Below are 230,686 nucleotides of genomic sequence, written 5' to 3'. Positions count from 1 at the left end.
TGTTTGGAATTCAGCCTAAAAATGCAGGTTGGACATCATTTTCACCATTGAAAATTGTACCTGAATATACAGTTAACTTGGAAAAAGGTCAAGTTACGGGAGAAGTAAAATATAATGAAAAGTTATACTTGACTGTTATTGTAGATGTTCAAAATGAGAGAACAGTGGTAAAAGGAGGGCTTAGAAGAATTCTTAAACATACAAAACCATTTAAGAAGCATAATTACATAGAAATTATTAAAAATGAGGCTGAATATTTTATTAAAAACAAAATAGCTAATCCAAAGAAACACTATGATAAGCTATTCTAATAAGGCATGTGTTAATTGAACAACTCTTAAATTTAATTAAAAGAGATAAAAGCATCATATTTAAAATAGTATAGAAATGCCTCAAATAAATCTAATTCGGAACATTCTGCTCTTTGCTGCTTTACATTGTCTACAATATCCTGAATATCCGCCATATTTAAAACATAACAATAATTATTTTGAACAGCAAATTTAGGTATATCTTCATTGTCATCCAATTCATCTAGATCAATTAAATAACAAGAAGAATTCAAACCCCAATTCTCTCCATTTGGTAAAAATAGAGAGACGTTCCATTGGTAGTCACTTGCATTAATCAATAAATCTCTTAATACCACTAAATTTTTCATGTTTTTTTACCTCGTCAGTTGACCCTTTAATAAAATTATATCATTTCTTAATCCAACTGCTAATTAGTTCAATAATTCGGCGAATAAATATAATCGGTATCGGTATCAATAACAAAATCGATTTCAATTTCATCATTGAAAGGGAACTGTTCAAAACGGAATAAACGACAAAACACATCTGGTAGTTCTCTAATGTCATTTATTATACTTAAAGCCTGTAAATATTTTTGCTTCAATTCTTTTTTAGAACACTTCCTACCTGTAAGTAATGCTTGTGTAAAGTATCCATCAATTTCTACAATCATAATAGTCACGACTGATTGCTAATCAATCAATATAGCTTAAATTTTTAATAGTATTTCCTTCATTTTGTCATATTCTCTTATGCTACTAACCTGCCATTTACTTGAATAGTAAAAAGCTACCGAAGCAGCTTAAAGGTTATTCAACTATTGTATGGGTTAGTTGCATAAGAACAACTAATTAAATATTAATTATCGATAAAAGTTCTTCTTGTGCAATTAGATAATCTTCACCTGATTCTTCATCTAAAACATAGAAACGAATACTTCCATCATCATCTATAAGAGCAAGTGAAAGATCAATTACTAAACATTTGCAATATGGATTTTCAGAATCATTAAGTTCATAACCTGACTTGAATTCAAAAATATACCTTTGATCTTCTTCAATAATATATTCTTTATTTTCAATTGTTAGTTTCAATGTCATCTTTCTCATTATTATGTTCTCCTCTGCTTTTAAGAAGAAATTGGATATTCATTGCTATACTATTGAATTATAAAACGTGTAAATTTGTGATTGAAAATGATAAAACGTTATCTGATTGGTCGATTATTGCTTCACATGACAATGTTAAGTCACTTTCCTCATTATCTATCCAAAGATCCAATTCCATTGCATAACCTTCGCCATAATTGTACTCAATATAGTTAATATTCTTGTAAGCTAAATCAGGTGGAATTGTAAGTGTCCCCCAATAATTTAGTTCTTCTTTAATGTCCTCGATTGCAAGTTCTTTGATTAGTTTGGAACTAATTTTTACAAAATCTTTATTTACTAAATCAAAAACAGTTTCTTTAAGTAATAAACTCAATTTTTCTTTTAAATTCATAATTCCACCACCTATTATGAATTTAATTATACAGTATCTTATTGCACAAAACTGCCATTTACTTTAATAAAAAAGAACAGTCTTTGGCTGCTCTTGATCTTCAACTAATGCACTGCGTTAGTTGAAGTTCTGTTCCTTTTAAGTGGATTGGCTTGAGTTACTCTGTTCTATTTTGAATATAGGTAAAGTCCAAAATCTTGCATAACGGAGGTGTGCCCCATTTGCCGCAACATGGTAGCTATATTGCCACGGTGATATGATCCGTGAGTGACAACGTGAAGTACCGATTCAGATGTAGATGTTTCAAGCAACCCAGCATATGGGTTATCCACCACGATCAACTTTTCATTATCTTCTTGACTGTTCAAAAGTGCTTTGTTTCGTTCTGATAAGTCTAGAAATATTATTTGCATTTCCTCAATACCTTTCGTTTCCACCTGTTCTCTTAATTGATTCGTGAACGCCATTGCTTCATTCATACTTTTACCTGAGAGAATGTCAAACCATGCATAATCTGTGAGATAAATGTGAGACAACACCTTTGATACCGAAGAAAAACCACTCTGAATTTCCTTATGATAAATTTCCTTTGGAAGTTCTTTTAAACGATCAATTATAACTCCATTTGCCCATACGTGGTAGTTGTACATTTTTAATGCTGGGTTCATCATATTAAATCCCCTCCATTTTCACTTGTCTTTTTCCATAATATGTTAATTTTGATACATAAATGATAATTCCTTCACTAGCCACTACCGAAGATATTAAATTAATCCTTATAGAACTATCCTGTCATTTTGCTGAATAAGAAAAAGCGATCTTCTATTGAAGAATCGCAATGCGATAGTTACATAATTAAACAAATGTATTTTTCTGTATTTTTATCAAATATTAACTATACATGTTAATTATAGGAGGGAATTATATTGAAAAACGCTTTTTTAATGATTTTCGCTACAATAACTCTAACAATTTTTAGTTCTAATTCCGCATGTGCTTTATCGTTAAATCAACTTCCCACAGCAAGAAACTCTGACCACTGGAAGGTTACCTTTGATAAGCCAGATATTAATGACGTAAAGCAAAAAAAAGACGTATTCAACGTTTATAGTTTAGAAATAAAAAACATTGGAGAGAAAGTTTATGACCCACAAATTGAAGTTTACAGGGATGAACCAAATACAAGCACTATGTATTGGTTATTTACTAGTGGAGTATCTCCCCTAAAACAAGATTTACATCATCAAAACATGCCAGTATCTTCCAATGCTAAAAATATCGAGGTAGTTATTACATGGAGAGAACAACCTTATGAAAAAATGACAACGGGGGAAAAGTACCCAGCAAGAAAATATAAGCAAACATTTGTATTTAAACAAAAATAATTAAAATCATTATTTCTTAACAAAAGGACCAAGTGAAAGGTCCTTTTATTTCGTAAAATACATAAGAAAAAGAACTACTAAATAACACATGATATTGAACTAACGCATCAGTTAGTTACCTAAGATTACATCTTGCTAAGTTCGAACCATTTTTCATATTAGTGATGTTTTTTTGCAAAAAATGATTTTTTCACAGAAATTGTGTAGAACAAAATGAAAAAGGTAAAAATCATATTTCCAATGTAAGGTTGTTGATTATGTTGTATGGATAAATTCAAACTTATACTTCCGAAAAGTAAAGAATACGAAATCATAAACCAAAATCCCCATTTTTTTAGCCTAATATAACCAAATATCATCATCAAAGTTATAAAAGCTACTATCACTCTAAATAATGGTTCAGATACATTTGAAACTCCAAACCTTTCAGCTATGCCAATCGAGTCAGTAGATGTATTATAAAAAACGGAACTAATTATTAGAACTATGGCACCAAAAATATAAAAATAGCTAATCACTGAAATACCTAAAGGTTTTTTCAATAATTCCGCCTCCTAATATTATTTATAACTATTATAATCCATATAATGGTAAATTTGTGAAAAGCCTTATTGAACGATACTTCGAAATATAAAAAAGTACTGATCACTCAGCACTTTTTTGTTAAACTAATCTATTGCGCAAGTTGCATAATAAGTTGGTACTTTTACGTAAATACCTATTTCTTAGTAGAGGTATTCTTTCTAAATATACCATAAAGAAAAAGTGCGACTCCTCCTCCAAAAGCGCCAGCAAAATGAGAACTTCTTAAAGTATCATTCAAAATAAACGCTGTCACTAAAAAAGCAAGTACAAACGAAATACTCAATAAAAAATTTGTTAAATAATATTTACTTGAAAGCATGATTTACTCCAATCTTTTTATTCTCTCTAAATAAGTTCCATATTTTTACAGCAAGTCCTTCTTCAACTAAAGCAATGCGTTAGTTGAAATAGGAAACAGTATAATAATCCTTCATATAATTACCGATTTAATAAATAATCTCCTATTCGAACTAAATATAATTTAAAATCTTGTGGTATAACATAACAAAAATGATTTACCAAACTTATTAAGAGTTATTTACTAATGAAGGAGATATTGATGGTAGTTCCTATCACCATGCAAACTTTCCTATATCGGTAAAAGCTAAAGTATTTAAAGTGGACATTACTTGGGAAAAAACAATAAAAGGAAATCAAACTAGACATTTTAAAGAAACATTTGTTTTTCATCAAAAATAATTTATACAAAAAGAGGAAAATCATAGGATCTTCCTCTTTTTGTAGTTTAACTTATGCAATGCGATTGTTGAATAAGAAATCAAGTATGTTCTTAATACAAATTCGTTTTATTGCGTGTTAAATTTGTTTAAACATTTTTATGTTGTTAAAAGATTGAGCATTCCAATCTTTTGCCCACCAACCAATTTGATAAGTATCTCCAGCTTTGAAATTTTTGATTCCAAATGATTTAATTTGCTCATCTGTAAGACGTAACATAGAATTTTTGAGGTTAATTGCTCTGAAATATACCCAACCATCTTTGGTTGAACTTACTTCAAATTTTTCATAGACGATGTTATGACCATCTCCAATTTCTTTCATTTTTATAGGAGCCCCATTTTCACTAGGTTTTAGTTGTGTAGGGCTAACATCGTTCTGTTTATTTGAAACTTGTGGTTTCTTAACAACTACATCTTTCTTTTCTTCATTTGAACAACCACCAGCTAAAATTGCAGTGATTGATAATACTAATACTAATTTCTTCATATGTATTCCCCTTTATATCTAGTAATATAAATATTTTACCATAAAATCCCATATTCTAATTCTACTATCCTGCCATTTTGTTGATAAGAAAAGTAAGATTTAAAAGAAAATTGCTAGAAACAAGCCCGGATAAGTTACTGATAGATCTCAATTACGAGCGAGCTAAACCTTGAGTCAAATGAAGAAATCAAATACGTAAAACTAAACACAGGTGTCAAATCCAAATGGGAATTTATGGTATAATTAATAAAAAAGGTGTGCCTATATGACAACAGTAATTGTATTTATTTATATAACTGCAATACTTGTATCAATCTTTTTTGTTGGTCCTTTTGCACCATTAGTGGGCCTTGCGATTGGAATTCCTATACATATACTTATTTTACTTGTTAAAATCCATAAAAAACTAAATGAGATAGAGAGTAAACTAGAATAAGAATGAACTGATACATGCTTAAGTTGTACAAGACCTGACAGCTTTGTATACAGAGTGTAAGCTTACAGTATTCTTTAACTAATTCAACTAAAAAAAATATAAGAAATGAAATGAATAATAATAATTTAAAGATAGTTGGCTTTATAAGAAATTAAAGGTTCAAGATATAGATAAATAATTTAATAGAAAGAAGGAATAAAATATTATGATGAGTTCTCTGATTGGATTTGTAATTTTTATTGGTATTTTTTTAGTATTTGATGCTGTTAGAAAATTGAATAACAATGTCATTGCACAGACCGAAGAAATAAAAAAATTACATGAACGTTTAAAATAAGAGATCCTATTGTGTTAATTGAACTTTATGCTTAACCAACCCAAACATACGTTAATTCAAGATTACTAATATATTATTTTTAATCAAAATGAGAGGTGGAGGAGTTTGTTTGTATAACGATTTGACACTACGAATTAGACCTATTAATGAAGAAGATTTATTTTCACTTTGGACTATAACGTATAAAGAAAGTTCACCAGAGTGGAAGAAATGGGATACTCCATATTTTGAACACAAAGCTGTTACTTTTGAAGACTATTTAAAAAATAAGAATACTATTGTAAACCAAGAGGATAAATGGATTATTGAGGTAGATGGAAATGTCATTGGAACGGTGAGCTACTATTGGGAACATAAACCATCTAATTGGCTTGAGATGGGAATTGGTATTTATGATCCAAAATATTGGAGTGGAGGTTTTGGTACTAGAGCTCTAAAACTTTGGATTAGCCATCTATTTAATACATTGCCACTTGTGCGTGTAGGTTACACTACATGGTCTGGAAATCATCGTATGATTACGGTTGGAGAAAAATTAGGAATGACGATGGAAGCACGATTAAGAAAATGTCGTTTCTATGATGGAACATATTATGACTCGATTCGTATGGGGTTATTACGGGAAGAGTGGAATGATTTCATAGAAAAAGATAGATTAATTGAAGTTCAGGAAAAATGATGTTTACATGAAAATGAAATTTCTTTTTCAACTAAAACATGCACTTGTTAAAGAATAGGATTTAAAATTTTTTATTTCCTTTTAAAATATTAAGAATGAAGTCAGATTCCTAACAATTTGGAATCTGACTTTTTTATTTAATTCTTTACTATATTTCCGAACGAAAAGTTTTACCTAACTTATTTCCGAGACAGAAATAATGACGGAAATTATATATTAGTGGACTCCATTTATCTGGATCAATATGATTTTCTTCAATGATGATTTCATTATGGGCATGTACATGTAAAACTTGTGTTTCAACAATTGCAAATTCAGGTGAATGTTCAGGGATACGAATGTGTTTTACAATTGCCTCGATTTGAATTGGGCATTCCGTTATTCGTGTAGGTTTTACGGTTTGTGACTCTGTAGCAGTTAATTTACTGATATTGTATTTTTCTTTTTCATATGTAAATCCAATATCTTTCTTAGCATCAGGAACGGGATTTTTTCCCGTATAAGGGGCTAAAAATTCAACATTCTCCCATAATATAGGGTTAGGTACATTGATTACACATTCAGGATGTCGCTGTAAATTTTCAATAGCTTTTCCTCCAAGTCCAATTCCTAATATTATGCAATCTCCTAAAGCCCATGAAGAAGACATAGGGCTAATATTGACTGTTCCATCCTCATTCAATGTATTTAGTAAAATCACAGGTGTTCCATAGTATAGAATTTTGGGTCTAATCAACTTTGTATTTGTAAAATGATTCATTTTTTTCCTCCTAATAATTATGTAATTCAAAATTTATTGTAGAATATAAATAGTTCAATTATCATCGAAATATGGATTACATAACGGGAGGAGAATAAAAATGAATGCAAATCCTAATGTAGCAGTGGTTGCTACACTTGTAAGTGAAACTTCACGTGCAGCAATATTAACTGTCCTTTTAGATGGTAGATTTCATCCTGCTAGCGAACTGGCATATATGGCTGGAATAAAGCCACAAACGGCTAGTTTTCATTTAGCAAAATTAGTCGATGCGAAATTAGTTAGCGTAGAAAAACAAGGGAGACATCGTTACTACGGTATTCGAAATCAGGAAGTTGCTCATATATTGGAGACATTATTATCAATAGCCCCTCCAATTGAAATTAGGTCTTTAAAACAAGCTTCAGAAAATACAGCAATTCGTTTTGCAAGAACTTGTTACGATCATCCTGCTGGTAAGTTTGGGGTGCTATTAACTGATTCTTTAATTAACTTGGGCGTTATAAATGAAGAAAGCCAAGGATTTATTGTTACGGAAAAAGGTGAGAGATTCTTTACTGATTTTCAAATTGATCTTGAAAAAATTAAGAAGAAGCGTCGATCATTTTCACATAAATGTTTAGATTGGAGTGAAAGACGTTACCACATTGGTGGAGCATTGGGAAATGCGCTTCTTGAAAGATTTTTAGAATTAAATTGGATTCAACGTATGCCAAAAACAAGAGCCATAAAAATAACTTTTGAAGGAAAGAAGGGTTTTAACGAAATCTTTTCTTTTGATATTTAAATTAACTATTTTTGAAAATCAACCTGAAAAAGCTAGATACACTGATAATATAAACGGATGTCGCAATACAATTACAGAATATTAATACCTGAAGAGAATAAACTTTTCACTGAAGAATAAATATTAACAAATGAAAATATAGGTTCAGTGGAAATGGGGTTTGAGGTATGAAAGAAAGGGCAGAAAAAAGACATAATGTTCCAGTTGGTTCAAAAAGTGTTATTACTTTCGGTTCTGCTTTAGCCATTACAATATCTTGGAGTATTCATAAATCAGTTCTCTGGGCAATAATTCACGGTTTTTTTAGTTGGTTTTATGTTATTTATTATCTTTTTACTAAGTAAAGTTTTAACTCGATAGTTTACTAGATCAGAGACGCTTGTTATTAGAATAAATCTCATTTTAGTTTAATAGTTTCAAAAAATTAAAAAATCCTAATGTAAACCCTTTCAAAATTTTTATTTTTCAAAAGGGATTGACAACTTATATCAAATTCATTAAGATGAATAAAAATAAAACGAAAAAGGAGACATGAACATGTTTTTCGCACGCACGAATAATGGGCTACAACATCATCATCCACCCAGGGTTTGAATCTATGGACAAAAATTGACCGTAGATGCAAGCCCTCTTCGTGTTACGAAAAAGGTGCTTGTGTCGTGCCAGAAGGCCATACAGGCATTTAACCTGTATGGCCTTTTTGTTTTTTCTAGAAGGGGGAATGTTCAATTGGATGGGAAATTAAAGCAGTCATTAGTCAATTATCGATATAAAAGAAAAATGGAAGATTATGCACTAGAGCGAGGATATATCCCGTTTCATCCTCAGCTATTTGAAGAGTATGATTCATTTTCGAGTCGAAACCCAAGATTAGCTAGAGAAGACTTAGTTGTTGTTTTAACACGTTTACAGCAAATTTTATTGTTAAGACCTGATTTAACAAGTGCATTGATGAAAGAAATTTATCCAATCGCGCTGAAGGAAGAGAAATGTAAAGTATTTTATCAATCAACAATCTATCGAAATAATGGGATAGAACTTGAAGAAATTAATCAATTTGGGATTGAAAGTTTAGGTCGAATTTCTGAAGCATCTGAAATAGAAGTAGTTATAATGGCAATTGATTTATTAAGCAATGTTCCTTTTATATTAGAAATCGGCCATACAGGGTTTATCGAAGGATTATTTAAAGAATGTAATTTAACCGAGTCGCAAAAAAACAAATTGAAAAAGCTAATTTATTTAAAAAACATAGATGAATTAGAACGATTTATTCAGTCAATTAGCTTACCGTTTCAAGCTAGAAATGTTTTTGAACAGTTATTTAGTTTACAGGGTAAAGGAGAAAAACTTCATTCATTACTTAGAAGCTTAGTATTAAATAATGAAATGGCAAATGCTGTTGAAAAGGTAATTAAATTTCAAGAAATTAGTCCAAATATTCTTCTTGATTTATCAATCGTAAATGAATTTGATTATTATGACGGAATTGTTTTTAAAGGGTATTATGATCAGTTAAATAAAGAGGTTTTAAGTGGAGGGCGCTATCTTCTGGTGTCTGAAGATTCGGAAAACAGTATAGATGCAATCGGATTTTCGATTGATACAAATGCTTGGATAACATGTCAAATGAGGGATGTAAAGTGAGTTGGCTAACAGTTGCAGTTGCAAAAGGAAGGCTTGAAGAAGAGGTTATTAAAATATTAAGTCAGTCAGGTTACCGAAAAGTAATTGATTCTAAAACAAGAAAACTAATTTTTGAAGATGAAGTACATAAAATTAAATATTTAGTAGTGAAACCCGTGGATGTCGCTACATATGTTGAACGAGGAGTTTGTGACCTTGGTTTTGTAGGAAAAGACATTCTGCTAGAACAAGAGAAAGATGTATATGAGTTGATGGATTTAGAACTTGGAAAATGCATTTTTGCAGCAGCGGGTTTTCCAGGAACGTTAATTGATCGAGGTGATGAAACGTTAAGAGTTGCGACAAAATATCCAAATATTACTTCGAAGTATTTCCAGTTTAGGCAAAATATTGAACTGATTTATTTAAATGGTTCTGTTGAATTAGCACCTATTGTAGGAATGTCAGACATTATTGTTGATTTAGTAGAAACAGGAAGTACTTTAAAAGCCAATGGATTAGTCATCTTAGAAGAAATGATTCCAATCAGTGCTAGAGTGATTTCAAATCGGGTTAGTTATCGATTTAACTATTTTCGTATTACTGAATTTATTGAAAAAATAAAGAAGGGTAGGAACATATATGCTGGAAATTTTATCGATTAACCAAAAAAGCGAAAAACTTGAAAGTATTATAAACCGAACGAATTTACCTACTGTTGAGATCACAAAAAGCGTAGAAAAAATTTTATTAAATGTGAAAGAAAATGGAGATGAAGCAATTCGCAGGTATTCTTTAATTTATGATGAGGTCAAACTAAAAAGCTTTGAAGTAAGTGAAGATGAGTTTAATGAAGCTCTAGAACAGACTGATAAAAGTTTAGTAAATGCATTGATTGAAGCTAAGAAAAATATAGAGGCATATCATGAAAAGCAACTGCAAGATGGTTATAAAATAAATGATAAAAATTCATATGTTCAACAATTAATTAATCCGATTGAAAGAGTTGGTGTGTATATCCCAGGTGGAAAAGCAGCATACCCATCAACAGTTTTAATGAATGTGATTCCTGCAAAAATAGCAGGCGTGAATGAAATTGTCATTGTAACACCACCAAATAAAGAAGGGAAAATTAAGCCCTCAATTTTAGTAGCTGCGAAATTAGCTGGTGTTACAAAAGTATTAAAAATTGGTGGAGCGCAAGCAATTGGGGCATTGGCTTATGGAACTGAATCAATTGAAAAAGTAGATAAAATAGTTGGCCCTGGCAATATTTACGTGGCGCTTGCTAAGAAAAGTGTTTCAGGAATAGTTGGAATTGATATGGTTGCAGGCCCAACTGAGGTTGTCATATTAGCAGATGAAACAGCCAATCCAAGATTTATTGCTGCTGACTTGATGGCACAGGCAGAGCATGATGAAATGGCATCAAGTATTGTTATTACAAATTCAGAAGAGTTTGCACAAAAAATACAGCAAGAAATACCAAACTTATTAGAAGAACAACCAAGAAAAGAAATTATTAAAAGCTCTTTCGAAAATTATGGAGCCATTATCGTCGTTAAAACGATCGAGGAAGGAATAGAGCTTGTTAATAAGCTAGCACCTGAACATCTTGAGTTAATGATAAAAAATCCAGAGTCGATCGTTCATAAAGTTAAAAATGCTGGTGCTATTTTTTTAGGAGACTATACGCCAGAGCCTGTGGGTGATTACTTTGCCGGAACAAATCATACATTACCGACTAGTGGAACTGCAAGATTTACCTCACCCTTAAATGTAAATGATTTTCAAAAGAAAACATCTGTTGTTTATTACAATAAGGCTGCCTTAAGTGAAGCTAGAAAACATATTGAAGTAATCGCAGAAGAAGAAGGACTATTTGGTCACGGTAAAGCAATTAGTATTCGATTTGAGGAGGATTCCAAGTGAGAACTGCAATGATAACAAGACAAACAAATGAAACAAATATTCGTTTGAAATTAAATTTAGATGGCGATGGAGAAAGTACGATTCAAACTGGCATTGGTTTTTTAGATCATATGTTAACGTTATTTTCATTCCATAGCGGAATAAACTTAGAAGTATTTTGTGAAGGTGATCTTGAAGTAGATGATCATCACACTACAGAAGATGTTGGTATCGCGTTAGGAAAAGCGCTATTAATAGCGTTAGACGAAAAAATTGGCATTAATCGTTACGGTTCTTTCTATATTCCAATGGATGAAACGTTAGCAAGAGTTGTCGTCGATTTTAGTGGGAGGCCATATCTTGTTTATAATGATCGAACGGTAAGAGAACGAATAGGGAATATTGATACACAAAATTTCAAAGAATTTTTTAAATCATTAAGCTCTGAAGCTAGAATGAATTGTCATATGGAAGTTTTATATGGGGAAAATGATCATCACAAAATTGAAGCTTTATTTAAAGCATTTGGCAGAGCAGTAAAACAAGCAGTTGAAGTAACTTCGACTAAGTTACCTTCCACGAAAGGAATGTTATAAGTGAATATTATTATTGATTATGGTGTAGGTAATTTAGATTCATTAAAAAGAGCATGTGAAGAAATTGATTTTCCTGTAGTCATTACGAATGAAATTGAGGTGATTGAGCAAGCTTCTTCTATTATTCTACCTGGAGTTGGGGCATATGAAGCAGCGATGAACGTATTAAATCGACTTAATTTAGTAGATTGTATAAAGTCTAAGGCAAAAAGCGGTACACCGATTTTAGGAATTTGCCTAGGAATGCAATTACTATATGAATTTAGTGAAGAGAACTTCGGGGCAAAGGGGCTTGGGTTAATTAAAGGTAAGGTAAAACGTATACCTGACATTGTAAAAGTGCCACATATGGGCTGGAACAAATTGAATTTTACTAAACAGGAATCATTATTAAAATATATAAATGAAGGTGAGTATGTCTATTTTGTACACTCATTTTATATTAGTTCAACAAATGATGAACTTTTAGCTTATTCCGAATATGGAGTTAAGATCCCAGCAATAATTAAATCCGATAATATTTACGGAATGCAATTTCATCCTGAAAAAAGTGCAGAAACAGGTCTAAATTTATTAAAAGCATTTAAGGAGATGTGTTTATATGATTCTATATCCAGCAATTGATTTAAAGGACGGTAATTGTGTTCGCCTTGAGCAAGGAGATTTTGATAAGAAAGTAATTTATAAGAGTTCACCACTTGAAGTTGCGTTAGATTTTGAAAAAGCAGGTGCAAAAGTATTACATATTGTTGATTTGGATGGAGCAAGAACTGGAGAACGGAAAAATGCTTCTATTATAAAAGAAATCGTTCAAAAAACGAATTTAAACATTCAGTTAGGTGGAGGAATAAGAACACTTGATTCGATTTCATTCTGGTTAGAATTAGGTGTTGAAAAAGTTATTATAGGTACTGCGGCAATTAATAATAGACAACTTTTAGAACAAGCTGTTTTAAAATACGGTGATCGAGTCATTGTAGGAGTAGATGCAAAAAACAGTCTTGTAGCCATAAATGGATGGGAAGAGTCGACAAATCAAGATAGCTTTGAATTTTGTAAACAGCTAGAGCAACTCGGAGTGAAAACAGTTGTATACACTGATATTTCTAAGGACGGCATGTTAAGTGGACCTAATCTAGAAGCATATAAAAGATTATCCGACGAAACAAATTTAAATATTATCGCTTCAGGTGGAGTGAGCTCGATCAATGACCTGATGTCACTTCGAAAGTTAAAGATTTATGGTGCGATTTCTGGTAAAGCATTATATGAAGGAAAATTTACAGTTGAGGAGGCACTTAAATGCTTGCAAGAAGAATTATACCGTGCTTAGATGTTCGTAATGGACGAGTCGTGAAAGGAAAACAGTTTTCAAGTATTCAAGATGTTGACTCACCTATAAAACTAGGAAAATATTATAGTGAGAATGGTGCTGACGAGCTAGTATTTTATGATATTACGGCTTCAAATGAAGAAAGAGATATATCATTGAAATTTGTTTCAGAAGTAGCGAAGGAATTGCGTATTCCTTTCAGTGTTGGTGGTGGAGTGCGTTCGATTGATGATTTTACAAAACTATTAAGAAATGGTGCCGATAAAGTATCGATCAATTCTGCCGCAATTTTAAATCCGAATTTAATTAAAGAAGCATCTGAACGTTTTGGATCGCAATGTGTTGTGCTTTCAATTGATGCAAAGTTAAATAAAGAAGGCAATTATAAAGTGTTTATAAATGGTGGTCGGAAAGAGACTGAATGGGATGCGATTGAATGGGCTAAAAAAGGTGTGGAACTTGGAGCGGGTGAAATTGTCTTAAATAGTATTGATGAAGATGGCATGAAAAGGGGATTTGATATCAGGTTGCTGCAAAAAATTACAAATGCAGTTAATGTACCTGTTATCGCATCTGGTGGGGCTGGCAAAGTAGAACATTTTTATGATGCGATTGAATATGCAAACGTCGATGGGGTTTTAGCTGCATCAGTATTCCATTTTGGAGAGATCAAAATTAGTGAATTAAAAGACTATTTAAATGAAAAAAATATTCCAGTTCGACTATAGGAGGAGAAAACATGTTTTTTGATATTGAAAAAATTCGCTTTAATGAACAAGGTTTAGTACCAGCAATTGTGCAAGATATTGATTCGAAAGAAGTATTAATGTTGGCATATATGAATAATGAATCAATTAAACTCACAATCGATACTGGATTTGCAACATTTTTTAGTAGAAGTCGCCAATCAATCTGGAAAAAAGGGGAAACATCAGGGAATCTTCAATATGTCAAATCAATTTCTTATGATTGTGACCAAGATTCAGTTTTACTTCAGGTTGAACAAGTAGGTGTAGCTTGCCACACAGGAAGCTACAGTTGTTTTTCCGAAAAATTAACTTTAAAACAAGAAAAGAATATTGTTCAGAATAAATCATTTAGTTATTTACCGAATCTCTATGAAACGATACAAGATCGAAAAAAGAATCCAATTGAAGGATCTTATACTACATATTTATTTAATCAGGGGATAGATAAGATATTGAAAAAAGTAGGGGAAGAGACAAGCGAAGTAATTATTGGAGCTAAAAATGAAGGAACTGAAGAATTAATTTATGAAATTAGTGATCTTGTCTATCACACAATTGTCTTAATGGTGGAAAAAGGAATAAAACTTGAAGAAATAAACAATTGCTTAATAAATAGGAAGGAGAAAGTAAAATCTTGAAAATTGATGGGCACACTCATACACAATATTGTCCGCATGGAAGTGGTGATGACGTACAATTAATGATCGAAAAAGCGATTGAACTTGGGTTTGATGAATACCATATCACTGAGCACACACCAGTACCATCATCATTTCAAAACTGCTTAAAGCCAAATGAAGCAGTTGCATCACTTGCGATGTCTGAAAATGAGGTAGACGAATATATTAAAGAAATGTATAAAGTAAGAGATCAGTACAAGGATCGAATTCGTATAAAAATTGGATTTGAATACGATTATTTACCGAGTGAATCAGTATGGTTTAAAGACTTCTTAAAAGAATACGGTAAATATTGTGACACAGGACTTTTGTCAGTTCATTACTTGGAAGGAATAAATGGATGGCATTGTATAGATTATAAAGCTGAAGATACTCTTTCTGGTTTAGTAAATTACTATGGTAGTGCAAAAGCGTTTCAACTTGCTTATTACGATGTAGTAAAACAATCAATCATTGATGATTTTGGTCAATTTAAACCAAAACGAATAGGACATATGACTTTATGCAATAAATTTAAGCAATTTTTGAAATGTGAGGATACGGAAAAGATACTAAATAAACAAATTGAACTATTAAAGCTAGTAAAAGAAAAAAATTATATTTTAGACTATAATACTGCAGGATTATTTAAAGAGTATTGTGGCGAAACCTATCCACCAAACCATGTCGTTGAAATTGCGAAGTCCTTAAATATAGAGTTAATGTATGGATCAGATTCTCATAGTGTAAAAGATGTTGGAAGAGGATATGATGTTTATTTTTCAAATAGTAAAAAATTTAGCTGACGATTAATTGGTATTACAGATTTAAAAAGGGGAAACTGATTTGTCAGGCCTTATATGAGTAAGTAATTTACCATCTGTTTACTATATAACTAACTCATGAGCTCTTTATGAGTAATCAAATTTCATGTTTTCCCGTTTTTACTTACTCATTTAATCCTCAATATAGTGAAATTCCCCCAAATTACAAATATCAACCGTTGATATATAATTAAGAAAAATATGGAATCTTTTTTGAATATAGTTTATATAAAAGGAGAATTCGAATGTCGAATATTATTTGGTTGGTATTAGGGGCTTTATTAATGAGTACTATTGATTATTTGATGTTTCATTTTGGACTTGTTGATAACAAGAAACAAAGATGGGACTGGTTTGAAAAAAGAACAAAGTTTCAAAAAGTTAGTGTACTTTCTGGTGTGTTTTTAGTTTTATTTGTCATTCAATTTGTAACTTCATATTAAATACTACTAAGAGAGTCATACTTGTGGCTCTTTTTGGTTTTTAAATAGATATTTTCAGCTAACTTCTACAAGTTTAATTCCAAAGTTCCAAATGTTATAAGAAAATAAAAAAAGAAAAGGTAAAAATGGACATTTGTTGAATAAATAAACAGTGGTGACCTCAATATGAAACGAACGTTATAATTTAATTCAAATTTAGTCCTGCTTTTTTAATAACAATTTAATAGTTGTGAGGAAACTTAACAGGGTAATTTCTAAAATTATTAGTGTTAAAAAAGGTGGGGATTTTTTGAATCGAAAAGAAATGTTTTTGAACGTATTAGACAAAACATATGATCAGGAAAGTTGGTTTGCGCCACTAAAAGATGCTATTGAAGGAATTACAGTTGAACAAGCTGGTTGGAGACCAATGGGAGAAGCAACTAAATCAATTTGGGAAAATGTTAATCATCTTCTATATTACAAAGAGAGGCTTGTAGCAAATCTAGAAGGTAGAGAGTGGACACAAAATCTAGACGGCGACCAAACCTTCTTTCTTACTGAACAATCGAATGAAGAAAACGAATGGAAGAAAGTAGTTGAACGCTTGGAAAAGTCCTCTGTTAGTTTAAGACAGCTAGTGAGTAATATGACAGATGAGGAACTGATGAGAGATTCTTTTGAAGTTAAACTAATGGATCTATTACTACATGACGCTTACCATACCGGACAAATTATTCAAAATAGAAAAATGCAAGGATCGTGGCCATCACATCGTTGATATAATCTACCTGAGGCAGCTCAAAGCTGTCTTTTTTTGTTTAAAAACACACGGAGGTACTTAATCGATTATCTTGTTAATTCAATAGAGGATTTACCGAATGAAAAGGTTAATTCATATATTGACCGAGATTTATTTCATGAAAAAGAAGTCGGCAATTAAGTTGAATAAAACTATATTTAATAGGAGAAATGATCATGTTTAGTTATAAAATTGAAGAAAACTTGCAATTAAAGCTATTAACTCTACAAGATGCAGAAGAGTTATACAAATTAACAATCAATTCAATGGAACATTTAAAAGAGTGGTTACCATTAATAGCATATAATAAAAAACTTGAGGATACAGAAAATTTTATAAAATCGACAATGAAACAATTTGCTGAAAACAATGGATTTCAAGCTGGTATTTGGTCAAATGAAAAACTTGTTGGCGTAATCGGATTTCATAAAATTGATTGGTCAAATAGGTCGACAAGTATCGGTTATTGGTTAGGAAAAGGGTTTGAAGGATCAGGCATAATGACAAAAGCATGTCATGCATTTGTTAATCATGCATTAACAGCTCCTATTGCTAAATCGGGTCGAGATTCGTGCAGCTGTTGAAAATACAAAAAGCCGTGCTATACCTGAGAAATTAGGATTCGTTCAAGAAGGTCGGATCAGGAATGTTGAATGGTTGAATGATCATTATGTAGATCACATCGTTTATGGTATGTTAGCCGAAGATTGGGTTTCTTTAAAGAAATAATGTTAATTTCAGTTCAATGAACTTTTTTTCTTGCATGAAAAGTATTAATACTTCAAATACTTCATTTGAAAGGATTTACTAATTATTTGGTAAAAATATTAATAACTAATCTGTTAAATGAAGAGATAGTAGAGTTAGTGGGCGGTCATTAAGATAATGACTTGTCTAGCGTGATGCTATAAACTGCATGTAAGAAAAGGAGAATATCAATGCATTGGTATGAAAAACTAAATCAGTATTTTCCAGTTGAAGAAATGAAATCAAGGGAACATATGGAAACATTATTGAAAGAGCGGCCAGATATTTACCATAAAGATGAAGGTCCACATCATGTTTTAATGTATGCGGAACTTGATGATTTTGTATTTATCGATTACTTGTTCGTTTCAAAAGATGCCCGTGGGCAGGGGCTAGGGTATAAACTACTTGATAAACTAAAGAAAAAAGGCAAACCGATTATTTTAGAGGTTGAACCAGTTAATTATGAAGATACAGATACTGAAAAACGGCTTCGATTTTATAAAAGAGAAGGTTTTGAGCATGCTCAGTCGATTGGATATAGCAGACGCTCACTAGCAACTCAAGAAATAAACCCTATGGAGATTTTGTACTGGTCTCCAAATAATGAGGGTGAAGAAATGATTTTTAAAGCGATGAAAAAAACATATAATATGATCCATACATATAAGGATACACATTTTTACGGTGAATCTTATCAGCCAGTAGAGGAAGTTTTAACCTTTGGTGAAAATAATAGCAATCAAAATCTTTTAGAAGACATATAAAAATGCGAAATCAAAAACGACTGATTACCTCAGTCGTTTTTTCTAATTACACACCCATACGTTTACGTTGATTGTTCGGCTTTTTAGAAATTTGATTCTTTTTCGTCATATCTTTAACAGCATTTACTCCATTATTTTGATTAGAATTTTGCTGTTTTTTGCTAGCCAACTTTTGTTTCATAAGTTCCTGAAGACTAACTTTTTTTGGTTCATTGTTATTTTCGCTCATAAATTTAATTTCCTCCAATTTTATCATACTTTTATAATGACTTGTTGAAGGAAAATTAGCAAGTACATTTAAAAGAAATAAAAGTTCTATTAGCTGTCTTTTTCTGTATTTTTCTTATGAAACTCTTCCATTTTTTTACTCTTCGAATATGCAGATTCCTCTGAATGTCCAAATTGATCTACAGAACTTTTCTGTGGACCTTTGTTTGTATGTCCTTTTGCCATGTTTAACCCTCCTTTTTTATTATTATGTGCTTAAATTCCTTGAATAATCTCTTATTTAAAATGGGAATCTATTCATGATTAATGTTATGAGGAGGAAGAAGTATGACTAGTAAAAATGGCAGTAAAGGAAGCAAAAACCAAAATGCACCAGAACTTCATGGACAAGCACCTTCTAGTGGTGACAACACAAAAGGGAACGTCTATCGCTCTAAAAAAGGCAGTAAATCACAAACGGAATTACACTAATATAACCAAATAAAAAAGAGCTTGGATTTCCCCAAGCTCTAATTTATTCTAATTATTCTCAGTCTTGAACATCAAAACCTTCTTCATCTAAATATTCACAAGCTTCACCGTAGCTATTGAATGTACCATCAAGATTTTCTCCTGCGTAAACATTCCACATGTCCATTTCTGAAACAAGTTTAAGAATTTGTCCGTTAGCATTAACCCAGATTTCTTCTACTTCTTCATCTTCTTCTTCAAAAATCGGCTCGATTGATAGGCTTTCGATTGACTTAGTTAAGATTGTGCGAAGTTCGTCTTCAGTAAATTCTCTTATATTTACCATACCTTTTTCGTTTGTTTTGTATCCCTTAATACCTTCAGCGTATACAAAGCCGTTCCCATTAGGATGTAAATGATAAACAACATTCATTTTTTCTTTTAAACTTTCTTCATATTGAAAATTTGTACGCCCAAGTGAGACTGGCTTTTTAGTTAATTCTGGAAATGATTCAATGATTGTTAGTTTTTCTTCGTAAGTTAGCATAATGCCTCCAAATAAATATTCTTTTACCTATGTTTTGTATGTAACGTAACAAATATAACAAAAATCTTTTGAAAATGACATAGAATTGTCACAATTTAGGTTACTCTAATTTGGTAAAATAATAATGCTGTATAAATTTAACATATTCCTTTTGGCATATTTTTGGACTTAATTTGATTTTATTATACATAGTAGGTGATTACATGACAGTTAAAGAGAAAGTGAAACAAGAATTTATAAAAAAACAATTTTATAAATCGTATTTAAATGAAAATGAAAACAATATCCATCCGATTGCAGTTTTAGCTGACCTTTACAACGAACAAAATGATGATATGGATCTTTCATCTATCCGATTTGCACAAGGTGAAGTTTATTTTGAAAATAAAGATTTTGAATCTGCAGTTTTCAAATGGGAAAAAGTCGGAAATCAGTTAAGTGATTGGGCAAAGAAAAACATTGCTGATTCTCATTATGAAATTGGTGCATTTGAAACAGCAGAAAAGCTATATAAAGAAGTTAAAACAGATAGTAGTACTTTAACATCTGAAATATTCTTAAATTTATTCTCACTTTATATCGATGTTTCGAAATACGAGGAAGCAGACCGTATTATTAAAGAAGCAGTTAAATATAATCCTGATTATCCAAATGTAACAAGAATTGCACGTAATTTTTATGAAAAACATCACGATTGGAATAGTGCTGTAGCTCTAGCTTCAGATGAATCAATTCGTACAGAAGATTTAAAATGGTTTGTTATATTAAGAGAATACATTATAAATGGTGTAACAAAAGAAATGGCACCAAGTTATTTTGTGCAACCGTTACTATCATTGGCTAATGTTGATCTTGAGCACTTTGAATTAATGGTAGAAGCACTTTGGAATAGTTACAGAGAACAATCAGTTTATGTAAATTGGTTGCAAACATTCAATGATATGTTATTCCAAATTAACGTTGAGACAGGTGTAAAGTGGAATCGTTTGCCATCGATCTATTCAATGACTTACGAAGAATTAGTTGAAGGTGACTATTTTGTAGCTCAGCTTGAAGAAATGATGCCAAGCTTCTTAACAAATTGGTTACGTATTACAGATATTAGGGGTGCAGTTTTAGCAACAACTGCAACACTTGCATGGGATCGTTTATTCCCAGGCCGTATCGATTATCAAATTGTTGCTGATGCAGAAAGAGCATTTGAACAGTTAATGAAAACGCCTGATTGCTTTGAAATTGGCAAAGAATTATTTGAAAACATCTTACAATGGTCTGTTTTAAATGAAATAGAAGTTGGTGACCGTTTTGAATGGTGGACAAGTAAAATAACTCAATTTGAAAATACAACAATGCTTGTTGCAGGTACATCTGGTAACGGTAAATCTTCATTTGTTAACTCACTTTTAGGTGAGAAAATGATGGGTTCTTCTACTTCAATGCCAGTATTATTTGAACAAGATAATGAATCAAATATTATCGTATTTTCGAAGGAAGGAAATACACAGCTTCCTGAATTTGCAGATTTTTATGATTTAACAACAGTTGAAAATAATCTGCTAAAAGGTGATGAATTAGTATACTATAAATTACCAAATTCATTTTTAGAAAAGCACCGCTTATCAATCATTGATACTCCTGGAATTGATGGAAACCAGGTTAATACAAAAGCATTATTACAATCTGTAAAACTTGCAGATCGTCTTGTTTATGTTTTAAATGCTACTGCACCATATACAGAAAACGAACGCTCTTTACTAGTTAAAATTCAAAAGGAATTACCAACTCTTCCGATTCACTTTATTTTAAATAAGATGGATTCAATTTATAGTAAAGAAGAAATTGATCGAGTTCGTGCTGAAATCCAAGCGAAAGTTCGTGTAGATTTCCCTAGCGCTAAAGTATTACCTTATTCTTCAATTTATAGTAATCAAGATCAATTTAAAGATTTAGAATTATTTATAGAGAATAATGTTCTATCAACTGATGCTAATTCTAAACAAACAGAGAAATTATTATTAGCTATTCGCAAATTAATTAATTTCCTATTAGAAAAACGAGTTGAGAAAGAAAACGAACTACGTGCTAATGTTGAATGGAATGAAGTTCTTGATGACAAATTAAATGGTCTATTACATTCTTTAAAAGATAAAGAAATGGAGCATTTAAATACAATTAAAAGCTCGTATCGTGAATTAAAAGACGAATTAAAATATGACCTGAAGCTAAGTATTCCTGGTCTACTAAAAGAATGTAAAGAGTTAATCAAAGAAGATAGTGATTTTGGTACAATTCTTGAAACGATAAACGAAGAGATGAATCTTCGAATTGGTGAGTATGTAAGAGAGAATACTTTACCAAAACTAAATGAAGCTCTTCAAAACTGGATTAAAGAATCAGGTATTTTATTAGAAGGTACTCAAAGCTATTTAACTGAAATGAGTGATTCTTTAAATGATTACATTGGAAATGAATATTTAAATCTCGAGTGTGATTTTAAAGTATTAGATGACTGGCGCCGTGATGCTGATCGCATGACTAGTATGACTCAGTTAGATGACATGAATATTTTATTAAATTCTTCACCATCTCAATTCATCTTAAAGAGCTCAGGAATCTTATTAGGTTTACTGCCACAAAATAAATCAAAGCTTGTTGCTCAATATCAAAAGTATGTTGATAATGTTAACTATGATGATGTAACATCAGAATTATCAACGAAGTTTTTCCTACAATTTGAAATGTTTGAAAAAACTTTACCAAGAGATTTATCAATGTTCTTACATGCTCCATTTGAGCAAATCCATGAACTAGTTGATGAAACAAGAGTAGCAATTGCTAACTATAATCAAACAATAGAAGATATGAAATCAAATCCAAGTATTTACTTTGATCCGATCACATTCTTCACAGTAAGATTAAGACAATTAGAATTTTTAACATTACGTAAATAATAGGAAAAGAGTGTGCTAAATGGCACACTCTTTTTTCTTATTGATTTATGCAATTATTTATAAAGCTTACATTCAACTATTCCTCTGTTTCTTCTTCAAACGGAATATGTACAACGATTGTTTGGTAACCTTCTTTAATTTTTACATAACCACCCCATGGGATTTGGAGTATTAAAAAGGCTCCTTTCGTATCAATTGAAAAATGTGCAATTTTTTCATGTTCTTCATCGAGTAAAAGCACTTCCCGCTCATTCCCAACTGTTCTAATACCAGGATGGCAATGAATTTGTATTTTCCAGTTGCCAAGTCTACTTAATAAGAAATGACTCATAAAATAGATCACCTTCTATCGTTTAGTTTCTTCAAAACGAACTAATGAAACATATTGGGAGAACAGTACGAAAAAACAGATGAGGCTATCTTTAAATTAATTCTATTCTAAAGAATGGTAACTTAAAACTATTTAGGATTATTCGAAATATATTTCTTACTCATAAAGAAATTCATGTGTGAGAAATAAAAGTGAAAAAATTCGGTATAGAAGAATTCATGAGTAAGTAAAAATGCAAAAGTTTGAGAAACATCAATACGCTTTTTGAAGAAATTATTTCCGAGAATTTAGGATAGAGGCTGAGGAGATAAAAAACAGATTGATAAGAAAAGTTTAAAAGAGTTGCTAAAATAACTCTTTTTTTTTTTTTTGTTCTTCAACGATCTGGGAGTTTAGTTACTTTAAGATTCTTTAAGATTCTTTAGAATTCAATTAAAAAAAATGTATATTGCAGGAGATTCTAATTTTTACGTCAAACTCAAATCATAAGCATTTACATAGCAAAATATATGCTATATGGAAAGTTGTAGTATTGAAAGAAGGTGATACATAACCCAAAGCCGATCGCCAAAAGAAATGACTGGAAAATTTAAAATCTTGGTAGTCGGGTAGCCTCAGGAGCGTCTTTTGATTTCTAGATTGTTGGTAAAATCTTATTTAGGAACTAAGGAGAGGTGTAAGGATGAAAAAAAGAAACCGAAAATTAATAGTACCGACTGTTGCTTCATTGTTAACATTATCGTTGTATTTCCCAGGAGGCTCAACTTTTGCCGCAGCTTCCAAACATGTACAACTTATTCAGGCAACTCCAACCGCTGCAAATCACGGCACTTCCATTGGTCATAAAAACCGCAACTCCAAAGCTTCGATAACTATTGCCCTTCAGCTAAGAAACAGCGATCAACTGGATAATTATATTGCCAGCCTTAAAAACCCTAACTCAAACAACTACAAGAAATACTTAACTCCCGACGAATTTAAAAATCAATATGGCCCAACTGATACAACTGTTGCTAATGTTAAAAGCTATTTGACAAGTCAAGGCTTTAAAGTCGAAAATGTTTCTTCCAATAACGCCTTTATTACCGTCAGTGGCACCATTGGTCAAATGGAGGATACTTTTGGTGTAACTATAAATAATTATAAAGATTCAAATGGCCAAACCTATTACGCCAATGATCAAGCTCCTTCCATTCCCGCTGAATTTTCTGGGGTGATTACGAATGTTGAAGGTTTGAATAATGAAGCACATTATACACATTCGAAAATTAGTAGTTCATCTATGCAAGTCTCAGGGCAGAACATAGCAGTGACACCGAAAGTGGGGAGTGGTCCAGCTGGCGGTTATACACCGGCTGAATTAAAAGGTGCTTACGATATCAACCCTCTGGCTTCTACTGGATATACTGGATCTGGCCAAACTGTAGCAGTCATGGAGTTGGACGGATATAAAGCAACGAACATTAGTACCTATAACAACTACTATGGCCTAGGAAGCCCTGCACCAACAAATGTATATATTGATGGTTATAGTGGTGCTGCCGGTCAAGGTGCAATCGAAGTTGAACTTGATATTGAGGTAATCAATGCAATTGCGCCAAAAGCACAGGTGGTTGTATACGAAGGGCCAAATAGCGCCCAAGGCTTAATTGATACTTATCAAAAAATTGCCTCTGATAATAAGGCAAAATCAATTTCTGTTAGCTGGGGGATCGGTGAGCAGCATGAAGCAAGTGCAACCATGAATAGTTTACATACCATATTCCAACAATTTGCAGCTCAAGGACAAAGTATTTTTGCTGCCTCTGGAGACAATGGTGCCTACGATTCAGGAGGTAGAACTTTAGAAGTCGATAGTCCCGCAAATGACCCGTATGTGACTGGTGTTGGTGGAACACACCTGAATTTAAGCGGTACTTCTTACAGTTCAGAATCCGTTTGGAGTAACAAAACAAACAAATCAGGTGACGGTGGAGGATTATCTAAAGTTTATGCTATGCCGTCATTCCAGTCAGGTCCTGGAGTCCAAAACAGTTATTCGAATGGTAAAAGGGAAGTTCCTGATGTATCGGCAGCTGCCGACCCTAACACCGGATATTCAATCTATACTGGAGGAGCATGGCATGTAGTCGGTGGAACATCAGCTGCTGCACCATTATGGGCTGGAATCGCTGCACTCAATAATCAATTTGCATCAGCAAATGGTAAGGGAAACCTTGGTCAAGCAAATCCAACTCTTTACCAAGTCTTTAATACAACTCAAAAATATGCAGCATATCATGATATTACGTCTGGAACAAACTTATACTATCCGGCTACATCTGGCTATGATATGGCTTCAGGTATTGGGACACCAGATGCGTATAATTTAATTCGCGATATAAATGGGTTTTAAAGTAGTAAAAAGTCAGTCTCCAAATATTGGAGGCTGTCTTTTTTGTTAATGAGAGAAATTAAGAGTGATTTTAAATTCAACCTTTTTCTGTAAAAAAAAAACGAACTAGTGAATACTAAATGAAAATCAATCTATGAAAATATAAGCTACTAACTTCAAATAAATCATAGATATATTTGGTTGCATAAGAAAAATTAGATTTGCTAATGTCTGAAGAATGTTTTATGTATGTCGTTGTTACTATGTTTTGCAATTGGACGATTAAATTTGATTTTGGTAATACTTTACAATTACATACAAAAAATGTATTATACATACATATAAATGTATGTAAGGAGAATATCATTTTGCCTAGAAATAAATATCCAGAAATAACAGAAAAAAAAATTTTGGATACAGCAACTAAGTTATTTTTAGAAAAGGGATGGGAACAAACTACTATTCAGGATATTGTAGATGAAATTGGTGATTTAACTCGAGGGGCATTTTACCATCATTTTAAATCAAAAGAGGATATCATCGAAGCTGTTCTCAATCGTCTTGCAACTGAAAACGACCCATTTATAGAAGCTAAAAATATTAATGGATTAAACGGACTGGAAAAGTTGAGAATGGCATTTTTATTGTCATTTGAAAATATTGGTCAATTAGAAGCCATTAAAACGATACCAAAGATCCTAAACAATCCTAAAATGATTGCCAAGCAATTAATTGAGTGTGTCAATTCAGGGGCTCCTGATATTCTTGCCTTTATCGAAGAAGGGGTAATAGATGGGTCTATTTCTGTCCAATATCCTAAGCAGACAGCTGAAACTTTTATGTTGTTGACCAATATATGGTTAAGTCCTATTATCTTTTCAGTAGACACTGAAGAATATCTATTAAAAGCAAAACACTTACAAGCTTTATTTAATAGTATTGGACTTCCAGTAATTGATGACCAAATAATTGATACCCTTGTAATGGTTCATAAAACGTTAATAAATATCTAAGGTGACTGCCATTTGGCAGTTTACTTTTATATAAATACATACATATATATGTATGTAAAAAGGGGAGATATAGATATGGATTATGAATACGCTGTAAAAATTTCGAGGCTAGTAAAGACCTTTAATAAAAAAGAGGTTATTAGAAATTGTAATATGGCCGTTCCAAAAGGAAGAGTTTACGGACTATTGGGTGTAAATGGAGCTGGAAAAACTACAATTTTAAAAATGCTTATAGGGTTACTTCACCCAACTGCCGGACACATTAAAATTTTTGGTAAGGATATTCACGAGAATAAAAAATACATATTAAGGAACGTAGGAAGCATTATAGAGACTCCAATTTTCTATGAACATTTATCCGCCACAGAAAATTTAGAAATTCATCTTTCCTATATGGGGATTCAAGATATTGATATAAAAAAAACATTAGAAATAGTTGGGTTAAATGAAATAGGTAATCAACCTGTTTCTCAATTTTCTTTAGGTATGCGTCAGCGATTAGGGATAGCAAGAGCTATTATCCATCGCCCAAAACTTTTAATTTTAGATGAACCAATCAATGGGCTAGATCCGGTTGGGATACGTGAAATTAGGGAGCTTTTTCTATATCTTGTAAAGGAATATGGTATGACGATCATTGTTTCTAGCCATATATTAAGTGAAATTGAACAGATCTCAGATGTGGTAGGAATTATCGCAGATGGAAGTGTTATTAAAGAAATAGAGTTGTCTACTAACAAAAATGAAATAGCAGATGGATTAGAAGAATATTTTGTTAATATTGTCAAAGGAGGGATGAAACAAAATGTTTAATTTAATGAAACTTGAATTAAAAAAAGTAAATATTCGTTCCTATATTTATTCAGCATTTATCATTGGAATCTGTATGTTAGGAATAATCTATCTATTCGCTTTTGCGCCCAAGATTGAACCAACAGACCCGGACATGAAAATGTTTGCAGGATATGAAAGAATCATTCCATTATTTAGTACAGTATGTATGTTTGCCTTTAGCTTGTTATCATCTGCAATGTTTTCAAAAATTGTAATTGAAGAATATTCAGGTAAACGGACAATACTACTCTTCTCATACCCAAATAGTAGAAGCAAAGTTTTTTTTGCGAAGATCACATTCGTTTCACTTTTTGTAGCAACTGCAATGATCGTAACGAGTATATGTATATACATAATTTTCGGTATTAGTGAATCTATTCATCAATTGGTTGAAGGAAACATAACTTTTGAACTAATAAAAAGGGGACTTAAACTCACATTTTATATGTCAATTTCTGCCGTAAGTGTTGGTATCATTTCCATGGCAATCGGCTTTATAAAGAAGTCTATAACAACTACGATTATATCCTCAGTCTTGCTTTGCTCATTGCTTAGTAACATAGTGGCAGGCTTTATATCTTCAGATCGTCCAATCATAATTTTTACAATAATACTTGTATTGCTATGTGTTTTCGTCATGAACATAATCTCAAATAGAATCAACACAATGGAGGTGTAAGAATTTAGCGACCGACTGCTTTTACAGTTTTTTATAAACTTATTACTAGTAAATGAATCAAATGTTCCTACTGGTACGAAAAATAATAAAAATATTATAAAAAGAACATGAGGTTTCTATTTTCATGTTCTTTTTTATTTTTACCTTTAAAAGGACTAGATACGCTTTTTGGTTATAAATATTTTGATGTTATAGGAATCCTATCTTGTGATTAGTCCCAAAAAATTACTAGAAATTCTTTATTAGGGGAGCGACGTATTAAACAAACTTGTTGTAATAAATTGTTCATGTTATTGAAAATCTATTACAAAGTAGAGTGATTTGAAGTAAAAGCGCTTGCATTTTTTTAATTATGTTTTTATAATACTTGTATACAAGTATACTCGTATGGAAATGAAGGTGAACTAATGTCAGAATTAAAGCAATATCTTTATCCGGAAAAATGGCTTTCAAAAGCTTCAGCTGGTGATCGTGTAACATATGAATTAAGGATGCAGATAATTTCTGGACTAATTGAAAGCGGTACCAAGTTATCAGAAAATAAATTGGCTGCCGATTTTAATGTAAGTCGTTCTCCTATTAGAGAGGCATTAAAAACACTAGCATCTGAAAATCTAATTCGTTTAGAAAGAATGGGTGCTGTTGTTATTGGATTAACTGATAAAGAAATAGAAGAAATATATGATGTGCGATTACTGATCGAAACATTTGTATTTGAACGGTTGGTAAAATTGGACACGAAAGAATTGGTTCTGGAACTGAGTAAAATTCTTGAAATGATGAAAATTGCAATTAAATATCAAGATGCCGATGAATTTTCATTTCAAGATGTATTATTCCATGAAACGATTATTCGAGCGATTGATCATTCATACATTTTGATGATCTGGAATAATGCTAAACCAGTAATGGAAGCGTTTATACTTTTATCAATGAGAGTACGGTTTAAGGAAAATTACGAAGACTTTGAACGAATAGTCGAAAATCACCAATTATATATTGATGCAATTAGTACAAAGAATAGAGATCTTATGATTCAATCTTTACATCAAAACTTTGATGATGTTCAAGGAAAAGTAGAAGATCTTTGGAGATCTCAACAAATGTTTTCAAAAGGAGTAGAACAAGAATAATGACAAACTATATGTTAGGGTTAGACATCGGTACCACAAGCACAAAAGCCGTTTTATTTACTGAAACAGGTGAAGTCATCCAACAAGAGAATATCGGATACCCACTCTATACACCTGATATTTCTACAGCTGAACAAGACCCAGAAGAGATCTTTACAGCTTTAGTACAAGCAATATCTAAAATAATGAAACAACATCCTCAAAAAGAGATATTATTTATTTCTTTTAGTAGTGCAATGCATAGTTTAATTGTCATGGATGAAAATGATCAACCATTAACGCCTTGTATTACATGGGCAGATAATCGAAGTGAGGCTTGGACTCATAAAATTAAAGATGAATTAAATGGTCACGAAATATATAAACGAACAGGAACTCCTATTCATCCAATGTCTCCTTTAAGTAAGATTACATGGATTGTAAATGAACGACCAGAAATCGCTCAAAAAGCGAATAAATATATTGGGATTAAAGAATATATATTTAAAAAATTCTTTGACCAATATGTTGTCGATCATTCACTTGCTTCAGCCATGGGTATGATGAATCTTAAAGCATTAGATTGGGATGAGGAAGCTTTACAAATTGCAGGGATTACAACTGATCAACTATCTAGACTAGTACCTACTACGGAGATTTTTACAAACTGTAATCTTGATTTAGCTAGACAAATGGGAATTGATCCAAAAACTCCTTTTGTAATTGGTGCAAGTGATGGCGTACTTTCCAATCTTGGTGTGAATGCAATTCGAAAAGGAGAAATTGCAGTAACAATCGGGACAAGTGGTGCAATTAGAACCATTATTGACAAACCACAAACTGATGAAAAAGGACGAATATTTTGTTACGCATTAACGGAAAAACATTGGGTCATCGGTGGACCAGTGAACAATGGCGGTATGATTTTTCGCTGGATTCGTGATGAATTTGCGGCTTCGGAGGTTGAAACTGCAAAAAGATTAGGTATTGATCCATATGAGGTTTTAACAAAGATTGCCGAAGGAGTAAAACCTGGGGCAGATGGCTTGTTATTCCATCCTTATTTAGCAGGTGAACGTGCACCATTATGGAACCCTGATGTTCGAGGATCCTTCTTCGGCTTAACGATGGCACATAAGAAGGAGCATATGATTCGCTCTGCACTTGAAGGCGTTATATACAACTTATACACAGTATTTTTAGCTTTAATTGAATGTATGGATGGACCAGTATCCAAAATCCAAGCAACTGGTGGGTTCGCAAGATCAAATGTATGGCGTCAGATGATGTCCGATATTTTTGATTTAGATGTAGTTGTACCAGAAAGCTATGAAAGTTCTTGTCTTGGTGCTTGTATTTTAGGTCTTTATGCAACAGGAAAAATAGAATCCTTTGAAGTAGTATCTGAAATGGTCGGTAATACGCACAAACATACTCCTAATGAAGATGCAGTAAAAGAATATCGAGAATTATTGCCAATCTTTATTAGCTTATCGAGAGTGTTAGAAAAAGATTATAAACGGATTGCTAATTATCAAAGAGGATTAATTAACAAAAATAAATAGAATTTCGGGGGGGATTTCCATGCCACTAGTTATAGTAGCAATCGGAATAGTAGCATTACTTGTTTTAATCATGAAGTTTAAATTAAATACTTTCCTTTCATTAATTATTGTTTCATTTGGAGTTGCTTTAGCACTTGGAATGAAACCAGATAATATTGGCACAACCATTGAAGCTGGATTAGGCGGAACACTTGGTCATTTAGCATTAATCTTCGGACTTGGTGCAATGCTTGGTAAATTGATCGCAGATTCTGGTGGCGCTCAACGTATTGCGATGACTCTTGTAAACAAATTCGGTGAAAAGAACATTCAATGGGCAGTAGTTGCTGCTTCATTCATTATCGGTGTCGCTTTATTCTTCGAAGTAGGATTAGTATTATTGATCCCGATTGTATTTGCCATATCAAAACAATTAAAAGTTTCTATTTTATATTTAGGTATTCCAATGGCGGCTGCTTTATCAGTTACACATGGTTTCTTACCACCGCATCCAGGTCCGACTGTAATCGCTGGTGAATACCATGCAAATATTGGTGAAGTATTACTTTACGGATTTATTATTGCTTTACCAACTGTTTTTATCGCAGGTCCTTTATTTACAAAGCTTGCTAAAAAACTAGTACCTGAATCCTTCACAAAAACGGGTAATATTGCATCTTTAGGTGAACAAAAAACATTTAACCTTGAAGAAACTCCTGGTTTTGGAATCAGTGTATTTACAGCTTTACTTCCTGTTATTTTAATGTCATTTGCAACAATTGTTAATTTACTACAAAAAACAATTGGATTTGCTGATAATAGCCTACTTGTAGCGATCCGCTTTATTGGTAATGCTGGTACTGCGATGGTGATTTCATTATTAGTTGCGATTTATACAATGGGATTAGCTAGAAAAATACCAATTAAAGAAGTTATGAATTCTTGTACAACTGCAATTACACATATTGGAATGATGCTCTTAATCATCGGAGGAGGCGGTGCCTTCAAACAAGTGTTAATTGATGGCGGTGTTGGTGATTATGTAGCTGAGTTATTCAAAGGAACTTCAATGTCACCGATTTTACTTGCTTGGATTATTGCAGCGATCCTACGAATTTCCCTAGGTTCTGCTACTGTTGCAGCTTTAACCACTTCTGGTTTAGTTATTCCAATGTTAGGTCATTCTGACGCTAACTTAGCTTTAGTCGTTCTAGCAACTGGAGCTGGTAGTTTAATCGCATCACACGTTAATGATGCAGGTTTCTGGATGTTTAAAGAATATTTTGGGTTAAGTATGAAAGAAACTTTCTTAACTTGGACATTATTAGAATCAATTATTTCCGTTTGCGGATTGGTCTTCATTCTTTTACTAAGTTTATTCGTATAATGGAAAAAACCAGCGGGGGTGTCTTACTTTTCACCCACTGTTGGTTAATTAATCATAAAGGGCAGTATCCTCACTATAATACTTAGAATCCTCATGTATTATAGAAGTGGATTACTGCTCTTTATTTAATTATCGTTTTGCCAGTTTTCGAGAACCAACCGACCTCTTGGAAGAACATGACAATTTCAACTAGGTAATCTATTGGGTAATAATAACCTATTACTAATAGAAAGTTATAGTTCTACAAGATTATATGTTTAAGTCTTAGTTCATATTGATGTTTTGGTTAAATAGCCTTAATTTAGAGCTTGCAAATTGTATTAGTTCTTTCTATTATTAATAAATTTGGACTAGCTAAAACATCTGACAAATGACATGATCAAATCTTTTAATGGGGTTAAAAAAGATTGTAAAGTTTACAATCTAATTGTTAGAATTCTATCTTTTTAATTGACATAGAACGCCCACGGAGTTATATTAGTTTCAGACAGTTAGAATTCTAATTATTCGGAGGTGAACGATTTGATTGATACACCTTATACGAGACTTCTTAGTACCATTATGCATAAGGTACGGGATCAATTGTCGTATCGTACGAAAGAACTTGAAGTAAATCCACAACAAGGTAGGATGATCAGTTATATCGCTGAGCATCAGGATCGAGGTATAATTCAAAAGGATTTAGCAGATGCATTTAATAGAAGAGGTGCAAGTATAACAAGCATGCTTCAAGGGCTTGAAAAGAATGGGTATATTGGAAGAAAAATCCAAGCTGATAACGAACGCCAGAAACAAATTTTCGTATTAGAAAAAGGTAGAGAAATCGTTAATCAGATTGATGATATGTTTTTGGCAATGGAATCACGTTTAACAGAGTCATTAACTGAAGAAGAAAAAAATGAATTTTTACGCCTATTGAAAAAAATTGAATCAAACCTTTGAGTGACTACGGCCATTAAGGTCGTATCGGTAAATAGTTAGAAACCTAAAAGTTAGAATTCTAATTATATATAAACAAAAATTATGATCAAAAACCAAAATAAAAAAGATAAGATTCGGGAGGATGGAATATAATGGAAGGATTTGAAGTAGATCAATCTAATATTTATTATTTAAAAGAAGCACCGATACGAAAAGCGTTAGCTCGTTTATGTATTCCAATGATGATTGGGATTTCTGCTGGTACAATCTATAACTTAATAAATGTATTTTTTATCGGTTTAGTACATGATACTGCGATGTTAAGCGCCATTACATTAGGTTTACCAATCTTTACAGTGCTAATGGCGATTGGGAATGTATTTGGGGTTGGTGCAGGAACTTTTGTTACTCGTCTCTTAGGTGAAGGGAATCTTTTTAAAGGGAAATCAGTAGCAGGCTATGCTTTTTATATGAGTATTATATGTGGATTGATTATTGCAGTAATTGCCTTATTATTTGTTAATCCAATTGTTCATTTGTTAGGAGCAGATGCTTCAACATTGCTTTATACTAAGCAATATACGATCACCCTTTTTATTGGTGGCTTTGCATTTATTTTGAACTTTGCATTAGAACAAATTGTGCGTTCTGAGGGTGCTGCAAAAGAATCGATGTATGGAATGTTTATTAGTGTAATTTTTAGCATCATATTTGATGTGTTATTCATTTTAGTTTTAAACCTTCATGTAATGGGGGCTGCCCTTTCAATGGTTTTAGCAAATATCGCCGCAAGCATATATTACATTTGGTTTTTAGAGAGAAAAAGTGAAACTTTAAAAGGTTTCTTAAAGCATTGGAAAGTATCGATGACCGATCAATTAGAAATCTATAAAGTCGGTGTTCCAGAGTTATTTAAAATGTCATTTATGATTGTTACAACTCTACTATTAAATAATTATGCAATTGAATACGGCGAGCATGTTGTAGCAAGCTTCGGGATCGCTGTAAGGATTGCACAACTTCCAGAGTTTATTACGATGGGCTTATTTATAGGAGCCATTTCTTTAATTGCTTATAATTTTGGTGGGAAAAATAAACCGCGTCTAACTGAAACATTAAAAGAGTTAACTCTATGGATTGGCGGAATCTCAATTGTATTTGGTGGAATTGTATATATATTTAAAATTCAAGTACTCGGTTTATTTACAAGCGATTCAGCCGTGCTTAGTATAGGAGCACTAATCTTAACAGCTCAACTTATTTCATCTGTTTTTAACGGATTCACAGGTTTATTCACTAGTATCTTCCAAGCGTCTGGTGAAGGGCTTGCTACAGGGATCATGTCAATTACACAAGGTGTGCTTTTCATTCCAGTTGTCATCATCTTACATCATTTTTATGGATTAAATGGCATAATTTGGTCTTTAACACTTACTGAGGGGATTACATTCGTTATGGGGGCTATTTTAATGATTCCTTACTTAAGAAAACTTAAGAAAATGCCAGATAACAGCCTAGCTCATTAAAATCACTAAAATTGTGAATACCATCCCATAGACTGGAAATAATGCATAAGTACATTAAAATACTTATGCTTTCAGACTGTTGTCAAACGCTCGCTTTCTTCGTTGCTTCGCCTGTTGAGCGTGCTCATTACCGTCTAGGGTAACTCCGCTCCTCACCAGACTTCGCGCCTCGAAAGACAAGCGCTTGCAATCAGTCTGAAACACAAGTTTTTTGTACTCCGTATTGGCGTATTATCATTCCATGAAAAAAGCTTTTCGCTCAGTTGTAATCCATTTCTCTAAATTGTCTTGGCTACGTCGAACAAGTCTATTCACTAGTACATCGTGCCATATATAATCTTCTAATAAGTAAATATGAACTGGATCATTTGTATAAAAAGCAACACTACGCTCCTCAATTGATGGTCCATAAATCATCTCTTTAGAATCAATCGACAAAATAAACCAATGATCTGTAGACTTGGTCTCTGTAAATGGCGTAATGCGATGACTTTCTAGATTTCCAATAGGATTTTCGACGTGTAGCGTAATTCCTTGAATAGTTGCATTTTCAGTCGCATGGACCAGTTCTTTTTTCAAAACCTCATACATTTCGTCCCACATGGAAATTACAATCCGTTTTTCTGCTTTTTTTATTAGCGTCTCACAATAGTTAATAATCGTTTTATAATCTTTTAAAGTAATTACCCGGTTGTCCACTTTTTCACCAAATGATTCTAAATCTTTTAAAGAGTCACTTACTACAGAATAAGTTGATTGCCACTCCGATTGGGCCTTCTGTAAAAAGATATCAACGGGCAGAGGTGAATACCGAGCCACGTCATTTATTTCCTCTTTCAAGACAATTCCCTTTTCAACAAGATTACCTAGCACATCATAAATACGTGCTCTTGGTATACCTGAGTCCTTGCTAACTTGGTAGGCTGTAACAGGACCTTGTTTAACGAGTGATACATAAGATTTAGCTTCATATTCGTTAAAACCTAATTTTTTGAACTGTTGCACTAGATCTTCCATTTTTTTGCACTCCTATTTTTGTTTATGTAATAAATTTACAATAACTATTTACAGATAGCAATTTGTTAGTTACTATTTCAGTAGTGACTACATAGGAAGGTTGATAGAAATGCATCTAGACTCATCTTTATTAATTATTTTAATTTGTTTTGGATTTTTAGCTTCATTTATTGATTCTGTTGTTGGGGGTGGTGGGTTGATTACACTACCTGCATTATTATTCACGGGGCTTAATCCTGCCGCGGCAGTAGCTACCAATAAATTAGCAGCGACAATTGGCTCTCTAACAAGTACATTAATGTTTTATCGTTCAGGTAAAATCGAATTAAAATCAGTTCTTAAATTTTTTCCACTCTCATTTATTGGCTCATTATTGGGTGCATACACTGTACATTTGCTAAACCCTGAAATGCTTAAGCCATTGATGTTAATTATGCTCGGAGCAGTAGCAATTTTTACTATTTTCAAGAAAGAATGGGGAAGTAATTCAACACAAAAAAAATTATCCATTTATCAATTCATTATTTTTTTAGTTACGATCTTTGCAATTGGCTTCTATGATGGGTTCATTGGACCTGGAACTGGATCATTTTTAATTTTTGCTTTTTTGATGATTGGGTTTGATTTTTTAAAGTCTGCAGGAAATGCAAAATTTTTAAACTTTAGTAGTAATATTGCTGGATTGTTAATGTTTATGTTTTTAGGACAAGTAAACTACACTTATGGAATAATAATGGGAATTGCACAAATTGCAGGTGCGATTTGTGGATCGAAATTTGCAATAAAAAAAGGAAGTGGTTATGTACGTGCGCTATTTATAGCAGTGACCTGTTTATTATTAGTGAAGAATATTTATGATTATATTCAATAACTAGTAAAATACAGTTCTTCCTACAAGGACACAATGAAAGTGGAACTTGAAATAAACATTGATAACTTAAAAATGTAGGAAATAGAAAAAAAACACTCCAGCTTTTCGACTGGGGTGCTTTTTTGTGACGAAATCCAAACTTAACTGTCCTATAAGCAACAAATCTATAGAGAATCCATTGAATTAGGTTTATAGATTTGAAAAAATTGTGACAAAATATAATCATACGCAGAAAGAATAACTTATTATAATATAATTTTATTGAATTTGATGAAAATGTGAGGTAAGATTGTTTGGTCTGAAAATTAGTCCAATTGGGAACTTTATACAAATTAATAATCGGAGTTGTTGTTTATGTCACCAAGAGTACCTAATACTTTTATAATCATTTTAGGTTTTATGTTATTTGCACTGTTTTTTGGAGCAGGAAATCTAATTTTTCCACCCATACTTGGACAGTTAGCCGGAAAAAACTTATGGATAGCCAATGCAGGTTTTTTAGTTACTGGAGTTGGATTACCATTGTTAGGCGTTACAGCTTTTGTTTTTTCAGGTGAAAAAAATTTGCAATCTTTAGCTAGACGGGTACATCCGTTGTTTGGTATTGTATTTACTACGGTTCTCTATCTAGCAATTGGTCCTTTTTTTGCTATCCCTAGATCAGGGAATGTATCGTTTGAAATTGGCGTTAAACCTTTTTTATCAAATGATGCAAATCCTGGTGCATTAATCATATTTACAATCTTATTTTTCACAGTTACATGCTTGTTATCACTTAATCCTACAAAGATTATTGATGTAGTAGGAAAATTTCTAACTCCTATTAAATTAACGTTTATCGGATTGCTTGTTGTTATCGCTATTGTTCATCCAATTGGAAAATTTCAAGAGCCTTTTAAAGGATATACAACAAATGTGTTTTTTAAAGGTTTCCAAGAAGGCTATTTAACAATGGATGCTCTTGTAGCTTTTGTTTTTGGAATTATTATTGTAAACGCAATTAAAGGAAAAGGAGTTACGACTAAAAAACAGCTTATGATCGTTTGTGGAAAGTCAACAGCAATAGCTGCTTCACTTTTAGCAATAATCTATACTGCTCTTACTTATATGGGCGCTTCAAGTGTTGAGAAACTTGGTCGATTAGATAATGGTGCTGAAGTTTTAGCGAAAGTTTCAGACTATTATTTTGGTTCCTATGGAGCAATATTATTAGGTTTAATGATTACAGTGGCATGTTTGACTACTAGTGTTGGACTGATCACTGCTTGTTCTACTTTTTTTCATGAAATGTTTCCAGCCATTTCTTACAAAAAAATTGCGATCATTCTGACTGTGTTTAGTACTCTTATAGCAAATATAGGTTTAACACAGCTAATTAAAGTTTCAATTCCTGTATTAATGACACTATATCCTATCGCTATATCCTTAATTTTCTTAACATTCTTACACTATACATTCCAAGGTAGGTCAGAAGTGTATCAAGGCAGTTTGATCTTAACTTTTATTGTGAGTCTATTTGATGGGTTAAACTCAGCTGGAATACAAATTGAAGTAATTCATCATTTTTTCACTAAGTACCTCCCTTTGTATAGTTTAGGTTTAGGTTGGATTGTGCCAGCTATTGTTGGTGGTTTTATTGGTTATTTTATTAGTATTTTACGCAAGAAAAATAAGAAAAATATTCCAAGTTCAATTCGAAAGATCAGTTAATTATAGGAAAATAAAGAAGCTTTTTAACTGTAAAAATTCTTAATAAGTTAGTAATGGTTTTAGGGGAGAAGTTTTTAAGATTGATTCAAAAAGTGACACTTGTTTCATCAGGAAGGGGAGGAAATAGAATGGCACAAAAGGAATTGAAAAAAGGATTGAAAGCGCGCCATATTCAGATGATTGCATTAGGCGGTACAATCGGTGTAGGATTATTTATGGGTTCAACGAGTACAATTCATTGGACAGGCCCATCAGTAATGCTTGCTTATGCAATTTCGGGGATTTTTATCTTCTTCATTATGCGTGCAATGGGGGAAATGCTTTACCTAGAGCCAAGTACAGGTTCATTTGCGACATTTGGCCATAAATATATCCACCCTTTAGCTGGGTATATGACTGCATGGAGTAACTGGTTCCAGTGGGTTATTGTTGGAATGTCAGAAATTATTGCAGTTGGGGCATATATGAAGTATTGGTTTCCAGACCTACCTGCTTGGATACCAGGAATTATTGCAATTGTGATACTTGGTGCAGCAAATCTAATTTCCGTTAAATCATTTGGTGAATTTGAATTTTGGTTTGCAATGATTAAAGTCGTTACAATTTTATTGATGATTGTTGCAGGGTTTGGTCTAATTTTCTTCGGTTTAGGAAACGGAGGAAATGCGATTGGAATATCTAACCTTTGGAAAAATGGCGGCTTCTTTACAGGTGGTTGGTCAGGTTTCTTCTTTGCACTTTCACTAGTTGTTGGAGCTTATCAAGGCGTTGAATTAATTGGTATTACAGCTGGAGAAGCAGAAAATCCGAAAAAGACATTAAAAGAAGCGATTCAAAGTCTTATTTGGCGTATTTTAATCTTCTATATTGGTGCTATTTTTGTAATAGTAACAGTTTTCCCTTGGGACCAACTAAATTCGATTGGTAGCCCGTTTGTTGTAACTTTTGCAAAAGTTGGTATTACAGCAGCTGCTGGAATTATTAACTTTGTAGTAATCACTGCTGCAATGTCTGGTTGTAACAGTGGTATTTATAGCGCAGGACGCATGCTATATACATTAGGTGTAAATGGACAAGCTCCAAAATATTTTACAAAAGTCTCAAATAACGGAGTGCCTTTATTCGGTACGATTGGTGTACTAATTGGTTTAGTAATCGGCGTTATTTTAAATTTTATTGCACCAAAAAACTTATTCGTGTATGTATACAGTGCAAGCGTACTTCCTGGGATGATCCCGTGGTTTGTCATTCTAATTAGTCATATTCGTTTCAGAAAAGTAAAGGGAGATGAAATTAAGAATCATCCTTTTAAAATGCCTTTTGCACCATTTACTAACTACTTAACATTAGCTTATTTAGTTTTGGTCCTAATCGGTATGTGGTTTAATGATGACACGCGTATATCACTTATTGTGGGAATTATTTTCTTGGCAATCCTTGTCATTTGTTTTTATGCTTTCGGTATCGGAAAACGTGTACCATTAGATGCTCAAACAGATGAAAAGGTAGCTAACTGATCAATCACTTAGTTTGATAATAAGAGGTACTATAGTTATACAATAAAAAAATAAATTTTTTTAACAATCAATGCGTTCGTATTATAAAATCAACCAGTAATTAAGCTGGATGAGATTATCATGCGAGTGCATTTTTTTATTGTCTGTATAATGAATCAGCAGTATCTATTTAACCTAAAATAAAAATTTTTTTAAAATTTATACGGAAAATAAAAAATAAATATTTTGACTATTTTTGCATTTTATGACAAAATGATGAAAACTAAATAGTAGGGAATAGGTGTAAATGAAGATCATAGTTTGAAATCATTTACTTAAAAGGGAAGTTTGGTTTAATTCCAACACGGTCCCGCCACTGTAATAGAGGAGTAAATAAGAAGATGCCACTTATTAATTTAGGGAAGGCTTTTATTTACAAAGATTCTTAAGTCAGGAGACCTGCCTATTCTAACGACGCTGTTTGACCTACGAGAGATAGGGAGGTGCCTTATGGAAAGAAAGCTTAAGTTAACGTATTCTAATTATTTATGTTTTCCAACTTAAAGGCATTTTTGTCTCTTATGAGATAAAAATGCTTTTTTATTTTAGATAAAAGGAGAGGAAAAAAATGGTAAAAATAAGTAATTTAGGATATCCGAGAATTGGTGAAAATCGTGAATGGAAAAAAACGTTAGAGAGCTTTTGGCAAAAGAAAATTAATGAAGAAGAATTTGAAAAAGAAATGAAATCATTGAGAATAAGCTCAATAAAGAAACAGCACGATTTAGGTGTGGAGCTAGTCCCTGTAAATGATTTTACGTTTTATGATCATGTGTTAGATATTGCTACTATGTTTGGTTGGATTCCTAGTCGATTTGGTGAAATAAATGAAAAACCTAGTCTAGAGACATATTTTGCATTAGCAAGGGGTAGTAAAAACATTGTAGCTTGTGAAATGACGAAGTGGTTTAATACAAATTATCACTATATCGTACCTGAATATCAAAAGGGCAAGCAATCTAGATTACTATACAATAAGCCGTTAGAAGCATACAAAGAGGCATTACTTGAGCTTGGTATAAAAACGAAACCTGTCATTCTAGGAATCTATACATTTGTACAGTTAGCAAAAGGTTACCAAGAAGAAGAAAAACGAAACATAATTAATAATCTAGTAAGCCTATATATTCAAATGCTTAAAGAGCTTGAGAATGAAGGTGTTGAGTGGGTACAAATTGATGAACCATGTTTTGTGTTAGAAGAATCAAGCGAAGATATTCGTTTTATGAAAGAAGTTTATGCTCAAATCGCAAAAGCTGTCCCTTCATTATCAATAATGCTACAAACTTACTTTGAAGCAGTTGAACAATATGAAGAACTAATTTCATTCCCTGTAGATGGCATTGGACTTGATTTTGTACACGGTAAAGATGGAAATTTACAGTCAATACTCGAGCACGGATTTCCAAATGACAAAGTACTAGGTGTAGGAATAGTTAATGGGCGTAATATTTGGAGAAATGATTTAAATGATTGCATTAAGTTTTTGAATTCTCTCAAAGAAGAAATAAGTCCCAAAGATTGGTGGATTCATCCATCTTGTAGTTTGCTTCACGTACCAGTTACAAAAACTGAAGAGAATTTATTAAATGAAACATTATTTGATGCATTAGCGTTTGCCGATGAAAAATTGGAAGAGTTAGTTATATTAAAAAGTTTATTAATTAACAAAGCGAGCATGTTTGATAATGAAGTTAAATATGCAAGTAATTGTTTAGAAAATTTAAAACAACTTAGTGAAAAAAATCAATCAACTCGTAATGAATTAGAATCCATTAATGAAGAAGATTTTAGAAGACCAGTACCATTTCATTTAAGATATCCTTTACAAAATAAAGTAATGAATTTACCGATTTTACCAACGACTACTATTGGAAGTTTTCCTCAAACGAAGGAAATTAAACAAGTAAGACAGCAATGGCGAAAAGGAAATATCGATGAATCGGAATATATGAATCAAATTAAATTGAAAATTAATGAGTGGATTGAAATTCAAGAAAATATTGATATGGATGTATTAGTACATGGCGAGTATGAGCGTACGGATATGGTTGAATATTTTGGTGAGAAACTAGAGGGATTTGCCTTCACGAAAAAAGCATGGGTTCAATCTTATGGATCGCGCTGTGTAAAACCGCCAATTATTTTTAGTAAAGTCGAATTTACAAAGCCAATTACTGTAAATGAAACTGAGTATGCACAAAGTATAACAACTAAACCAGTCAAAGGGATGTTAACAGGTCCTGTTACAATATTAAATTGGTCGTTTGTTCGTGAGGATCGTACAAGAGAGGAAATAGCAAATGAAATTGCGTTAGCTTTACGTAAAGAAGTAAAAGCACTAGAAGCTGCTGGTATTTCAATTATTCAAGTTGATGAACCTGCAATTCGAGAAGGTTTACCTTTGAAGCAAAAAGATTGGAATCAATATTTAAATTGGGTAACGAGAGCATTTCGTTTAGCTACTTCAAGCGTCCGAAATGAAACGCAAATACATACACATATGTGTTATAGCAATTTTAGCGATATTATGAACACAATTATTGAATTAGATGCAGATGTTATTTCAATTGAACATGCAAGAAGTCATCAAGAATTTTCTACTTATTTATCTGAATCTCCTTATCCATTTGGAATTGGTTTAGGCGTGTATGATATTCATAGTCCAAGGGTTCCATCGGTTGAGGAAATGGAAGAGAATATTTTAAGTTCTTTAAAAGTGTGTGAAGCAAATAGATTTTGGGTTAATCCAGACTGTGGTTTAAAGACACGAAATGAAGCTGAGGTAATAGATGCCTTATCAAATATGGTAAAATCTGCGAAAAAAGTTCGAGAAAAATATTATTCAATTATTTAATGATAGGGTGAAATCGATGAGTGGTAGATACGTAAAAGAATCTAGAGTATTTGATAGTAGTAGAATATTTCCAACTGACTTAAATAACCATGGTACATTATTCGGAGGAAAAATGCTTGCCGCAATGGACTTAATTGCCTCCATTTCAGCTACAAAGCATTCGAGAATGGAATGTGTAACCGCATCGATGGATTCAGTAGAGTTCCTATGTCCAGTTCGAGAAAGTGACTGCATATATTATGAATCGTTCGTGATCTTAACAGGCTCAAGCTCAATGGAAGTATTTGTTCGAGCTACTGCCGAAGATCTACTTTCAGGTGAAAAAAGAGTTGCTGCAACATGTTTTGTTACATTTGTTGCACTTAAAGATGGTAAACCACATAAAGTAGTAGAGGCAATACCAGAAACTGATGAAGAAATTAAATTACAGCAATTAGCATTTAAACGTTTAGAAAGTCGCCAATTAAGAAAGAAATTAAGTAAGGAATTGGCATTAATTTGGAAAGAATAAAAAGAAAGCATTGAAAACATACTAAAAGTAAGCTAAGATTAAATTAATATTTTTAAGGAGGCATCAAATTTAGACACTATGTACAATATCCGATAACTTTTTAAGCTAACGAATTTTATAGCAAAAAAGTACTCTGCCTGAAATCAGAGAAATTGGATAACTATGTCTATTTATGAGCCTATACTAATATTAAATTAATCCATTGTTTTTAATACATGGTTTATTTATTATTATATTTCATTTGAAATATAATCTAACGTATATATTTATATATATACACGGCTTATTAAATCACATCCAATTTACACACAGGCAGATACTGCTTGTGTGTTTTTTATTTTCTCTCGTTAAAGATTGTATTTTTGCGCAGAGTGATATTTTAAAATCGGATGGAGTGAAGTATATGTTTATTATAAAAACATCGAATATAGAAATAGAGTTAAATGGAAAAACAATTTTTAAAAATGGAAACTTAGACATAAAAGATGGTGAAAGGGTAGCATTAATTGGTGAAAATGGAGTTGGAAAATCAACATTTATTAATGCCATTTTAGGTAATATTCCATTGAAAAAAGGAATGCTACAAAACCACTATTCAAAAGATGAAATTGGATGGCTTTTAACCGATGAAGAGAATCTAGAAAACTTTTCAGCAAGGGAAGTGATCGAGTCATTTGATCAAGAGCGATATTTCATCAAAAAGAATTTAGAAAAGTATATACTTGATCTGTCTAACGAAGAAAATCTTTCTAAATATAACGAGAGTTTAAGTAAATATTTGGAATTAGATGGTTATGATTGGGAAACGAAAATAGATCAAGTTTTGAAGAAATTTCAATTACCGCAAGAGTTATGGAATATCCCATTCAGTCATTTAAGTGGTGGACAAAAAACAAAAGTTAAATTAGCAAAGATAATGATGAAGCAACCAAAGCTATTAATTTTAGATGAACCAACAAATCATTTAGACACTGAGTCAATCCAATGGTTAACGGAATGGTTACAAAATTTTAAAGGTAGTGTACTTTTTATTTCTCATGAACGACAATTCATTGATGATGTTGCGACAGTTACTGTTGAATTAACGGAAAATGCTACTTTTAAGTATAATGGTGGTTATTCAACATATAAAATACAAAAAGAACATGAGCAAAAAACGCAGCAAGCACAATATAATAAACAAGAAGCGGAAAAGAAAAAGCTCATTGAAACAATTAATCAATATAAACAATGGTTTACAAGCTCGCATAATGCAGCTAGTGAACGTGATCCTTTTGCAAAGAAAAAAGCGGCTAAAAACGCATTAAGATTTAAATCAAAAGAAAAGGATTTAGAACGATTAGAGAAAAGAAAAGTAGATAAACCAAAAGAAGTTAAAACAATTTCAGCCAGCTTTGAAAATGATTCATTTTCAGCAAAACAAATGATTACATTTGAAAAAGTTGATTTTTCATATGATGAAAAAGCGTTATTTAATCAAGTTGATTTTAGTTTAAATCGAGAAGATCGATTAGCTGTAATTGGAAAAAATGGATCTGGAAAATCAACATTTTTAAAATTATTAACAGGATTAATGATTCCTAATAGTGGATCTGTAAAACAGAATCCTCAATTAAAAATAGGGTATTTTATGCAAGAGCTTGAAGCGTTAAATGAGGATTCAACAATTTTAAATGAAATTTTATCACTTCCAAATATGACTGAAACTGAAGCAAGAACAATTTTAGCATGTTTCCTTTTTAGAAGAGAGGATGTTTACAAAAATATTGCCCAACTAAGCATGGGAGAGAAATGTAGAGTCGCTTTCGTAAAATTATACTTTTCTGATTCAAACCTACTAGTGCTTGATGAGCCAACAAACTATTTAGATATTCACACGCGAGAAAGAATTGAAGAAGCATTAGCTGCATATCCTGGAGCAGTCGTTGTAGTGTCACATGATCCTTATTTACTAAAAAAGGTCTCAAATCGCGTAATTCATATTGAAAATGGAAATCTTTATGAATTCAAAGGATCTTTTGCAGAATGGAACGGAAGACAGAACATCTCAAACGATCAGCAAACTTTATTAAATGAACGAATTAAATTACAACTAGAAATAGCTGCAATGAATGCAGAGGAAAAAGATACGGATGAAGAAAAGAAAGCTCAAATTTCAAAAATCGTCAAGCTACAAAAAGAACTTGATGGAATAAATGAAAGGTTATTGACTGAGAGAAGGGAAAAGAAAGGCTGAGCGCTTAAAAATAAAAAACAAATCACTTAAGTTGGATTACTTATGGTGATTTGTTTTTTATTATAGATCCGAGTTGTACTAAACTATTTACCCTGCTTTTAGTACATCATTTACATCATGTATAACGACGAATGCTTTTGGATCAATTGTGTGAATTATTTTTTTAAGTTCAAATAGTTCTTTATTATTAAGAATAATGTATAAGGACTCTTTTCGTAGGCCAGAGAAGTGGCCTTTTGCAGGATAAATCGTTACTCCTCGATTCATTTCATTTGATACGATTTGTGCAATTTCATTCGCCTGATCGGAAATAATCGTAATCGCTTTTTTAGGATTTAATCCTTCCATAATAAAATCCAAAACTTTAATACCGATATAAATAGAAATTACAGTATATAATGTTTTCTCAAAGCCGATTACAAAATAACCACCTAAAACAACAATTAGATCAAATAATAGTAAAGATTTACTAATACTCCACCCGAAGGATTGATGAACCATTTGAGCTAGAACCGTGGAACCGCCTGTTGTACCACCCGCACGAAAGACAATTCCTAACCCTAGTCCGATTAAAACACCAGCAAAAATAGTACCTAGTAAAGTTTCGCTTGTTGGTACGCCATAACCGTCTGTCATACGTAAGAAAAAAGAAATGGCTACAATGGAAATAACTGTATATATTATTAGTTGTTTCTTTAAATATTTATATCCAATTATTAACAAGGAAGCATTTAAAACAAAATATACGACATCAGGAGACCAGTTAAATAGATAATAAGTAATCATCGTAATGCCGGTAAAGCCACCCTCAGCTAATTTATTCGGTATTGCAAAGAAGTTAACACCGACTGCAAATATGGCTGATCCAACAAGGAGATATAAAATATCTACGAAGTTTTTACGCACAGTTACCCCTCATTTTCTAACAGATTTTTTTCACTTCTATCATTCTACCTAATAATGAGTTTTGAATCAAAATATTTCTATTAAACAAAATATCTATTATTTGTCATAGTTATAAACGCGCTTTCATAGGTTTATAAAGAGACAAGCTATTAAGGGGGAATCATTATGGTATTTGCAACACCTGGAAAATCTGGTTCATTAATTACGTTTAAAAATCGTTATGACAATTTTATTGGTGGCGAATGGGTAAGACCAGTAAGGGAACAGTATTTTGGAAATGTATCGCCAGTAACTGGACAAGTCTTTTGTGAGGTGGCAAGATCGACTTCAGAAGACATCGAAAAAGCACTTGATGCAGCACACGGTGCAAAAGGTAAATGGGGAAGAATGTCAGTAACTGAGAGGGCAAATATTTTACATAAGATTGCTGATCGTATGGAAGCAAATAAAGAATATCTCGCTGTCGCTGAAACTTGGGAGAATGGTAAACCTGTACGTGAAACTTTAGCTGCAGATATTCCTTTAGCTATTGACCATTTTCGTTATTTTGCCGGCTGTATCAGATCGCAAGAAGGATCACTCGGTGAACTTGATGGTGATACAGTTGCCTATCATTATAAAGAGCCATTAGGGGTTGTCGGACAAATTATTCCATGGAACTTCCCAATATTAATGGCTGTTTGGAAGCTTGCTCCAGCCCTTGCTGCAGGGAATTGTGTTGTTCTAAAACCGGCTGAGCAAACGCCAACTTCTGTATTAGTTTTAATGGAACTAATTCAAGATTTATTGCCACCTGGGGTTGTTAACGTTGTAAACGGATTTGGACTTGAAGCAGGTAAACCATTAGCTTCAAGTGATCGAATTGCGAAAATTGCATTTACTGGTGAAACTTCAACTGGGCGACTAATTATGGAATATGCTTCAAAGAATTTAATTCCTGTTACATTAGAATTAGGTGGTAAATCTCCTAATATATTCTTTGAAGATGTAGTAGACAATGAAGAGTTTTTCGATAAAGCACTTGAAGGCTTTACGATGTTTGCTTTAAATCAGGGAGAAGTTTGTACATGTCCTTCAAGAGCACTTATTCATGAATCAATCTATGAGGAATTTATGGATCGAGCGGTAAAACGTGTTAAAGCGATTAAACAAGGAAACCCATTGGATCCTCAAACAATGATCGGTTCTCAAGCTTCGCACGAGCAATTGAATAAGATTTTATCTTATTTTGAAATTGGAAAGAATGAAGGTGCCGAAGTTTTAGTTGGTGGTAGTCGTAATGTTCTTGATGGAGAATTGAAAGATGGTTTTTATGTAAATCCTACAATTTTCAAAGGGAACAATAAAATGAGAGTATTCCAGGAAGAAATTTTTGGTCCTGTTGTTTCGGTTACTACATTTAAAACAAAAGAAGAGGCATTGGAAATCGCTAATGATACATTATATGGATTAGGAGCGGGTGTTTGGACTCGTGATATGGATACTGCTTATCGATTCGGACGCAACATCGAAGCAGGTCGAGTTTGGGTAAACTGCTATCACGCATATCCTGCACATGCAGCTTTTGGTGGGTATAAAAATTCAGGAGTAGGTCGTGAAACACATAAAATGATGTTGGACCACTATCAAAATACAAAGAATCTGCTAGTTAGTTATTCTCCGAGCAAACTAGGATTCTTTTAAAACTTTTACACTCCAGTATAGATTTACTGGAGTGTTTTGATTTTCAAAGAAAGAATACATTAAAATAATAATTTTCTTAAATCCATACATAAAAACTAGTAGCAATTTAATATGTTTAATAAAAAGTATAAATTGGAGGGACTAAATATGTTATATCTAGTAATCTATGTCATTATCCTGATCATACTGTATAGTTTCATTCAATTATATTTAAACCGAAAGTGGAAGTTAATCTATACTACGCATGGCTATCAAAACTATTTTATGATTATTGGTAAATTGAAGAAGAATGGAATTGAGTATAAGACGAAATTACCGATGAATTTTAGTGGTAGGAGATTTAATGAGAATACTCAATATGATATATATGTAAAAAAAGATTTAGAACATTTGGCATTACAGTCTTTATACCATAATTAATAGAGTGATATTGATTTATGCCAAACGTGTCAACTGTAGGATGTTCGGAATCGGAGACTTTGGCCCTTGTGGAGTTAGTTAAAGAGACATGGGGTCTAAAGTCTTACCGCATCTCCAATAGGAGCCGGGTATCCTTCATTCCAATTAATTATTTAAAGAATTAGTTGCTTGGAGAGAAGAATGCTGATTTCCGAATTCATTTTCTTAATTTAGGAAGGTTATAATATTACTCCTGATAAGCTCCCACTTAATACTTGTTTTTTATTCTGATTTGTACATATAAAGGAAGACATGATTGATATTCTATTCTCTTTTTTTTCATATTTCTCGATAGTAACTTCACAGGTTATTGTATTTCCTGAGTAAACTGGTCTTAAAAATTGGAAATTTACTGTTCGTGCTAGTACGTTGTGATCTCCACCTATTTTAGTAGGTAAAGTTGCTGTCAATAATCCCTGAATGACTAGTCTTCCTTGTTCATCAGGCGTGATATGGTGTGCGCTTTGCATCACCAGAAACCTTCGTAAACAATTCAACGTCTTCAACCGTAAAAGTTCGTTCAAATGTAATAATATCGCCCATTTGTAACAACTAATTTTTACCTCCTTAATAAAATAAGCATTAATTCTCCTAGTTAAAGAATTCAATTTCTTATAGTACTATCCTTAAAAAAGTTAAATAAAAAATCGGCTAAATAGCCGATTTGCTGTTTCATATCATTACGAAAGGGTATTAATTACGAGGCGCCCATAAAATAACAGACACTCCAATTAAACAGATTGCTGCACCAATCCAATCATATAAATCAGGTGATTTTTTATCAACACCCCAGCCCCATAAAATTGAAAGAACGATAAATACACCCCCATAGGCAGCATAAACTCTACCAAATGATGGGAAAATTTGGAACGTTGCAATGACACCATAAATTGCCAAAATAATGCCTCCGATTAATCCTAAATACGCAGAGTGTCCTTCTCTTAGCCATAACCAAATAAGGTATCCTCCTCCAATTTCAGCTAAACCGGCTAATAAAAAAATAAATATTGCAGTGATCAAGTAACTTCTTCCTTTCTATTAAAAAGACATATTGGTAAGAAATATGTACAGGTATATGCCCTTTATTTTAACAATAAAGACTAAAAGAAACTATCATTCTATTTGAATCATTAAAAGTCTTTCAACGTACTATTAGAAAAGAATTTCGGTACTAATAGAGCTATTCCCATCATAATTTTATAGAAGAAAATAATATGAAGGAGGTGTATTGATCGTTGTTAAAAGTCAATTTACGTCCCGTTGTTAGTAAGATTAATTTACCAACTGTTATGAAAACAACTATTCTTCCCGGTGATTCAGTTGAAAGACTATTTATTGCAACACAAGTAGGAGAGATCTTTTACATAGGAAATGGAGAGGTCAGGACATTTTTAGATATACGCCCTCGTGTATTAAAATTAGGTGAGTCTGGTGGCTATGATGAACGCGGATTGCTTGGGCTAGCATTTCATCCTAATTTTTATCATAATGGATTGTTTTATCTTTATTATTCAGTTGCTGGTTCCGGGGGTCCAGGTGCGCTTTCTAAACCATTTAATCCAAACCCGTGTGATCCAAAAACATTAAACTTAAAATGGATTAATAGGGAAACTCAATACGAACATATTAATACAGTTGAAGAATGGGTTCTCCAATCAAATGGTCAGCCACAAAAACGACGGACTTTACTTAATATTAAAAGACCATTCATGAATCATAATGGTCTTAATACTTTAAACTTTTCACCTGAAACAGGAAAACTTATTTTAACTACTGGAGATGGTGGATCAGGCTATGATCCATTTAACTTAAGCCAAGACAATTTGGAAATCGCGGGTAAAATAATTGAAATTGATGTAGGAAAAGATACATTCATCAACGATTCCCCTATTGTCACACGTTTTAATGAACTTCCAACATCGATTCAGGAAACGCTCACGGTAATGGCTAAAGGGGTTCGCAATATTGCGGGTATTTCATATCAAAGATTTTATAGTCAATATATTAAATATATTGGAAATGTCGGGCAAGACTTGGTCGAATCGCTTTTTGCATTTGGTTATTATAAACCATTACCAGTTTCCCAGTTAGTCCAAAGTTCGATCAATAATTCTGAACTTGACATGGAAGGATTTATTAACTTCGGCTGGCGAGGTTGGGAAGGTGCATTTCCTACTTCGACAATAAGACCCTGCACTGAAAATTCCGACATAGAAGAGAAAACAATAGCTTATTACAATGAATCAGTAACACTTTCAGCGAGCCGTTTACAACCTTTAACTAGCTATTTTCATAAAGATCCACGACCCGATAAATTTTCAGGGACTGCACTTACAGGTGTCCAGGCATATTTGGGGAATTATATACCTAGTTTAACTGGGAGCGTTTTGTTTACAGATATGCTAAGAAAGGGATCACAAGGACAGCCTAAAGGAGTTTTAGCTTATACGAAAGTAAGACCGGATGGTAAACAAAGTGATTTCAGTGAGATTCAAACAGAATATGACTTTGGATCTCAATCTGCCTATTATGTAGGTTTGGGTACGAATTTAAATCAAACAAAAATGTATTTAGGAGTTTATGGATCTATGAAAGTGACTGATTTAAACATGGGAACAATTTTTGAAATTGTACCGTGACGTTTAATCGGTTTGCTTTTATGAGGTTATTAACAACCACGGAGGAAAGTATACACTCCAGTGGTTGTTTTTTTAGGTGATAATTATTGTTTTATTTCAAAGGAATAAAGTCCTTGCTTAAACAAAAAAGATTGTTTGCCAAAGTTAGTATTCTTAGCATATAGCTATTTTCTTCTAAGTAATTGTCAGATAAGTGGAATAAAATAGAATTGTTTGATACAGTTGAATAAAACATAATCATCGTATATTGGGGAGAAAATCAATGGGCTATATTATGGACTTAAGAAAAATTGTAGGAAGCCGACCTATTTTAATGGCTGGCGCAAATGTTATCCTACTAGATTCACAAAAGAGGGTATTATTACAATTAAGAAAAGATAATAAGACCTGGGGATTACCTGGTGGAGCATTAGAGTTGGGAGAGAACCTAGAAGAAGTGGCTAAAAGAGAATTGAAAGAAGAAACTGGTTTAACAGCATTAAACCTTGAGTTTTTTAACATTTTTTCTGGAAAAGAATTTTATTATAAATATCCTCATGGAGATGAGGTATATAATGTAATTACGACTTATATATGTACTGAATATACAGGTCAATTAGAGAAAGAAGAAAGCGAAGTTCTAGAGCTATGCTTTTTTAGTTTTGATGACCTTCCATCAGAACTTAATCCACCCGAACTTCCTATTTTAAATGCATTTAAGAATTCTAATTATTGACCATCAGAATTTAGTATGTGGAAGTTTGACCAAATAAAGATAAAAAGGATCTTCTTGTAAGATCCTTTTTATCATTTTATATTAACTGATATTTTGTTAAACCTTTAAAAGTTAAGTATTTTTTAGGTATGGTCTTGATAATAAAATTGGCGTGTTGTATTTGCTATATGTTATTTTGCAGTTGAAGTTGCTGCTTCGTTTTTGCAGTTTTCGCAAGTTGAATAGATTTTCACAACTTTTTTATACTCCGCGTACTCAATAGTTTCTTCGCATTCTTTACAGATTAAAATTTGCATTAGAAACACCTCCTAAACCCACTATACTACGTTCGTTCCATCATTTCACCAGGGACTTTACCTACCCTGTGGACGTGAAGTGTCCCAGTTGAAAAAACGTTGAAATAGCAAGGTTTTCAAGTAGGAATTGTCTTAAAAAATTTTTTTCTTGTTTTTAGAAAAGCGAAAAATAGAAGTCTTTTGAATATGTTTCTGGTATCAATTTCATCTATGAGAAACTACAAAGAATTTTTATATTATTTAAGCAGACGATTATAATATATCTTCATTAAAAGAAATTTTAATTGAAAATGAGATCAACTGAAAATGACCTCTCAACAAGCGATGAGAGGTCTTCTTCAAATTAGTTATCAGGCATACCCCAAGATTCTTGCAATTTTTTAAGGCCGGATGGATTTGTTACCTTTAGAGTGATTTGCTTGTTGGTGACTTTTTTCTCCATCAAACTATAAAAATCTCCGTCCCGCAAACCTGGCCAATAAACACTTCCTGTTCCAATCGTATTAATTTTTTTGCTCATTGCACGTACGTAGTTAATTTCATTCTTGCTCTTTTTTAGCGAATAATCCAAGCCGCTTTTCATTGGTGCTCCCCATTCAGTAATGATGGCACGATCGGAGTATTTTCCAATTTCGATTGTTAAAATATTGGACCATCCAGTTTCTGTGAGGGAATTAATATGTACATATCCCGCATAAAACGCATAGCAGTGTACGGCAAGCATTGTACCGTCAAGTCGTTTGTCATCTCCTAATGGATTAATATAAAGTGCGGCCAAACCAATTCCATCAAGAATTACATTCTTCTTCGGAACATTGAAACTTGTTAGCCAATCATTATAGAGATTACGTAAATCTTTAGTATTATAGCCGTAGGGCTCATTAATCGGTTCAAAATAAATGTTTGGGTTATTTCCGTATTTTTTGATAACAGTACTCCACATGCTATAAAATTTTTTGAGATCTTCAGGTTTTCCATTTTTCGGTGGCCAATAGCAAAAAATCACTTTACCTCTCTCTAACGCCGCATCAATGGCCCCGGTATAAGTACCCCAATAATTTGCGACAGTAGCTTCATTAATAGGAAGTCTGACTGTGTTAGCACCAGTTTTATTGAACATCTGCCCAATAATTTGCCGGCCTACTACTTTGGCAGAATCGTATGTATCATTTTTGGTCAGTCCACTTACATAAATGACTCCATCAACAAAATTGTCGCGCTCATCCGCCCAATTCACACCCCTTATTCCAGCTGACAGCGGTGAAGTCGGTTTATTAACGTTGATTTTAACAAGATTTAAAAATGCAAAAGAAGAGGCAAAAAGTAAAATAATGGATCCTAAAATGCAAACTACTATTAAAGTTGTTCTTTTTACTATTTTCAAAATTTCCCCCCTCATCTAATTAATCTTTTGTAAAATTATTTTTAGAACTTTAATATTATTTATTCTATGATTTATTGAAAAAGAATTAATATAGTCATAGATTTTTAAAGGTTCACCAGATAGAAAGAAAGCTTGCTTCCGGTTAATCGAAACATGATTAAAGGATTCTTTTTATGCAATAAAAGGCAGGAGAGTTGAATAAAGGATGTTATAATTTAATGAAATAGAAATGGCGAAAATTTCTAATTTTAATCATTAGGGGGAAACATGAAAAAAACCTTAATTGTAATAGCGATTTTAATAACTGGGATTGTAGGGATAAAAGGTTATTTTCTTTTTCATAGTGGATTTGATATTAAAATAAAAAATCAAACAAATAGAAATATAACAGGAATATATTTGACCTATAATAATCTAAAATCTGATATAAAGATACCTAAAATTGCTTCAAATAAGGACTATAAACTAAACATAAATCCATCTAAGAATGTTGGAGAGAGCTCAATGAATCTTCATTATAAAGACAATAAAGGTAAATTACATACAAAATCAGTTATTGGGTATTTTGAAGGTGGCTATTCAGGTAATCTTTTAATTACTATAAAATCTGTTGATGAAGAGGGAATACTTAAATTTAAAATAAAAGAAGATATTTCTTTTTATTAAAATTAAGCAGTTTTTTTCATTTGGATACTATTTAGCAGAGCAACTAATACAAAATTTCTTTTTTGAGTTATACAACTACTAATGGAACAAATTCTAACTAGTATTAAAACTGCCAATAATATTTTTATTGATAAAGAATGGGACCCAAACAAAAGATTAAGCAGTTTTTTAGATTACATATGCTTTTTTTCGGAGGAATATTAATGCAATTATCATCTAGATTTTCGATTCCAAATTATCTTACAAAGAGGTTTTTTGTTCTATATAGCATCCCTTTTTTATTAAGCGTTCTCTTGATATTTCTTACAGATCCTTTAAAGGTTGTTGATTTGTTCTATCAAACTTTATTTTTATCAATTTTCTACGTAGGAATACCTATAGGAATTGTATTTTTACCTTATTATGGGTATTTTTATTTGCTTCAGAAATATTTTAAAGTAACTTATGTAGTATCAGTAACTGCCTTAATTACAACAATAATCGCACTAATTTTAGTGTTCATAGTCATTCAAAATACATATAAATCATATGAAACTCGAAGCTACTTTACAAAAGAAATGACAAGTCAGTTGTCAAAAAAGTCTATTGAATTATTTGAAAAAGAAACAGGTGTTAAAGGAAAAGTAAAAAAAATTAAGAAGATTAGTAGATATAACGACGCCGATAATGGGAACTTTACACTAATTCGAAAAAGATATTATGACATTGAAGTTGTAACGAAAAATTCATCAGATTTACAAAAAATTCCAAGGCACTATAAATATGTTAGTGTTGATGGGAAATGGATTTTAAAAAAGAAAAATGAAGAATATTTTTCTAATTAAACAAACGTATTAAAAATTAGTAAACGAACTGAACTTGATTTAGATGACTCAAGAGTATTTCAATTCCCAGCAGAAATAGGAAATTATGTATTAGAAGCAGAATTTGATTAATTAAATAAGGGCAGTTTTGATATTAATTAAAAGAAACAACGCTCAGAATATAATCTGAGCGTTGTTTCTTTTATTGAACTTATTAATTCATGATTTATATTAATAAAATAGTTTAATAATCTTTCAGTTCTATTTCGTTGGCAGCTTTTGCAATCATTCTCGTAATCATTTTAAACATTCCATTCATTAAGATGGGAATACGTAACATGGCATTGCGTAATAAAATTTTGAAGTTTGATTTTTCGATCATACCTCCAGCAGATAAAAGCCCTATTTTTTGATTTTTTTCAACAAAATTTCTCATCTCTTTTTCATAGGAAATGAAGGCTTTTTTGTAATCACCATTATTAGCTTTTAGTTCTCCTGCAAGTACATATGCGCCGACAAGAGCCAGGCTAGTACCTTGACCTGAAAGAGGGGATGGACAATAAGCAGCATCACCTACTAAAGTAATCCGACCATTTGACCATGTCGGCATGTGAATCTGACAAATTTCATCAAAATAAAAGTCTGTAGATGTAATCAATTTTTGAAGCAAGTTTGGTGTTTCCCAACCCTCTAGTTCCTCGAAAGCATTTTTAATTAGATTTTTTTGTTCTTCCGTATTGTAACGGTCGTAATTCAGTGGCTCGGATTGGAACAATAACATGCCCTTTGCTTCCTTGTTGTCATTTGCGCTATACATTCCAACGGTTTTCCCTGGAACCGTATAAAGAATTTGAGAGTGGTTGAGATTAAGATAATTCTCAAATTCAAAAATTGAGATATAACAACCGAGAGTACGTTTAAATTGATCTTCGTCACCAAATTTTAACGTACGCACGTTGGAATGGATACCATCAGCCCCTATTACTAGATCGAATGTATCTGGTTTCCCGTAAGTATATTGAACTTCTACCCCTGATATAGATTCATGAATAGATGAAATTGAATCGCCCCAAATATATGTAACTTTATCCTTGGTCAGATCGAACAAAATATTACTAAGATTCTCACGCATAGTTTCGATATCCATCCCGTGCTGATTACCCATACTTGCTTCACTAATTTTACCTTTAATTTTACCTTTGTCATTCACGAAGTAAACTCCAGTCAAATGAGTATCTAGTGCACGAACTTGATCAAGAATACCCATTCGATCAAGAACAGAAATTGCTGCGCCACGGATATCGACAGCAAATCCCCCTTTGCGTAACGTTGGAGCTCTTTCGACTACAGTCACCTCGAAACCAAAGCGATGAAGCCAGTAAGCAAGTGCTGGCCCTGCAATGCTTGCACCCGAAATAAGGACACGCATATTTTGCTTCATAATTACTTAATCACTCCTAATCAAAATAAATTTAAACGACATAACAACAATATATTCAAAGGTTTTTTAGTTATGAACTGTCGTAACATTGCTCTTAATTTATAAATGAAAGAAAAAATGGGAACAGCACTACCTAACTAAAAGGTGCTGTTTCCATTTTTTTACTACAACAAACAGTCAGTTAAGTTGCATAGTAATGTTAAAATTTGATTGAAAAAAAGGCAAATTACCCCAAGTTACAGAATATGTATAGACAGATATAATTATTTTAATAGTAAAAACAGATTTCATAGTAAACTTGTTACGTTTTAGGGGGAGTCAATGTTGGAATTTAAATATGCAGGATTTTGGATTAGATTATGCGCATATATAATTGATTATTGTATCATTATTTTATTAGGTTTCATTTTAAGTCCGTTGCTTCTTAATTTCTTTACTAACACAAATATTACATACAACCTACTCATTGATCTCATCGGTATTATTTACTTGATGCTTTTGCCAGCTACAAAATTGCAAGGTACGATCGGAAAGGTCACAGTTGGCATTAAAGTAATCAATAAAGATGGTAGTAAGTTATCCGTATTTGATGCAATTAGTCGTTGGTTAGCTCAAGTTGTATCCGCTTTCATTTTATTAATTGGCTATATAATGATTGCTTTTTCAAATAGGAAAACAGCATTACATGATAAATTAGCTAATACTTATGTAGTGTATAAATAACAACATATTTAAAATATGTACAATTGAATAAACTGATCAACCTATGATAATCTGAATGGAGCTTTTTAAAGCTCCAATTTTTTATTTTAGAGTGTTTTTTAGAAGGAAAGGGCATTCATATATAGAACTAACAAGTATAATTATTTGGGTAATACAACTAATTTGTCTAATCTAAAATAGAGAGGGGATTCTACATGACAAATAAAGTAAAGATAAAAGATATCATTGAAGAAATGGAAATGCATTTTGAAGGTTATCGTTCATTTGTTAAGATAAGAACAGGTGAAGTTTTTTCGGTTTCTGAAGACGATCTTATAGATGCCGAAGATGAAAAAACTATGGATGATTTACAAGATTGGCAGATAGAAAATTTAGAAATCGCAAATGAAATTGTGGAAAATTATGAGGACTATAAGGAATTGCCTTCAAAATATGAAATTGATGAATATAAAATGGTTAAAGACTTTTGTTTAACTGTTAAAGATGTGAAAGTACAAAAAATATTACTTATAGCAATCGAAGGTAAAGGCGCATTTAGAAAATTTAAAGATACAGTTATAGAATTTAATATTGAAATGGATTGGTATAGCTATCGCGACAGACGCTATAAAGACTTAGCGATCGCATGGTGTCAAAATAATGATATCGAGTACATAGATTAGAAAGATAAAAAATAAGGGTAGAGCGATTTGTGGTGTTTGACCTACAGGCAGCAGCTTAAGCCGAATCAAAAATAAAATGAATCCCTTCAATTTTAGCTGAAGGGATTTTTAACGTTTTCTTATGTAATTAGTTTGAACCAAATGCCAGTTTAGTTTAACAACTTGCCAATTTGTCTAATTAGATAGTTGTTAATTCAACGGAGCCAATCTTTTAAAAATAATTAAAGTAATTTCAACCCATAACCAGCAATAAAGAAATGAAAATAAAAAAATAATTAGAACGGTATAGATTGAAAAAGAATCAGAAAATCCCGGACCTAAGACCGGAAAGTGGAAAAGAAATAATAGACTCATAATACCTAACATTAAAAGTGTCGCTCCAGTTGCAATGATTGATAATCTCTTTTTAAAAAAGTGAAAAGCCAAGCCTATACCAAATCCCAATAATCCTGTTGTAAAAGGAAAGACAATAAGTTCAGTTGGCTGTAAGATGAATAACAACATGATAGTTAGAAAATAGGCCTTAATTCCATCTGTAATGGAAAACATGGAACATAATAGAATAGGTGCAGTGGCGATTGGACTTAAAAATAATCCAATACCTGGTAATAGGCCACCTGCAGCTTGAAAAAGTGCAGCAATACAAGCAAAAATAGAGGCTAATATAAATTTCTTGGTTTTATTTTGTTTAGTGAATTTTAGTTGAAACAATCGGACCTCTTCAGTAATCGGTTTGAAAAAATACACATTTTCACCTCATTTAAAATACGATATACATCATCTATATGAGAATAATCAAAGTGCAATACGCCAAACATGTTAAAGCAGGATTATGTATTATTGATAACAAACACAAATAACTGTATGATAAATACGTTGAGAATTGCATGAAAATTTCAAAATTGAAGGGGAAAATCTATGAATATTAAAATTGACAAAGAATATGTGCTACAAACCGCTAAACAATTACTAGAGTTTAATAGCCCAAGTGGTTTTTGCTTTGAAATTATGGAATTAATTCAGTCTTGGACAAATAGTTTAGGGTATGAATTTGAAACAACTAATAAAGGTTGTGGCGTGATCACAATTCCTGGTAAAAGCAATGAGCAAGTCATCGGATTATCAGCACATGTTGATACATTAGGGGCAATGGTCCGATCAATTACTAGCAAAGGTACTTTAAAATTTACAATTATTGGTGGACCAATCGTACCAACACTTGATAGTGAATATTGCCAAATTAGAACGCGTGAAGGAAAAATTTATACAGGAACATTTTTATCTACAAGTCCATCAATTCATGTTTTCGAAGACAGTAAAACAAAAAAACGCGACCCAGAAAACATGGAAGTTCGAATTGATGAATGCGTTAAGTCAAAAGAAGATGTATTAAATCTTGGAATTAGCCCAGGAGACTTTATATTCTTCGACCCGAAAACGACAATTACTGAAAGCGGATTTATAAAATCAAGATTTATTGATGATAAAGCAAGTGTGGCATGTTTAATTGGTTTACTTGAATTATTTAAAAGGGAAAAAATTGTACCTACATATACAACAAAATTATTTATTTCAACGTATGAAGAAGTTGGACATGGCTCTTCTTATATCCCATCTGATATTACTGAATTAATTTCAGTAGACATGGGTTGTATTGGAGATGATTTAAGCTGTACTGAATATGATGTCTCAATATGTGCAAAAGACTCTGGTGGACCATATGATTACAATATGACAACTGATTTAGTCAACTTAGCAAAAGAAAATGAGCTTAGCTATGCAGTAGATATCTATCCGATGTACGGTTCTGATACAGTTGCTGCTTTACGCGGGGGACAAGATATTCGTGGAGCGCTAATTGGACCAGGGGTACATGCATCTCATGGTATGGAAAGAACGCATTATAATGCAATGGAAAATACGATGAAATTATTGTACTTATATTTAACTAAGTAAAAAGTAAAAGGGGCTGTCTCATGGGACACCCCTTTTTGTACGTTGTATTTCAAAGGTGATTTTATTTTTAAGTTGATAAAATGGCTCTTTATCATATAAAAATAGTAAATTTTTATTCTAAGAGCGAGCATATTTGCTAGTTTTCCATTAGAAAGGATCTGCTATTGTACAAGTATTAGGTCATAATACCTTAACTGGTATAGGTGATTTTTATATTTATTTGCGATATTTCATCCTTATTTGGATAAATGAACTCCTTATTTGTAGCTAAGATTTATTTCATATCATATTTCCATTATAAAAAAACAAGGGTTCCATTAAAAAGTTAGACTTCTGGACACCCTCTAATCGTTTAATAATTTAATTTTTGAACCCCATTTAATTGACTATCAAATCGGTCTTCACCATTCGTTTTTACATTTTTCTTTAATGTAAATGTATAAAAATAAGCCGAGACTGACTCACGTTTATTTTCTTGGAGTTTGTCTAATAATAATTTTTTTGTACCAGCACCAACAACTCCATCACTAGTTAATCCATTATCTTGTTGAAATGCTCTTACTGCCTGATCTGTGCCTTCAGCAAAGTAGCCATCGACCCCATTTGTAGAGTAGCCTAATTTTGTTAATGTATCCTGCAGCCATTCAACCTCTGATCCTACACTTCCAAGTTGTAAACTAGTAGGAATATCCGTTGGTTTTGTTACAACAACCGTTCCTGAATCATCATCAAATAAATGATTTGAAACTGCGATGTCTTGAAATGACATGTTTGATGAAGTGATTAAAACAGTCGTATTTTTCTGTACACGATCAAATAACCATTCTACTTCTTCATCATACATTCGTACACAACCATGACTAGCATAAGTTCCAATAGAACTTGGATTATTATTACCGTGGATTGCATAGGTTGTACCCCATGTCCCTCTAGCATTTAAACCGAGCCACCTATTACCAAGTGGATTCCTCGGATCACCACCAGGAATATTCTCTTTATAATAAGGTCGATTAACAATTTTAACGACGATTTTAAACTTGCCTTCAGGAGTTAAATCCTGGCTCTTACCGGTTGCAACTTTAAAAATTTTTACCAATTTACCATTCTCATAAAAAGCTAATCTATTAATCGACTTATTAATAATGATAAATTGTGAAACAGGTTTTGTTTCTGCGGCGATAGACTGAATAAAAGAAGTGCTCAAAAATAATAGAAGTACTATGGAAAAAATAAAACAGCGCTTTAACAACTTTCTCCCCCCAACAATATTTAGAAAATACATAGCCTTATATATTATGAAGAGATTGCTTGTCCTATCTAATAAAAATAGGAAAAAAATAGTTTTATTTTAATTAAGTCAAAGTCTGATATTGAATTAAAGCTAGATTAACTTTTAAACATTATTAATATAGAAAAATGTAAATGTTTGCATTAATGAACAATCTTGTTAAAATAGAAAATGTAAGCGGTTAAACAGGGTATATGAAGAAAAAACAAGGACACTTTTACTGCTAAAACATGCACACGATTGCACGATTTTAACAAAAGGCTTTGGATGGTTTGAAATTTCACATACCATATTATTTTATTTAGAAGAAATCACAATTAAATTTTTTAGTTTTTAAGGTTTATACATAATCTAGGAGGCAATTCAAATGGAGAAAAAATGGTGGCATAATAGTGTAGTTTATCAAATATATCCTAGAAGTTTTATGGATAGTAACGCTGATGGAATCGGTGATTTAAAAGGCATAATCGAAAAGCTTGATTATTTAAAGCTTTTAGGAATAGATGTTATTTGGTTAAGTCCTGTATATAAATCTCCTAATGATGATAATGGTTACGATATTAGTGATTATTGTGACATCATGGAAGAGTTTGGTACGATGAATGATATGGATAAATTAATTTCTGAAGCGAATAATCGAGGGATTAAAATTGTAATGGATTTAGTTGTGAACCATACATCTGATGAGCATCCGTGGTTTATAGAATCTCGAAAGAGCAAAGATAACCCATTTAGAGACTATTATGTTTGGAGAAATCCTGTAAATGGAAGTGAACCAAATGACATTCCTTCTGTATTCAGTGGCAGTGCTTGGGAATATGATAAACAAACTGGACAATACTTCTTGCATTTATTTAGTAAAAGGCAGCCAGATTTAAACTGGGAGAATCCAAAAGTCCACGAAGAAGTATATAATATGATGAACTTTTGGCTTGATAAAGGAATTGGTGGGTTCCGAATGGATGTAATTGATTTAATTGGAAAGATTCCTGATCAAGAGATTACAGCAAATGGTCCAAAGCTACATGAATACTTACAAGAGATGAATAAAATGACTTTTGGTAATCATGATGTACTAACTGTTGGTGAAACTTGGGGGGCAACTCCAGAAATTGCAAAGCTTTATTCAGATCCTGCTCGAAATGAATTAAGTATGATCTTTCAATTTGAGCATATCGGTCTTGATCAACAAGAAGGTAAAGAAAAATGGGATTTAAAGCCATTAAATTTGTTGGATCTAAAAGAAGTTTTTAATAAGTGGCAAACTCAGCTCGATGGAAAGGCTTGGAATAGCTTGTTCTGGAACAATCATGATTTACCACGAATTGTTTCTAGATGGGGTAATGATCAGGAATACCGTATTGAAAGTGCGAAAATGCTTGCTACAATCCTTCATTTAATGCAAGGTACACCTTATATTTATCAAGGTGAAGAAATTGGGATGACAAATATTCGATTTGAAAGCATTGATGAATATGACGATATTGAAACGAAAAATATGTATAATGACCGTATTTCAAAAGGATATAAGCATGAAGACATAATGGAGTCGATTTATACAAAAGGTAGAGACAATGCACGTACTCCAATGCAATGGAATGCAGAAAAGTATGGAGGTTTTACAAAAGGAAACCCTTGGTTAACAGTAAATCCAAATTTTACTAAAATAAATGTTGAACAATCGATAAACGATCCAGATTCAATTTTTCATCATTATCGCCAGTTAATCCAATTGCGAAAAGAAAATCCTGCTATTGTTTATGGTTATTTTGAAATGCTTGCTGAAAAGGATGAAAAAGTATTTGCTTATATAAGACAGTATAATGATGAGAAATTATTAATTGTAGCTAACTTTACAAATGAGGAATCAAAATTTAGTCATAGTGAGCACTATGATGAAGTAAGTATACTTTTAAGTAATTATAAAGATTCAAGTTTAACAGGTGTGAATAGCAACTTAAGACCGTATGAAGCAATTGTTTATAAAGTTAAATAATTTAATTTATTAAAAATAGTTTGACATTTTATTGTACACTCGTATATGATAAGAATATCAAATAAGAAGGAGGTAGGTTAACATGATGATTGAAAGAAAATTAAACTCAAAAGCATTACAAAATTTCATAATGATTATGAACCCTATCTCTACGCAGGACGGACCACGTTGAAACTTAGATTTCAATTGACGATCTAGCCATGGGTTTATATTACCCATGGCTTTTTTGTGCCAAAAATAAACGATTCTTTTATGTTTGTTTTTGGGCGAAACGTTTCTTTATGGCCATGGGGTATGGAAAATATTCCCATGGTCTTTTTGTTGTCAAAAAAAGTGGAGGGTTGCGTAGAGTTAGGTTAATTGATACAAGGGAGGTATAATTTTGTCTCGAATTTTAAAATATGTCTTTAGACATAAGCTTTCATTTATTATTGGTTCAATTTCAATGGTTTTAGTAATAGGTGTGGATCATTTAATTCCTTATTTACAAATGATTCTAATCGATGACGGTATTACGAAAGGAAAAGCATCAGTCGTAGTTCCAGTTATTTGCGGTATTATAGGTGTCACAATCATTAAATCAATTTTTGGATATGTAAAAGAATATTTATATGACTTAGTAAGTTCAAAGGTACATGAGGATATTAAAAATGATATGTTCAAGCATATTCAAAGTTTTGAGTTTAAGTATTTTGACTCGATGAACACGGGTGAATTACTTTCGAGAATTAACGAAGATGTGGAAAACATCTGGCAAACAATTGCGTTTGGACTAAGATTATTTGTTGAAAATATTATTTATTTTACTCTTAGTACAGTTATCTTATTTGTAATTAATTGGAAGTTGGCATTAATCTGTTTAGCAATTATGATCCCAATTGGATATATGGGGACGCGTTTAAATCGCTTACTTAATAAAGGTTACGGAAAAATAAGTGACCATACAGCTGAAATAAATACAACAGCTCAACAAAATATTGCGGGTGTAAGATTAGTTAAAGCATTTGCTAGGGAAAAGCATGAGACGTTGAAATTTTTGAAAATGAATCGTGGATATTATGATTTAAATATGGCTCAAGCTAAAACAATGCGTAAATATTTTCCTAATATTGAATTTTTAACAAATATTGCGCTTGTAGCAATGATTATTATCGGTGGATATTTCGTTTTAAAAAATAATATGACACTCGGTGAACTAGTTGCATTTAGTGGATATATTTGGAACTTAATTTGGCCGATGAGAATGTTAGGCTGGTTAACAGATGTACTTTCTAAAAACCAAGCTTCTGCGAAGAAGATTTTTGAAATTTTAGATCGTAAAACTCAAATTGAAAACAAAGAAGGAGCATATACACCTAATCTTGTTGACGGTTCAGTGGAATATAAAAATGTAAGCTTTAAATACAATGATGAAATTGTCTTAAAAGATATTAATCTATATATTCCAAGCGGTAGTAAAGTAGCCATTATGGGAACGACGGGTGCCGGAAAATCCTCAATTCTTCATTTAATTGGTCGCTCATACGATGTGGCTGAGGGAGAAGTACTAGTAGATGGCGTTAATGTTAAAGATTTTAATTTAACATCTTTACGTAAAAATATGTCTCTAGTTTCTCAGGATACATTCCTTTTCTCAGATACGATTGAAAATAATGTAAAACTAGGAAACCCAGATGCTACTATGGATGAAATCCGTGAGGCTTGCCGTATTGCATGTTGTCTAGACTTTATTGAAGAGCTAGAAGAAGGATTCAACACGGAAATTGGTGAACGAGGAATTGGTTTATCTGGTGGCCAAAAACAACGTATATCAATTGCCCGCGCATTATTAAGAAATGCTCCAATCTTAATTTTAGATGATGCAACTTCTGCATTAGATATGGAAACGGAGTATGAATTATTACACAATTTAAATAAACGTTTCTCACATAGTACAACATTTATAATTGCACACCGTATTTCAGCAGTAAAAAATGCCGATGTCATTCTATTTGTTGAAAATGGAGAAATAGTTGAAAAAGGAAATCATAAACAATTACTAGATAAAAAGGGTAGATACTTTGAAGTCTACGAAGAACAATTCAAAGATTTTGAAACAGTAGAAAGCGGGGTGGTCTAATGGCACAAAATACGATTAATCGTGATGAAGACCAACTAAATAGGAGTAAAACCGAGCTTATTCTTAGGCTCGGGACTTATTTAAAACCTTATAAATTAAAAACATTTACCGTTATTTGTTTAATGTTATTTGTAATGGTAATTGGGATATTAAACCCATATTTATTAAAGGTAGCGATTGATACAAATATTAAGAATCACGATGTAAAAGGGCTCATCATAATTGGAGCTGTATTATTAGCACTAAATTTCTTAGCAATGATTGCTTCAAAAACACGTTGGACGATGATTAGCTCCGTTACGAATAATATTTTAGTAAATATTCGTCATGAGCTTTACACACATATTCAAAAACTATCATTTACGTTTTTTGATAATCGTCCAGTAGGAAAAATTTTAGCTCGTGTAATGGGGGATATTAGTGCTCTCCAAAATTTATTCAACCAAAGTATTCAAACATTAATTCCGGAATTACTAAGCTTAGTTTGCGTTACAGTTGTAATGTTTATCTTAAATGTTAAACTTGCAATCGCATCAGTATCAATTCTTCCATTTTTAGCAGCTGCAATGTTTTATATTGAAACACGTGCACGTAAAAGATGGGATGATTACCGAAAGAAACGTTCAAATTTAATCGCGTTTATACATGAAGATTTTTCAGGAATAAAAGTAGTTCAATCCTTTGCGAAAGAAAAAGATAAAGAAAAAGATTTCAAAGAAAAGGTATCTGAATTAATGGGATCATTCATGAAAGCAGTAAAAATGAATGACTTCTTTTGGCCATTAGTTGAGCTTTCTTGGGGTGTTGGTACTGTAATTGTATTTTATGTTGGATATAAGCTTGTAACTAGTCAAGAAATTGAAGTTGGAACATTAATCGCATTTTCAATGTATATTGGGATGTTCTGGCGTCCAATTATGAACTTATCAAACTTCTATAATACATTAATATCAAACTTCTCGGCAGCTGATCGTATTTTTGACATTATGGATATTGATCCAGAAATTATTAGTGAAGAAAATGCACCACCAATTGGACGAATCAATGGTGAAGTTCAATTTAGAAATGTAACTTTTGGTTATGATGAAAACTCTACAGTATTAAAAAATATAAATTTCACAATAAATCCAGGTGAAAAAATTGCATTAGTAGGTGCAACAGGTGCAGGGAAAACGACGATTGTTTCACTTTTAAGCAGATTCTATGATCCTTTAAAAGGTGAAGTTTTAGTTGATGGAAATGATATTAAAAAAGTAGATTTAGAATCTTTTAGAAGTCAAATGGGAATTATGCTACAAGATACTTTCCTATTCTCAACATCGATTATGGAAAATATTCGATACGGTAAATTAAATGCTACAGATGAAGAAGTAATTGCCGCAGCTAAAGCAGTTCATGCTCATGACTTTATCATTAAAATGGAGGATGGGTATAAGACAGATGTAAACGAGAGGGGCTCAAGACTTTCATTAGGTCAAAGACAATTAATCTCGTTTGCTCGAGCTCTACTAGCTGATCCTAGAATTTTGATTTTAGATGAAGCTACTTCGAATATCGATACTCATACTGAGAAGCTTGTCCAAAATGGTATTGAAAAGCTATTAGAAGGTCGTACTTCATTTGTTATTGCCCACCGATTATCGACAATTCGTGACTGCGACAAAATTATGGTAATTGGAAACGGAAATGTCGAGGAAAGCGGTACACATGAAGAATTATTAGCTTTAAAAGGACATTATTATAAGCTATACATGGCGCAATATAGCTTCATTAATGATGGAGCATAATTGATCTGTGTTGTTTAGATTGGGGCTGCCTCAAAAGTCAGGTTAACTGACGAATGAGCGGTCCTTTTTTTATTGAAAAATGTACTTGTGCTAAGGATGGGGGTATTTAAACGGCTTTTTTTCGTTTGCAATTGATCTAATTGAACTTTATTAGATATTTCTGCAGGCTCTTATCAAGTTTTTATTAGATACAAGCCATATTGCAAGTTTTTCATTTGAAATGATCTGCTTTTGTATGTTTTTTTAGGTGATAATACCTTAACTGGTATGGGTACTTTTTAAATTAAATTGCGATTCTTAGGGTTTTAATTGCCATTTCGCCAATTTTAATTGCGATACTCAGATTTTATTTGCAGTCCACTGTTTAATTGCAAGATTTCTCCATTTAATTGCGACTCTCTATGACTTATTTGCAGCCGAGCTTATTTGTCACAATTTTTGTGATTTACAGTTAGGACAACCATTTTTATGCAGAAAATTTTAAATTAGAACTTTAGAAATGAATTATTACGAATTCTTAATATAAGAATTAATTCTATGAATCTTGAAAAGTCAACTTAATATAAGTAGATAAAATATCTTCATTTTCTAATTTTTTCTAATGTTAAAATAATAGTGAATTAATATTTTTGTGAAAATGGAGGTTAAGTATGAAACTTAGTTATGAAATTAATTTGGATGATTATATTGAATTTAATTTACATCATTTAAAACACTCAAAAACTGTTCAAAAGTCGTTAATAAATCAACGAATTGCTGTGAGTTTAATCTATTTAGTAATACCATTTTTAATTTCCTTTCTTTTCAAACAACCACTATTTGGTTATTTACTTGCCTTTTCGTTAGCAGCCATTGTTTGGTTCATTTATTTTCCAAAGTATTTCTACCGGTCATCAAAAAACAAAATGATTAAGCATTTAACTGAAAAGAACGATGAATCCTTATTCGGTGAACATTCTCTAAAGGTAGATGAGAATGGGATCAAAGAAATTACACAATCAAGTGTTCATGAAATAAAGTGGGATGATATAGTTGAAATAAAAAGCACGAAGAATTACTTTTACATTTACTTAACAAGTATGCAAGCCATTGTAGTGCCACTAGAAGCAATAAAGGATGACGTGGAGAGATTATTACAATTTTACAGAAAATATAATATTCAAGTTTTATATTGCTAGTTAAATAGTGCATCCTGATCTCTAAAAGTTCAAGTTAGTTTAACTTGAACTTTTTTATTGTTACCGTTCATTCTTAATCAAGAAAGAAGAATTATGATAAAATGTAAAAAAAGGAGGGTACTCACTTGGAGAATTGTATAAAGGTATCAGTTCGAACGCTAGTTGAGTATGCTCATACAGCGGGAAGTATCAATGTAACATATAAAAGTTCGGTTTCATTAATTGAAGGAACAAAGGCACACCAAAAAATCCAAAGAGAATATGGTGAACAGGATGTAAAAGAACGATCTATATCCGGCAACATTACATTGGATCAGTTGGTGTTTCAGATAGAAGGCCGTTGTGATGGATTATTATTTAATGATGGTCAATATATAATAGAAGAAATTAAATCAACAATGAAGGATTTAAATGAAATAAATGAAAATTCATATCCTGTTCATTGGGCTCAAGCAAAAGTTTATGGATATTTTATTTGTGAAGAATTACAACTTGAAAAAATTACACTTAGACTTACATATATTAATATTTTAACCGAGCAAAAAATAAGCTTCGACCTCTTATTTACAAAAGATGAATTAACAAATTACTTATACAAAATGCTGGAAATTTATTATCCTTTTGCAAAATGGAAATACGATCATATTGAAACAAGGAATCAGACAATAAAAGAATTAAATTTTCCCTTTCCTTCTTTTAGAAAAGGTCAAAGAAAGTTAGCAGGTGCGGTATATCAAACAATTCAAGAAGGTAATAATTTATTTGCGGTAGCCCCAACCGGAATTGGCAAAACGGTTTCGACTATTTTTCCGACAGTTAAAAGTATTGGTGAGAATAGTATAAATCGAATGTTTTACTTAACTTCTAAGACGATTACTAGGACTGTTGCTGAAGAAGCATTTAAGCTAATGACAGATCAAGGACTTTGTATAAAGTGTACGACGATTACAGCAAAAGATAAAATCTGTTTTAAAGAAGAGACGATGTGTCAAAAGGATTATTGTGAATTTGCTAATGGTTATTATGACCGAATAAATGATGCTGTTCTTGATATTCTTTCATCGGAAAAATCGTTAACTAGGGAGAAAATAGAAGAATATGCCCGCAAACATACAGTATGTCCATTTGAATACTCTTTAGATTTATTAAATTCTTCCGATGCGATTATTTGCGATGTAAATTATATTTTTGATCCTAGAGTTTCGTTAAAACGATTATTTGATGAACATAAACGAAGTTCGGTTTTATTAATTGATGAAGCTCATAATCTTGTTGATCGTGCAAGAGAAATGTATTCTGCGAGTCTATTCAAATCTAAATTTTTAGAGTTGAAAAATAGATATAAAAATTTAAAAGATGAACTTTATGACATAATAAATGAAATAAATAAGCGATTTATTGAATTAAGAAAAAAATGGAAGGACGTTGTAACCCCAGTTTCAAAGGAAATAGATGGTGATTTACTAGAACTTCTACATACATTCAATGAAATCGTAGAAATAAAATTACAGGAAATGGAAGAGGACGAAAATAAACAACTTCAACTTGATACATATTTTGAGTCACTCAACTTCGTCAAAATTGCGGAGTTTTTTGATGAAAATTATGTATGCTACTATGAACTATATAAAAGTGAAGTACATTTAAAGTTATTTTGCCTTGATCCTTCTAAAGTAGTGAATGACGTCATAAAAAGATTTCGCTCTACAATTTATTTTTCGGCTACTTTAACGCCAATACAATATTTTCAAGATATGCTTGGTGATCAAAGTCGAGATTATACAATTTCAATCGATTCTCCTTTTCATAGAGAACAACTGGAAGTAACAATTGATCCTCTTTCAACTCGATACCAAGATCGTGAAAGAAATTTAGAAAGATTAATTGATTCTGTCTATAAAGAAATTACGAAAAGAAAAGGTAATTATTTAGTTTTTTATCCGTCATATCAATATTTAATTCAAAGTGTTGATTTATTTAAAGAGAAAAACCCTAACATAAAGACAATCGTTCAAGAAAATGGTATGTCTGAAATTGAACGAGAGGAGTTCCTTTTACAGTTTGATAGTCTAAATGAGGAAACTTTGGTTGGGTTTGCTGTATTAGGTGGAATATTCTCTGAAGGGATCGATTTAAAGGGGGATCGCTTAAACGGTGTAGTAGTAGTGGGTGTAGGATTGCCACAGATTTGTTTAGAAAGAAATATTTTAAAGGAGCATTTTAATTCGGTTGGAAAAAATGGGTATTATTATGCATATGTCTTTCCAGGTATGAATAAAGTAATGCAAGCGGGTGGAAGAGTTATCCGTTCTGAATCAGATGAAGGGACTTTATTACTAATTGATGATCGATATAAGAGTTCACTTTATCAAAGTTTATTACCTGAAGAATGGAAGTAAGAGTTAATTATTAAATAATTCAAAAAAAACGATTGATAATTATCAGAGTTTTTAATATACTAACAATATAATTTAATAATCTTATCAAGAGCGGTGGAGGGACTGGCCCGACGAAACCCGGCAACTCTAGTAAATACTAGAAAGTGCTAAATCCTGCAGGTGAAAAACCTGGAAGATAAGAGCGATATGTTTATTTTACAGACATAACCACTTCTTATTTTTTAGGAAGTGGTTTTTTTATTTGACTAAAATGGGGGATTTATAATGACTAACACAAAAGAGGCTTTAAACACGAATAAAAAATCGATTGAAACGGTAGCTGTTCATGGTAGCAAAGGGTATGATCCATTAACTGGTGCAATTAGTTATCCAATTTATCAATCAGCTACATTTAAGCATGCAGGTCTACATCAGTCAACTGGATATGATTATGCAAGATTACAAAATCCAACACGAGAAGAAGTCGAAAATACTGTTGCAAAATTAGAAAGTGCAAATTATGGCGTTGCATTCGCAACAGGAAATGCAGCAGTTACTGCAGTATTAAGCTTATTTAAAAAGGGTGATCACCTAATTGTTTCAGATGATTTATACGGTGGTACATATCGCTTATTCGAAGAAATTTATTCGCCATATGGACTTGAGCATAATTTTGTTGATACGACTGAAATTGAACATATTCTTGATGCACTTAAACCGAACACAAAAGGAATTTTTATTGAGACACCTTCAAATCCAATGATGAAAGTAACTGATTTAAAAAGAGTAGTAGAGATTGCAAAAAAACGAGATATTATTGTAATTGTCGATAATACATTTTTAACTCCTTATTTCTTTAGACCAATTGAATTAGGGGCAGATGTAGTTGTTCATAGTGGAACAAAGTATTTAGGTGGCCATAATGATACACTAGCTGGCTTCGTCGTAACGAATTCAGAATATACAAATGAACGAATTCGCTATTATCAAAAATCAACAGGTGCAACATTAGCTCCATTTGACTCTTGGTTAATCTTAAGAGGAATTAAAACATTGCATTTACGCATGGAATACAGTCAAAAAAATGCGATTGTACTTGCGAAGTTTTTAGAAAATCATCCAAATGTTACTGAAGTATATTATGTAGGATTACCAACGCATAAAGGGTATTCAATTATTAAAGAACAGGCAACTGGATTTGGTGCAATGATTTCATTTAAAGTGAAGGAGTTAAGTTTAGTAGAACAGGTTTTAGGAAGCGTAAAAGTCATTACATTCGCAGAAAGTTTAGGTGGAGTCGAATCGTTAATTACGTATCCACATACACAAACTCATTCAGAGATGCCAGAAGAATTTAAAAGAAAGCTTGGTCTAGATGACCATACATTACGTTTATCAGTGGGAATTGAACATATTGATGATTTATTAAATGACTTAGAAAATGCATTGGGGTGATGAGCATGCAATTTGGAACGAAACTAATTCATAACGGAAATGAAATTGATCAGGCAACAGGTGCATTAAGTATACCAATTTATCAGACATCAACGTTTCATCAATTTGATATTGAGAATTTTGGGAAGTACGACTATGCGAGAAGTGGAAATCCAACAAGAGAAGCGTTAGAAAATACAATTGCAAAATTAGAAAATGGTGTACGTGGCTTTGCGTTTTCATCAGGAATGGCCGCAATCTCATCTGTATTATCTTTGTTTTCAGCAGGAGATCATATTGTCATTTGTGAAGATGTTTATGGGGGAACATTTAGAATAGCAACAAAAGTTTTAAATCGTTTCGGAATCGATTTTACTTTCGTCGACGCATCTAATTTAGAAGAGATTAAAGCCGGAATAAAGCCAAATACAAAAGGACTTTATTTAGAAACACCGTCTAATCCTCTTTTGAAAATTACTGATTTAAGTAGTGCTATTAAAATAGCAAAAGAAAATGACATCCTTGTCATTGTAGATAATAGTTTTTTATCACCATATTTACAAAGACCATTAGACTTAGGAGCTGATATTGTCGTTCATAGTGCAACAAAGTTTATTGCAGGTCATAGCGATGTAATTGGAGGATTAGCGGTCGTAAATTCAGAAGAACTTGCAAGTGATTTATACACAATCCAAAATTCATTCGGAGCTATTTTAGGTCCACAAGACTGTTGGCTAACATTAAGAGGATTAAAGACCCTAAAAGTTCGTATGGATGCATATGAACAAACTGCATCAAAATTAGCAAACTGGCTTTTAGAACAAGAAGAAGTTGAGGATGTTTATTACCCAGGACTAAAAGATCATCCTGGTCACGATGTTCATTTTGAGCAGGCTACTGGAGGAGGAGCAGTCCTTTCATTTACACTAAAAACGATTGAACAAACGACAAGTTTCCTTCAATCAGTCGAAAACGTTGCAGTTGCAGTTTCACTTGGTGGAGTTGAGACGATTGTTTCATATCCTGTAAAGATGTCCCATGCTGCAATACCGCTCGATGTTCGTGAGCGATTAGGGGTTAAAGATACATTAATAAGGGTATCCGTTGGTTTAGAAGATATAGAAGACTTGATTGCAAGCTTCCAAAAAGCATTAAAAGCAGGTGCAAGAGTATAGTGAAAGGAATAGGGAAATTGAATAAATAAAATTGGGTTTGGCCGAATAGAATTGAAAAACGAACAATAATTAGATGCAAACGGTAGAATGTCCGTTCAATTCGAGAAAAGCATAAATCCCACAATGGAAGCATATTTCCTTGTGGGATTAATTTATTTTATATTTTTTGATTTTGCTTACTTTTTTATTTAGTGTAGAAGACTAAGAAAGGAATATTTCCCCATCACCAATTTCCTCTTGAATTACCTCAGCTGCACCAATAAGTGCCAATGCGTTCCCAACTATTTGAACTGAATCAGAAAGAACAATTCTTCTTTGTAACTCAAGTAAATCTATTTTTTCTGAAGTGAACAATTGCTTAGAAACGAAAAAAGCTACGGATAATTGACCGGCAGTACCAATCCACATTCCCGATATGATATCTCTTTTCCCTTGAAAGATTGGATCTTTGTCGATGGAATATAATTTTGATAATGTAATCGTTTCGTATAATTGTGCAACTGCTTTAACCCACGATGCGGCAACAATTTGTCTTTCAAGACTTGCTGATAAACTGTCATGTTCTATATTAATTTTCTTATTTTGATCTTGACCTTCCTTTTCCTTCAAATTTTCTTCTAGCATCTTTTCCAACTCCAATATAGAAAAACTGTTATTTATATAACTATTCAAGTTGGTGTGATTGTGTTTCTATCTAAAAGGGGATTTTGGTGTTTCAATAATTAACTTTTCGTTAAATTAGGATGAATGTCAATTTAATTAATATCTAAGTTTGAATTGTCTGATATTGAATAAAAAAGCTAATTGACAGATGTTTATTTCTAATGTAAAGGTTTCACTTTGGTTATAAACGAATATTTTTTTAAAAAAGCACAAAAAATGTTCGTGTTTTTACTTGAAACGCAATCATATTGATGGTATTCTAGTTTAGGTTGATCAAATGAAATAATTTAAACCTTATTTGGAGGTATATATAGATGTATGATGTTATCGTTGTTGGAGCAGGACCTGCTGGAATCTTTACTTGTTATGAATTAACTTTAAAAATGCCTAATGCTAAAGTACTACTTGTTGATAAAGGACATGATATATTCGCAAGACATTGCCCAATTTTACAAAAGAAAATTGAAAAATGTCCGCCTGCTGCAGGTAAAAAAGATTTTTCAGGTTGCTTACCAGCTTGCTCAATTACAAATGGTTTTGGTGGTGCTGGAGCATATTCAGATGGAAAATTTAATATTACAAGCGAATTTGGTGGATGGATGACAGATTACTTATCAGATTCACAAGTAGTTGAATTAATCAAATACGTTGATGAAATTAATTTAGAACATGGTGCAACTGAATCAATTACTGATCCTTTAACAGAAGAAGTTAGAGATATTGAACGTCGTGGATACGCAGCTGGACTTAAATTATTACGTGCACAAGTTCGTCATTTAGGAACGGAACAAAATTTAGAAATACTAAAAAGTATTTATGAGTATTTAAAAACGAAAATAGATATGAAGTATAAAACTGAAGTAGAGGACTTAATAACTGAAAAGGTTGAAGGTACTCATATTATAAAAGGAATTAAATTAAAAAAAGGTGAAGAATTACATGCTGAGAAAGTTGTAATTGTACCTGGTCGTGATGGCTCAAAATGGTTAACTGATGTTATGAAAAAACGTCGTTTAAAAATGTCAACGAATCAAGTTGATATTGGTGTTCGTGTTGAGACTTCAAACGTAGTAATGGAAGAAATTAATAAGCACTTATACGAAGGGAAATTCGTATTTAATACTAGCGTGGGTACAAAAGTCAGAACATTCTGTAGTAATCCATCTGGGCACGTAGTAGTTGAAAATCATTCAGGAATTATGACTGCTAATGGACATGCTTATAAAGATCCTAAATTAGGAAGTCCAAATACAAACTTTGCCTTATTAGTATCGCATCAATTCGCAGAACCTTTTGACAAACCAAATGAATATGCACATGAGGTTTCACGCCTTGCAAACATGCTTTCACACGGTGGAGTAATCGTGCAAAAATACGGAGATATTTTAAGAGGTCGTCGTTCAACTGAAAAACGTATTAAAGAAGGCTTTTTAGAACCAACTTTAAAAGAAGCAGTACCAGGTGACTTAGGATTGGTTTTACCATACAATACAATGAAAAGTTTAATTGAAATGGTAGAAGCTTTAAACGATGTGACTCCAGGTATCGCTGCGGAGCATACACTTTTCTATGGCGTTGAAGCAAAATTCTATTCAGCTCGACCAAAGCTAAATGAACACTTTGAAAGCGAAATCTCTGGATTATATCTAGGTGGAGATGGAGCAGGAGTTACTCGCGGTTTAGCTCAAGCAAGCGCATGTGGCGTATGGATCGCGCGTGATATCGTTACGAAAATCGGAAGCAAAGAAAAAGAATTAATTACTGTTTAATACTTAATTTAACAAACCTCTAGTGCATTGTAATAGCATTAGAGGTTTGTTTTGTTAGAATAGATAATTTTTTGTCTTTTAGCAGAATAAAGAATTAACGATACTTTTTTGAGGATGTATAATTTAATTAAAAGATTACTGTTGGAAACTTATTGGAGGTAAAATGTCAGATCAAATTTGTCTAGACTTTAAAAAAATTAAAGAGATTTCGGAAGCTAAAATTAAAAAATTCGGAGGTGAAATTTACAAAGATTTACCGCTCCTTGAATATTTCGGAATAAGAAATAGTAGTGAAATGATATACAGAGCAACAATCATGTCAGGGATGATTTATATTGCATTCGAGGCTCCAACGAAAGATATTGGAGATTGGATTAAAGAACAAGGTCTCTATGAATACGTATCAGATTGGGAAAAAAGTATTTTAAACAAAAATGAAGAATACTTGACTAAAGTTGAGAAACTTCATTTAAATTGGTATGTTGAAAGTCTTTGGATGCTTGTATGGGTTTTAGGGATCAACAATGAATTTAAGTTCTTAGAATCTGTTGGTGATAACTTAATAAATATGGTTCCAGATATCAAAAAGAATCAAAATTTTACTTATTTAGAGAAATCGTTAAAGCTAAAACCTGAAACAGAAATTTATAATATGGCAGATTTATATTATAGAACACATTGGTTCGTAGTTGATTCACGACTAAAAGGAAAAATATTAAATTCATTTAATGAGGGTTTAGTCATAGAGAGAAGGAAAGTTTTAGAATGGGTTATTAATCCCTCTGTAGATTGGGATGATATTGACTTAAGTACATAAATTGTTCGTGATTTATTTTGATTGGATATAAAAATAGATTATTTAAGGATGGCTGATATCTTGAAATTAAAAGCAAAATAAGATTTTACCAAAAGAGTATGGTTAAGAAAGAAGGTTTAGCAAAATTTAGATCGAAGTGATTTATAATATAAACTACATATAAGTTAGGAGTCTTAAAATGGAAGCAAAAGAGAAAACTTATTATCAACGTGGCACAGAAGAATTAAAAATGAAAAATATACGTGCCCATAAACTTGTTCAAGAGTTTAATAATATAAATGTGGAATCGTTCGAAAGAAAAGAAGAAATATTGAAAGAGCTGTTTGGGTCAGTAGGTGTAAATCCAAGTATTGAGCATAATTTTCATTGTGATTTAGGTTATAACATACATGTAGGGGATCATTTCTATGCAGGATATAATTGTACAATCTTAGATATGGCAGAAGTGAAAATAGGAAATAACTGTATGATTGGTCCGAATGTAGGGATCTATACAGCTGGTCATTCGATTGAACCAAAGGATCGAAATAAGAGCGGATATGCGATTCCAATCCATATTGGAGACGATGTGTGGATTGGTGGTAGTTGTACTATTTTACCTGGCATTACGATTGGAGATAACTCAATTGTAGCTGCGGGTTCTATCGTTACGAAAGATGTTCCAACTAATACAGTAGTGGCAGGTAATCCTGCGAAAGTTATTAAAAGTATTTAAAATGAAATTTATAGCGAATTAGATGAAATTATAAATATAATACAAATCTATATGAGGTGAAAACAATGGATAATGGAGCAGATGTTTTGATTGTTATCGATTTGCAAAATGGTGTATGTTACAGCGGTGAGCACTTATTTGAATTACAAAATTTAATCAGTAAAGTAAATAAAAGAATCTCATTATATAGAGAATTAAGTAAACCAATTATTTTTGTTCAACATTGTGATGAAGAATTAGTACCTGGAGAAGAAATTTGGGCTATTAACGCTGATTTAGATGTTCAAAAACAAGATTATTTTATTAACAAAATACATGCAAATTCATTTTTTAAAACGAACTTAAAAAATCTTTTAGATCAATTAGCAGTAAATAGATTAGAATTTTGCGGTGCTCAAACTGAATACTGTATGGATGCTACAATTAAATTTGCACATGGATTAGGTTACGAAAACTTCATGGTAAACGGTGCTACCTCTACATTAAATAATTCATTTATGTCAGCAAAAGAGACAATTGATTTCTATGAAAAAATGTGGAATCGTAGATTTTTAAATTTTATAGAAACTTAAGTCTCAGGATAATTAAAACTTCAAAAAAACGGATAAATACAAGGGATTCTTATCAAAAAATTAAACAACTTCAGCTTAAAGAGACAAAACGAGAAATACTCTCTAGGACTATTTAAAAATCTAGTGAATATAATTTAGTAGATTTGAATAGAAGTGGGGGATATAAATGAAAAGAATTGCATTTTGCATTGTCTGTTTCTTTTTGTTGTTTTTATCTAACGTATCAACCTCAAATGCATCATCGCGCTATTTAGATCAAATAGATAAAAATAATCGTAAGGAAGTTCATTATTATGTTAAGAAATCAACGAAGATTGTCGATCAAAAAGAATTTAGTTTAACGAATAAGGAAAAAAATGCAAACGAAAATGTAGTCGCAATTGCTGTAAAATACGATACAGTTAGAGATCGTTTCTTTAAAACAGCGAATTATGATACGTATTTATTGGATGAACAAACAGGAGAATTACTGGATCCAGGAAAATTTGTTTCATCGAAAATATATGATCAATTCTTAAATCAACATAAAAATGATGGGGAAAATGATTTTAGATGGAAAAATTCATTAATTGTTTTGGCATTAATATTTATTACAATCATTATCATTCCAATTTTTGCTTCAAAATTAAATGAGTAATACGAAGACTGTTTAGGCAGTCTTTTTATTATGCTAAAAATAGCAGATTGATTGAAAAAGGAATATGATTAGATTGAAATATAGCTCAATTAATAGTACTTATAATAGAAAACATGTTAGGAGATAAGAAGATGATCCAGTCAATCGTTCATATAGCTTTAGTCGTAAAGGATTATGATGAAGCTATAGAGTTTTATACGAAGAAACTTCACTTTAATTTAATTGAAGATACATATCAGCCTGAACAGGATAAGAGATGGGTAGTTATAAGTCCTCCTAGTTCATCTGGAACGACTATTCTACTTGCAAAGGCATCGAAACAAGAACAAGAGCCATTTATTGGTAATCAAGCTGGTGGGAGAGTTTTTCTATTTTTAGGAACGGATGATTTCTGGAGAGATTACGATGAAATGATTTCAAAAGGAATTGAGTTTGTAAGAGAACCGAAAGAACAAGATTATGGAACAGTTGCAGTATTTAAGGACTTATACGGAAATTTATGGGACTTAATACAATTCAGTGACAATCATCCACTTGCAAAAAGAATAAAATAAAAGCTTACTTGATTAAAGAGAATTTGTCAGTTTGGTAAAGAGTTCGAATAAACAGATAATTATCCGTTACAAAAATTATCTCAGTTGATCTAAATATTTTACTTAAGATTATAGGGCTGTGTGCATTTATTATCATTTGTGGTTGGATCATTAAAAAGCTGGATAAATAAAATTTTAGCTACAGTTTTTGAGTATTATAAACAGATTAATATATAAAGAGTAATTGGAGTTTAATTAAACTCCAATTTTTTGGGGTATAGGATTACTTTAATATGTAATTAGGGGAACCTCCTTTTCGTGAGGTTCCCTAATCTACATAACTAATTTCTCAAACATTATAAATGGAATAAGTGCATAAATAAAAATACAACAGGAGGAATGAATAATGATGGTAGAAGATTTAAAGTATTACATTTCTTAATCCCCAATATACTTAAGCCTGACGCTATAATTAATATACCTCCTACAATCGTCACTTCATTTAGAAGATCATTGCTTAAGGAATTTTTCATTAGTATTGCAATTAAATAGATGGAACCTTGCCATGTAAATAAAGCAACTCCAGCAAATATAATTCCAATCCCAAATGTGGATGCTAAAACAATCGAAGTAATGCCATCCAACGTACCATTTGCAAGGAGGTATGTATAATCCCCCTTTAATGCTGCTTCTACTGGTCCTAAAATCGATAATGTTCCAATACAAAATAATAAAATAGCGGTTGATAATCCTTCAGCCAAATTACCTTTAGAATATTTATTAACTAAACTATTAAATCTTGTTTCCAACTTAAGTTTTTGCCCAATTAATCCACCTATGGCTAAACTTACAATAAAAAGCACTGGATATTTGCTGGAAGGTAAATGTTGTACTAGTGAGTTGATCCCTAAGCCCAAAGCTACTAATCCCATCGCCTGCATAAGGATTTCATGATATTCTTCTTTTATTCCTTTTTTAAAGATACTTCCAATCACACTCCCGACTATAATCATCAATGTGTTAAAAATCGTGCCAAACATAATTCCATTTCTCCTTTTACTAATAGTATATTAATAAAAAATAAACCCTCTAGTAACTAGAGGGTCAAGTGAGTTTTTATGATTATGTTTACTTGTAAGGTAATAAAATTTCTGTGACATACTTTTCTTTATCGTTGGTGAGGCCATAATCAATAAGTGTAATTTCAAAGGAGTCGTCTAACAGTTCATAATTGTGCATTTTCATATAGGTCAACAATAGTTTATAATAATCAACTGCATCAATATGTGTACCTTTAAATCGAACTTTCAGATAGTCTCTTGATGGAATAACAATGGAAGTTGGAGGTATCTGATCACCATCTTCTAGTATCATGAAAATACTAGAATATTTATCAAAAACATTATTATTCAAATTTGAAACTGAGATCGAGATGCCAATTTTCCCTAAAAAAATTTCCTCCTTTATTCCAAAACTGTTCCTTAATTCAGTAATAGGTAATTCAATATCATCTCCTATAACGTAGTCATGGCGTAAATATGCTACATGCATTTCGGGAAGTGTTATTTCCGAAATCTGATCTAAAGGTGCACTAACAGCATCTTCAATTTGCAATAGGCGGCGTGATATTTTTGTTTCAATAATCTCCAATTCTTTCTTTTTTTTGGCAACTTCATCTTTTTGTTTTTTTAACATGTCAACAAGAGCATCGATTTCCCGATAATTAAAAAAATCTATAATTTCGTTTATTGGTAAATCTAGAGCCCTCAAATATTTTATTGAATTTAATCTTTCAAACTGCTGTGTTGAATAATATCTATAGTTGGTCTTTTCATCGATAAATTCTGGACGTAAGAGCCCAATCTGATCATAATACCTTAGAGTCGCAATTTTGACTTGGAATAATTTTGAAACTTCACCAATTGTAAAATACTCTTTCATTTCTTAAAAACTCCTCTATTTACCATGAAAATGATATTTCCCATAATAATTATCCTCTGGAAGATTGTTGTCATTAAAATAATACATTCAATTCAGATTGTCATCAATAATATACATTTAGGTTTAAAAGAAATGGACGGAAAACAGAATATTCAATTATCAAAAATTGGATGGTTAATGATAATATAAGAAAATAGAGAGAAAATTTGTTAATTTAATAGATTAATAGAAAATAGGAGCAAAAAAATGGAAAAAGAGATTTATATCATTCGACACTGTGAAGCTGTAGGACAGCCATATGAGGCGAATCTAACTAAGCGTGGATTACATCAGGCTAATCATCTGGCTGATTTTTACTCAAAGATTAAAATTGACCAAATTATTTCAAGCCCTTTTTTACGTGCAATTCAATCAATTGAACCGACAAGTAATGAAAAGAAAATTGACATTGTTCTTGATGATCGACTATCTGAACGTATGTTAAGCTCGATTGATTTACCGGACTGGCTTGATAAATTAGAAGCTACATTTGAAGATATGGAATTGAAATTCGATGGTGGCGAATCAAGCCAAGAAGCTACTAATCGTGCAATAAGCGTAATAGATGAAATCATCAAAAGTGAAAATAAATCTACAATCGTTGTAACCCATGGAAATTTGATGTCATTAATTTTAAAACAGTTTAACGAAGGATTTGGTTTTGAGAATTGGAAAAAATTAAGCAATCCTGATATTTATCTTTTGAAGTTTAAGAATAACGAGTTTGATTGTGAACGTTTGTGGCAAGATTGTTGAGCTTCTTATTCAAATAAATAGCAGATTAGTTGATAAGAAAACTTCCCTTTTTGAATTGGTAAAAAAATAGAACTATTAAATCATTACTAGATAATTTAAAATCAAGTAAAAACAACTTTAGGGGATACAAAATGGGGTTAAAAGTACTTTTTGGAATTTTTGTAATTATCGGGATTTTGGTAATGTGGTTTTCTGTTTTTGGTAAGAAAAACAATATTGACGATTTTTCTTTTGGTGGTTCTTCTAACCTTGTTGAACTAATATTTGATATTAGTTTTGAATTTTCACCTACTTTAATTAAAAGAATACTGTTATTTCTTTTAGGTTTAGCTCTTGCACTTATCTGTACGATGGGTGTATTTTATGCCTAAAGTTAAATATGTATTTTATTTCGTTATTTTCGGTATTATCTATAAATTGTGCTTAAAAGGATTGGACTGGGGTGTAAAAACTTTATTTCCAAACTTGGATTGGTTAGGAAAATTTATTCCTGTGATAATTCTATTTATATTAGTTGTAAATAGTAGGAGATTAAAAACTTTGTTCAAGTTCATCTAAAAACTATTTAAAAGAAAGACTCAGTTATAAAAGGTTGTTGATTTTCTTATTCAACTAATGCATTCTTTTGTTGTATAGACCCATTGTAAGATTTAAGGATAAGAGGGAACAAATGATGAAAAGCATTAAAACTATGAAAATTTTAGGTGTGTTCTTTATTGTATGTGGGATAATCCTAACATGCTTTTTTCATATTACTTTAGACATCAATCTTCTAGCATTGGATTGATAACAACTTTTTTAGGTGTATATTTTTTAAAGAGATATAAACTAGCCAAAGAAATAGCTAAAAAAGAAATATTCTTAGTTATTTTAGTGTACATATTAGTAATATTAATCGAAGTATTCTTACTTTATTTTTGAGATGTTTTTATAGAAAGTTGGAATTTAAACATTCATTACTTATTCAACTACGCATGCTTTAGTTGAACAAAAGTACATGATAATCGACTAATATCTAAGTAGTCCAGTTTTGAAGTAGAAAAAGTAAAAAAACATTTTAATTATCAAGCGTTTTAGATTTGTTTTTGATAGGAATATAGCAATATAATTGGAATTCAAAAAGGTATTGAATTTTAGTCCAATACCTCTATTGTGTCTATTATAAGAAGAAATAAGGAGATGACAATATGTCAGAAGAGGAATTATTTTTAAATAAGGCATCTAATGTTTATGAAATATATTCAAAGATCCTCGATTTATTGAAAGAAATAGGTTCATTTGATATTGAGTTTAAAAAGACTTCTATTCATCTTTCGAATAAATCTTCCTTTGGGGGAGTTCATCCAAAAAAGAAATGGTTAGATTTTAATTTAGTAACAAACCATCAAATTGAACACGAAAAGATTACTAAAATTGAACAAGTTTCCAAAAATCGATTTCACAATAATTTTAGATTCCATAATGTAGAAGAGCTAAATCAAGAGTTTTTAGTTCTTTTAAAAGAATCATATCAATTGATGTGTTAGTTAGAGAAAGGATATTTATTACCAATGAATAGCAGTTTCTTAGGATTTATATCTGGTCTAATATTTGGTCTATATCTGTAATAGTAATGCTCCCGACGAAATTTGAAGATAAGTTCATTACTATGATCGGTTTTCATTTATTGATCGTTTCACTGTTCTTCCAACGTATGGTTGGACAAAAGGAATTTTGTAAAGGGGGTAATCTAATTTAACTAACGCAGTGCTTTATTTGAACAGCACGATCGGCTGAATAGTCGATTTTTAAAATGTGATATGAGTGTAATAATACCAATTGAAGAGCGTTCTTTCTTTTTACCAGAAAAAACTTATCCTTAAGTAAACATTTGGGACTGTGGAGAAAAAAAGCTTATTAAGAAACATGCACTAGAAAAAATATAAATAATATATTGGAGATATCCCGTTTGAATGCTTGAGGAGGATATTATGAAACCTATGTTACCTAGTGAAAAATATTTCGGTAATTTAGAACTAGTTTATGCATTTTATGGTGCTATGCCTACAGGTGTTACTGTTTCAGAAACCGGTCGTATTTTCATTTGCTTTCCAAAATGGGGAGACGATGTTAAATTTACGGTGGGGGAAATTGTTGAGGGTAGATTGCAGCCTTATCCTAATTTACAAGCCAATTTGGTTAACCCCGAGAATATCACAATGACTTTCATCAGTGTCCAAAGTGTAGTTGCTGATGGAAGGGGAACGCTTTGGATATTAGATACAGCGGCACCCAATTTTTCTGAACCTATTAAAGGGGGGGCAAAATTAGTCGCTGTTGATTTAGAAACTAATACAATAAGAAAAGTATATACCTTTACAGAAGATGTTGTCCTGCCTACAACTTATCTGAATGATGTTCGTTTTGATTTTCGTGTCGGAAAAGCAGGTTATGCCTATATAACGGATTCATCTTCAAGAGGACCAGGAGCAATTATCGTCGTAGATTTATCAAATGGAGACGCGTTTAGACGATTAAATGGGGCAAATTCAACATCGCCCGATCCTTATTTTTTACCGAAAGTAGAAGGTCAAATTTTAATGAATCGAAACAAAGACGGTTCAACTTCTCCATTTAGACTGGCGTCTGATAGTCTTGCCATTTCTCCAGATGGGAAATTATTATTTTTTGCTCCACTAACCAGTCGTCACTTGTTCTCGATTTCAACAGAAGCCCTGAGAGACAGAACGATACCGGACATGGATGTATCTTATCATGTGAAGTATTGGGGGGAAAAAGGTGCATCTGATGGAATGATCACAGATGCAAAGGGAACTGTTTATGCAGGAGATTATGAAAACAACTGTATCCGTAAGATATTTCCAAATGGAATAATGGAAACTATCGCACATGATCCGAGAATTTTGTGGCCTGACACTTTTTCAATAGGTCCGGATCAATATTTGTATTTCATTGTAAACCAGTTACATCGACAGCCTAGATTTCATTATGGAGAAGACTTACGACAGAAACCTTATAGTTTACTTCGTATCAAAATTGATGAATTCCCTGCTCCGACATTTTCATAATAAAAATAGTGAATTAATTTTGTAAAACAAGCACGAGTAAACATGAGGTATTAACTGTATTTACTTCTGCCAAATAAACACAAAATGAAAAATAGGAATAGTTTATTTGGTAAGTGTTAAACTATTCCTGGAAACTTTTTATAATGTCGGTAAGTTCAATGCTGTATTGATATTATTTAAATCCAAGCTGATCTGTTCGTTTGTATCCCATGCATGGTACCATCCTTTTTCTGCCATATATGTGGATATTTGTTCATGCATATTAAGAGCTTCTTCTAAATGGCGAGTGAGAATTTCTTTAATTTCCGGTGTTCCTGCCTCTGTAGCTGCCATGGCATAATTTCTAACACCACTTTTAGCTGAAATGAGTAGATCCATTGCAACCACTTGATCCGTTATTGCGTCCATGCCAGTTAAAGTTTCAATAATTGGATTCATGTTTATTCATCTCCTAATTTACTGCTTAGCGTTGGAAAGGATTGAAGCATATTCTTGTAATTGTCTAGTAGTTAGATCAATGTCTTGCTGCATAATATCTTTTAATAGCTGATCTGTGACTAACGCTTTCATCGTTTTGGATTTAGTTAAACAAGTGGTCTTAAATGCAGCTATCTCATGGACCTCAAGAACTTCATGTAAGGCGTAGTTCATTTTTTATACCTCCTTCCTCAAGGTTTCAACAGGACTTTTATACAATTATCCATTTTTGTGTCAAAAATCTCATAGCCACGCTTTGCTTCACTTAGTGGCAGTACATGACTTACGACATCACCTGGGTCAATTTTCCCGGTCGACACTAATTCAAACATATATGGCATATAATGAATCACAGGTGCTTGTCCGGATCGAATATTGACGTTTCGGTTGATAATATCTCCAAATGGGAATCCATTATATTTCCCACCGTAAACACCAGTAACTTGAATTGTCCCGCCTTTACGAACTGCTTGTGTAGCCGTGATAAACGCACCGAATGATCCACCATGAAGTTTCAATCCGCTTGCCAGGAACTCTAAATCAGTCATTTTACCGTCCATTCCAACTGCATCAATGACAACATCAGCGCCGCCCTTTGTTATTTCTTTCAAATGCATTCCCACATTTTCAAAGTGTTCGAAATTGACAATTTCAACTTTGTTAGTACGTTTTGCGTGTTGCAAACGATAGTCTATATAATCTACGGCAATGACACGCTTTGCTCCTTTTAGCCAACAAAATTTTTGAGCAAAAAGACCAACTGGACCACAGCCAAGAACAATAACTGTATCTCCACCCTTTACGCCTGCATTGTCAACACTCCAAAAACCAGTAGTCATCGCATCGGCAATAACTGCTAACTTTTCATCTGGTTCTTCACAAGTCTCTGGAATTTTGAAATGGGTAAAGTTGGCAAATGGAACTCTTAAATATTCGGCTTGCCCACCTGGATAGCCACCCGTCGTACCAGAATATCCGAAATAGGCACCCATATCACCATTATCATTAGAATTATCACATTGGCTTTCCAAATTTGTTTTACAGTAATGGCATTCACCGCATGCTATGTTAAAGGGGATAATTACTCGATCTCCCTTTTTTAGGTTAGTCACACCTGGCCCTACTTCTTCTACGATTCCCATCGGTTCATGGCCTATAATATAGTTTTCCTGCAGGTTAGGAATCATGCCATGAATTAGGTGAAGATCAGACCCACAAATAGCTGTACTTGTTACTTTTATAATCATGTCATCTGGTTTTTCAATCTTCGGATCTGGAACTTCTTTCACTTCTACATTTTTAATACCTTGATAAGTTACTGCCTTCATTGGTTACAGTCCTCCAGTGTTAATGTTCATCAGGTGTTCGGTCAAACAAGCCTTTTCTATTGTTATCAGCAGGAAATAGATGCATTTTGCCAATCATTAATGTATTGTTGGCAGAGAGTTGGTCTAATTGATATTGTTCACTTAGTTCGTATGGATGGAACCATTTTTTACTAATCATTAGATCTGTAATTTCTTGATGCATAGCAATCCCTTGCATTAAATGGCTTCGTAAGAGCGTTCTAACATCAGGTGATGCTGACTCTGTTAATGCGACCGCAATATTGCGAACACCTTCTTTAGCACGAAGAAGAAAATCCATCGCAAATGTGGTATCTGCTAGCTCAGGTACATGTAGCGAGTTTATTGGGTCTAAATAGTCATTATTCAATGAATTTGCCTCCTTTTAATTTATTATTGGTGTTGGGCGGTTTTGAGGAACAGGAGCTTCAAAAGGCGCACGTTGATAAATTGCCTGTAATTCTCCTAACGCTTGTATGGATTGTTCAACATCTTTTTGCATTAATGCTCTCAAATCATCATCAAATACCAATCCTTGCATTAGTTTTGATTTCGCTAAGCAAAGGGTTTTGAAATTAATAACTTCATGTAAATCCAATGATTCATGATCGGCTAATTTTTTATTATCCATTTGGTTCCCTCCTTTTTGACTAACTATACAAATACAAATGTATTATTCCAAATATACAAAGAGTCATTCTTTTAAAATTTTTTTAGGAGGTAGGACAAAAGGCTGAAATAATGAAAAGTCCAGTATAGGTTCAATGGAGATTATAATACTAGGGGTTATTTTCTTTTTAGTTATCGTATTTGGCTATAAAAGGTTTAATAGAACCAAGTTCAAATACAACAGAAATTGAAACGATTTTCATACATGAACAAAACTTGCCCAAAAAAACTAGGGTAAGTGATCCTCTACGGCTTGAATTAATTAACTGTGAACAAAATTTGACTACTATTCAAAGAAGAAAAAATAACGAAACTATTCAGGAGTGGTTTAAACGTATAAATTGTTCGAATGAGATTGTAACAATTTATGAATCGATAAGATATGGTGGTAGGAAGTCCGAAGTGATGGACATGGAAATAGTTCAAGACTGGATTAAAAAGAATCCACGATAATTAATATTTAACTTTTTGGTATTTAATACAATAACCTAATACAACAAACGCAATTCGTGAGTTCAATAACATTTTGGAGCTGTGATCGGCTCTATTTTTATTCAACAAAATGGCAGATTCGTTCAATAAGCAGGAAGTTGTTCTTTTTTGTCGAATGAATGAGAGATTCATTAAATGATAGTAGTATGAAAGGAATGAATTTCATGTTTTTTCTTCAAATGGCAGGTTTCCCAGGTTCAGGTAAGCCAACATTATCTAGAATGATAGCAAAAAACACAGGTGCGATTGTTATAGATCATGATATTGCAAAATCCCCATTATAGAATCATTGGGACCTACTGTAGATCTAAAGGAAGTCGGTCAAATATCATATGACATCGAATGGTCATTAATCGATTTTCATCTTTCTTTAGGACAAAATGTTATTTTTGATAGCCCTTGTTTCTATATATAAATGGTAGAAAAGGGGACCTTACTTACAAAAAAACATAATGCAAAATACAAATTTGTTGAGTGTTATACAAGTTGAATATTATTAGGATAAAAATCCAAAGGAAGTTTTGTTAGATACACAAGTCAGGCTAGCGATAGTTAAGTATTAAGATATTCAAATATAAAATATTAGATAGAGGTTTTAAAGCGCAAAGGGATTCTTGTTACTGAATTAAAAAACAAAGTGAAGAGTTTCCGAAAAACTCTAATGGATATTGGATTCACATAGTTAAGACTCTAGAAGTTAAATGTATTGAAATCTAAATGGATATAAAAAAGAAAAGAGATAAATGAGTATGCTTACTCATTTATCTCTTTTTTTAAAATTAATGATACATGCACTTATTTTGATTCAATTGAATTAGATGGTAATTTATCAAGCTCAAGATGATTTCTCAAACTACTTGTTATATTATTTACGCTAGTTTGATCAGGCATATAATAGTAAATCTTGTTTATATAATCATCTTTTCCGTCCAATTTTAATGTTGTGATGTTTTTAGTAGGATTAGCACCCTTCATATCATTAAATAAATATAATCCTTGAGATAAGCTCATATTTGTTTTGACATTTTTACTAAATACACTTGCATAATTATCTATTTTAAATAATGTTTCGGGAGACTTTAATTTATCGATAATTGCTAGCATAGCTTGTTGTTGACGTTCTTCACGTCCAAAGTCACCACGTGGATCGCGCTTTCTCATTCGAGCATAGGCTAAAGCTTCTGTACCATTTAGATGTTGTTTTCCTTTTTTAAAGTAAACCTTATAACGTGGTTTAGTATCAGTATATTGCCAAAAATCAAATGGAACATCAACATCAATTCCACCAATCTCATCAACAATATTTTTAAAACCACCAAAGTCTACAGTAACATAATAGTCAATTGGGACATGTAAAAAGTTTTCTACTGTATTTACAGTTGATTGAAGACCACTGTTATATGCACCATTAATTTTAGATTTTCTATTTTGATCTGGAATTTCCACGTACGTATCACGAGGAATGCTCATTTTTTGTATTGTTTTATCTTTGGGATTAACAGTTGCTAAAATGATGGTATCAGTTCTACCACCTGCACCCTTTGTTGCGTAGTTTTCAATTCCAAGAAATAAAATGGAAAACGGTTGGGTATTCTTTATTTCTTGTTTACGCATACTTGAGTGAATAGCTTCACCCTGAGTAGCATTCTGTAATTTATAGTATGTTTTTATTCCCTTATATCCAATAAATGCTATAAGAATTAGAACGATCACAAGCAATATTTTAAGAGGCTTTCTTTTTGTTTTTCTGATTTTTTTACGGGTTTCTTCCATTTGCTTAGTAAGAGCTCCTTTTGAGATTTTTGTATGGACTTTAATTTGATTCAGAATATTTAAGATAAAAATGACTAGTATAATTTAAACATTTATGTCGTTATTCTACAATACAGAATTTGTTAAATTTTTTTAATGAATAAACCAAAAAGAAATATTTAAGTGCAATTTAAGCAACTTTGTTAGAAAATCTTTTAGGAAAGGTGTATTAAAACGGCTTTATTTCTAATTACACTAATAAGTCACATAGCTATCTATTGATATTCTTAGTAAATATTTGAACTATTATTATTGCCTATATCTGGAGAAATGACTATGAGTTATTCAAGATATTTAGTATTTCAAGGCAAAATGGATTATTTTTTATCCAAATTGTTAGCGGCATTAGGGGCAATTATAGGGATTAGCTTGTCATATTAGAGTTCCTAATGTTATTTAATTAGACAACATTTTTTAGTTCAAAATTCAACATTTAAATTTAACAGAGTCAAATAAAAAAGAACACTACTTAGTTATTCAAAAACTGTAGTGTTCTTTTATTTAAAAATTTTCAAGGCATATTTTATTTTTTGAAGTTAATGTTTATTCTTTGATAACAAGGGTTTCCCGACCAGCATATTTACTGACTTTTATCTCTTCACACGAATTTCTAATTCCTCGAGCTTAAGTGATAATTTATCTTCATCAATATTAATTTTTAAATCTTCAAATGTATATTCAGCAAAATGGGGTATATCAATTGTTATTGCAGAAAGCTCTTTACTAATAAAAGTAGAGTCCTTCCCAGCTTCTAATTTCTTTTTGTAGCGATTAAATTTAGAATCAAGATTTTCCATATTTTCGTACAATTCTTCAACTGAGTTATAAAGTTGAATTAATGGAATAGCCGATTTTTCTCCTACTCCAGGGCAACCAGGTATATTATCACTAGAATCACCTAATAAAGCTTTTACATCAACCCATTGTTTCGGATGGATCCCATAATCATTACTGAAGTGCTCTAGGGAGTATACAATTTCACCAGTTTTTTGAGCAATGATTTGAGATGTATGCTCGTTTATTAATTGTAATAAGTCTCGATCATTACTATAAATATAGCATTTATTTTTAACTGAATTAGACCAATTATTTGATAAAGTTCCCATTAAATCATCTGCTTCATACGGTGCCATTTCTAGTTGAGCAATGCCGATTTCTTCTAATGCTGTTTTTAAAGTGAAAAATTGTTCGATAAGTGGCGTTGGTAGTTCTCCACGAGTAGCTTTATAAAAATCATATTTATTTCGACGATCAGTTTCTTCACGTTTAACATCCCAAGTAATTGCGAGGTGGGTAATGTCATGCTCTTTAATTAAGTTAAAAAGCTTTGGAATAAATACTCTTAATGCATTTATATATACGCCATCTTTCGTCTTTGAAAGTTGTTCATCACTTCTACCATAAGAAGTTGCAAAATAACCTCTACTTAATAAGTTAAAGCCATCGATTAATAATAAAGATTGATTTTCCATTTTATAAATCACCTAATATCTATTTATTTAATATGAAAATGATAGCATATCCTACTGAAAATGATAACTAGTGTATTACTGCCAATTAGATTGGAAGTTACAATTTTAGGCATATTTTATTTCAATCAAGTAAAATGACATAAAACTTTCATTAGAAAATTGAATTTTCTGTTTATTAATTAGTTAACTTTTACTATAATGGAATTTATATAAAAAAATGCAAAGGGTAGGTAGTTATATGGAGAAAGTAAAAAGTACTGTTAAGATTGAGGATATTTTAGTTGCCTATAATACGTTAAAAGAAGTTACGAATAAAACACCTTTGCAGATTAGTACAATGCTTAGTGAAAAATATGATTGTAACGTATTTTTAAAGCGAGAGGATTTACAAATAATCCGCTCATTTAAGCTTAGAGGAGCATATTACAAAATTAGCAACTTGTCTTATGAAGATAGACAAAAAGGGGTTGTTTGTGCAAGTGCAGGCAATCATGCTCAAGGCGTAGCGTATACATGTAATCAATTGCAGGTGTATGCGAAAATATTTATGCCATCAACAACACCGAATCAAAAAGTATCTCAGGTGAAATTTTTTGGTGGACCATTTGTTGAAGTTATCTTAATTGGTGACACCTTTGATATTGCTCATCAAAATGCGCAAGCTTATTGCAATGAAAATCAAATGACATTTATTCATCCATTTGATGATCCTGATGTAATTGCAGGGCAAGGCACAGTAGCAGTTGAAATATTAAATGAAATTGACCGTCCAGTAGATTATCTATTCGTAGCAATCGGCGGGGGTGGATTAAGCTCTGGAGTTGGAACATACATAAAAGGAATTAGTCCTACAACTAAGGTGATCGGAGTAGAGCCGATGGGTGCTGCCTCAATGGCCGAATCGATTGCAAATGGTAGAGTTGTAACCTTACCTTTTATTGAGAAATTTGTTGATGGAGCAGCGGTTGGCCAAGTAGGTTATTTAACATATGAAATCTGTAGAGATGTGCTTGACCAAGTTGTCGCTATTCCAGAAGGCGAGATTTGTACAACTATTTTAGAGCTTTATAATAAAAATGCAATAATTGCAGAGCCCGCAGGAGCTATGTCTGTATCAGCTTTAGAATTATATAAAGATGAAATAAAAGGTAAGAATGTCGTTTGTATCGTATCTGGTGGAAATAATGATATAGACCGACTTCAAGAAATAAAAGAAAGATCTTTAATTCATGAAGGTCTAAAACATTATTTCATCATCAACTTCCCACAACGATCTGGCGCATTACGTGAATTTCTTGATAAAGTATTAGGACCAAATGATGACATAACGAGATTTGAATACACAAAGAAAAACAATAAGGACAATGGGCCAGCACTAGTGGGGATTGAATTGGCCAATAAATCCGATTATAATGCATTGATTGAACGAATGAATTGTCATGAAATTCAATTTATGGAAATAAACAATAACCCAACTTTATTTAATCTACTCATTTAGACTAACGGGTTGATCTCATCAAGTATTTTAGTGCAAAAACTTACAAGGTAATTAATTCCTTGTGGGTTTTTGTTTTTTTTGCAAAAATATTAACAATTCATTGCTCTGCAATTAGCCAAATTTTTTTCTTGAATTTATGAATCATGTCTCTTGACAACATAAATTAGTTAAAATACAATATTTCTAGAAATACTGAAATAAGCGCTGGTCTTTGAGAGGAGGTTAAAGTGGTGAACGATGATATTGCAGTAAAGATTTATAAGGCATTAGGTGAATCCACCCGTTTACAAATTGTTAAAGTACTTGCTAAGCAATCTGAATTAGCTTGTTTAGAAATGAAAAATCAAATAAAGGTATCGGCCAATTCTACATTGACACATCATTTAAAACCATTACTTGATTGCGGCTTGCTAACAGTTCGCAAAGAAGGAACCTTCAGATACTATAGTTTACAACGAGAAGTCTTGGAAAAATATGCACCCGCTTTACTTTAAAAATAAAGCGGTAAATTTTTACTTTATATTTCAGTATTTATAGAAATACCGAATAATAAAAGGGGGAATTGAATATGAGTTTAGTAAGCAACGAAGAAACTAGTTGGGGAAAATTAGAAAAGGGTTTAGAAAGTAAACTTTTTGAGCCAGTAAAAATAGGTGCTTGGAATTTACGTAGTCGTACTGCAATGGCTCCATTAACAAGAAGTTTTGCAGATGATCAAACAGGTGTAGTTGGAGAAGATATAGTGGAATATTATCGTAAACGAGCTGCAGATGGCGTAGGTTTGATTATTTCTGAAGGAACAGTCATTAGTGCACGTGGAAAAGGTTACCCAGGTATTCCAGGTATTTATTCTGAGGATCAAATTAAAGCTTGGAAAAAAGTAACTGATGCCGTACATAAAGAGGGGGGCACAATGATTTCTCAAATATGGCATGTAGGACGATTATCTCATCACGAGCTTGCTGGGAATATGCCACCTCAAGCACCTTCAGCGATTCCTGCAGAAGGATTAGTTTCTCGTTTTCGTAAGCCGTATGATATGCCTGAAGAAATGACTATTCAGGATATTAGAGAAGCAACCAATCAATATGCTCAAGCAGCTAAAAATGCGATTGAAGCTGGTTTTGATGGAGTTGAAATTCATGCTGCACATGGTTATTTAATTGATCAATTTAATTCAGATGTTACAAATCATCGTACAGATCAATACGGTGGTGATCTTCCACAACGATTAACTTTCATGAAGGAAGTAATAAAAGCAGTAATCGAAGCAATTGGTACTGAAAGAACGATGATTCGATTTTCTGCTCATAAAGCTGATATTCCGGGCTATATGTGGGAGGATCCAGATTACGCAATTCGTACATTTATTGAAGCATTCAAAGAAGTTGGCGCAACTTTATTGCACCCTTCAATTATGCAATTTGATCGTATACTTGCAGATGGTAAAACGATGCATCAGCTTGTAAGAAAGTACTGGGATGGCATTATTGTTGGGGTAGGAACGTTAAATCCTGAAATGGCAGAAAAAGCGATCGTTGAAGGAACAATTGATGTTGCTGCGTTCGGGCGTCCTCTAATTTCGAATCCAGATCTTATACATCGTTTGAAAAATGGTGAAGCAATTGAAGAATATGACGTTAAAAAACATTTAAACGTTCTAATCTAAGACTTGATTTTGAACAAATAGTGAAAGGAAGCTAATCAAGTAGCTTCCTTTTCTAAAGATTAATATTTCGGTATTTGTAGAAATATAAAATTATGTGAGAGGAATTAATTTATGACGAATAAAGGGAAAATTTATATTTTAGCAATGATTAGTTTTTTAGTTGGTACTTCACAATATGTTATTTCTGGAATCTTAGACAAAATGGCCGATGAATTAGGGATTTCGATTGAAGCTGCAGGGCAACTAATTACGGTGTATTCATTGATCTATGCGATCGGTACACCGATTTTAATGGCCGTATTAGCTAAAATGGAACGCCGAAAGTTACTTCTATTTTCTTTAAGCGTATTTATTTTAGGTAATTTATTAGCAGTAATTGCACCTGGTTACGGTTTGTTTATGGTTGCACGAATTATAATGGCGTTAAGTGCAGGCGTTACTGTTGTTACGGTACTTAGCTTGGCTGCAAAGATTGCTCCAGCAGATAAAAAGGCAAGTTCAATTGCCACTGTTGTCATGGGATTTACTGCTTCATTGATTATAGGGGTCCCGATTGGAAGATTTATAGCAGCTGCCTATGATTGGAGATTCGTTTTTCTTGGAGTTGCCATATTGGTGTTAATCGCTTTAGCAATTATCGTTAAAACAATTCCACAAACCCATGGTGATCAACCGATTCCATTATTGCAGCAAATCGCATTAATTAAACAACCAAAAATTGCATTAGCTTTATCTATTACTTTTTTCTTAATGAGCGGGTATGGAATCATATTTACTTATTTATCACCGTATCTTATTCAAACTACAAAGATGAGCGATCACGTTTTAAGTTTTGCTTTATTAATACTTGGAATAGCGAGTCTAATTGGATCTAAATTCGGAGGATTCAGTGCAGACAAGTGGGGAATTTCGCTTACTTTAAAACGTGGATTAGTACTTAATATTTTATCGATCTTATTATTATCTCTCATCTCTAGTTCAATTAATACAGTGATTATTATCCTTACATTATGGTCATTTTCTGGTTGGTCATCTGGTGCGACACAACAATTTAACTTAGCAACAATTTCTCCAAAATCTTCCGATGTTTTATTAGGATTAAATCAGTCAATGATGCAATTAGGCTTTGCATTTGGTGCAGCAATTGGAGGGCTTGCAGTCAGTCAATTGTCCATCCGTTCTATTACATGGATGGGTTCAATTCCTGTTATAGTTTCTTTAATCGTAACATTTGGATTATCACGTTATTTAATGATTGAAAAGAAAGTCAGACAAGGCGTTGGCACACAAATAAGAGCCTAAATGGATTTGTGAAAAAATAATTTATACTTTATGGGGGGTGCATATATGTCGTTTTAATTGACATATATGTGCCCTCTTTTAGTTTATAAATCGCTCTTTTTTAGAGAAAAAAAGTAATTTCTAATTGGATTAAGTAACAATGAGAGCATATTTGCTTATTTTCCATTTGAAAGGTATTTAACTACTCATATTTTAAGTCAAAATACCATTACCAGTATGGGTAATTTATTATTTTATTTGCGATTCTATAAGATTTAATTGCAGTTCACTGTTTATTGCAGCATTTCATCATTTATTTGCACCTCAAACTTAAATCCACATACTACTCCTCTTACCCATTTTTAACCACCAGATGTTTTACTAAAAAAACAAATTGAATAATATTAGAATTATATGAATTTTTATAATAAATTAAATTCAACCTTTTTCGAATAAATTTTGAATAAAAGTATTCCTAATGCAATGTAACCGATTTATAATTGAATTCGGAAAGCCTCAAAATAAGTATATTGTAATCAATACATAAAAAATTTTCTCTTACAAAAATGGAAAATAATAAAACGATAATTTTTTATATTTATTTAATAATAAATAATAGATATAAAATGGGGGCTTACTCCTTTTAGATAAATAAACTTAATTAAGGAGCTGGTATTTATGTCAAGCAAGACATTAGAAGCATTTTTAACTCCACAATTAGCTGAGTTAAAAGAGAAAGGGCTCTATAATGAGATTAACTCTTTAGAAGGTTCTAACGAAGCTACTATTCAAATTAGTGGTAAACAATTTATAAATTTATCTTCAAACAACTATCTTGGTTTAGCGACTCATCCTCGTTTAAAACAAGCTGCTTTTGAAGCGACTGAAAAATATGGTGTTGGTGCAGGAGCGGTACGTACGATTAATGGTACGATGGATATCCACGATCAACTTGAAAAAGCGATTGCTGAATTTAAACATACAGAGGCTGCTATTGCATTCCAATCTGGTTTTAACTGTAATATGGGTGCTATTTCAGCAGTAATGACAAAGAAAGATGCAATTCTATCTGATGAATTAAACCATGCTTCAATTATCGATGGTTGCAGACTTTCTGGGGCAAAAATTATTCGAGTAAAACACCAAGATATGGATGATTTACGTGAAAAAGCAAAAGAAGCTACAACTTGTGGTTTATATGAGAAAGTTATGTACATTGCAGATGGTGTTTTCTCAATGGATGGAGATGTAGCAAATATTCCTGATATCGTAAAAATTGCTGAAGAATTCGGCTTAATTACATATATCGATGATGCTCATGGTTCTGGCGTTATGGGTAAAGGGGCTGGAACAGTTAAGCATTTCGGATTATCAGATAAAATTGATTTCCAAATTGGGACACTTTCTAAAGCTGTTGGAGTTGTAGGCGGATATGTAGCTGGTTCACAACAATTAATCGATTGGTTAAAAGTCCGTGCACGTCCTTTCTTATTCTCAACTTCTTTAACACCAGCAAGTGCTGCTGCATGTATTGAAGCAATTCGTATTATGTCTGAAGAACCGGAAAAAATCGAAAAGCTTTGGGAAAATGGAGATTATTTAAAAGCTGGTTTATCAAAACTTGGATTTAATATTGGTGAGTCTGAAACACCAATTACACCATGTATTATCGGTGACGAAAATCTTACACAAGAATTTTCAAAACGTTTATACGAAGAGGGAGTTTATGCGAAATCAATCGTATTCCCAACAGTACCACTTGGAACTGGTCGTATTCGTAATATGCCAACAGCTGCGCATACTAAAGAAATGCTAGATGAAGTTTTAGCTATTTATGAAAAAGTTGGTCGCGAATTAAACGTTATTAAATAATTTTAAAAATTAATTTCGATATTTTATTACTATAAGGTGGACTAAGGAATGAAGAAAATATTAATTACTGGTTGTTTTGGACAAATCGGTTCAGAATTAACTATGCGTCTTAGAAATGAATACGGTATTGAAAATGTTGTTGCGACAGATATTCGCCGTCTTGAAGGAAGTCCAATTTTAGAAACTGGTCATTTTGAAATTCTAGATGTAATGGATAAAGAAAAAATGTTAGAGATCGCTAAAAAGTATGACATTGATACTTTCATTCACTTAGCTGCTCTATTATCAGCAGTTGCTGAAGCAAAACCTACATTAGCTTGGGACTTAAATATGGGTGGATTAGTGAATGCTCTTGAAGTAGCGAGAGAATTAAGCTTAAAATTCTTTACTCCAAGTTCAATTGGTGCATTTGGACCAGCAACACCAAAAGACAATACACCACAAGATACAATCCAACGTCCAACTACAATGTATGGTGTTACAAAAGTTGCTGGTGAATTATTATGTGATTATTATTTTGAAAAATTTGGCGTAGATACTCGTGGTGTACGTTTCCCTGGCTTAATCTCTTATGATACAGTACCAGGTGGAGGTACTACTGATTATGCTGTTGATATTTATTACGAAGCATTAAAAAATAAGAAATATACTTCATTTATTGGTGAAGGAACATATATGGATATGATGTATATGCCTGATGCGATTGATGCAATTATTAAGTTAATGGAAGCAGATCCATCAAAACTTAAACATCGTAATGCATTTAATATCTCAGCGATGTCATTTGAACCTACTCAAATAGCGGCATCAATTCGTAAATTCATCCCTGAATTTACATTAGATTTCGACATTGACCCTATTCGTCAAGGAATTGCAAATTCATGGCCAAATTCAATTGACAGCTCTGCTGCAAAAGAAGAGTGGGGCTTCGATCCAAAATTTGATTTAGATCGTATGTCTGAAGATATGTTAAATAAATTAGCTGCAAAGTTAAACGTAACTCAAGCTTAATTAAAAAAGAAGGAGACAGATGTCTCCTTCTTTTTATTTTACCTTCTGTTTCCTAATCCCTGTTTTTGGTATTTTGTTTAGTACTTTGACACAAACTTATCATGTATCAAGAATGTAAATAAAAATGCTGATAAAAAAGGAAGTTAGAAGATGAATAATTTAGACCATAAGGGATTACCCTTAACGATTAAAGATATTAAAATTGCATATGAACTTTTAGAGGGGAAAGTTCGAAAAACACCATTAGTAAAATCATTTTATTTAACTTCAAAGTCGGACGGAGAAGTTTATTTAAAGCTTGAAAATATGCAATTAACAGGCTCATTTAAATTTCGTGGTGCATTTAATAAAATTTCTCATCTTACTGAGGAAGAAAGAAGTAAAGGAATTATCGCATGTTCAGCTGGTAATCATGCACAAGGTGTCGCATTATCGTCAAAGCTATTGCATATTAAGAGTAAAATCATCATGCCATCAACTGCACCAAAAGCAAAGGTTGAAGCAACAGAAGGGTACGGGTCAAATATCATTTTGTACGGTGATACATTTGATGATGCGAAAGATTATTGTGCTAAAGTACGAGAGGAAACTGGTGAAACATTTATCCATCCTTACGATGATATCTACATTATGGCTGGTCAAGGGACTATTGGTATTGAAATTTTAGATGATCTTTGGGATGTGGATACAATAATTGTTCCAATTGGCGGTGGTGGACTCATTTCAGGAATTGCAGTTGCTTTGAAATCATTTAATCCTACAATAGACATTCTTGGCGTTCAAGCAGAGAATGTACATGGTATGAAAGCATCAGTAGACGCTGGAGAAATAGTGAGTAACTATACTGCTCCTACAATAGCTGATGGTTGTTCTGTTAAGGTTCCAGGGAAATTAACATATGAAATTGTCAAAGAATTAGTAACCGAAATAATTCTTGTAAGTGAGGAAGAAATAGAAGTAGCAATGAAGGATTTACTACAGCGTGGTAAAGCAGTTGTGGAAGGGTCAGGAGCCTTAGCGACTGCTGTAATTTTATCAGGTAAAGCTTCAAAATATATTAAAGATAAAAAAGTAGTCGCAATCATATCGGGTGGAAATGTTGACCTAGAAAGAATCTCCAGTGTTTGTGAACATTTCTTTGGAAATGAAGTAAAGTGATGAAGAATGGGTGATCCTATTGTCGGAAAATAAACTAAGAAGAGAAATGGGATTTATTGCAGCATTAACTACTGTAATTGGTACTGTAATTGGTGGTGGAGTTTTCTTTAAAGCCACTGCTGTATATGGCGCGACTGGATCTGCAAGTTTAGGCTTATTAGCATGGATTATTGGTGGCATCATTACAATTTGTGCTGGTTTATCGGGTGCTGAGCTTGCCGCAGCAATACCAAAAACAGGAGGAATGGTTGCTTATTTAAAACACACATATGGTGATCTGACTGCCTATTTGCTTGGGTGGGCACAAACAATCATCTATTTTCCAGCCAATATTGCAGCACTATCAATCATATTTGGTACACAAGCAGTTTCCATTTTTGGAGTCCCTGCCAATTCTAATCAATTCATTGTCACGATGATTGCTGTAGTTACTGCAATTTTTATCACATTAATGAATTTCTTAGGAGCAAAAACTGCTGGTAGTATTCAATCATTTTTTACCTTTTGTAAACTTATACCTCTGGCGATTTTAATCATATTTGGATTATTACATGAAGGCAATGTGACTTTTCAGCTTTTTCCAGTTGAGGTCGGAAGTGATCGAAGTTTTTTGCCAGCACTTGGTTCAGCTTTGCTTGCTACGATGTTTGCATATGATGGTTGGATACTCGTAGGAAATATAGCCGGAGAAATGAAAAATCCTAAAAATGATTTGCCAAAAGCAATTGTATTTGGTTTAGCTGCTGTAATGGCAGTGTATCTTTTGATTAACATTTCCTTTTTATTTGTATTAACCGCAGAGCAATTAGCTAGTACAGCTACACCTGCTACTGAAGTTTCGAAAGTTTTATTCGGTAATTTTGGAGGGAAACTTGTCTCGATAGGAATTTTAATTTCTGTATTTGGTACAATTAATGGCTATACAATGACAGGTATGAGGGTTCCATATGTAATGGCTAGAGAACAAAAACTTCCTTTTAGTAGTTGGTTTGGTAAATTATCTAAAACTGGAATTCCATATAATGCTGGTCTATTTATCTTAATTGTTGCCATATTTATGATGTTTATAGGTGGATTTGACTTATTGACGGACATGTTAGTATTTGTCATTTGGATTTTCTATACACTAACATTTTTTGCGGTTTATATTTTACGAAAACGGGAACCGGATCTAAAAAGGCCATATAGAGTACCTTTTTTACCATTAGTTCTCTCAATCGCTATAATTGGGGGAATCTTTATCGTCGTTAATACACTAATGACACAAACTATTTTAGCTTTTTGGGGAATTGGTTTAACATTAATTGGACTTCCTGTTTATTATATGTTTCAGAAAAAACACGTTGTAGTAGATGATGAATGAAAAAGGTAGGAAATTTTCCTACCTTTTTGATTGCCTTCTAAAGCACCCTCATCTTGATTCCAAAAGGATCGAAATTGCACTAAACATCAATAAAATAGCCATAACAATATTAAACTGATTATTATATTTTGATAAGAACTTTCGGAAAATTGAACCAAATACAGCCCAAGAGTAAGTACCTAAAAAACCTACAAAAGCTAGAAAGAATGAATAGAATATTAGGCTAATATTGGAAGTGTGACTTGGAAGGACAAAGGTTGATATTGTTGTTATGCCATATAAAATACCTTTCGGATTTATGAATTGTAAAAGCATACCTGTTAAAAAACTGTTATTCTTGTCTCCATCATTGTGATTACCAACATTCTTACTCGTAATAATTTTTACGGCCAAATACAACATATAGATTACACCTAGAATAGTCATGATAAATTCAATTTTTGGAATGAAGCTTTTAAGCAAAAGACTAAAATAAGCACACAATAAAATTAGTACAAAGAAACCTGAACCAACCCCTAACGAACCGCGAAGGAGCAAACATTTTCAATTCAATTTTGAATTTAACAGGTGTTAAAAACAAACAAATCAAACGGTTATGGATCAATTCATTAGAAGTTGATGAAGTAAGAAAAAGAAAAGGGTTTGCGCATTTACATGATAATCAAAAGGATCTACTACAATGATCTTTATCGGCAATAAAAAAGTATCTTCGATTAGAGTACCTGTTTTACTTAAGCAGCAAAACGGATAAATTTAAAACGCAAAGTGAGCAATTTGAAAAGGTGTTTTACAAGTAAATGTAGAAATTTAGTAAGATATGTCATTTTATCTCCAACTTTCAAATAGCGTCGGATTTATTAATAGTCATATAGAATGTAAAGTATAGGGAGTTTTTATAATGGATAGTCGCATATCAAAATTAGCAGATGTCTTAGTTAACCATTCTACAAAAGTTCAACCTGGAGATCATGTGTTGATCCAAAGTGTCACTGAGGTTGATCGTTTAGTCGTACAAGCAATCATCAAAGCTGTTGGAGAAGCTGGTGGTCATGCACATGTTTCAATGCGTGATATGGCAGTAACACGCCAATTGATTCTATCAGGTTCAGAAGAACAGTTTAAAATGTTCGCTGATTGGGAGTGCTATCGTCTAGGCAAGATGCAAGTATATATTAATTTAAGAAGCCCAAGAAATGCGTATGAATTAGCAGACGTACCTTCTGAGAAAATGAAATTATACCAAACCATCTTCGGTAAAGCGCAAAGTGAAGCAGTTTATAAAACAAGATGGGTTACAACTAGAATTCCGAATCCATCAGCTGCACAAGAAGCCAAAATGAGCGCAGAAACTTATGAAGATTTTTACTATAATGTTTGTACATTAGATTATAAAAAAATGTCTAAAGCAATGGATCCACTAAAAGCATTAATGGAAAAAACGGATATGGTAAAAATCATTGGAAATGGAACGGAACTTAGCTTTTCAATCAAAGGTGTTGGCGTATTAAAAGGTGACGGTATCGATAACATTCCTGATGGTGAAATCTATACTGCTCCAGTAAAAGAATCAGTAAACGGGATAGTTACGTTTAATACAGCATCTGTGAACCAAGGATTTTCGTTCGATCATATCTCATTAAAAATCAAGAATGGTAAAATCATTGAAGCACATGCAAACGATTCGGAGCGTATCAATCAAATACTTGATACAGATGAAGGATCAAGATATATAGGAGAATTTGCGTTAGCGTTTAATCCATATATCTTACACCCGATGAATAATACATTATTTGATGAAAAAATAAATGGTAGTTTCCATTTAGCAATTGGTGATTCATTAGATGGTGCTGATAACGGAAACAAATCAGCGATTCACTGGGATCTTATCAGTATTCAACGACCTGAATTTGGCGGCGGAGAAATTTGGTTTGATGATGTGTTAATTAGAAAAGATGGTCGATTTATTTTACCTGAATTAGAGAATTTAAATGAAGCAAATTTAAAAATGTAGTTAAGGACTAGCCAATCATGGCTAGTCTGTTTTTGTAGTTCTTTCTATGAATAACATATACATATCTAGTATACATAAGTACGCTTATCGGCAATAAAAAAAGGAACTTTCTCAAGGGAAGTTCCTTTTTTGCTGAATGCTCAACTAACACAATAAATAAAATTAGGATCTCTAAACAAGAACCAAATTACTATTAAACATTTAATAATAGTGAGGTATTTGTTTCATCGCTTTCTTTAATTTCCTTTATAAATTATAAATAAACCCCTGTGTTTACTTACAAAGTATCGAATTTATTACCTAATTTCATCTTTGTGTAATGGTATATAATTCCTTTTTTTCTTTTTCTTATACTCTCAATATTTCTTTTTAAAATTATAAGTATCAATAGTTCTAGTAATTCATAACCTATCACTACTATTGTTGCGATTATGGCTATTTCTAAATAACTCAATCAAATTACCATCCTTTCATACTACAAAAAGTCTTGAAAATTTTAGGAGCTGACGAGCTGTCTTTCCATTTTTTACAAGCTGCATAAGCACCTAAATTTAATATTTGTGTTACTAACCAAGCATACCCTAAAGCAAGGAGCGCTGCTATGAGGGCTGGAATAGCAATAACAACAACCATAGGAGTAGGAGAAGGATCTATTGGTGGATACTCATTTTTTTCTATTTCCTTAAGAACTACGACTTCTTGTGGAGTCATAGATTCATATCCGATTTTCATATTTTCTGCTTGCTCAGAAGTAGCACCTAATTCTATAGCTTTTGCAGAATCAAAGGAGAATTGGCCATCACTTTCTAAAGTAAGACTTTGCCCAGCAATAGAGTGGAATGCTTCTACTTCTTCCCAAGTTAATTCTTGTTCTTCCATGAAAGTATTAATATGTTCCATCGTTTCTTTATCTAAGACCTGGTTTATTTTTTGGGGGAGTAGCTCTTCCATTTTCTTTTCTTGAGCAACAGCATTCAAACCTGGTGTTACATGCATAAAAGCTAAAGCAGCAGTTGATATAATTATTATCTTTTTCAACATAAATTTATACATTCCTCCAATTCAGCACATGAATTTTTTTGTAAGATAAATATTTCAATAGTAAAATATTTCCTTTTAATACATATGCACATCATAAGCTTACGTAAAACAAAAAATTAAAATTTTATAAGTTTTAGATTATAAAATTTTAATTTTTAATGATTAGAGTTTTTTGTACCATGTCTTGGCCACCTAGTATTCTCTTTTTTTTGTATAAAATCCTGCATGGAAATCTGCTCATTTTCGTACGGTTAAACACGTATTTATCTGATTCATTTCAAAAATTGCCGACCTTTCTTTTTCAGTTATTGGTTCTGTAAGTTGCTGAGTACCATTTCAATTTGTGTTTGCTTCATTTCGTGTATGAATCTAATATTTTCCATTAATGATGCAACCACACTAGAGCGAACAGTCTTTCCAATTTTTAGTTAACATAAAAAATCTTATCGGTAATAAAAGAGACCCTCTAAAGAAGGTCTCTTAAACAAATTATTGTTTATAAACGTCTTGTAATAGAATACTGAAGAGATTTTATAGCTGGTTTAGTTAAATTAAAAATAGAATAATTAATTAGGACTTAGATAAAATTTAATTTCTTTAACTTTCTTTGAAAATGATGGTTTATAAACCAGTTCATACTTACCGGATTTAGAAGTTTCGAAGTAAAGTGCCCCTTCGACACCGCGTACATCATTATCAGGACTTTTTTCTCCAGAGAGATTACCATTAATTTCTTGTCTAATATAACCAGTGTAATGTTGTTTTTTTTCACCTTTTGAATCATATAGATCAAAATCAGTTGGTTCAATATGAACATTTTTAGAATACGGTTTACTCCATACCTGTAATTCTACTGTAAGAACATCACCTTTATAATTGTTTTTTTTAATAGAGGGTTTAGTAAAATAAGCTTTTTCAATCGTGACTTGTATCTTATCAAATTCTACAGTTTCTCCCATTTTATAAATCTTATCTTTAATGGGCTTTGAAGTTTTTTGTGTGAACACATCATAGCCAGGTTCCGTATTTACTTTTTGTGTATTGCAACCACTTAATATACTACCAGCTATTATTAAAACTCCTAAAAACCAATAAAATATTTTCAACATCTTATCTTCTCCTTATCATTATTGTATTTAAATTTAAGGATTAAATAATAATATAATAATCTTAAACATTTGTATTTTATTTATCTGATTATTGGATATTAAACTCTTTAAGCAAAAAGTGAGGCATTATTGCCCCACTCCTCAAAGTTATTTTAATAATCGTAGTCAACATTTATTTTATGACTAACTTCATCTGAAACAATAGATCTACCACCTACAACAGTTTTAAATTTTGCCCAATGTCTAATATCCATGGTTGCAAATGTACCTGCTGATTTCCACTCAGTTTTTGGATTGAAAATGTCGCCACTCATGTTAGAATCTGTAACTACCCATCTAGCATAATCTAAATCACTATTTGATATATCATCAACTTTAGGGCTTGTGGGCATTGTAAAGCCTAAACTTGCACCCCATGGGTAACCCAAATTAATTGAGTAGCTAGGACCGTCACTATCATGAGGTCCCCAGTCTTCAATACTATCTGGACTTAATGGAATATCATGGTCGGTTTTTAAGTATACAGCATAACCTTGATTATAAGTTAATAATTGGGTATAGTCACTTACATAAAAATGATCATAATTTTTTTCAGTTTCATCAGTATCTTTATAAAGCTTCCACCAAGAAACAACCTTTCCTCTTAACACACCAGATATGTATGAACTTAGTTTATATTTTATAGGCGAACTTGCAACATTTGCTGCCATTGGTCCAATTTCATCCTCTAAGATTTTATTTTGAGTAACATTATCAACCACTTCTTGATAAAAATTTTCAATTTGAAGTGAAGATGGAACTTCTCCAAAATACTCATCTGTGTATCCATTTGTCATGGTGTTTGTTATTAGTTGTAAAGGGTTTGGATTTTTTGTATAGCCAATGACATTATATTTGTCTTCGTTAGGTGCTGTCTCTAGTTCAGGGTTATCTTTAACTTCTTCTTTTTCAGTAGAAGGATCTTTTGCTAAATCGACCTCACCCTGTTCTTCCGTAAATACATTCAAATTATCTAAATGTAATAAATCTTTATATTCACTTAATGTTATACCATCACTCCCATAAAGATATACTCTTTTACCAGCATTTAAAACCTGATTTAAACTATTTTGTAATGACTCATTATTTATAACCATATTGATAGGAAACGCTATTTCTCTTGCCGCAGATAAGTCTGTTGGAGTCAAGGGTGTACCTGGCTGATATGATTTATTTTGTATCTGAACACTTCCGTTATTTAGAGCAGTCTGTATAGCTGTTAAAGAATCATCTGAAGTAGTAGTGGAGTAGGTATATAAAGTACTATTTAAATAGGATGGATCATCAGAATAAAAGAATAAAGTCATTGGGTTACTTGCTGTTGTTGCTGTCTGAGTCGAAGACAATGTATCGGTTTTAATATCTTTTGTAACTGCAGCTAAAGCTGTAGTACTACCTCCTGAAACTAATCCTAAACATAATGCAGTTGTAACTATAGATTTCCATTTCCTATTCTTCATTTTATATTTTCCTTTCTAAATTAATATTTTATTAAATTATAATTAAAATTGACGTAATATTCAGTTTTACAAATTCAATCAACCTTTAATAAAAATTTCGACATTTTCGTCGAAAAAAATTTGAATGATCTTTTGTAATTTTTCGATATTTTCTAATTTCATCAGTAAAAGATTTGTATATAATATACAAATCTAGTTTACATAAAGATTCTTAACGGAAGTTACAAAAAGGCCCACCCCTTGATTCACAAGTGTGGACCTTTTTGTTTTTTCTCAACATATGCATATTTTTATACATCGTTGATGTACAAGGAATTTTGGAGAAGTCTTGTTCACCTAGTATTCTCTGTTTTTGTATAAAATCCTGCATAAAGTTACTATTGATTATCGGGTCATTTAGTTTTTATTGGCTTCTACAGGCTAATTCTACTTATCGATTTAAGTTACGAATTCAGGTAAGAACTTTACATTTAACTATGATGAATTAGGTAACTTGCGATCAACTAATTCTTCAAATAACACGAGTACATCAATACAATATACGAATAGGAATTTAATCGATTCAGAGAGAATTCAATTAGACAATGGATTGATTCTTTTAGATGAATCGTATGTGTACGATGCTAATGGTAATCGTAAGAAGATTAATTTACCAAACAGCCAATCGATTGTTTACAACTATGATTCTTTAAATGAGTTAACATCAGAAGAATATCCAGATGGAACGAAAAAGGAATATAGTTACGATGGATTTGGAAATCGTACGGATGTAACAGTTACAAAAGATGGAGAAACTACAGAAACAAATGCCAACTTTAATACAGAAAATCAATTAACGAAGTTTGGAAAAGATGATATTGAATATGACGCTGACGGAAACAGAATTTCAGATGGAAACTATTCATATAGATGGAATCCTACAGGTCAATTAATATCCGTCACGAAAAAAGGCGAAAGTGATCCATTTACGACTTACAAATACGATGAAAAAGGTCGTCGAATCGAAAAAAGTGTCGATGGCTTAACAACCAAGTATTACTATGATGGAGATAGCATTAACGTTTTATATGAAACAGATGGTAGCGGTATAGTTTTACGTTCATATATCTATTCTGCAAATGGTCAACGTCTTGCGATGAAAGAGCAAGGACAAACATTTTATTATCATTACAACGCGCATGGTGATGTCATTGCTATAACAGATGATACAAAGCAAGTTGTGGCGACTTATTCATATGATGCGTGGGGAAATGTGAGCGAATCTTCTGCACAAGGTTTAGCAGCTGACAATACATTTGGATATGCAGGTTATATGTATGATAAAGAAATTAAAATGTATTATCTGATTGCAAGATATTATCAGCCTGAAATTGGAGTATTTTTGTCATTAGATCCTCAAATGGGTGATAAAGTTGATGTAATGACGCAGAATGGTTATAATTATGCAAATAATAACCCAGTTATGTTTTTTGATTTCGATGGAAATTCTGCACAACACGAAGGTTATGATGACTGGGCAAATGCTTGGGTGGACAGGGAATAGCTCTAGAAAGTCTTAGTGAAGAATTATTTGGTTTTAGTGAAGAGAGTAGTGTTGTAAAAACCCATGGACATCATACCTTTCCAAAGTACCTAAGCGGTCATCCTAAGCAACTTTTATCTAAAATGGTCGATAGTGCACATCGAGTATTGCATACAGATATGCGAAAATTTGAAGATGGATGGTTAGGAGCTAAAAGAGGATACACGGGACAAATGATAATAAAAAAATATGGTAGAGATAAAATAATTAAAGGATTGAGAAGGTTTTACTCACAGCGTAAATACAGGGCTTTGTTAGATGACTTCGAAGAAGCAGTTAGATTTACTGAAGGGAAATTAAAACATAAATAAAAATTGGTAAATCCCTATTTAAACTAAAAAATAGGGATTTCTTAAAAGGAAGTAAAGGTATGATAGAAACTCAATGGATTCATATAGAAAAAAGGTTTGATATAACTGATATTACATTTAAAAAATATTATGTCTATACTACATTTGATGATATTGTTGGAGAAGCCATTGCTTATAAAATTAAAACAAATTCAAATGAATATTCCAAATTTATTAATTTTCTTGTGAGTAATGGGATTAGATTTAACATTTTTCGAAGGGAGTATAAGTTTTCAAAGAAAGAAGGGGAAGATTCTGAAATATTACACTTGAATATTTGCTCTGATGCTAAGGAATCATATTCACCAGATCACGAAGGATACGTTTGTGAACAATGTAAAGAACAAGTACAATTTTTACAAATCAATAATTTACAAGTAAAGTATCTAAATATAAAAAAGTACGATCTAAGTATCACATATATGGGTGATACTGAAATAATAATATCTGAAAAGCTTAAAGATATATTTATTCGAGAAGGTGTAACTGGTATACAATTTTCGAATATATTTGACTTAGATTCTAATGATATTATAGAGGGTTTTTATCATTTAAGATTACAAGAAGGTATTGGAGATGTGGTAGAGCCATCAATTGTTGAAAAGGATGTTAAATGTAATAGTTGCGGATTTTATCATACATTTTTATGTCAAACACCGTTATATTTTTTAAAAGATTCATGGAAGGGATTAGATATTTGTTTTACATCAAACTGGTTTGGTCAACCACCGTCTTATCAAGGTAAAAATATAATAATTTCTAAAAGATTATATCAAATCTTAATAAAAAATAACATTAAACGTATTGAAGTCCAGCCTTCTTTTTTAATTTAGAATTAATCTATCATTTAAAAGTAATATACACTTTTCTGCCGGTCTATTTATCGATCAATTGCGAAGTAACTTGAAAGATTTGATATTAATTATACAGAATACATTTTCAATAAGGGAAAATTATAAAAAATCCTTCGATATGAAGGATTTTTTTATTTTTTTAATAATTGCTTTCTTTGCGTTTTCTAAAAAAACGATGGAAAGACAAATAAGGCTTAAGATGAAGAAGGATACGATAACAATTCCAGAAAATAACTGAGCGAAACTCTCAAAATCATTTTCGTTTATTGGGATAAAGTATTTGTTTATTATTTTATTAAAAAAATGACTTAAAGAATAATAATTTATTAGAATGAAAGAAATCATAAAGAAGAGTATTGAAATTAAAGATGTACCAAAAAATAAGTAACTCATTGGAGTAGTATCGCCATTAGTTGCTAAATAGAACCAAGAACAAATAGATGATATTAATATTATTGCTAATGTCGTATTATCAGAAACATTTAGTAAGAAGGTTGAAAACATACCTATTATTATTGGAGAAGTGAAAAGCCAGATTAGTCCTAAACGAACAGTCTAATGGAAAATCTTGCAAGTTAGCAAAGTTTGAACAAACCTCTTCAACATCCTGTGAATCTGCAGCCATTTCCACTTCCATTTACTCTATTCCGCAATCGGACCATTTAATGGAATAACTATTAGAAAATATTAGTATGCTATAAAAGGAATCGCGCGTTACAATTGGTCTAAATTTACACTTTGTAGTTAGATTTAGAATATATAAAAGAGTGGGTTGAAATATGAGGAAAATAGGGATGGGGGTCTTCATAGTTCTTTTATATTGTTTTCTTTCGTTAACAACCTCGTATATATTGTTAGTATGTAACGATTCGTAAATTTCAAGGGGTACCTACAATATCAAAAACGCCATCCTTTCCTGTAATTCTACAGAAAGAATAGCGTTTTTTCGTTATATAGATACAAGATTAACTTAAGTTTCTGTCATAACTTATCTATCATACAGAAAAATGTTTTTCTTTTTTGCCAGGTAACATTCCTGCTGTAATAAATGCAAATAGTGCCAATACCACTAACATACAAAATATTGTATGCAAACTTACAGCTAATGCAACTCCTTTTAATTGTTCACTTAACCATAAACCAGATACAGCAATTCCAATTGCTTGCCCTAAGTTTCGCATTAAATTATATGATCCCATGGCTGTTCCTCGCATGTTCCAATCTACTGAAGATTGGATAGCGACTGTAAATACAGTGAGTGATAACCCAAAACCCAATCCCAAAATACCTGTTACGACCATTATCCATGGCACCACTGTATTTGCATGAAATAAAACTAAACCGATACATCCAATTATAATAATAGAAAGACCTGTAATTGCTATCCGAACAATGGATGTTTTGCCTAACCATTTTCCAGATAAAATAGCTCCAACTGGCCATGTGATTGACATTGGTAACATTGCAATACCAGAATAGGTAGCATTTAAGTTTTTAACTCCTTGTACCCATAAAGGGATATAAAAAGTTACTGTTACCAATATAAAACCAAGTAAAAATCCTGCGATGTTTGAAATAGTTATAGATCGAATAGTAAATAAAGAAAGCGGCAGCATTGGTTCTTTTCCTTTTGCTTCAATCCAAATAAATAAACAAATTCCCACGAATGCTACAACAATTAAAGATACTATACTACTTGAGATTTGTTTTTGTTCTTTCCATAAAGTTAATGCGTATAAAAAAGCTGTCATACTTACCGTAAATGTAAAAATACCTGGGTAATCGATTATGTGTTTTTTCTTTTCTACATGTTCATGCAAAGATATCCATAAAAGAATGAGAGGAATGATTCCAAAAGGAAGATTCATGTAAAAAATCCAATGCCAAGATATCTTGTCCACTATAAAGCCACCAGCAAGCGGACCAACAATACCAGAAATTCCCCAAACACTGCTAAGCCATCCTTGTAATTTTGCACGTTGTTCAAATGCAAAAATATCTCCAATAATTGTATAGGGGATTGTCGTTAACGCCCCTGCTCCTATTCCTTGAATCATACGAAATATTACAAGTTGTCCCATTGTTTGTGAAAATCCAGAGAGCATCGAACCACTTAGGAAAATAACCACTCCAATTGTAAACATAATTTTTCTTCCATATAAGTCTGCTAACTTTCCAAAAACAGGTGTACTTATAACTGTCGCTAGTAGATAGACAGATATTACCCACGTATATAATTGGTTACCCCCTAAATCTTCTACAATTTTTGGCATTGCTGTACTTACAATGGTCCCTTCAATTGCTGTTAAGAATGTTGCAATTAATAATGCAATAATAACAGGCTTCTGTTTTGTTTTATGATTCATTTTTCTACCTCCTGATCCGTTCACGTTTGTTACCGATAACGATTGTAGCACCTTTTTCTACAGCATCGTCAACTAATCTTTGAACGAAGTCCGCAGATTTATCGTCGATTAATGGAACGATTGTGCTGTCTTGTTCTGGAGATTTAACTGATAATTCAGCTACTTGCGCTTTTAATAAGCAACAAGCTCGCCCCCAGCTTTATGAAGTGCTTCCACCATTTTAATACCGCTAATTGCGCCTTGAGTTGCTGGTTTGAAGATAACATCATTACCCATAATAAGCGCTGGTGCAATTTTTGCAGCAGATAAGTTTACTGGATAGTTAAATGGTGAGATTGCTAATACAACACCAAGTGGTGCGCGTTGGATAATCGCAAGTTTAGATTTCGTTCCGCCAGGAAAGCTATCGCCCATCATGCTTTCTCCGTGCATATGAAGAGCTTTTTCAATCGTGTAACGAATGAAGTCAGCTGTACGAACAACTTCTTTTTTCACAACTTTATATCCTTTACCGACTTCTTTCATAATAATATCGGCAATTTCATCTTGCATATATACAAGCTCATCAAGCATGGCACGTTCCTTTCAACATTTATTTTAAGAATGGCTAAATCATATCATTCGAACTTATATAAGTAAAACAAATATTTATTATGTATCCATTAGAAATCCTAATACAAAAGATAATAGTAGTATGAATTAGTATTACAATATTATTTAAGTTATAGCATCAGGTCGTTTTACCAAAGTAGCCGAAGTGACTTTGAGTTTCAAGTAATTAAAACGTAGTTTGAAAATAAAAAGATCTATAGTAAATTAACTTTTTTTATCATTCTTTTAATAAATTTTATTGAAATGTGAGATTGTATAGTGGCTTTTATAAAGAATGGTACTTAAGGTAACACATATAGATTAGGGAAAGATGGCTGCTGTTTTGCTCTTAGTTTAAACCTTTCGCATAGTAAAAAGACATTCTTTATGAATGCCTCTTCACTTATTTTTTAACTCGGACCCTATTTCCTTAAAATTCTTAATGAGATAGTCAATGAAATATCTACTTGCTATAGGTAATACCCTTTTGTCTTTATAAGCCATACTTATTGTGCGCTTAACAGATGGAGAGATTGATTTTGTTACAATATTATACGGACACCTATCTAAAACAAGTTCCGGTAAAATTGATATACCAAGACCTTGTTCAATCATAGACATAATTGCATAATCGTCATGAACTCGGTATTGTATGTTAGGTTCAAGAGAATTTTGTTCAAAAATGGTTAATGCTTCATTTATTTCTCCCTCATTTAAAAGTATGTAAGGCTCTTCTATTACTTCTTCCAATGAAATTTTGGTTTTAGGTGCTAAACAATGATTTGCTGGCAATACGACAAGCATTTCATCTTCTAGCAATGGAATGCTTGTTAATTTAGACACAGCATCTGGATTAACAAAGCCAAAATCTACAAATCCTTCTTTTATCCAATTACAAATAACTGTATATTCCCCTTGGTATATATCAAAATGAACAGCTGGGTACTGTTCCTTAAAACTTCTTATCAAACTTGGTAGCCAGTGACATGCAACACTAGAAAATGTTCCAATTCGAATAAGCCCACTTTGTAATCCTTTCATCTCTTTTTGTTTCTCTTGCAATTCTCTATGTGAATTGCTGATATTTCTAATATACGGCAAAAACTCTTCGCCATCCGGTGTAAGGGTAATTCCAGTTCGTGATCGCAAGATAAGAGTTGTTGATAGTTCTTTCTCTAATGAATTTACCATTTGACTAATTGCAGATTGGGTGTAACCCAGTTCTTCTGCGGCTTTGGTAAAATTACCTGTTTCGATTACTTTAATAAAAGCATGATATACATTCATTAAATTGCTCCTTGTATTAGAATTACTAATAGTTTCATTATAAACATTCGTTTAACTAATGCAAATTTGAATGATAACATATAGCTCTACCACTAAAACAGGAAAGGATAAAAAACAAATGACACAAAAACAAGCTAATTTACTAATGGCTACAGTCTCTATAGGTTGGGGGACATCTTATATTTTTATGAAACTTCTTGCAGATACAGTTTCTCCCTTCACAGTAGTAGCCTTACGATTCGGGATTGCATTTCTGATTATGATTATCATATTTAATAAAAAATTAATAAGTGTAAATACTAAACTATTAGGCTACAGCGCAATAGTTGGATTATTATTATGCGGGATTTTCATTTCACTTATGTATGGAATGAAATCGACATCTGCTTCTTCAGCAGGTTTTTTAACAAGCACAACTGTAATTTTAGTGCCTGTTTTACAAACACTAATTACAAGAAAATTACCACGGAAAGAGGTAATTTATGGTGTAATAACTGTTTCTATCGGTTTAGCACTACTTACTATTAAAGATGATTTTACATTTTCATTGGGTTCTATTTTATGTTTGTTAGCTGCTTTACTTTATGGGATACACATAATAGTTACAAACTATTTTGTTCAAAAAGTGGATGCATTTCAATTAGGAATTTTTCAGCTTGGCTTTGCATTTCTTTTTTCCCTCATAGGAAATTTCATATTAGAAACGCCTGTACTTGTATTACCCAACGGAGTAATACAGTGGTCCGCAATACTTGGTTTAGCCATTATTTGCTCTGCTTATGGTTTTGTGATGCAGCCAATTGCTCAAAAGTATACTACACCTGAAAGTACAGGATTTTTATTTTCTCTTGAACCAGTTTTTTCAGCAATATTTGCATTTATCTTTCTAAATGAAAACATGGGGGGACAAGGATACTTAGGTGCCTTGCTGATTCTGGCTGGTGTATTAATGGCAAATACGTCATTTAAAAAACAAACTGTATTGAAGGAGATAAAGCAATGAATATTTTAATTATCTACGCACACCCAGAACCGAAGTCTTTTAATGGAGCATTAAAGGATCTGGCGTTTTCAGAATTAACTTCTTTAGGTCATCAAGTCAAAGTATCAGATTTATATGCTATGAACTTCAAAGCTGTTGCTGATGCTGAAGACTTTATCCAGAGAGAAAATAAAGAGTTTTTAAAATATGCAGTAGAACAAAAACATGCAACTAAGACAAACAATTTTTCGGCTGATATTCAAGAAGAACAAGAAAAACTTCTTTGGGCAGACTTTGTTATTTTCCAATTCCCACTATGGTGGTATTCTGTTCCTGCCATTTTGAAAGGGTGGTTTGATAGAGTATTAGCTTCTGGATTTATTTATTCAAGAGATGAAAGATATGATACGGGTAGACTTAAAGGTAGAAAAGCGATGTTGTCTACTACAACTGGTTCTCCTAAACATGCTTATACGCCATACGGAATGGACGGGGATATGCATGAGAAGATACTTTATCATATTAATCATGGCATGCTTTATTTTTCCGGTTTAGAACCTGTTGAACCATTCATTGCATGGACGCCTTCACATAATGAAGAAGAAAGAAAACGTTACTTAGAGGAATATAAAAAACGTTTGCATAATATTTCTGAGATTCCTTCTATTCCATACCATCCTGCTTCTCATTATGACGAAAATCATCAACTAAAAGTAGAATATAGAAAGTGAAAATGTTGTTGAACTACTGTGAAAGAACGTGAATACTTTCATTCTCTATGTGAATTTTTGATTCATGGCTGGCTAACGGGTAGTTTTAATTAAAGGGGAACTAAGCGATTTTAGACAGATGCTATATCTTCCATTACTCCATTAAAAATCACTTTAAAGGAGTAAGGAGGATTTTAAAAAAAATGAATTAAAAGTAAGTTTTAGATTAACAACATTCCTGGAATTTTTTCAAAAACCTCCGGAATGCAAGTAAAACAAAAAAAGAACGTATTTCTTAATTCGAAATAGAAAATGTTATAAAACAATTTTCGGACAACCTCTTTTTAATTAAAATCTAATCATTCAAAAGCTTTTACTCTAAAAAAGCTTTTGAATAATGAACGACACCTTGCACTTTTTCAAGAGAATTATGTGTTAATTCTAGAGCCATAAATACCTCATCAGGCACTTCAAATGGGGCTTGAATATTCCATAAGCTAGCTGGTTTAAAACCAAACTTAGGATAATAATCTTTATGTCCTAAAACAATTACTGAACTATAACCAAGGTCTTTTGCGTTTTTTAAGGCAACGTGAATTAACTGTCTTCCGATTCCTTTTTTCTGATACTCAGGAGTTACAGAAACTGGAGCAAGTGCCAAAGAATCGACTGCGTTATCACCATCTACAATTTTTATTTTAGATAGAAGAATATGACCTATAACCTTATTACCTTGACTTAATGCGACTAATGAAAGTTCAGGAATGAATGCATCTGATTTTCTAATCCTATTTACAAGTAAATGTTCTCTCTTATCGCTATATTCTTCATTCAAAAAGGCATTTTTAATAATTTCTTCAGTTGTATTATATTCTGTATTGAGTTCTGGTCGAATTATGATATCCATTTATAGTCCCCTGTTCTTTTTATATACTTTATTTTTTATCCTATAAATGGCACTTTCTTTATGCACGAAGTCATTAAGAAAGCGTTACACACCCAGCTCTAAACATAAGTTTAACAAACAAAAACCTTCAATTTAGTATGTTTTTATTTTATAGTGTTTATGTCATAGTGGTCAAACTCCAGTATATTACTCCGTTGTTGTGCTAACGGGTTGCATTAGTTTGAGATGACAGTATTTAGAAATCGAAAAGTTTTAAAATAAGAAGGCAAAATAAAACCGGATTCTTTTACTTTGCATAGATAAATCAGAGTTTTATTTCCAAAAAAGTGTCTTAACGTTGTAAATCCGCATTTCTCTGACGCTACCCCATATTGAGTTGTATTTAATATATGCAGATCAATTATAAGTGACCTTTAGTTTGATAGACAAAGAGGGTAATTCCACTTGACTACAAGCTTTTTTATTGATTAGAAATAATGATAATAATGAGAGAATAACTCGGATCTTTTAATATTAAAAAAATGAATAATTAGTAATATTGCGTTGTTTAAAGACTAATAAATTTATAGTTGATTAGTTGGATATAGTATTAAAAATTTATAATATTCAGTAAAAACATTGTAATAAAAATGTAACGAATTTATAATTTTATTTGTTTTCAAAATATTACGAAAGGAATATGGAATTCAGAAAAAATTGTTCAATATCTATCTAGAACATATCAAAATTGAATAAGAGGATGGCTATACACATGAAGAAACATACACTAAGGCTTTTCTTTGTTAGGATTGTGTTAACAGTTTTAGTTATTAGTTCAATTCAATTAAAAGCATTTGCTGAAGAATTAACTAGTACGAAAAAAGTTGATGAGACAATAGTTCAAACAAACTCAGTTGAAGATACTGAACCAAAAGTCGGAGAATTAATTGATGAGCGTACGGCTAATACCAAGACATTCTATAATGGCGACGGTAAATACACTGAAAAAGTCTACTTTGAACCTGTAAATATGAAAGAACCAGGAGAAACAAACTTCGAAGAAATTTCTCCGGATTTAGTAAAAGATAATACAACTACAAATATTATAACAACAGAAAATACTGCGATTGATACTGAATTCCTTAAAACAATGTCAAATGGCAAATACGCTAATTTTTCATATAAAGGGCATTCTTTGTCATTGTCTATATTACAGGCTGCGGGAGAAGATAAAACAACATTAAACGCAAGTGATGTTGATGCCAAGTTTGTTGAGAATACGAACAAAATTGTTCATGAAAGTGTTTTTCCTCAAATTGATTTACAAAACTACACCTTTAATCAAAATACAAAAGAAGATTTAGTTTTACACCAATACGATGGTTATCATATTTTTACTTTTAATATTCAAACTGACTTAAAAGCGACGATTGATGAAGATGGCAATATTCAAATGAAAGATGACGATGATAAGAAGATTTTTGAATTGCCGAAACCATTTATGTCGGATTCGAATATTAATGAAGGTTCCGGAGAAGCAGTTACATCTGATAAAGTGAGCTACGATATCGAAGAAATAGATGGTGGATATAAATTAACGTTAAATGCTGATCCAGATTGGTTAGCAAGTCCTAATCGAGTGTTCCCAGTATTTATTGATCCTACAACTTCTGTAACGGATTCATCAGATACTTTTGTAATGAGTGCTTATCCAACAACAAACTATTCGGGTACATCATCAAAATGGGACGCTGGGTTAGGTGCATATATCTTAAAAATTGGTAATTATGATGCTACCACAGGTACATGTTATGCCTTTTTAAACCAAGGTTTACCAGCAAATTTAACTGGTTTAACGATTACTAATGCTTCCTTTAATGCATACGTAAAACATAGTGCCTCTTCCAGTGCAAACGGTATTTGGTTAGATCGTATTACAGGAACATGGTCTAACTCATCTGTAACTTGGGATACGAAACCAAGTTCTACAAATATAGCAACTACTACTGTAGGAGAGGGTCAGTGGGCCAACTTCGATATTACAAATACAGTAAAAAGTTGGCTAAGTGGTTCTTTAACTAATTATGGTCTTAAATTACATGAAAACGGAAATGGATCATCTTATTGGAAAAAAATAATTTCAACTTCAAATTCTGATAACAATCCATACATATCCGTTAACTATACTATTCCTACACCTGATTCACCAACTGGATATGCCTATTCATATGGTGATAGTACCAATTCAGGATACGTTGATTTAAATTGGGATGCAGTTCCAGGTGCGACTGGTTATAAAGTGTTAATTTTCAATGGGAATGATTATGATGAGTTTTCTGTTGGAAATGTAACAAGTTGGAGCACGAAAGGGAAGAAAATTTGGCCATCGCCATCAGAAATCGCAAGTGGAGTTTTTACATTACATGATGGGACAAGTGGTGGAGTGGAACTACCAAATGATCCATCAGCCTTATATAAAAAGAATGGAAATAAATACCCTACAAATACAAATTATTGGTTTCGAATAAAAGCTATCTATCCATTAGGTGAAAGTACGCAATCTGACCTACCTTTTAAACCGACGATACCAAATCTGAAATTTGCAGAAATGACCTCTGTTAATAGTTTTACTAGAGGAACAAACGGATATATTGATTTAAGTTGGAAGCCTGTGACAGGTGCAACTGGTTACAAGTTCTTAATGTATAACGGAAAAGCATTCGAATCATTAGATATAGGCAATGTGACATCATGGACAACGAAAGATAAAAAGTATTGGCCAAAACCGACAGAAAGTTATGATTTACATTTAGATAACACAAAATCGGGTGATGAACTAGCAATAGATCCGTCTATAGTCTATCAAAAGGCGAATCCAAATTATAAACCAAGATATTATGTATTAAAAATTGTTCCATATAATGCTAACGGTGAGACGGTGCAACCTGCAGCATCTTATTCATACATTCCGCTAATCCCTGTACCTAGTCCTCCAACAGGACGAGCTTATACAAATTTAAGTCAAAGTAACTCAGGATACGTAAACTTGAGTTGGGATAAGATTTCGGGAGCAACAGGTTATAAAGTATGGGTTTACAATGGAAAAGACTATGAATCCTATGATGTAGGGGATGTAGATAATTGGACCACACAAAATAAAGGAATTTGGCCGAGTCAATCGGAAATTGATAATGATGGTAGGAAAAATCTACATCATCCGACTAATCCAGATGATTCCAATTATGGTGGAGAAGAATTACCTCTCGAACCATCAAAACTATATGCGAAAAATGGGACAACCTATGCAACTAGTCCATACTATTACTTTAGGATAAGTGCGTATAATAGCCAAGGTGAAACTGTTTATTCCTCAACTTACTTTAGAACAGTCATTGGTGAAGCAGTACCATTCCTCGGTATGCAAGACTACTGGTCATATGTCGATGTACCTGGTGGTAGTGTTAATACTGCAACTGGTAACTATATCAGAAGTGAAAATGATTTTTCATTAGGTGGAAAAGGACCAGGCATCACAATTGAACGAACTTATAATAGTCAGTCAACAATCAATGGATTATTTGGAGTAGGCTGGCATAGTAACTTAGATGAATCGATTACATTAATAAATAATGATGCTCATTATGTAGATGAAGATGGCACACTTTTAACATTTGAAAAAGATTCAAAAGGAGTATATCAACCACCAACAGGCGTTGATTTAACATTAACAGATAATGGCTCAGAACTTACACTTAAAGATAATAGTCAAATAACAAAGACTTTCGATAAGACGACTGGTCATATTAAAAGTATAGAAGATGGAAATCATCTTAAAACAACATTAAATTACACTAATAATCAATTGACATCAATATCTGATGCGTCAAATCGAAAAGTGGTAGATATTCAATATAATGTTGAAGGACATATCAATCAGTTAAGTTTATTTTCGAGCCGTACAATCAATTATGAGTATAGTGGTATGTTGCTGTCAAAAGTAACCGATCCAAATAATGAAATAACTCAATACGAATATGATTCTGAAAATAAAATGACTAAAGTATCATTACCAGTAATTTCTACGACTACGCCAACAATTAATATCGTATATCAAGATGATCAAGTAACTTCCATAACTGATCCAATGGATAAAATCTATCAACTAACTTATGATTCTGATTCAGATGGAAATTTTGTAAAAGTTCAATTCCCAAATGATAAAATCAATCAGTATTGGTACAATGCAGATGCCAATCCGACTAAAATAAAAGAAGATGTTGGTGGGAAAAATACAACGATAGTTTATAATTACGAAGGTAATAGATTAAAAGAATCATATGATCCAAACGACGTTGATCGAAACGACGTTGGAAAATCGCCAACTGAATCCTATTCATATGATTCCAACGGTAATACGGCTACAGCTACATCTCACTATGGTACTGAAGATTTTGATTATGACAATTTAAATAATCAAACTTCTTATACAGATACAGAGTCAAAAGAATCAACGACAGTTTATGATGGAGTAAATGCTGTATCGGATAATGATATTACAAATGCAATTGCATCCTATACTAAATATGATAACTATGGGAATGCAATCGAGACTAGTAATAGTTTAAGTGCAGCAACAAATTTATTAACAAATGGTAGTTTTCAAAATGGTTTGATAGGTTGGACTAAAATTGTCACCCCTGTAAATGATACTGGTACAATTAGTATTGATTCGATCGGGAAGAACGGCATTAGTGGAAATAAATCAATCAAATTTTCTCCACAATCAACATCAAATTCATTCGGATATCTATACCTGTACCAAACGATTTCAAACATCAAAGAAAATACGAATTATACTTTAAGTTCAGATATTAAGTCAGATTTATCAAAAGTGAACGCCATCTATCGATTCCAGTTTTTTAATGCTAGTGGTACAAGCATTGGAACTACAATCGGAACAATTAATGTTTCTGGAAAACAAGATTGGATTAATAGACCTTTTTCTTTTAAAACGCCAGCTGGCACAACGAAAGTTCAAGTTAAACTAGAGGTAGATCATAACTCTATTGATGGTAAAGGTGACGTGTGGTTTGATTCTGTTCAATTAGAAAAGGCAGAGTTTCAATCTAACTTTAATCCAATTGAAAATGGAGGGTTTGAAAACTCACTTACATCTTGGACAGGTAGTGGTGGTACCGTTGATTCAACTGAACAGTTTGATTCATCAAATTCATTAAAAATCGTTCGTTCAAGTTCAACAGCTCCTACAAATGAGTATAAACAAACGGTTTTAATTGGACAAAAACCAGATGATCAACCAATTGATCTAACTTTAACGGGATTGTCTAAAGCAACAAATGTTGTTATTCCAATTGATGGCACGAAAGATTCTACTAAATATGCATTAAAAGCAGTCATTAATTACACAGATGGAACAAACGCAACAATTACTGCAAACTTTTTAGACGGAACGAAAGAGTGGAATCGAGCATATGCAGATACCTCAGCAACCACAACCAAACCAATCAATACAATTGATGTGTCTGTTGTTTTTGGAGGGAACTTTACAGGTACCGCATGGTTTGATGGCATTCGAATTATAAAAGGAAAAAATAAATTAATATCGATCTATGATACTGAGGGTAATTACTTAAATCAAACGACTGACCAAGCAAATTATTCAACTAAATTTGAATATGATTCGTTTGGAAATCAAACAAAGGTAACAGATGCGAGTCAAAATGTGAAACAATTCCATTATGATAATGCGAATCAACTGGATAAAGTCACATCTGCGAATAATACAACTATCGAATACAAATATAAAGCAGGTTTACAAACAAGTAAAACTATTAATAGTACTGCAGATAATCGAAATCAAATATTTCAATATGAATATGATAACAGTGGTAATTTAATAAAAACAACTGGACCTCTTAATGATATTACAACAAATAAATACGATGATAATAGTCGTTTAATTGAATCAACATTGCCAAGTGGTACAACGATTTCAAATACTTATGATGGTTCAGATTGTTTAACTTCAATTGCTTACAATCATATAAACTATTATGATTTTTCGTACGATGGAAATGGAAACCAAACAAAAGTTGTCAATAATCAATTAAATCGAACAACTACAAACGATGTAATTGATACTCAGAACCGTATTACTAAAAAAACCATAACGCAAGGAACGACAAGCTCAGTCCAAACGTGGTTGTATCCATCTGATTCAGATAAACTAATAAGCACAACTTTTGACCAAGGACCAATGTCTGAAACAACAAGTTATTCGTATAATAATATGAATCAAAATTCAATTGTTTCAAACAGTGGCAAGAACTTTTTATTTAGTTATGATGAACTTGGAAACTTGCGCTCCTATAATGCAGGCAATAATTCGAGTACATCTTATCAATATAATGATCGAAATTTAATCGATACAGAGCGAATTCAATCAGCTAATGGTTCAATCCTTTTAGATGAATCATATGAGTACGATAAGAATGGTAATCGTACCAAAGTAAATTTACCAAACAATCAAGCAGTTGTTTACACATATGATTCTTTAAATCAATTAACTTCAGAAGAACTTCCAGATGGAACTAAAAAGATTTATAGTTATGACGGCTTTGGTAACCGTACAAATGTAAAAGTAGCCAAAGATGGTGTAACAATTGAAACAAACTCCCAATTTAATAAGGAAAATCAATTAGTTGAATTTGGTAATGACCCAATTCAGTATGATGATGATGGTAATCGTACAGATGATGGAGATTATCGTTACGAGTGGAATCCATTAGGTCAACTAATTTCAATTACGAAAAACGGAGAAAGTACACCGTATACATTATATAAATATGATGAGCAAGGGCGTCGTATTGAAAAAACTGTTGATAGTGTAATAACAAAGTATTTTTATGATGGAGATAGTATTAACATCTTATATGAAACAGATGGTACAGGTTTAGTTTTACGATCTTATGTTTATTCAGCAACCGGTCAACGTCTTGCAATGAAAACTCAAGGACAACTATTTTATTACCATTATAATGCTCATGGAGATGTTATTGCATTAACAGATGATAATAATCAAGTGGTTGCAACTTATGCATATGATGCATGGGGCAATGTGATACAAAATTCATCACAAGGGTTAGCTGCTGACAATCCATTCCGATATGCAGGATATATGTACGATAATGAAATAAAAATGTACTACTTAAAGGCGAGGTATTATCAACCTAAAACAGGTGAATTTTTATCAATTGATCATTTAGCAGGTGATGAAAAGGAACTACTTTCACAAAATGGATATATATACGTAAGTAATAACCCTATTCAATTAATTGATAAAAATGGTGAAAAAGAAGAACAGGTTATGGGACAAGGCGTTGGCGCAGGCGCGGGCGGAGTAGCTGTTTCACAAATTGGTAAAAATTTATTAAAAAAAGTAAAATTACAAAAGTTAAAAAATATTATTACCAATATATATCGTCCCGGTAAAGTAGGCGATGGTAGTCTTATGGATGCAGTAAGTTTAGAAGTTAGAAAGGGGATTATTACAGGAGGGAAATCTCATATAAAAAAAGCTAAAGATACTTTAACTGGTCTTTCAAAAACATTAAAGAAAAAGGATATTACCAAAAAAGAAATTGAAATAGCTCATGATTTATATGTTAAATTAAAAAAGGCATTAAATGGAAAATATTGAGGTGGTAGTATGTTAAATATAAATCAGATTACTCAGCTTTTCTTAAAGAATTTTCCCGAATATTTACCTGCATTTGAAGTTCATGTAGAATTTAACGAGTGTTTCTTACCTCATATTTTTTATAGTGATGTAATCAGTAAACATTTATTATTTTTATTATGGAATAATATGGAGCAGGAAAGAGTAAAAGAAATAATAACATTCATAGAATATATGTTGGAAAATGGTGACGAAGAATTAAATAATGTAATGGCAGTTAGTGTCTTTCCACCAATTATATATAATGAGATTGTTCTAGAAAGAGCTTGGAAGTTTATGGGTCAAAACACCAAAAATATTATTAAAATTATAATTGAAAGTGGGGAATAATGTGAGTGCTAATACATTAATTAATGATTTCTTGAATCAGTTCCCAACTTATTCTCCAGCTTATTACGAGATAATTCATCGGAATGGACATTTTGATCAAAATAAATTCTTTATAAGTGTAGTCGGTGAAAATTTAATTTTTTTGCTGGAAAACAGAATGGAAGTTCCATTTGTAAAAACTTTATTCAACTATTTTGAATTAAAAGTAGGAGATAATGATTTAATAAGCAAAGAAATCATTAGTAAAATATTGATACTACTTGTAGAGGATAAGAGCCTTATTAAGGAAGCACGGAAACATATGTGTTCAAATATAAAACAGTTATCATATATAATTGAAGAAAGTATGGAATATTACGAATTAGGAATGGAGTGTATTGAAGAAGGTAGGTTTCAAATAGCTTTAGAATATTTTGAAGAGTCACTTTCATTATATATAAATGATGAAACACGTAACAAAATTAATGAATGTAAAACTGAGTTATAAGATTGAAAAATAATTTATAAAAAGCTGAACCTTAAGCTCACTTAATATAAAAGTGAGCTTTTGTTTATTTAGCACTTGAAACAACTAGAAGACTACGAGAAGAAAGTAGAAGAAATTTAAAGGTTATTGATGTTTTGTTTTCATTAGTAAGTCAAAAATCAAATTAGTATTGTGTAGAGTGTGGTTTCTTTATAAAAGAAATTATTTATTAATGTGATAAAAGAAACTATCTTTACGATAATAAAGTTTATATTTCTGTACTAGTTTCTTCCTATTATATATATGTCATTAATTAGACTTTTCCTCATACTCTTTTACAAGTTTATAAAATGATGTTTTCTTCAATCCTAATTCCTTCATTGCAGCAACCCCTGTTATTTCTTTTGACTTCCATCGTTTATATACAGTTTCAAATTCTTCACCAAGTTGTATAGTTGGTCTCCCGAATTTAACCCCATTTCGTAGAGCTGCATCAATTCCCTCTCGTTGACGCTTACGAATCCTTTCCCGTTCCTCTTCAGCCATCCAAGATAAGATTTGCAAAACAAGATCTGCGATAAATGTACCTAAACTATCTTTATATTGAGTCGTATCTAACAATGGCATATCCAAGACGACAATGTCAGCTTGAATATTTTTCGTTATGTCGTTCCATTCCTCCAAAATGCCTTCTTTATTTCTTCCGAATCGATCAAGGGAATGGATATAAAGGATGTCTCCTTTTCTTAGGATCCGTTTCAACAATTGATATTGTTCTCGATTAAAATTTTTACCACTTTGTTGATCAATGAAAAGATCACGCTCATCAATACCATGTTGTTTCATGGAATCTAATTGTCTTTGTTCATTTTGATCCTTACTACTTACTCGAATGTATCCAAATTTCCGACTATCCATTATTTTCATTCCTTTTTCCAATTTGATACATAAATTATACCAAATTACGTTCGTAAATCTATAAGATTCCATCGAACGTCCGCAAATTCATTTTTATATAATAACGAACTAATATTTTAAAAGATTATAAGTATTTTATAATCGTTCGTTTAGGTGTACTTTAATGAACACTTATAGTAATAATTGTTTAGCTGTTTTGTTAGTAAACAATTGAGGCCTATAATTAAATTGAAAAATTATAGGTTTATATAATAAAAGATAGATATATATATATTGTGTAAATAATGTGAATTATAAATATTATTAGATTGTTATTAAATTTTAATTTAATTATAATAATAAAGTAGTTTTATTAAAAAAGTATTAAGGAGGGTAGAGGAAGTTGAATTATTTGGAAAAATAAAATCATAGGAGGATAACTACTTGGGGAATAGTAGATTTAAAAAGTTTTTAATATGTTTTATTTTATTCTTCTTTATATTCACATCACTTCCTACTAGCATTTTAGCCGAGACGGGTTATACAGAGGAAAAAGCTACAGTTACAACTCATTTTAAAGATACCGAAGATGCTACATCAGAAGCTAAAATAGGGGAAATAATAGAAGAACGGACTGAGAATACAAAAACATTCTATAATGGAAATGGAAAATATACTGAAAATATATATTTTGACCCAATCCATACTAGAGAAGAAGGGGAAAATACATATGAAGAAATTTCTTCTGATTTAGTAAAAGATATAACGGCTACTAATATAGTAACTACTGAAAATACAGCAATTGACACTGATTTCTTAAAAACGATGTCTAATGGTAAATATGCTAATTTTTCATATGAAGGACATTCATTGTCACTATCAATCTTACAAGCTATTGGAGAAGATAAAACCACATTAGACGCAAAAGATGTTGACGCTACTTTTGTTGAAAATTCTAATAAAATTGAACATAAAGGTATTTTTCCTTCAATTGACTTACAAAATTACACATTTAGTCAGAATACCAAAGAAGATTTAGTATTACATCAATACGATGGATATCATATTTTTAAATTTAAATTAACAACAGATTTAAAAGCAGTAATTGAGGATGGTAGCATCCTGTTAAAAGATGAAGATAATAAGAAGGTTTTTGAATTACCAAAGCCAATTATGTCTGACTCAAATTATAATGAAGGATCGGGAGAAACTGCAACTTCTGATAAAGTAAATTATGAGATTCAAAAAACTGAAGAGGGATATCTGTTAACACTAAATGCAGATACAGAATGGTTAGATAGTTCAGATCGTGTATTTCCAATCTTTATTGATCCAACAACTTCAGTAACAAACTCATCAGATACATTTGTCATGGGTGCGTATCCCACAACAAACTATTCAAGCACGACATCGAAATGGGATTCAGGATTAGGTGAGTATATATTAAAAGTTGGTAACTATGATAGCACAACAGGAAATTGTTATGCACTATTAAATCAACCTTTACCAGCTAACCTAAATGGCCTAACGATAACAAACGCAACTTTTAATGCATATGTTACGCATAGTGCATCAGCTAGTGCAACTGATATTTTTTTAGATCGGAATACGGAATCTTGGACCAACTCTACAGTTACTTGGAATACAAGACCTAGTTCGACAAATATTAAAACTATAAGTGTAGCCAAAGATCAGTGGGCGAGATTTGACGTCACAAGCACAGTGAAAAGCTGGTTAAGTGGTTCGTTATCGAATTATGGTTTTAAGATACATGAAAACGGTAACGGACAGTCTTATTGGAAAAAAATCGTCTCAACTTCAAATTCAGATAATAATCCGTATATTTCAGTTGATTACACGATTCCTACACCTGCTGTACCTACTGGCAAAGTGTACTCTTATGGAGATGGTAGTAACACTGGGTATGTAGATTTAGATTGGAATCCTATCCCAGGAGCTACAGGTTATAATGTTTGGATTTTTAATGGTAAAGATTATGAAGCATTTCCTGTAGGAACAGCAACTTCGTATACAACTAAAGGGAAAAAAATATGGCCATCCTCAGATGACATTGCAAAAGGTAATTACGCATTACATCACAATAGTTCAGAGGGTGGTACTGAACTACCACTGGACCCTTCTACTCTATATAAAGAAAATGGGAAAATATATCCGGATCGAACTAATTATTGGTTTCGAATAACTGCTATTTATCCATTAGGTGAGAGTGTACGTTCAAACGCTTATATGCCAACTATCCCAAATACTCTGAGACCAGCAACACCTACTGGTACAAGTTATACAAATGGAAATGGCACGGGGTATGCTGATTTTAAATGGGATGCTGTAACAGGTGCAAAAGGCTATAAAATATGGATGTGGAACGGGGTTGCATATGAATCATTAGATGTTGGGAATGTGACTTCATGGACAACAAAAGGTAAAAAATATTGGCCAACTTCAGCTGAGATTAGTGCTAGAAAATATGCTTTACATCTAGATGACAATGCAGGTGCTGAATTACCTCTTGATCCTGCACCGACCTATGCAAATGCTGGAACTGCTTATGCAAATATACATCATTATTATATAAGAGTAAGCGCATATAATGACACAGGAGAATCAGTCTACTCTAGTTCTTATTTTGGACCGACGATTTCAAGTTTACCAGTGCCTAAACCACCAACTGGCAGGGCTTATACGAATATTAATAATTCTGGCTATATCATTTTAAATTGGGATAAAATTGCAGGTGCTGAAGGGTATAAAGTATGGGTATATAATGGTAAAGATTATGAATCATATGATGTTAAAGATGTAGATACTTGGACGACGCAAAATAAGGGTATTTGGCCTAGTCAAGCTGATATTGATGGCGGAATGAAAAATCTCTATCATCCGAAGAGTGAATCAGATACTTACTATGGTGGCGAAGAACTTCCTCTAGAACCTTTTAAGTTATATGCGAAAAATGGTACAACTTATGCCACTAGTCCATATTACTATTTTCGGATAAGCGCATACGATGGCGATGGAGAAACTATCTATTCATCAACTTATTTTAGGACACCAATTGGACAACCAGTTCCTTTTTTAGGTACCGAAGATTATTGGTCATTTATTGATGTACCGTATGGAAAAGTAAATGTAGCAACTGGTAATTTAATTGTGGATGAAGAGGATTATTCAATTTCAGGTAGAGGGCCTGAGTTAGGATTACACAGAACTTACAATAGTATGTCAACTTCAGTAGGGCTTTTTGGACCTGGATGGCATTCAGATTTAGATATGAAAGTAACGGCTTCTAGTGATAAAAGCAAGGTTACTTTAGTTGACGAAGATGGGACATTACATCAGTTTGAAAAAATTGATGGTGCATATCAAGCACCTACAGGTATCTATCTGGAATTAACTGAAGATACTGAATCATATATCCTGAAGAGTACGGATCAATCGCAATCTTATTTTTCAAAAGCAACCGGTAAATTAACTAAAATAGTAGACGGTTATGGAAATACTTTAAAATACACATACGATTCAAATGGTAAATTAACAACTATAACTGATGCATCACTTATTAGACCTAGACATTTAGATCTTAAATACGATACAAACGGATACGTTTCTGAAGTGTCAGGACCAGACAGCAGAAAGGTTTCGTATGTTTACCAAAATGGATTCTTAACAAAAGTTACACAAACTGCAGGTGAAGTTACAAGCTATGAATATGCTGGTGGAAAATTAAAGAAAGTATATGAACCTAATCATACTATAGATAAGCCAGTCGTAAATCAATACGTATACGATGGTGATACGAAAAAAGTAATCGAAGTACAAGATCCTAAGAAACAAAAATATTTATTAGATTACGATACAACTAATAAAAAACTAACAGTTACCTCACCAAAGGGTAATAAAGATGAGTATACCTATAATGATGCAGCAAACCCAACCAAAGTGGTTGAAGATGTTGGGGGGCTAAATATCACATCTACATTTAATTATGAAGGTAATAATTTAGTAGAATCAAAGGATCCAAATGATCAAAATTCATCTACTCCAACTGAAAAGTATACGTATGATGGCAATGGAAATGTTCTTACAGCTCAAGATAACTATGGTACTGAAACTTATGAGTATAATTCAAATAATGATGTTACTTCTGCAGTAGATGCTGAGGGAGATCAAACTACAATTGCTTATGACGATTTGGACGCTGTTTCTGAGACTGATCAAAATGGTAAAACATCATCAATTGCCAAGTACGAAAAAGGTACTAATGGAATGAGTAATGGGAATCTTTTAGAATCGAGCTATACGTTAGCTACTGCAACAAATCTAATAACAAATAATAGTCTTGAAAACAACTTGACTGGTTGGGCAACTAACCGGACTAATGACACAGGAACGCTAACGGTAGATTCAACAACAGCAAATAATCTTTCTGGAACTAAATCATTAAAAATTTCAGCACAATCAACAAGTAGTTCTAAAGGATTTTTAGCAGCTACACAAGAACTACCTATTGAAGAAAATAGGCAGTATACATTAAGTGGTCTCATTAAAACTGATGTTTCAAAAGGAAATGCTTTCTTTAATGTTTTAGTGATGGATGCAAATAACAATACTCTTTTATGGACGGATAATCGCTATAGTCAAATTACTGGAAATAGAAATTGGACAGAAAGACAATTATCATTTAAAACACCCGCAAATGCAGTAAAGATTAGAATTTATTTAGAAATAGAGCACTATGATATTACCGCTGTTGGTTCCGCTTGGTTTGATAATATTCAGTTAGAAAAAGGAGAGGTTTCTTCTAGTTATAATCCAATTTTAAATAGTAGTTTTAATGGGTTAACTAATTGGACTGGCTCAGGAGGTAGTAACGATACTGCAACTGGATTTGAGGATAGTACTTCATTAAAAATTGCTAGAACAGCTACAACACAAGCTACGAGTGAGTATAAACAAACAGTTGTTGTTGGACAAAGTTTAACTGATGATCCATTTAATATAACACTGACGGGGTTATCGAAAGCTGATAATGTGGTGAAGAAAAGCACCGACACTGTTTCAAATCGAGATTATTCGATTGTGGGTAAAGTTACTTATACAAATGGTGAAATAGAAGAAATAGTTGCAAGTTTTCCTATTGGAACACAAGATTGGAATCGAGCTGCAGTTAAAATTCCGAGCACAAAACCTATCAATAAGATTGAAATATCAACTGTATTTAGTGGTAATTACACAGGTACAGTTTGGTTTGATGGCTTACGTATAATTAAAGGTGCCATTGTAACCAAAAGTAATTATGATGGTGACAAAAACTATGTGATAGAATCTGAAGATGAGCTAGGAAATATTTCCAAGATGACGTATGATAAAAATGGAAACACAATAAGTGAAACGAATGCAAAAAAAGAACTAAAAACATACGAATACGATGCCGCAGACCAATTAACAAAACTATCATTAGCGAATAAAACAACAATTAACTATCAATATGATAAAAACGGTAATACAACAACGAAGACAATCGAAACCTATCAAGGGGACAAGCAAATTTTTAATTATAAGTATGATGAAAATGGTGCAGCTATTGAAACATTAGGTCCTTTATCTGAGAAGACAATAAACGAATATGATGCTAATGGCAATAACACTAAAAGCTTGTTACCAAATGGGAATATCATTTCAAACGATTATGATGGGACTGACAGAGTAAAGAGTGTATCATTTAATGGGGACAAAACCTATAGTTATACTTATGATAAAAATGGAAATGAATTATCGGTCATTTATGACAAAGATGGGCGAACTAAATCAAAAACTTACGACTCTGCGAATCGAGTTATAAAACTTGAAGATCGTGGAGCAACACAAGAGTGGAAATACTTAACAAATTCAGATAAGCTATCTGAATTTAATGTTAACGATGGGGAATATAATTTAAAATACTATTATAACGAACTTGATCAGAATACAGTTGTATATGATGGAGAATACTCTTATAGATTTGATTATGGCGAGCGTGGACATGTCAAAACATATACCAGTGGAAATTACTCAGGAGCATCTTTCAAATATGATGATCGTGGCTTCGTTCAACAAGTAGTGATTGGACAAAAAGATGGAATAGAAATTCTAGATGAAACCTATAGTTACGATGAAAATGGCAACCGTTTAAGTATTAGGTATCCAAATGGCCAATATATCTCCTATGAATATGGTAAACTAGATCAACTAGAAAAAGAGATTTTAAAAGATGGTACAATTAAAGAGTATTTGTACGATGGATTTGGCAATCGTACTACAGTGAAAGAAATAAAAGATGGTACGTTGAAAACCATGACAAGTAATTATAACAATGAGAACCAACTCATAATATTTAATTCTGAAATAATTAAATATGACTTAAATGGAAATCGACTAGAAGATGGACAATTTATTTATAAGTGGAATTCACAGGATCAACTTGAATCCATTACCAAAAAAGGGGAAAGCATCCCGTTTGCGATTTACAAATATGATGAATTAGGTCATCGTATTCAAAAAACTGTTGGAGATATAACTACAAATTATCATTATGATGGTGATGGTTTAAACGTTTTATATGAATCAAATGGCCAAAACCAGGTAACAAAATCGTATGTTTATTCTGAAGCAGGACAATTGTTGGCAATGAAGAAAGGTACTGAAAAGTATTTTTATCACTTCAACTCGCATGGAGATGTCATTGCTTTAACAGATAAGACAGGCAAAGTTGTAGCAAAATATGAATATGATGCGTGGGGTAACCCATTAAAGGTAGAGGAAGATGCGGTTGTAAAAGATAATCCTTATCGTTATGCCGGTTATCAATTTGATGTAGAAACAGGATTATATTACCTAATTTCAAGATATTACCAAGCTAACCAGGGAGTCTTTTTATCACTTGATCCTGATCCGGGTAATGCAATTGATGCAATAACACAAAATGGTTATAACTATTCAAATAATAATCCAGTAATGTATTTTGATTATGATGGAAACTCCGCAAATAATGATGGATACGGAACCCAACCAATGCTGTCACGAGGTGGCGGCAGTGGAGGCGGAGGCGGAGGTAGTAGATCCTTTAAATTCAAATTCAAATTAAAGTCATCTAAAGGGAAAAATAGTTATAAAGGAAAGATACCTAATAAGGTTACAGTAAATAAGTCAAAAGTAATGAAATCGGCAAGGGCTCCTAAAAAAGGTGGAGAAACAAAAGTAGGGCATGCATTGCAAAAGCACGCAGGAAAACATCCTGAAACCTGGGGGAAAGTGAAGGGGAATTCATCACAAATAAACAAAGATGGTGAAAAACATTTACGTGAAATTCTAGATGCGCCTGGAAACTTTAAAAAGGTAACGTCTAAAGGAAATACATTCCTAGAGAAAAGATTGCAGGATGGTAGAGGTGTCAGACTTAATCGTGATGGAAATTTTAAAGGATTTATAGATTAGGAAAGAGGTTGATTTAAATGGAAAACCTTGAAATTGTACTTGTTGATTTTCCAAAGTATAATCTTGATAAATTTGTATTTGAAGAACTTAATATTTTTATTGATCAAGTTAAGTCATCACATTTTTTTAATAATAAAACTATGAAAGATGTTAGTTTTGAAAATATAAGTAGCTTTGAGAACATTCTTATGCCATATGGTTCTGGCAACATAGTACTAAAGCAGTTAGATTTTGGAATACATTTCCAAGATGTAATGGTTTTATTTTCTTTTGATAAGACTTTAGGTGATATTACTCTAAATTTTCCCGAAACGAGTTTAAGAGAGGCATCTATAAAAAGAATGTTATGCTATTTTTTGAAATTAAAAGAAAAGTATAGTATACCAACTGTAAAGTTTGGTTTTGAACCTGCAATAGATGCGGATACATGTATAGTGGAGTTAAATGATGGAGAATATGAACTAAATCAATTAGTTATTAAAATTGAGGAAAGCTTAAACAAATAATAAATCAGAATATATGATTGTGATTCAAAATGGACTTAATTGGGATCAACGAAAAATAAATGTATGTTTACAGATAGGGAAGATTCAATCGACTTATTATATCGGTAAAAAACCATATTAGAATGAAAAAGATGCTAAAAAGTAATTAAAAGATAAATAATGAAGAATCTAAAGATTCAGCTATTTCAGTTCCAAAAAAATATAAAATGTACTGTTCACAACTTGTTTTTTTAAAATAAGAATAAAAAAAGAAATTATTTAATTAAATAGCACAAATTTAAAACAGAAAAACCTTATTAAATGTTGATTTAATAAGGTTTTTCTGTTACAACATCATATTATAACGAACTTTAGTTCGGAGTGGTTGTTACACCAAAAGAAATCAATGGTGTTAACCGAATAGATGATTTCATTCAACAATGTAATTTAAAGGGATGGTTAGTTAATCGTATTAATGTAGATAATCGAATTGATATTTATCAAACAGCTGAAGAAGAAATTACACTTGAATAATAATAAAATTCCCTGCACAATCACAAAATTTTTAAAAATATGTACTTCCCCACAAAATTTTAACGACCATTAAAGCCATGTAAGGATCAGGTTATAGAGTATTGGAGGAAGGCAAAAGTTTAAGGCTCCTAGATTGCTGGGTTTTTTTATTCGGATATTTCGGAGACCTTATAATTCTACAAACCTTAATTTTTCTTTGAAATTAATACACTTGGGAATTTTGATAGTAGGGGTAGCGTCAAGAAAATTGCAGATACAGAACGTAAAGAAATTAAAATATTTAAAAGTACAATTTCTAAGTATTAAAATTAAGGAACTGTACTTTTTTCGTTTTATAAATAATTGGCATGAATTTATATCAATCATTTTATAACAAAAATATCCCCTATTATAGAAGAAATAGGGGGTATTTATATTTTAGATAAATTTCCGTAATACATCTATTAATTTTTCTTTGTATAATGTAATATCAGAAAGCTTATCAAGAGTAAAAGTTGTTTTATTTTCGTCATTTATTTGAATGGATTTTTTAGTGCCATCTAAATATAACCTGCAAATCCATTTTCGAATAGAATCATCTAAAAGAACATTGAAATAGCTTAAATTGTCACGGTAATAAATTCTTTCTTCATCAACAATTTCTTTTAATAATAGTTTTGCAATTACATATCCTTCAATTTCTTCGGTTGTAGTAATAATTGCAGGTTTATTAACTTCGGCTTCCTCGTTTGATACATCTTCAACTGGTTTAGGTGTATCTGTTGATACAGTAGTTTGAATAGCAGCTTGTAGTTTGTCGCTTACAGTTTCATTTAAGAACTGCTTTAATGATTTTCTTACAATACTATTAAATTTATCAAGAACTGCTTGAGTTTTTCTACCATTATATATATCTGTTAAAATAAATGAAATGAACGACTCGCTTGGATCCTCAAATTCCTTATACAAAAAGCTCTTAATTGCATTTAAATATTTTAGTTCCGAAGCAGTGTCAATAATATTGTGTAAATCGAAATTGTTTTTTCTAAATTTTTCTAGCTCCGTAATTTGCGTATCTTTTATATTTTCTAAATCGATAGTGAAGAAAGGAGTCGAGTCCATTTTATTCGGTTCTTCCAGATCTGTATAGAAATAGTATTTTTGGCCATTAGTTAAAATGCCAAACTTTGCTTTAGAAGTTCCGAAGTATCGAAATAATTGTGAATCATGCTTCTGTAAATTTTCATTTATTGATTTAGCTTCAATTAAGATCATCGGCTCATTGTTTAAAATAATTGCATAATCAACTTTCTCTCCTTTTTTTATACCTACATCGGCAGTGAATTCTGGAAGAAATTCTTCAGGATTAAAAACATCATATCCTAAAGACTGGAAAAAAGGCATAACTAAAGAGGTTTTTGTTGCTTCCTCTGTAGAAATTGTGTCTTTAAGTTGAAGTGTTCTTTTTGCTAACGCTTTAATATTATTTTGAAATTGCTCCATACTACTTCCTCCAATGTGTGATAAAACTGATTTTACTAATCTATATATATTCGTTATTGAGTACAAACTTTCCTATAAATAATAGTAAGCCCATTAGGCGTGGCAAGTGTGGTCGGTGTTGCAAATGTACATTATACAACAACTTGAGCTGCGTGATCAGATTGAATCCTTGCGACAACAACAAGCGAAAGCACCTTCATCGAAGCAAAAGAAACGAGAGTTGGATGACAATAAAAAAGATGCCCTGATTGCTTCTTTGCAGCGTTGCATTAAGAAGATAGATGGTGAAAACAAAGAAATAAGAGAACAATTAAAAGTGGAATATGCAGAAGTATAAAAAAATTAAGGGAACACGGTTCCTTCCTTTCTTCAACTAAAGGGCTATTAGCAGCAGTGGCAAGTTTAGTACGTTTAAAGACGAGCTATATAGATTTATATTTACAGCACTGGCCAAGCAAACAATTTGATTCAAGGCTGATCGACCCCATACATATCATAATTCTGGAGAAACTTTAACTCGATTAAGTATGCTATTATACTATCCAAATTAAAACCCCGTTTATTTAAAACGGGGTTTTACCATTTTATTATTCCCTCTTTTAAGATTTACTTATTTCAAGAAATTTTTATTCAGAAGAATCTTCAAGTGTAAAATTCAAAAATCTATAAGATGTAATAACGCCAATCAATAAAAACAAACTTGCAATGATTGGTGGTAATAGATGATAAAAATCTGTATACCCAATCATAAAGTGGACTGCAAACGCAGTTATAAATGCGGGTAAGCTCCCAAGCAATAATGTCCACCAAATCCATTTTTGATTTTGTCTGAACCCCCATAATGAAATCATGAGTACTAGTAAGCCAACACTTACTAACCCACCTCCAAAACCGGCGCGATCATGTGAGATAACAGGTATTAGGTGCTGATTAAACGCATTCAACCCTGAAGGTGACATGCATAAATAATTTAAATCTGTTTTAACAAAGGTAGTAGTGACGCCTACAAAGGAAATAATACAACCTCCGATTATAATCGAAAATCCTAGTATGATAAAAAATAATTGACCGATTAAACTCATCTTCCAAACGCTATTATTTGTTAAATTTTCTGATTCTGGACTTCGATTGATACCTCTTGTTTTAAAAAGACCAATTAAGAATGGTATTAATAGAACTATCCAAAATAAAGCGTGTAACCAGTCAAAGTATCCATATCCTATAAATAAGAATATCGCTAAAAAACCTACGAACGCACTAGTGTCAGTTGCTTTCTTTGCCCAATGATAATGATGTTTAATACCATTTCTGGCCAATGACATGAACAATATTCCACCTGACATAATCGTCCCAGAAAGTGTCATCCGATCATGTGACATAAAGGGGAGAATTCGATCATTAAACTGTAAAATTAACTGACGATTAATCGTTAAAAAGTGCTCATCATATGGAAGGAGAATGGAAGTTAAACTAATAAATAATGCAAGTAATCCTCCTAAAAACATGAAAAGTCCAAATAAAAAGTACCAAATCCATCCTTCATTTAAACTAGTCATCGCTTTTTTTCTTCTATGCAATACTGCTTCATTGATCCGTTTTGGTAAACCAGGACCACTAAGCACATATCCATGAGTCAAAAATACTAATGATGCTCCGCTATCGATTAATTCAATTGCATCGATCGGTTCAACCACTCCGCCTTTTGTAAAAATTGGTTTCTCAAACTGATTTGATTTTAATTTATGTATTGTATTTATTAAGTTGTTTTTTTGCTCTAAATCAGTAGCAATTGGAAGTTCTTCAATGAATATTGAATCGAATGGATAATTTTCTTGTAAAAGAAAAACATCTGTTTCATCTGAATAAATTGATAGACAAATAGGTTTTGTAGAAACCCAGTTATTTTTTACTAAATCTCCGGCCAATTCAAGATCTATGATGAATAGATCAACAAAACCTGAAAGCCTTGCTTCAATCATTTTAAATTCATCAAAACTCCCAACTATTCTCGCAAAAATGGGAAGCTTCTTATGTGTTTTTGAAAGTTTATTAACTGTTTGTACTAGTGTTAGTACATTATTTTCTTCTGTTCCGATTAATTGATTAGATTTCAAGTCAATGAGCGGACTTTTGCTTGTAGTAGTGTCGTGTATAGAGATCGGTCCAATTTCAATCACACCAAAACCTAAATTCATAAAAGCATTTGTGCCAGATAGATAGGGGTCAATCTTAGAGGCTAATCCAATTTGGTTTTTAATTTTCAAATTATGAATCTCGTTTTCAAGGGAACTGTCAGAATTTAAATGACCAAGAAATTCGATTAGATTCGGACCAAATGGCATAGTTGAAATTATATTCATGCTACTATGAATGATTTCTCTTGAAACTTTAGAAGGAAGCTTTGAGAGCATTGGTTTAAAAATTGTATGATAAGACCAATCAGGCATAGTATAACCTCGTTTTTCTTCAGATTACTTATAGTTTACTTTGACAAATTTAAAATGAAAACACTTTCTTTTAAATTTGTATTAACCAAGTGACGCCTAAAAAAAGGGCATCTGCTTGGGAAAGCAGATGCATTTTTCATAAGGTGGGAATATGTTATCATTCATCAAATATCCTCCAAAGCCTTCAAGGTCTTATCCCTAATCTGAAGCCGATTCATATAGTCTTTTGCCACAAGTTCGGTGTATATTAAATCAAAAAGCAGAAAAAGCGGCAGGGTGGGCGAGATGTTCTGTCCCATATGCATACTGCTTTTACTCATGACTAGAAGGGGTACATCTGCTAGCTGGTAAAGTTCAGAAGTTTTATCACTTGTAATTGCGAGAATCGCCGCTCCCTGATTTTTGGCAATTTTAATCGCGTTGATGACTTCTTTCGTTTTGCCTGAAACAGAAATGCCAATGACGAGACTCTTGTCTGTACTTAATGCTGCATCCATCAATGCTTGATGTGGATCTGTAATTGACTCAACATGAATGCCAATCCGAAAAAACTTCCATTTAAACTCTTGAGCTGCAATCCCTGAGTTGCCAATCCCGTAAACATGAACTCTTTGAGCATTATTTAAAAGAATAACGGCTTGCTGAATATCAAAATAATTCATTTTCTGAAAGGTTGTTTCGATGATTTCTAAATGATTTTGATAGAGATTAGAAAAATAATCAATCTCCTTAATGTCACTAGCCTTTGATGGTTTATCTTTTAAATCGATATATCGTTTTAATTCATGTTTAAATTGATTAAATCCTGTAAAAGAAATCTTTTGACAAAAACGGGTAATTGTAGCCGGCGAAATATGAATTTTTTTCGCAATTTGACTAATTGATAATTGACTGATTTCATGAGGATTTTTGATAATATATTTTGCTAATTCGGCTTCAGATGTTGTGAATTTATCCATAGTACAGGTTATACCATGAAGAAGGTTCTCGCCTAGATACTCCATATGCTTTCTCCTCTTAATCGTTTGTTCATAATAACAATTATAACCTTATTTTAAGTTACATTGTTCGAGAGTATGAAAAATTCTTAACTAAACTAACCTCTAATAAAAACAAATAGCTAAAAATAACCCAGGGAAAGCGCCTGAGTTATTTTTAGCTTATCTTATTTTTGTATTGCATCCACAAATCTTTGTGTGATGATCTGTGGTCTTGTAATCGCACCGCCTACAACGACCGAGTGAACATTTATATCAAGCACAGAGCGGGCAATTTCTGGTGTTGATACATTACCTTCTGCTATAATCTTTGCGTTTTTCACTTTTTTGACGATTTGTTTAATGACTGCATAGTCATGATCATCGATTTTTAAGCCATCTGTCTCTTCTGTATATCCGTATAATGTCGGTGCCACAATATCAAACCCTAACTCATCGGCAAAAATAGCTTCTTCAACCGAAGAGACGTCAGCCATCAGGAGAATGTGAGGATACTTTGTTCTTACTTCTTGATAAAACGATTCTAAATCACTGTCATCAGGTCGGAGTCGATTCGTTGCATCTGTCGCTATGATTTCGGCACCCGTCTGAGCTAAGGCATCAATCTCTTTCATCGTTGGCGTAATAAAGACAGGAAAATTACTGTATACTTGCTTGATGATGCCAATGACAGGAAGATCTACTTGTTTTTTTATTTCTACAATATCTGAGATGGAGTTGGCCCGAATGCCAACGGCGCCTCCCTCCTTTGCAGCTAATGCCATACGTCCCATAATGAATGAACTATGCAGCGGTTCCCCATCTAAAGCTTGGCAGGAAACGATTAATCCGTTTTTGATCTGTTCTAACACTTTATGCATTCAAAGCACGTCCTTATTATTTATTAATGACCTAGAAATTCTTCTACTTCGTTTTTTACAATGGTGACTTGAGGTCCGTAAATAATTTGTACACCTGTACCCTTTTTCACAATCCCTTTTGATCCAGTTTTTTTAATGACATCGTCATTTACCAAGGATTCATCCTTAATGGTTACGCGCAGTCGAGTCGCACAACAATCGACAACATCAATATTATTCGTTCCTCCTAATCCTACTACAATCGTTTTAGCACGCTCTGTAGCTGAAACTTGCTCTGTAGCCTGTTCCTCGTCTTCGCGTCCAATAACTTTGAAGTTCTTTTTTCTAATTAAAAATTTAAAAGTATAGTAGTATAAGAAGAACCATGGTATCCCAATAATCGGAACCATTATCCAGTTTGTTTTGTCGTTCCCTTGTAAAATACCAAATAGAATATAATCAATAAACCCGCCTGAAAAGGTTTGTCCTATAGTAATATTGAAAATATCTGCCATCATAAAAGCTAAACCATCGAAAATAGCATGTACTAAATAAAGAAGCGGTGCCACGAACAAGAAACTAAATTCAAGTGGCTCTGTGATTCCAGTTAAGAAAGACGTTAACGCTGCTGATAACAAAATTCCCGCTACTACTTTTCTATTTTTCTTTTTAGAGCAATGATAGATGGCCAGTGCGGCACCTGGTAAACCAAACATCATTGTAATAAAACGGCCAGACATGAATCTTGATATCCCTTCGTAATAGTGTTTCGTAGAAGGGTCACCTAACTGGGCGAAAAAGATATTTTGCGTACCGCTGACTATTTTTCCTCCAATCTCAAGCGTACCGCCAAGAGCAGTTTGCCAGAATGGAAGATAGAAAATATGGTGCAAGCCAAGCGGTCCAAGCATACGTAAAATAAATCCATAGAAAAAGGTTCCGATTAACCCAGTGCTTGTAACAATCGAACCGAGCTGATTGATTAAATCTTGGAAGTAAGGCCAGATCACAAATAGAATGCCTCCTACAAACATCGAAACAAACGAAACTATGATAGGAATAAAGCGTGAGCCACCAAAGAATCCTAAAACTTGAGGCAACTGAATTTTATTGTATTTATTGTGCAACGCAGCTGCCACAATCCCAATGATAATACCGCCAAATACACCGGTTTCTATTGTCTGAATCCCGACGGCGATCCCTTGCCCAGCTCCTGCCAAATTATCTTTCGCCAGGTCTCCGGTTATAGAAAGTAACGCATGGATGGTATTATTCATAACAAAGTATCCAATCATAGCAGCTAAACCCGCAGTACCTTTATCTGAACGGGCTAAACCAACAGCTACCCCAACGGCAAATATAATGGGCAAGTTAGCAAACACAATAGTGCCGGCTGCACTCATGATGGTAAAGATATTCTGCAGCCATGTGATATCTAAAAATGGATAGGCTGAAACAGTATTAGGGTTTGACAGTGCACCCCCGATTCCCAGTAACAAACCAGCAGCAGGTAAAACGGCAATAGGAAGCATAAACGATTTACCGAATTGCTGAGCTTTTTCAAAAGCTTTTTTCATTTGTGAAGACCCCCTTAAGTTGTAATGAATGAAGTAAGTTAAACTTATATGGGTATCATATAGGCATAATGAACGCTATTCAATAGAGTTGAATGCGTTTTCATAGGTTTTCATTAATCAGCTCTCTTTTATGAAAATCTTTTCATGCGTGAAGACGAAGAATTCTATAAATATTTCTTCTTAATACATATAATTGGTGGTATTACAAAAAGACTGATAGAATGGAAACTTTATCCCATTTTAACAGTCTTTTATAAAGCGGTATATACAAGTTGTAATTGTCATTATTAAAATGAAAACACTTTCTTTCGAATTTGTGAATTGATTCACATCGCATTGGAATTTTTGTATAAATATGGTATAAATAAAAAGAGTTAACTACTTTCAAAATTAGTAAGACAAGTAAGGAAAAAGGTTGTATAGAAAGGCGTATATGTGATTACAATGGTAAATATGCAAAAAGTGATAGTCATCGTTGGTCCTACAGCAGTAGGGAAAACAAAACTAAGTATTGAACTTGCAAAAGCTGTTGATGGAGAAATCATTAATGGCGATGCAACTCAAGTTTATAAAGAATTAAATATTGGAGCAGCTAAAGTTACAGAAGAAGAAAAAGAAGGGATTCCTCATCATTTAATTGATTTCCTTGACCCAAAAGATTCTTTTACAGTTGCTGATTTTCAAACTTTAGCTAGAGAAAAAATTAATGAAATAGCTAATCGAGGTAAAATTCCAATTATTGTTGGTGGTACTGGATTATACATCCAAAGTGTATTAACTAAATATGAATTTGCTGAGCAAGAAGGTGATGAGCTTTTAAGAAACCAATTAGAGGGCTTTGCAATGGCCTTTGGGAATAAAGCATTACATGATCAATTAACAGAAATTGATCCAGAAAGTGCAAAGCAAATACATATGAATAATGTCAGAAGAGTAATCCGTGCAATAGAAGTTTTCAAACTGACAGGACAAAAATTTTCAGAGACCGCATTTAAAAAAGAGCCAGAGTATTTATATGATGCAGAAATAATCGGATTATCGATGGATCGAGAGCTACTATACAATCGAATTAATTTACGAGTTGATCTAATGTTGGAAGAAGGACTAGTAGATGAAGCAAAAATGCTCTACGACAAAGGTATTCGAAATTGTCAATCTGTACAAGCGATTGGCTATAAAGAGCTTTACGATTATTTTGATGGTATCTTAACAAAAGAGGAAGCAATCGATTTAATTAAACAAAGCTCAAGAAGATATGCAAAAAGGCAAATGACGTGGTTTAGAAATAAAATGAGCATCCATTGGTTTGATATGGATGGACACAATTTTGATATAAAAAAACTGGAAATTTTAGCTCTACTTGAAGGAAAGGGCTATTTCATCTCGAATAAATATATGTAGAGGTAGAAGAGGAGGAAAAGGACATGAAAACATCAATCAACATTCAAGATCAGTTCTTAAACCAATTACGTAAAGACAATCTAGCGGTTACAGTATTTTTACTAAATGGATTTCAAATCAAAGGTAAAGTAAAAAGCTTTGATAACTTTACGGTATTGTTAGATGTTGAAGGTAAACAACAATTAATATATAAACATGCAATTTCAACGTTTGTACCATCTAAAAATGTACAAATTGAAATGTAAAATAAATTGAAAAAAGAGCATTGATCTTATGGTCAATGTTCTTTTTAATTATACTAGATAATTTATTATAGATAATTATATTATGTAAACTAAAGAGAGGGATTAATGTATGTTCCAAAAGAATTTAGAGAATCAAATTTTAATCAATTAATAGCTGAAATGAAGAAAAATAGCTTCGGGATATTATTATCAAATAATGATGACACAAAAATAGAAGCAACTCATTTAGCATTTATCATTCAAGAAGCGCAAGAGAATTTAGTGATGATTACACATTTAGCTAAGCCAAATCCTCAATCGAAAACGATGAATGGAAAGGACTGTTTAATAATCTTTCCAGTTCCACATGCATATGTATCTGCTTCATGGTATGTAGAAAAAAATATAGTTTCAACTTGGAACTATACAGCAATCCATGCTTATGGAAAAGTAACAACAATTGAAAATAAGGATGAAATGAGACAAATCGGTTTAAAAACATCCGACTATTTTGAAAAAGGACAATCAAAACCATGGAAATACGAAGATCACACAGAGTATGGTGAAAAATTACTTTCAGGAATTGTTTGATTAAAAATTGAAGTAACAGAGTTAATAGGTAAAAAGAAATTAAGTCAAAATCATACGTTTGAGAGAAGAGAAAAAGTGATTGCAGCTTGCAAAATGAAGAAAAATATTCCTCGAAAGAAATCGCAGAACTGATGAAAGCTAAACTAAATACAAGTTCTTAAAAGGAAGGAGTTATGATGATCGAAATCATAACTCCTTTTTATTTGGGCGTTCATTTTCTTGAAAATATTGAAAATATCGTTTTAAAGAAACTGAGGTCTTCAATCCAACTAATTGCTGAATATCTTCCACTAATAATCCCTCTTTTATTTTTCGTAGAATAAAAGTGTTTCTTAAATGTTGGGAGCAAAGTCCTTTTCTAAGCCCGGCTCTTTTAACTTCTAACCTAAGCATTTTTTGAAATGCAATTTCAGTTAGTGCTTTCGGTGAATCGGTATCGTAAACCCAATGGAATGTCATGCGGTTAAAATCAAATGCAACAAAAAGCGGATGAGTTGAATGATAGTGAGGTCTTACAGGCTCGGGTATCGTGACAAAATAATTATATAATAGTATTCGATCTTCTTTTGTGAGAATAATTGTTCTTTTTATACCTTCCTTGCTATGGACAACAAGTTCATTTAAAGCGAAGTTAATGTCTCTCATTTGTAAATCAATTAATTCCTTTAAAGTTAGTCCATAAAAAAGCATAAAACGTATCATAATTTCGTTACGATCCATTAAAAATGATCTAGCTTTTAATTGTTTTTCTGACAAATCGGTCGTGGATTGAACAATTGATAGTAATTTTTTTTCTTCTTCTTCTGAGATAAAATCGTCCGTTGAAAGAGCGCGTGAAGGACCTGCTAAATAGTTAGTGAATGGAATGATATTTTCGATTGATGAATTATTAGAATGTAAAAATTTATAAAATTGATTTAGAACGACATAAATTCGATGCATCGTTTTCTCATTATATCCACGTTCAGATGTTAAATAATAGAAATAATCATTAAAATTTTGAACTTGTAATGTACTAAAACTGTCATTAACTTTTTTAAAGTAACGGAAGCATTCTTCTAAATCATAGCAATAGCGCTTAATAGTCGATTCTTTTCTTCCCTTACTATTTAAATGAGAGGCAAATTGCAAGATGACATCAGGTAAAGTAGCAGTTGTTAAGTTTGGGATCGTCATTTTTATCAACTCTTCTCTTTTTCTCTCATTATATCAAATTAGTTAATAGAATTTAGTAAAATTTAGCAATCTTATCCAATTTAAAGTTAGTCTATAGAATAAATGTTTTGAAATTAATTGTTCGTACATATAATAGTAAAAACTTAATTTAGTAAAATATTTTCAAAAGCGCATAATACGAACAGTAACGAGGTTTCAGGTTTCTCGTGGTGTGCTTTCTATAGATATTAAAAAATGTTCGACAGAATAAAGAGAGGTGTCATGTTTGGAGCAACCAATTCGTTTAAAAGATAACGGCCAAATAAATGTTGTACTTAATACAGTGAAAAGGGGAGAGGTTTCTCCAAATCCAAGTATCGAAACAGTGAAACAGCCTAAACATGAGTTATTAATTGAAATAGAAGATCAATTAAGGCATTTAATAGGTATGGACGAAATAAAAAAAATGATTCATGAAATTTATGCTTGGATATTTATTAATAAAAAAAGAGAAGAATTAAACTTAAAAGCCGAAAAACAAGTACTGCATATGTTGTTTAAAGGGAATCCAGGAACTGGAAAAACGACTGTTGCAAGAATTATTGGTCAATTATTTTTAAAAATGGGAGTATTGTCAAAGGGCCACCTAATCGAAGCAGAAAGAGCTGATTTAGTCGGAGAATACATTGGTCACACTGCTCAAAAAACTAGAGATTTAGTAAAAAAAGCAAATGGAGGCATTCTTTTTATTGATGAGGCTTACTCACTAGGCCGTGGTGGGGAAAAAGATTTCGGAAAAGAAGCGATTGATACACTTGTTAAACATATGGAAGATAAACATGGCGACTTTGTTCTGATATTAGCCGGCTATTCTTCGGAAATGGATTATTTCTTAAGCTTGAATCCTGGACTAAAATCAAGATTTCCATTTATTTTAGAATTCCAGGATTATTCTGTAATGGAGCTTCTAGATATATCAAAAAAAATGTTTGTTGACCGAGAATATATTCTATCTCGGGAAGCTGAATACCGATTAAGAGACTTTATCCAAAAGGCAAAACTTGAAAATCGTGCTCATTTTAGCAATGGGCGATTTGTTCGTAATATAGTTGAGAAATCGATTAGGACTCAAGCTACAAGATTAGTATCTGAGACCGAATTTAATCGAGAAATATTAATGAGAATCGAAGAAAAAGACTTATTTACTTCAGACAAAATCGACTCGATTAATTGACGATTAGCTATTTTATTTGGTGTTTTCGACCCCACCAACCTTTAATGTTAAAATAAATAGAAATAATGACCCCAATTAAAATATTAAGGATAATACAATATAAATAACCATATTTCCATTTTAACTCAGGCATATTTACAAAATTCATGCCATAAAATCCTGCGATAAAAGACATCGGTAAAAAAATGGCACTTATGAGTGTTAAAGTTTTCATAATATCATTTGTACGGTCAGATTTTAAGAACATTTGCATTTCTATTATGCCTCCCATACTTTCTTTAAAATTATCAAGGGCATTAATAATACGTTCATAATTCTCTTTTAATTCATTAAAATAAAATCCTGCATCCTGACTTAAGAAAGGAAAATCTGCTTCTACAATTTGGTTAATGACATTTACTTGTGGTTCTACAAGCTGTCTTAAATCTTGAAGTTGAACTTTCCAATTGAATATTTTCTTATCTAAATCCTTTCGAAATGGGTCATTAAATAAGTCTCGTTCAATTTCTTCAATCTCATTTGCAAACCGATCAATTGAGATAAGGAACTTCTCAATAACTTCATGGAAAATTTGATATAAAACATGACCAGCATGGTCTACTTTAATATAATTTTGACTGAATTCCTGTGTTACATATTTGAATAGATCTATTTCATGATCTTCTATAAATGAAATAATTAAATTACTGCAAACAAGAATATTTATTTTTGTAGGTTTAAATAACTTAGTTAATGCATATAAGGAAAGGATTGCCTCGTTTTTAAAAATATTTATTCTTGGCTTATGTTCACTATGTAGAAGTTTCTTTTTTGCTAAAGGATGAATATTTAATCCATCAATAATCGTAGTTAACTCATCAATGGATTTATTATTGAAGTGATACCAAAGAATTTCATCATTAGTTGGAAGCAAAAATTCATCAATTGTTTCAACTGAATGGTTTGTTATATTATATCTCTTCAAATGAAATTCCTCCTTTAAATAAATTTCTAAAATAGTGTTGGCAAGTATAGGTAAATTATGTGAACAAATCAAACGCTTTTTTTGGTTTGTTTTTTCATGTTAATGAAATATGTGATTAACAAGGTAAATTGTTTGTCAACTAATTTACAAAGATATTAAAGTGGAGAGGATTTATAGTTAATTGGAAGATTTGTATCATTTAAATGATTTTAATTACAGTAAGCTTTTTTTTGTACCAAATTAGAATGATACTATACCCAATCATAAGTGTGTTAAAACAAAGTCACATTCTATTTAAAATAAAAAAACAAACCATCATTTTAAAAGGTTTGTTTTTATTGGACTTATTTATTTAATTTAAATTTTGAGTGTTTGATTCGTTTAAACTAACTGTAGAGCCTTTAAATGATCTTTTTGGTAGACTCCAATTATAATGTACAGATAATAGTCTAAGAAGAACAATAACAATGAATAATAGTAATAGTTCAAAATTTGTATCAACAAATTTATTACCAATTAAAACGCCTACAAGTATTGCCCAAAAGGCATATACTTCTGAATGTAATACCATTGGTTTTCTTTTTGCAAGTAAATCTCGTACGATTCCGCCACCAATTCCAGTTAAGACAGATGCTACAATAACAGCGCTAACAGGTAATTTTAATTCCATGGCATAATTTGCACCGAGAATTGCAAATGCGGATAAACCGATTGAATCGAATAAAATATCTAACTTTTTAAATGGTTTATTTGATATTTGCGGAAAGAAAAAAATAATTGTCATTGCAACTAACGCAATTGTAAAATTTGTTGTTTGATTCCATAAATAGTTAATTGGATAACCTATTAATAAATTACGTAATGCACCGCCACCAAAGGCTGTAGCAAAGCCTAGTATATAGACACCAAATAAATCATAGTCTTCTTCCATAGCAACTACCGCACCACTTAATGCAAAGGAAATAGTACCAATAATGCTAAATAACTCCCATGTTTCCAAAAAGCAATTCCCCCGCCCTGAATAAAAAGATGAAAAATAGTCCAGATATCATTATAATAAAGAGACAGTTAAGAGTAAAGAAGATTTAATTACTTAGAATTGGTTAAAGAAAAGGTGGAATTTTGTGTCGAATGAATTGAGAGAAAAAGCCATTTTAGTTGGATGTCAGCTTCAGAATGTAGATGATGATCGTTTTAATTATTCAATGGACGAATTAGCATCACTAACGAAAACGGCAAATGGAGAGGTAGTTTTAATTACTACACAAAAAAGAACTAAATATCATCCAGCGTTATACATAGGGACAGGTAAATTAGAAGAGTTAGAGGCAGCAATTGCAGAGTTAGAACCAGATGTTGTTATTTTTAATAATGAACTGACTCCGTCTCAAATACGTAATTTATCTGCAAGATTAGAAAAAAGAGTTATTGACCGTACGCAATTAATTTTAGACATATTTGCACAACGAGCGAAAACAAAAGAAGGTAAATTGCAGGTTGAATTAGCTCAATTACAATATTTAATGCCAAGACTAGTTGGTCAAGGTACAGAGTTATCAAGACTTGGTGGAGGTATTGGTACAAGAGGACCTGGTGAAACAAAACTAGAATCTGATCGTCGTCATATCCGAAAACGAATTGATGATATTAAACAGCAATTGAACATTGTCGTTGAGCATCGTAAGCGTTATCGAGAGCGACGTAAGAAAAATGAAATGTTTCATATTTCATTAGTAGGTTATACAAACGCAGGAAAATCAACATTATTTAACCGACTAACTAAATCTGATGTGTATGAACAAGACTTACTGTTTGCGACATTAGATCCAACAACAAGAAAATTTGTTTTATCAAATGGTATGACAACTTTATTAACAGATACAGTAGGTTTTATTCAAGATTTACCAACTGCACTAATTGCAGCATTCCGTTCAACGTTAGAAGAAGCTACAGAAGCAGATTTCATTCTTCATGTTGTCGATGCATCTCATGAAAATTATAAAAGCCATGAAGTTACAGTTTCTAAATTATTGAATGATTTAGATGTTAAAAATATTCCAATTTTAACTGTCTATAATAAAATAGATCAAGTTCATGAGGACTTTGTACCGTCCCCATCTGAAGGTTTTATTGAAATGAGTGCTTTAAATGAAGATGATTTAAGTAAATTACGTTATAGAATTGAATTTGAATGTAAGCAGTATATGGAACATTTTGAAGCGTTTGTACCAGCATACGAGGGTAAATTGATTCATGAAATCAAAAAATTAACGATGATTGAATCAATCAACTTTAATGAAGATGCAGAAATCTATCAAATTTCTGGGTATGTTTTCAAGGAACATTCAATTTATGATACAGTTAAAAGATATAGAATATATAAGGAGCAATAATCAATGCTAGAATTTTTATCAAACGGGGAAAAAATTGCACCATTAGTGGAAGATGTTGAAAAATTAATTTCAGAAGCCCATAAAGAAATTGACGAAGTGATTGAATATAACCAATTCAAAGTTTTACAAAGCTTTCGAAAGCATAAAGTGAGTGATAGTCATTTTATCCCAACAACTGGTTATGGTTATGATGATATTGGAAGAGATACATTAGAGGAAATTTTTGCTGATGTTTTAGGTGGAGAAGCTGGTTTAGTGAGACCACAAATCATTTCTGGAACTCATGCAATTTCAACTGCTTTATTTGGCGTACTAAGACCAGGGGATGAGCTTTTATATATTACCGGGAAGCCATACGATACTTTAGAGGAAATCGTAGGAATTCGTGGTGAAAGTGGAAATGGCTCATTAAAAGACTTTGGGATTGGATATGAATCAATCGAATTAGTAAATAACGAACGGATTAATTATGAAAAAGTAGCAAATAAAATGACAAGTAATACGAAAGTAATCGGTATTCAGCGTTCAAAAGGTTACGGAACAAGACCTTCATATACAATTGAACAAATTAAAGAGATGATTGATTTTGTAAAAGAAATTGATCCAAATATCATTGTTTTTGTAGATAATTGTTATGGAGAGTTTGTTGAAAAACTAGAGCCATGCCATGTAGGAGCAGATTTAATGGCAGGTTCATTAATCAAAAATCCTGGTGGTGGACTTGCAAAAACAGGTGGTTATATTGTAGGACGTAAAGATTTAGTCGAAAAATGTGGCTACCGCTTAACATCTCCAGGGATTGGACGTGAAGCTGGAGCTTCTCTTTATGCGTTACAAGATATGTATCATGGATTTTTTATGGCGCCACATATTACTGGTCAAGCTTTAAAAGGTGCATTATTTACTGCAGCGTTTTTAGAAAAGCTTGGAATGAACACAAACCCTTCATGGGATGCAGTAAGAACAGATCTAATACAATCTGTTCAATTTGATGATAAAGAAAAAATGATTGCATTTTGTCAGGCAATTCAAGCGGCTTCGCCAATCAATGCTCATTTTACGCCAACAGCAAATTATATGCCTGGATACGAAGATGATGTAATTATGGCAGCGGGAACATTTATCCAAGGTGCAAGTATTGAATTAACAGCAGACGGTCCGATAAGAGCTCCATATGTTGCATATGTTCAAGGTGGTTTAACTTATGCCCATGTGAAAATCGCAATTTGTTCGGCAGTTAATTCTTTAATTGAAAAAAATCTATTAGAAATTTAAAACAAAATAGCTCATGACCACAAGTCATGAGCTATTTTATATATGAAAATAATTGGGGACTTACTTTCATATTAAAGAAGGTTCTATCTATATTTATATCATACAGGTCAATTCTTAAATTAACCTTAACACTATCATTAAAATTTGATAATAATAATCTAATCTTGTATTAAGGATAGGAGTATGCGACTATATAGAAGTTGTGAAAATAGTATAGATTCAGTAATGAGCGGAGGAAAAACAATGGAAAATCTACCTAATTGTCCTAAATGTAATTCAGCATATACATATGAAGATGGAAATCTTTTAATTTGTCCAGAATGTGGTTATGAATGGACAATGGAAACAGTAAATACAAATGACGAAACAAAAGTAGTGAAAGATGCGAACGGTAATATTTTAAATGATGGAGATTCAGTTACTGTTATAAAGGATTTAAAAGTAAAGGGCACATCACTTGTCGTTAAAATTGGTACAAAAGTGAAAAGTATTCGATTAGTCGAAGGCGATCACGATATCGATTGTAAAATAGAAGGTTTTGGTGCCATGAAGTTGAAGTCTGAATTTGTTAAAAAAGCGTAGAATCGTTACTTATTCATTCTATTAAAAGAACAAATGCATCAAGTCAAAAGGCTCGATGCATTTGTTTTATCTGTTAATTTGAAGTCTATGATGATCAATTGAAAGGAAATAAGTATGAATTCGTTGTAGATCCAGAGAATGATGTGTATAAGTTATATAGGAGAGGGAAATATGAAGCTTTTTCAAAGTAAAAATACATATGCTCAAGCAAACATCTGTTACAAAGAAATCTTAACACCTCTTGGTCTAGTTTTGTTGGAACTAAATATTGACGATAAACGGTACAATAACTTAACTGAAATTTCGGAATGTTTTACGCTCTATAATGGTGGCACTTTACTTTGTTATAACCATCAACATTTTATTGCCGAATTAGTAATTTGCGAACCTGATTATAAAATCCCTAATCATATGAAAGTTGAAAAAGTTATTGCTGGAATTTGGAGGATTAAACCATTAGTCAAAAGTTTAAAATGTAAGTTCGATACAAAATTAATACCGATCAATTTAAAAGAAACTGTTTGTGGTTCTAATAGTGGAGAAAATCTAGATGCCATAACATTTGAGTATAAAGAATTTAATATGACTATCGGAACACAAGACGGAAATAAATTACTAAATCGATTCCATGAAAAAGACATGATGGCGAATAAATTTAATCGATTGGAACAAGAATTTCCAGACAATATAATTCAGTACAACAAAGACTATACTGGACTTTCTGTGCCACTTACATCACTTGAAATAAATGAGGTAACTCAAATTCATTTTGTTATTGCTTGGAATTATGCATTAGATGAATTTGATTGTTCAACATGGTTTGCTGTTGATCTGTCCAGTGAAGAAATTCTATCTATTGAAGATTTGATTTAAATTTACGAAAGAAAATAAAAATAATAGTTTGATATAAATTGATTTTTGTTAAAATAAAAGAGAACGTTTACATTCATTAGCAATCATATTTAAATAATCGCACGAGATAGAAGAAGGTGTATAAATGAATAATCGAGCCCATAATTTTGCAATGGATTATGTGAATTCAGAGGAAAAACAAAAAATGCTATATAAACGGACACTCTTGATGGTTAGCATTTCGCAAATTTTTGGTGGAGCAGGTTTAGCTGCTGGGGTTACAGTGGGTGCACTACTAGCACAACAAATGCTTGGTACAGATGCTTTTACTGGTCTTCCTGCATCCCTGTTTACACTAGGTTCGGCAGGAGCGGCATTAATTGTCGGTAGGCTTTCTCAAAAGTTTGGTCGACGAATAGGGCTTGCTGGGGGATTTTTTACAGGTGGACTTGGTGCAATCGGTGTAGTAATTGCAGCGATGACAAACAGTATTATCCTTTTATTTGCCTCACTTTTGATTTACGGTGCAGGAACAGCAACCAATTTGCAGGCTAGATATGCGGGAACTGATTTAGCAAATAATAAACAACGTGCTAAAGCGATTAGTATTGCAATGGTTTCTACAACTTTTGGTGCTGTTGCAGGTCCTAACTTAATCGGACCAATGGGGAAATTTGCAACTTCCATTGGCGTACCAGCACTTGCAGGTCCGTTCATCTTATCTGCAACTGCTTTCATTTTGGCTGGTCTTTTTCTTTTCATTATGCTTAATCCAGACCCATTAATTATCGCAAAAATGATCGAGTCAAATAAAACAAAACAAGTTAATGTGGAAAATACATCACCTGTAGAAAGTATTAAAAACAACAGGGGAATTGCTGTTGGAGCCGCAACTATGGTACTGACACAAATTGTAATGGTTGCTATTATGACAATGACACCTATTCATATGGAACATCACGGTCATGGACTAAATGAAGTAGGGATCGTGATTGCATTTCATATTGGATCGATGTATCTTCCTTCATTAATTACAGGAATTCTAGTTGATAAAGTCGGTCGAACTGCCATGTCGATTGCGTCTGGGGCGACTCTACTCTTAGCAGGATTGACCGCTGCATTAGCACCTAGTGATTCAATGATTCTTCTAGTAGTTGCGCTTTCATTACTAGGATTAGGTTGGAACTTTGGACTAATCAGTGGGACTGCTCAAATTGTTGATTCAACAGATTCATCTACACGTGCCAAAACTCAAGGGACTGTTGATGTACTTATTGCACTAGCAGGAGCATCTGGAGGAGCTTTGTCTGGAATGATTGTAGCTAATTCAAGCTATGCAACATTATCATTAGCTGGAGGAGCTTTGTCTTTAATCCTTATTCCAGTCGTGATTTGGTCACGTGGAGGAAAAAAAGAACGTGAACAAGGGCTTCAAATGTAAAAATCAAATTTAATTTATAATTAAGATGAAATAGGAGCTGATTAATCAGCTCCTATTTAACAATTTGCATGCTTGATAAAAAGTTTAATCAATTTCTTAGTAAAATCGTATATTTAATTGTGCTCACTAATTGAATTCGTGCTCAATTACAAAGGGGGAAATATGAAAAAATTTTTAGCTTATTTCATACTAATAATGTTATTGATCAGTTTAACCAGCTGTTCTTTAAGCAAAAACACAAGTAAGGATATTTTTCATTATAAAAATTCTTATGTCGGTAATAACAGTGCTGTAGGAAATATTATAAAACAATTACCGAATCATAAAGAATTCACCCAAGTGTCACTCCAAACAAAAAAGAAGCCTTATGGTATAACGATTGAATATAAGAATTTACCCGCAAATACTAAAAATATCGTAATAAATAACGCAACTTACTTATTTGCATTGATCAAAAATGTAGAATGGATTGTTTTTGATTTTGCTGATCAAAATTATACTGTAAAAAGACAACATCTGGATGAATGGTATGGAAAAGATTTAAGTTCTTACACAAATGAAAAGGAACTAGAGGAACTAATCCACACTAATTTAAAAGAGAAAAATAAAGTAAATCAGTTATTTAAGAAATAAAGTCTTATATAATGATAGATTTAATAACTTAAGCCTTGAAATGATCCTAATCAAGGAGTGCTTAAAATGAAGAAGCATTTGGCTAGAGGAGAACGACTTATATCAATTAGAACCAATAACGCGCGAGATGATAAAAAAGGCAGAAAAAAAGTTTAACATTAAATTACCTAATAAATACATAGAGATTCTTAAACAACAAAACGGGAGAATGATTAAATATAATTCATTTCGTACTGAAATTCCAACTTCATGGGCTGATGACCACATTAATGTAGATCATATTTTATAAATTGGTGAGGAAACTGGGATTTTAGAAAGTGAGTATCTTATAAAAGAATGGGCTTGCCACTTAATATTGTTCTAATTTAAGGTGATGGACATTCTTAGATTGCTGCTGGATTATAGGAAGACAAAAGAAGCGGCACCAGTTATATATATTGACGTGGATGAAGATCAAATAATCAATATAGCTCCTAATTTTGAAGCATTATTAACAGGTTTAACGAATTGGTAAATTTTTTAATAGGCTAATTGATTGAGAGATAATAGGAAACAGATATAAAGGGGTAAACGAATGTCTATTTTAATAAATCAATCAGAATTTAAGATTCTAATTGAAAATGAATTAATTACGAATGTAAACCTCAAGAGTGAACGCCCAAATGACCCAATAGTAGTTAAGAATATACCTGAAGGCTGGAAATGCATTGGATCAGGTAATTATGCTGCTGTTTTTATTCACCATTCTGAACCAAATGTAGTCGTTAAAGTGTATGGAAAAGACCTAGATGGTTTAGAAAAAGAAGTTCAAGTCTATAAACAATTGGGAGAACATCCAGCTTATTCGAAATTGATACAATACGGTGAAAAATATCTAGTCTTAAAAAGATTAGAAGGAATTACCCTATACAACGCCCTTGCGAATGGTGATCAAATACCTGAGAGTGTGATTAAAGATGTAAATATTGCGCTTAAGTATGCGATTAGTCGTGGGTTAAATCCATACGACGTTCACGGAAAAAATGTGATGATGAAAGATGGTAGAGGATACGTTGTAGATATATCTGACTTTTACAAAAAAGGCAAGGATGAAAAGTGGGAAGATTTAGTCAAAGCTTACTATAAACTATATAAAAAAACTTTGTATAAAGTACCTATTAAAATCCCATTGAAATTCTTGGATTTTACTAGACACTCATACAGATTTTACAAAAAATTGAAGAGAAAGATTTAGATAGACACGGTGGGAAATGATACGACAAGTGCAATAGGCTATATAATTGAACATTTCATGTGACTGCAATGGATACTAAACAAGAGATAGCGGTTTATACTTTAATCATTTCAAGAAGACTAGCATAGGGGCTGGTCTTCTTGAGTTTGCAGTTATTCATTTAGTTTGTTTGTGTTGAGGATAAATCGCTCTTCATTTTGTACTCTTTTTTCATTAAGATTATATCTATAAAGAAATATCTTTGTTATTATCAAAATTTAACAATTGTTTATGATTATAAAACTTCTCAAAAATGATTCCCATTAAATAGTAAAATACTAAGCCAAAACATATATGAATCAGTGTAAATTTTATACCAAATGAAGCAAATTCATATATAACGACAGGTAGTTTAGCCGTTGTCCAAACTCCTAAAAAGAAAACAACATAGCGAATACTTGCTCCTTTTTTCAATAAAAGTACCGCGATTGGAAAAGCTAGGTATAGTGGACCAGCTGCAATACCACCAAGTAAGAGAGCAAACAAAACACCGTAAATACCGGATTTATCCCCCATATATTTAATAAGGGTTTCTTTTTCAACCCATTTGTCAAGTAAGCCAACAAATATTAAAACAGGTGGAAGGAGAAATAACATATTTAAAATACTATTTCCAGTTAATTGAAATGCTTTCATTCCAAGTGAGTGGTTTATTAATGTTAGAACGATGAACGACCCAAATAATATAAAAAAGAAACGATATTTTCTTAATTGTCTCATACCATCACCAACCAAATAATATATGCAAATAAAAGAGACATTAAAAGTCCACTTGCATTACGTGCATATGCAAAACTTCTTCCAAATAATTTTTGTTCCATAGGTAAAGTAACAATTCCCACAGACATTAATGTAGACATTAACACTGCTACTTGTGGGAGTCCAGCACCATTTTGGACTAATGTTTCTCCAAGAGGAAAAACGATAAAACTAGGAATTAGTCCAACTGACCCAATTAATGTAGATAGTATAATTCCTTTTATTCCAGATTGTTCCCCAATAATCGAAGAAACGAGTGAGGGCGTTAATAACGATAAGGATAGTCCTACAAAAAACATAATAGTTAAAATTTCAGGTAAAATATTACAAAACATCTTCCATGATTTTAATAGAGCCTCTTTCGTTTTTTCTCGATCTTTTATAAAAGAAATAATAGTAAGAATGATGGCTAAACTGTATAGGATCGAAGCATTAATCATGATTCTTCACCTTCCATACATTGTATCTGCTTAGGAAAAATGTTAAATTCTTAAGTTTTTCTTCAATGTTTATTTGAAATTCTTCTAATTTTTCTTTTCCAACTTCAGTAATTTTGTACATCTTGATCGGTTTATCTTGCTCGGATGTACCTAAATAAGACTCAACAGCACCTTCAGTCTCTAATTGCTTTAGAGTTCGATATAATATGGAACTGTCAATTGGATTGATTGGAAGTTCTTCCTCACACTTCTGTAAAAGCTTCCCTCCATAACTGTCCCCTTCTGTTAAAAACAATAAAAGAAATGCACCTGTATGTCGGCCTGTATGTTTCATAAATTGTAAACCTCCTAAATTCGTAAATTTCCTCACAAAAAATAATTTCATACTGTTAATAACAATATACTGTTAAAAACAATAATATGTTACTCACAGTAAAAATTAATCTGTTAATTTATTTCAACTCTAACATTTTTAAAAATTTTCTCTTTATGAGGAGAGGTCGATGATTAAGTTTTCACGAGCATTTCTTTAGGTGAGAAATGCTTTTTTACTATTTATAAAATGTAATGATATTTTTATAACAATAATAATATAATAAAAAACAACAATAATTTATTGTAAAACGATAAATTGTATGGTAAATTCAAATTGAAAATAATTTAGTGAGGTGCTTTTATGAAACGAGGATCAACTCTCTTTTTAAAAATAGTAGTGATTCTTATTGGGCTACCAGTTCTTGCATTGTGTATATTTGTGGTTCCTAAGATTGCAGAATTTGCAGCTGAGCTGTATCCGAATATTGCATTAATGAAATATTTTATTTTTATAGATCTTTATGCAGCTGCGATTCCTTTCTATTTTGCTCTTTATCAAGCATTTAAGCTTTTAAGCTATATTGATAAAAACAAAGCTTTCTCGGAATTATCGGTTAATGCTTTAAAGAAAATAAAATTTAGTGCAATAGCAATTAGTGTTTTGTATGTATTAGGGTTGCCACTTTTTTATTTAATTGCAGATATGGATGATGCTCCAGGAATTATTGTTATTGGCATGATTTTGATTTTTGCTTCATTGGTAATTGCAGTCTTTGCAGCCGTTCTCGAAAAGCTTTTGAAAGAGGCGATTGATATAAAATCAGAAAATGATTTAACGGTCTGAGGTGAAGAACATGGCAATTATTATCAATATTGATGTAATGTTAGCAAAAAGGAAAATGAGTGTAACCGAGCTTTCGGAAAAGGTTGGGATTACGATGGCGAATCTATCTATATTGAAAAACGGCAAAGCAAAAGCCATTCGTTTTGCAACTTTAGAAGCGATTTGTAAGGCCCTAGAGTGTCAACCTGGAGATATTTTAGAGTACCAAAATGATGAAGACAACAAGTAAATCGATAAGATTGATATAAATTTATGAAGGAGAGCTAATTGTGAATTTAATACTTCAAAAGACTGAGTCACATTTTATAAGAGCGATCAAACAACTTGTTCGATTTGGTTTGGAGCAGGCTTTATCTTGTATTTTTCCTGTAGTGATTTTTGCCTCGTTAGCTTTTACTAAAATTGTACCACTTCCATTTCTGCCTCGATATGATTGGTTACTTTTGATCTGTATTTTGATGCAGTGGTTAATGGTGCGTACCGGACTTGAAACATTGGATGAATTAAAAGTCATCACATTGTTTCACCTAATAGGACTTGCGCTTGAACTTTTTAAAGTACATATGGGCTCTTGGGCATATCCAGGGGAAGGATACTCAAAACTATTTGGAGTGCCACTATATAGTGGATTTATGTACGCAAGTGTTGCAAGTTATTTATGTCAAGCGTGGAGAAGGTTGAAGGTTGAACTAATTAATTGGCCACCATTTTTTGTAGTTGCTTCACTTGCAGCAGCAATTTATTTGAATTTCTTTACCCACCATTTTTGGATGGACGTTCGTTGGTGGTTATCAGGGCTTGTCATAATTGTTTTTTGGAAATCTTGGGTCACTTATGAAGTCAATGGGACCAGATACCGAATGCCAATTGCACTTTCTTTCGTCCTAATCGGATTTTTTATATGGATTGCCGAAAATATTGCAACGTTTTTTGGAGCATGGCAATATCCTAATCAGTCGGTTGCTTGGAGTTTAGTTCATTTAGGAAAAGTAAGTTCATGGCTCTTATTAGTAATTGTAAGCTTTCTGATCGTAGCTACCTTAAAGCGAGTTAAGGGAAATAATTCAATTAGAAGGAAAGAACACTAGAAGTATTTTTGGCATTATAAAAAATAACCTGTATCTTAGATTAACTAGTAATCAGATACAGGTTTATTTAATGATTTGTTACGTTAGTATATTTTAAAAAGATTCCTAAACCTAATATTCTACCTACTTACCGATAAGATTCATAAAAGCTTTATATATTAGGAAAAGGGAGAAAATTAAAATAGCTAAAATACCAATTAAATCAGTTAATGGCTGTACACTTGATAAGAATGTGCCTGCTAAAGGCATTTTGATTAAAGCAAAACCAGCTATAATACTAGCTAACATTAAAAAAATTCTTTCCATTCACTCATCCCTCCATTCAATAATATTTTATGTTCAATTAAAATGTAAGTGCTTTCAAAGACGACTTTTTATAAAAAATGTGCTTTTGTCACGATTAATTAGTGGGCGTAAAACACAATAAAATCCCTAAATTATTTCATATGAATTTGGAGCACTTATTGAAATTAGGAGGATTGTGACTTTTTAATATGTTGGTAGTCGATACGATTTCTTTCCTATCACTTAAGTATTTTTTTAATATATTCGTTGTTTCACATACTATTCTATTTCATCTACTAGTAGAGATTTAAAATAATAGGAGTGAAGAATAATTGAGTTCAAGGTGTAAACGTGATGGGGCATTTCATTAAAGAAATTGAATACTATGTAAAAAAGACTATTTTTAAGGAGGTTTTAATGAAAAAGGTTAATCTGTTCAAGCTTTTGTTTATAATATTGCCTTTACTACTTGTAGCATGTCGTTTTACCACTTCAGAAAGTCAATCATCGATCGATTGGGTAGACTTTGTTAGATGGAATGGGGTTGAGTACTATGGCATAGAATCAGGCATTTTAACTAATGAAAAATTTATTGATGAAAAAGTAGGGGAAGTAAAATTCAAAGTAGCAGATCATGTTACAAATCCAAGTTATAAAATAAAAGATGGAGATGCAGCATTCCATGAGAAAGGAACGGAAATTTATTCAATAAAGGGTAATCCTGAATTAATTGCCTTAAAAGATAGAACTGCAATAAATGGATATAGCGTCTATTATGCAAAAGGAACTACAGATTATAAGTGGTATTTTAAAGATGTACCAATCGAAAAGGTAGGTAAGATTGAAATCTATCAATCTTATTCCCCTAACGCGAAAAAGAGATCGGTGATTAAAGACAAAGAAAAAATAGATAGCTTTCTGGATATTTTAAAGAATAGTAAAGAAGATTCAAATTTCCAGCCAAATAATGATAATACAGATTCTACTCATTATGAAATTGTATTGTTTATAGATGAACCAATTGCCTATAAATATAATATTGAATTTGACGGTGCAACCTACTATTGGTATCCGTGGGATACTTCAATTTTGTCAAATGAGATTGGAAAATTTTTGTCAAATTAATGATTTATATAAATATACACCTCTATTTAAATACAAAAATTAACTCGCTAATTATTTTAGCGAGTTTTTTACTTTACATAATAATTCCTATCTATCTAAATTCAGTATATGGACAAAACTCAAAGATAATCTGCGCTCCAACTGAAATCTAGTAATCGAAAAACAACAAGTAAAATATGTGAAAGATAGATGAAACTAGAACAATTCTTATATTAAACTACTTTTAAAAATGGTAAAATATGGTTATATAGAGATAGGAAGCGGATCTATTTTACGGAGGGGCTATAGTTGAGAAGGCCATATATATTTTTGATATGCATAGCAAGCATAGGATTATGCTTAGGTGGACTTTATTTTGAAAATATGAAGTTTACTAAGGCAAAAAATGAAATATGGATTGGTTATAACTACACAAAGTTCGGGAAAAATGTAATCGAATTTAAACCAATAAATGTAGAAAAACAAGCAAAATTAAATCAATTAGAAGAAATATTTTTATTTAGTAAAAAAATAGAAAATCCAATTGTTGATTTAGCAAAATACGATGTTCAGTTAACATTCAGAAGTCCAATAGATAAAACAGTTGAATATAGTTCATTACTTTGGTTCACAAAAAGTGGTGCAATCATAAAAATCAATGGTTTTAACAGATATAGAAGTGTTAGTATAGACAATGCCAAATCAATAAAAAATATAATAAATTATATAGAGTTGTAATGATTAAATAATTTTTTAAGTTAATGAGTTGTCATGGCAACTTATTTTTTTTTGATGTTATAGGGAAGAATTGATTGGATATTTAGTTGCGGCGGTTTAGTAGTAGAAGAAATGATATAATATTGTGGTGGTTAATAAAGCAAACAGATAAATTAATCTTTAAGTTGGTGATTGAATGTTTCGTTTTTTTAAATCTAAAAAGAAGGTAAGTTTCCATGAACAATTATTTGAATTGCAAAAGATAGGCATAGAATTAAATCCAATTTTAAATGAAGAATTAATTTTTGCTGAGTATAGTAAAGAGGAATTTGAGCAAGAACCTTACCTGCATTTACTAATCGCTTTAGGAAGTGAATTGGAATTAAACGGAAATTATATTAACTGTTCAAATGAAATATGGTATCTGGATACGGAATGTATTGAGGACACAGGAGATTATGTTCTAATTGCAGAAAGAATTAAAGACTTATCAAAAAATTATTTAGATCTTAAAAATATTAAAGATATTGTAGATATAGAAAATCAAGTAGCATCAATTTCATTTACTTTAGATGAAAGAGATTATTGTTGGAAGTTAGAAGTAAATGATGACTGGATCGATGAGAAAATTATTGTTATGTTTAATGATTTATTAGAAATAAAAAATACGGATAAGCAAGTTTATATTCTAGACTTAGGAGGACAAGATTGTTTAATTGGTATTTTTTCCAAGGCACAAGTAAAGCAGTTAAATCACTTACTCAATGGATATAAATTTGAATGATTATAAAACAGCAAAACTTAATTTTTAACAATGTGGTTCAACTATTTTGCTAATTTAGTTGCTTGATAAAAGTTTTGAATAAAAGGAAACAATGGAGATGGAATAGATAGAAAGGAAGTGTAAAAAAGTGGAATTGGAAACGGTTATGCAGGAGCTAGAAGCACTTGGTAAGGAACGGACAAAAAAGACATACTTAAGTAATGGTGCACATGAGCCACTATTTGGAGTGGCAACAGGGGCAATGAAGCCGATCGCTAAGAAAATTAAAATGGATCAGCAATTAGCGAATCAATTATATGCAACAGGTAATTACGATGCGATGTATTTTGCGGGGATTATTGCAGATCCTTTGAAAATGACTGAAGAAGACTTTGAGAGTTGGATTGATGGAGCTTATTTCTATATGCTTTCAGACTATGTAGTTGCAGTTACTTTAGCTGAAGCCGATATAGCGCAAGAGGTAGCCGACAAATGGATTGCAAGCGGAGATGAACTTAAAATGTCTGCTGGTTGGAGCTGTTACTGCTGGCTTTTGGGGAATCGTTCAGATACTGAATTTAATGCGGATAAGATTTCAAATTTGCTTGACCAGGTGAAAGATGCAATCCATGATTCTCCTGAACGAACTAAATCTGCAATGAATAATTTTGTTTATACAGTAGCAATTTCATATTTACCTCAACATGAAAAAGCAATTGAAACTGCTAAAGTAATTGGACCAGTCGAAATGAAAAAGGACAAGAAAAAAAGCACTATATTACTTTGCTCTGAAAAAATTCAAAAAGATTTAGATAAAGGTCTTTTAGGATTTAAGCGTAAACATGTAAGGTGTTAATGTAATAGATGTGATAGGGGAAAAGGGCATTAAAAAGTGGAAATCATTTTTTTTAAATCGTTCAAGAAAAAGCTGAATCAATTATTTCGATTCAGCTTTTTCTTTATTTTTGAAATGACTAGCGTGAAGAATATCTACCCCGATTGTAAATAGCCTTGTAGATTTTCTATTTATAATAAAAATGGAAAATCTCATTAACAGCCTGGTTATACCCTCCCGCTTCTCGAATAGATTTCTTAATGCTGTCGATTACTTTAATGTAAGAAGACCTATTACTTAACACATCTTCTGCGGCTTCACGCAGTTGTATAGGTGACAAATTTTGTGTTTGCAATTGCAAACCTGCTCCAATCTTGGCTATTTGCTCTGCAATTATTGGCTGATCAGCGCTTTGAGGGATTACGATTAATGGAACTCCGTAATAGAGACCCTCACTTGTGCTGTTCATTCCACCATGCGTTATAAATAATTTAGTAAATTTTAGCACTTCTGTCTGTGGAACATATTGTTTTACAATAAAGTTTTGAGGAATAATCCCTAAATCATCTAGATTAGTTTGTTTACCTATCGACAGTACGACTGAGTGTTCACTATGACCAAATGCTTCAAAGCATAGCTTATAAAAATCAATAGAGCGGTTAAAAACAGTTCCCAGAGAAATATATATAGGACTTTTACTTTTAATAGTAGAAAGGTCAAATGTTTCCTGTTGTAATCGTGAACCGATAGAAGGGCCGACAAATTTGTATGTATTATTAAAGGACTCTCCACCAGGTTGAAAGGCTCTAGTAGTGTATACGATTGTTAATGGAGCAGGATTACAAAATACTTCATAAGATGAATTGATCTCTACACCATATTTTTTCTTAATATTTAATGACAGTCTATTAAATTCATCATTAATCGGTTTAATTATTTCTTCAGGAATATTCTTTAATTGCTTTTCCATCATTTTATCGAATGTTTCTTCTGTCTGTGCAAAAGTAGTACAGGAATTGATTGCGGGAAGTTTAAGAATTTGAGCAATTAAACGTCCACAACCAAACATAGAATCATGTATGATGTAATCAAAATGCTCTCCTTTAATCTGTTCAAGAACACTAGGTATAACGATTTCTGCTGTATGTAATAGACCATTAATTCTTTCTAGTAAATGAGTTCGACCACCTAAGAGAAAGGCTTTAATAAATTTTTGTTCATCAATTGTTCGCACTGTAGCTCCAGTCTTTTCAATTCGATCTCGAAAAGACTCTATCGAAAAGTAGACAACCTCTTCACCGCGTGAAACTAGCTCTTTTACAACTCCTAAAGTAGGATTGATATGCCCTTCTGAGCCTCCATTAATAAATAAAACACGTGCCATTCCAAACACTCCTTGGTTCAATTTATTCTTCTTTATAAGAAAATGATTAAGCTTAACTATTAAATAACATTGTATAATGCTAAACTAAAAAATAAAAATAATTGAGATGATTTTGCGATGGAGAATAAATAATGAAGAAAGAAGATATCACCGCAATTATATAGATGAGCAAGAAAGAATTAGTTTAAAATTACTAGATTTTGATAATGGGGAATAAATATAGTTTATCTATTATTTTTTCTGTAAAACAAATGGCTTACTTTTATATATAGTTAATTTTTAAAAATTTAGCTCTGTTAAAGTAAATTGTTGATAGTTAAACTAATAAAACAAACCATCAAATTGACAGTTTGCTTCGTTTTTTTTCATAATGGGTACTAATTATTTCACCTGAATGGTACTGTGCTATTTTGTTCTCCCACTCATTATCTTTTCTTGTTCTTCTTCAAGATTTTTTAAGAAAATCTGATATTACATTTGGTTCAAACATTTATAAAACACCCCACTTTTAAACTCTTAAATCATATACGAATTTACCAATTCATACGCTCTTTCTTTGGTTAATCTTGCAAGTGAATTCATATATTGTACATTTTCAAAAGTTCCGCCTTTGTACTCTGCAGCTTCATTTGTAGCAATACGTTCTTTTTCTTTAACCCATGCCCTTTCTTCAACCTTTAGTTTAGAAGCTTCAGAAGATGGCAGTTCTCGCATTAAAACCTGATAAATTTCATTTAATGCCGTATCCCATCGATTTAATTTTTCTCCTTCAGCTTCTACCATATCTTTGGTTATGCCGCTTTTATATAGACTATCCAAATCAGTCATACTTGCTTCAATGTCATTTAATTTTGTTAGATATGTTTGTTGAAGATTTAGTTTGTTATTTTCAACTTCGCCCGTCTCAGTGCTATTTTGCTCATTCGTTTGAACAAGTTGAGTTGTATCAGTAGAACCATTTGAGTCGTCTGTATGTGAGGAAGTTTCATCAGTAGTTGTACTTGCTACCGTTTTAGACTCGTCCACCTTATCAGTAGCATTATTAACCATCGCTGTTAACTCAGTTTTTAAGTAATTTGGTAAAGATTTTTTGTTTAATAATTCATTACCTTCTTTAATTGTTTTATCCCAATTTTGTTGTTTGAATAAATCTTTCACTTTATTAAATTTCACCAGTTTTACGTATATTCCTTTTGTTTTAGCATCATCTGGTTTTTCTTCTAAAGCTAATTCATAAGCTACTTGAGCTTTGTCATACTCGCCATCTAATAAAGCGTCATTTGCCTTCTTCATCGCATTATCATACGCATTGTTACTACACCCAACAAGTAAGAATGTTGCTAGGACTAAACTTAGTTTTTTCATTTTTGTACTCCTTTGTATCGTTCATTGATTTGGTTATTGAAATATTAGATTATATTTACCTAATGAACCAAATATTGTTAATCAACAATCATTATACGGTTAAATAATCCAGTTGAGAATAGGAATTTTCGCCTTGAATTTCTTACACTATTTACAACATAAAAAAATAAAACTTAGAATCAAAATAAAAAGACAACTAAAAATTGAATAGATGGTTTGTAAATAAAGAATTTAAAATCTATTACTAAACACAATGTAAGAAAGTTAATTTTGAAAAGTGAATAGTTTATTAAAAAAATACTAAATTAGTCAAAGTTCTTAACCGGTGTAAATAAAAATTTTAATTTTCATTATATTAATTATACTAATCTAGTTAAATATTCTATTAACTGATCTATTAATTTACTTCAGAGATTTTATATTACTAGGTAAAGAGAATTCAAAAAAGTTAAAGATAATTGTGTTCATTATAGAATAGTGTATGATTACAACGAAAGGCTGCTTAGGTAGTCTTTTTTTTATGGGAACGAGTGTTTACACTCAAAGAAACGTTGATAAATTTTTACATTTAGAGAATTTATTAAATCTTATATTAGACGTTTAGACTGATGAACTAACTAAAAAATGAAAAAATACATATCTTAAGTTGTAAGTAACTAGGAATATATCATCCGAGGACTAGCCTAAAAGATATTGAAATAGGTGATTTTTTGGGTAAAGAAGATAAAAAAAATGTGATTGCCATTGTAATGATTACCACAAATGCAAAAAGTGTTGTTGTTGCAATGGTTCAAAAGATCATTTAAAAAAAGAAGAGAAAGAGAAAAAGAAAAAATGTGATTGTAAGAAGTGTAAAAATGATTGTGATTGTTGTAAAAAATGTTGTTGCTGTTGTTGTCGAGGTCCAAGAGGTCCAAGGGGGCCAAGAGGTGAGGAAGGAAAGAGAGGAAAAAAAGGTAATACGGGAGCAACAGGAGTAACAGGCCCAACAGGAGCAACTGGCATAACGGGAGCAACAAGAACGGGAACAACCGGGGCAACGGGAGCAACAGGAGTAACAGGCCCAACGGGAGCAACCGGCCCAACAGGAGCAACTGGGGCAACGGGAGCAACGGGAGTAACAGGCCCAACAGGTCGAACAGGTGCAACTGGCACAACCGGAGCAACCGGGATTTCAGGATCTAATTCGAAAGCGATTATATTTGGTGGTACTAACGCAGGATTTCAACGAATTGCTGGATCTCCTGGTGCAGATTCTATTACTATTCCATATGTAACTGCAGGTACAGGTAGTATTGTTGGTCTTTCAAGCTCTATAAATGTAAATAATCTAGCAGTGGGAACTTATAATATTCAAGTTTGTAATAATGTTCCTATTAATCTTTCAGCACCAGCTGCAGGTCAAATAGTGTCTACTATTACTTTAAATGTCCCAAATACCTTAACTGGAACAATTATATTTTCTATCACACCAAATGATGTAGGTGCACAGCCTGTAATTATTTTCAATCCTAATCCAGTTACATCAACAGCTACTGTCACTTGGACTAGTACGATTGCTGGAAACCCAGTTGCCAGAAATAATGCAATTTCATTGTATATTACACCTCAAATTACTCAAAGTGCAATTTACACAGTATTTATTTCGACTACAATTTGATTAAGGTAATATTACAATTAGCTTTCCTATTAAGGATCTTCTTTCATTAGAAGATCTTTTTACTAATAAAAATAAAAGATACATTTGTATTTTTGGGGCAAAAAAGCTATTCAGATTTTTTAAGTGGTAATATAGTTGATAGATAAAAATATATTATTCTATTATTAGTATTATTTTGTAAACAATCTCTTAAACAGTTTGCACCTAATTATGTACATGTTATAAAATCTATTAATATTGAAGAAAATATAGCAACTATATTTGAAAGTTTAACTTCTTCTACGACAAAGGAGAATAAACTATATTCATTGAAGTTACTAGATAATATTGTAAATTGGGTAAAGGTGAACAAAGCTTGAAAACTAAAAGATATGTATAAAAAAAATAGAGGAATATCCTCTATTAAAAGCCGAGCTTATAATCCACCAAGTGCTTTAATCGTAGCAGGTCCTACAATACCATCTACTGTTAAATGCCGGTCTTTTTGAAATTTGCGCACGGCTTGGTCTGTGTTGTTCCCAAAGATACCATCGATCCCTTTTGTACTATAGCCGAGAGCTGTTAGCTTTTGTTGAAGTTTTTTAACTGTAGTACCACTATTTCCCTTTTTTAATACAGTTCCACTTGGGATAACAGCGTTTGAACCACCATTACTACTTGTTACCTTATACCCGTTTGCAATTGCTATTGAGTCAAAGGATTTACTTGAAGAAGTAATGACTACAGGTGTACTTAATTTAACCTTATTAAAAAGCCATTCGACTTCATTATTGTACATTCTAATACATCCATGACTTACATACTTTCCAATCGAACTTGTATTGTTATTACCGTGGATAGCATATGTCGTTCCCCATGTACCACGGGCATTTAATCCAAGCCAACGTTTTCCGAGTGGATTTCTTGGATCACCGCCAGGGATGTGACCTTTATAGTAAGGTCTATTTACAATCTTATTTACAATTTTAAACTTTCCTTCTGGCGTAAGAGATTGACTTTTACCAGTAGCTACCTTAAAAACTTTGTAAAGTTTACCATTTTCATAGTAAGCTAATTGGTTTGTTGATTTATTAATAATAATGAATTGACTTGTAGCTGCCTGGGTAGGTTTTATACCAATACCAACAATCATAAGACAGGTTAAAATTAAAACAGTAAGCCATTTTCTTAGCAAATCCTTCCCTCCCAAATCATATTTTCAAAGTCTTAATCAATTAATCCTATGATTGCAGAAGTTGTCCATTTGTCATTTTTTTCAAATATGCTTAAAATAAATAAAGAAGATGACATTTATAATGGATTTTCATAGTTCTTTTGGTTTGTATGATGGGACGTAATATTTTCTAAGTAGTGCTAATGGCTTGTAAATGAAAAATAGTATATTTAAATAGTATATTTAAATAGTGTAGGTGAATAGATGAAAATTAATAATTATATGCTTCAACTATCATTATTAATCATCATTATTTTTGGCGGGACTTTTATCATTCATTTAATTAAAACGGGTGAGCTTTTATTAGCTCAAATAATTGGATTTTCAGTAGGGATTTTAATCCTATTATTTACTTTAATTTGGAGAAAATCTAACAAACTTTCATAAGTAATAAAATTTGAGAAATCTAAGATAACAAATTTCGAATTATATAGTAGAATGAATGAATATAAGTTTAAGAAATTAATTGTGTTCTTGGATTGTATAAGAAAGTAGACTCTATATTTAAGAATAAAAGTTAAATATAGGGGTCTTTCAAGTATTTAGTTTGGGAGGAACGATTTTGTTTAAACGTATTTCTTTCTTTATTTTTGTTAATATTTTAGTTTTAATTACAATTACTACGATTACAACATTATTAGGTGTACCTCGATATATTGGTAATGGGGGATACTGGACACTACTTGCATTTAGTGTAATTGCAGGATTTAGTGGAGCGATTATTTCATTGTTATTCTCTCGTATAATGGCTAAATGGGTTATGGGTGTAAAATTAATTGATCCTCGTTCTCCACAAAATGAACGATTTAATTTTGTGCTAGAGGAGACATATCGTTTAGCAAAACTTGCTGGTTTAAAAAAGATGCCACAAGTAGGAGTTTATGATTCAGTAGAGGTTAATGCTTTTGCTACAGGACCTAGTAAAAGACGATCTTTAGTAGCTGTTTCTAGTGGAATGATTGAGACAATGGATCGTCCAGCAATTAGTGGTGTTTTAGCACATGAAATTGCCCATATAAAAAATGGAGATATGGTTACTACAACATTATTACAAGGTGTAATTAATACTTTTGTCGTTTTCTTCTCCCGTTTAGTGGCAAAAATTGTTTCTAATTTTGTAAGAGAAGAGTTATCTTATGTTGTTTATTTTCTTTGTTCAGTAGTATTTGAGATCGTATTTAGTATTTTAAGTAGTCCAATTATTTTCTGGCATTCAAGAAAAAGGGAGTTTAAGGCAGACAGGTATGCGGCAGAGCTTGGTGGAAAAGACAATATGATTTATGCTTTAGAATCATTAAGTCGAAATATTAGATTAGTTGATGATCGTCAAAAATCGATTGCAGCTTTTAAAATTAGCGGTAAAGAGAAATTTGCAAGATTATTCTCAACGCATCCACCATTAGAAAAACGAATCGAACGATTAAAAGCATTATAAAAGTTAAAGGCCTTTTGCATTTTACGATGTAAAAGGCCTTTATTTTTATTATTCTAAAGTAGATTAAGGTAATAGAAAGAAGGATTTCATTTTAATTTAGGGAATATAGATAATAAAAAGATGAGGTGTAGTTTATTGGAGAAAGAAAATATCGAAAATTTGAAAACTTCAGTAATTATCTTAGCTACGTTTATCTTCACCCTCGGAATAATCATATCTATTTCTATTATTAATTTTAATCACGCTAAAGCACATCCCAATATTATCAAAATTCCTAAATCAAAAAGTATAATTACACTAGTTAATAAACAAGAATTAATTAAAGTAGATTCAAATTTAAAAACTCGAGTTTGCGAAGTTGTCGACCTTGCAAAAACAAATAATAAAAGTCAGTATCAAATAGTTTGTGATGATTCTGAGAAATACGGATTTATGGAAAAAGAAATAGTAGACAATAAAACTAACCCTCCATTGAAACTTGGTGATACTGTTTACTTAACTATTTATGAAGATGGTAAATTAATGGTAAAAATTGAAAATGAATAAGCAGTTATTAGTCTAACTAAAAAATTTAAAAGTAAAAAGTTACATCTAACTTATATAAAAGAAAGGAACTTCAAATTTGATGAAGTTCCTTTTTTAATATTATAGTTGATCTCCATTTGAAGCAATTACGTCTTTGTACCAGAAGAATGATTTTTTCTTTTTTCGTTCTAATGTTCCACTACCGTCGTCATGTTTATCAACATAAATGAAACCATAACGTTTTGAGAACTCACCTGATGATGCACTAACAAGATCTATGCAACCCCAGCTAGTATAACCCATCAATTTAACACCATCTTGAATGGCTTCTCCCATCGCATTAATGTGCTCACGTAAATAATCAATTCGATAATAATCATTAATTGTTCCATCATCTTCTACTTTGTCATATGCCCCTAGGCCATTTTCTACAACAAATAGTGGTACTTGGTAACGGTCATACAATTGATTTAAACTAATTCGTAAACCTACTGGATCGATTTCCCAGCCCCAGTCACTTGCTTTTAGGAAAGGATTTTTAACTCCTCCAATTAGATTTCCTTGTGAGCTTTCTAAGTCGAATTTTTCCTTTTTCTCGGTTCTAGACATATAATAACTGAACCCAATATAGTCAACAGTACCTTCTTTAATTAATTCTAAATCCCCATCATGCATTTCAATATTAATATTGTTTTCTTTAAAGAAGCGATTAATAAATGACGGATACTCGCCACGAACCTGAACGTCTGCACAGAAGTAATTAAAAAAGCGTTCTTCTTCAAGGGCATACATTACGTTGTTAGGATTCGAATCAAAAGAATAAACTGGAGCATATAAAATCATACATCCAATTTGAGAATTTGGAATAATCTCATGACAAGCTTTGACAGCAATACTACTTGCAACAAATTGATGATGAAACGCCTGAAATGTTGGTTGGTATTTATCTTTTTCTTCTTTTATCGAAAAACCAAGCCCCATTATTGGCATAATTAATCCACTATTAATTTCATTAAAAGTCATCCAATATTTTACTTTGTCTTTATAACGATTGAAGATTGCGTTTACGTATCTTTCAAAGAATGTTACTACTTCTCGGTTTCGCCAACCACCATATTGTTTTACAAGATTTACTGGCATTTCATAGTGTGAAATTGTCACAACTGGTTCAATGCCATATTTGTGAAGCTCGTCAAAAACACGGTCATAGAAAGCCAATCCATCTTCATTTGCTACTAATTCATTTCCATTTGGAAAAATTCTTGTCCAAGCAATTGACATTCGGAATACTTTAAAACCCATTTCCGCAAATAAAGCAATATCTTCTTTATAGCGGTGATAGAAGTCTATTCCTTCATGGTTTGGATAATCATACTTTGAACGATCTATCTCGAAATTGAATCCGGGTGACTGTAAAATATTCAGTCTTTCCTTCCCACCAGGAAGAACATCGGCTATATTTAAACCTTTATCCCCTTCATAAAATCCACCTTCCATTTGATTGGCAGCCGTAGCGCCACCCCATAAAAAATCTTTAGGAAATTTAGATTGTTTCATTTTTTTACCTCCTAATTTCTTTTTAGTAGTTTACATAAATCCATATTTTTAATTAATGAGAATATAATCGAATCATAACGTTAACGGAGATGTTAGTAAATAAGTGAATGGAATCTAGTTTTTATTCACAAAAGTAAATAATTGTTTCATACATGTAACGCTGTGTTTTTTATTTTGTATGTTAAGATAAAATAGATTAAATATATTTAGCACCTAGTAATAAAAGGAGAACGAACTAAAATGTTTTCAAATGATCAAATCGCGTCTTTTAATGAGTTAGAGTTATCATTATATAATTACATTTCACAAAATATGGAAAAAGTCGCTTATATGCGTATACGTGAAATTGCAGATGAAACCCATGTTTCAACTTCAACAATTTTACGTTTTTGTAGGAAACTAAATTGCGACGGTTTTACTGAATTTAAAGTAAAGTTAAAAATGTATTTGGAAGAGGAGAAACGGACCTTCGTAAAAAGTGCACAACATTCGCTAGTGGAATTTTTTGAGAGATCTTTAAAAGGGGATTTAGAAGAGAAAGTTAAAGAGGCTGCTATTGAAATAAACAAAGCTGAAAATGTAATTTTTATTGGAATAGGTAGCTCAGGTATTCTTGCTGAATATGGTTCGAGGTACTTTTCAAGTTTAGGAAAATTCTCCCTTTATATAAAAGACCCTCATTTCCCGATTCATTCTAAATTAACAAAAAATAGTATAACAATTGCTTTGTCAGTCTCTGGAGAAACTATTTTCACAGTAAATCATCTGAATTTACTTAAACAAGAAGGTTGTAAAATTATAAGCATTACGAACAACAAATTATCAACAATAGCCAAAATTTCTGATCTAAATATTCCCTATTATGTAACAGAAGAGTATTTTGAAAAAGCAAATATAACTACTCAAGTTCCAGTGGTCTATATAATTGAATCGATCGCTCGCGAAATCTACAGAATTAATCAATAAGTCAAATGGATTAGGGGATATACCTTATGTAAGAAGGAATTTTTCATAAAGTGATGAATAGTAATGATTCTGATTATGAGTAAAGGAGAATTTATATTTATGAAATTAATAGATCCTTCATTACATAGAGATTGGGTAACACCTCATTCAACAAAATGGTACGAACAAATAGGTAAAATATATGGGGAATACACATATCCTTGGAATTCAACAATTACAGAGCCGAATGGGGAGTTAATTTTTAATAATGAAGTATTTGAAATGATTAATAATCAAATTGTATTAGATGTAGGGTGTGGACATGGAGATTTCACCATTAAATGTAGTGAAAAAGCGAAAAAGATTGTAGGATTTGATCTTACAAATGATTTTATAAAAAGTGGAAATGAAACGAAAAAACAAAATGTGTCTTTTATTGTTGGTAGCACAAAAAATCGATTGCCTTTTGAATCGGAACAGTTTGATTGTGCATATAACAGAAAAGGACCTACATCAGCTTATCAAGAACTTAAAAGAGTAGTAAAAAAAGGAGGCAAAATCCTTGGACTGCATCCTGGTGATGAATTAGGAACTGAACTACCTAGATTATTTCCTAATTTTTTTGAATCAATTAATAGTGAGAAACCAATTTTAAAAACGATAAAACAAAGAGTTGAACTAAGTAAGTTTGAAAGTGTAGAAATAGAAGTTATTAATAGTTTTGAATTTTTACATACGCCGCTTGATGTTTTAAAACTAAGATGCTTCGGCCAAAAACAATCGCTATTAAAAGATATAATAGAAAATAATTTGGCGGAAGTAAAACGAATATTTGAACAAAATACAACTAATGAAGGATTGCCAATCACTTTTTCACGTTATTTAGTTAGGGTTCAGATTTAAATTTATTAAAGAGGATAAAAATATCCTCTTTTTTTATTTGCTTTTAAAGTAAAGCGATAGAAGTAGTGGTTACTGCAAATTGATACTATATTTCTGCAATGATTTGTTTGCTAATTCTATTCCATCTTCTGTTATGTAAACTGATTTTGCACGATTACTAAAAAATATGAGATTATTATTCGCTAATTTATTTAATGTATCGAAAGGATATCCTTTCCAACTTCTGAGTGTAGTTTCACCTAGTTCTATTTTTTCTTCAAATGATGTTAAATATAATAATAATAAAGTTAATTCATCAATCTGTTCATGCATTTTAAATAATTCCTTTCTACATTTTAATAAAAAAGAAAGTAAGAATAACCTTCATTAGTATAAGGTTTAGTCTTACTTCGAATAAATAAACTATAAATTAATACATATAGGGCGAAAAAGTAATATAGTTTTAATCATTTACTATTGGCATTCGATCTCTATGACCACAAACGGGACATGTAACTAGCCGCTCATTTACTTTGCCGGTTTTAAATGCTAAAGCAAAATTTAATTTCGATAATTTAAAGCGACTGCTACAACGAGGACAAACAAAATGAGTCGTTCTTGTGCGAATATCTGAATATTTATAGATAAACACGAAGGCTAAAATTAATATAAGAATCGATTGAATTATCCCTGTAATAAATTGATTCAATTGTTATCCCACTTTTCTTTTTATTGATTTTAATATTATTTTTTATGTTTGCTATTTATAGAATGATACCTTTGAAGTTTTTGATTTCAGATCGTACTAAAATTTACAATCGAAAATAAAAAGGTAAAAAAGAAAAATAAAAATGAGGGAAATACCAAAAATAGGAAACAATAGAAACTAAGTACTAAAATACATAAATAAAGATTGAACTACATACGAAAGGAGAATTTTATGAATATAAAATTTTTGTTTATATTAAATGATTATATACCTACGGAACCGGCTTATGTTGCAAATACTGGGAAATATATAGATGGGTCATTAAATATCTATTTAAATGATTCATTATTTTTTCATGATCCGAATTTAAATCTTACGGAGTTTGCGAGTCAATTAAGTGAATGGGTTCAAAATGTACAAAATGGTTTAAAGGAAAATATGAATTATGAATCGATTAATCGAAATGAAGATCTTATGAATTTCCTATATAAAGGAGATGACAAGTGGGGAATTTATTCGGTGTGGCAAATGTTTGAACCTACGGAATACGTTAAAACAGAAACATTAGTTGAGGGTGTAAATAGGTTTCTTACTGCGTTAAATGATGGACTTATTGAAATCAATTATGATTTTACACTTGATAAATTTAATCAGTAATTTTTATTATAAATTTATGTTGTTTTACTAAAAAGAGTTGCAAGAGTAACTCTTTTTTTTGCATTTTGGTAGGAAAATTTTACTAAATAAAATTGCATATCATATGCTTAATATATCTTTTTAATTATTATTTAATGGTTTAAAAGGAGTAATAAGTAAGACGTTGAATTTTATTGTGTAATCGAAAAAAATTTGGAGGATTAATGAGAAAACTTCTAATTGTTTTAAGTGGTATATTCCTTTTATTTGGCTGTTCTATGAAATCAAGTACAGAGAGTAAAACTAGTAAAGTTGTTGGTATCATTGGTGTTACTTCCGTAGATACAATTATTTATTCGGCGGATAAAGATCATGATTTAATTAATAAAATCGAAAAAGGTTTTAAATTAAAAAAGATCGAGGATCAACAAATTGAATCCACTGATTTAAGGTTAGCTTTTATTGAGAAAGATGGTAAAAAAGAGGAATTTGAAGTAAATTACAAGCAAAGTATGTTTTGGCAAAATGGAAACGGATATAAACTTGATTCAAAGTTAACAAAACTATTACAGGAGCAGTTTAGGAATTAAAGGAGTTCAAAAAATTATCTAGAAATGAATAGTATTCAAATTTTTATTACTAACACTTCTATTTTCTAACTGGGATGGTCAGAATTATTGTATGAACTAATTACTAATTATTTTAAGGAGAGAATGAAATGATTAATATGCTTGGTCAAGTAATGGTATATGTTAACAATCAAGAGGAAGCAGTGAACTTTTGGACTGAGAAAGTAGGCTTTACTGTGATTTCTGATAATAATAATGGTCAAGGAATGAGATGGATTGAAGTTGCACCTTCAAATAATGCTGAAACAAGTATTGTACTTCATAATAAAGAATTAATTTCTAAAATGCAGCCATCTCTTAATCTAGGTACACCTTCTTTAATGTTTTTTACAAATAAACTTGATGAAATGTATAGTGATTTAACAAACAAAAAGGTTACTGTTGGTGAAATTGTTGAAATGCCAAATGGAAGAGTGTTTAACTTTGCTGATGATGAACAAAATTATTTTGCTGTAATGGAAAAAAAGTAAAAGAATAAAGTAATCAAATAAGAGGATGAATTTAAAAGCACAGGGTAATATTTTACTTTGTGTTTTTTTTTATAAATTTTAAATAAAAATCACTTTTACCATGAAGATAAAAGTGAAGTGTACCTGTTTGCCAATGCCACCAAGAAAACAAGGTTTATATAAAATATGTTAGGGAATGGGAATAGTTCTATTTTCTCATGTGGTAATAATTTCCAAGGTAATTAATTATATAAACCGGTAAATACTTTTTAGGTTGAGTATTGATCCTGGGCAAAAATTGAGAACATTTTTTATCAGTAAGTATCTAATTTTCTAAGTAATCTGTTAAAATAATTCGTAAGATTAATCATAAAGGAGAAATCAACTTATGATGAAAGTATTTTCTAATAAAATCGTACTTTTAGTCACTTCATTGATGATATTACTAATGATAAGTGGAGTGTTAATTTCATTAACTTATATCCCATTAAAAGTTAAAGACAATCAAGAGAAAATAAAATTAACAGAAAGTGATTGATATTTCTTAAAAGAAGACCATTCTTTTTTACTAAAAAGCTCTGAATAAGGGCTTTTTGTACTTTAGAAATTAAAATCACTTAATTAAATGCTACTACAATTTTTGAATAGGAAGCTGGAGGGAATTTATAATGAGTCAAAAAAGAATCAGAGATTATGGTGTTAATATTGGATATCTAGAAACAGGGGAACTAAATTCTATTACGGATGTTGAAGGAGTTACTGTAGGTCATGTAACGATCAGTGATCATGACATCCAAACTGGCGTTACAGCAATATTTCCTCATCAAGGAAATCTATTTAAAGATAAGTTAATCGCGTCATCTCATGTTATTAATGGGTTTGGTAAGTCGATGGGAACGATTCAGATTAATGAGCTAGGAACCATCGAAACGCCAATTATTTTAACAAATACACTAAGTATTGGAACAGCCGCAGACGCTTTAATAGAATATATGTTAGATCATAATCCTGAAATAGGTCGTACGACAGGAACTGTTAACCCAGTAATATGCGAATGCAATGATATGCTTTTAAATGATGTGCGAGCAAGATTTATTACGAAAGACCATGTTTTTCAAGCATTAAGTAACGCTTCTACAGATGTGAAAGAAGGAACTGTTGGAGCAGGAACGGGGATGCTTTGTTATTCACTAAAAGGTGGGATTGGTACAGCTTCCCGAGTTATGAAAATGGAACATGGTACTTATACAATGGGTGTTTTAGTCTTATCTAACTTTGGGATTTTAAGCGATTTAAAAGTAAATGGAAAGCCTGTTGGAGCAGAATTGCGTGATTTTATCTTAAAAGAACGAGACGAAAAAGATAAGGGGTCAATCATTATGATCGTTGCAATGGACCTACCCGTATCTGAAAGACAGCTAAATCGTATAATCAAAAGAACAGTTACGGGTTTATCAAGAACAGGCTCAATTATTACAACGGGAAGTGGTGAAGTCGTAATTGGCTTTTCAACTGCAACCAAAATACCTCATGAAAAAACATCGCATTGCATTACAGTTCCGACTATACACGAAGAAGATATTGATCTAGCATTTAGAGCAATAGGAGAAGCAACAGAAGAAGCAGTTTTAAACTCTTTAATAACAGCGACACATATTGTAGGAAGAGATGGGAATGAAAGACCAGCTTTTAAAGATTTAATAGAAAAATACAATATTAACTTAATATAGACTTTGGAATTCCAAAATCTAAATAGAAAGAATAGACTTCTATAAAGTTCTAATAACGTAATAAATTTCATAAAATACTCTTAAACTTAAAGATGGACAAGCATTAAGTTAGGAGGATAATATGAAAAAAATTGTATATTTTGTTTCTACATTTGTCATTTTTTTAGGTGTTAGTTTTTTAGCTTTTGATCAAATTGGTTTAAAAAAGACTAATGTAAAAGAACGCATTCAGATTAAAAATCAAAATGACGAAATTGCCGATAAAAATATAAATATATTGAAACTACCTTTGCCAAATGCAGATCAAAGAAAATATAGTGTAAAAAAATTACCGACTAATGGCACTCAATTAGAAATAAAAAAATTAAATAATAAATCATCATAACGTATAGTGAAAATTAACTCGAAAAAAATGACAGACCTAATGGTATATTAAAGGACTGTCATTTTTTTGTTTCGGTTAGAAACGAATAAGTTTAAAGAAAAGACTTTAAATCATCTGATTTGATAGAAAGATAGATGCTATAATCGAAAAGGAATAACTACTGGAGGAATATTGTGTGAATATTTTTGACTATTTAGATGAATTGCAAGTAGATCTAAAAGAGAGAAACCTTGGGGAACTTGAAGAGAAGTATTTTAATAGATGTAAGCAATTAGCGGGGACTGAAAGGGCTAATAAAATAAGGCAAATTGATTTAAACGACTATAAAAAAGAATTGAAAATGGGACTTGATCAGTCAATAAAAATTGCTATTGAATTAGATTCCAAAGCAGTATATTTTGAATATGATTTAGATAATAATTGGGAAAGTGCATTTTACATTTGTGAAGAATACAATCCGTTAGAAGACGGTGATGATGATTGGGCTTGTAATTGGATCGAGGACATTGAAGGACCAAGTTTAGAACAATTTGGTGAAATTTATGAGCTAGATGGTTTTGATCGTAGTAAATTAGCAATCGGTACAACAATCTACCTAGTTGCAAGAACAGTTATAACTTACATAAGAGCTTTAAATGAGCTACCTAATCAAATTTCTATTCCTATATGCATCGCATTTCACGACCAAGACCCAATTATAAGAATAAAAGAGGAGCATTGATAACTATATCGATGCTTTTTACTATTTCTAAATCTATTAGCACTGTTTTGAGTGCATCTTTTATTATTAGGCTCTGTTAAATTTAAATGTTGATTTTTTGTGTAAAAAAAAGGTTATCTAATTAGACAACCATAGGAACGATTATTGAATTAATGCAATGCTTTAGTTTCATAAGTCATATAGAGTTAGAGTTATTTTTTTCTTCCCAAAATTGCATAAGTGCTTCGTGCATTTCTTTTGGTTTTTCTATCGTATTCCAATCTATGTTGCCACTATATCTCCAAAAAATATTTTTTAATGGAAGTTTATGTCTCAATCTAACTTGCTCTTCTTTATAAATAAATACTCTAATATATGTTGATTTTGTAGTCATACAAAAAAAAGATTGATTATAAAATCCTATTTCTTCAATTTCATCCCAAAAGATACTATTACCTGTTAAATCAACAACTACTCTTTTTTCATCCCAATAGACTCCTTCACCTCTTTTTCTGGAGGAAAAGTTCTGATAAGAATTTAAAAACAATAAAAAAATAAATATAATTGAACCAAGCAAATAGAGAAAATCTGAAACAGTAAATCGGGTAATAGAAACACGCGAATTTTCTACAAAAGAAGTAATTGATCACTTTACTGGTAAAGAAAAATTGACTGATGATGAAGTTGAAGAAACTAAAAGAGCAGCGAAGTACAATCGAAATACTTAACCTTTATACCAAAAACAGAATCTCCATATTGAAGATTCTGTTTTTTCTTATGTAGCTAAAGCATGCTTTAGTTGCATAAGAAAAAGTGGTTTTTATTAAATAAAAGATGTCCTATTCAGACTGTTCAATTGTCAAACTTCTATATGATAAATATTCTAAAAATCTCTTGGCTGCAAGTGACAGTGATTTTTCCTCTCGCATAGCAATACCAATATTTCGAAAGGCAGGTACTTCAAGCTCCTTCGATATTATTTTGTAAGGAATCCGTTGTAAAATTAATTCTGGCAATATACTGATTCCTAAACCGTTTTCTACCATAGATAAGATGGCATAGTCATCCCATGTTGTAAAATGTATTAATGGTGATATTTGATGTTTTTCAAAAATCTCTGATATTTCTGCTTTTCCTCCTTTTTCTAGTAACATAAATGGACTGTTCAATAATTCGCTGATTGGAAACTTGTCACACTTAGCAAGTGGATGGTCTTGAGGAATTACTGCCAGCAAACGGTCTTGCTCCACAAAAATTGTTTCAATTTCTACTTTTGTCGGTAACCTTAAAAATCCAAAGTCGACACGTCCTTCTACAATCCAGTTTTCAATTTCAGAATAATCGCCTAACAGCAGCTCAAAATCAATATTTGGATAATCCTTTTTAAAGAATTTAATCATATTGGGTAACCAATGAGTTGCCACGCTTGAAAAAGTTCCGATACGGATCATTCCTGATTTCATATCATGTAAGTCTTCAACCTGCATACGTAAAATTTCATGCTCATTACAGATTCGTTTTAACTGAGGCAATAATTTTAAACCATCAGATGTTAAATTGATCCCGGTACGTCCTCTTTCAAAAAGAGTAATTTTCCATTCTGCTTCTAAATCACTAATCATACGACTGATACCAGACTGTGTATAATTTAATGCATCAGCAGCTCCTGTAAAACTTCCATATTCAACTGCTTTGACAAATGCCATATATTTTTGGATATTCATAACTCGACCTCATTTACATTCGATTTTGTCATATATAACATGATAAACATTCAATTTTGTAATGTTTATAATTATGCTATGCTAACCCTATTCAAAATTCAAGTTTGAAAGGGATGGGGAAGTAATGATAATTTATGTGAATGATATTATGGAAAAAGTACTTGGATTGACCGATGAAATCTAAAATACAGTTTATATTATCAATGATTATTTTTGGTACAATAGGTTTAGTTGTAAGATATATTGATCTATCTTCAAGCGAGACGGCTTTACTAAGTAGTTCAATCGGATGTTTATTTTTAATGTTCGTGTTTTTTGTGATGAAAAAAACTATTCCGTGGGAATTAGTGAAAGCAAATGCTTCCGTTATATTTCTTTCTGGAATTGCACTAGGTGGAAATTGGATTTTCCTGTATAAATCCTACGACTATACGACAGTCACAAATGCAACATTAGCGTACTACTTTGCACCAGTTTTTGTTATGATTCTCTCACCTGTAATCCTTAATGAACAATTATCTATCAAAAAGGTTGTTTGTATTGTTGTTGCAATATTAGGTATGTTATTGATTGTTGGAAACGGTATAAGTGCATCTGGAAAAGGTGATCTACTTGGAATCTTTTTTGGATTAGTTGCAGCAGCATTTTATGCTGCATTAATGTTATTGAATAAATTTATTAAAAACATAGCCAAGTTAGAGATTACAATCATCCAACTTGGAATAACTGCTATACTTCTTTTGCCTTATGTTCTGTTTACGGAGGGATTCGGCATCTTAGAAGTACCAAGATCATCTATATTCTTTATTATACTGTTAGGCATTATTAACACCGGAGTAGGATTTTGGTTGTTTTTCTCAGGTATGCAAAATTTAAAAGGTCAGAGCATTGCTATGCTAAGCTATGTTGATCCATTTGTAGCTATATTGATTTCAGGGGTAATCTTACAAGAACAAATGACCATTATTCAAATGATTGGTGGAGCATTGCTATTAGGTTCCACATTTGTTAGCGAAAATCAATCAATGAAATTTTCTAAACTACAATTGAGAAAAACAGCTAAATAAATTAATAAACAGTGAGAAGCATTCGTTTCCCACTGTTTTTTATTTATAGTGTTTTAAAACAACACATGGTTAGGTATAGAATCATGGAAATTCACTCCAGATTTTATGTAACTAAGGCACTGCGTTAGTTCAATAACGACAAACTATAAAACGTGTAAATTTGTGATTGAAATCGATAAAACGTTATCTGATTGGTCGATTATTGCTTCACAAGACAATGTTAAGTCATTTTCCTCATTATCATCCAAAGTTCAAATTCCATTGAATATCCTTCGCCATAATTGTACTCCAGATAGTTAATATTCTCGTAAGCTAAATCAGGTGGAATTGTAAGTATCCCCCAGTAATTTAGTTCTTCTTTAATGTCCTCAATTGTAAGTTCTTCGATTAGTTTGGAACTAATTTTTACAAAATCTTTATTTACTAAATCAAAAACAGTTTCTTTAAGTAATAACTTCAATTTTTCTTTCAAATTCATAATTCCACCACCTATTATGAATTTAATTATACAGTTTCTTATTGCACTAAACTGCCATTTACTTGAATAAGGAAAAGCTACCGAATCAGCTTAAAGGTTGTTCAGCGATTGCAAGCTTTAGCGAAATGAGTCTCATAATAAACAGATCATTAGGAATAACAAGTTTAAAAATAACTATTGTAATTAAAACAGGACCGACATCATAAAGAAACTCCTCTTTGAAAAGCACTATTTTTCTGTTAATTATATCAATTCAATACTTATTATAGTTTGGGGGATTTCTACCTTTTTCAATAAAATTTTCAATTGTTCTAAATCAACTAACATGCCATTTTAAAAAAAAGGTAGGATTATAACAAAACAAATAGAATAATTATTTAAAAGGAATATAAAGTGTCATGGAGGGTAAATAATGAAAATTGCTTTTCTTATTATTGATATGCAAAAAATATTTTTAGAGGATAAAAAAGAATCATTGAATGTCGAAGGTGCATGTGAATATATAAATTATGTTGCTGACTGTATCCGTTCTAAAAATCACATAGTTATACATGTCCAAGATATTGAAGGAGCAGAGGAAATAAACTCAGAATTACTATCTTTTATCCCTGAAATTAAAGTAGAAGAACAAGATATTTGTGTTTCAAAAGAACATTCAAATGCATTTTGGAATACTGAATTAGAGCAGATTTTGAAAGGAAATGACGTTGAGCTAGTTATAATAGCTGGATTTGCAGCAGAACATTGTGTTCTATTTACTTATAATGGAGCTAGCGAAAGGGGATTTAAACCAGTCTTATTGCAAAATGGAATACTTAGTACAAAAAGTGATGTAATAACTCAAACGTATCGTGATCGAAACATTATTTCATACAATGTTGTCCCATACATTATTTAGTATAAAAGTAGATTGATAACATAAAAAAGTGCTCTTATAAGTCATGGTAATTTTAGCATTATTTTTATTTGGAGAATAAACAAAGAACCACAAGGTAAAATGTGGTTCTAATTTTATTTATTGGAAATTAATAGATACGGATTAATTCATAAATATCAGAGTCAAATCGAACTCTTGTAGCCTTTATTCAATTCGTTCAATTTCTTGTATTTCTTCTCGTATTTCTCCATACCACTAAAATTTAAAGTTGAGTTTCCCATATTTCCTAAAAGTTAAAGAAATATGGCAAAGATTTGATGGATAAAAAAAGTGCAAATTACTATTTTAGTAATTTGCACTTTTTAATTACCAAGAATATGTTTTTACTAATTTAAAACCATCATTAAATTTAATTGGATTCCTTGTATCTTTTAAAAACGTTTCAAATTCATCAATACTTTTAAAATTAACAACAGGAGTTTCAGGAGAAAGTTCCGTTGTTAATGGCTGTAGATTGTATTGGCTAAACAAATTGTTAATTCTTTCTTCTTCTTGGTTAGTTACAGATACAACTTTAGCTTCTTCTAATGTTGTAACCTCATACTTCGCTTCAGTAACCCCATCCAGTATTTGCGGTTCTTCTGCTTTAAATGGGGATACAACAAATAAAAATACTAAACAAAAAGCAATACAAAATGAAATCTAATATTTTTTCATAATATTAGATCCTTTAGTTTATATATATTTTTTTCTTTCTTTTTACGATATTAACAAATAAACCAACAGTCGCAATAAGTCCCGCAAAATTTAAAAATTGCCAAAGTATATCGAACATATAATCACTTCTTCGTATAGATTTATAAATATTGTAAACTACCAACTACCAGAGAAGACTAATATTTTATGCATTTTCATATATCCGACTGGTGTTAGTTAATATCGTAACAATATTAATCGAAGCGCTTCTATATAAAACTATATCTGTTAATCCTACGCAAGTCGATTCCTTATTTGTGATCAAAACAGTCAATATTGGAATGTTATTACATGGGGATATTTGGTATAATTAAAACCTATCGTTTATAATTATTGGATAGATAGGGTTAGAACTGTTACGCCTTTAGGTCAAAAAATCCTAAAGATCGTTTGATAATTAAAGGACATTTAATTAATGTTTTGGATTTGAAAACCCACTTTTTTTATTTTGAACATATTACTTTTTAGAGAGGTACAATATGAAGAATACATTAAAATTTATATTAGGTGCTGTTTTTACTTTTCTTATCTTCACTTTAAATTACAGTGATTTAAATATATATATAAAAATTATATATTTTGTAATAACAACTTTTCTAATTTTATATTTGATACATCGTATTAATCGATATTATAAAAATTAGATTCAACTACTCTATATTTATCTTTTAGATTTAGTTGTTATTGTTTTAGTAGATTCTAATTTTGTTCTACCTTTATCTTTATAAGTATATACCTTCAATTTGTAATAATTGTTAACGGCATCATGATCGGTATATAAAACTGATTTAAAATAATAAAGTTTAGGATTAGCATATAAACCTATATAAGCTGATAGTCCTCCAGCAAATGATTGTTGAGCTATTGTAGGTAAATATGGTGTTCCAAACGCTAATAAAGCTTGTATAGGACCCTTAATTGTATGCTCTAAATATGTATCAGTATATTTGGTATTTACATATTTCCAATCATAACCACCAGTATTAATTACTACTCTAGGCGCTATAATGTTTTCACTTACTTCTGGTTGAACTTTTACACTATAATCTCCTGCTATCGTTCCATCTACATTATATATTACTGTCTCCGAGGACAGCAATTCAACACCATCCTCAAGTTCAATAGGTTGGGTATATATTGTTTCACTTTTCTCTATACCATGTTCTAAAGCAAAATTAATGTCACTTTCAATTTGCTTAAATACATCTACTAAAGCTTCTTCTCCTTTAATATCTTTTGAGCTTTCCTCTGCATTTGCTGTGAAAGGAATTAAACCAATGAATAAAGCTGTTAATACTGCAATTAATTTTTTTTTCATAACTATCTCCTTTGTAAATTTTTATAAAAAAGACTTCCACAAATGACTGTGAAAGTCTTTTTTTATGGGTTAAGGTTACTTATTGTCATCAAATCGTTATTTATAATAATCATAACTGTAATAACCCTGTTAGTGATAGTTCTTAATTGTAACAAAGACATTCAATATTGGAATGTTGTTAAATGACAATATTTGGTATAATTAAAACCTGTCGTTTATAATTATTGGAAAGACAGGTTTAGAATTGTTCCATTGGGAAGTGGCTCAGAAAATAAAAAAAACTGCTAAGTTAGTCCTTAGCAGCTACTTTGTTAAACATTTAATTCTCTTGTTTTTCCGTTAGCGACAGCATCACTTAATCCACTTAACTCTCCACCAACTGTTCTATTTATAATTAAATTTGGATTAAAGAAGTTAATGAAATTATTCTCAAACTCATAAAGGGAATGAGTTTTGAAAGCATTCAATCTAGTCATATCTAACGCACTAAAACTATCTACTGACAACATAGAATTTTCTTTATTTCCGAATATTAAACGGTCAAATTCTTTTAGGGTACTCCAATGTGACATAACACGTTTTTTCATATTCGTACTTTGTCCGATATAAACTTGATTATACTCATCAAATATCATCATGTAATATCCTGAAACTTTTTCTATATCATTTAAATTAGTAACTTTAACAAACGGTTTATCATCTATCAGAAAATCATCAATTTCTTTATTAAAATCTTTCATTATTTAATGAGTTAAAAAACTTCATATTCAAATCAAAATTATACAAGCAGTTTTCAGTATGGTTTTAACAAATGAATCATCATAGACTTTACCTTTAATAAACGAGCTTTTATTACTTACCTTTATGTAGTTATCTCTTGTTAGTTTTAGTCCATCTGCTTTCACCCTAATGTTTACTCATTGCCATTCTTAAACCCTCATCTCTATTTTATAATTACATTTATGTATTTTTTACGTTCTGCAACATTTGTTATATAGTTAGTCTACTCAATGCCTTAATCTTCTTCCTCTTGAGCTACAGATATAGATATATCATCACGTACAACAGACAGTTTCTTCTTTTCACCATTTGGATACACAATACTCCAAAACTTATATCCATTGTAACGGTCTGTGTAATTTTCACCCTGAATGTAATTTACTGCGGCAATAGCAGCAGCCGAAGGACTACTGTATTCTTCTCCTTCAAAAAGGATCCTACCACTTGTTAGGTCGATTTCAGCCTTTGTTACGGTATTTCCATAAGTAGACTCTAGATTTTTTTCGTCTTCATTTAGTCGTGAATATATCTCTTTCCAAGAAATATTTGATTTACGAATTGGAGCAGACGTTTTGACCTTCCTCTTTTCAGGTGTCTCATTTTTAACCGCATCGAATATTTCATCTAATACATCTTTGTACTTATCATATATAGCTACACACAACTCATCATTTACTCTTGCCATCGGCTTATTTACTCCTTTATAGACCATACGAAGATTATGGATATATTCCTCTAAAATATTTTTATTTGCAGTTGTAATTTTGGGATGATTCAAGCTAGGTACAATAACAAAATCATATAGACCTTGATAATCAATTTGAATAAACTCAGGACATTTTGGTTTTACTGTGCCATCTGGAGATAAAAAGACCTTTAATTCATATTGATACGAGTCATCTAAATGTTTTAAGATTTTCGTATAAGTTTCCGTCTGATCTTTGTTTTCTCTTGCCAACACCTTATTCTCCACAATAATTCTCACCAAATCATTCACCAAATACAAATCAAATCGAGCCCGTAATTCCTGATTTGTCTCTGGAACCACCACAGACTCTGCTACCTCAGTTGCAACTTCCATTTCCTCTAGTTGAAGTGAGTCCGATTCAATTAAATCAAAATCAATAACAGTTTTCTCATTTGATAAATTTTCCTCACAAATATAGTAGAGAAAACGCTTTAGTGGAAACGTACCTAAACTTAACGAAGACGTTGGTGAAAGCAACCAACTGATAAAAGAACTATGCATTGTTTCTCGGTGTCCAAACCCCAATAATTGAAATAAACTCTCTTTTTCAAAAGATTCTTGTAAACGCAAGAAATTAGGATCGCTAATCAACTGATTCAACTTGGTTTTTAACTCTTGCTCATTTTTTATCATCTTCTAACCTCTCATTCTAGTTCTTTACCCCCTAATTATATCGTAATCCCTTTGAGTTATTTAATAATTGATTAATTTATAAAATGCGGTATTACTAACGAATTTGCGGGCATTTTTTATATCAAATTAAATATTGACAGATTCGTCACAAATAGGTTCAGCGTTGAGGTTGAAGCGCGAGGATTAATTTATAAGCTTCATAGATTAGATATAAAAATATTTTTGTCCAACTTTCAGATTGAATTTGCATTCTTTATATGAATAAAATGTGTTCGAAATTCAATTTTTTCGAGGCATTACTAGTAGAGGGATAACGTTTAGTGTCACAGTGAGATCTCTAAGTACGAGAGTAGCAAACCAAAACGTTCCTTTGAGGTACCATTCTGGTTGGTGAAAGGAGTTTTTACAAGGGGAGTTTTCTGGTGGATCGTACATAATGTACCTTTACCTCCTATGCATTTGCCGTTTTAAGGAAAGACTCCTTTGTTCCTTTATAATGAACAGGGTCATAACTAAAGTTTTGACACCATTCATTATAATAATCAAAAAGCCGACTTCCGAGTTTGGAGAAGGGAGCGGTGAATCTATTAATTTCCAACTGTATTAGAATTAATTTTAAATAAAGTTGAATTTATTTAAAGGAAAATTATGGATGTGTATAGAATAGTAAACTATACCTCAAAGATTTATCCTTTATGAATAAATCCCAAAAAGGAGTTGGTAGGCATGTCTAAATTTAGATTAATTCCTTACAAGCTGGAAGAAGTTAAAGGTAGTACAAATGAAGTACCACCTGGTGTTAGTTTAATAGAAGCTAAATCTATTTGGGAAAAAGGGTTTCAAGGGGAAGACGTGGTCGTAGCAGTTATTGATACAGGCTGTCAGACAGACCACCCTGATTTACAAGAGCGAATTATTGGTGGATATAATTTTACTGAAGATTACGGTGGGGACCCTAACGTATTCTTAGATAATAACGGTCACGGTACACATGTTTGTGGAACGATTGCAGCTTCTGAAAATGGAGAAGGGGTAGTTGGAGTAGCTCCAAAAGCAAAACTTCTCGTTTTAAAAGTATTAACTGGTGCTGGTGAAGGAAGCATTGAATCAATTGTACAGGCTATTGATTATGCGACGAATTGGAAAGGCTCTAATGGAGAAACTGTTCGAGTGATTTCAATGTCATTAGGTGGTCCAGGGGATGATTCTTCGTTACATGAAGCGATTCAAAGAGCGGTTGAACAAAATATAGCCGTTGTATGTGCAGCTGGTAATGAAGGTGATGGGGATGGTTCAACCAATGAATATAGCTATCCAGGTGCCTACGATGAAGTTATAGAAGTAGGTTCCGTAAGTCTTCAAAAACGATTATCCGATTTTAGTAATACAAATGATGAAATTGATTTAGTTGCACCAGGAGAAAAGATTCTTTCAACGTATCCGACAAATCAATTTGCTGTTCTTTCTGGTACATCAATGGCAACACCACATGTATCAGGGGCTATTGCATTGTTAATTCAACAGTTTGAGTCTGAGAATAATGAGAAAATTACTGAACCAGATTTGTTCGAACTTCTAATAAGTCATACAGTACCAATCGGATACAGTAAGTTTGAGGAAGGCCATGGATTTTTAAACCTAGGCGTAAATGTACCCTCAAAATCTCCGAATGTATTAAAATAATAGGTAAAGTCCCGGGTAGTGTTGCTAGACTATTCGGGACTTTTTTGGTGAGTAAAAAAAAGTTAAAATTAATAGAGGTGAAATGAATGTTTAAAAATAAAATAACTGAACTTTTAAAGATAGAATATCCAATTATTCAAGCTCCGATGGCTGGGGGAATTACAACTTCAAATTTTGTAGCTGAAGTATCAAATTGTGGAGCTTTAGGTACAATTGGAGCAGGGTATATGACTCCATCACAAATCAGTGAACAAATTAGAGAAATAAAAAAGTTAACTAATAATAACTTCGGAATTAATTTATTTGTCCCAAATGAATTTATTGTTAACGAGAATGAAATGTCTAAATCTATGGATTTATTACAATCTTTTAATGAAGAATTAAATATAAAACAAAATGATCGCATACAAGTTCAAAATTTTAATCGGTATAATGAAACATTTCATGAACAAATAAAAGCGATTATTGAAGAAGGTGTTCCTATTTGTTCGTTTACATTTGGCATACCTTCAATGGAAATAATAAACGAGTTAAAGCTCCATAATATTATTTTGATTGGAACAGCAACTACTGTAAATGAAGCGATTGAAATTGAGAAATCAGGAATGGATCTTGTTGTCGTTCAAGGTAGTGAAGCAGGTGGACATCGAGGTAATTTCTTAAACGAGAATGAGGAAAGTTTAATTGGATTAATGTCGTTAATTCCACAAGTAATTGATCATGTTCGTATTCCTGTAATTGCAGCAGGAGGAATTATGGACGGAAGAGGTTTAATTGCGTCCCTTTGTTTAGGGGCGAAAGCTGTTCAAATGGGTACCGCTTTTTTAACCAGCATTGAAAGTGGGGCTCATGAGGTACATAAAAATACGATTCTAAATTCTACCGAAGACCAGTTAGTTTTGACTCGTGCATTTTCAGGGAAATGGGCAAGAGGAATCGAAAATAAATTTATTACCGAAATGAAAAAATACGAAGCTGATTTACCACAGTTTCCCGTTCAAAATACAATTACCCAAACAATGAGAAAAGCATCCTCGGTACAAAATAATAAAGAGTTTATGTCACTTTGGTCGGGACAAAGTCCTAGATTATCTAAAAAGGACTCGGTAGAAAACTTAATAAATGAAATGATGGATGAAGCTAAAAAAATTATTCGAGATTTTTAGTAGAAAATAAAGTTACTAAGATATCAGATTAGGAGGCTTTATGAAATATTGTGAAGGTATAAGAGAAAAGATCGGAAATGCACCTTTAATTATTGTTCGTCCGAGCGTTGCCATCTTAAATTCTGAAGGTGAAATCTTACTTCAATATAGAGGAGATAATGGGGGGATACCAGGTGGGATTTTACAATTAAATGAATCTGTTGAAGAATGTATTAAACGATCTGTTCTTGAAGATATTGGTCTTAAGTTAAATTCTTTATCATTAATTGGAGTATATTCCGGAGCAGAATTTATAAATAAAGTTGAGGGAAGCGGAGATGAATATCATACAGTAGCAATTGGGTATATTTGTACAGATTTCGAAAATGAAATTTGTCCAGATCAAAATTAATCAATTGAAGTCCAATTCTTTCATTTAAGTCAATTGCCTGATGATATCGATCCGTTTATTAAAAGTCAGTTGAAAAAATTAAAATTTTAGACAAGTAAAAAAGGTTCTAATAGGTTTTTTTCGAAGAACCTATATTTAGAACCTTTTTTGTATTTTTTATCAGTTACTTTTGAAGCATACGATCAATATAAGATTTTATAGCTTCAATTTTACCAGATACTTGTTCTTCTCTTTGTTCATCTTTTTTTATTTTATCTAAAGATTTTTCCAAAATCGTTTTTGCTTCCGCTTGAGGGATTACAACTACTCCATCTGCATCACCAACAATAATATCGCCTGGGTTAACTGATGTACCTCCACATGAGATTGGAATATTAATTTCGCCTATACCAATTTTTCCACTTGCAGCTACAGTTGTTCCTTTACAAAATACTGGGAAATTTAATTTTTTAATACCGCTGATATCGCGGATTACCCCATCAACAACTATTGCACTAACACCCATTGTTTGCGCCATTCCAACAACAAAGTCCCCTGCAATTGCTCGGTATTGATCTCCTTTTGCATCGATTACGATGACATCACCTGGATTTGCTTCACGAATTGCCTTCAATACAGCTAAATTATCTCCAACAGGGATTTTAACAGTCAGTGCTCTTCCAACAAATCTATATTCTTCTTTTAAAGGCTTTATTGACGGATCCATATTATTTAGCCCATCCATTACATCTGAAATACAAGTTGTTGGTATATTTTTAAATTGATTAATAATAGAAATCACTCCCATATAAATCATTTATTTTATAAAATTATATAAATAATTTGATCTCGTGAGCATTTCGAAAAAATTATTAAGCTTGATAAAAAATAATTATCGAATTAAGAAAGGTTGCAATAGATTAATATCGAATAAAATAAGTTGATAATAAAAAATAAAATCGTTAATCAGTTAATAAATATAGAAATGTTTGATGTTGAATTCAAAATACTTTCTTAAATAGTTCCTGTAACAATGAATACGATTGATTATAAAACATTATTAATAATATTTTACATTAAACTATATATAGAACATTCTTGTTTCATTTAATTGAGGTTGTTGAGAATGTAATGTAACGTGATTGACTTCATTATTTAATATATAGATTTAACCTTGTATAGTAACATTTAATTAAGGAGTTGAGGTGCTTGAGAAACAAAACTAAATACGTTTATTTAACACACAAGGTTAAAATAGAATCCACTGAAAAACTGGAAAAGCTATCCCAACTTACAGGGAAAACTAGTGCAGAATTAATTGAAAAAATGATAGAAGAAAAGTATGACCTCCATATAAATTCAAAAGAAAATGAAGAAGATCTTATTGAAGTTCTTGATGACGAAAATTTATTTGATGAAATTACAGATCAAGAAATTAGAGATGCCGAGCTAAGATGGAGAAACTCAAAACAAGGGGTTAAAGATTTTAGTCAAAGAATGGAAGATTGGAAGAAAGAAGAAAAAAGGAAAAATGCCGAGAAAGCAAAAGAATATAAAAAGAAAATAGTTGATTGGGCAAGAGTCTGGGAAGAGTATTTAAGAAATTACTCTACTTCAATCAAGAAAAATAAAAAACATAATTTCAAGTATTTCGATCCGAATGATAGTGCTGAAGTTTGGAAGAAACAAATGAGGGAATATACTAAGCTTTGGCACCCTGATTATGCACCGGACCATGGAAATCCTCAAAAATTTGGTGAAATGAAAGCTGAATATGATATTTTAAGAGGCAAAATTCCTACTGAAGAATATAGTTTATAAATTAATCGGTAATACATATAAAGATTCAATCTATGGTATCGTTTTATAAGAATAGTAAAAAGTAGTGGAACTAAAATCGTTCCACTACTCATTAAACCTACTCTATTTAATCTTCTTCTTTTGCACTATCCTCAGCAATTACTCTTAGTTCTTGATAAAAAAGATCATGATTACATTCTGGATTTTCAGTTTGTTTATATTTGTCTACAATTTCAAGTAATTCACCAGTATCACCTTTTGCATTGATAATTTCTAATATTTGATTCATATCATCCGTATATTCATCATCTTTTTTCATTACAGACCCTCCATTCACATTGAGATGTTAATTATTATTTGCTAGCATTATGAAAAAAATAGATCGATTTTTGAAAAATATAGACACCTAATTAAATATTGCTAGATTTTCATACAAACTCCACCAATTGTTGGTCTTGGCCAGACAGTTCATACTTCACTTTTTTTAAATTAATATTAAAATTTGAATTTTCTAGCGGAATAGTATAATTTGGATAGTAATTATGATTACGAAAATACTATTGATTAACTATATATTGGAATAAAGTAGTAAAATCTTAATCATAAATGATCGAAAATGGTGGGGGATAAGAAATGAACTTTAACTTTAATGAAGAACATAATAGAAAAAATACAAATAGTACAAAGTGGGATTCAGTTGATCGAGTATTTGGATGTACGGAAGTACTACCTTTATGGGTTGCCGATATGGATTTTGCTTGTGCACCCGGGATTGTAGAGGCTATGACGAAACGAGCTCAACATCCTATATATGGTTATGGACATATACCAGAAGAATTTTTTGAATCAGCAATGAATTGGGCAAGTAAACGTTATAATACATCGATAAAAAGAGAATGGTTAACAAATATACCTGGTGTAGTTCCAGCATTAAATTTAGCCATTGATGCTTTCACAAAACCTGGTGATGAAATCATCATTCAGCCACCAGTTTACTTTCCATTTTTCAGTACTATTAGAAATAATGGAAGAAACATAGTTGAAAATTCTTTAATTGAAGAAGATGGTTATTATTATATGGATTTAGAAGATCTAGAAAATAAAATTACTTCTAAAACTAAAATGATTATTTTATGTAGCCCTGCAAATCCTATTGGAAGAGTCTGGACAAAAGAGGAATTATCAGGTTTGTTTGAAATATGTAAAAAGAATAAAATTGTTGTAATAGCAGATGAAATTCATGCTGACTTAGTCTATAAGAAAGGTAGTCACATACCTTTTTATTCATTAAGTGAAGATGCAGCAAATATGAGTATTACATTTATGTCGCCAAGTAAAACATTCAATATTGCAGGCTTATTTTCGTCACTTGCTGTTATTCCAAATCAAGAATTATTTACTGAATTTTCTCATGCAATTGCTCGTTCAAGTTTAGAAAACTTAAATATTTTTGGAATTGAAGCAGTTATCGCTGCTTATAACGAAGGTGAAAAGTGGCTTGATGAATTATTGATTTATTTAAAAGGAAATGCGGAGTTTATACATAATTACTTAAAAACAAATATTCCGGGTGTAAAAATGAGAGTTACAGAAGCAACTTACTTAGGTTGGCTTGATTTTAGGGGTTTAGGCCTAAGAGGTGACCAATTAAACGAATTTATGATTAATGATGCTAAATTAGGTTTAAATGAAGGTCGCGGTTTCGGAATAAATGGAGATGGTTTTATGAGATTGAATTACGCTTGTACACGTAAAACATTAGAAGAAGCCATGACACGATTAGAAAAAGCTGTAAAAGCTAAGATGAAATAGATAGGGAGATGGCATTTATGACGTTAAAAATTACACCATGTATTGTAATGAGTGGTAACGCTAAAGAAGCAGTTCATTTTTATGAAAGAGAACTTGAAGCAGTGGTTCTTACTATGCAAACATACGGAGAAATGCCAATTCCTTGTCCAGAAGCATTAAAGAATAGTGTTGCAAATGCCATTTTAAAAATCGGTGAAAGTGACCTTATGTTATTCGATGCCCCGATTCAATCGAATCCGGTTATGGACAAAGAATCTAAACAAAATACACCAAATTATGAAAATAAAAAAGTAGAAGTCACCATTAATCTTTCGATTGATAGCGTAGAAAAAACAAAGCGAATTTTTAATTCATTGCAACAAGATGGGTACGTCATTGCCCCGCTAGAAGCAGTACCATTTAGTCCCGCATTCGGTACAGTTACAGACAAGTTCGGCGTTACATTTATATTGATAACTCAAAAATAAAATATAAATAATTTATTAGTTTGAAATAGGGAGAATAAATGGACAACATAAATGTTGAATTAGTAAAACAATTAATTAAAGAACAATTTCCAATTTGGTCTCACTTAGAAATAAAGCCTGTAGAATTAAGTGGCAACGATAACAGAACGTTCCATTTAGGGGATCATATGAGTGTAAGATTACCAAGCGCAGAATGCTATGTTCCTCAGGTTGAAAAAGAGCATAAATGGTTACCTATTTTAGCGAATAAACTAAGATTACCAGTTTCTAAACCGTTAGCAAAAGGAAGTCCTAGTAAATACTATCCTTGGCCATGGACCATCAATGAATGGATTGATGGAGAAACTTCTATTAAAGAAAATATAATTGATTTAAGTCAATTTGCAAGAGATTTAGGTCTATTTTTAACTGAGTTCCAGTCAATTGATACTAATGGAGGGCCGATTGCAGGAACGCATAATTTCTTTAGAGGTGGAAACTTAGCTGTATATGACCAAGAAACTAGAGATTCAATAGATCAAACTCAAGAGATTTTTAACAAAGATTTACTAACAGAAATTTGGGAAACAGCTCTTAGCTCCAAATGGGAGCGAGAACAAGTATGGGTACATGGCGACATTGCGCCAGGAAACCTACTTGTTAAATATGGCAAGCTATGTGCAGTCATTGATTTTGGAATACTAGGAGTAGGTGATCCATCATGTGATGCCGCAATGGCATGGACATTTTTCGATACTCGCAGTAGAAATGTTTTTAAAAACGTTTTGAACTTTGATGACAATACTTGGAATAGAGCAAGAGGATGGGCTCTCTGGAAGGCTTTAATTACATTTAATGCGAATAAAGAGAATACTACATCAATTAGAGAAGAATCATTTAATACCATAAATGTAATTATGAACGATTTCAAATCTTGATAGAAAATTTACGAGTTGCCTAATAGCAGCTCGTTTTTTTTATCTTAGAATTTCTGTTATAGCTCAAATAAAAAAGTTGAAGCTGCTATTAAATCTTGTAAGTGCAAATAAAATAGCTGAGCTACAATTAAAACTCTGAAAGTGCAATAAAAAATTGTCAAATCTGCAAATAAAATTTTGTGAACTGCAAATAAGTTACCAATTTTGAATAAATAGAATGAAAACTACAAAAATTAATAGAAATCATAATTAAAAAGACTTTAAAATCGATAAAAAACAATCAAATATACCGTGAAAATTGCTTAGAGAAGACTAAAAATTCTTCTCTATTTTTATGTAGATAAAAAAGTAACGGAATATAAGCGGGTATGTGAAAGATTTACAAGGAAAAAACATGAAAGTATTGATTCTTGTTCATACTAACGTTGGGAGGAATCCGACTATGTTGCAAAAATTACTAGCTAGTTTATTATTAATGACGCAATCAGTTGAACTACCTGACAGCTTAACTGTTATTCAACAGGGGCATCCGATTGCCGTAGTTAATCGTGAAGATTTTACAATGTCGCTTCCAGGTACACCAGTGATAAACGATAAAAAGTTTACTCAATTTATGGAAAAACTTGATCAAGAAATTTACCGTAACCCTATAAATGCGACAATTAATGAACAAGGTAGAATCGTACCAGGTCAGGTAGGATACAGGCTTTATAAAAAAGAGTTCAAGGATAAATTTACTGCATATTTTTATAGTAAAGGACCATCTAAAATTGAAGTACCAGAGTTAGATATTTATCCTAAAGTTGATAGTGAATTATTAGCTCATATTAGAATTCAACAAATTGGACAATATGTAACCTACTTTAATTCGAATAATAAAAGTCGAGTACATAATATTTCACTGGCAGCAAAAGCGATTGATAATTACGTAGTTTTTCCTAATGAAGTTTTTTCTTTTAATAAAGTAGTAGGAGAAAGAAGTGGAGCAAAGGGATACAAACGTGCGCCAGTCATTGTAAGGGGGGAATTGTCTGAAGGAGTTGGAGGAGGAATATGTCAAGTGTCTTCTACCCTGTTTAATGCAGTAGATCGCGCTGGACTAAAAATTATTGAAAGATATTCCCATAGTAGACGAGTACATTATGTACCAGCAGGCCGTGACGCTACAGTTAGTTGGTATGGTCCAGACTTCCGTTTTCAAAATAAATATAATCAGCCTATTTTAATTCGGGCAAAACAATATGGTGGAAGTATGATTGTTACGCTTCATTCTTCCGATGTTATCAATTATGAAATAAGAAATGTACCTATAGCTCCAAAGCGTTTACCAGAAGAAATAAATACTGAAAATGACAAACATTCTTCAAATCCTTCTAGAAAAGGAAAAATAATTCCACCGCATAAGTCTGTAGGGGATTAAAGAGTAATACATACAAAGTAACCCCCACAAGGGAAAGTAGTGATCCTTGTGGGGTTTTTGTGTTTTGTTAATATATCGTTTGCAATTTTTGGGAGAGCGCTCTATTCATCAAACTTGTTCTTAATAAAAATAATGAAAGTCTAATCCTTTCAACACTAGACTTATAGAAACTAAGGATTTAGAATTATAAGAAAGATTGGAAAACAAAGGAGAATTGCATGACAAAAATAAATGTATTATTTGATTCGAAGGATATGGAACGAAATACATTACCTTATTACTACGATTACGGAAAGATCATTTCAACTATTCAAAGTCAGCTATTTGATACATTTGGGGTAGATTTCCAAATGTATTCAGATGAGGATACAACAAATGAAATCTGGGAAATTCTTGAAGAAGATCTTAAAGAAGAATCGAGTGAAGCTCAATTAATCAGCCATATTTATAATGAGCTTGAAACAAAAACTATTTCTTCGAATCACACTGATAAAAAGATGGAACTCATCATTAAACCAAGGGTCGAAAATGGATTATATTATTATCCGAATTACGGAGTAGCTTTATCTAAAGCGATGATCTTTGAAGCGGATAATCAATATAATAGAGATCTAATTTTTGCTAAAAATGATTCATGTCTTTCATCCTTTTTTCAATACGTACTTAAAAGAAAACGAGATTATATTAAAAATTATGTAACAGTCTATACAGATACAGATGACGGTGTCGAAACGTCAATTGAAAATATAACAAAAATGGTTAGAAGAGAAGATGTATTTTTAGAAGAATCATTAAAACGAGAAATTTATCGATCAATTGACCATTTCTTTAATGAAGGTCGAGATTTCTTTAAAACATATGATATCCCCTATAAACGAGGATTTTTATTATATGGAAATCCTGGAAATGGAAAAACAACATTAGTAAAATCTATTGCAAGTAGTATTAACGCACCGGTTGCATATTGGCAAATTACTGAATATACATCAAGTTACACAATTAAAGAAGTCTTTAGTTCAGTGTTAAAATTAACACCAATGGTACTAGTAATCGAGGATATTGACAGTATGCCTGCTTCGGTTCGCTCGGTATTCTTAAACACAATCGATGGTGCAACTTCTAAAGAAGGTTTATTTTTAATTGGAACGACTAACTATCCTGAAAGAATCGATCCAGCTTTAATGAATCGCTCTGGAAGATTTGATCGTGCATATGAAATTAAACAACCAACAAAAGAAATGCGTTCTGACTATTTACAAAAGAAAAATTTAAATCGAATTTTAAATAATGAAGAATTACAGCAACTAATCGATTTAACGAATGACTTTTCTTATGCTCAATTAAACGAGTTATATATTTCAATCATAATTGAATGGGACTGTGAACAAAAAGTAGATATCATTCGACTATGCAACGAAATGAGAACAATTTTGCGCAAACAAAAAAAGCAAAATTGGGAAAAGAATCAAACTGTAGGTTTTTCTTTTGAATAAGTGAGCAAAAAATAAATTAGGGGCAGTCATGACTATCATGACTGCCCCTAATGATTAAATGGATAGAATCCTACTCGATGCTTTTATTGATTATAAAGTTAGCCCGCCATCTACAAGAACAATTGAACCAGTCATATAGCTTGCTTTATCTGATGCTAAGAAAGCAACCATTTCAGCGAGTTCTTTTGGATCAGCATAACGACCCATTCTCATATTTGGAAGGTCTTCTGGAACATAACCACCTGTTGCAAACTGAGCTTCAACACTTGTTGTTAATGCTGTTTTCACACCTCCTGGACAAAGTGCATTAATTCGAATTCCTTTTTTCGCATATTCTAATGCAGCGCCCTTCGTTAAGCCTACAACCGCATGTTTGCTTGCAGAATATACTGCTACACTGTGTTCAGGACGAACCCCTGCAGTAGAAGCAGTATTAATAATAGAGCCACTTCCTTGCTCCTCCATCACCTTTAACACATATTTCATTCCAAGGAAAACCCCTTTTACATTGATCGACATAATGCGGTCAAATTCGGATTCTTCTACTGAAGTGAAAGGTGCGAACTTTTGGATAATACCTGCATTGTTGAAAAATATATCAATACGTCCAAATGTTTCGACTGCTTTATTTACATAATTTTGCACATCCTCAGTTTTCGAGACATCTGCTTGGATGAAGATACCTTCTCCACCTTGTTCTTTCACAAGTTTTAACGTTTCTTCTCCTGTTTCCTGATTGAAATCGACTAATACTACTGTTGCACCGTTACTAGCAAGTTTCAAACTGCTTGCTCTTCCGATTCCACTACCTGCACCAGTTATGACAGCAATTTTATTTGATAATTCCATGTCTAATTCCTCCTTGCTTATACTTCTTACAAGAATCATTATATTGCTTGTTTAAAAATGCTTATTGTATTATTTTACGATTAATAGTATTTATTAAATATAGTTTTTAAAAATGGACTGAATTAAAAAGATATTGAAGGGAGAGTATAGAATCAATGGAAATAGACATACAAGATTTACAATATATATGTGAGCTTATTTATAAAGTTCATAAGATACCTGTTTATTATGTCAATCAATTTGGTGAGATTGAATACGATTTTTCAAGTAAAGAACTACGGGATCATCCATACAACAGCCCGTTCAAAGAGCAGATTAGTGTGTATACTTATGAAGATAATCCAAAGGATTTTCCTATATTCTTCTCTAATTCAAATTTGAACTTTTTCTTTGTCAATCTTAAAAAAACGAATCTATTTTTAGGTACCATTGTTTTAGGTCCTACGCTTGATTCAGAAATATCTGGTGAAATGATAAGCAAGATCATAGATGCTTTTAATGGAAATCTAAATAAAAGGAAACTCATTGAATACTATTATTCAATCCCAATTATTGATAGTCAACAATTCCTAACGATCAGTCTATTGGTTTATTATTTGATGTATCATAAAAAGCTTGATCAAACGATGGTCATTCAAAATAATGAAGAGTTGAACCTTGATATGATTGTATTAGAAAATCCGGAACTTGAGCTTTCTAAAGGGAGAAGGAATTTTATTTTTCATTCCAATCTTTCATATGAACGGGTTTTGCTTGATTATGTCAAAAACGGAAGGATAGATAAATTAAAGGATATCTTCGATTACTCTATAATCGGTGAGGCGGAATTAGGATTATTGTCGAAACGAAATCGCCTAAGAAGTGAAAAAAATTTAATGATAACTGGGATTGCTCTTGTTTGCAGAGCGGCTATTGAAGGTGGTTTAAATGATGAAACTGCCTTTACCTTAAGTGATTTCTATATTCAACAACTCGAGGAATTAGGAAGCTTAAAAGCAATATTAATATTAACGGAAGAAGCGATAATGGATTTTACCAAACGTGTGCACCAATTAAATGAAGAAAGATATTCTCCAACAATTACAGCTTGTCAACATTATATTTATGACCATCTTTATGACGATATCACCCTTGATCATCTTGCACAAATATGTCGGTTAAGCCCGAATTACCTATCATCATTTTTTAAAAAAGAAGTTGGTATACCAATAAGTGAATACATTCAAAGGCAACGAATTGACGAAGCAAAAAAGCTATTACAATTAACAAATTATTCGATTTCAGACATCGGCACATCGTTAAATTTTAACGACCAAAGTTACTTTATAAAAATCTTTAAAAAATACACAGGTTTAACTCCCAAGCGGTTTAGAAATGATCATTTTTCCGATCATACATCGTCATAATTAATTATCAATGAACATTTGAGCAACAGATCAAATAAGTTTACCAGCATTCATAACATATACTTATTTAGTTTTTAGTCGTAATGATGGATCTATTCTTTTATACCGTTTCTATTTATAAGTAGAGTTTGGTTAAACCTAATAGTTGATTTTGCTTAGGCTAAAGGGGATATTACTTCCAATATATGTTATCGTATAATTGTGTGAAAAGTGAGAATAACAGTGCAAATGGAATCTGAGTTTGTATAGGAGGTTAAAAATGATAGAACAAATTAAAGTTGTTGCAAACGCCGACTATCCGTTGGAAGGGATATTGACGTTGCCAGATTCTCATACTGAAAAAGTCCCTGCAGTTGTATTTGTACACGGTTCAGGTGCCTTAGATAAAGATGAAACCATTGGTGCAAACAAGTTTTTTCGAGACCTTGCTGATGGACTTGCAAATCAAGGGATTGCATCGCTTCGGTATGACAAGAGAACATTCGCTTTTGGTAAGCAGATGGTTCAAGAACTCGGCGGTAAGCTTTCAGTCAAAGAAGAGGTCTTAGAGGACGCTATTATGGCTGTTGAAATGCTAAAAAAAGATCCCCGTGTGGATGCAAATCGCATTTTCATAATTGGACATAGTTTAGGCGGGACGCTTGCTCCAAGAATCGATGCAGAAGGCGGAGATGTGGCAGGCTTAATAATCTTAGCCGGCACTCCTCGAACACTTGAAGAAGTTATCCTAAACCAAAATGAAGATTCCATAAAGCAGCTTGAGGCATCTCAACAAGAGATCGATTTAAAGCAAGTAAAAGAACTGCAAAACAAGTTTGATGCCATATCCGACATGACGGTTGAGATGGCGGAGCAGACCATTTTGTTCGGTTCTGTTTATGCTTGGTATTTTAAAGAAATGAATCAACATCCTACAAAGGATTATCTATCGCAAAATAAAAAAGCGATTTTCGTCGTACAGGGTGATAAAGATGTACAGGTTTCCGTTGAAAAAGATTTCAATCGATACCGTGAAATGTTAAAAGACCACCCCGATGTCACATTCAAGCTCTATCCAGGTTTGAACCACATGTTTATGAAAGCAGTATTTGGTACGTTGAAAGACATTTGGAATGAATATAATATTCCACAATCCGTGGATAGGAATGTTTTAGAAGATATAGCAAAATGGATATTGTCGAAATAAGTCAAATCAAGTTTGTGTGATTACACCTCATGGCGACGTACACCGTAGGAACTACGGGGTTAGCTTGGTAAATAAAAGTAACCTCTGCTGGTAAAGAATCACTAGTAAGTATGCTTTGTTCCCAAGAATCTCCCACTTCAAACAACCTGTAAGGGTGTTAAGTGGTAAGTAGTTCAATTTAATAACAGATACATTAGTTGAATTAAAAAGACTAGCGCTTCTACTAAAAAGGACCCTATAGAATAGACAATTAAAAAGTCTATTCTATAGGATCCTTTTGTTTATTATTTGAAAAACCGGAATCGTGGAAATTTGAGATGAGTAAAAAAAGCAGTTAGTTCAAAAGGTATCACTTACATTGAATTTAAGCGTAATTGTGGTCCTTTTCTATAGCTCAAAAATCAAGTTTTAAATTTAACAAAGACTTTATTTAAAATAAAACTTTTTCTTTTCCCAATAATTTACTAGATTAGTATGCATTTCCTTTGGTTTTTCAATTTCAAACCATTCAATACTCCCACTATATCTCCAAAAAATATTTTTTAAGGGAAGTTTATGTCTTAAACGAACTTGCTCTTCTTTCGAATAATGAACACGAACAAAGGTAGTTCTGGAAGATTTTGTTTTAATAAATTCAATATTTTCAATTTCATCCCAAAATATTTTATTACCAACGAAGTCTACAACTACACCTTCCTCGTCCCAGTATATCCCGATCCCTTTTTTACGATAATTCCAAAATTTTATTGAATCCCAAAAAAGTAAAAAGATAAATACCAAGAAGCCAATGATTACAAAAATTTTTGAAATTGAGAAATGCTTTGTACTTGTTATTGCCATCAAAAGTATAAAAAGAAATAGTATACCAAATATGGCAAAAATGAATATTGTTAAAATCTTTGGTTTATATACTTTCACTTTTCTTTACACGTCTCCTTATCTACATCTATCTTTATTTTACTAAAGAATATATTAAAAATGTGTAGGAAAAAAAGTAATTGGCATTTTCGTTACTAAAGAAATTTATTTAACAGACCCATTTGGTATACGGAAAATGGGTTAAAGAAAATTGGCAATCTAAAAAAATAATACTTTTAATTCCATTTTTGAATAAAATTTAAAGAGGAATATAGCAAATTTTCAGAAAAAGTAATTGAAAAACGACATCAGTGTCGTTATAATTAAATAAAAACGACATGCGTGTCGGTTTCGAGGGGGCTAAGCAAGATGAAGGGTCTAATGAATAATAAAGGTTTCTTAACATTAATGGTTGCTCAAGCGATTTCAAATATTGGTGATTGGTTAAGTATTGTCGCAATCATTACGCTTGTAGGGTTAAAATGGAATGCTTCACCAATTGAAGTATCATTTATTATTTTATGTCTCGCTGTTCCGATGGCGTTATTAGGACCTGTTGCGGGAACGATAGCAGATCGTTTTAGTAGAAAGCAATTAATGGTTTTATCTGACATTGTCCGTGCTGGTTTATTTGTTTTACTGGCATTAGCAAATACTTTGTGGATGGTCTATATTTGTTTGTTTATCATCGGATTGTTTTCAGCTGTTTTTAATCCTGCGAAAAATGGTAAGTTAAAAGAACTAGTTCCGAATGATGAAATAAAGAGCGCAATGTCAATTACAACTATGATTGACTCAGCTACAAAAATTTTTGGACCGATTTTGAGTGGGATACTCGTATCGGCAGCTGGAACAACGCCAGTATTTTATATTAATTCAGTATCATTTATTATCTCTGCGATCTTAATTTTCATGCTTCCAAAAGTTGCCCAGCAGATTAAAGAAGAAAAAGTGAAAGATCAAACTAAATCTTCCTATAAATCTGAATTTATGGAGGGCGTTATATTTATTAAATCAAATACTCAGATTTTAGTAGGTATGCTATTTTTAGGTTTTAGTCTCTTAATCTTGCAGTTATCTGATTCGCAAATTATAGTTTTAATTAGGGAACTTAAACATGCGTCGCCAGGTTTATTCGGCTATTTAGTAACAGGATCTGGAGTAGGAATGTTTTTTTCTAGTTTAATTTTAGCGAAAAAAACAAATTATCGTGCCTATAATTTAATGCTAATTGGGGTTTGTGGAATGGGACTTGGTTTTGGTATGATGGCTTTATTCACACATTTTAATCTCAATTTTTCAATTATTTGGGCACCATTATTAGGTTTGTTTGCAGGATTTGCAGCTTGCTTAGTATTTGTTCCATTCCAAGCATCTGTTCAAGTCGATACCCCTGTTGAGTTAACTGGTAGAGTATTTGGCGTAATAGGAAGTGTTACTACAACAGCAACTATTATCGGACCTTTATTAGGTGGATGGCTATCAACAGTATTAGGTGTCATTCCAACATTTATTATAACTGCATCACTTTTAGTATTTGTCTCGTTAATAGGATTCTTAACGAAAAATAGAGTAGAGCGGGGGAAGAAAGATGTCTCCGAAAGTCAGCAAGGAGCACCAACAGCAACGTCGAACTAAAATATTAGAAGCTGCTAAACAAGTGTTTATTGAAAATGGGTATGAAAGAACGACTATGAAGCATGTGATGGACGCATCAAATGTTAGTAGAGGTGGGTTATATCAATATTTTGCTAATAAAGAAGAAGTGTTTGAATCACTTTTATATGAGTCACTATTGAGAGTGTCTGAAGAGACAAGTGAATTATTGAATCAAAATGTAGATTCATATTGGGAATTACTTTTATTAAGAATGTTCGGTAAAAGCAGAGTGCCAAATGATCGAATGGATCCTTTGGCACCAGTTACTTTAGAGTTTTTCATAACTGGGAGAAATGATGAACGAAGAAAAAGGTATGGGCAAGAACGATACTTTTATGGTACTAAAATCTTTTCTGATGTCATAAAAGAAGGTCAAAAAAACAAAGAATTTAGTAAAAAGTATGATAGTGAAGTTTTAGCAAGAATGATTGTTTCATTTATTGATGGACTTGCACTAGACTATGCAATACTCTCAGCGGAAGAAATAATGATGGAAGAACAATCGATTTTGTTTGTTCAATTTTTAAAATTTGCTCTTGATATAGAATGAATAATGGTTTCCGAGCCTGAATTAAGTGAATATGAATGGGGAGTTTGGAAGGAGTTCAAAGTACGAGACTTGGACGGATATGTAATTGGATTCAGAACAGGGCTTAAAATTGAAAACTAAGAAGATGGCTATACTAATCGTGACTAAAGGAGTGATTAGATGAATTTTCGATCAAAGGAACAAATTTTAACCGAACAGCCATCAATTGAAAGAAAAATTGAATTCAGAGGTAATAAATACAAATTAGTTGATACAGTTCATGATGTTTCACACGGTGGGTTTGGGGATCTTACATGTTATACATACCGTAATGAAACAGATAACGCAGAAATATTGCTATATGTGCAAAAAGGTAAAATCGTAATTGTTGAACCTTAAAAATAGGTTTTAAGGCTGCCTCGTATACTTCAGGCAGTTTTTATTTATTTTAAGACTAATATGACGATATTTAGAGATATTAAGTAGAAAAATGAAACAATAGATTTGGAAAAGAAGGGGTAAGTGGATTGAAAAAATTTATTTTTTTATTCTTAATTCTTCTGTTAACTGCTTGTTCGCATGGCAACGGTGCAGTTGAATCATTAAAAAAAGAATATCCTAAAACTGTAAAGCAAGTAGTTAATCAATTACCTAAAGATGTACAAAAAGAACTAGTTGTACCAGAATGGATACCGTTTAGAGCAAAGGATGTCACAATGGATGTACAAAAAAATCAAAAAAATGGAGCTATTAACGCTACCTCCTTTAATTATTCAAATGAAGAAGTAGAGGTCACAATGTTTGTCATTACTTATCATAATAAAAAACCATCTTTCCCAGATGAACAACAACCTTTAAAAACAACAAAATTAAAAGATGGAACAAAAGTTTTGATTGTTGCTGATGATGATAATACAAAAACAATTCGTTGGAAGAAAGACGGGCTTTATCATTCAATTTCACTTCTTTTTTCAGAGGAAACTGGTAAACAATACACTATTCGAGATTTAGTAAAAACTGCTAATTCAATGAGTAAATAATTAAAAGAGACCGCCAAAAAAATGACGGTCATTTTTTTTACATTTAAGAAAGTATAAATTGGCAAACAGGGAAGAAAAATCGACGTAGAGCCATTTTTAGGTATAGGTATAAATGCATCTATGCCTCTGAATTCTCCTAACAGCTCGCCAATCGTCTTTATGAATTTTTCACTTCATTAAGAGCTTCAGTATTTGATTTACTTGGAGCAAAATAACCTTCTGAATTAACTGCAGCTGGTGTAGGTTGCCCTTTATCTTTGTTCTTCTTTTTTACATGTGGATTTTGATTGTGACCCATGAATATCACCTCCAAATTTAGTATGTGCTATATTTCCTACTTACTTTCGGAATTGTTATTAACAATAAGTGGGAAGATTGCTATGCAATTTTCTTCTCTTTTTGGGTATGTTTTCTTGAAAGGTTAAGAATTAGTAAAGCCAAAATTGAAAAGAAAATTGGTCCTGCAATCATCCAGATTGTTGAGTTGAAATCACCTTCAATAGCCGGTTGAATAATCGTAAAAAAGTTTGCAAATCCAACGACCAAAATAACGAGAATGCTCGCAAATAAAGAAGATGAATTTGATTTTAAAATTTGAAATGGCTTGTCGATTTGTTCATTTCTTTTAAACATTGGATACGCAATACCTAAAAATATATAAGGTAAAGTCATTGAAACATTTGTCATTAAAGTTATTTTATTAAAAAATGCTGATGCTCCTTGGCCACCAAAGGAAGTAAGGACAATAATGATTGAAACAATTGAAAATTGTACCCACATTGCATTGACAGGCATACCTTTTTCATTTGTGTCAGAGAATTTTGTCGGCCATAAGTATTTTGGTGTGCCTTTAATGATTGTTTTTAACGGTGCATAAATTAATGTGAAAAATGCTCCGGTATATGCAAGAAACATTGATAAACCAGTAATTCTTGCAAACCAAATACCAATTTGATCGGCAGTATGTGATGATAAAGTAAAAGCTTTTCCAAGTTCTAATCCTAAATTGTACATAAGTACATATGTTATGTTCCCTAAATTCGTAGTGCTAGCACTTAAATCATTTGACCAGTTTATAAAGATTCCTACTAAAAAAATGCCTAACGAATATCCTACGGAAATAATAATTGCTGAAATGGTAATCCCTTTTGGAAAGTTCCGTTCAGCGTTCTCCGTCTGATCAACTAAACTACCGATTGCTTCTAGCCCACCATATGCAAAAATCGCAAATACAACAAATGATAGTATCGCAAGAGTTGAAAGATAGTTTGGATTTGGTGAGTGAGCAAATGCTGATGAGAAACTTTTAATCGGTTGAGCAAATTTGCCGCCATTTAATACCAAAATAATGATACTTGTAATTAACAGCACTATATTTAAAGAGAAAACTGTAATACCACCAATTGTTGTAACTTTACTAATGCTTTCAATTCCTTTCGAAGCAAAAAATGTCACAACTAACATCCAAAGTAATGCTAATAATCCGATAGATTGAGTAGAAGTAAGTCCAAATAATGAAAGTGATTGCGTTTTGTCACTACCAAAAATGAACGTTGATAGTGGAATCCAAACCTTTGAGGAGACACTTACCATATAAATTACATAAGAGGAGAACCACATAAAGGTACCTATAAAAGCGAATCTAGGTCCAACCGAATCAGCCATCCATGTATAAATTCCACCTTCTGAATGCTTATATGCAGCTCCGAACTCAGCCATCATAAATGCAAAAGGAATAAAAAACGTTATAGCAGAGAGTAAGTACCATGGAATTGCACTATATCCCATTAAATAAAAAGCGGTTGGTATATTTCCAAAACCATATACAGTGGTAAATACCATTAATATTAAGCCAACAAGTGAAAGTTTTTTACTCAAGATCTCACCCCAATAAATAGTCGATTATAAATGAATAGTAATATTTTCTTCAATAATCGGTAATTTATGAGGACATACACACAGTTAGGTTTTAACTTATTTTTTAGAAATAATAAAGAATAGTTTCATTCTATTTTTCAAACGCTAAGTTGATTAATAAATACTTAAAATGGTTTTTTGAAAGAGAAAGGATGAAATAAATGAGCTTTAATGAAGTAGTATTTAGGGTCATATGCTCATTTTTTGTTTTATTTATTTTAACGAGATTAATGGGGAAAAAGGAAATTAGTCAATTAGATGTATTTACATTTATAACAGCCATTACAATAGGGAATGTAGCAGCATCTATAACGACATCTAAAACATTAGATATTGAAGATGGGATCATTGGATTAGTTGGCTGGGCAGTTTTGACGATCATCATGGGGTATTTAAGTTTAAAATCTAAATCTTTACGTCGGATGATTCTTGGGGAACCAATTATTTTAATTAGACAAGGAAAAATAATGGAAAATGCATTAAAAAAAGCTAGATTAGATACAGAGCAATTTCAAGGAATGCTTCGTAATGAGAATATTTATTCGTTGAAAGATGTAGAGTACGCTATATTTGAAATTGATGGCAGTCTATCAATTATGAAAACAAAAGATGTTAAAACGAAAAAAAATAAAACATGGAAAAAAACTTTGTTATTTCCAACGTCAACAGCAGTGGTATCTGACGGGGAAGTAAACGAAGATGCATTATCAAATTTAAACTTGGATAAAAAATGGTTAATAGCTCAACTTGAAAGGGTAGGCATAAAATCAATTTCAGATGTGTTTTTTGTTGAAGTACAAACAGATGGTTCGTTATATATCGACTACCGAGAAGATCATTTCAATGAAGAAGAAAATTAATTGACTCACATCCTAAAGAGGATATGAGTCAATTTAGTTTTTATAAAAATTATTCGTAAATAGGTACCCAACCTTCAGTCGTAACAAATAATCGAACAGCTACTACTTTACGATCCTCTGCTAAAGTGAAGTAGTGGCGTACATTTGGTGGTACAGAAATTAAATCTCCAGGATTCAAATTAACATGGAAAAAGCCTTCATTTCCCTCGATAATAAACGTACCGTGACCGCTAACGATGAAGCGAACTTCGTCATCCGTATGATGATGCTCACGATTGAAGTTTTTAAGTAATTGATCAAGATTTGGAGTTGCTTCTGAAAGAGTAATAATATCACTCGCTAAATAGCCACGTCTTGATGAAATACTGTCGATTTCAGCTTTAAATGTTTCAAGAATCGCTGCTTTTTCATCATCTGATAAAATAAATTTTTCTTGTAACGAACTATGTAATTGTTCGATATTCCAATTTTCGTAAATTACACCTTGTTCTTCTAAATAAGCTTTTACTTCAACATCACTTGTAATATGATAATCTTTTTTTTCTACCCAAATTGTTGCCATTCTTCATTCCTCCAAATTAATTCTTTATAAATGTATTTTTTTGAATACCTTGTAATGCATATTGGAATAGAAACTCATAAGCTTCTAAATGCTTTTTAGCTTCAAATGCTGATTCGGCCCAAACTGTTATACCATGATTATGAATTAATACAGCACCATGATCATTCTTTATATGTGGAAGAAATTCATTTGCAAGAGTAGGGATATGCGCAAGATTTTTTATGATTGGAATTGTAATTTCTGCATCTTCTTCCCATAATCCTAATGCTTTAATAATTTCGATACCAGAAAAAGATAATTCATCTTGATATGGAAAATCCTTTGTTATAAAGTTATTTGCTAAAGTGTGTACATGAAGTACGCATTTTGCATTTGTATGTTGATAAATTAGCCGATGTAAAATGACTTCAGCTGATGGTTTTTTTGATTCATCCCAAACAGATTGGTCAAATTCATTAACGAGTAAAAAATCGTCATAAGTATGTTTAGTTTTATCTTTACCACTAGTTGTCACTAAAAAGTTTAAAGGTTCGTCATTTACTTTAATTGATAAATTCCCGCTAGTTCCTAAAAACCAATCTCGATCAGCTAGTACTTTTTTTACTTCACGGATTTCATCATAATGTTTGAAAAAGTCCTTCATACTAGCACCTCCTTCTCTAATGAAGCTCGAATATCATAGAAATTTTCAAAAGGAATGAAAGGTAAAGATAGTTCTTCACATTTATCTTTTAAGAAATCTCGAGCAAAAATTAAATTGGCTTCTTTTGCAATTTGTAAGTCAGTAATTGAATCGCCAATGACAATGATAAAATCATTTGATTCACTAAATTTTCTTTTAACAGATGGTTTACACATTCCACAATCATTCGTACAGTTTTCATCACAAGAATAATCCCAATGAATTTTTACAGTTTGGCCCGTAAAGTCAGTACGATTACATAAAATATCCGAAGGTGGAAGGTAATCCGCTAATATAGGATGAACAAAAAAATCTAGCCCGCCACTTACAACTTTTAACGCATATTGTTGAACGCTTACAAATTGAATAAAATCGCTAAAACCATCTCGAATGATAGTACGATCGATTACAAAATCAGTCATTTCTTGTTTTTTCGTTGAAGGAATCGTAGCAAACATTTTCTCTACGCCTTCTCGAATCGATAGATTGCCATTTAATACTTCACTTGTTAATTCACTTACTGAAGGAGGAGCAAATTCTTTAATTAAATTAACGATATTGTCTCCCTCAGTAATTGTTCCATCAAAATCACAAAAAATCTTTATTGCCATTGTTGTTTACCCCCAAAGTTGTAATGCTTTTTGTAGTGATGTATTTGGAAGTGCGTATTCTTTTAGCCCAACTCCAGACAGTGTTGCTGAAATTGCTTCTCTAAATGCATTACCTCCACCAATCGGACCATCCGGATGACCATGAACACCGCCACCAGCGTTGATGACTTGCTCAATTCCAAAATCTTGAATTAATTGAGGCACTAGCGCAGGGTGAATTCCAGCAGAAGGTACTGGGAATGTCTCTTTTAATCCATTTGATACAGTTAAATTTTCAGCGATTTTTAAAGCTGTCTCTTTTTGTAATGCAACTGAACCATATGGCGAAGGGAATAGACTAAAATCTGCACCTGCAATTCGTAAAAGTTTCCCTAGTAATAATCCTGCGTCAATTCCATAAATTGGTGATGCTGTAAACGCACCCGAAACAGCAGGATGGGCCATAATTGGAACATTAATTGATGGATCCTCTGCCAAACCTTGAAGTACATCAATTCCATACGAGAATACATTTAATAAAAATACATCCGCACCAGCTTCTGCAGCACGTAATGCTTTTTCTTTTAACTCATATGTACGGCCAGTTAAATTCACCGCGTATAATGTTTTGTGTCCTGTTTTTTCATAAACTTGGTTCAAAATATTTTTTCCGTGAGTGACGCGATCTGTTATAGATGTATTCGTGTCAAAAAGTATCTCGTCGTCTTTAATTAAATCAACGCCGCCTAAAGCTTGCTTTTTTAATTCCTCTGAAATGTATTGAATATCTCTGCCGATTATTGATTTGAAAATGCTCATTAATAAAGGTCGATCATATACATCCAATTTTTCTCGAATGCCTTTAATACCAAATTTTGGACCCGGAAATAAATTTAAAATGTCATCAGTAAAATTTAAATCTATTAGTTTAATTTCGCCATCAAGGGATAGCTTACCGAAAACTGTTGTTAAAATAGCTGGAAGATCAGCTGAAAAATTTAAGCTAGGATAATAAATTTCAATAATCCCTTTTGTTGGTTTATATCCTAAAAAGTTAACGATATTTTCTTCGCATTCTATTTCACGAACTGAAAGAACTTTACCTTTATGCTTTTGTAATTGAATTTGATCATTTTGAGGTAATGACGTCCAAGAACCAACCGTTAAACCTAGAGCGATTGACTCTGCCTTTTTTTCTAAATGATGATTTTTATCATAAACTTGGTAAGTTGCTATTACTCCACTCATTTCAAAACCTCCAAAAAGTATTAATCAAACAAAAAACCTCTCCACTAAGGAGAGGTTTACCTACACCTTATCTGTCAGCAAATGCTGCGAGAATTAGCACCGTACTAGTTAACTAGCCGGTTGCCGGGTTTCGTCGGGCTCGGTCCCTCCACCTACTCTGAATAAAGTTAATATTTAATTTTGAATTATTAATCTAATCGCATTATTTCATGAACAATCATAATTGTCAAACATTAAATTTTGAAAATATTTCAATTTCTTTTAATCTAGCAACTGCTTCCTTCAGTCTATCAGTATCTGATAGTAGGCCGACTCTTACATACCCTTCACCATATTCTCCAAATCCATTTCCTGGAGCGACTGCAATATGAGCCTTTTCAAGTAATAGATCAGCAAATTCCTGTGATGTAAAACCTGCTGGAATTTTTAGCCATGCAAAAAAGGACCCTGCTGGTGCAGTTACTTCCCATCCAATTTCGTGACAACCGCTAATAAATACATTTCTACGCTCTTCATAAAGTGCTAATAGTTGTTTTACACTTTCTTGAGATTCTGTAAGCGCAACAGCGGCAGCTTCTTGAACAGCAGGGAAGATGCTAACGTAAAGATGATCCTGTAATAGATTAATTGCTGAAATAACCTCTTTATTTCCAACTGCAAAACCGATTCTCCAACCAGCCATATTATAAGTTTTAGAGAGGGTATAAATTTCAATCCCGCATTCCTTTGCTCCTGGCGTTTGAAGATAACTTAAAGGTTTTTTGCCGTCAAAACCAAATGCGCCATAAGCAAAATCATGACAAACTGTAATTTGATTATTTCTTGCAAGCTCAACTGTTTCTTTAAAAAATTCTTCTGTTGCGATAGCGCCAGTGGGATTATTTGGATAATTGATAAATAATATTTTACTAGCATCCAAAACATCCTGAGGAATTAATTTATAATCTGGTAAAAATTGATTTTGTTCAAGTAATGGAAGCATGTATGGTACTGTTTTTGAAAGAGATATACCAGATAAATAGTCTGGATAGCCTGGATCTGGAACTAAAATTGTATCTCCAGCGTCACATAAACAAAGTGGTAGCTCAACTAATCCAGCTTTTCCACCGAATAATATGGCTACTTCTTCCTCTGGGTCTAAATCAACATCATACTCTCGTTTATAAAATTCTACAACAGCATTTTTTAAAGATCTCATCCCTCTAAACGGAGAATAACGATGAGTTAAAGGGTTTTCAACAGACTTTTGTAATGCTTTTATAATATAGTCAGGTGTTGGCTGATCTGGATTTCCTTGACCAAGATTAATGACATCATGACCATTACCTATTGACTGATTCACTTTTTGGACTAGTGAAGCAAAAAATTGTTTTGGTAAATTGTTTAATAGTTTACTATGATTCAAGTTAATCACTCCAAAAATATAATAAAATTAATTTGAATAGATCGTTACTTAATCGACTGATTTTCATGAACGACTGTTGCAATAACTTTCACCATCATATATGCTCGATTTAAAAATGTCTATAAAATTTAGAATAGGGTGAATAAATTGTGATTAAAATTGCGTGTATTCAATCTGACGTTATTTTAGGTAAATCAAAGTCTAATTTAGAGAAAATGAAAACTCAAATAAACGAAGCGGTTAAAGAAAATGTTCAGGTTATCGTATTACCAGAGTTATGGACAACAGGCTATTGTTTGGAAGAGATTGGCTTGCACACAGGTGAACAAGAAGCGATTATTTCTGAACTTCAGTCGATTGCAAAATCAAATAATGTAATATTGATTGCTGGTTCGTTCCCAATTGCAAGAGAAAATGGTGTAACGAATACGTTAATTGTTATTAGCAATACTGGTGAATTAGTAAAATCTTATGATAAAGTTCATTTGTTCCAGTTAATGAACGAGCATCACTATCTTCAATCAGGGGAAACAGACGGTCTTTTTGAAATCGATGGATTAACAGCTGCAGGTTTTGTTTGCTATGATTTGCGTTTTCCTGAATGGATTGGAGCTCATTCTCAAAAAGGTGCAAAAGTTTTATTTTTTGTCGCTGAATGGCCAATTCAAAGAATGAATCATTGGGAAATCTTGTTAAAAGCAAGAGCAATTGAAAATCAGTGTTATGTTGTTGCTTGTAATCGAGTAGGAAAAGATTTAGCAAATACATTTGGCGGAGGATCAATGATCATTGACCCTTGGGGAGAAGTAATTTCCAAAGGTAGCACGAATGAAGAAATCGTATTCGGTGAAATTGATCCGAAAAAAGTCGATGAAATACGCGGTACAATCCCTATTTTTGAAGACAGAAAAGAAGAAATCTACAAAAAAATTTAAAAAAGTGATTGACAAATTAAAAATTTATAAATTAAAATACGATTATAAAATCAAATATGCGAACTCTTATTTCGAGTAGGCGGAGGGATTTGGCCCGACGATGCCCAGCAACCGACCGTAATACCATTGTGAAATGGGGCGTATTGTATACGCCTGAGCTTAAATGCTCAGTAAGGCACGGTGCTAATTCCAACAGAAAAGAAATTTTCTGGTAGATAAGAGACGAAAGCCAATTAGTATTGCCTCTTTTCGTCTCGGAAAAGAGGCTTTTTATTTTGCAAAATTCAAGGGGGATGAATTTAGTGACTGTCATTGAACGAAAAGAATATAGACCTTTAACAGAAGCAACTGCAATTACTTATTTACAAAAACTTGGCTATTTTAAAAATGAACTATGTGAAAGTATAGAAATCGGGGATGGGAATCTAAATTTAGTGTTTAAAGTTAATCCCGTAGGAAGCGAGAAAGGGTTAATTATAAAACAGGCTCTACCATACGCAAAAGTCGTTGGAGAAAGCTGGCCACTTACATTAAAGCGAGCGACGATCGAGAGTAATGCGACAAAAATATACAATGAGCTAATCCCATTACATGCACCAAAAATTTTAGAACATGACGAAGATCAAGCTGTAACTGTAATGGAGGATCTATCTCACTTGCAAATTTTACGAAAAGGTTTCATTGAGAAAAAAAGCTATCCGTTTTTAGCTGAACATATTGGAGAATTTTTAGCTAAATCATTATTCTTCACTTCAGACTTTGGAACTACACCGGCTAAGAAAAAAGAGTTAGAGTATCTTTTTAATAATCCTGACTTATGTGATATAACAGAAAATCTTGTTTACACGGACCCATTTTTTAACAGTGAAACAAATAGTTTTGAAGAAGAATTAACAGATGAAATTCAAAATCTATGGAATGATGAAGATCTACAAATTGAGGTTGCGAAACTAAAATTAGATTTCTTATCGAAAAAAGAAGCTTTATTACATGGTGATTTACATACGGGAAGCATTTTCGTATCTGAAACAGAAACAAAAATAATTGACCCGGAATTTGCATTTGTCGGACCAATCGGATTTGATTTGGGGCAAATTCAGGCAAATTTACTTTTTCAACTTTTCAGTCGTACTGAACTAAAGGACGAAATTATTGAACACATTTTAAACATTGAAAAAGTTTTTAATGAAACATTTATTCGCCTATGGGAAGAGCATAGTGTTAGACCGTTTAACCAAAAAGCTTTAATTAAAGAAAAACTAGAAGGATATTGGGTGGATGCAATTGGGGTTATTGGATGTGAATTAATCCGAAGAAGTATCGGTCTTGCTCATGTTGAAGATATTGATGCACTGGAACATAATCAAAAAATTGAAGCAAAGAAAAAAGTCTTAAAATTCGGAGTTTATTGTATAAAAAATAGATTTACTATTAGAAATATTGGAAATTTACTTAATGGATTGGAGTAATTATCGATGACTACATTACAGCAAATACCTGAATCATTACAATGGAACGGTGAAAGCTTAAAAATTTTAGACCAAACAAAATTACCAACTGAAATATACTATTTTGATGCAACAACATTATTAGATGTACGTGAAGCAATCGTAAAATTACAAGTAAGAGGAGCACCAGCGATCGGTTTAGCAGCTGCGTATGGACTTTATTTAGGTGTTCGAGAAATTGAAACTGAACAAATTGAAGAATTTCATCAACAAGCAAGATTATTAGCGGATGAACTAATAAGTGCTAGACCAACTGCAGTAAATTTAGCATGGGCAGTTGAAAAACTAATTGGTTCTAGTAAAGAAGCAGTTACTGTATCAGAAGCTAAATTAATCATCATGGAAGAAGCGATAAAATTACATTTAGCAGATGAGGCAACTTGCAAGGAAATCGGTGAAAACGCTTTAACATTATTACATGACGGTGCAGCGGTATTAACTCATTGCAACGCAGGAAGTATTGCGACAAGTCGCTACGGAACAGCTTTAGCTCCACTTCACTTAGCAAAAGAAAAAGGTTGGGAAATTTCAGCCTATGCAACAGAAACTAGACCAGTATTTCAAGGGGCAAGACTGACATCTTGGGAATTGAACCAAAGTGGTATCCCAGTTACATTATTGACAGATAATATGGTCGGCTACTTATTACAAAATAAAAAAGTTGATGCAGTTATAGTTGGAGCTGATCGCATTACTGCTAATGGGGACACTGCAAATAAAATTGGAACATTACAATTAGCGATTTTAGCAAACTTTTACCAAATCCCATTTTATGTAGCAGCTCCTTTATCAACAATTGATTTATCAATCGAATCAGGGAGCGAAATTGTAATTGAACAACGCGATCGTACTGAAGTAACACATATCGGAAATGTTCAAATAGCACCAGATGGAATCGATGTATTAAACCCAGCGTTTGACGTGACGCCGAATGAATTAATTACGGCGATTATTACAGAAAAAGGAATTGTTTCTAGCGATTATAAGGAAACTTTTAAAAGTTGGGAGCAAGAGTAATTTATTGATTGCATTTAATAGAGAAAAACGATTACCATTTATTCGTTAACTTCTTCCCTAGGAAATAGTTAAAAAGAGCAATTTTTTCTGATTTTTATAAAATTTTAACACTTTATCAATATAAGATTTGGTGGGCGATTATTGCAATTTAAGTTGTTATTAAAAAATATAATAAGCCCTATTATCTAGATTTTGAGTTTCGAAATATTCGTATTTGTGAATCGGGAAATTCTATTAATATAGAAAAAATAAAAATGAATTAATTGTCATTACTTTAAATGGAAAATATTTGTAGAAATAACATTATTGTAAAAATGAATTACTATATAGGAAGAAACTCATATTGCTAAAGTAGCAATAATTCAAAAACAAATGATTTAACACTTTCCGAGAATCTTAACGGATTAGTCAATTTTGTTCGATTAAATGGGGGTTCGAATCAACTGAATTTTTTCAGACAGTTTAACATATTTTCGTTTGATGTTTATTCTAGTTATAAGTTAAATTCATTATTAATGTATTATTTATATAAAAATAAGAGAAAACTCAAAAAAGCCAATTCCTAATTGTAGAAGGGATTGGCTTTTTGTTGACTATCATTAAGAATCATTATGTAATTAGGATAAATTGTTCCAAATGGAAGCGATATGGTGAGGCTGTTCCGTACAAAAATTAAATGCCCGTACTGAACAAGAAGGGGAAATTGGAGAAGGTTTTCCTTAAAAACAAATTGAAGAGAGATTGGAACATGAAAAAGCATTGTTTAAGGGGTTTGCAGTTTATAAAGAAGAGAAGTACGCTATCTTGGGAGGGTGCTGAATAATATAGAAAGCGAAGAGGGGAAAGAAGAGTTTAAAAGAAGAATTGAAGCAGCAAAAAATTAATAGTTATATAGGAAGACAAAATATCTCGTCAGTAGTACATAAATAATATAAACATTAATTGATATTAGAAATTGAATTTAATTAAAGTCACTTTTGAACTAGATCAAATCATAAATCCCATAGAATATTTAGAGGATGTGCAACGATCTCTACAATTGTAAAAAGATGACTAATTAGAGAAATACTCTGACACTAAAAGATTACTTTTATATGATATGCGCAGAAGAGTTTCTACAATCTTCTGCTAAAAAGTCCGCTAAAAATTGTAACTAAGATTGTTAATTGAGGAGGTTATATAATGGCAATTAAGCTCTGTCCCATGTGTGGTAATGAGAATAAGTGCTCAAGTGGGAAGACTTGTTGGTGTAATGATGAGTATTTCCCAAGAGAGATATTTAATCAGATACCACAAGAAGAGGTAAGAAGATCTTGTATATGTAAGTCGTGTTTAGATAAGTATAAAGAAGATAACAAAATAGAAGACCTAAAGCCTTCTGATATCGGACCAAAAGTATTTAGTCGGAAGAGTGGAGTTGAACAGGACGATGAAGTGTGTTACTGTTATGAAAAGTTTAAAGATAATCTTAAGCCAGGAACAGTAACCAAGTGTTTCAAAGAGAAATGTGCTAATTACCTAAGTTGCACAGAAGAACGTAATAAAGGAGTTTGACTAGGGAGTTAGTCAAGAACACGCCGTTCTTTCGTTTAGGTTGTATTCTTGTATAACTAAACCAACTAATAGTTTGTCAAAAATTTTCAATTATCCAGACAAAATGTGAATCTTTTTATTGGAAAATTGGCAGGTTTGCTATAAAGAGTAAACCTGCCAATTTTGCGTAATAAATAAAAATTGTATGCAAAAAGCTACATCCTATTTAGAATGTGCTTGTCTAACTTAATTATCTTTCTTTTACTTTGTTGGTATAAAAATCATATAACTTTTCAATGGATGAATTGGACAAAAGAGGTATCGCTCTCTTAACTAATTCTCTATCCCAATCAAACCAACGCATTTTCATTAGTTTATTAATCTCTGAATCTGTGAAGCGTTTCTTTATTTCTTTTGCAGGATTTCCACCAACTATTGTATATGGAGGTACGTTTTTAGATACCACAGAACCTGCTGCAACGATTGCGCCTTCACCAATTGTAACACCAGGCATTATAATAGCGTTCATGCCAATCCAGGCATCGCTTTTAATAACTGTGTTACCTTTTGGTTCATAAGATTGTCCTATTTGTTCAACAAATGGATAAACAGTGATCCATTCTGAATGGTGGTTATGATTACCACCCATTAAAATGACAACTCCACTTGCAATACAAACATAATTTCCAATAATGAGTTTATCTAGATGCCAACCAAACTGTTCAATTGGATTGAAAAGTTCTTGAGATTTAGCATCACGCCATAAATATCTTACACAGCCATCTTCAAAATTTTGATTACCATAATACCCTGAATAATAGGAATACTCCCCTACTTCAATGAGTGGATTTGTCACTATATCTTTTAAATACTTTGTTTCAGACCAATGATTAAATAATGGATGATTCATAATTATCTTCCTCGCTTCTAAGTATTGTAGATTCTAGAACTTACTTAGAAGCTTAATACCACAGCGACATTTTTAAACTTTTTTAAACGACAAATCATTATCCTCAGCCTTTCTATAAAAGTAAAAAAATCATAACTTAATAAATTACTATAGTCAAATTGTAGAAATATGTACTGAAACTATTCGTGCGTTAGTTGAAGATTAACTGCCAATATGAGTCTTTTTATTAAAGTAAATGGATAGTTAAACTGCAATATTTACGAAGGGAAAAGGGAGAATATGGTAAAATTTAATATGCTACCACTGTTAAATCTTCTTAGCGAAAATAATTATGTAATATTTACTTAATAATCGAATGAAACAGAATAGGAGAAAAGGTGAAATGGATCTACATATAACGAAAGATTTAAATGAGAAAGATAAAAATTATATTAATAGGAGTTTGTATGAATTTAATTTAAAACATTTTCCTGAAGATTTAAGGGGTAGATATCAAGAGATTAATTTATTTCTAAAGGATGAAAATGGTAAAGTACGTGGCGGGATATTAGGTGAAATTTGCTGGAATTGGTTAGAAATTCATACTTTTATGATTGATGAAGATATTCGTAAACATGGATATGGAACCAAATTGTTACTTGAAGTTGAACAAATTGCACTTGAAAAGAATTGTGATTTCATAAAGGTAGATACTTTGAGCTTTCAGGCTTTAGATTTTTATAAAAAGTTCGGCTATCATGTTTATGGAACACTTGATAAAGTGGGAAGAGATTATGAGCATTTCTTTTTAAAAAAAGATTTATCATTTTAAAGTACTTAGTGAATATCATATCAGTTAAATTTGAGGACATTCAAATGAAACCAAGATTAAATACGCTCAACAAATAAACGTATTTAATCATATATGAAGAGAATACAAACCGTTATAATCTCCAAACTAATGGAGATTATTTTTTTTAATTAAATAGTAGAATTTTAACTAATATTGCATAGAATAAAAAACAAATAATTTCATGTTAGGTTTTCTAACATTGTATTGACAGATTATCTAACATGAAATAAAATACTTATAGATGAACGAAAGGAGCATTGCTATGAATGATCAAGTAAGACGCTCAACGCCACTTTTCCCAATCGGAATAGTCATTTCGTTAACTGAATTATCCGCAAGACAAATTCGATATTATGAAGAGCATGATTTAATACGTCCAGCTCGTACTGAAGGTAATCGTAGATTATTTTCTTTCAATGATGTCGATCGATTATTAGAGATAAAAACTTTTATAGAACAAGGCTTAAATTTAGCAGGAATTAAAGAAGTACTCAATTTAAAATCGTCAGAAAAATCCAAAGAAACAGTGGTTCAACAAGTCATTGTTGAAAAATCAATATCAGATGAACAGCTTCGAAAAATGCTTCGTCAAGAGTTATATCAAAATGGTAAATTAGGTAGAACTTCTTTACGACAAGGAGATATGTCTCGATTCTTTCATTAAGTTATTGATTAAATCCGGATTATTCTAGCTTTTATATTTATATGGGGGGAAATATAAATGAAAAAGGAAACGATTTTAAATAGTGTTGAAGAACACAGTCTTGAATTTGTACAGTTATTTTTTACAGATGTAGAAGGGGTATTCAAACAATTAGAACTACCAATCACACAAATTGAAAAAATACTTAATAATGAAACTATGTTTGATGGCTCTAGTATTAACGGATTCACAAAAATTGAAGCAAGTGATATGATGCTTTTCCCAGATTTGAATACTTGGAAAGTCGATACTATTGAAAAAGTTGGACTCTTCATTTGTGATGTTCATTATCCGAATGGTACACCTTTTGAAGGTGATCCAAGAAATGTGCTTAAACGAGCAATTGAAAAAGCGACTGACAAGGGATTTACTTCTTTTAATGTAGGACCTGAACCTGAGTTCTTCTTATTTAATAAGGAAGGAAATCAGTTAGTTCCAAATGACAATGGTGGATATTTTGATGTAGCCCCCCTAGATAAAACAGTTACAATACGACGTGAAATTACAAAGGCACTTCAGGCGTTAGGGTTAGAAGTTGAGGCTTTACATCACGAAGTTGCAATCGGTCAACATGAGATCGATTGGAAATACGCACCAGGATTACAAACAGCTGATAATATTCAATTATTTAAATATACAGTTAAAACAATTGCTGAGAAAAATGGTTTAGTTGCTACATTCATGCCAAAACCAATTTTTGGAGAAAATGGCTCAGGTATGCATTGTCATATGAGTCTAGGAAATGATAATGGTAATGCCTTTTATGATCAGCATGATTCAATTGGATTATCTGAAACAGCGCGACAATTTATTGCAGGTGTATTAACACATGCTCGTGCAAATGCTTCAGTTACAAATCCAACAGTTAATTCATATAAGCGTTTAGTTCCAGGCTATGAAGCACCAGTTTATGTAGCTTGGTCACAAAGTAATCGTACATGTACAATTCGTATACCAGCTGCAAGAGGTGCAGGTACTAGAATCGAAGTGCGAAATCCAGACCCATCTGCAAATCCTTATTTAGCTTTAGCTGTTTTATTATCAGCCGGCTTAGATGGTATTGAAAGAAAGTTAACACCTCCAGTCGAGCGTAGTGAAAACCTGTATTTGATGGATGACGTAACTAGAAAAGCAGAAGGCATTGAAACATTGCCTGGAAGCTTACTTGAAGCAGTTACTGAACTAGAAAACAGTGAATTCCTACAGCAAGTTTTAGGGAAACATGTATTTTATTCATTCCTTCAAAACAAAAAAGATGAATGGGATGCATATCGATTACGTGTATCGGAATGGGAAAAAGAAACATATTTAAACTGCTAATCACTAAACTTAAAATAAAAAAATAGAAAAGTGGAAGTAGCATATCTCTACTTTTCTATTTTAAAGTGTGTTAGACTAATTTTGTTTGTTGCATACGAAAGGGGAACTTTTATAATGGCTAAGTTTACAAAAGAAGATATTTTCCGTATTTCAAAAGAACAAAACGTAAAGTACATACGTCTACAATTTACGGATTTACTAGGGATTATCAAAAACGTTGAAATACCAGTAAGTCAGCTTGAAAAAGCTTTAGACAATAAAATGATGTTTGACGGTTCTTCAATCGAAGGATTCGTTCGTATCGAAGAATCAGATATGTATTTATTCCCTGATTTAGACACTTGGGTAGTTTTCCCATGGACTGCTGAAAAAGGAAAAGTAGCTCGTTTAATCTGTGATATTTACAATGCAGATGGCACTCCATTTGAAGGAGATCCTCGTAATAACTTAAAACGTATGTTAAAAGAAATGGAAGCTTTAGGCTTCACAGATTTCAACTTAGGGCCTGAGCCAGAATTCTTCTTATTTAAATTAGATGAAAAAGGTGAACCTACTCTTGAGTTAAATGATAAAGGTGGTTACTTCGACTTAGCACCAACTGATTTAGGTGAAAACTGCCGTCGTGATATCGTTCTTGAACTTGAAGAAATGGGCTTTGAAATCGAAGCATCTCACCACGAAGTAGCTCCAGGACAACATGAAATTGATTTCAAATATGCTGGTGCAATTAAAGCTTGTGATGACATTCAAACATTTAAATTAGTTGTAAAAACAATCGCTCGTAAACACGGTTTACACGCGACATTCATGCCAAAACCATTATTTGGTGTAAACGGATCAGGTATGCACTGTAACTTATCATTATTTACAAATGGCAAAAACGCATTTTACGATGAGACTGGTGAATTAGGTTTAAGTGAAACTGCACGTCACTTCATCGCAGGGATCTTAAAACATGCTCCAAACTTTACAGCTGTTACAAACCCAACTGTAAACTCATACAAACGTTTAGTACCTGGCTATGAAGCTCCATGTTACGTTGCTTGGTCTGCAAGAAACCGTAGTCCACTAATTCGTATTCCTGCATCTCGTGGCTTAAGCACACGTGTAGAAGTGCGTTCAGTTGACCCAGCTGCAAACCCATACTTAGCATTATCAGTATTATTAGCAGCAGGTTTAGACGGAATCAAAAATAAATTAGAAGCTCCAGCTCCAGTAGACCGTAACATCTACGTTATGTCTAAAGAAGAGCGCGAAGAAGTTGGAATCATCGACTTACCAGCAACTTTAGCAGCTGCATTAGATCTATTAAAAACTGACGAAGTAATCGTTGGTGCATTAGGATCACACTTATTCGAACACTTTGTAGAAGCAAAAGAAATCGAATGGGATATCTTCCGTACTCAAGTTCACCCTTGGGAAAGAGATCAATACATGTCAGTATATTAATCAAATCAACCCTTGGCGCTGTAACGCTGAGGGTTTTTTTATTTATGGGCAGTTTGTTGGTTTCAAATTAATTATTTTTATTGCCCATAAATTGCCCATAAAATATTTATGAACTATTTAAGGACATCCTCCATATGTTTCTCAAATTTGCTCATTGAATCAATATCGATTTTTTTACTTATATGGGAATAAACATCAGCTGTAATTTGTATGCTACCGTGTCCAAGACGTTCTTGTATGTATTTCATATCTGCTCCAGCTTCTAAAAGTAAAACAGCATGAGTATGTCTTAATGAATGGATTGGTAGAGAGGGGAGTTCTGCATTTTTTAAAATTCTAGAAAAAGAATTGAATAAACTGGATTTTGGCATGTAGTCCTCATCGTTTCTAGAAAAAACTAAATCCAAATTAGAATGGTATAAATCATCCATAACTTTTCTATTAACATCCTGGTATTGTTTGTGAAAATTTAAATTTTCTGAAAGACCTTTACTAATTGTTAGACACTATGATGTAACCAAAAAGAATTGTCCTACTCCATTTGTTAAGAATGAGAAATTGTTTGAAAACTTTAAAGAACAAGTGGCTTTAATACTTAATCCAATAAAAGTAAATGTAAAAACTGATGTAAAACGGAGGTAGTAACGATACTACAACTGGATTTGAGGATAGTACTTCATTAAAAATTGCTAGAACAGCTACAACACAAGCTGCGAGTGAGTATAAACAAACAGTAGTTGTAGGACAAAGTTTAACTGATGATCCATTTAATATAACACTGACTGGTTTATCTAAAGCTGAAAATGTGGGGAAGAAAAGCACCGACACTGTTTCAAATCGAGATTATTCAATTGTTGGTAAAGTTACTTATACAAATGGTGAAATAGAAGAATTAGTTGCGAGTTTTCCAATTGGAACACAAGAATGGAATCGTGCTGCAGTAAAAATTCCAGGCACAAAACCTATTAATAAAATTGAAATATCAACTGTATTTAAAGGTAATTATACAGGTACAGTTTGGTTTGATGGTTTACGTTTAATGAAAGGTGCTATTGTCACCAACAATAAATATGATGGTGACGGAAACTATGTGATAGAAACTGAAGACGAGCTAGGGAATGTTTCCAAAACTACGTATGATATAAATGGAAATAAAAAAAGTGAAACAGATGCTAATGAAGAAATTCAAACATACGAATATAATGCAGCAAACCAATTAATGAAATTATCGTTAGCGAATCACACAAAGCTTAGTTATCTGTATGATTTTAATGGGAATATGACATCCAAAAAAATCGAATCAGATTTAGGTGTAATACAACCATTTACTTATAAATATGATGAGAATGGTTCATTAATTGAAACCGTCGGACCATTAAATGATAAAACAACGAAAGAGTATGATCCAAATGGTAACAATACTAAAACAATCTTACCAAACGGAAATACTATCACAAGTGAATATGATGGTACAGATCGAGTAAAAAGTATTGCATATAACGAGGAAATATACTATGGTTTTACTTACGATAAAAATGGAAATGAACTAACTGTTGATTATCCAAAAGAAGCACGAAAGAAAGAAAAAACCTACGATTCCTCAAATCGTGTTACCAAACAAGAAGATCGTGGAGCAACTCAAGAATGGAAGTATGCTAGTACATCTGACAAATTAAATGAACTAATAGTCAAGGATATAAGCTTAATTCAGAATTTAAAATACCAATACAATGAAAACGACCAAAACACAGTTGTAAATGATGGTGAACATTCATATCGTTTTGATTACGATGAGCGAGGAAATGTAAAAACATTTACTACGGGAAATGGTTCAGGATCGTCATTTAAATATGATGATAGAGGACTAGTTCAACAAGTGGTTGTTGGAAATAAAGATGGTAATATAATTCTTGATGAGACATATAGCTATGATAAAAACGGTAATCGTACAAGCATTAAATTTCCAGATGGAAAAAATATATCCTATGAATATGGTAAACTAGATCAGTTAGAAAAAGAAACATTAAAAGATGGAACAATTTTAGCGTATTCATATGACGGATTTGGTAATCGAACTTCTGTCAAAGAAACGAAAAATGGGTCAACTCAAACTACTGATAGTCAATATAATTTAGCTAATCAATTAATAAAGTTTGGTTCTGAAACAATCAAATATGATTTAAATGGTAATCGTACTGAAGATGATATTTACATTTACAAGTGGAATGCAAAAGATCAACTAGAATCAATAACTAAAAAAGGTGAAAGTTCACCTATTGCATCTTATAAATACGACGAAGATGGAAGACGTATTCAAAAAAACGTTGGAACAACTATTACAAACTATTTTTATGATGGTGATAGTTTAAATGTTTTATATGAGACGAATGGACAAAATCAGGTAACAAAGTCATTTATTTATTCTGAATCTGGCCAACTACTTGCGATGAAGAAGGGAACCGAAAAATACTTCTATCATTACAACGCTCATGGTGATGTCATTGCTTTAACAGATAAGGATCGACAGGTTGTCGCATCATATGAATACGATGCATGGGGTAAACCATTAAAAACAGTAGAAGATACAGTAGTAAAAGATAATCCCTATCGTTATGCAGGTTATCAATACGACGCGGAAACAGGTTATTATTATCTAATTGCAAGGTATTATAATCCTACACACGGTGTATTTTTATCACTTGATCCAGATCCTGGTGATGAAGACGATATTCTTACCCAAAATGGTTATACTTATGTTGGGAATAATCCGACAATGAAGGTGGATCCTGATGGACATTATTGGCAGTATCTAGCAGGTGCTGGGATTGGGGCAGCTACTTCGGTAGGAAAATATTATCTCTATAATAAGATGAGAGGGAAGAAATCAAATTGGAAAGGTGTTAGGAAAGCTGCTTTTAAAGGTGCTGTTAGTGGTTTGATGTGGACAGGCGCTGGTAGAGCGTTGGGATTTATTTCTAAAGGAAAGGCTATAGGGAGAGTACTCCAATCGAAAAAAGCGAATAAATGGTCTAGTGATTATCAGCAATATAAAAGGCATGCTAACAGACTTATAACTAATACTAAAAAGCATTTGAAAAGAACACCAGGACGAAGATTAGACGGAATAAAAAAAGCTAGAAAAAATTCGCTAAAATCTAAATTGTGGAGATATTCAAATGCGATAGGGAGAGGAAGATAGGAGATATAATCATGTTAGTATTTGTGCTTCATATTTTGATAAGTTTTATGGTATTAGGAATTTCATTATTATTACCAGTTCAAACTGTAAAATATAAGATTTCCAAACTAAATAATATTACTGGAATATATGGAATTTTAGGTATTGTTATAGTAGGTATAGGTATATTCATTGGAGGAGGAGAGTCTTTGCATGAATATATCTATATAACATTTATTATTCAATTGATTATTCTAGGTCTTCTTTTACTAGTCAACTTTCTTAATAAAAAGGTTGGGTATTCAAAATTAAAAAGTATCTGCTCACTTTGCTTAATCACGATTAGTTTATTATTTTATATTTACTACATTATAGCGAGTTTTATTTATTATTAATATTAGACGAGAAATGAAGAGTAAATATTTATAAGTCTAAATTTAATAATAAAAAAATAAATGTAATATATATGTATAGGTATATTTGAGGGACGGAAAAAATTATTCAAGAGGGGGAGCTAATGCTCTCCTTTTTAGTTTATTTAGAATAGATATGTATTTGGATATTGAATGATATTATCTATGGTTACTTTCAATCTTGTATGAAAAATAAAACAATATTTGAGGTAATAGTTGTGGATATTTAATTTTGTTAAAGAAACTAGCAAATGATCATTACTATTATCCAAAGAGGAAATAAAGAACTTTGGTTATTAAATAGACAAGTAAGCTAACGTTAAAAGAGAGGGATTATCATGGACAAGGAGATAGAAGAGATTATTGTAAAATCATTCTTTACTAAAAGGATTCAAGATCGTGTATTGTTTGAACTTTTTTCAAAAAAGAAACGAAAAGATGCATTAGGTCGTTTATGTCACAATTACGATAAAACTTTGAATTTAGAGTCGTTGATTGAAATTAAGAAACCTATTTCTAATGCAATAGAAGTGGCAAACATTTTGAGAGAACACAGTGCTGGTGATTGGTGTTATTCAATATCTTGGAGTGAAAGGATTGACGGGAAGGAACTTCCATTATTAAATGCACTAGAAACTGCAGTCGGCAATGGTATGCCTTCACTTATTTCTTGTACACGGAAAACTTACTTATTTTGAAGCTGAACAAGAATCTGGTGCTTCGCCTAGATTCATTCTTAAAAGGATGTAAACTTAAGCTTAATTCAGAATTTAAAATATCAATACAATGAAAACGACCAAAATACAGTTGTAAATGATGGTGAACATTCATATCGTTTTGATTACGATGAGCGAGGAAATGTAAAAACATTTACTACGGGAAATGGTTCAGGATCGTCATTTAAATATGATGATAGAGGACTAGTTCAACAATTGGTTGTTGGAAATAAAGATGGTAATATAATTCTTGATGAGACATATAGCTATGATAAAAACGGTAATCGTACAAGCATTAAATATCCAGATGGCAAAAATATATCCTATGAATATGGTAAACTAGATCAGTTAGAAAAAGAAACATTAAAAGATGGAACAATTTTAGCGTATTCATATGACGGATTTGGTAATCGAACTTCTGTCAAAGAAACGAAAAATGGGTCAACTCAAACTACTGATAGTCAATATAATTTAGCTAATCAATTAATAAAGTTTGGTTCTGAAACAATCAAATATGATTTAAATGGTAATCGTACTGAAGATGATACTTACATTTACAAGTGGAATGCAAAAGATCAACTAGAATCAATTACTAAAAAAGGTGAAAGTTCACCTGTAGCATCTTATAAATACGACGAAGATGGCAGACGTATTCAAAAGACCGTTGGAACAACTATTACAAACTATTTTTATGATGGTGATAGTTTAAATGTTTTATATGAAACGAATGGACAAAATCAGGTAACAAAGTCATTTATTTATTCTGAATCTGGCCAACTAGTTGCGATGAAAAAGGGAACCGAAAAATACTTCTATCATTACAACGCTCATGGTGATGTCATTGCATTAACAGATAAGGATGGACAGGTTGTCGCATCATATGAATACGATGCATGGGGTAAACCATTAAAAATAGTAGAAGATACAGTAGTTAAAGATAATCCATATCGTTATGCAGGTTATCAATTCGATGCGGAAACAGGTTACTATTACCTAATTGCAAGGTATTATAATCCTACACACGGTGTATTTTTATCACTTGATCCAGATCCTGGTGATGGTGATGATATCCTTACACAGAATGGATATACTTATGCTAATAATAATCCAGTTATGATGGTAGACCCAGATGGACATTGGTTCTGGCTTGCTGTTAATGCAGGTTTTGCAGCTTATGACGGATATAAGGCATATAAAGCTGGTAAAAATAAAAAGCAAATTGCCTGGGCCGTTGCTTCTAACTTTGCTAAAGTTGGCTATTTAAAGAAAGCCAGTAGGGTAGCTAAATTTGCAAAACGTTCTTTGGCAGGAAAACAAGGTAGATTGAGAGAAATGGCGAATGATACTAAATTGGGTAGCCACCTTAGAGGTCATATTAAATCGGAAATAAATAGAATTAAAAGGAAGAAAACTAAAGGGAGAAATAGAATACGTGTACCATTTGGTTATGATATGGCACACAGATATGGAAAAGAAAATAAAAAAGGTTATAATTATTGGCATACTGAATTGAACAATAGGGCTACTCATAGAACTCAAACCAAATATCAAAATAAAAAGAGAAGATAGAGGTCGAACTTATGAAAAAATATGATAAATTGATAGTTGGTATTGATAAAAATGATATACAATGTTATGCGAAGAAATGGGATATTTTGGTTCTTGCTGGTTCTAATGATAAAATGAAAGGAAGATTGCCAAAGGAACACCATTTTTTTGTGTCAGTTGTAGATAGGAAACCTTCTCGTTATGGAGTTATAAAGAAGATACCAAATCCTTTAACTGCTCTAGATTTGGCTAAGTTAGATTATCAATCTAGAGGGGAAAATATTGTAACTATTAGTAATGAAATTTTAATGGAATATGAAGATTATCTTGAAAAAATTAGTAGATTTGAAATAAATACACCGATTGCCACTACATGGCTAATAAAAAAATTGTCTCAAGAAAAAGTCCTAAGAATTCATAAAATTCTATTTACTAATTTTTCTGATGGTGCTAAGAAAGAATACTTTGGCTTTTAAATTTTTGTTATTAAGCAATAGATTACCCAAAAGGAAGATTAAGTAGTTTTTTTGTCAGTTCTAGTTCGTGAGACATTTTATTAATTTAATATGTATATCGTTTCAAAATTTTTAGTTCACTTAAAAAAGTTAAAAATTCAATTGACTTTTGTTTAGTAAAGGAGAAATCAATATGGTATTTGACTTAACAATAAATTCGCAAAAACGTTATAAAAAGTTTATAAAAAGGGTAATAGAAAATGGAGTAGTTTGGGGATTAGAATGTGAGGATAAATGGTGTGTTTGTGAGTCAAATGAATATGAAGATGCAATGGTAATGCCATTTTGGTCAGACGAAGCATATGCACGACAATGCAATATTAATGATTGGTCAATATATAAACCATCACCTATACCATTAGATATATTTATGAATAATTGGTTAAATGGAATGAATGAAGATGGATTATTAGTAGGGATTAATTGGAATGCTGAATTAATTGGGGTAGAAATTGAACCGTTTGATTTATTTGATGAACTGGAAAAATTATTGGAAGAAGTAAAACTAAACAAAAGAAATTAACATTTTAATGTAATAATTTCAATAATGAGAAAAAAGCAGGGTTAACTACAAATTATGCCTCCTTTTTTTATATTCTAACCATACTTAATGGAGTAGTTTCAAGCATTCTGAGTGATTATTATATATTTATCACAGTATCTTTAGTAGGCAAAAATAGCTTCTACCACACTACCGTTTTATTTAATTGTATAAGAAAGGCCCTAACTATTACTAAAATAATTAAGGGACTGTTGTAAATAAAGTATCAGAAATTATAAAACTAAGAATTTAATATAACATAATATTAGTTACTAAAATTGATGATTTTGTATTTTAATGGATAGATATTATTAGCCATAAATATAGCGATTAACTGCCCATAAACTGCCCATAATTTGCCCATAAAAATCTGATTCATTTATACATAAATTGAGTATCAATTTTAATAAAGTACTTGTAGTAAAAGGTTTTGACTTAAAATGATTCATTAATTTATAGATAAACTCTGTTCCGTACTCAAGTTCACCCTTGGGAAAGAGATCAATACATGTCAGTATATTAATCAAATCAACCCTTGACGCTATTGGCGTTAAGGGTTTTTATTTATGGGCAGTTTGTTGGTTTCATATCAATTAATTAGGTTACCCATAAATCGCCCACAAAAGAATATATACGAAATCAACTACAAGATGGGCGGAAAAGTTAAGCATGATGGAATACATAGATCTATTTACTGATTAAGAGATACAGAAAAAGAAAAGAAAGTAAGCAGAAGGCCTTTGAGGTCTGGCCAGTAAAAGTAGTACTTCAGGCGAACTGTTCAGTAGACCTTTAGGATTTACTCAGTAATAAAGGCTTTCAGCCGCAGAGCAAACCACCCGTTATCTGTAGTGACCCCATAAAGTTAGACTGGTTACTTCAATTAGGCAGCCTGTTGGGCATGAACTCGGTATTTTACTGG

General features: G+C 32.0%; 223 protein-coding genes, 8 pseudogenes and 4 riboswitches (1 of these 235 cut by a window edge). Of the genes and pseudogenes, 152 read left to right on the top strand and 79 right to left on the bottom strand.

Features of this window, described 5'->3' with window-relative positions:
• Window positions 1-311, top strand: partial view of a hypothetical protein gene (locus AN960_RS10380; protein ID WP_056470651.1) — the 3' portion only. It extends 43 nt beyond the left edge of the window; only the last 311 of its 354 coding nucleotides appear in the window; its start codon lies off the left edge, out of view; its stop codon occupies window positions 309-311.
• Between the two features lie 32 nt (window positions 312-343).
• Here AN960_RS10380 and AN960_RS10375 read toward each other — a convergent pair whose 3' ends face one another.
• From AN960_RS10375 to AN960_RS10355, 5 genes are all read right to left on the bottom strand, one after another.
• Window positions 344-661: a DUF7716 domain-containing protein gene (locus AN960_RS10375; RefSeq protein WP_056470650.1), complete on the bottom strand. Its 318-nt coding sequence runs from the start codon at window positions 659-661 to the stop codon at window positions 344-346.
• A gap of 68 nt (window positions 662-729) precedes the next feature.
• Complete coding sequence (locus AN960_RS10370) at window positions 730-966, bottom strand: hypothetical protein (protein ID WP_056470646.1); 237 nt, start codon at window positions 964-966, stop codon at window positions 730-732.
• A 178-nt stretch (window positions 967-1,144) separates the two neighbouring features.
• Complete coding sequence (locus AN960_RS10365) at window positions 1,145-1,402, bottom strand: hypothetical protein (RefSeq protein ID WP_056470642.1); 258 nt, start codon at window positions 1,400-1,402, stop codon at window positions 1,145-1,147.
• A gap of 58 nt (window positions 1,403-1,460) precedes the next feature.
• Window positions 1,461-1,796 (bottom strand): DUF7668 domain-containing protein, encoded by a 336-nt coding sequence (locus tag AN960_RS10360; protein ID WP_056470639.1) that lies wholly within the window; start codon window positions 1,794-1,796, stop codon window positions 1,461-1,463.
• Between the two features lie 167 nt (window positions 1,797-1,963).
• Window positions 1,964-2,467 (bottom strand): DinB family protein, encoded by a 504-nt coding sequence (locus tag AN960_RS10355; protein WP_056470637.1) that lies wholly within the window; start codon window positions 2,465-2,467, stop codon window positions 1,964-1,966.
• A gap of 255 nt (window positions 2,468-2,722) precedes the next feature.
• Here AN960_RS10355 and AN960_RS10350 point away from each other — a divergent pair, with 255 nt between their 5' ends.
• Entirely contained in the window at window positions 2,723-3,181 is a 459-nt protein-coding gene (locus AN960_RS10350; protein WP_082459468.1) for a YozF family protein, read from the top strand.
• A gap of 158 nt (window positions 3,182-3,339) precedes the next feature.
• Here the strand turns inward: AN960_RS10350 and AN960_RS10345 are convergent, their stop codons facing one another.
• A complete protein-coding gene (locus tag AN960_RS10345; protein WP_056470632.1) occupies window positions 3,340-3,723 on the bottom strand; it encodes a hypothetical protein in 384 nt (127 codons plus the stop codon).
• 176 nt (window positions 3,724-3,899) lie between these two features.
• The gene (locus AN960_RS10340) at window positions 3,900-4,085 is read right to left on the bottom strand and encodes a hypothetical protein (protein ID WP_056470630.1); all 186 of its coding nucleotides are present in this window, start codon (window positions 4,083-4,085) and stop codon (window positions 3,900-3,902) included.
• 236 nt (window positions 4,086-4,321) lie between these two features.
• Between AN960_RS10340 and AN960_RS25445 the strand changes: the two genes are divergently transcribed.
• Window positions 4,322-4,465 (top strand): YozF family protein, encoded by a 144-nt coding sequence (locus AN960_RS25445; protein ID WP_502692545.1) that lies wholly within the window; start codon window positions 4,322-4,324, stop codon window positions 4,463-4,465.
• Between the two features lie 117 nt (window positions 4,466-4,582).
• Here the strand turns inward: AN960_RS25445 and AN960_RS10335 are convergent, their stop codons facing one another.
• Window positions 4,583-4,993 (bottom strand): hypothetical protein, encoded by a 411-nt coding sequence (locus AN960_RS10335; RefSeq protein ID WP_056470627.1) that lies wholly within the window; start codon window positions 4,991-4,993, stop codon window positions 4,583-4,585.
• Between the two features lie 265 nt (window positions 4,994-5,258).
• On the opposite strand from AN960_RS10335, the gene AN960_RS24450 reads away from it, so the two are divergent.
• Both AN960_RS24450 and AN960_RS10330 read left to right on the top strand, forming a co-directional pair.
• The gene (locus AN960_RS24450; protein WP_156339664.1) at window positions 5,259-5,429 is read left to right on the top strand and encodes a hypothetical protein; all 171 of its coding nucleotides are present in this window, start codon (window positions 5,259-5,261) and stop codon (window positions 5,427-5,429) included.
• A 446-nt stretch (window positions 5,430-5,875) separates the two neighbouring features.
• Window positions 5,876-6,445, top strand: coding sequence for a GNAT family N-acetyltransferase (locus tag AN960_RS10330; protein WP_056470624.1), 570 nt, complete (start codon window positions 5,876-5,878; stop codon window positions 6,443-6,445).
• A 148-nt stretch (window positions 6,446-6,593) separates the two neighbouring features.
• Here the strand turns inward: AN960_RS10330 and AN960_RS10325 are convergent, their stop codons facing one another.
• A complete protein-coding gene (locus AN960_RS10325) occupies window positions 6,594-7,205 on the bottom strand; it encodes a flavin reductase family protein (protein WP_056470620.1) in 612 nt (203 codons plus the stop codon).
• A gap of 100 nt (window positions 7,206-7,305) precedes the next feature.
• Here AN960_RS10325 and AN960_RS10320 point away from each other — a divergent pair, with 100 nt between their 5' ends.
• The 15 genes and pseudogenes from AN960_RS10320 (at window position 7,306) to AN960_RS10255 (ending at window position 18,428) form a co-directional block, all read left to right on the top strand.
• A complete protein-coding gene (locus AN960_RS10320) occupies window positions 7,306-7,992 on the top strand; it encodes an ArsR/SmtB family transcription factor (protein WP_056470619.1) in 687 nt (228 codons plus the stop codon).
• A gap of 167 nt (window positions 7,993-8,159) precedes the next feature.
• The gene (locus AN960_RS24445; RefSeq protein ID WP_156339663.1) at window positions 8,160-8,336 is read left to right on the top strand and encodes a hypothetical protein; all 177 of its coding nucleotides are present in this window, start codon (window positions 8,160-8,162) and stop codon (window positions 8,334-8,336) included.
• Window positions 8,337-8,721: 385 nt separating this feature from the next.
• Window positions 8,722-9,639 carry an ATP phosphoribosyltransferase regulatory subunit gene (locus AN960_RS10315; RefSeq protein ID WP_056470605.1) on the top strand — a complete coding sequence of 306 codons (918 nt, stop codon included), beginning with the start codon at window positions 8,722-8,724 and terminating at the stop codon, window positions 9,637-9,639.
• Complete coding sequence (gene hisG, locus AN960_RS10310; RefSeq protein WP_056470602.1) at window positions 9,636-10,283, top strand: ATP phosphoribosyltransferase; 648 nt, start codon at window positions 9,636-9,638, stop codon at window positions 10,281-10,283. The genes AN960_RS10315 and hisG overlap by 4 nt, the downstream gene beginning before the upstream one ends.
• Window positions 10,264-11,550 (top strand): histidinol dehydrogenase, encoded by a 1,287-nt coding sequence (hisD, locus tag AN960_RS10305; RefSeq protein ID WP_216600074.1) that lies wholly within the window; start codon window positions 10,264-10,266, stop codon window positions 11,548-11,550. The genes hisG and hisD overlap by 20 nt, the downstream gene beginning before the upstream one ends.
• The gene (gene hisB / locus AN960_RS10300) at window positions 11,547-12,125 is read left to right on the top strand and encodes an imidazoleglycerol-phosphate dehydratase HisB (protein ID WP_286131687.1); all 579 of its coding nucleotides are present in this window, start codon (window positions 11,547-11,549) and stop codon (window positions 12,123-12,125) included. The genes hisD and hisB overlap by 4 nt, the downstream gene beginning before the upstream one ends.
• Window positions 12,126-12,749, top strand: a complete 624-nt coding sequence (gene hisH / locus AN960_RS10295; RefSeq protein ID WP_056470597.1) for an imidazole glycerol phosphate synthase subunit HisH — start codon at window positions 12,126-12,128, stop codon at window positions 12,747-12,749.
• Window positions 12,727-13,458: a 1-(5-phosphoribosyl)-5-[(5-phosphoribosylamino)methylideneamino]imidazole-4-carboxamide isomerase gene (gene hisA, locus AN960_RS10290; protein ID WP_056470593.1), complete on the top strand. Its 732-nt coding sequence runs from the start codon at window positions 12,727-12,729 to the stop codon at window positions 13,456-13,458. Before hisH ends, hisA begins: the two co-directional genes overlap by 23 nt.
• Complete coding sequence (gene hisF / locus AN960_RS10285; protein WP_056470589.1) at window positions 13,428-14,186, top strand: imidazole glycerol phosphate synthase subunit HisF; 759 nt, start codon at window positions 13,428-13,430, stop codon at window positions 14,184-14,186. Before hisA ends, hisF begins: the two co-directional genes overlap by 31 nt.
• An 11-nt stretch (window positions 14,187-14,197) precedes the next feature.
• Window positions 14,198-14,845: a bifunctional phosphoribosyl-AMP cyclohydrolase/phosphoribosyl-ATP diphosphatase HisIE gene (gene hisIE, locus AN960_RS10280; protein ID WP_056470586.1), complete on the top strand. Its 648-nt coding sequence runs from the start codon at window positions 14,198-14,200 to the stop codon at window positions 14,843-14,845.
• Window positions 14,842-15,672, top strand: a complete 831-nt coding sequence (gene hisJ / locus AN960_RS10275) for a histidinol-phosphatase HisJ (protein WP_056470583.1) — start codon at window positions 14,842-14,844, stop codon at window positions 15,670-15,672. The genes hisIE and hisJ overlap by 4 nt, the downstream gene beginning before the upstream one ends.
• Window positions 15,673-15,935: 263 nt before the next feature.
• A complete protein-coding gene (locus AN960_RS10270; protein ID WP_056470580.1) occupies window positions 15,936-16,133 on the top strand; it encodes a hypothetical protein in 198 nt (65 codons plus the stop codon).
• Between the two features lie 304 nt (window positions 16,134-16,437).
• Window positions 16,438-16,893: a DinB family protein gene (locus AN960_RS10265; RefSeq protein ID WP_390310660.1), complete on the top strand. Its 456-nt coding sequence runs from the start codon at window positions 16,438-16,440 to the stop codon at window positions 16,891-16,893.
• Between the two features lie 197 nt (window positions 16,894-17,090).
• A pseudogene (locus AN960_RS10260) lies at window positions 17,091-17,643 on the top strand (GNAT family N-acetyltransferase).
• Between the two features lie 209 nt (window positions 17,644-17,852).
• Window positions 17,853-18,428: a GNAT family N-acetyltransferase gene (locus AN960_RS10255; RefSeq protein WP_056470573.1), complete on the top strand. Its 576-nt coding sequence runs from the start codon at window positions 17,853-17,855 to the stop codon at window positions 18,426-18,428.
• A gap of 46 nt (window positions 18,429-18,474) precedes the next feature.
• Here AN960_RS10255 and AN960_RS10250 read toward each other — a convergent pair whose 3' ends face one another.
• Both AN960_RS10250 and AN960_RS25060 read right to left on the bottom strand, forming a co-directional pair.
• Complete coding sequence (locus AN960_RS10250; protein ID WP_056470570.1) at window positions 18,475-18,657, bottom strand: hypothetical protein; 183 nt, start codon at window positions 18,655-18,657, stop codon at window positions 18,475-18,477.
• An 89-nt stretch (window positions 18,658-18,746) separates the two neighbouring features.
• Complete coding sequence (locus AN960_RS25060) at window positions 18,747-18,881, bottom strand: hypothetical protein (protein WP_286131686.1); 135 nt, start codon at window positions 18,879-18,881, stop codon at window positions 18,747-18,749.
• 102 nt (window positions 18,882-18,983) lie between these two features.
• On the opposite strand from AN960_RS25060, the gene AN960_RS24440 reads away from it, so the two are divergent.
• Window positions 18,984-19,127: an imidazoleglycerol-phosphate dehydratase gene (locus AN960_RS24440; protein ID WP_156339662.1), complete on the top strand. Its 144-nt coding sequence runs from the start codon at window positions 18,984-18,986 to the stop codon at window positions 19,125-19,127.
• A gap of 58 nt (window positions 19,128-19,185) precedes the next feature.
• Here AN960_RS24440 and AN960_RS10245 read toward each other — a convergent pair whose 3' ends face one another.
• Window positions 19,186-19,653, bottom strand: a complete 468-nt coding sequence (locus AN960_RS10245; protein WP_056470567.1) for a hypothetical protein — start codon at window positions 19,651-19,653, stop codon at window positions 19,186-19,188.
• 203 nt (window positions 19,654-19,856) lie between these two features.
• On the opposite strand from AN960_RS10245, the gene AN960_RS10240 reads away from it, so the two are divergent.
• Window positions 19,857-22,604, top strand: coding sequence for a dynamin family protein (locus tag AN960_RS10240; RefSeq protein ID WP_056470564.1), 2,748 nt, complete (start codon window positions 19,857-19,859; stop codon window positions 22,602-22,604).
• 76 nt (window positions 22,605-22,680) lie between these two features.
• On the opposite strand, the gene AN960_RS10235 is transcribed toward AN960_RS10240, so the two are convergent.
• A complete protein-coding gene (locus AN960_RS10235) occupies window positions 22,681-22,935 on the bottom strand; it encodes a hypothetical protein (RefSeq protein WP_056470561.1) in 255 nt (84 codons plus the stop codon).
• Window positions 22,936-23,617: 682 nt separating this feature from the next.
• Between AN960_RS10235 and AN960_RS10230 the strand changes: the two genes are divergently transcribed.
• From AN960_RS10230 to AN960_RS10190, 9 genes are all read left to right on the top strand, one after another.
• Window positions 23,618-25,330, top strand: coding sequence for a S53 family peptidase (locus AN960_RS10230; RefSeq protein WP_056470558.1), 1,713 nt, complete (start codon window positions 23,618-23,620; stop codon window positions 25,328-25,330).
• A 347-nt stretch (window positions 25,331-25,677) separates the two neighbouring features.
• Complete coding sequence (locus AN960_RS10225) at window positions 25,678-26,322, top strand: TetR/AcrR family transcriptional regulator (RefSeq protein ID WP_056470556.1); 645 nt, start codon at window positions 25,678-25,680, stop codon at window positions 26,320-26,322.
• Between the two features lie 75 nt (window positions 26,323-26,397).
• On the top strand, window positions 26,398-27,135 hold the full coding sequence (locus tag AN960_RS10220; RefSeq protein WP_056470553.1) for an ABC transporter ATP-binding protein: 738 nt from the start codon (window positions 26,398-26,400) through the stop codon (window positions 27,133-27,135).
• A complete protein-coding gene (locus AN960_RS10215; RefSeq protein ID WP_056470550.1) occupies window positions 27,128-27,835 on the top strand; it encodes an ABC transporter permease in 708 nt (235 codons plus the stop codon). Before AN960_RS10220 ends, AN960_RS10215 begins: the two co-directional genes overlap by 8 nt.
• 407 nt (window positions 27,836-28,242) lie before the next feature.
• Entirely contained in the window at window positions 28,243-28,968 is a 726-nt protein-coding gene (locus AN960_RS10210; protein WP_056470549.1) for a GntR family transcriptional regulator, read from the top strand.
• Window positions 28,968-30,512: a gluconokinase gene (gntK, locus tag AN960_RS10205; RefSeq protein ID WP_056470546.1), complete on the top strand. Its 1,545-nt coding sequence runs from the start codon at window positions 28,968-28,970 to the stop codon at window positions 30,510-30,512. The genes AN960_RS10210 and gntK overlap by 1 nt, the downstream gene beginning before the upstream one ends.
• 19 nt (window positions 30,513-30,531) lie before the next feature.
• Window positions 30,532-31,878 carry a GntP family permease gene (locus AN960_RS10200; protein ID WP_056470543.1) on the top strand — a complete coding sequence of 449 codons (1,347 nt, stop codon included), beginning with the start codon at window positions 30,532-30,534 and terminating at the stop codon, window positions 31,876-31,878.
• 522 nt (window positions 31,879-32,400) lie between these two features.
• Window positions 32,401-32,820 (top strand): MarR family winged helix-turn-helix transcriptional regulator, encoded by a 420-nt coding sequence (locus AN960_RS10195; RefSeq protein ID WP_056470540.1) that lies wholly within the window; start codon window positions 32,401-32,403, stop codon window positions 32,818-32,820.
• A gap of 131 nt (window positions 32,821-32,951) precedes the next feature.
• Complete coding sequence (locus AN960_RS10190) at window positions 32,952-34,325, top strand: MATE family efflux transporter (RefSeq protein ID WP_056470536.1); 1,374 nt, start codon at window positions 32,952-32,954, stop codon at window positions 34,323-34,325.
• A gap of 234 nt (window positions 34,326-34,559) precedes the next feature.
• On the opposite strand, the gene AN960_RS10185 is transcribed toward AN960_RS10190, so the two are convergent.
• Complete coding sequence (locus AN960_RS10185; protein ID WP_056470533.1) at window positions 34,560-35,342, bottom strand: TrmB family transcriptional regulator; 783 nt, start codon at window positions 35,340-35,342, stop codon at window positions 34,560-34,562.
• A gap of 109 nt (window positions 35,343-35,451) precedes the next feature.
• On the opposite strand from AN960_RS10185, the gene AN960_RS10180 reads away from it, so the two are divergent.
• From AN960_RS10180 to abc-f, 6 genes are all read left to right on the top strand, one after another.
• A complete protein-coding gene (locus AN960_RS10180; RefSeq protein ID WP_390310445.1) occupies window positions 35,452-36,213 on the top strand; it encodes a TSUP family transporter in 762 nt (253 codons plus the stop codon).
• Between the two features lie 354 nt (window positions 36,214-36,567).
• Window positions 36,568-37,923, top strand: a complete 1,356-nt coding sequence (gene brnQ / locus AN960_RS10175) for a branched-chain amino acid transport system II carrier protein (protein ID WP_056470531.1) — start codon at window positions 36,568-36,570, stop codon at window positions 37,921-37,923.
• Window positions 37,924-38,051: 128 nt separating this feature from the next.
• The gene (locus AN960_RS10170; RefSeq protein WP_056470529.1) at window positions 38,052-39,440 is read left to right on the top strand and encodes an amino acid permease; all 1,389 of its coding nucleotides are present in this window, start codon (window positions 38,052-38,054) and stop codon (window positions 39,438-39,440) included.
• Window positions 39,441-39,701: 261 nt separating this feature from the next.
• A riboswitch (cobalamin riboswitch) is annotated at window positions 39,702-39,900 on the top strand.
• Window positions 39,901-40,047: 147 nt separating this feature from the next.
• Window positions 40,048-42,336 carry a 5-methyltetrahydropteroyltriglutamate--homocysteine S-methyltransferase gene (gene metE, locus AN960_RS10165; protein WP_056470527.1) on the top strand — a complete coding sequence of 763 codons (2,289 nt, stop codon included), beginning with the start codon at window positions 40,048-40,050 and terminating at the stop codon, window positions 42,334-42,336.
• 16 nt (window positions 42,337-42,352) lie between these two features.
• A complete protein-coding gene (locus tag AN960_RS10160) occupies window positions 42,353-42,847 on the top strand; it encodes an acyl-CoA thioesterase (RefSeq protein ID WP_056470525.1) in 495 nt (164 codons plus the stop codon).
• 403 nt (window positions 42,848-43,250) lie between these two features.
• Window positions 43,251-45,083: a ribosomal protection-like ABC-F family protein gene (gene abc-f, locus AN960_RS10155; RefSeq protein ID WP_056470523.1), complete on the top strand. Its 1,833-nt coding sequence runs from the start codon at window positions 43,251-43,253 to the stop codon at window positions 45,081-45,083.
• A gap of 87 nt (window positions 45,084-45,170) precedes the next feature.
• On the opposite strand, the gene AN960_RS10150 is transcribed toward abc-f, so the two are convergent.
• Window positions 45,171-45,989: a YitT family protein gene (locus AN960_RS10150; protein WP_056470517.1), complete on the bottom strand. Its 819-nt coding sequence runs from the start codon at window positions 45,987-45,989 to the stop codon at window positions 45,171-45,173.
• 165 nt (window positions 45,990-46,154) lie between these two features.
• Here AN960_RS10150 and exaC point away from each other — a divergent pair, with 165 nt between their 5' ends.
• Both exaC and AN960_RS10140 read left to right on the top strand, forming a co-directional pair.
• Window positions 46,155-47,672, top strand: a complete 1,518-nt coding sequence (gene exaC, locus AN960_RS10145) for an acetaldehyde dehydrogenase ExaC (RefSeq protein WP_056470514.1) — start codon at window positions 46,155-46,157, stop codon at window positions 47,670-47,672.
• A 147-nt stretch (window positions 47,673-47,819) separates the two neighbouring features.
• Window positions 47,820-48,092 carry a hypothetical protein gene (locus AN960_RS10140; protein ID WP_056470512.1) on the top strand — a complete coding sequence of 91 codons (273 nt, stop codon included), beginning with the start codon at window positions 47,820-47,822 and terminating at the stop codon, window positions 48,090-48,092.
• 218 nt (window positions 48,093-48,310) lie between these two features.
• On the opposite strand, the pseudogene AN960_RS10135 reads toward AN960_RS10140, so the two are convergent.
• Window positions 48,311-48,674: pseudogene (locus tag AN960_RS10135) on the bottom strand (hotdog family protein).
• Between the two features lie 150 nt (window positions 48,675-48,824).
• Window positions 48,825-49,151, bottom strand: a complete 327-nt coding sequence (locus AN960_RS10130) for a YnfA family protein (RefSeq protein ID WP_056470509.1) — start codon at window positions 49,149-49,151, stop codon at window positions 48,825-48,827.
• Window positions 49,152-49,420: 269 nt separating this feature from the next.
• Between AN960_RS10130 and AN960_RS10125 the strand changes: the two genes are divergently transcribed.
• Window positions 49,421-50,770 carry a PQQ-dependent sugar dehydrogenase gene (locus AN960_RS10125; RefSeq protein WP_056471160.1) on the top strand — a complete coding sequence of 450 codons (1,350 nt, stop codon included), beginning with the start codon at window positions 49,421-49,423 and terminating at the stop codon, window positions 50,768-50,770.
• Window positions 50,771-51,032: 262 nt separating this feature from the next.
• Window positions 51,033-51,485, top strand: a complete 453-nt coding sequence (locus AN960_RS10120) for an NUDIX hydrolase (protein ID WP_056470508.1) — start codon at window positions 51,033-51,035, stop codon at window positions 51,483-51,485.
• A 170-nt stretch (window positions 51,486-51,655) separates the two neighbouring features.
• On the opposite strand, the gene AN960_RS24435 is transcribed toward AN960_RS10120, so the two are convergent.
• Window positions 51,656-51,781 carry a GapA-binding peptide SR1P gene (locus tag AN960_RS24435; RefSeq protein WP_098428711.1) on the bottom strand — a complete coding sequence of 42 codons (126 nt, stop codon included), beginning with the start codon at window positions 51,779-51,781 and terminating at the stop codon, window positions 51,656-51,658.
• A gap of 343 nt (window positions 51,782-52,124) precedes the next feature.
• Window positions 52,125-53,165 (bottom strand): glycoside hydrolase family 5 protein, encoded by a 1,041-nt coding sequence (locus AN960_RS10115; protein ID WP_056470505.1) that lies wholly within the window; start codon window positions 53,163-53,165, stop codon window positions 52,125-52,127.
• 267 nt (window positions 53,166-53,432) lie between these two features.
• Here AN960_RS10115 and AN960_RS10110 point away from each other — a divergent pair, with 267 nt between their 5' ends.
• Window positions 53,433-53,831 (top strand): hypothetical protein, encoded by a 399-nt coding sequence (locus AN960_RS10110; protein WP_056470503.1) that lies wholly within the window; start codon window positions 53,433-53,435, stop codon window positions 53,829-53,831.
• A gap of 203 nt (window positions 53,832-54,034) precedes the next feature.
• Window positions 54,035-54,655, top strand: a complete 621-nt coding sequence (locus AN960_RS10105; RefSeq protein ID WP_056470500.1) for a hypothetical protein — start codon at window positions 54,035-54,037, stop codon at window positions 54,653-54,655.
• Window positions 54,656-54,878: 223 nt separating this feature from the next.
• Here AN960_RS10105 and AN960_RS10100 read toward each other — a convergent pair whose 3' ends face one another.
• Window positions 54,879-56,075, bottom strand: coding sequence for an FAD-dependent monooxygenase (locus AN960_RS10100; protein WP_056470497.1), 1,197 nt, complete (start codon window positions 56,073-56,075; stop codon window positions 54,879-54,881).
• Between the two features lie 321 nt (window positions 56,076-56,396).
• On the opposite strand from AN960_RS10100, the gene AN960_RS10095 reads away from it, so the two are divergent.
• The gene (locus AN960_RS10095) at window positions 56,397-56,798 is read left to right on the top strand and encodes an RDD family protein (RefSeq protein WP_056470493.1); all 402 of its coding nucleotides are present in this window, start codon (window positions 56,397-56,399) and stop codon (window positions 56,796-56,798) included.
• A 194-nt stretch (window positions 56,799-56,992) separates the two neighbouring features.
• Window positions 56,993-57,460 (top strand): UPF0158 family protein, encoded by a 468-nt coding sequence (locus AN960_RS10090; RefSeq protein ID WP_056470491.1) that lies wholly within the window; start codon window positions 56,993-56,995, stop codon window positions 57,458-57,460.
• A 189-nt stretch (window positions 57,461-57,649) separates the two neighbouring features.
• On the opposite strand, the gene AN960_RS10085 is transcribed toward AN960_RS10090, so the two are convergent.
• Complete coding sequence (locus tag AN960_RS10085; RefSeq protein WP_353611580.1) at window positions 57,650-58,171, bottom strand: hypothetical protein; 522 nt, start codon at window positions 58,169-58,171, stop codon at window positions 57,650-57,652.
• Window positions 58,172-58,378: 207 nt separating this feature from the next.
• On the opposite strand from AN960_RS10085, the gene AN960_RS10080 reads away from it, so the two are divergent.
• A complete protein-coding gene (locus AN960_RS10080) occupies window positions 58,379-59,416 on the top strand; it encodes a M42 family metallopeptidase (protein WP_056470485.1) in 1,038 nt (345 codons plus the stop codon).
• Window positions 59,417-59,768: 352 nt separating this feature from the next.
• On the opposite strand, the gene AN960_RS10075 is transcribed toward AN960_RS10080, so the two are convergent.
• Entirely contained in the window at window positions 59,769-60,665 is an 897-nt protein-coding gene (locus AN960_RS10075; protein ID WP_286131685.1) for a L,D-transpeptidase family protein, read from the bottom strand.
• Window positions 60,666-61,071: 406 nt separating this feature from the next.
• Between AN960_RS10075 and AN960_RS10070 the strand changes: the two genes are divergently transcribed.
• From AN960_RS10070 to AN960_RS10040, 7 genes are all read left to right on the top strand, one after another.
• Window positions 61,072-62,700 (top strand): glycoside hydrolase family 13 protein, encoded by a 1,629-nt coding sequence (locus AN960_RS10070; protein WP_056470482.1) that lies wholly within the window; start codon window positions 61,072-61,074, stop codon window positions 62,698-62,700.
• Between the two features lie 382 nt (window positions 62,701-63,082).
• The gene (locus tag AN960_RS10065) at window positions 63,083-64,819 is read left to right on the top strand and encodes an ABC transporter ATP-binding protein (RefSeq protein ID WP_056470479.1); all 1,737 of its coding nucleotides are present in this window, start codon (window positions 63,083-63,085) and stop codon (window positions 64,817-64,819) included.
• A complete protein-coding gene (locus AN960_RS10060; protein ID WP_056470476.1) occupies window positions 64,819-66,606 on the top strand; it encodes an ABC transporter ATP-binding protein in 1,788 nt (595 codons plus the stop codon). The genes AN960_RS10065 and AN960_RS10060 overlap by 1 nt, the downstream gene beginning before the upstream one ends.
• A gap of 650 nt (window positions 66,607-67,256) precedes the next feature.
• Window positions 67,257-67,784, top strand: coding sequence for a YcxB family protein (locus tag AN960_RS10055; RefSeq protein ID WP_056470474.1), 528 nt, complete (start codon window positions 67,257-67,259; stop codon window positions 67,782-67,784).
• Window positions 67,785-67,909: 125 nt separating this feature from the next.
• Window positions 67,910-70,183 (top strand): ATP-dependent DNA helicase, encoded by a 2,274-nt coding sequence (locus AN960_RS10050; protein ID WP_056470471.1) that lies wholly within the window; start codon window positions 67,910-67,912, stop codon window positions 70,181-70,183.
• Window positions 70,184-70,261: 78 nt separating this feature from the next.
• A riboswitch (SAM riboswitch) is annotated at window positions 70,262-70,365 on the top strand.
• Window positions 70,366-70,447: 82 nt separating this feature from the next.
• Window positions 70,448-71,617 carry a trans-sulfuration enzyme family protein gene (locus AN960_RS10045; protein ID WP_056470468.1) on the top strand — a complete coding sequence of 390 codons (1,170 nt, stop codon included), beginning with the start codon at window positions 70,448-70,450 and terminating at the stop codon, window positions 71,615-71,617.
• A gap of 5 nt (window positions 71,618-71,622) precedes the next feature.
• Entirely contained in the window at window positions 71,623-72,771 is a 1,149-nt protein-coding gene (locus tag AN960_RS10040) for a trans-sulfuration enzyme family protein (RefSeq protein ID WP_056470465.1), read from the top strand.
• 201 nt (window positions 72,772-72,972) lie between these two features.
• On the opposite strand, the gene AN960_RS10035 is transcribed toward AN960_RS10040, so the two are convergent.
• Window positions 72,973-73,395: a hypothetical protein gene (locus AN960_RS10035; protein WP_056470463.1), complete on the bottom strand. Its 423-nt coding sequence runs from the start codon at window positions 73,393-73,395 to the stop codon at window positions 72,973-72,975.
• A gap of 353 nt (window positions 73,396-73,748) precedes the next feature.
• Between AN960_RS10035 and AN960_RS10030 the strand changes: the two genes are divergently transcribed.
• The 6 genes from AN960_RS10030 to AN960_RS10005 all read left to right on the top strand — a co-directional run bounded on the left by AN960_RS10030 (window position 73,749) and on the right by AN960_RS10005 (window position 78,498).
• A complete protein-coding gene (locus AN960_RS10030; RefSeq protein WP_056470460.1) occupies window positions 73,749-75,203 on the top strand; it encodes an NAD(P)/FAD-dependent oxidoreductase in 1,455 nt (484 codons plus the stop codon).
• 163 nt (window positions 75,204-75,366) lie between these two features.
• Entirely contained in the window at window positions 75,367-76,020 is a 654-nt protein-coding gene (locus AN960_RS10025; RefSeq protein WP_056470457.1) for a DUF4272 domain-containing protein, read from the top strand.
• Window positions 76,021-76,198: 178 nt separating this feature from the next.
• The gene (locus AN960_RS10020; RefSeq protein ID WP_056470453.1) at window positions 76,199-76,735 is read left to right on the top strand and encodes a sugar O-acetyltransferase; all 537 of its coding nucleotides are present in this window, start codon (window positions 76,199-76,201) and stop codon (window positions 76,733-76,735) included.
• A 65-nt stretch (window positions 76,736-76,800) separates the two neighbouring features.
• Window positions 76,801-77,307 (top strand): cysteine hydrolase family protein, encoded by a 507-nt coding sequence (locus AN960_RS10015; RefSeq protein ID WP_056470450.1) that lies wholly within the window; start codon window positions 76,801-76,803, stop codon window positions 77,305-77,307.
• A gap of 166 nt (window positions 77,308-77,473) precedes the next feature.
• Window positions 77,474-77,944, top strand: coding sequence for a hypothetical protein (locus AN960_RS10010; RefSeq protein ID WP_056470447.1), 471 nt, complete (start codon window positions 77,474-77,476; stop codon window positions 77,942-77,944).
• A gap of 131 nt (window positions 77,945-78,075) precedes the next feature.
• Window positions 78,076-78,498: a VOC family protein gene (locus AN960_RS10005; protein WP_056470444.1), complete on the top strand. Its 423-nt coding sequence runs from the start codon at window positions 78,076-78,078 to the stop codon at window positions 78,496-78,498.
• A 335-nt stretch (window positions 78,499-78,833) separates the two neighbouring features.
• Here the strand turns inward: AN960_RS10005 and AN960_RS10000 are convergent, their stop codons facing one another.
• The gene (locus tag AN960_RS10000; RefSeq protein WP_056470441.1) at window positions 78,834-79,517 is read right to left on the bottom strand and encodes a DUF554 domain-containing protein; all 684 of its coding nucleotides are present in this window, start codon (window positions 79,515-79,517) and stop codon (window positions 78,834-78,836) included.
• A gap of 88 nt (window positions 79,518-79,605) precedes the next feature.
• The gene (locus AN960_RS09995; protein WP_056470438.1) at window positions 79,606-80,418 is read right to left on the bottom strand and encodes a MerR family transcriptional regulator; all 813 of its coding nucleotides are present in this window, start codon (window positions 80,416-80,418) and stop codon (window positions 79,606-79,608) included.
• A gap of 246 nt (window positions 80,419-80,664) precedes the next feature.
• Between AN960_RS09995 and AN960_RS09990 the strand changes: the two genes are divergently transcribed.
• The 4 genes from AN960_RS09990 (at window position 80,665) to AN960_RS09965 (ending at window position 84,281) form a co-directional block, all read left to right on the top strand.
• Window positions 80,665-81,213: a histidine phosphatase family protein gene (locus tag AN960_RS09990; protein WP_056470435.1), complete on the top strand. Its 549-nt coding sequence runs from the start codon at window positions 80,665-80,667 to the stop codon at window positions 81,211-81,213.
• Between the two features lie 131 nt (window positions 81,214-81,344).
• Window positions 81,345-81,584: a hypothetical protein gene (locus AN960_RS09985; protein ID WP_056470432.1), complete on the top strand. Its 240-nt coding sequence runs from the start codon at window positions 81,345-81,347 to the stop codon at window positions 81,582-81,584.
• Window positions 81,585-82,400: 816 nt separating this feature from the next.
• Window positions 82,401-82,739: a DUF5655 domain-containing protein gene (locus AN960_RS09970; RefSeq protein WP_056470423.1), complete on the top strand. Its 339-nt coding sequence runs from the start codon at window positions 82,401-82,403 to the stop codon at window positions 82,737-82,739.
• Window positions 82,740-83,183: 444 nt separating this feature from the next.
• On the top strand, window positions 83,184-84,281 hold the full coding sequence (locus AN960_RS09965) for an L-dopachrome tautomerase-related protein (protein ID WP_056470420.1): 1,098 nt from the start codon (window positions 83,184-83,186) through the stop codon (window positions 84,279-84,281).
• A gap of 138 nt (window positions 84,282-84,419) precedes the next feature.
• On the opposite strand, the gene AN960_RS09960 is transcribed toward AN960_RS09965, so the two are convergent.
• The 5 genes from AN960_RS09960 to AN960_RS09940 are packed head-to-tail and all read right to left on the bottom strand — an operon-like array spanning window position 84,420 to window position 86,735.
• Complete coding sequence (locus tag AN960_RS09960) at window positions 84,420-84,719, bottom strand: spore coat protein (protein WP_056470416.1); 300 nt, start codon at window positions 84,717-84,719, stop codon at window positions 84,420-84,422.
• An 18-nt stretch (window positions 84,720-84,737) separates the two neighbouring features.
• A complete protein-coding gene (locus tag AN960_RS09955; RefSeq protein WP_056470414.1) occupies window positions 84,738-84,932 on the bottom strand; it encodes a hypothetical protein in 195 nt (64 codons plus the stop codon).
• 17 nt (window positions 84,933-84,949) lie between these two features.
• Window positions 84,950-86,086, bottom strand: a complete 1,137-nt coding sequence (locus AN960_RS09950; RefSeq protein WP_056470411.1) for a zinc-dependent alcohol dehydrogenase — start codon at window positions 86,084-86,086, stop codon at window positions 84,950-84,952.
• Window positions 86,087-86,105: 19 nt separating this feature from the next.
• Window positions 86,106-86,474, bottom strand: coding sequence for a spore coat protein (locus AN960_RS09945; protein ID WP_056470407.1), 369 nt, complete (start codon window positions 86,472-86,474; stop codon window positions 86,106-86,108).
• Between the two features lie 15 nt (window positions 86,475-86,489).
• Complete coding sequence (locus tag AN960_RS09940) at window positions 86,490-86,735, bottom strand: hypothetical protein (protein ID WP_056470405.1); 246 nt, start codon at window positions 86,733-86,735, stop codon at window positions 86,490-86,492.
• Window positions 86,736-87,429: 694 nt separating this feature from the next.
• On the opposite strand from AN960_RS09940, the pseudogene AN960_RS23990 reads away from it, so the two are divergent.
• Window positions 87,430-87,746 (top strand): annotated as a pseudogene (locus AN960_RS23990) (P-loop nucleotide/nucleoside kinase family protein); the annotation flags it as partial.
• 314 nt (window positions 87,747-88,060) lie between these two features.
• Here AN960_RS23990 and AN960_RS09930 read toward each other — a convergent pair.
• The gene (locus tag AN960_RS09930) at window positions 88,061-89,038 is read right to left on the bottom strand and encodes an LCP family protein (protein WP_082459466.1); all 978 of its coding nucleotides are present in this window, start codon (window positions 89,036-89,038) and stop codon (window positions 88,061-88,063) included.
• A gap of 629 nt (window positions 89,039-89,667) precedes the next feature.
• Window positions 89,668-90,549 (bottom strand): 5'-3' exonuclease, encoded by an 882-nt coding sequence (locus AN960_RS09925; protein ID WP_056470398.1) that lies wholly within the window; start codon window positions 90,547-90,549, stop codon window positions 89,668-89,670.
• 238 nt (window positions 90,550-90,787) lie between these two features.
• Here AN960_RS09925 and ilvA point away from each other — a divergent pair, with 238 nt between their 5' ends.
• From ilvA to AN960_RS09885, 8 genes are all read left to right on the top strand, one after another.
• Window positions 90,788-92,047, top strand: coding sequence for a threonine ammonia-lyase IlvA (gene ilvA / locus AN960_RS09920; protein WP_056470396.1), 1,260 nt, complete (start codon window positions 90,788-90,790; stop codon window positions 92,045-92,047).
• 230 nt (window positions 92,048-92,277) lie between these two features.
• Window positions 92,278-92,541, top strand: a complete 264-nt coding sequence (locus AN960_RS09915; RefSeq protein ID WP_082459465.1) for an ArsR/SmtB family transcription factor — start codon at window positions 92,278-92,280, stop codon at window positions 92,539-92,541.
• 74 nt (window positions 92,542-92,615) lie between these two features.
• Window positions 92,616-93,716, top strand: coding sequence for an alkene reductase (locus AN960_RS09910; RefSeq protein WP_056470389.1), 1,101 nt, complete (start codon window positions 92,616-92,618; stop codon window positions 93,714-93,716).
• Between the two features lie 111 nt (window positions 93,717-93,827).
• Entirely contained in the window at window positions 93,828-95,018 is a 1,191-nt protein-coding gene (locus AN960_RS09905; RefSeq protein WP_056470386.1) for an MFS transporter, read from the top strand.
• Window positions 95,019-95,675: 657 nt separating this feature from the next.
• Window positions 95,676-96,869 carry a glycine C-acetyltransferase gene (locus AN960_RS09900; protein WP_056470383.1) on the top strand — a complete coding sequence of 398 codons (1,194 nt, stop codon included), beginning with the start codon at window positions 95,676-95,678 and terminating at the stop codon, window positions 96,867-96,869.
• Window positions 96,870-96,917: 48 nt separating this feature from the next.
• Entirely contained in the window at window positions 96,918-97,880 is a 963-nt protein-coding gene (locus tag AN960_RS09895; protein ID WP_056470381.1) for an L-threonine 3-dehydrogenase, read from the top strand.
• 150 nt (window positions 97,881-98,030) lie between these two features.
• Window positions 98,031-99,038 carry a bifunctional threonine ammonia-lyase/L-serine ammonia-lyase TdcB gene (gene tdcB, locus AN960_RS09890; protein WP_056470378.1) on the top strand — a complete coding sequence of 336 codons (1,008 nt, stop codon included), beginning with the start codon at window positions 98,031-98,033 and terminating at the stop codon, window positions 99,036-99,038.
• Between the two features lie 46 nt (window positions 99,039-99,084).
• Window positions 99,085-100,401 (top strand): APC family permease, encoded by a 1,317-nt coding sequence (locus tag AN960_RS09885; RefSeq protein ID WP_390312879.1) that lies wholly within the window; start codon window positions 99,085-99,087, stop codon window positions 100,399-100,401.
• Between the two features lie 48 nt (window positions 100,402-100,449).
• Here the strand turns inward: AN960_RS09885 and AN960_RS09880 are convergent, their stop codons facing one another.
• Window positions 100,450-100,884 carry a LysE family transporter gene (locus AN960_RS09880; protein WP_353611581.1) on the bottom strand — a complete coding sequence of 145 codons (435 nt, stop codon included), beginning with the start codon at window positions 100,882-100,884 and terminating at the stop codon, window positions 100,450-100,452.
• A gap of 415 nt (window positions 100,885-101,299) precedes the next feature.
• Here AN960_RS09880 and AN960_RS09875 point away from each other — a divergent pair, with 415 nt between their 5' ends.
• A complete protein-coding gene (locus tag AN960_RS09875) occupies window positions 101,300-102,412 on the top strand; it encodes an aminopeptidase (protein ID WP_056470373.1) in 1,113 nt (370 codons plus the stop codon).
• Between the two features lie 459 nt (window positions 102,413-102,871).
• Here AN960_RS09875 and AN960_RS09870 read toward each other — a convergent pair whose 3' ends face one another.
• The 3 genes from AN960_RS09870 to AN960_RS09860 all read right to left on the bottom strand — a co-directional run bounded on the left by AN960_RS09870 (window position 102,872) and on the right by AN960_RS09860 (window position 106,061).
• Window positions 102,872-103,465 (bottom strand): hypothetical protein, encoded by a 594-nt coding sequence (locus tag AN960_RS09870; protein ID WP_156339660.1) that lies wholly within the window; start codon window positions 103,463-103,465, stop codon window positions 102,872-102,874.
• Between the two features lie 554 nt (window positions 103,466-104,019).
• Window positions 104,020-104,562: a DUF4352 domain-containing protein gene (locus AN960_RS09865; RefSeq protein ID WP_056470366.1), complete on the bottom strand. Its 543-nt coding sequence runs from the start codon at window positions 104,560-104,562 to the stop codon at window positions 104,020-104,022.
• 152 nt (window positions 104,563-104,714) lie between these two features.
• Window positions 104,715-106,061 carry a hypothetical protein gene (locus tag AN960_RS09860; RefSeq protein ID WP_056470364.1) on the bottom strand — a complete coding sequence of 449 codons (1,347 nt, stop codon included), beginning with the start codon at window positions 106,059-106,061 and terminating at the stop codon, window positions 104,715-104,717.
• Window positions 106,062-106,533: 472 nt separating this feature from the next.
• On the opposite strand from AN960_RS09860, the pseudogene AN960_RS09855 reads away from it, so the two are divergent.
• The 3 genes and pseudogenes from AN960_RS09855 to AN960_RS09845 all read left to right on the top strand — a co-directional run.
• Window positions 106,534-107,604, top strand: a pseudogene (locus tag AN960_RS09855) (RHS repeat domain-containing protein); the annotation flags it as partial.
• Entirely contained in the window at window positions 107,586-107,954 is a 369-nt protein-coding gene (locus AN960_RS09850) for a hypothetical protein (protein ID WP_056470359.1), read from the top strand. The pseudogene AN960_RS09855 and the gene AN960_RS09850, both read left to right, overlap by 19 nt.
• 59 nt (window positions 107,955-108,013) lie before the next feature.
• Entirely contained in the window at window positions 108,014-108,826 is an 813-nt protein-coding gene (locus tag AN960_RS09845) for a hypothetical protein (RefSeq protein ID WP_056470356.1), read from the top strand.
• Window positions 108,827-109,842: 1,016 nt separating this feature from the next.
• Here the strand turns inward: AN960_RS09845 and AN960_RS09840 are convergent.
• The 3 genes and pseudogenes from AN960_RS09840 to AN960_RS09830 form a co-directional block, all read right to left on the bottom strand.
• Window positions 109,843-111,213 carry an MDR family MFS transporter gene (locus tag AN960_RS09840; protein WP_056470352.1) on the bottom strand — a complete coding sequence of 457 codons (1,371 nt, stop codon included), beginning with the start codon at window positions 111,211-111,213 and terminating at the stop codon, window positions 109,843-109,845.
• Between the two features lie 16 nt (window positions 111,214-111,229).
• Window positions 111,230-111,780: pseudogene (locus AN960_RS09835) on the bottom strand (aldehyde dehydrogenase family protein); the annotation flags it as partial.
• Window positions 111,781-112,203: 423 nt separating this feature from the next.
• On the bottom strand, window positions 112,204-113,091 hold the full coding sequence (locus AN960_RS09830) for a LysR family transcriptional regulator (RefSeq protein WP_056470346.1): 888 nt from the start codon (window positions 113,089-113,091) through the stop codon (window positions 112,204-112,206).
• A gap of 118 nt (window positions 113,092-113,209) precedes the next feature.
• Between AN960_RS09830 and AN960_RS09825 the strand changes: the two genes are divergently transcribed.
• Complete coding sequence (locus tag AN960_RS09825; protein WP_056470343.1) at window positions 113,210-114,094, top strand: DMT family transporter; 885 nt, start codon at window positions 113,210-113,212, stop codon at window positions 114,092-114,094.
• Complete coding sequence (locus tag AN960_RS09820; protein ID WP_082459462.1) at window positions 114,091-114,804, top strand: NAD(P)H-dependent oxidoreductase; 714 nt, start codon at window positions 114,091-114,093, stop codon at window positions 114,802-114,804. Before AN960_RS09825 ends, AN960_RS09820 begins: the two co-directional genes overlap by 4 nt.
• Window positions 114,805-115,156: 352 nt before the next feature.
• Here AN960_RS09820 and AN960_RS09815 read toward each other — a convergent pair whose 3' ends face one another.
• A complete protein-coding gene (locus AN960_RS09815) occupies window positions 115,157-115,690 on the bottom strand; it encodes a GNAT family N-acetyltransferase (protein ID WP_056470340.1) in 534 nt (177 codons plus the stop codon).
• Between the two features lie 751 nt (window positions 115,691-116,441).
• Here AN960_RS09815 and AN960_RS09810 point away from each other — a divergent pair.
• From AN960_RS09810 to AN960_RS09800, 3 genes are read left to right on the top strand one after another with little or no spacing between them, the layout of a single operon-like run.
• Entirely contained in the window at window positions 116,442-123,389 is a 6,948-nt protein-coding gene (locus AN960_RS09810; RefSeq protein ID WP_056470335.1) for a DNRLRE domain-containing protein, read from the top strand.
• Between the two features lie 9 nt (window positions 123,390-123,398).
• Window positions 123,399-123,758: a DUF7674 family protein gene (locus AN960_RS09805; protein ID WP_056470332.1), complete on the top strand. Its 360-nt coding sequence runs from the start codon at window positions 123,399-123,401 to the stop codon at window positions 123,756-123,758.
• A 1-nt stretch (window position 123,759) separates the two neighbouring features.
• A complete protein-coding gene (locus AN960_RS09800) occupies window positions 123,760-124,245 on the top strand; it encodes a tetratricopeptide repeat protein (protein ID WP_056470329.1) in 486 nt (161 codons plus the stop codon).
• A 288-nt stretch (window positions 124,246-124,533) separates the two neighbouring features.
• Here the strand turns inward: AN960_RS09800 and AN960_RS09795 are convergent, their stop codons facing one another.
• Entirely contained in the window at window positions 124,534-125,142 is a 609-nt protein-coding gene (locus AN960_RS09795; protein ID WP_056470326.1) for a recombinase family protein, read from the bottom strand.
• A 423-nt stretch (window positions 125,143-125,565) separates the two neighbouring features.
• On the opposite strand from AN960_RS09795, the gene AN960_RS09790 reads away from it, so the two are divergent.
• From AN960_RS09790 to AN960_RS24765, 3 genes are all read left to right on the top strand, one after another.
• Window positions 125,566-132,612: a tRNase toxin domain-containing protein gene (locus AN960_RS09790; RefSeq protein WP_056470324.1), complete on the top strand. Its 7,047-nt coding sequence runs from the start codon at window positions 125,566-125,568 to the stop codon at window positions 132,610-132,612.
• 17 nt (window positions 132,613-132,629) lie between these two features.
• Window positions 132,630-133,118: a Cdi1I family immunity protein gene (locus tag AN960_RS09785; RefSeq protein ID WP_056470322.1), complete on the top strand. Its 489-nt coding sequence runs from the start codon at window positions 132,630-132,632 to the stop codon at window positions 133,116-133,118.
• Window positions 133,119-133,478: 360 nt separating this feature from the next.
• The gene (locus AN960_RS24765; RefSeq protein WP_172795407.1) at window positions 133,479-133,631 is read left to right on the top strand and encodes a hypothetical protein; all 153 of its coding nucleotides are present in this window, start codon (window positions 133,479-133,481) and stop codon (window positions 133,629-133,631) included.
• Between the two features lie 417 nt (window positions 133,632-134,048).
• Here AN960_RS24765 and AN960_RS09780 read toward each other — a convergent pair whose 3' ends face one another.
• Complete coding sequence (locus AN960_RS09780) at window positions 134,049-135,113, bottom strand: type I restriction endonuclease (RefSeq protein ID WP_056470319.1); 1,065 nt, start codon at window positions 135,111-135,113, stop codon at window positions 134,049-134,051.
• A gap of 124 nt (window positions 135,114-135,237) precedes the next feature.
• Between AN960_RS09780 and AN960_RS09775 the strand changes: the two genes are divergently transcribed.
• Window positions 135,238-135,450: a hypothetical protein gene (locus AN960_RS09775; protein WP_056470316.1), complete on the top strand. Its 213-nt coding sequence runs from the start codon at window positions 135,238-135,240 to the stop codon at window positions 135,448-135,450.
• A gap of 130 nt (window positions 135,451-135,580) precedes the next feature.
• Window positions 135,581-135,664: pseudogene (locus tag AN960_RS25055) on the top strand (DNA-binding protein); the annotation flags it as partial.
• Window positions 135,665-135,739: 75 nt separating this feature from the next.
• Here the strand turns inward: AN960_RS25055 and AN960_RS09770 are convergent.
• The 4 genes from AN960_RS09770 to AN960_RS09755 all read right to left on the bottom strand — a co-directional run bounded on the left by AN960_RS09770 (window position 135,740) and on the right by AN960_RS09755 (window position 140,974).
• Window positions 135,740-137,560 carry a dihydroorotate dehydrogenase gene (locus AN960_RS09770; protein WP_056470315.1) on the bottom strand — a complete coding sequence of 607 codons (1,821 nt, stop codon included), beginning with the start codon at window positions 137,558-137,560 and terminating at the stop codon, window positions 135,740-135,742.
• Window positions 137,561-137,724: 164 nt separating this feature from the next.
• The gene (locus tag AN960_RS09765) at window positions 137,725-138,564 is read right to left on the bottom strand and encodes a MurR/RpiR family transcriptional regulator (protein WP_056470310.1); all 840 of its coding nucleotides are present in this window, start codon (window positions 138,562-138,564) and stop codon (window positions 137,725-137,727) included.
• 161 nt (window positions 138,565-138,725) lie between these two features.
• Window positions 138,726-139,418, bottom strand: a complete 693-nt coding sequence (locus AN960_RS09760) for an N-acetylmannosamine-6-phosphate 2-epimerase (RefSeq protein WP_056470307.1) — start codon at window positions 139,416-139,418, stop codon at window positions 138,726-138,728.
• Window positions 139,419-139,441: 23 nt separating this feature from the next.
• Entirely contained in the window at window positions 139,442-140,974 is a 1,533-nt protein-coding gene (locus AN960_RS09755; RefSeq protein ID WP_056470304.1) for a maltose/glucose-specific PTS transporter subunit IIC, read from the bottom strand.
• 438 nt (window positions 140,975-141,412) lie between these two features.
• On the opposite strand from AN960_RS09755, the gene miaA reads away from it, so the two are divergent.
• The 3 genes from miaA to AN960_RS09740 all read left to right on the top strand — a co-directional run bounded on the left by miaA (window position 141,413) and on the right by AN960_RS09740 (window position 143,190).
• Window positions 141,413-142,375, top strand: coding sequence for a tRNA (adenosine(37)-N6)-dimethylallyltransferase MiaA (gene miaA, locus AN960_RS09750; RefSeq protein WP_502692544.1), 963 nt, complete (start codon window positions 141,413-141,415; stop codon window positions 142,373-142,375).
• Window positions 142,376-142,398: 23 nt separating this feature from the next.
• Window positions 142,399-142,620 (top strand): RNA chaperone Hfq, encoded by a 222-nt coding sequence (gene hfq, locus AN960_RS09745; RefSeq protein WP_056470298.1) that lies wholly within the window; start codon window positions 142,399-142,401, stop codon window positions 142,618-142,620.
• Between the two features lie 105 nt (window positions 142,621-142,725).
• Window positions 142,726-143,190 carry an FMN-binding negative transcriptional regulator gene (locus AN960_RS09740; protein ID WP_056470295.1) on the top strand — a complete coding sequence of 155 codons (465 nt, stop codon included), beginning with the start codon at window positions 142,726-142,728 and terminating at the stop codon, window positions 143,188-143,190.
• A gap of 186 nt (window positions 143,191-143,376) precedes the next feature.
• Here AN960_RS09740 and AN960_RS09735 read toward each other — a convergent pair whose 3' ends face one another.
• Complete coding sequence (locus tag AN960_RS09735) at window positions 143,377-144,366, bottom strand: tyrosine-type recombinase/integrase (protein ID WP_056470292.1); 990 nt, start codon at window positions 144,364-144,366, stop codon at window positions 143,377-143,379.
• Window positions 144,367-144,631: 265 nt separating this feature from the next.
• On the opposite strand from AN960_RS09735, the gene AN960_RS09730 reads away from it, so the two are divergent.
• Window positions 144,632-145,579, top strand: coding sequence for an AAA family ATPase (locus tag AN960_RS09730; protein ID WP_056470291.1), 948 nt, complete (start codon window positions 144,632-144,634; stop codon window positions 145,577-145,579).
• 7 nt (window positions 145,580-145,586) lie between these two features.
• On the opposite strand, the gene AN960_RS09725 is transcribed toward AN960_RS09730, so the two are convergent.
• Window positions 145,587-146,543: a magnesium transporter CorA family protein gene (locus tag AN960_RS09725; RefSeq protein WP_056470288.1), complete on the bottom strand. Its 957-nt coding sequence runs from the start codon at window positions 146,541-146,543 to the stop codon at window positions 145,587-145,589.
• Between the two features lie 352 nt (window positions 146,544-146,895).
• A complete protein-coding gene (locus AN960_RS09720; protein ID WP_056470286.1) occupies window positions 146,896-147,543 on the bottom strand; it encodes a trimeric intracellular cation channel family protein in 648 nt (215 codons plus the stop codon).
• Window positions 147,544-147,667: 124 nt separating this feature from the next.
• Here AN960_RS09720 and hflX point away from each other — a divergent pair, with 124 nt between their 5' ends.
• From hflX to AN960_RS09680, 9 genes are all read left to right on the top strand, one after another.
• Window positions 147,668-148,936 carry a GTPase HflX gene (hflX, locus tag AN960_RS09715; protein ID WP_056470283.1) on the top strand — a complete coding sequence of 423 codons (1,269 nt, stop codon included), beginning with the start codon at window positions 147,668-147,670 and terminating at the stop codon, window positions 148,934-148,936.
• 3 nt (window positions 148,937-148,939) lie between these two features.
• Window positions 148,940-150,211 (top strand): methionine gamma-lyase family protein, encoded by a 1,272-nt coding sequence (locus AN960_RS09710; protein WP_056470280.1) that lies wholly within the window; start codon window positions 148,940-148,942, stop codon window positions 150,209-150,211.
• A gap of 243 nt (window positions 150,212-150,454) precedes the next feature.
• Complete coding sequence (locus AN960_RS09705; protein WP_056470278.1) at window positions 150,455-150,793, top strand: zinc ribbon domain-containing protein YjdM; 339 nt, start codon at window positions 150,455-150,457, stop codon at window positions 150,791-150,793.
• A 171-nt stretch (window positions 150,794-150,964) separates the two neighbouring features.
• Window positions 150,965-151,666, top strand: coding sequence for a hypothetical protein (locus tag AN960_RS09700; protein ID WP_056470275.1), 702 nt, complete (start codon window positions 150,965-150,967; stop codon window positions 151,664-151,666).
• Window positions 151,667-151,790: 124 nt separating this feature from the next.
• Window positions 151,791-153,086, top strand: a complete 1,296-nt coding sequence (locus AN960_RS09695; protein WP_056470272.1) for an MFS transporter — start codon at window positions 151,791-151,793, stop codon at window positions 153,084-153,086.
• Window positions 153,087-153,248: 162 nt separating this feature from the next.
• Window positions 153,249-153,719 (top strand): DUF4825 domain-containing protein, encoded by a 471-nt coding sequence (locus AN960_RS09690; protein ID WP_056470269.1) that lies wholly within the window; start codon window positions 153,249-153,251, stop codon window positions 153,717-153,719.
• Between the two features lie 127 nt (window positions 153,720-153,846).
• Window positions 153,847-154,008: an SMI1/KNR4 family protein gene (locus tag AN960_RS25440; RefSeq protein ID WP_286131682.1), complete on the top strand. Its 162-nt coding sequence runs from the start codon at window positions 153,847-153,849 to the stop codon at window positions 154,006-154,008.
• 99 nt (window positions 154,009-154,107) lie between these two features.
• The gene (locus AN960_RS25435; RefSeq protein WP_286131681.1) at window positions 154,108-154,233 is read left to right on the top strand and encodes an SMI1/KNR4 family protein; all 126 of its coding nucleotides are present in this window, start codon (window positions 154,108-154,110) and stop codon (window positions 154,231-154,233) included.
• A 60-nt stretch (window positions 154,234-154,293) separates the two neighbouring features.
• A complete protein-coding gene (locus AN960_RS09680; RefSeq protein ID WP_056470266.1) occupies window positions 154,294-154,953 on the top strand; it encodes a serine/threonine-protein kinase in 660 nt (219 codons plus the stop codon).
• A gap of 225 nt (window positions 154,954-155,178) precedes the next feature.
• Here the strand turns inward: AN960_RS09680 and AN960_RS09675 are convergent, their stop codons facing one another.
• The 3 genes from AN960_RS09675 to AN960_RS09665 are packed head-to-tail and all read right to left on the bottom strand — an operon-like array spanning window position 155,179 to window position 156,525.
• Window positions 155,179-155,712 (bottom strand): permease, encoded by a 534-nt coding sequence (locus AN960_RS09675; RefSeq protein ID WP_056470263.1) that lies wholly within the window; start codon window positions 155,710-155,712, stop codon window positions 155,179-155,181.
• Window positions 155,709-156,191 (bottom strand): hypothetical protein, encoded by a 483-nt coding sequence (locus tag AN960_RS09670; RefSeq protein ID WP_056470261.1) that lies wholly within the window; start codon window positions 156,189-156,191, stop codon window positions 155,709-155,711. The genes AN960_RS09675 and AN960_RS09670 overlap by 4 nt, the downstream gene beginning before the upstream one ends.
• A complete protein-coding gene (locus AN960_RS09665; RefSeq protein WP_056470256.1) occupies window positions 156,184-156,525 on the bottom strand; it encodes a PadR family transcriptional regulator in 342 nt (113 codons plus the stop codon). The genes AN960_RS09670 and AN960_RS09665 overlap by 8 nt, the downstream gene beginning before the upstream one ends.
• Window positions 156,526-156,867: 342 nt before the next feature.
• Here AN960_RS09665 and AN960_RS09660 point away from each other — a divergent pair, with 342 nt between their 5' ends.
• From AN960_RS09660 to AN960_RS09650, 3 genes are all read left to right on the top strand, one after another.
• Window positions 156,868-157,350 (top strand): DUF2975 domain-containing protein, encoded by a 483-nt coding sequence (locus AN960_RS09660; protein ID WP_056470254.1) that lies wholly within the window; start codon window positions 156,868-156,870, stop codon window positions 157,348-157,350.
• 10 nt (window positions 157,351-157,360) lie between these two features.
• Window positions 157,361-157,579, top strand: a complete 219-nt coding sequence (locus AN960_RS09655; RefSeq protein WP_056470252.1) for a helix-turn-helix domain-containing protein — start codon at window positions 157,361-157,363, stop codon at window positions 157,577-157,579.
• Window positions 157,580-157,655: 76 nt separating this feature from the next.
• Complete coding sequence (locus AN960_RS09650) at window positions 157,656-158,438, top strand: DUF817 domain-containing protein (RefSeq protein ID WP_082459474.1); 783 nt, start codon at window positions 157,656-157,658, stop codon at window positions 158,436-158,438.
• A gap of 123 nt (window positions 158,439-158,561) precedes the next feature.
• On the opposite strand, the gene AN960_RS09645 is transcribed toward AN960_RS09650, so the two are convergent.
• Window positions 158,562-158,744, bottom strand: a complete 183-nt coding sequence (locus AN960_RS09645; protein WP_056470246.1) for a hypothetical protein — start codon at window positions 158,742-158,744, stop codon at window positions 158,562-158,564.
• 396 nt (window positions 158,745-159,140) lie between these two features.
• Here AN960_RS09645 and AN960_RS09640 point away from each other — a divergent pair, with 396 nt between their 5' ends.
• The 4 genes from AN960_RS09640 (at window position 159,141) to AN960_RS09625 (ending at window position 162,163) form a co-directional block, all read left to right on the top strand.
• Window positions 159,141-159,848: a hypothetical protein gene (locus AN960_RS09640; protein ID WP_156339659.1), complete on the top strand. Its 708-nt coding sequence runs from the start codon at window positions 159,141-159,143 to the stop codon at window positions 159,846-159,848.
• Window positions 159,849-160,136: 288 nt separating this feature from the next.
• The gene (locus AN960_RS09635; RefSeq protein ID WP_056470242.1) at window positions 160,137-160,565 is read left to right on the top strand and encodes a hypothetical protein; all 429 of its coding nucleotides are present in this window, start codon (window positions 160,137-160,139) and stop codon (window positions 160,563-160,565) included.
• Between the two features lie 175 nt (window positions 160,566-160,740).
• Window positions 160,741-161,328 (top strand): hypothetical protein, encoded by a 588-nt coding sequence (locus AN960_RS09630; RefSeq protein ID WP_056470239.1) that lies wholly within the window; start codon window positions 160,741-160,743, stop codon window positions 161,326-161,328.
• Window positions 161,329-161,455: 127 nt separating this feature from the next.
• Window positions 161,456-162,163 (top strand): DNA alkylation repair protein, encoded by a 708-nt coding sequence (locus AN960_RS09625; RefSeq protein WP_056470236.1) that lies wholly within the window; start codon window positions 161,456-161,458, stop codon window positions 162,161-162,163.
• A gap of 166 nt (window positions 162,164-162,329) precedes the next feature.
• Here the strand turns inward: AN960_RS09625 and AN960_RS09620 are convergent, their stop codons facing one another.
• The 3 genes from AN960_RS09620 to AN960_RS25040 all read right to left on the bottom strand — a co-directional run bounded on the left by AN960_RS09620 (window position 162,330) and on the right by AN960_RS25040 (window position 166,046).
• Window positions 162,330-163,526, bottom strand: a complete 1,197-nt coding sequence (locus AN960_RS09620; protein WP_056470234.1) for a macrolide family glycosyltransferase — start codon at window positions 163,524-163,526, stop codon at window positions 162,330-162,332.
• A 516-nt stretch (window positions 163,527-164,042) separates the two neighbouring features.
• Window positions 164,043-164,891, bottom strand: a complete 849-nt coding sequence (locus AN960_RS09615; protein WP_056470231.1) for a lysozyme inhibitor LprI family protein — start codon at window positions 164,889-164,891, stop codon at window positions 164,043-164,045.
• Between the two features lie 798 nt (window positions 164,892-165,689).
• On the bottom strand, window positions 165,690-166,046 hold the full coding sequence (locus AN960_RS25040) for a hypothetical protein (RefSeq protein ID WP_286131680.1): 357 nt from the start codon (window positions 166,044-166,046) through the stop codon (window positions 165,690-165,692).
• A 253-nt stretch (window positions 166,047-166,299) separates the two neighbouring features.
• Here AN960_RS25040 and AN960_RS25035 point away from each other — a divergent pair, with 253 nt between their 5' ends.
• A complete protein-coding gene (locus tag AN960_RS25035; protein WP_286131679.1) occupies window positions 166,300-166,551 on the top strand; it encodes a hypothetical protein in 252 nt (83 codons plus the stop codon).
• A gap of 415 nt (window positions 166,552-166,966) precedes the next feature.
• On the opposite strand, the gene AN960_RS09600 is transcribed toward AN960_RS25035, so the two are convergent.
• Window positions 166,967-167,725 (bottom strand): L,D-transpeptidase family protein, encoded by a 759-nt coding sequence (locus AN960_RS09600; protein ID WP_286131678.1) that lies wholly within the window; start codon window positions 167,723-167,725, stop codon window positions 166,967-166,969.
• A gap of 243 nt (window positions 167,726-167,968) precedes the next feature.
• On the opposite strand from AN960_RS09600, the gene AN960_RS09595 reads away from it, so the two are divergent.
• The 3 genes from AN960_RS09595 to AN960_RS09585 all read left to right on the top strand — a co-directional run bounded on the left by AN960_RS09595 (window position 167,969) and on the right by AN960_RS09585 (window position 169,745).
• Window positions 167,969-168,151 (top strand): hypothetical protein, encoded by a 183-nt coding sequence (locus AN960_RS09595; RefSeq protein ID WP_056470229.1) that lies wholly within the window; start codon window positions 167,969-167,971, stop codon window positions 168,149-168,151.
• Window positions 168,152-168,326: 175 nt separating this feature from the next.
• Window positions 168,327-169,199, top strand: a complete 873-nt coding sequence (htpX, locus tag AN960_RS09590; RefSeq protein ID WP_056470226.1) for a protease HtpX — start codon at window positions 168,327-168,329, stop codon at window positions 169,197-169,199.
• A gap of 135 nt (window positions 169,200-169,334) precedes the next feature.
• Window positions 169,335-169,745 (top strand): hypothetical protein, encoded by a 411-nt coding sequence (locus AN960_RS09585; protein ID WP_056470223.1) that lies wholly within the window; start codon window positions 169,335-169,337, stop codon window positions 169,743-169,745.
• A gap of 99 nt (window positions 169,746-169,844) precedes the next feature.
• Here the strand turns inward: AN960_RS09585 and AN960_RS09580 are convergent, their stop codons facing one another.
• On the bottom strand, window positions 169,845-171,281 hold the full coding sequence (locus AN960_RS09580; protein ID WP_056470222.1) for a glycoside hydrolase family 1 protein: 1,437 nt from the start codon (window positions 171,279-171,281) through the stop codon (window positions 169,845-169,847).
• 240 nt (window positions 171,282-171,521) lie between these two features.
• Between AN960_RS09580 and AN960_RS09575 the strand changes: the two genes are divergently transcribed.
• Window positions 171,522-172,247 (top strand): MurR/RpiR family transcriptional regulator, encoded by a 726-nt coding sequence (locus AN960_RS09575; protein ID WP_056470219.1) that lies wholly within the window; start codon window positions 171,522-171,524, stop codon window positions 172,245-172,247.
• A 99-nt stretch (window positions 172,248-172,346) separates the two neighbouring features.
• Window positions 172,347-173,129, top strand: a complete 783-nt coding sequence (locus AN960_RS09570; protein ID WP_286131677.1) for a class I SAM-dependent methyltransferase — start codon at window positions 172,347-172,349, stop codon at window positions 173,127-173,129.
• 69 nt (window positions 173,130-173,198) lie between these two features.
• On the opposite strand, the gene AN960_RS09565 is transcribed toward AN960_RS09570, so the two are convergent.
• Window positions 173,199-173,441 carry a DUF6429 family protein gene (locus AN960_RS09565; protein WP_056470218.1) on the bottom strand — a complete coding sequence of 81 codons (243 nt, stop codon included), beginning with the start codon at window positions 173,439-173,441 and terminating at the stop codon, window positions 173,199-173,201.
• Window positions 173,442-173,571: 130 nt separating this feature from the next.
• Window positions 173,572-173,817, bottom strand: a complete 246-nt coding sequence (locus AN960_RS24430; RefSeq protein WP_156339658.1) for a hypothetical protein — start codon at window positions 173,815-173,817, stop codon at window positions 173,572-173,574.
• A 231-nt stretch (window positions 173,818-174,048) separates the two neighbouring features.
• On the opposite strand from AN960_RS24430, the gene AN960_RS09560 reads away from it, so the two are divergent.
• The 7 genes from AN960_RS09560 to AN960_RS09535 all read left to right on the top strand — a co-directional run bounded on the left by AN960_RS09560 (window position 174,049) and on the right by AN960_RS09535 (window position 178,367).
• Window positions 174,049-174,474, top strand: coding sequence for a DUF7878 domain-containing protein (locus AN960_RS09560; RefSeq protein WP_056470217.1), 426 nt, complete (start codon window positions 174,049-174,051; stop codon window positions 174,472-174,474).
• Window positions 174,475-174,677: 203 nt separating this feature from the next.
• The gene (locus AN960_RS09555) at window positions 174,678-175,043 is read left to right on the top strand and encodes a hypothetical protein (RefSeq protein ID WP_056470216.1); all 366 of its coding nucleotides are present in this window, start codon (window positions 174,678-174,680) and stop codon (window positions 175,041-175,043) included.
• 128 nt (window positions 175,044-175,171) lie between these two features.
• The gene (locus tag AN960_RS09550; RefSeq protein WP_056470212.1) at window positions 175,172-175,552 is read left to right on the top strand and encodes a VOC family protein; all 381 of its coding nucleotides are present in this window, start codon (window positions 175,172-175,174) and stop codon (window positions 175,550-175,552) included.
• 367 nt (window positions 175,553-175,919) lie between these two features.
• On the top strand, window positions 175,920-176,069 hold the full coding sequence (locus tag AN960_RS24425) for a hypothetical protein (protein ID WP_156339657.1): 150 nt from the start codon (window positions 175,920-175,922) through the stop codon (window positions 176,067-176,069).
• Between the two features lie 130 nt (window positions 176,070-176,199).
• Entirely contained in the window at window positions 176,200-177,261 is a 1,062-nt protein-coding gene (locus tag AN960_RS09545) for a DmpA family aminopeptidase (RefSeq protein ID WP_056470209.1), read from the top strand.
• 121 nt (window positions 177,262-177,382) lie between these two features.
• Window positions 177,383-177,646 carry a hypothetical protein gene (locus AN960_RS09540; RefSeq protein WP_056470204.1) on the top strand — a complete coding sequence of 88 codons (264 nt, stop codon included), beginning with the start codon at window positions 177,383-177,385 and terminating at the stop codon, window positions 177,644-177,646.
• A gap of 175 nt (window positions 177,647-177,821) precedes the next feature.
• The gene (locus AN960_RS09535) at window positions 177,822-178,367 is read left to right on the top strand and encodes a hypothetical protein (RefSeq protein WP_056470201.1); all 546 of its coding nucleotides are present in this window, start codon (window positions 177,822-177,824) and stop codon (window positions 178,365-178,367) included.
• Window positions 178,368-178,542: 175 nt separating this feature from the next.
• On the opposite strand, the gene AN960_RS09530 is transcribed toward AN960_RS09535, so the two are convergent.
• Window positions 178,543-178,923, bottom strand: a complete 381-nt coding sequence (locus tag AN960_RS09530; protein WP_056470198.1) for a hypothetical protein — start codon at window positions 178,921-178,923, stop codon at window positions 178,543-178,545.
• A gap of 262 nt (window positions 178,924-179,185) precedes the next feature.
• Entirely contained in the window at window positions 179,186-180,070 is an 885-nt protein-coding gene (locus AN960_RS09525; RefSeq protein WP_056470195.1) for a LysR family transcriptional regulator, read from the bottom strand.
• A gap of 173 nt (window positions 180,071-180,243) precedes the next feature.
• On the opposite strand from AN960_RS09525, the gene AN960_RS09520 reads away from it, so the two are divergent.
• Window positions 180,244-181,137: a DMT family transporter gene (locus AN960_RS09520; protein WP_056470192.1), complete on the top strand. Its 894-nt coding sequence runs from the start codon at window positions 180,244-180,246 to the stop codon at window positions 181,135-181,137.
• 220 nt (window positions 181,138-181,357) lie between these two features.
• Here the strand turns inward: AN960_RS09520 and AN960_RS09515 are convergent, their stop codons facing one another.
• Window positions 181,358-181,615 carry a DUF7668 domain-containing protein gene (locus tag AN960_RS09515; protein WP_056470189.1) on the bottom strand — a complete coding sequence of 86 codons (258 nt, stop codon included), beginning with the start codon at window positions 181,613-181,615 and terminating at the stop codon, window positions 181,358-181,360.
• 412 nt (window positions 181,616-182,027) lie between these two features.
• Between AN960_RS09515 and AN960_RS09510 the strand changes: the two genes are divergently transcribed.
• On the top strand, window positions 182,028-182,513 hold the full coding sequence (locus AN960_RS09510) for a cysteine hydrolase family protein (protein ID WP_056470186.1): 486 nt from the start codon (window positions 182,028-182,030) through the stop codon (window positions 182,511-182,513).
• A 1,396-nt stretch (window positions 182,514-183,909) separates the two neighbouring features.
• Here the strand turns inward: AN960_RS09510 and AN960_RS09500 are convergent.
• The 3 genes from AN960_RS09500 to AN960_RS09490 form a co-directional block, all read right to left on the bottom strand.
• Window positions 183,910-184,566 carry a hypothetical protein gene (locus AN960_RS09500; protein WP_056470181.1) on the bottom strand — a complete coding sequence of 219 codons (657 nt, stop codon included), beginning with the start codon at window positions 184,564-184,566 and terminating at the stop codon, window positions 183,910-183,912.
• Between the two features lie 311 nt (window positions 184,567-184,877).
• Window positions 184,878-185,306 (bottom strand): GIY-YIG nuclease family protein, encoded by a 429-nt coding sequence (locus AN960_RS09495; protein WP_056470178.1) that lies wholly within the window; start codon window positions 185,304-185,306, stop codon window positions 184,878-184,880.
• A gap of 275 nt (window positions 185,307-185,581) precedes the next feature.
• Window positions 185,582-186,727 carry a PD-(D/E)XK nuclease family protein gene (locus tag AN960_RS09490; RefSeq protein WP_056470175.1) on the bottom strand — a complete coding sequence of 382 codons (1,146 nt, stop codon included), beginning with the start codon at window positions 186,725-186,727 and terminating at the stop codon, window positions 185,582-185,584.
• Between the two features lie 726 nt (window positions 186,728-187,453).
• On the opposite strand from AN960_RS09490, the gene AN960_RS09485 reads away from it, so the two are divergent.
• The 3 genes from AN960_RS09485 to AN960_RS09475 all read left to right on the top strand — a co-directional run bounded on the left by AN960_RS09485 (window position 187,454) and on the right by AN960_RS09475 (window position 189,967).
• A complete protein-coding gene (locus AN960_RS09485) occupies window positions 187,454-188,410 on the top strand; it encodes a S8 family peptidase (RefSeq protein WP_056470171.1) in 957 nt (318 codons plus the stop codon).
• A gap of 86 nt (window positions 188,411-188,496) precedes the next feature.
• Window positions 188,497-189,576, top strand: coding sequence for an NAD(P)H-dependent flavin oxidoreductase (locus AN960_RS09480; RefSeq protein ID WP_056470168.1), 1,080 nt, complete (start codon window positions 188,497-188,499; stop codon window positions 189,574-189,576).
• A 40-nt stretch (window positions 189,577-189,616) separates the two neighbouring features.
• The gene (locus AN960_RS09475; RefSeq protein ID WP_286131672.1) at window positions 189,617-189,967 is read left to right on the top strand and encodes an NUDIX domain-containing protein; all 351 of its coding nucleotides are present in this window, start codon (window positions 189,617-189,619) and stop codon (window positions 189,965-189,967) included.
• 163 nt (window positions 189,968-190,130) lie between these two features.
• Here the strand turns inward: AN960_RS09475 and AN960_RS09470 are convergent, their stop codons facing one another.
• Window positions 190,131-190,748, bottom strand: coding sequence for an RraA family protein (locus AN960_RS09470; protein WP_056471145.1), 618 nt, complete (start codon window positions 190,746-190,748; stop codon window positions 190,131-190,133).
• Window positions 190,749-191,155: 407 nt separating this feature from the next.
• On the opposite strand from AN960_RS09470, the gene AN960_RS09465 reads away from it, so the two are divergent.
• Window positions 191,156-191,767: a hypothetical protein gene (locus AN960_RS09465; RefSeq protein ID WP_056470165.1), complete on the top strand. Its 612-nt coding sequence runs from the start codon at window positions 191,156-191,158 to the stop codon at window positions 191,765-191,767.
• Window positions 191,768-191,873: 106 nt separating this feature from the next.
• Here the strand turns inward: AN960_RS09465 and AN960_RS09460 are convergent, their stop codons facing one another.
• On the bottom strand, window positions 191,874-192,065 hold the full coding sequence (locus tag AN960_RS09460; RefSeq protein WP_056470162.1) for a hypothetical protein: 192 nt from the start codon (window positions 192,063-192,065) through the stop codon (window positions 191,874-191,876).
• 314 nt (window positions 192,066-192,379) lie between these two features.
• Here AN960_RS09460 and AN960_RS09455 point away from each other — a divergent pair, with 314 nt between their 5' ends.
• From AN960_RS09455 to AN960_RS09435, 5 genes are all read left to right on the top strand, one after another.
• Window positions 192,380-193,558, top strand: coding sequence for a MalY/PatB family protein (locus tag AN960_RS09455; protein WP_056470159.1), 1,179 nt, complete (start codon window positions 192,380-192,382; stop codon window positions 193,556-193,558).
• 17 nt (window positions 193,559-193,575) lie between these two features.
• Complete coding sequence (locus AN960_RS09450) at window positions 193,576-194,025, top strand: VOC family protein (protein ID WP_056470156.1); 450 nt, start codon at window positions 193,576-193,578, stop codon at window positions 194,023-194,025.
• Between the two features lie 38 nt (window positions 194,026-194,063).
• Window positions 194,064-194,942, top strand: a complete 879-nt coding sequence (locus AN960_RS09445; RefSeq protein ID WP_056470153.1) for an aminoglycoside phosphotransferase family protein — start codon at window positions 194,064-194,066, stop codon at window positions 194,940-194,942.
• Window positions 194,943-195,384: 442 nt separating this feature from the next.
• Window positions 195,385-196,362 carry a VanW family protein gene (locus AN960_RS09440; protein WP_056470151.1) on the top strand — a complete coding sequence of 326 codons (978 nt, stop codon included), beginning with the start codon at window positions 195,385-195,387 and terminating at the stop codon, window positions 196,360-196,362.
• Window positions 196,363-196,580: 218 nt separating this feature from the next.
• Window positions 196,581-197,855, top strand: a complete 1,275-nt coding sequence (locus AN960_RS09435; protein WP_286131671.1) for an ATP-binding protein — start codon at window positions 196,581-196,583, stop codon at window positions 197,853-197,855.
• Between the two features lie 90 nt (window positions 197,856-197,945).
• On the opposite strand, the gene AN960_RS09430 is transcribed toward AN960_RS09435, so the two are convergent.
• On the bottom strand, window positions 197,946-198,704 hold the full coding sequence (locus AN960_RS09430; protein ID WP_056470148.1) for an SDR family NAD(P)-dependent oxidoreductase: 759 nt from the start codon (window positions 198,702-198,704) through the stop codon (window positions 197,946-197,948).
• A 155-nt stretch (window positions 198,705-198,859) separates the two neighbouring features.
• On the opposite strand from AN960_RS09430, the gene AN960_RS09425 reads away from it, so the two are divergent.
• Window positions 198,860-200,110, top strand: a complete 1,251-nt coding sequence (locus AN960_RS09425; protein ID WP_056470145.1) for a helix-turn-helix domain-containing protein — start codon at window positions 198,860-198,862, stop codon at window positions 200,108-200,110.
• A 259-nt stretch (window positions 200,111-200,369) separates the two neighbouring features.
• Window positions 200,370-201,296 carry an alpha/beta hydrolase family protein gene (locus AN960_RS09420; protein WP_056470142.1) on the top strand — a complete coding sequence of 309 codons (927 nt, stop codon included), beginning with the start codon at window positions 200,370-200,372 and terminating at the stop codon, window positions 201,294-201,296.
• A 426-nt stretch (window positions 201,297-201,722) separates the two neighbouring features.
• Here the strand turns inward: AN960_RS09420 and AN960_RS09415 are convergent, their stop codons facing one another.
• Window positions 201,723-202,214: a hypothetical protein gene (locus AN960_RS09415; protein ID WP_056470137.1), complete on the bottom strand. Its 492-nt coding sequence runs from the start codon at window positions 202,212-202,214 to the stop codon at window positions 201,723-201,725.
• Window positions 202,215-202,523: 309 nt separating this feature from the next.
• Between AN960_RS09415 and AN960_RS09410 the strand changes: the two genes are divergently transcribed.
• The 4 genes from AN960_RS09410 (at window position 202,524) to AN960_RS09395 (ending at window position 205,382) form a co-directional block, all read left to right on the top strand.
• Window positions 202,524-203,792 (top strand): MFS transporter, encoded by a 1,269-nt coding sequence (locus AN960_RS09410; RefSeq protein WP_082459458.1) that lies wholly within the window; start codon window positions 202,524-202,526, stop codon window positions 203,790-203,792.
• On the top strand, window positions 203,746-204,363 hold the full coding sequence (locus tag AN960_RS09405) for a TetR/AcrR family transcriptional regulator (protein ID WP_056470134.1): 618 nt from the start codon (window positions 203,746-203,748) through the stop codon (window positions 204,361-204,363). The genes AN960_RS09410 and AN960_RS09405 overlap by 47 nt, the downstream gene beginning before the upstream one ends.
• A 159-nt stretch (window positions 204,364-204,522) precedes the next feature.
• Window positions 204,523-204,741: a hypothetical protein gene (locus AN960_RS09400; protein ID WP_056470131.1), complete on the top strand. Its 219-nt coding sequence runs from the start codon at window positions 204,523-204,525 to the stop codon at window positions 204,739-204,741.
• A gap of 128 nt (window positions 204,742-204,869) precedes the next feature.
• Window positions 204,870-205,382, top strand: coding sequence for a hypothetical protein (locus AN960_RS09395; protein WP_056470128.1), 513 nt, complete (start codon window positions 204,870-204,872; stop codon window positions 205,380-205,382).
• A gap of 157 nt (window positions 205,383-205,539) precedes the next feature.
• Here AN960_RS09395 and AN960_RS24420 read toward each other — a convergent pair whose 3' ends face one another.
• Both AN960_RS24420 and yjeM read right to left on the bottom strand, forming a co-directional pair.
• Window positions 205,540-205,680 carry a hypothetical protein gene (locus tag AN960_RS24420; protein WP_156339654.1) on the bottom strand — a complete coding sequence of 47 codons (141 nt, stop codon included), beginning with the start codon at window positions 205,678-205,680 and terminating at the stop codon, window positions 205,540-205,542.
• Window positions 205,681-205,760: 80 nt separating this feature from the next.
• Window positions 205,761-207,260, bottom strand: coding sequence for a glutamate/gamma-aminobutyrate family transporter YjeM (yjeM, locus tag AN960_RS09390; protein ID WP_082459457.1), 1,500 nt, complete (start codon window positions 207,258-207,260; stop codon window positions 205,761-205,763).
• A gap of 200 nt (window positions 207,261-207,460) precedes the next feature.
• On the opposite strand from yjeM, the gene AN960_RS09385 reads away from it, so the two are divergent.
• Window positions 207,461-208,159 (top strand): DUF421 domain-containing protein, encoded by a 699-nt coding sequence (locus AN960_RS09385; RefSeq protein WP_056470125.1) that lies wholly within the window; start codon window positions 207,461-207,463, stop codon window positions 208,157-208,159.
• 49 nt (window positions 208,160-208,208) lie between these two features.
• Here AN960_RS09385 and mtnD read toward each other — a convergent pair whose 3' ends face one another.
• The 5 genes from mtnD to AN960_RS09360 form a co-directional block, all read right to left on the bottom strand.
• Window positions 208,209-208,721 carry an acireductone dioxygenase gene (gene mtnD / locus AN960_RS09380; protein ID WP_056470122.1) on the bottom strand — a complete coding sequence of 171 codons (513 nt, stop codon included), beginning with the start codon at window positions 208,719-208,721 and terminating at the stop codon, window positions 208,209-208,211.
• A 16-nt stretch (window positions 208,722-208,737) separates the two neighbouring features.
• On the bottom strand, window positions 208,738-209,364 hold the full coding sequence (locus AN960_RS09375; protein WP_056470119.1) for a methylthioribulose 1-phosphate dehydratase: 627 nt from the start codon (window positions 209,362-209,364) through the stop codon (window positions 208,738-208,740).
• Window positions 209,361-210,014: a 2-hydroxy-3-keto-5-methylthiopentenyl-1-phosphate phosphatase gene (locus tag AN960_RS09370; protein ID WP_056470116.1), complete on the bottom strand. Its 654-nt coding sequence runs from the start codon at window positions 210,012-210,014 to the stop codon at window positions 209,361-209,363. Before AN960_RS09370 ends, AN960_RS09375 begins: the two co-directional genes overlap by 4 nt.
• Before the next feature lie 6 nt (window positions 210,015-210,020).
• Entirely contained in the window at window positions 210,021-211,241 is a 1,221-nt protein-coding gene (locus AN960_RS09365; RefSeq protein ID WP_056470111.1) for a 2,3-diketo-5-methylthiopentyl-1-phosphate enolase, read from the bottom strand.
• Between the two features lie 64 nt (window positions 211,242-211,305).
• Window positions 211,306-211,409, bottom strand: a riboswitch (SAM riboswitch).
• A 58-nt stretch (window positions 211,410-211,467) separates the two neighbouring features.
• Window positions 211,468-212,655 (bottom strand): pyridoxal phosphate-dependent aminotransferase, encoded by a 1,188-nt coding sequence (locus AN960_RS09360; protein WP_056470105.1) that lies wholly within the window; start codon window positions 212,653-212,655, stop codon window positions 211,468-211,470.
• Between the two features lie 143 nt (window positions 212,656-212,798).
• Here AN960_RS09360 and AN960_RS09355 point away from each other — a divergent pair, with 143 nt between their 5' ends.
• The 4 genes from AN960_RS09355 (at window position 212,799) to AN960_RS09340 (ending at window position 217,660) form a co-directional block, all read left to right on the top strand.
• Window positions 212,799-213,581, top strand: coding sequence for a carbon-nitrogen family hydrolase (locus tag AN960_RS09355; RefSeq protein WP_056471134.1), 783 nt, complete (start codon window positions 212,799-212,801; stop codon window positions 213,579-213,581).
• Between the two features lie 63 nt (window positions 213,582-213,644).
• Window positions 213,645-213,803, top strand: a riboswitch (SAM riboswitch).
• Between the two features lie 71 nt (window positions 213,804-213,874).
• Entirely contained in the window at window positions 213,875-215,050 is a 1,176-nt protein-coding gene (mtnK, locus tag AN960_RS09350; RefSeq protein ID WP_056470102.1) for an S-methyl-5-thioribose kinase, read from the top strand.
• A gap of 6 nt (window positions 215,051-215,056) precedes the next feature.
• Window positions 215,057-216,106 (top strand): S-methyl-5-thioribose-1-phosphate isomerase, encoded by a 1,050-nt coding sequence (mtnA, locus tag AN960_RS09345; protein ID WP_056470100.1) that lies wholly within the window; start codon window positions 215,057-215,059, stop codon window positions 216,104-216,106.
• Window positions 216,107-217,288: 1,182 nt separating this feature from the next.
• A complete protein-coding gene (locus tag AN960_RS09340) occupies window positions 217,289-217,660 on the top strand; it encodes a cysteine-rich CWC family protein (RefSeq protein WP_056470097.1) in 372 nt (123 codons plus the stop codon).
• A 229-nt stretch (window positions 217,661-217,889) separates the two neighbouring features.
• Here AN960_RS09340 and AN960_RS09335 read toward each other — a convergent pair whose 3' ends face one another.
• Window positions 217,890-218,549 (bottom strand): CatB-related O-acetyltransferase, encoded by a 660-nt coding sequence (locus tag AN960_RS09335; protein ID WP_056470094.1) that lies wholly within the window; start codon window positions 218,547-218,549, stop codon window positions 217,890-217,892.
• Window positions 218,550-218,931: 382 nt separating this feature from the next.
• Between AN960_RS09335 and AN960_RS09330 the strand changes: the two genes are divergently transcribed.
• The 4 genes from AN960_RS09330 (at window position 218,932) to glnA (ending at window position 222,853) form a co-directional block, all read left to right on the top strand.
• Window positions 218,932-219,360 carry a GNAT family N-acetyltransferase gene (locus AN960_RS09330; protein ID WP_056470092.1) on the top strand — a complete coding sequence of 143 codons (429 nt, stop codon included), beginning with the start codon at window positions 218,932-218,934 and terminating at the stop codon, window positions 219,358-219,360.
• A 283-nt stretch (window positions 219,361-219,643) separates the two neighbouring features.
• Window positions 219,644-220,045, top strand: coding sequence for a MerR family transcriptional regulator (locus AN960_RS09325; RefSeq protein WP_056470089.1), 402 nt, complete (start codon window positions 219,644-219,646; stop codon window positions 220,043-220,045).
• 57 nt (window positions 220,046-220,102) lie between these two features.
• Window positions 220,103-221,404: a glutamine synthetase family protein gene (locus AN960_RS09320; protein ID WP_056470087.1), complete on the top strand. Its 1,302-nt coding sequence runs from the start codon at window positions 220,103-220,105 to the stop codon at window positions 221,402-221,404.
• Window positions 221,405-221,518: 114 nt separating this feature from the next.
• Window positions 221,519-222,853 carry a type I glutamate--ammonia ligase gene (gene glnA, locus AN960_RS09315; RefSeq protein WP_056470085.1) on the top strand — a complete coding sequence of 445 codons (1,335 nt, stop codon included), beginning with the start codon at window positions 221,519-221,521 and terminating at the stop codon, window positions 222,851-222,853.
• A 113-nt stretch (window positions 222,854-222,966) separates the two neighbouring features.
• Here glnA and AN960_RS09310 read toward each other — a convergent pair.
• Window positions 222,967-223,356: pseudogene (locus AN960_RS09310) on the bottom strand (tyrosine-type recombinase/integrase); the annotation flags it as partial.
• A gap of 302 nt (window positions 223,357-223,658) precedes the next feature.
• On the opposite strand from AN960_RS09310, the gene AN960_RS09305 reads away from it, so the two are divergent.
• The 7 genes and pseudogenes from AN960_RS09305 to AN960_RS09280 all read left to right on the top strand — a co-directional run bounded on the left by AN960_RS09305 (window position 223,659) and on the right by AN960_RS09280 (window position 229,746).
• Window positions 223,659-226,052 (top strand): RHS repeat domain-containing protein, encoded by a 2,394-nt coding sequence (locus tag AN960_RS09305; RefSeq protein ID WP_056470077.1) that lies wholly within the window; start codon window positions 223,659-223,661, stop codon window positions 226,050-226,052.
• Window positions 226,053-226,063: 11 nt separating this feature from the next.
• Window positions 226,064-226,426 (top strand): hypothetical protein, encoded by a 363-nt coding sequence (locus tag AN960_RS09300; protein ID WP_056470072.1) that lies wholly within the window; start codon window positions 226,064-226,066, stop codon window positions 226,424-226,426.
• 356 nt (window positions 226,427-226,782) lie between these two features.
• Entirely contained in the window at window positions 226,783-227,142 is a 360-nt protein-coding gene (locus AN960_RS23980) for a hypothetical protein (RefSeq protein ID WP_286131666.1), read from the top strand.
• Window positions 227,143-227,217: 75 nt separating this feature from the next.
• A pseudogene (locus AN960_RS09290) lies at window positions 227,218-228,456 on the top strand (RHS repeat domain-containing protein); the annotation flags it as partial.
• A 36-nt stretch (window positions 228,457-228,492) separates the two neighbouring features.
• Window positions 228,493-228,729, top strand: a complete 237-nt coding sequence (locus tag AN960_RS25030) for a polymorphic toxin type 8 domain-containing protein (RefSeq protein WP_286131699.1) — start codon at window positions 228,493-228,495, stop codon at window positions 228,727-228,729.
• An 11-nt stretch (window positions 228,730-228,740) separates the two neighbouring features.
• A complete protein-coding gene (locus AN960_RS09285; protein WP_056470069.1) occupies window positions 228,741-229,184 on the top strand; it encodes a hypothetical protein in 444 nt (147 codons plus the stop codon).
• 172 nt (window positions 229,185-229,356) lie between these two features.
• Window positions 229,357-229,746: a DUF2750 domain-containing protein gene (locus tag AN960_RS09280; RefSeq protein ID WP_056470065.1), complete on the top strand. Its 390-nt coding sequence runs from the start codon at window positions 229,357-229,359 to the stop codon at window positions 229,744-229,746.
• Window positions 229,747-230,686: the final 940 nt, after the last annotated feature.

Origin of the sequence: Bacillus sp. FJAT-25509 (assembly GCF_001420605.1) — a bacterium.
Classification (GTDB): Bacteria; Bacillota; Bacilli; order Bacillales; family Bacillaceae_G; genus Gottfriedia.
The sequence above is the reverse complement of the archived record's forward strand: the minus strand, read 5'-3'. Positions and strand labels throughout refer to the sequence as shown.

Bases quoted from the DNA above. Each gene is read 5' to 3' on its own strand.
- AN960_RS09320 (WP_056470087.1), top strand. From the start codon at position 220,103: ATGAAAAAGGAAACGATTTTAAATAGTGTTGAAGAACACAGTCTTGAA.
- AN960_RS10025 (WP_056470457.1), top strand. From the start codon at position 75,367: ATGTCAGATCAAATTTGTCTAGACTTTAAAAAAATTAAAGAGATTTCG.
- AN960_RS09385 (WP_056470125.1), top strand. From the start codon at position 207,461: ATGAGCTTTAATGAAGTAGTATTTAGGGTCATATGCTCATTTTTTGTT.
- AN960_RS09425 (WP_056470145.1), top strand. From the start codon at position 198,860: ATGGAAATAGACATACAAGATTTACAATATATATGTGAGCTTATTTAT.
- AN960_RS09995 (WP_056470438.1), bottom strand. From the start codon at position 80,418: ATGAAAGAGTATTTTACAATTGGTGAAGTTTCAAAATTATTCCAAGTC.
- AN960_RS10045 (WP_056470468.1), top strand. From the start codon at position 70,448: ATGACTAACACAAAAGAGGCTTTAAACACGAATAAAAAATCGATTGAA.
- AN960_RS09375 (WP_056470119.1), bottom strand. From the start codon at position 209,364: ATGAAGGACTTTTTCAAACATTATGATGAAATCCGTGAAGTAAAAAAA.
- AN960_RS09575 (WP_056470219.1), top strand. From the start codon at position 171,522: ATGTTTTCAAATGATCAAATCGCGTCTTTTAATGAGTTAGAGTTATCA.
- AN960_RS09950 (WP_056470411.1), bottom strand. From the start codon at position 86,086: ATGAAGGCAGTAACTTATCAAGGTATTAAAAATGTAGAAGTGAAAGAA.
- AN960_RS10015 (WP_056470450.1), top strand. From the start codon at position 76,801: ATGGATAATGGAGCAGATGTTTTGATTGTTATCGATTTGCAAAATGGT.
- AN960_RS09400 (WP_056470131.1), top strand. From the start codon at position 204,523: ATGAATTTTCGATCAAAGGAACAAATTTTAACCGAACAGCCATCAATT.
- AN960_RS09865 (WP_056470366.1), bottom strand. From the start codon at position 104,562: ATGTTGAAAATATTTTATTGGTTTTTAGGAGTTTTAATAATAGCTGGT.
- AN960_RS09510 (WP_056470186.1), top strand. From the start codon at position 182,028: ATGAAAATTGCTTTTCTTATTATTGATATGCAAAAAATATTTTTAGAG.
- AN960_RS09615 (WP_056470231.1), bottom strand. From the start codon at position 164,891: ATGAAAAAACTAAGTTTAGTCCTAGCAACATTCTTACTTGTTGGGTGT.
- AN960_RS10190 (WP_056470536.1), top strand. From the start codon at position 32,952: ATGGAAGGATTTGAAGTAGATCAATCTAATATTTATTATTTAAAAGAA.
- AN960_RS09825 (WP_056470343.1), top strand. From the start codon at position 113,210: ATGACACAAAAACAAGCTAATTTACTAATGGCTACAGTCTCTATAGGT.
- AN960_RS09595 (WP_056470229.1), top strand. From the start codon at position 167,969: ATGAAAATTAATAATTATATGCTTCAACTATCATTATTAATCATCATT.
- AN960_RS09405 (WP_056470134.1), top strand. From the start codon at position 203,746: ATGTCTCCGAAAGTCAGCAAGGAGCACCAACAGCAACGTCGAACTAAA.
- hisIE (WP_056470586.1), top strand. From the start codon at position 14,198: ATGTTTTTTGATATTGAAAAAATTCGCTTTAATGAACAAGGTTTAGTA.
- AN960_RS09540 (WP_056470204.1), top strand. From the start codon at position 177,383: ATGAAAAAAATTGTATATTTTGTTTCTACATTTGTCATTTTTTTAGGT.
- AN960_RS09365 (WP_056470111.1), bottom strand. From the start codon at position 211,241: ATGAGTGGAGTAATAGCAACTTACCAAGTTTATGATAAAAATCATCAT.
- AN960_RS10070 (WP_056470482.1), top strand. From the start codon at position 61,072: ATGGAGAAAAAATGGTGGCATAATAGTGTAGTTTATCAAATATATCCT.
- AN960_RS09335 (WP_056470094.1), bottom strand. From the start codon at position 218,549: ATGAATCATCCATTATTTAATCATTGGTCTGAAACAAAGTATTTAAAA.
- AN960_RS09765 (WP_056470310.1), bottom strand. From the start codon at position 138,564: ATGGAGTATCTAGGCGAGAACCTTCTTCATGGTATAACCTGTACTATG.
- AN960_RS09870 (WP_156339660.1), bottom strand. From the start codon at position 103,465: ATGTATAAATTTATGTTGAAAAAGATAATAATTATATCAACTGCTGCT.
- AN960_RS09430 (WP_056470148.1), bottom strand. From the start codon at position 198,704: ATGGAATTATCAAATAAAATTGCTGTCATAACTGGTGCAGGTAGTGGA.
- AN960_RS09500 (WP_056470181.1), bottom strand. From the start codon at position 184,566: ATGAAAAAAAAATTAATTGCAGTATTAACAGCTTTATTCATTGGTTTA.
- AN960_RS10235 (WP_056470561.1), bottom strand. From the start codon at position 22,935: ATGAGTCATTTCTTATTAAGTAGACTTGGCAACTGGAAAATACAAATT.
- AN960_RS24425 (WP_156339657.1), top strand. From the start codon at position 175,920: ATGATGAAAGTATTTTCTAATAAAATCGTACTTTTAGTCACTTCATTG.
- AN960_RS09900 (WP_056470383.1), top strand. From the start codon at position 95,676: ATGTCAAGCAAGACATTAGAAGCATTTTTAACTCCACAATTAGCTGAG.
- AN960_RS24445 (WP_156339663.1), top strand. From the start codon at position 8,160: ATGAAAGAAAGGGCAGAAAAAAGACATAATGTTCCAGTTGGTTCAAAA.
- AN960_RS10185 (WP_056470533.1), bottom strand. From the start codon at position 35,342: ATGGAAGATCTAGTGCAACAGTTCAAAAAATTAGGTTTTAACGAATAT.
- hfq (WP_056470298.1), top strand. From the start codon at position 142,399: ATGAAAACATCAATCAACATTCAAGATCAGTTCTTAAACCAATTACGT.
- AN960_RS09330 (WP_056470092.1), top strand. From the start codon at position 218,932: ATGGATCTACATATAACGAAAGATTTAAATGAGAAAGATAAAAATTAT.
- AN960_RS10110 (WP_056470503.1), top strand. From the start codon at position 53,433: ATGAAAAAAACCTTAATTGTAATAGCGATTTTAATAACTGGGATTGTA.
- AN960_RS24450 (WP_156339664.1), top strand. From the start codon at position 5,259: ATGACAACAGTAATTGTATTTATTTATATAACTGCAATACTTGTATCA.
- AN960_RS09475 (WP_286131672.1), top strand. From the start codon at position 189,617: ATGAAATATTGTGAAGGTATAAGAGAAAAGATCGGAAATGCACCTTTA.
- AN960_RS09420 (WP_056470142.1), top strand. From the start codon at position 200,370: ATGATAGAACAAATTAAAGTTGTTGCAAACGCCGACTATCCGTTGGAA.
- AN960_RS09840 (WP_056470352.1), bottom strand. From the start codon at position 111,213: ATGAATCATAAAACAAAACAGAAGCCTGTTATTATTGCATTATTAATT.
- AN960_RS25030 (WP_286131699.1), top strand. From the start codon at position 228,493: ATGGCGAATGATACTAAATTGGGTAGCCACCTTAGAGGTCATATTAAA.
- AN960_RS10230 (WP_056470558.1), top strand. From the start codon at position 23,618: ATGAAAAAAAGAAACCGAAAATTAATAGTACCGACTGTTGCTTCATTG.
- AN960_RS09845 (WP_056470356.1), top strand. From the start codon at position 108,014: ATGATAGAAACTCAATGGATTCATATAGAAAAAAGGTTTGATATAACT.
- AN960_RS09580 (WP_056470222.1), bottom strand. From the start codon at position 171,281: ATGAAACAATCTAAATTTCCTAAAGATTTTTTATGGGGTGGCGCTACG.
- AN960_RS24440 (WP_156339662.1), top strand. From the start codon at position 18,984: ATGACTAGTAAAAATGGCAGTAAAGGAAGCAAAAACCAAAATGCACCA.
- gntK (WP_056470546.1), top strand. From the start codon at position 28,968: ATGACAAACTATATGTTAGGGTTAGACATCGGTACCACAAGCACAAAA.
- AN960_RS10120 (WP_056470508.1), top strand. From the start codon at position 51,033: ATGGGCTATATTATGGACTTAAGAAAAATTGTAGGAAGCCGACCTATT.
- AN960_RS10340 (WP_056470630.1), bottom strand. From the start codon at position 4,085: ATGCTTTCAAGTAAATATTATTTAACAAATTTTTTATTGAGTATTTCG.
- AN960_RS10360 (WP_056470639.1), bottom strand. From the start codon at position 1,796: ATGAATTTAAAAGAAAAATTGAGTTTATTACTTAAAGAAACTGTTTTT.
- AN960_RS09815 (WP_056470340.1), bottom strand. From the start codon at position 115,690: ATGGATATCATAATTCGACCAGAACTCAATACAGAATATAATACAACT.
- AN960_RS09480 (WP_056470168.1), top strand. From the start codon at position 188,497: ATGTTTAAAAATAAAATAACTGAACTTTTAAAGATAGAATATCCAATT.
- AN960_RS09325 (WP_056470089.1), top strand. From the start codon at position 219,644: ATGAATGATCAAGTAAGACGCTCAACGCCACTTTTCCCAATCGGAATA.
- AN960_RS09705 (WP_056470278.1), top strand. From the start codon at position 150,455: ATGGAAAATCTACCTAATTGTCCTAAATGTAATTCAGCATATACATAT.
- AN960_RS09645 (WP_056470246.1), bottom strand. From the start codon at position 158,744: ATGGAAAGAATTTTTTTAATGTTAGCTAGTATTATAGCTGGTTTTGCT.
- AN960_RS09410 (WP_082459458.1), top strand. From the start codon at position 202,524: ATGAAGGGTCTAATGAATAATAAAGGTTTCTTAACATTAATGGTTGCT.
- AN960_RS10170 (WP_056470529.1), top strand. From the start codon at position 38,052: ATGGCACAAAAGGAATTGAAAAAAGGATTGAAAGCGCGCCATATTCAG.
- AN960_RS09620 (WP_056470234.1), bottom strand. From the start codon at position 163,526: ATGGCACGTGTTTTATTTATTAATGGAGGCTCAGAAGGGCATATCAAT.
- AN960_RS09300 (WP_056470072.1), top strand. From the start codon at position 226,064: ATGTTAGTATTTGTGCTTCATATTTTGATAAGTTTTATGGTATTAGGA.
- AN960_RS09985 (WP_056470432.1), top strand. From the start codon at position 81,345: ATGGGGTTAAAAGTACTTTTTGGAATTTTTGTAATTATCGGGATTTTG.
- AN960_RS09760 (WP_056470307.1), bottom strand. From the start codon at position 139,418: ATGCATAAAGTGTTAGAACAGATCAAAAACGGATTAATCGTTTCCTGC.
- AN960_RS09525 (WP_056470195.1), bottom strand. From the start codon at position 180,070: ATGAATATCCAAAAATATATGGCATTTGTCAAAGCAGTTGAATATGGA.
- abc-f (WP_056470523.1), top strand. From the start codon at position 43,251: ATGTTTATTATAAAAACATCGAATATAGAAATAGAGTTAAATGGAAAA.
- AN960_RS09280 (WP_056470065.1), top strand. From the start codon at position 229,357: ATGGTATTTGACTTAACAATAAATTCGCAAAAACGTTATAAAAAGTTT.
- AN960_RS09965 (WP_056470420.1), top strand. From the start codon at position 83,184: ATGAAACCTATGTTACCTAGTGAAAAATATTTCGGTAATTTAGAACTA.
- AN960_RS09630 (WP_056470239.1), top strand. From the start codon at position 160,741: ATGTTTCGTTTTTTTAAATCTAAAAAGAAGGTAAGTTTCCATGAACAA.
- AN960_RS09780 (WP_056470319.1), bottom strand. From the start codon at position 135,113: ATGGAGCAATTTCAAAATAATATTAAAGCGTTAGCAAAAAGAACACTT.
- AN960_RS09520 (WP_056470192.1), top strand. From the start codon at position 180,244: ATGAAATCTAAAATACAGTTTATATTATCAATGATTATTTTTGGTACA.
- AN960_RS09755 (WP_056470304.1), bottom strand. From the start codon at position 140,974: ATGAAAAAAGCTTTTGAAAAAGCTCAGCAATTCGGTAAATCGTTTATG.
- AN960_RS09485 (WP_056470171.1), top strand. From the start codon at position 187,454: ATGTCTAAATTTAGATTAATTCCTTACAAGCTGGAAGAAGTTAAAGGT.
- AN960_RS10270 (WP_056470580.1), top strand. From the start codon at position 15,936: ATGTCGAATATTATTTGGTTGGTATTAGGGGCTTTATTAATGAGTACT.
- AN960_RS10335 (WP_056470627.1), bottom strand. From the start codon at position 4,993: ATGAAGAAATTAGTATTAGTATTATCAATCACTGCAATTTTAGCTGGT.
- AN960_RS09550 (WP_056470212.1), top strand. From the start codon at position 175,172: ATGATTAATATGCTTGGTCAAGTAATGGTATATGTTAACAATCAAGAG.
- AN960_RS10090 (WP_056470491.1), top strand. From the start codon at position 56,993: ATGACAAATAAAGTAAAGATAAAAGATATCATTGAAGAAATGGAAATG.
- AN960_RS10005 (WP_056470444.1), top strand. From the start codon at position 78,076: ATGATCCAGTCAATCGTTCATATAGCTTTAGTCGTAAAGGATTATGAT.
- AN960_RS09970 (WP_056470423.1), top strand. From the start codon at position 82,401: ATGTCAGAAGAGGAATTATTTTTAAATAAGGCATCTAATGTTTATGAA.
- AN960_RS10325 (WP_056470620.1), bottom strand. From the start codon at position 7,205: ATGAATCATTTTACAAATACAAAGTTGATTAGACCCAAAATTCTATAC.
- AN960_RS09545 (WP_056470209.1), top strand. From the start codon at position 176,200: ATGAGTCAAAAAAGAATCAGAGATTATGGTGTTAATATTGGATATCTA.
- AN960_RS09460 (WP_056470162.1), bottom strand. From the start codon at position 192,065: ATGAAAAAAGATGATGAATATACGGATGATATGAATCAAATATTAGAA.
- AN960_RS09740 (WP_056470295.1), top strand. From the start codon at position 142,726: ATGTATGTTCCAAAAGAATTTAGAGAATCAAATTTTAATCAATTAATA.
- AN960_RS09660 (WP_056470254.1), top strand. From the start codon at position 156,868: ATGAAACGAGGATCAACTCTCTTTTTAAAAATAGTAGTGATTCTTATT.
- AN960_RS09670 (WP_056470261.1), bottom strand. From the start codon at position 156,191: ATGATTAATGCTTCGATCCTATACAGTTTAGCCATCATTCTTACTATT.
- AN960_RS10370 (WP_056470646.1), bottom strand. From the start codon at position 966: ATGATTGTAGAAATTGATGGATACTTTACACAAGCATTACTTACAGGT.
- hisA (WP_056470593.1), top strand. From the start codon at position 12,727: ATGATTCTATATCCAGCAATTGATTTAAAGGACGGTAATTGTGTTCGC.
- AN960_RS10200 (WP_056470543.1), top strand. From the start codon at position 30,532: ATGCCACTAGTTATAGTAGCAATCGGAATAGTAGCATTACTTGTTTTA.
- AN960_RS10180 (WP_390310445.1), top strand. From the start codon at position 35,452: ATGCATCTAGACTCATCTTTATTAATTATTTTAATTTGTTTTGGATTT.
- AN960_RS09735 (WP_056470292.1), bottom strand. From the start codon at position 144,366: ATGACGATCCCAAACTTAACAACTGCTACTTTACCTGATGTCATCTTG.
- AN960_RS10320 (WP_056470619.1), top strand. From the start codon at position 7,306: ATGAATGCAAATCCTAATGTAGCAGTGGTTGCTACACTTGTAAGTGAA.
- exaC (WP_056470514.1), top strand. From the start codon at position 46,155: ATGGTATTTGCAACACCTGGAAAATCTGGTTCATTAATTACGTTTAAA.
- AN960_RS10375 (WP_056470650.1), bottom strand. From the start codon at position 661: ATGAAAAATTTAGTGGTATTAAGAGATTTATTGATTAATGCAAGTGAC.
- AN960_RS10265 (WP_390310660.1), top strand. From the start codon at position 16,438: ATGTTTTTGAACGTATTAGACAAAACATATGATCAGGAAAGTTGGTTT.
- AN960_RS09665 (WP_056470256.1), bottom strand. From the start codon at position 156,525: ATGAAACATACAGGCCGACATACAGGTGCATTTCTTTTATTGTTTTTA.
- AN960_RS09770 (WP_056470315.1), bottom strand. From the start codon at position 137,560: ATGCCTGATTGGTCTTATCATACAATTTTTAAACCAATGCTCTCAAAG.
- AN960_RS10220 (WP_056470553.1), top strand. From the start codon at position 26,398: ATGGATTATGAATACGCTGTAAAAATTTCGAGGCTAGTAAAGACCTTT.
- AN960_RS10020 (WP_056470453.1), top strand. From the start codon at position 76,199: ATGGAAGCAAAAGAGAAAACTTATTATCAACGTGGCACAGAAGAATTA.
- AN960_RS10030 (WP_056470460.1), top strand. From the start codon at position 73,749: ATGTATGATGTTATCGTTGTTGGAGCAGGACCTGCTGGAATCTTTACT.
- metE (WP_056470527.1), top strand. From the start codon at position 40,048: ATGGTAAAAATAAGTAATTTAGGATATCCGAGAATTGGTGAAAATCGT.
- AN960_RS09690 (WP_056470269.1), top strand. From the start codon at position 153,249: ATGAAAAAATTTTTAGCTTATTTCATACTAATAATGTTATTGATCAGT.
- AN960_RS09495 (WP_056470178.1), bottom strand. From the start codon at position 185,306: ATGAAAGATTTTAATAAAGAAATTGATGATTTTCTGATAGATGATAAA.
- AN960_RS09910 (WP_056470389.1), top strand. From the start codon at position 92,616: ATGAGTTTAGTAAGCAACGAAGAAACTAGTTGGGGAAAATTAGAAAAG.
- AN960_RS09570 (WP_286131677.1), top strand. From the start codon at position 172,347: ATGAAATTAATAGATCCTTCATTACATAGAGATTGGGTAACACCTCAT.
- AN960_RS09680 (WP_056470266.1), top strand. From the start codon at position 154,294: ATGTCTATTTTAATAAATCAATCAGAATTTAAGATTCTAATTGAAAAT.
- AN960_RS09785 (WP_056470322.1), top strand. From the start codon at position 132,630: ATGGAAAACCTTGAAATTGTACTTGTTGATTTTCCAAAGTATAATCTT.
- AN960_RS09990 (WP_056470435.1), top strand. From the start codon at position 80,665: ATGGAAAAAGAGATTTATATCATTCGACACTGTGAAGCTGTAGGACAG.
- AN960_RS10035 (WP_056470463.1), bottom strand. From the start codon at position 73,395: ATGCTAGAAGAAAATTTGAAGGAAAAGGAAGGTCAAGATCAAAATAAG.
- AN960_RS10125 (WP_056471160.1), top strand. From the start codon at position 49,421: ATGAAAACAACTATTCTTCCCGGTGATTCAGTTGAAAGACTATTTATT.
- AN960_RS09960 (WP_056470416.1), bottom strand. From the start codon at position 84,719: ATGAATCCAATTATTGAAACTTTAACTGGCATGGACGCAATAACGGAT.
- AN960_RS10355 (WP_056470637.1), bottom strand. From the start codon at position 2,467: ATGATGAACCCAGCATTAAAAATGTACAACTACCACGTATGGGCAAAT.
- AN960_RS09445 (WP_056470153.1), top strand. From the start codon at position 194,064: ATGGACAACATAAATGTTGAATTAGTAAAACAATTAATTAAAGAACAA.
- AN960_RS24435 (WP_098428711.1), bottom strand. From the start codon at position 51,781: ATGCAAATTTTAATCTGTAAAGAATGCGAAGAAACTATTGAGTACGCG.
- AN960_RS09515 (WP_056470189.1), bottom strand. From the start codon at position 181,615: ATGAATTTGAAAGAAAAATTGAAGTTATTACTTAAAGAAACTGTTTTT.
- AN960_RS10080 (WP_056470485.1), top strand. From the start codon at position 58,379: ATGAATATTAAAATTGACAAAGAATATGTGCTACAAACCGCTAAACAA.
- AN960_RS09710 (WP_056470280.1), top strand. From the start codon at position 148,940: ATGCTAGAATTTTTATCAAACGGGGAAAAAATTGCACCATTAGTGGAA.
- AN960_RS09490 (WP_056470175.1), bottom strand. From the start codon at position 186,727: ATGATAAAAAATGAGCAAGAGTTAAAAACCAAGTTGAATCAGTTGATT.
- mtnD (WP_056470122.1), bottom strand. From the start codon at position 208,721: ATGGCAACAATTTGGGTAGAAAAAAAAGATTATCATATTACAAGTGAT.
- AN960_RS10000 (WP_056470441.1), bottom strand. From the start codon at position 79,517: ATGTTTGGCACGATTTTTAACACATTGATGATTATAGTCGGGAGTGTG.
- mtnA (WP_056470100.1), top strand. From the start codon at position 215,057: ATGACTACATTACAGCAAATACCTGAATCATTACAATGGAACGGTGAA.
- AN960_RS10215 (WP_056470550.1), top strand. From the start codon at position 27,128: ATGTTTAATTTAATGAAACTTGAATTAAAAAAAGTAAATATTCGTTCC.
- AN960_RS09560 (WP_056470217.1), top strand. From the start codon at position 174,049: ATGAATATAAAATTTTTGTTTATATTAAATGATTATATACCTACGGAA.
- AN960_RS09455 (WP_056470159.1), top strand. From the start codon at position 192,380: ATGAACTTTAACTTTAATGAAGAACATAATAGAAAAAATACAAATAGT.
- AN960_RS09810 (WP_056470335.1), top strand. From the start codon at position 116,442: ATGAAGAAACATACACTAAGGCTTTTCTTTGTTAGGATTGTGTTAACA.
- AN960_RS09820 (WP_082459462.1), top strand. From the start codon at position 114,091: ATGAATATTTTAATTATCTACGCACACCCAGAACCGAAGTCTTTTAAT.
- AN960_RS09370 (WP_056470116.1), bottom strand. From the start codon at position 210,014: ATGGCAATAAAGATTTTTTGTGATTTTGATGGAACAATTACTGAGGGA.
- AN960_RS10100 (WP_056470497.1), bottom strand. From the start codon at position 56,075: ATGAAGCAAAATATGCGTGTCCTTATTTCGGGTGCAAGCATTGCAGGG.
- AN960_RS09830 (WP_056470346.1), bottom strand. From the start codon at position 113,091: ATGAATGTATATCATGCTTTTATTAAAGTAATCGAAACAGGTAATTTT.
- brnQ (WP_056470531.1), top strand. From the start codon at position 36,568: ATGTCACCAAGAGTACCTAATACTTTTATAATCATTTTAGGTTTTATG.
- AN960_RS09860 (WP_056470364.1), bottom strand. From the start codon at position 106,061: ATGAAGAATAGGAAATGGAAATCTATAGTTACAACTGCATTATGTTTA.
- AN960_RS23980 (WP_286131666.1), top strand. From the start codon at position 226,783: ATGGACAAGGAGATAGAAGAGATTATTGTAAAATCATTCTTTACTAAA.
- mtnK (WP_056470102.1), top strand. From the start codon at position 213,875: ATGAATTTAGTGACTGTCATTGAACGAAAAGAATATAGACCTTTAACA.
- AN960_RS09885 (WP_390312879.1), top strand. From the start codon at position 99,085: ATGGGATTTATTGCAGCATTAACTACTGTAATTGGTACTGTAATTGGT.
- AN960_RS09775 (WP_056470316.1), top strand. From the start codon at position 135,238: ATGTACATTATACAACAACTTGAGCTGCGTGATCAGATTGAATCCTTG.
- AN960_RS09795 (WP_056470326.1), bottom strand. From the start codon at position 125,142: ATGGATAGTCGGAAATTTGGATACATTCGAGTAAGTAGTAAGGATCAA.
- AN960_RS09675 (WP_056470263.1), bottom strand. From the start codon at position 155,712: ATGAGACAATTAAGAAAATATCGTTTCTTTTTTATATTATTTGGGTCG.
- AN960_RS09805 (WP_056470332.1), top strand. From the start codon at position 123,399: ATGTTAAATATAAATCAGATTACTCAGCTTTTCTTAAAGAATTTTCCC.
- AN960_RS10240 (WP_056470564.1), top strand. From the start codon at position 19,857: ATGACAGTTAAAGAGAAAGTGAAACAAGAATTTATAAAAAAACAATTT.
- AN960_RS09930 (WP_082459466.1), bottom strand. From the start codon at position 89,038: ATGGAAGAAACCCGTAAAAAAATCAGAAAAACAAAAAGAAAGCCTCTT.
- AN960_RS09895 (WP_056470381.1), top strand. From the start codon at position 96,918: ATGAAGAAAATATTAATTACTGGTTGTTTTGGACAAATCGGTTCAGAA.
- glnA (WP_056470085.1), top strand. From the start codon at position 221,519: ATGGCTAAGTTTACAAAAGAAGATATTTTCCGTATTTCAAAAGAACAA.
- AN960_RS10105 (WP_056470500.1), top strand. From the start codon at position 54,035: ATGCAATTATCATCTAGATTTTCGATTCCAAATTATCTTACAAAGAGG.
- AN960_RS09655 (WP_056470252.1), top strand. From the start codon at position 157,361: ATGGCAATTATTATCAATATTGATGTAATGTTAGCAAAAAGGAAAATG.
- AN960_RS09700 (WP_056470275.1), top strand. From the start codon at position 150,965: ATGAAGCTTTTTCAAAGTAAAAATACATATGCTCAAGCAAACATCTGT.
- AN960_RS10250 (WP_056470570.1), bottom strand. From the start codon at position 18,657: ATGAGCGAAAATAACAATGAACCAAAAAAAGTTAGTCTTCAGGAACTT.
- AN960_RS09640 (WP_156339659.1), top strand. From the start codon at position 159,141: ATGAAAAAGGTTAATCTGTTCAAGCTTTTGTTTATAATATTGCCTTTA.
- ilvA (WP_056470396.1), top strand. From the start codon at position 90,788: ATGGAGAAAGTAAAAAGTACTGTTAAGATTGAGGATATTTTAGTTGCC.
- AN960_RS10160 (WP_056470525.1), top strand. From the start codon at position 42,353: ATGAGTGGTAGATACGTAAAAGAATCTAGAGTATTTGATAGTAGTAGA.
- AN960_RS10140 (WP_056470512.1), top strand. From the start codon at position 47,820: ATGTTATATCTAGTAATCTATGTCATTATCCTGATCATACTGTATAGT.
- AN960_RS09440 (WP_056470151.1), top strand. From the start codon at position 195,385: ATGTTGCAAAAATTACTAGCTAGTTTATTATTAATGACGCAATCAGTT.
- AN960_RS09875 (WP_056470373.1), top strand. From the start codon at position 101,300: ATGGATAGTCGCATATCAAAATTAGCAGATGTCTTAGTTAACCATTCT.
- AN960_RS10010 (WP_056470447.1), top strand. From the start codon at position 77,474: ATGAAAAGAATTGCATTTTGCATTGTCTGTTTCTTTTTGTTGTTTTTA.
- AN960_RS10255 (WP_056470573.1), top strand. From the start codon at position 17,853: ATGCATTGGTATGAAAAACTAAATCAGTATTTTCCAGTTGAAGAAATG.
- AN960_RS25060 (WP_286131686.1), bottom strand. From the start codon at position 18,881: ATGGCAAAAGGACATACAAACAAAGGTCCACAGAAAAGTTCTGTAGAT.
- hisF (WP_056470589.1), top strand. From the start codon at position 13,428: ATGCTTGCAAGAAGAATTATACCGTGCTTAGATGTTCGTAATGGACGA.
- AN960_RS25440 (WP_286131682.1), top strand. From the start codon at position 153,847: ATGATAAAAAAGGCAGAAAAAAAGTTTAACATTAAATTACCTAATAAA.
- AN960_RS09925 (WP_056470398.1), bottom strand. From the start codon at position 90,549: ATGGAAAATCAATCTTTATTATTAATCGATGGCTTTAACTTATTAAGT.
- AN960_RS09695 (WP_056470272.1), top strand. From the start codon at position 151,791: ATGAATAATCGAGCCCATAATTTTGCAATGGATTATGTGAATTCAGAG.
- AN960_RS10040 (WP_056470465.1), top strand. From the start codon at position 71,623: ATGCAATTTGGAACGAAACTAATTCATAACGGAAATGAAATTGATCAG.
- AN960_RS10245 (WP_056470567.1), bottom strand. From the start codon at position 19,653: ATGCTAACTTACGAAGAAAAACTAACAATCATTGAATCATTTCCAGAA.
- AN960_RS09565 (WP_056470218.1), bottom strand. From the start codon at position 173,441: ATGCATGAACAGATTGATGAATTAACTTTATTATTATTATATTTAACA.
- AN960_RS09450 (WP_056470156.1), top strand. From the start codon at position 193,576: ATGACGTTAAAAATTACACCATGTATTGTAATGAGTGGTAACGCTAAA.
- AN960_RS09955 (WP_056470414.1), bottom strand. From the start codon at position 84,932: ATGAACTACGCCTTACATGAAGTTCTTGAGGTCCATGAGATAGCTGCA.
- AN960_RS10060 (WP_056470476.1), top strand. From the start codon at position 64,819: ATGGCACAAAATACGATTAATCGTGATGAAGACCAACTAAATAGGAGT.
- AN960_RS09940 (WP_056470405.1), bottom strand. From the start codon at position 86,735: ATGGATAATAAAAAATTAGCCGATCATGAATCATTGGATTTACATGAA.
- AN960_RS10365 (WP_056470642.1), bottom strand. From the start codon at position 1,402: ATGAGAAAGATGACATTGAAACTAACAATTGAAAATAAAGAATATATT.
- AN960_RS09285 (WP_056470069.1), top strand. From the start codon at position 228,741: ATGAAAAAATATGATAAATTGATAGTTGGTATTGATAAAAATGATATA.
- AN960_RS09435 (WP_286131671.1), top strand. From the start codon at position 196,581: ATGACAAAAATAAATGTATTATTTGATTCGAAGGATATGGAACGAAAT.
- AN960_RS10210 (WP_056470549.1), top strand. From the start codon at position 28,243: ATGTCAGAATTAAAGCAATATCTTTATCCGGAAAAATGGCTTTCAAAA.
- AN960_RS09340 (WP_056470097.1), top strand. From the start codon at position 217,289: ATGGCAATTAAGCTCTGTCCCATGTGTGGTAATGAGAATAAGTGCTCA.
- AN960_RS10055 (WP_056470474.1), top strand. From the start codon at position 67,257: ATGAAACTTAGTTATGAAATTAATTTGGATGATTATATTGAATTTAAT.
- AN960_RS24420 (WP_156339654.1), bottom strand. From the start codon at position 205,680: ATGGGTCACAATCAAAATCCACATGTAAAAAAGAAGAACAAAGATAAA.
- AN960_RS10095 (WP_056470493.1), top strand. From the start codon at position 56,397: ATGTTGGAATTTAAATATGCAGGATTTTGGATTAGATTATGCGCATAT.
- tdcB (WP_056470378.1), top strand. From the start codon at position 98,031: ATGAATAATTTAGACCATAAGGGATTACCCTTAACGATTAAAGATATT.
- AN960_RS09555 (WP_056470216.1), top strand. From the start codon at position 174,678: ATGAGAAAACTTCTAATTGTTTTAAGTGGTATATTCCTTTTATTTGGC.
- AN960_RS09905 (WP_056470386.1), top strand. From the start codon at position 93,828: ATGACGAATAAAGGGAAAATTTATATTTTAGCAATGATTAGTTTTTTA.